This window comes from Pseudomonas jinjuensis (assembly GCF_900103845.1).
Taxonomy (GTDB): Bacteria; Pseudomonadota; Gammaproteobacteria; order Pseudomonadales; family Pseudomonadaceae; genus Pseudomonas; species Pseudomonas jinjuensis.
The window spans coordinates 25,864-251,762 of record NZ_FNIJ01000002.1; the positions used below are offsets into that span (position 1 = coordinate 25,864).

197 protein-coding genes, 10 tRNA genes and 2 pseudogenes (1 of these 209 running past the window's edge) are annotated in these 225,899 nt (G+C 66.9%); 121 read left to right on the forward strand and 88 right to left on the reverse strand.

Annotated features, from left to right (window positions below):
- Nucleotides 1-110 precede the first annotated feature (110 nt).
- Nucleotides 111-875 (reverse strand): enoyl-CoA hydratase/isomerase family protein, encoded by a 765-nt coding sequence (locus BLR75_RS02550; protein WP_281246488.1) that lies wholly within the window; start codon nt 873-875, stop codon nt 111-113.
- 279 nt (nt 876-1,154) lie between these two features.
- Between BLR75_RS02550 and BLR75_RS02555 the strand changes: the two genes are divergently transcribed.
- From BLR75_RS02555 to BLR75_RS02565, 3 genes are read left to right on the forward strand one after another with little or no spacing between them, the layout of a single operon-like run.
- Nucleotides 1,155-1,451, forward strand: a complete 297-nt coding sequence (locus tag BLR75_RS02555) for a DUF3649 domain-containing protein (protein WP_084309808.1) — start codon at nt 1,155-1,157, stop codon at nt 1,449-1,451.
- Nucleotides 1,448-2,974, forward strand: coding sequence for a PepSY-associated TM helix domain-containing protein (locus BLR75_RS02560; protein ID WP_084309809.1), 1,527 nt, complete (start codon nt 1,448-1,450; stop codon nt 2,972-2,974). Before BLR75_RS02555 ends, BLR75_RS02560 begins: the two co-directional genes overlap by 4 nt.
- Nucleotides 2,974-3,297, forward strand: a complete 324-nt coding sequence (locus BLR75_RS02565) for a DUF3325 domain-containing protein (protein WP_084309810.1) — start codon at nt 2,974-2,976, stop codon at nt 3,295-3,297. The genes BLR75_RS02560 and BLR75_RS02565 overlap by 1 nt, the downstream gene beginning before the upstream one ends.
- A gap of 242 nt (nt 3,298-3,539) precedes the next feature.
- Here BLR75_RS02565 and BLR75_RS02570 read toward each other — a convergent pair whose 3' ends face one another.
- Nucleotides 3,540-4,412: a helix-turn-helix domain-containing protein gene (locus tag BLR75_RS02570; RefSeq protein ID WP_084309811.1), complete on the reverse strand. Its 873-nt coding sequence runs from the start codon at nt 4,410-4,412 to the stop codon at nt 3,540-3,542.
- 138 nt (nt 4,413-4,550) lie between these two features.
- On the opposite strand from BLR75_RS02570, the gene BLR75_RS02575 reads away from it, so the two are divergent.
- From BLR75_RS02575 to BLR75_RS02590, 4 genes are all read left to right on the forward strand, one after another.
- Nucleotides 4,551-5,480: a DMT family transporter gene (locus tag BLR75_RS02575; RefSeq protein WP_084309812.1), complete on the forward strand. Its 930-nt coding sequence runs from the start codon at nt 4,551-4,553 to the stop codon at nt 5,478-5,480.
- An 82-nt stretch (nt 5,481-5,562) separates the two neighbouring features.
- Nucleotides 5,563-6,495 (forward strand): peptidoglycan-binding protein, encoded by a 933-nt coding sequence (locus BLR75_RS02580; RefSeq protein WP_084309813.1) that lies wholly within the window; start codon nt 5,563-5,565, stop codon nt 6,493-6,495.
- A gap of 153 nt (nt 6,496-6,648) precedes the next feature.
- Nucleotides 6,649-7,701, forward strand: coding sequence for an MBL fold metallo-hydrolase (locus BLR75_RS02585; RefSeq protein ID WP_084309814.1), 1,053 nt, complete (start codon nt 6,649-6,651; stop codon nt 7,699-7,701).
- A gap of 122 nt (nt 7,702-7,823) precedes the next feature.
- Complete coding sequence (locus BLR75_RS02590) at nt 7,824-9,413, forward strand: AMP-binding protein (RefSeq protein ID WP_084309815.1); 1,590 nt, start codon at nt 7,824-7,826, stop codon at nt 9,411-9,413.
- A 124-nt stretch (nt 9,414-9,537) separates the two neighbouring features.
- Here the strand turns inward: BLR75_RS02590 and BLR75_RS02595 are convergent, their stop codons facing one another.
- Nucleotides 9,538-10,554, reverse strand: a complete 1,017-nt coding sequence (locus BLR75_RS02595; protein ID WP_084309816.1) for a patatin-like phospholipase family protein — start codon at nt 10,552-10,554, stop codon at nt 9,538-9,540.
- Nucleotides 10,555-10,783: 229 nt separating this feature from the next.
- Here BLR75_RS02595 and BLR75_RS02600 point away from each other — a divergent pair, with 229 nt between their 5' ends.
- Nucleotides 10,784-12,682: a gluzincin family metallopeptidase gene (locus tag BLR75_RS02600; RefSeq protein WP_084309817.1), complete on the forward strand. Its 1,899-nt coding sequence runs from the start codon at nt 10,784-10,786 to the stop codon at nt 12,680-12,682.
- Between the two features lie 4 nt (nt 12,683-12,686).
- Nucleotides 12,687-14,123 carry an MBL fold metallo-hydrolase gene (locus BLR75_RS02605; RefSeq protein ID WP_084309818.1) on the forward strand — a complete coding sequence of 479 codons (1,437 nt, stop codon included), beginning with the start codon at nt 12,687-12,689 and terminating at the stop codon, nt 14,121-14,123.
- A 279-nt stretch (nt 14,124-14,402) separates the two neighbouring features.
- Here BLR75_RS02605 and BLR75_RS02610 read toward each other — a convergent pair whose 3' ends face one another.
- From BLR75_RS02610 to BLR75_RS02675, 15 genes are all read right to left on the reverse strand, one after another.
- The gene (locus BLR75_RS02610) at nt 14,403-15,731 is read right to left on the reverse strand and encodes an ATP-binding protein (protein WP_084309819.1); all 1,329 of its coding nucleotides are present in this window, start codon (nt 15,729-15,731) and stop codon (nt 14,403-14,405) included.
- A gap of 158 nt (nt 15,732-15,889) precedes the next feature.
- Entirely contained in the window at nt 15,890-21,274 is a 5,385-nt protein-coding gene (locus tag BLR75_RS02615) for an eCIS core domain-containing protein (RefSeq protein ID WP_169720210.1), read from the reverse strand.
- Nucleotides 21,271-22,587 (reverse strand): contractile injection system tape measure protein, encoded by a 1,317-nt coding sequence (locus BLR75_RS26615; RefSeq protein WP_169720211.1) that lies wholly within the window; start codon nt 22,585-22,587, stop codon nt 21,271-21,273. The genes BLR75_RS02615 and BLR75_RS26615 overlap by 4 nt, the downstream gene beginning before the upstream one ends.
- 4 nt (nt 22,588-22,591) lie before the next feature.
- Nucleotides 22,592-25,753 (reverse strand): hypothetical protein, encoded by a 3,162-nt coding sequence (locus tag BLR75_RS27155; protein ID WP_084309821.1) that lies wholly within the window; start codon nt 25,751-25,753, stop codon nt 22,592-22,594.
- A 12-nt stretch (nt 25,754-25,765) separates the two neighbouring features.
- Nucleotides 25,766-28,810, reverse strand: a complete 3,045-nt coding sequence (locus BLR75_RS02625; protein WP_084309822.1) for a hypothetical protein — start codon at nt 28,808-28,810, stop codon at nt 25,766-25,768.
- Entirely contained in the window at nt 28,803-32,591 is a 3,789-nt protein-coding gene (locus BLR75_RS02630; RefSeq protein ID WP_084309823.1) for a baseplate J/gp47 family protein, read from the reverse strand. Before BLR75_RS02630 ends, BLR75_RS02625 begins: the two co-directional genes overlap by 8 nt.
- 4 nt (nt 32,592-32,595) lie before the next feature.
- The gene (locus tag BLR75_RS02635) at nt 32,596-32,994 is read right to left on the reverse strand and encodes a GPW/gp25 family protein (protein WP_084309824.1); all 399 of its coding nucleotides are present in this window, start codon (nt 32,992-32,994) and stop codon (nt 32,596-32,598) included.
- A gap of 11 nt (nt 32,995-33,005) precedes the next feature.
- Nucleotides 33,006-33,293, reverse strand: coding sequence for a PAAR domain-containing protein (locus BLR75_RS02640; protein ID WP_084309825.1), 288 nt, complete (start codon nt 33,291-33,293; stop codon nt 33,006-33,008).
- A gap of 11 nt (nt 33,294-33,304) precedes the next feature.
- Nucleotides 33,305-35,050, reverse strand: a complete 1,746-nt coding sequence (gene vgrG, locus BLR75_RS02645) for a type VI secretion system tip protein VgrG (RefSeq protein WP_084309826.1) — start codon at nt 35,048-35,050, stop codon at nt 33,305-33,307.
- 4 nt (nt 35,051-35,054) lie between these two features.
- The gene (locus BLR75_RS02650) at nt 35,055-35,762 is read right to left on the reverse strand and encodes a CIS tube protein (RefSeq protein ID WP_084309827.1); all 708 of its coding nucleotides are present in this window, start codon (nt 35,760-35,762) and stop codon (nt 35,055-35,057) included.
- A gap of 3 nt (nt 35,763-35,765) precedes the next feature.
- On the reverse strand, nt 35,766-35,945 hold the full coding sequence (locus tag BLR75_RS02655) for a DUF5908 family protein (RefSeq protein ID WP_084309828.1): 180 nt from the start codon (nt 35,943-35,945) through the stop codon (nt 35,766-35,768).
- A gap of 12 nt (nt 35,946-35,957) precedes the next feature.
- Nucleotides 35,958-36,398: a phage tail protein gene (locus BLR75_RS02660; RefSeq protein WP_084309829.1), complete on the reverse strand. Its 441-nt coding sequence runs from the start codon at nt 36,396-36,398 to the stop codon at nt 35,958-35,960.
- 7 nt (nt 36,399-36,405) lie between these two features.
- Nucleotides 36,406-36,837, reverse strand: a complete 432-nt coding sequence (locus BLR75_RS02665) for a phage tail protein (RefSeq protein ID WP_084309830.1) — start codon at nt 36,835-36,837, stop codon at nt 36,406-36,408.
- Between the two features lie 16 nt (nt 36,838-36,853).
- Entirely contained in the window at nt 36,854-38,320 is a 1,467-nt protein-coding gene (locus BLR75_RS02670) for a phage tail sheath family protein (RefSeq protein ID WP_084309831.1), read from the reverse strand.
- Between the two features lie 103 nt (nt 38,321-38,423).
- On the reverse strand, nt 38,424-38,984 hold the full coding sequence (locus BLR75_RS02675) for a Pvc16 family protein (RefSeq protein WP_084309832.1): 561 nt from the start codon (nt 38,982-38,984) through the stop codon (nt 38,424-38,426).
- Between the two features lie 380 nt (nt 38,985-39,364).
- Here BLR75_RS02675 and BLR75_RS02680 point away from each other — a divergent pair, with 380 nt between their 5' ends.
- Nucleotides 39,365-39,817 carry a PaaI family thioesterase gene (locus BLR75_RS02680; protein ID WP_084309833.1) on the forward strand — a complete coding sequence of 151 codons (453 nt, stop codon included), beginning with the start codon at nt 39,365-39,367 and terminating at the stop codon, nt 39,815-39,817.
- A 387-nt stretch (nt 39,818-40,204) separates the two neighbouring features.
- On the opposite strand, the gene BLR75_RS02685 is transcribed toward BLR75_RS02680, so the two are convergent.
- From BLR75_RS02685 to BLR75_RS02715, 7 genes and pseudogenes are all read right to left on the reverse strand, one after another.
- Entirely contained in the window at nt 40,205-40,753 is a 549-nt protein-coding gene (locus tag BLR75_RS02685; RefSeq protein ID WP_084309834.1) for a cytochrome b, read from the reverse strand.
- Between the two features lie 127 nt (nt 40,754-40,880).
- Nucleotides 40,881-42,155: a virulence factor family protein gene (locus tag BLR75_RS02690; protein ID WP_084309835.1), complete on the reverse strand. Its 1,275-nt coding sequence runs from the start codon at nt 42,153-42,155 to the stop codon at nt 40,881-40,883.
- A gap of 1 nt (nt 42,156) precedes the next feature.
- Nucleotides 42,157-44,721: pseudogene (gene mprF / locus BLR75_RS02695) on the reverse strand (bifunctional lysylphosphatidylglycerol flippase/synthetase MprF); the annotation flags it as partial.
- Nucleotides 44,722-44,933: 212 nt separating this feature from the next.
- Nucleotides 44,934-45,010 (reverse strand) — tRNA-Met (locus BLR75_RS02700).
- A 118-nt stretch (nt 45,011-45,128) separates the two neighbouring features.
- Nucleotides 45,129-45,205, reverse strand: a tRNA-Met gene (locus BLR75_RS02705).
- Between the two features lie 118 nt (nt 45,206-45,323).
- Nucleotides 45,324-45,400: transfer RNA gene (locus BLR75_RS02710), tRNA-Met, on the reverse strand.
- 135 nt (nt 45,401-45,535) lie between these two features.
- Nucleotides 45,536-47,458, reverse strand: coding sequence for a tyrosine-protein phosphatase (locus BLR75_RS02715; protein ID WP_084309837.1), 1,923 nt, complete (start codon nt 47,456-47,458; stop codon nt 45,536-45,538).
- 187 nt (nt 47,459-47,645) lie between these two features.
- Between BLR75_RS02715 and dinB the strand changes: the two genes are divergently transcribed.
- Complete coding sequence (gene dinB / locus BLR75_RS02720) at nt 47,646-48,701, forward strand: DNA polymerase IV (RefSeq protein WP_084309838.1); 1,056 nt, start codon at nt 47,646-47,648, stop codon at nt 48,699-48,701.
- A gap of 3 nt (nt 48,702-48,704) precedes the next feature.
- Here the strand turns inward: dinB and BLR75_RS02725 are convergent, their stop codons facing one another.
- The 4 genes from BLR75_RS02725 to BLR75_RS02740 are packed head-to-tail and all read right to left on the reverse strand — an operon-like array spanning nt 48,705 to nt 53,363.
- On the reverse strand, nt 48,705-49,106 hold the full coding sequence (locus tag BLR75_RS02725) for an META domain-containing protein (protein WP_084309839.1): 402 nt from the start codon (nt 49,104-49,106) through the stop codon (nt 48,705-48,707).
- On the reverse strand, nt 49,103-49,543 hold the full coding sequence (locus BLR75_RS02730) for a hypothetical protein (protein WP_084309840.1): 441 nt from the start codon (nt 49,541-49,543) through the stop codon (nt 49,103-49,105). The genes BLR75_RS02725 and BLR75_RS02730 overlap by 4 nt, the downstream gene beginning before the upstream one ends.
- Nucleotides 49,544-49,579: 36 nt before the next feature.
- Nucleotides 49,580-50,569, reverse strand: coding sequence for a 2-hydroxyacid dehydrogenase (locus tag BLR75_RS02735; protein WP_084309841.1), 990 nt, complete (start codon nt 50,567-50,569; stop codon nt 49,580-49,582).
- Between the two features lie 13 nt (nt 50,570-50,582).
- Complete coding sequence (locus BLR75_RS02740) at nt 50,583-53,363, reverse strand: ATP-binding protein (RefSeq protein WP_084309842.1); 2,781 nt, start codon at nt 53,361-53,363, stop codon at nt 50,583-50,585.
- Between the two features lie 142 nt (nt 53,364-53,505).
- Here BLR75_RS02740 and BLR75_RS02745 point away from each other — a divergent pair, with 142 nt between their 5' ends.
- From BLR75_RS02745 to mazG, 6 genes are all read left to right on the forward strand, one after another.
- Nucleotides 53,506-54,216: a response regulator transcription factor gene (locus tag BLR75_RS02745; RefSeq protein WP_084309843.1), complete on the forward strand. Its 711-nt coding sequence runs from the start codon at nt 53,506-53,508 to the stop codon at nt 54,214-54,216.
- A 31-nt stretch (nt 54,217-54,247) separates the two neighbouring features.
- Complete coding sequence (locus tag BLR75_RS02750; protein WP_084310144.1) at nt 54,248-55,564, forward strand: HAMP domain-containing sensor histidine kinase; 1,317 nt, start codon at nt 54,248-54,250, stop codon at nt 55,562-55,564.
- Between the two features lie 100 nt (nt 55,565-55,664).
- A complete protein-coding gene (gene cysM / locus BLR75_RS02755; RefSeq protein ID WP_084309844.1) occupies nt 55,665-56,564 on the forward strand; it encodes a cysteine synthase CysM in 900 nt (299 codons plus the stop codon).
- Nucleotides 56,565-56,570: 6 nt separating this feature from the next.
- A complete protein-coding gene (gene rlmD, locus BLR75_RS02760) occupies nt 56,571-57,935 on the forward strand; it encodes a 23S rRNA (uracil(1939)-C(5))-methyltransferase RlmD (RefSeq protein ID WP_084309845.1) in 1,365 nt (454 codons plus the stop codon).
- 113 nt (nt 57,936-58,048) lie between these two features.
- Nucleotides 58,049-60,307 carry a GTP diphosphokinase gene (relA, locus tag BLR75_RS02765; RefSeq protein ID WP_084309846.1) on the forward strand — a complete coding sequence of 753 codons (2,259 nt, stop codon included), beginning with the start codon at nt 58,049-58,051 and terminating at the stop codon, nt 60,305-60,307.
- Nucleotides 60,300-61,133: a nucleoside triphosphate pyrophosphohydrolase gene (gene mazG / locus BLR75_RS02770; RefSeq protein ID WP_084309847.1), complete on the forward strand. Its 834-nt coding sequence runs from the start codon at nt 60,300-60,302 to the stop codon at nt 61,131-61,133. The genes relA and mazG overlap by 8 nt, the downstream gene beginning before the upstream one ends.
- 96 nt (nt 61,134-61,229) lie before the next feature.
- Here mazG and BLR75_RS02775 read toward each other — a convergent pair whose 3' ends face one another.
- On the reverse strand, nt 61,230-62,168 hold the full coding sequence (locus tag BLR75_RS02775; protein ID WP_084309848.1) for an aspartyl/asparaginyl beta-hydroxylase domain-containing protein: 939 nt from the start codon (nt 62,166-62,168) through the stop codon (nt 61,230-61,232).
- Nucleotides 62,169-62,317: 149 nt separating this feature from the next.
- Between BLR75_RS02775 and BLR75_RS02780 the strand changes: the two genes are divergently transcribed.
- Nucleotides 62,318-62,857, forward strand: coding sequence for a DUF2058 domain-containing protein (locus BLR75_RS02780; RefSeq protein WP_084309849.1), 540 nt, complete (start codon nt 62,318-62,320; stop codon nt 62,855-62,857).
- A gap of 79 nt (nt 62,858-62,936) precedes the next feature.
- Here BLR75_RS02780 and BLR75_RS02785 read toward each other — a convergent pair whose 3' ends face one another.
- On the reverse strand, nt 62,937-63,191 hold the full coding sequence (locus BLR75_RS02785) for a DUF2024 family protein (RefSeq protein WP_084309850.1): 255 nt from the start codon (nt 63,189-63,191) through the stop codon (nt 62,937-62,939).
- Nucleotides 63,192-63,202: 11 nt separating this feature from the next.
- Nucleotides 63,203-63,436 (reverse strand): glutaredoxin family protein, encoded by a 234-nt coding sequence (locus BLR75_RS02790; RefSeq protein WP_084309851.1) that lies wholly within the window; start codon nt 63,434-63,436, stop codon nt 63,203-63,205.
- 119 nt (nt 63,437-63,555) lie between these two features.
- Between BLR75_RS02790 and BLR75_RS02795 the strand changes: the two genes are divergently transcribed.
- Nucleotides 63,556-64,101 (forward strand): MarR family winged helix-turn-helix transcriptional regulator, encoded by a 546-nt coding sequence (locus BLR75_RS02795; RefSeq protein ID WP_371858102.1) that lies wholly within the window; start codon nt 63,556-63,558, stop codon nt 64,099-64,101.
- A 52-nt stretch (nt 64,102-64,153) separates the two neighbouring features.
- On the opposite strand, the gene BLR75_RS02800 is transcribed toward BLR75_RS02795, so the two are convergent.
- From BLR75_RS02800 to purM, 3 genes are read right to left on the reverse strand one after another with little or no spacing between them, the layout of a single operon-like run.
- A complete protein-coding gene (locus BLR75_RS02800; protein WP_084309853.1) occupies nt 64,154-64,873 on the reverse strand; it encodes a DUF3108 domain-containing protein in 720 nt (239 codons plus the stop codon).
- Nucleotides 64,866-65,531, reverse strand: coding sequence for a phosphoribosylglycinamide formyltransferase (purN, locus tag BLR75_RS02805; protein WP_084309854.1), 666 nt, complete (start codon nt 65,529-65,531; stop codon nt 64,866-64,868). Before purN ends, BLR75_RS02800 begins: the two co-directional genes overlap by 8 nt.
- Nucleotides 65,531-66,592, reverse strand: a complete 1,062-nt coding sequence (purM, locus tag BLR75_RS02810; RefSeq protein ID WP_084309855.1) for a phosphoribosylformylglycinamidine cyclo-ligase — start codon at nt 66,590-66,592, stop codon at nt 65,531-65,533. Before purM ends, purN begins: the two co-directional genes overlap by 1 nt.
- 252 nt (nt 66,593-66,844) lie before the next feature.
- Here purM and BLR75_RS02815 point away from each other — a divergent pair, with 252 nt between their 5' ends.
- Both BLR75_RS02815 and hda read left to right on the forward strand, forming a co-directional pair.
- A complete protein-coding gene (locus BLR75_RS02815) occupies nt 66,845-67,891 on the forward strand; it encodes a DUF2066 domain-containing protein (protein ID WP_084309856.1) in 1,047 nt (348 codons plus the stop codon).
- A gap of 115 nt (nt 67,892-68,006) precedes the next feature.
- Complete coding sequence (gene hda, locus BLR75_RS02820; RefSeq protein WP_084309857.1) at nt 68,007-68,711, forward strand: DnaA regulatory inactivator Hda; 705 nt, start codon at nt 68,007-68,009, stop codon at nt 68,709-68,711.
- 226 nt (nt 68,712-68,937) lie between these two features.
- On the opposite strand, the gene BLR75_RS02825 is transcribed toward hda, so the two are convergent.
- The 3 genes from BLR75_RS02825 to arsC are packed head-to-tail and all read right to left on the reverse strand — an operon-like array spanning nt 68,938 to nt 70,304.
- Entirely contained in the window at nt 68,938-69,357 is a 420-nt protein-coding gene (locus BLR75_RS02825) for a DUF2069 domain-containing protein (protein ID WP_084309858.1), read from the reverse strand.
- Nucleotides 69,358-69,954 (reverse strand): NAD(P)H:quinone oxidoreductase, encoded by a 597-nt coding sequence (wrbA, locus tag BLR75_RS02830; RefSeq protein WP_084309859.1) that lies wholly within the window; start codon nt 69,952-69,954, stop codon nt 69,358-69,360.
- Nucleotides 69,951-70,304, reverse strand: coding sequence for an arsenate reductase (glutaredoxin) (gene arsC / locus BLR75_RS02835; RefSeq protein WP_084309860.1), 354 nt, complete (start codon nt 70,302-70,304; stop codon nt 69,951-69,953). Before arsC ends, wrbA begins: the two co-directional genes overlap by 4 nt.
- Nucleotides 70,305-70,415: 111 nt before the next feature.
- Here arsC and BLR75_RS02840 point away from each other — a divergent pair, with 111 nt between their 5' ends.
- The 4 genes from BLR75_RS02840 (at nt 70,416) to BLR75_RS02855 (ending at nt 72,927) form a co-directional block, all read left to right on the forward strand.
- Entirely contained in the window at nt 70,416-71,645 is a 1,230-nt protein-coding gene (locus tag BLR75_RS02840; RefSeq protein WP_084309861.1) for a YihY family inner membrane protein, read from the forward strand.
- Nucleotides 71,646-71,801: 156 nt separating this feature from the next.
- Nucleotides 71,802-71,984 carry a hypothetical protein gene (locus BLR75_RS02845; protein WP_084309862.1) on the forward strand — a complete coding sequence of 61 codons (183 nt, stop codon included), beginning with the start codon at nt 71,802-71,804 and terminating at the stop codon, nt 71,982-71,984.
- Between the two features lie 203 nt (nt 71,985-72,187).
- Nucleotides 72,188-72,652 carry a TlpA disulfide reductase family protein gene (locus BLR75_RS02850; RefSeq protein WP_371858103.1) on the forward strand — a complete coding sequence of 155 codons (465 nt, stop codon included), beginning with the start codon at nt 72,188-72,190 and terminating at the stop codon, nt 72,650-72,652.
- The gene (locus BLR75_RS02855) at nt 72,652-72,927 is read left to right on the forward strand and encodes an acylphosphatase (protein ID WP_084309864.1); all 276 of its coding nucleotides are present in this window, start codon (nt 72,652-72,654) and stop codon (nt 72,925-72,927) included. Before BLR75_RS02850 ends, BLR75_RS02855 begins: the two co-directional genes overlap by 1 nt.
- 33 nt (nt 72,928-72,960) lie before the next feature.
- Here BLR75_RS02855 and BLR75_RS02860 read toward each other — a convergent pair whose 3' ends face one another.
- Nucleotides 72,961-73,920 (reverse strand): hypothetical protein, encoded by a 960-nt coding sequence (locus BLR75_RS02860; protein WP_084309865.1) that lies wholly within the window; start codon nt 73,918-73,920, stop codon nt 72,961-72,963.
- Nucleotides 73,921-73,928: 8 nt separating this feature from the next.
- Nucleotides 73,929-75,644 carry a proline--tRNA ligase gene (locus tag BLR75_RS02865; protein WP_084309866.1) on the reverse strand — a complete coding sequence of 572 codons (1,716 nt, stop codon included), beginning with the start codon at nt 75,642-75,644 and terminating at the stop codon, nt 73,929-73,931.
- A 110-nt stretch (nt 75,645-75,754) separates the two neighbouring features.
- Between BLR75_RS02865 and BLR75_RS02870 the strand changes: the two genes are divergently transcribed.
- Nucleotides 75,755-76,162, forward strand: a complete 408-nt coding sequence (locus BLR75_RS02870) for a PaaI family thioesterase (RefSeq protein WP_090415995.1) — start codon at nt 75,755-75,757, stop codon at nt 76,160-76,162.
- 78 nt (nt 76,163-76,240) lie between these two features.
- Here the strand turns inward: BLR75_RS02870 and BLR75_RS02875 are convergent, their stop codons facing one another.
- Nucleotides 76,241-77,566: an OprD family porin gene (locus BLR75_RS02875; RefSeq protein WP_084309868.1), complete on the reverse strand. Its 1,326-nt coding sequence runs from the start codon at nt 77,564-77,566 to the stop codon at nt 76,241-76,243.
- 597 nt (nt 77,567-78,163) lie between these two features.
- Between BLR75_RS02875 and BLR75_RS02880 the strand changes: the two genes are divergently transcribed.
- The gene (locus BLR75_RS02880; RefSeq protein WP_084309869.1) at nt 78,164-78,589 is read left to right on the forward strand and encodes an HIT family protein; all 426 of its coding nucleotides are present in this window, start codon (nt 78,164-78,166) and stop codon (nt 78,587-78,589) included.
- A gap of 3 nt (nt 78,590-78,592) precedes the next feature.
- Nucleotides 78,593-78,799 carry a SlyX family protein gene (locus tag BLR75_RS02885; RefSeq protein WP_084310146.1) on the forward strand — a complete coding sequence of 69 codons (207 nt, stop codon included), beginning with the start codon at nt 78,593-78,595 and terminating at the stop codon, nt 78,797-78,799.
- A gap of 51 nt (nt 78,800-78,850) precedes the next feature.
- On the opposite strand, the gene BLR75_RS26920 is transcribed toward BLR75_RS02885, so the two are convergent.
- From BLR75_RS26920 to BLR75_RS02895, 3 genes and pseudogenes are all read right to left on the reverse strand, one after another.
- Nucleotides 78,851-79,084: a cold-shock protein gene (locus tag BLR75_RS26920; RefSeq protein WP_245726099.1), complete on the reverse strand. Its 234-nt coding sequence runs from the start codon at nt 79,082-79,084 to the stop codon at nt 78,851-78,853.
- A gap of 51 nt (nt 79,085-79,135) precedes the next feature.
- A pseudogene (locus BLR75_RS27160) lies at nt 79,136-79,444 on the reverse strand (cold shock domain-containing protein membrane protein); the annotation flags it as partial.
- A gap of 213 nt (nt 79,445-79,657) precedes the next feature.
- Nucleotides 79,658-80,128: a Dps family protein gene (locus BLR75_RS02895; protein ID WP_084309871.1), complete on the reverse strand. Its 471-nt coding sequence runs from the start codon at nt 80,126-80,128 to the stop codon at nt 79,658-79,660.
- 250 nt (nt 80,129-80,378) lie between these two features.
- Here BLR75_RS02895 and BLR75_RS02900 point away from each other — a divergent pair, with 250 nt between their 5' ends.
- From BLR75_RS02900 to nadA, 17 genes are all read left to right on the forward strand, one after another.
- On the forward strand, nt 80,379-80,648 hold the full coding sequence (locus BLR75_RS02900) for an FmdB family zinc ribbon protein (protein ID WP_084309872.1): 270 nt from the start codon (nt 80,379-80,381) through the stop codon (nt 80,646-80,648).
- A gap of 43 nt (nt 80,649-80,691) precedes the next feature.
- Entirely contained in the window at nt 80,692-82,467 is a 1,776-nt protein-coding gene (aspS, locus tag BLR75_RS02905) for an aspartate--tRNA ligase (protein WP_090415979.1), read from the forward strand.
- A gap of 56 nt (nt 82,468-82,523) precedes the next feature.
- Nucleotides 82,524-83,273, forward strand: a complete 750-nt coding sequence (locus BLR75_RS02910) for a YebC/PmpR family DNA-binding transcriptional regulator (protein ID WP_084309873.1) — start codon at nt 82,524-82,526, stop codon at nt 83,271-83,273.
- A 137-nt stretch (nt 83,274-83,410) separates the two neighbouring features.
- Nucleotides 83,411-83,935, forward strand: a complete 525-nt coding sequence (gene ruvC / locus BLR75_RS02915; RefSeq protein ID WP_084309874.1) for a crossover junction endodeoxyribonuclease RuvC — start codon at nt 83,411-83,413, stop codon at nt 83,933-83,935.
- 21 nt (nt 83,936-83,956) lie between these two features.
- Entirely contained in the window at nt 83,957-84,562 is a 606-nt protein-coding gene (gene ruvA, locus BLR75_RS02920) for a Holliday junction branch migration protein RuvA (protein ID WP_084309875.1), read from the forward strand.
- 10 nt (nt 84,563-84,572) lie between these two features.
- Nucleotides 84,573-85,631, forward strand: coding sequence for a Holliday junction branch migration DNA helicase RuvB (ruvB, locus tag BLR75_RS02925; protein WP_084309876.1), 1,059 nt, complete (start codon nt 84,573-84,575; stop codon nt 85,629-85,631).
- A 52-nt stretch (nt 85,632-85,683) separates the two neighbouring features.
- Nucleotides 85,684-86,130: a tol-pal system-associated acyl-CoA thioesterase gene (gene ybgC / locus BLR75_RS02930; RefSeq protein ID WP_084309877.1), complete on the forward strand. Its 447-nt coding sequence runs from the start codon at nt 85,684-85,686 to the stop codon at nt 86,128-86,130.
- A gap of 1 nt (nt 86,131) precedes the next feature.
- Nucleotides 86,132-86,827, forward strand: a complete 696-nt coding sequence (gene tolQ / locus BLR75_RS02935; RefSeq protein ID WP_084309878.1) for a protein TolQ — start codon at nt 86,132-86,134, stop codon at nt 86,825-86,827.
- Nucleotides 86,828-86,840: 13 nt separating this feature from the next.
- Nucleotides 86,841-87,299 carry a protein TolR gene (tolR, locus tag BLR75_RS02940; protein WP_084309879.1) on the forward strand — a complete coding sequence of 153 codons (459 nt, stop codon included), beginning with the start codon at nt 86,841-86,843 and terminating at the stop codon, nt 87,297-87,299.
- A gap of 5 nt (nt 87,300-87,304) precedes the next feature.
- The gene (gene tolA, locus BLR75_RS02945) at nt 87,305-88,357 is read left to right on the forward strand and encodes a cell envelope integrity protein TolA (RefSeq protein WP_084309880.1); all 1,053 of its coding nucleotides are present in this window, start codon (nt 87,305-87,307) and stop codon (nt 88,355-88,357) included.
- On the forward strand, nt 88,354-89,652 hold the full coding sequence (gene tolB / locus BLR75_RS02950) for a Tol-Pal system beta propeller repeat protein TolB (protein WP_084309881.1): 1,299 nt from the start codon (nt 88,354-88,356) through the stop codon (nt 89,650-89,652). Before tolA ends, tolB begins: the two co-directional genes overlap by 4 nt.
- Before the next feature lie 52 nt (nt 89,653-89,704).
- Complete coding sequence (gene pal / locus BLR75_RS02955) at nt 89,705-90,211, forward strand: peptidoglycan-associated lipoprotein Pal (RefSeq protein WP_084309882.1); 507 nt, start codon at nt 89,705-89,707, stop codon at nt 90,209-90,211.
- 6 nt (nt 90,212-90,217) lie between these two features.
- Nucleotides 90,218-91,030: a tol-pal system protein YbgF gene (ybgF, locus tag BLR75_RS02960; RefSeq protein ID WP_084309883.1), complete on the forward strand. Its 813-nt coding sequence runs from the start codon at nt 90,218-90,220 to the stop codon at nt 91,028-91,030.
- A gap of 118 nt (nt 91,031-91,148) precedes the next feature.
- Nucleotides 91,149-91,796: a 7-carboxy-7-deazaguanine synthase QueE gene (gene queE / locus BLR75_RS02965; RefSeq protein ID WP_084310150.1), complete on the forward strand. Its 648-nt coding sequence runs from the start codon at nt 91,149-91,151 to the stop codon at nt 91,794-91,796.
- A 1-nt stretch (nt 91,797) separates the two neighbouring features.
- Complete coding sequence (gene queC, locus BLR75_RS02970) at nt 91,798-92,475, forward strand: 7-cyano-7-deazaguanine synthase QueC (protein WP_084309884.1); 678 nt, start codon at nt 91,798-91,800, stop codon at nt 92,473-92,475.
- Nucleotides 92,476-92,533: 58 nt separating this feature from the next.
- Nucleotides 92,534-92,609 (forward strand) — tRNA-Lys (locus BLR75_RS02975).
- A gap of 190 nt (nt 92,610-92,799) precedes the next feature.
- Nucleotides 92,800-93,858: a quinolinate synthase NadA gene (nadA, locus tag BLR75_RS02980; RefSeq protein WP_084309885.1), complete on the forward strand. Its 1,059-nt coding sequence runs from the start codon at nt 92,800-92,802 to the stop codon at nt 93,856-93,858.
- A 57-nt stretch (nt 93,859-93,915) separates the two neighbouring features.
- Here nadA and BLR75_RS02985 read toward each other — a convergent pair whose 3' ends face one another.
- The gene (locus tag BLR75_RS02985; RefSeq protein WP_084309886.1) at nt 93,916-95,352 is read right to left on the reverse strand and encodes a M48 family metalloprotease; all 1,437 of its coding nucleotides are present in this window, start codon (nt 95,350-95,352) and stop codon (nt 93,916-93,918) included.
- 119 nt (nt 95,353-95,471) lie between these two features.
- Between BLR75_RS02985 and BLR75_RS02990 the strand changes: the two genes are divergently transcribed.
- Together BLR75_RS02990 and BLR75_RS02995 are read left to right on the forward strand one after the other, a co-directional pair.
- Nucleotides 95,472-95,723 (forward strand): sulfurtransferase TusA family protein, encoded by a 252-nt coding sequence (locus tag BLR75_RS02990; RefSeq protein WP_084309887.1) that lies wholly within the window; start codon nt 95,472-95,474, stop codon nt 95,721-95,723.
- A gap of 47 nt (nt 95,724-95,770) precedes the next feature.
- Nucleotides 95,771-96,844 (forward strand): AI-2E family transporter, encoded by a 1,074-nt coding sequence (locus BLR75_RS02995; RefSeq protein ID WP_084309888.1) that lies wholly within the window; start codon nt 95,771-95,773, stop codon nt 96,842-96,844.
- Between the two features lie 43 nt (nt 96,845-96,887).
- Here the strand turns inward: BLR75_RS02995 and BLR75_RS03000 are convergent, their stop codons facing one another.
- Nucleotides 96,888-97,361: a peroxiredoxin gene (locus BLR75_RS03000; protein ID WP_084309889.1), complete on the reverse strand. Its 474-nt coding sequence runs from the start codon at nt 97,359-97,361 to the stop codon at nt 96,888-96,890.
- Between the two features lie 10 nt (nt 97,362-97,371).
- Entirely contained in the window at nt 97,372-97,929 is a 558-nt protein-coding gene (locus tag BLR75_RS03005; protein WP_084309890.1) for a glycine cleavage system transcriptional repressor, read from the reverse strand.
- Nucleotides 97,930-98,111: 182 nt separating this feature from the next.
- Between BLR75_RS03005 and dapA the strand changes: the two genes are divergently transcribed.
- The 11 genes from dapA to BLR75_RS03060 all read left to right on the forward strand — a co-directional run bounded on the left by dapA (nt 98,112) and on the right by BLR75_RS03060 (nt 104,840).
- Complete coding sequence (dapA, locus tag BLR75_RS03010) at nt 98,112-98,990, forward strand: 4-hydroxy-tetrahydrodipicolinate synthase (protein WP_084309891.1); 879 nt, start codon at nt 98,112-98,114, stop codon at nt 98,988-98,990.
- A 14-nt stretch (nt 98,991-99,004) separates the two neighbouring features.
- Nucleotides 99,005-100,195 (forward strand): outer membrane protein assembly factor BamC, encoded by a 1,191-nt coding sequence (gene bamC, locus BLR75_RS03015; protein WP_084309892.1) that lies wholly within the window; start codon nt 99,005-99,007, stop codon nt 100,193-100,195.
- Nucleotides 100,134-100,892: an MBL fold metallo-hydrolase gene (locus BLR75_RS03020; protein WP_084309893.1), complete on the forward strand. Its 759-nt coding sequence runs from the start codon at nt 100,134-100,136 to the stop codon at nt 100,890-100,892. Before bamC ends, BLR75_RS03020 begins: the two co-directional genes overlap by 62 nt.
- Nucleotides 100,893-100,925: 33 nt before the next feature.
- A complete protein-coding gene (purC, locus tag BLR75_RS03025) occupies nt 100,926-101,636 on the forward strand; it encodes a phosphoribosylaminoimidazolesuccinocarboxamide synthase (protein ID WP_084309894.1) in 711 nt (236 codons plus the stop codon).
- A 95-nt stretch (nt 101,637-101,731) separates the two neighbouring features.
- Nucleotides 101,732-101,821, forward strand: a tRNA-Ser gene (locus tag BLR75_RS03030).
- A gap of 163 nt (nt 101,822-101,984) precedes the next feature.
- The gene (locus tag BLR75_RS03035) at nt 101,985-102,296 is read left to right on the forward strand and encodes a hypothetical protein (RefSeq protein ID WP_084309895.1); all 312 of its coding nucleotides are present in this window, start codon (nt 101,985-101,987) and stop codon (nt 102,294-102,296) included.
- The gene (locus BLR75_RS03040) at nt 102,287-102,493 is read left to right on the forward strand and encodes a hypothetical protein (RefSeq protein WP_084309896.1); all 207 of its coding nucleotides are present in this window, start codon (nt 102,287-102,289) and stop codon (nt 102,491-102,493) included. The genes BLR75_RS03035 and BLR75_RS03040 overlap by 10 nt, the downstream gene beginning before the upstream one ends.
- Nucleotides 102,494-102,549: 56 nt before the next feature.
- Nucleotides 102,550-102,846, forward strand: coding sequence for a type II toxin-antitoxin system RelE/ParE family toxin (locus BLR75_RS03045; protein WP_084309897.1), 297 nt, complete (start codon nt 102,550-102,552; stop codon nt 102,844-102,846).
- An 8-nt stretch (nt 102,847-102,854) separates the two neighbouring features.
- A complete protein-coding gene (locus BLR75_RS03050) occupies nt 102,855-103,163 on the forward strand; it encodes a HigA family addiction module antitoxin (RefSeq protein WP_084309898.1) in 309 nt (102 codons plus the stop codon).
- A gap of 225 nt (nt 103,164-103,388) precedes the next feature.
- A complete protein-coding gene (locus tag BLR75_RS03055) occupies nt 103,389-103,652 on the forward strand; it encodes a hypothetical protein (protein ID WP_084309899.1) in 264 nt (87 codons plus the stop codon).
- 120 nt (nt 103,653-103,772) lie between these two features.
- Nucleotides 103,773-104,840, forward strand: a complete 1,068-nt coding sequence (locus tag BLR75_RS03060; RefSeq protein ID WP_084309900.1) for a diguanylate cyclase — start codon at nt 103,773-103,775, stop codon at nt 104,838-104,840.
- 7 nt (nt 104,841-104,847) lie between these two features.
- On the opposite strand, the gene BLR75_RS03065 is transcribed toward BLR75_RS03060, so the two are convergent.
- Nucleotides 104,848-105,318: a GreA/GreB family elongation factor gene (locus BLR75_RS03065; protein ID WP_084309901.1), complete on the reverse strand. Its 471-nt coding sequence runs from the start codon at nt 105,316-105,318 to the stop codon at nt 104,848-104,850.
- Nucleotides 105,319-105,437: 119 nt separating this feature from the next.
- Between BLR75_RS03065 and codA the strand changes: the two genes are divergently transcribed.
- The 4 genes from codA to BLR75_RS03085 all read left to right on the forward strand — a co-directional run bounded on the left by codA (nt 105,438) and on the right by BLR75_RS03085 (nt 109,738).
- Nucleotides 105,438-106,679, forward strand: coding sequence for a cytosine deaminase (codA, locus tag BLR75_RS03070; RefSeq protein ID WP_084309902.1), 1,242 nt, complete (start codon nt 105,438-105,440; stop codon nt 106,677-106,679).
- Between the two features lie 66 nt (nt 106,680-106,745).
- Nucleotides 106,746-107,114, forward strand: coding sequence for an MbcA/ParS/Xre antitoxin family protein (locus BLR75_RS03075; RefSeq protein ID WP_084309903.1), 369 nt, complete (start codon nt 106,746-106,748; stop codon nt 107,112-107,114).
- Nucleotides 107,115-107,873, forward strand: coding sequence for an RES family NAD+ phosphorylase (locus BLR75_RS03080; RefSeq protein ID WP_084309904.1), 759 nt, complete (start codon nt 107,115-107,117; stop codon nt 107,871-107,873).
- A 503-nt stretch (nt 107,874-108,376) separates the two neighbouring features.
- Complete coding sequence (locus BLR75_RS03085; protein WP_169720214.1) at nt 108,377-109,738, forward strand: DNA recombination protein RmuC; 1,362 nt, start codon at nt 108,377-108,379, stop codon at nt 109,736-109,738.
- Nucleotide 109,739: 1 nt separating this feature from the next.
- Here the strand turns inward: BLR75_RS03085 and BLR75_RS03090 are convergent, their stop codons facing one another.
- On the reverse strand, nt 109,740-110,999 hold the full coding sequence (locus BLR75_RS03090; protein ID WP_084309906.1) for an MgtC/SapB family protein: 1,260 nt from the start codon (nt 110,997-110,999) through the stop codon (nt 109,740-109,742).
- A gap of 78 nt (nt 111,000-111,077) precedes the next feature.
- Nucleotides 111,078-114,551 (reverse strand): PAS domain-containing hybrid sensor histidine kinase/response regulator, encoded by a 3,474-nt coding sequence (locus BLR75_RS03095; RefSeq protein ID WP_084309907.1) that lies wholly within the window; start codon nt 114,549-114,551, stop codon nt 111,078-111,080.
- A gap of 406 nt (nt 114,552-114,957) precedes the next feature.
- Between BLR75_RS03095 and BLR75_RS03100 the strand changes: the two genes are divergently transcribed.
- The 4 genes from BLR75_RS03100 to BLR75_RS03115 are packed head-to-tail and all read left to right on the forward strand — an operon-like array spanning nt 114,958 to nt 117,507.
- A complete protein-coding gene (locus tag BLR75_RS03100; protein ID WP_084309908.1) occupies nt 114,958-115,527 on the forward strand; it encodes a GNAT family N-acetyltransferase in 570 nt (189 codons plus the stop codon).
- A 49-nt stretch (nt 115,528-115,576) separates the two neighbouring features.
- Nucleotides 115,577-116,428, forward strand: a complete 852-nt coding sequence (locus BLR75_RS03105) for a helix-turn-helix transcriptional regulator (RefSeq protein ID WP_084309909.1) — start codon at nt 115,577-115,579, stop codon at nt 116,426-116,428.
- Between the two features lie 30 nt (nt 116,429-116,458).
- The gene (locus BLR75_RS03110; RefSeq protein ID WP_084309910.1) at nt 116,459-117,178 is read left to right on the forward strand and encodes an AzlC family ABC transporter permease; all 720 of its coding nucleotides are present in this window, start codon (nt 116,459-116,461) and stop codon (nt 117,176-117,178) included.
- Nucleotides 117,178-117,507, forward strand: coding sequence for an AzlD domain-containing protein (locus BLR75_RS03115; RefSeq protein ID WP_084309911.1), 330 nt, complete (start codon nt 117,178-117,180; stop codon nt 117,505-117,507). Before BLR75_RS03110 ends, BLR75_RS03115 begins: the two co-directional genes overlap by 1 nt.
- A 35-nt stretch (nt 117,508-117,542) precedes the next feature.
- Here the strand turns inward: BLR75_RS03115 and BLR75_RS03120 are convergent, their stop codons facing one another.
- From BLR75_RS03120 to BLR75_RS03130, 3 genes are all read right to left on the reverse strand, one after another.
- On the reverse strand, nt 117,543-119,654 hold the full coding sequence (locus BLR75_RS03120; protein WP_084309912.1) for a TonB-dependent receptor: 2,112 nt from the start codon (nt 119,652-119,654) through the stop codon (nt 117,543-117,545).
- A 377-nt stretch (nt 119,655-120,031) separates the two neighbouring features.
- Nucleotides 120,032-121,186: a cyclopropane fatty acyl phospholipid synthase gene (gene cfa, locus BLR75_RS03125; RefSeq protein ID WP_084309913.1), complete on the reverse strand. Its 1,155-nt coding sequence runs from the start codon at nt 121,184-121,186 to the stop codon at nt 120,032-120,034.
- 10 nt (nt 121,187-121,196) lie between these two features.
- On the reverse strand, nt 121,197-122,591 hold the full coding sequence (locus BLR75_RS03130) for a nitronate monooxygenase (protein WP_084309914.1): 1,395 nt from the start codon (nt 122,589-122,591) through the stop codon (nt 121,197-121,199).
- Nucleotides 122,592-122,991: 400 nt separating this feature from the next.
- Between BLR75_RS03130 and ccoN the strand changes: the two genes are divergently transcribed.
- From ccoN to BLR75_RS03150, 4 genes are all read left to right on the forward strand, one after another.
- Nucleotides 122,992-124,428 (forward strand): cytochrome-c oxidase, cbb3-type subunit I, encoded by a 1,437-nt coding sequence (gene ccoN, locus BLR75_RS03135; protein WP_084310151.1) that lies wholly within the window; start codon nt 122,992-122,994, stop codon nt 124,426-124,428.
- A gap of 9 nt (nt 124,429-124,437) precedes the next feature.
- Entirely contained in the window at nt 124,438-124,653 is a 216-nt protein-coding gene (locus BLR75_RS03140) for a hypothetical protein (protein WP_084309915.1), read from the forward strand.
- Between the two features lie 191 nt (nt 124,654-124,844).
- On the forward strand, nt 124,845-125,705 hold the full coding sequence (locus BLR75_RS03145; protein ID WP_084309916.1) for a LysR family transcriptional regulator: 861 nt from the start codon (nt 124,845-124,847) through the stop codon (nt 125,703-125,705).
- Nucleotides 125,706-125,787: 82 nt separating this feature from the next.
- A complete protein-coding gene (locus BLR75_RS03150; RefSeq protein WP_084309917.1) occupies nt 125,788-127,662 on the forward strand; it encodes an MFS transporter in 1,875 nt (624 codons plus the stop codon).
- 62 nt (nt 127,663-127,724) lie between these two features.
- Here BLR75_RS03150 and BLR75_RS03155 read toward each other — a convergent pair whose 3' ends face one another.
- The 3 genes from BLR75_RS03155 to rdgC form a co-directional block, all read right to left on the reverse strand.
- Nucleotides 127,725-127,934 carry a cold-shock protein gene (locus tag BLR75_RS03155; RefSeq protein ID WP_084309918.1) on the reverse strand — a complete coding sequence of 70 codons (210 nt, stop codon included), beginning with the start codon at nt 127,932-127,934 and terminating at the stop codon, nt 127,725-127,727.
- A gap of 205 nt (nt 127,935-128,139) precedes the next feature.
- Complete coding sequence (sugE, locus tag BLR75_RS03160; protein ID WP_084309919.1) at nt 128,140-128,454, reverse strand: quaternary ammonium compound efflux SMR transporter SugE; 315 nt, start codon at nt 128,452-128,454, stop codon at nt 128,140-128,142.
- 138 nt (nt 128,455-128,592) lie between these two features.
- Complete coding sequence (gene rdgC, locus BLR75_RS03165; protein WP_084309920.1) at nt 128,593-129,513, reverse strand: recombination-associated protein RdgC; 921 nt, start codon at nt 129,511-129,513, stop codon at nt 128,593-128,595.
- Nucleotides 129,514-129,690: 177 nt separating this feature from the next.
- Here rdgC and BLR75_RS03170 point away from each other — a divergent pair.
- The 7 genes from BLR75_RS03170 (at nt 129,691) to BLR75_RS03200 (ending at nt 132,880) form a co-directional block, all read left to right on the forward strand.
- Nucleotides 129,691-129,766 (forward strand) — tRNA-Val (locus tag BLR75_RS03170).
- Nucleotides 129,767-129,780: 14 nt separating this feature from the next.
- Nucleotides 129,781-129,857, forward strand: a tRNA-Asp gene (locus BLR75_RS03175).
- Nucleotides 129,858-130,054: 197 nt separating this feature from the next.
- A complete protein-coding gene (gene bamJ, locus BLR75_RS03180; protein WP_084309921.1) occupies nt 130,055-130,783 on the forward strand; it encodes a BamJ family beta-barrel-assembly machinery protein in 729 nt (242 codons plus the stop codon).
- Between the two features lie 337 nt (nt 130,784-131,120).
- Nucleotides 131,121-131,546 (forward strand): YkvA family protein, encoded by a 426-nt coding sequence (locus BLR75_RS03185; RefSeq protein ID WP_084309922.1) that lies wholly within the window; start codon nt 131,121-131,123, stop codon nt 131,544-131,546.
- Between the two features lie 163 nt (nt 131,547-131,709).
- Nucleotides 131,710-132,033 carry a helix-turn-helix domain-containing protein gene (locus tag BLR75_RS03190; RefSeq protein ID WP_084309923.1) on the forward strand — a complete coding sequence of 108 codons (324 nt, stop codon included), beginning with the start codon at nt 131,710-131,712 and terminating at the stop codon, nt 132,031-132,033.
- Nucleotides 132,030-132,395, forward strand: coding sequence for a hypothetical protein (locus tag BLR75_RS03195; protein WP_084309924.1), 366 nt, complete (start codon nt 132,030-132,032; stop codon nt 132,393-132,395). Before BLR75_RS03190 ends, BLR75_RS03195 begins: the two co-directional genes overlap by 4 nt.
- Nucleotides 132,395-132,880 (forward strand): SEL1-like repeat protein, encoded by a 486-nt coding sequence (locus BLR75_RS03200; protein ID WP_084309925.1) that lies wholly within the window; start codon nt 132,395-132,397, stop codon nt 132,878-132,880. The genes BLR75_RS03195 and BLR75_RS03200 overlap by 1 nt, the downstream gene beginning before the upstream one ends.
- A gap of 141 nt (nt 132,881-133,021) precedes the next feature.
- On the opposite strand, the gene BLR75_RS03205 is transcribed toward BLR75_RS03200, so the two are convergent.
- On the reverse strand, nt 133,022-135,100 hold the full coding sequence (locus tag BLR75_RS03205) for a carboxy terminal-processing peptidase (RefSeq protein ID WP_084309926.1): 2,079 nt from the start codon (nt 135,098-135,100) through the stop codon (nt 133,022-133,024).
- A 142-nt stretch (nt 135,101-135,242) separates the two neighbouring features.
- On the opposite strand from BLR75_RS03205, the gene BLR75_RS03210 reads away from it, so the two are divergent.
- On the forward strand, nt 135,243-136,205 hold the full coding sequence (locus BLR75_RS03210) for an NAD(P)H-quinone oxidoreductase (RefSeq protein WP_084309927.1): 963 nt from the start codon (nt 135,243-135,245) through the stop codon (nt 136,203-136,205).
- Nucleotides 136,206-136,252: 47 nt separating this feature from the next.
- Here BLR75_RS03210 and BLR75_RS03215 read toward each other — a convergent pair whose 3' ends face one another.
- Complete coding sequence (locus BLR75_RS03215; RefSeq protein WP_084309928.1) at nt 136,253-138,439, reverse strand: patatin-like phospholipase family protein; 2,187 nt, start codon at nt 138,437-138,439, stop codon at nt 136,253-136,255.
- 67 nt (nt 138,440-138,506) lie between these two features.
- Between BLR75_RS03215 and BLR75_RS03220 the strand changes: the two genes are divergently transcribed.
- Both BLR75_RS03220 and rfaD read left to right on the forward strand, forming a co-directional pair.
- Nucleotides 138,507-138,791 carry an Rdx family protein gene (locus BLR75_RS03220; protein WP_084309929.1) on the forward strand — a complete coding sequence of 95 codons (285 nt, stop codon included), beginning with the start codon at nt 138,507-138,509 and terminating at the stop codon, nt 138,789-138,791.
- A 195-nt stretch (nt 138,792-138,986) separates the two neighbouring features.
- A complete protein-coding gene (gene rfaD, locus BLR75_RS03225; protein WP_084309930.1) occupies nt 138,987-139,982 on the forward strand; it encodes an ADP-glyceromanno-heptose 6-epimerase in 996 nt (331 codons plus the stop codon).
- A 186-nt stretch (nt 139,983-140,168) separates the two neighbouring features.
- Here the strand turns inward: rfaD and BLR75_RS03230 are convergent, their stop codons facing one another.
- From BLR75_RS03230 to BLR75_RS03245, 4 genes are all read right to left on the reverse strand, one after another.
- Nucleotides 140,169-141,014 (reverse strand): DMT family transporter, encoded by an 846-nt coding sequence (locus tag BLR75_RS03230; RefSeq protein WP_090415996.1) that lies wholly within the window; start codon nt 141,012-141,014, stop codon nt 140,169-140,171.
- A 7-nt stretch (nt 141,015-141,021) separates the two neighbouring features.
- Complete coding sequence (locus BLR75_RS03235) at nt 141,022-141,357, reverse strand: tRNA-binding protein (RefSeq protein WP_084309932.1); 336 nt, start codon at nt 141,355-141,357, stop codon at nt 141,022-141,024.
- Nucleotides 141,358-141,430: 73 nt separating this feature from the next.
- Entirely contained in the window at nt 141,431-142,195 is a 765-nt protein-coding gene (locus BLR75_RS03240) for an AraC family transcriptional regulator (protein WP_084309933.1), read from the reverse strand.
- Between the two features lie 88 nt (nt 142,196-142,283).
- On the reverse strand, nt 142,284-142,532 hold the full coding sequence (locus tag BLR75_RS03245) for a hypothetical protein (RefSeq protein WP_084309934.1): 249 nt from the start codon (nt 142,530-142,532) through the stop codon (nt 142,284-142,286).
- 408 nt (nt 142,533-142,940) lie between these two features.
- On the opposite strand from BLR75_RS03245, the gene BLR75_RS03250 reads away from it, so the two are divergent.
- Nucleotides 142,941-144,065, forward strand: coding sequence for a GNAT family N-acetyltransferase (locus BLR75_RS03250; protein WP_084309935.1), 1,125 nt, complete (start codon nt 142,941-142,943; stop codon nt 144,063-144,065).
- On the opposite strand, the gene BLR75_RS03255 is transcribed toward BLR75_RS03250, so the two are convergent.
- From BLR75_RS03255 to BLR75_RS03275, 5 genes are all read right to left on the reverse strand, one after another.
- Nucleotides 144,066-144,347: a DUF2790 domain-containing protein gene (locus BLR75_RS03255; RefSeq protein ID WP_084309936.1), complete on the reverse strand. Its 282-nt coding sequence runs from the start codon at nt 144,345-144,347 to the stop codon at nt 144,066-144,068. It abuts the gene before it with no gap.
- Between the two features lie 241 nt (nt 144,348-144,588).
- A complete protein-coding gene (locus tag BLR75_RS03260; protein ID WP_084309937.1) occupies nt 144,589-146,421 on the reverse strand; it encodes an ABC transporter ATP-binding protein in 1,833 nt (610 codons plus the stop codon).
- Nucleotides 146,422-146,476: 55 nt separating this feature from the next.
- Nucleotides 146,477-147,037, reverse strand: a complete 561-nt coding sequence (gene ppiA / locus BLR75_RS03265; RefSeq protein ID WP_084310152.1) for a peptidylprolyl isomerase PpiA — start codon at nt 147,035-147,037, stop codon at nt 146,477-146,479.
- Between the two features lie 22 nt (nt 147,038-147,059).
- Nucleotides 147,060-147,851, reverse strand: coding sequence for an alpha/beta fold hydrolase (locus BLR75_RS03270; protein ID WP_084309938.1), 792 nt, complete (start codon nt 147,849-147,851; stop codon nt 147,060-147,062).
- 13 nt (nt 147,852-147,864) lie between these two features.
- Nucleotides 147,865-148,791 carry a PA3225 family LysR-type transcriptional regulator gene (locus tag BLR75_RS03275; protein ID WP_084309939.1) on the reverse strand — a complete coding sequence of 309 codons (927 nt, stop codon included), beginning with the start codon at nt 148,789-148,791 and terminating at the stop codon, nt 147,865-147,867.
- Between the two features lie 47 nt (nt 148,792-148,838).
- On the opposite strand from BLR75_RS03275, the gene BLR75_RS03280 reads away from it, so the two are divergent.
- The 4 genes from BLR75_RS03280 to rarD all read left to right on the forward strand — a co-directional run bounded on the left by BLR75_RS03280 (nt 148,839) and on the right by rarD (nt 151,959).
- A complete protein-coding gene (locus BLR75_RS03280) occupies nt 148,839-149,156 on the forward strand; it encodes a 3-phosphoglycerate kinase (RefSeq protein WP_084309940.1) in 318 nt (105 codons plus the stop codon).
- Nucleotides 149,157-149,307: 151 nt separating this feature from the next.
- Nucleotides 149,308-149,907 carry an FMN-dependent NADH-azoreductase gene (locus tag BLR75_RS03285; RefSeq protein WP_084310154.1) on the forward strand — a complete coding sequence of 200 codons (600 nt, stop codon included), beginning with the start codon at nt 149,308-149,310 and terminating at the stop codon, nt 149,905-149,907.
- A gap of 283 nt (nt 149,908-150,190) precedes the next feature.
- Nucleotides 150,191-151,063, forward strand: coding sequence for a carboxylate/amino acid/amine transporter (locus BLR75_RS03290; RefSeq protein WP_084309941.1), 873 nt, complete (start codon nt 150,191-150,193; stop codon nt 151,061-151,063).
- Nucleotides 151,060-151,959, forward strand: a complete 900-nt coding sequence (gene rarD / locus BLR75_RS03295; RefSeq protein WP_084309942.1) for an EamA family transporter RarD — start codon at nt 151,060-151,062, stop codon at nt 151,957-151,959. The genes BLR75_RS03290 and rarD overlap by 4 nt, the downstream gene beginning before the upstream one ends.
- A gap of 46 nt (nt 151,960-152,005) precedes the next feature.
- Here rarD and BLR75_RS03300 read toward each other — a convergent pair whose 3' ends face one another.
- Both BLR75_RS03300 and BLR75_RS03305 read right to left on the reverse strand, forming a co-directional pair.
- The gene (locus BLR75_RS03300) at nt 152,006-152,620 is read right to left on the reverse strand and encodes a C40 family peptidase (protein WP_084309943.1); all 615 of its coding nucleotides are present in this window, start codon (nt 152,618-152,620) and stop codon (nt 152,006-152,008) included.
- Between the two features lie 366 nt (nt 152,621-152,986).
- Nucleotides 152,987-153,391 carry an NUDIX hydrolase gene (locus tag BLR75_RS03305; RefSeq protein ID WP_084309944.1) on the reverse strand — a complete coding sequence of 135 codons (405 nt, stop codon included), beginning with the start codon at nt 153,389-153,391 and terminating at the stop codon, nt 152,987-152,989.
- 114 nt (nt 153,392-153,505) lie between these two features.
- Here BLR75_RS03305 and BLR75_RS03310 point away from each other — a divergent pair, with 114 nt between their 5' ends.
- The 8 genes from BLR75_RS03310 (at nt 153,506) to BLR75_RS03345 (ending at nt 160,929) form a co-directional block, all read left to right on the forward strand.
- The gene (locus BLR75_RS03310; protein ID WP_090415980.1) at nt 153,506-154,864 is read left to right on the forward strand and encodes a DEAD/DEAH box helicase; all 1,359 of its coding nucleotides are present in this window, start codon (nt 153,506-153,508) and stop codon (nt 154,862-154,864) included.
- Nucleotides 154,865-154,959: 95 nt separating this feature from the next.
- Nucleotides 154,960-155,964 carry a low-specificity L-threonine aldolase gene (gene ltaE / locus BLR75_RS03315; RefSeq protein ID WP_084309946.1) on the forward strand — a complete coding sequence of 335 codons (1,005 nt, stop codon included), beginning with the start codon at nt 154,960-154,962 and terminating at the stop codon, nt 155,962-155,964.
- Between the two features lie 122 nt (nt 155,965-156,086).
- Entirely contained in the window at nt 156,087-158,711 is a 2,625-nt protein-coding gene (gene alaS / locus BLR75_RS03320) for an alanine--tRNA ligase (protein ID WP_084309947.1), read from the forward strand.
- 99 nt (nt 158,712-158,810) lie between these two features.
- Nucleotides 158,811-160,046, forward strand: a complete 1,236-nt coding sequence (locus BLR75_RS03325) for an aspartate kinase (RefSeq protein ID WP_084309948.1) — start codon at nt 158,811-158,813, stop codon at nt 160,044-160,046.
- A 185-nt stretch (nt 160,047-160,231) separates the two neighbouring features.
- Nucleotides 160,232-160,417 carry a carbon storage regulator CsrA gene (gene csrA / locus BLR75_RS03330; RefSeq protein WP_003085981.1) on the forward strand — a complete coding sequence of 62 codons (186 nt, stop codon included), beginning with the start codon at nt 160,232-160,234 and terminating at the stop codon, nt 160,415-160,417.
- A gap of 61 nt (nt 160,418-160,478) precedes the next feature.
- Nucleotides 160,479-160,569 (forward strand) — tRNA-Ser (locus BLR75_RS03335).
- 111 nt (nt 160,570-160,680) lie between these two features.
- A tRNA-Arg gene (locus tag BLR75_RS03340) sits at nt 160,681-160,757 on the forward strand.
- Between the two features lie 95 nt (nt 160,758-160,852).
- Nucleotides 160,853-160,929, forward strand: a tRNA-Arg gene (locus tag BLR75_RS03345).
- A 235-nt stretch (nt 160,930-161,164) separates the two neighbouring features.
- Here the strand turns inward: BLR75_RS03345 and BLR75_RS03350 are convergent.
- Together BLR75_RS03350 and BLR75_RS03355 are read right to left on the reverse strand one after the other, a co-directional pair.
- Entirely contained in the window at nt 161,165-162,202 is a 1,038-nt protein-coding gene (locus BLR75_RS03350; RefSeq protein ID WP_084309949.1) for an AraC family transcriptional regulator, read from the reverse strand.
- A 2-nt stretch (nt 162,203-162,204) separates the two neighbouring features.
- A complete protein-coding gene (locus tag BLR75_RS03355; protein ID WP_084309950.1) occupies nt 162,205-163,242 on the reverse strand; it encodes a carbon-nitrogen hydrolase family protein in 1,038 nt (345 codons plus the stop codon).
- Between the two features lie 298 nt (nt 163,243-163,540).
- Here BLR75_RS03355 and BLR75_RS03360 point away from each other — a divergent pair, with 298 nt between their 5' ends.
- The 3 genes from BLR75_RS03360 to BLR75_RS03370 all read left to right on the forward strand — a co-directional run bounded on the left by BLR75_RS03360 (nt 163,541) and on the right by BLR75_RS03370 (nt 168,106).
- Nucleotides 163,541-165,571 (forward strand): NADPH-dependent 2,4-dienoyl-CoA reductase, encoded by a 2,031-nt coding sequence (locus BLR75_RS03360; RefSeq protein ID WP_084309951.1) that lies wholly within the window; start codon nt 163,541-163,543, stop codon nt 165,569-165,571.
- 231 nt (nt 165,572-165,802) lie between these two features.
- Nucleotides 165,803-167,167, forward strand: coding sequence for a chromosome partitioning protein ParA (locus tag BLR75_RS03365; RefSeq protein WP_084309952.1), 1,365 nt, complete (start codon nt 165,803-165,805; stop codon nt 167,165-167,167).
- 9 nt (nt 167,168-167,176) lie between these two features.
- Nucleotides 167,177-168,106, forward strand: coding sequence for a 1-aminocyclopropane-1-carboxylate deaminase/D-cysteine desulfhydrase (locus tag BLR75_RS03370; RefSeq protein WP_090415981.1), 930 nt, complete (start codon nt 167,177-167,179; stop codon nt 168,104-168,106).
- Nucleotides 168,107-168,378: 272 nt separating this feature from the next.
- Here BLR75_RS03370 and BLR75_RS03375 read toward each other — a convergent pair whose 3' ends face one another.
- Nucleotides 168,379-169,323: a DUF1853 family protein gene (locus BLR75_RS03375; protein ID WP_084309953.1), complete on the reverse strand. Its 945-nt coding sequence runs from the start codon at nt 169,321-169,323 to the stop codon at nt 168,379-168,381.
- Between the two features lie 124 nt (nt 169,324-169,447).
- Here BLR75_RS03375 and BLR75_RS03380 point away from each other — a divergent pair, with 124 nt between their 5' ends.
- From BLR75_RS03380 to BLR75_RS03415, 8 genes are all read left to right on the forward strand, one after another.
- Nucleotides 169,448-170,335 carry an NAD(+) kinase gene (locus tag BLR75_RS03380; protein WP_084309954.1) on the forward strand — a complete coding sequence of 296 codons (888 nt, stop codon included), beginning with the start codon at nt 169,448-169,450 and terminating at the stop codon, nt 170,333-170,335.
- Nucleotides 170,335-171,315 carry a metallophosphoesterase gene (locus BLR75_RS03385; RefSeq protein ID WP_084310158.1) on the forward strand — a complete coding sequence of 327 codons (981 nt, stop codon included), beginning with the start codon at nt 170,335-170,337 and terminating at the stop codon, nt 171,313-171,315. The genes BLR75_RS03380 and BLR75_RS03385 overlap by 1 nt, the downstream gene beginning before the upstream one ends.
- Nucleotides 171,312-172,178: a rhomboid family intramembrane serine protease gene (locus tag BLR75_RS03390; RefSeq protein WP_084309955.1), complete on the forward strand. Its 867-nt coding sequence runs from the start codon at nt 171,312-171,314 to the stop codon at nt 172,176-172,178. The genes BLR75_RS03385 and BLR75_RS03390 overlap by 4 nt, the downstream gene beginning before the upstream one ends.
- A 143-nt stretch (nt 172,179-172,321) precedes the next feature.
- A complete protein-coding gene (locus tag BLR75_RS03395) occupies nt 172,322-172,582 on the forward strand; it encodes a YeaC family protein (protein ID WP_084309956.1) in 261 nt (86 codons plus the stop codon).
- Complete coding sequence (locus BLR75_RS03400; RefSeq protein WP_084309957.1) at nt 172,582-173,409, forward strand: DUF2797 domain-containing protein; 828 nt, start codon at nt 172,582-172,584, stop codon at nt 173,407-173,409. The genes BLR75_RS03395 and BLR75_RS03400 overlap by 1 nt, the downstream gene beginning before the upstream one ends.
- Before the next feature lie 63 nt (nt 173,410-173,472).
- Nucleotides 173,473-176,130 carry an aminopeptidase N gene (pepN, locus tag BLR75_RS03405; RefSeq protein ID WP_084309958.1) on the forward strand — a complete coding sequence of 886 codons (2,658 nt, stop codon included), beginning with the start codon at nt 173,473-173,475 and terminating at the stop codon, nt 176,128-176,130.
- 276 nt (nt 176,131-176,406) lie between these two features.
- Nucleotides 176,407-177,468, forward strand: a complete 1,062-nt coding sequence (locus BLR75_RS03410) for a WD40/YVTN/BNR-like repeat-containing protein (RefSeq protein ID WP_084309959.1) — start codon at nt 176,407-176,409, stop codon at nt 177,466-177,468.
- Between the two features lie 14 nt (nt 177,469-177,482).
- The gene (locus tag BLR75_RS03415; protein WP_090415982.1) at nt 177,483-179,864 is read left to right on the forward strand and encodes an efflux RND transporter permease subunit; all 2,382 of its coding nucleotides are present in this window, start codon (nt 177,483-177,485) and stop codon (nt 179,862-179,864) included.
- A gap of 423 nt (nt 179,865-180,287) precedes the next feature.
- Here BLR75_RS03415 and BLR75_RS03420 read toward each other — a convergent pair whose 3' ends face one another.
- From BLR75_RS03420 to BLR75_RS03445, 6 genes are read right to left on the reverse strand one after another with little or no spacing between them, the layout of a single operon-like run.
- Entirely contained in the window at nt 180,288-181,925 is a 1,638-nt protein-coding gene (locus BLR75_RS03420) for a BatD family protein (RefSeq protein ID WP_084309960.1), read from the reverse strand.
- Nucleotides 181,922-183,667, reverse strand: a complete 1,746-nt coding sequence (locus BLR75_RS03425) for a VWA domain-containing protein (RefSeq protein ID WP_084309961.1) — start codon at nt 183,665-183,667, stop codon at nt 181,922-181,924. The genes BLR75_RS03420 and BLR75_RS03425 overlap by 4 nt, the downstream gene beginning before the upstream one ends.
- Nucleotides 183,664-184,686 (reverse strand): VWA domain-containing protein, encoded by a 1,023-nt coding sequence (locus BLR75_RS03430; protein ID WP_084309962.1) that lies wholly within the window; start codon nt 184,684-184,686, stop codon nt 183,664-183,666. The genes BLR75_RS03425 and BLR75_RS03430 overlap by 4 nt, the downstream gene beginning before the upstream one ends.
- Nucleotides 184,679-185,173: a DUF4381 domain-containing protein gene (locus BLR75_RS03435; RefSeq protein WP_084309963.1), complete on the reverse strand. Its 495-nt coding sequence runs from the start codon at nt 185,171-185,173 to the stop codon at nt 184,679-184,681. Before BLR75_RS03435 ends, BLR75_RS03430 begins: the two co-directional genes overlap by 8 nt.
- Nucleotides 185,170-186,117: a DUF58 domain-containing protein gene (locus BLR75_RS03440; RefSeq protein WP_084309964.1), complete on the reverse strand. Its 948-nt coding sequence runs from the start codon at nt 186,115-186,117 to the stop codon at nt 185,170-185,172. The genes BLR75_RS03435 and BLR75_RS03440 overlap by 4 nt, the downstream gene beginning before the upstream one ends.
- Nucleotides 186,118-186,157: 40 nt before the next feature.
- A complete protein-coding gene (locus BLR75_RS03445) occupies nt 186,158-187,117 on the reverse strand; it encodes an AAA family ATPase (RefSeq protein WP_084309965.1) in 960 nt (319 codons plus the stop codon).
- Between the two features lie 300 nt (nt 187,118-187,417).
- Between BLR75_RS03445 and BLR75_RS03450 the strand changes: the two genes are divergently transcribed.
- The 8 genes from BLR75_RS03450 (at nt 187,418) to pelG (ending at nt 205,207) form a co-directional block, all read left to right on the forward strand.
- On the forward strand, nt 187,418-192,271 hold the full coding sequence (locus tag BLR75_RS03450; protein ID WP_084309966.1) for an NAD-glutamate dehydrogenase: 4,854 nt from the start codon (nt 187,418-187,420) through the stop codon (nt 192,269-192,271).
- A 715-nt stretch (nt 192,272-192,986) separates the two neighbouring features.
- A complete protein-coding gene (locus tag BLR75_RS03455; RefSeq protein ID WP_084309967.1) occupies nt 192,987-195,776 on the forward strand; it encodes a bifunctional glycoside hydrolase/polysaccharide deacetylase family protein in 2,790 nt (929 codons plus the stop codon).
- Nucleotides 195,754-199,332, forward strand: coding sequence for a tetratricopeptide repeat protein (locus tag BLR75_RS03460; RefSeq protein WP_084309968.1), 3,579 nt, complete (start codon nt 195,754-195,756; stop codon nt 199,330-199,332). Before BLR75_RS03455 ends, BLR75_RS03460 begins: the two co-directional genes overlap by 23 nt.
- Nucleotides 199,333-199,358: 26 nt before the next feature.
- Nucleotides 199,359-199,877 (forward strand): penicillin-binding protein activator LpoB, encoded by a 519-nt coding sequence (locus BLR75_RS03465; protein ID WP_084309969.1) that lies wholly within the window; start codon nt 199,359-199,361, stop codon nt 199,875-199,877.
- Nucleotides 199,878-199,882: 5 nt separating this feature from the next.
- Nucleotides 199,883-201,250, forward strand: a complete 1,368-nt coding sequence (locus tag BLR75_RS03470) for a PelD GGDEF domain-containing protein (RefSeq protein ID WP_090415998.1) — start codon at nt 199,883-199,885, stop codon at nt 201,248-201,250.
- Nucleotides 201,228-202,217, forward strand: a complete 990-nt coding sequence (locus BLR75_RS03475; protein WP_084309971.1) for a HEAT repeat domain-containing protein — start codon at nt 201,228-201,230, stop codon at nt 202,215-202,217. Before BLR75_RS03470 ends, BLR75_RS03475 begins: the two co-directional genes overlap by 23 nt.
- Entirely contained in the window at nt 202,214-203,836 is a 1,623-nt protein-coding gene (pelF, locus tag BLR75_RS03480) for a GT4 family glycosyltransferase PelF (protein ID WP_084309972.1), read from the forward strand. The genes BLR75_RS03475 and pelF overlap by 4 nt, the downstream gene beginning before the upstream one ends.
- The gene (gene pelG, locus BLR75_RS03485; protein ID WP_084309973.1) at nt 203,837-205,207 is read left to right on the forward strand and encodes an exopolysaccharide Pel transporter PelG; all 1,371 of its coding nucleotides are present in this window, start codon (nt 203,837-203,839) and stop codon (nt 205,205-205,207) included.
- Here pelG and BLR75_RS03490 read toward each other — a convergent pair.
- Nucleotides 205,204-205,413, reverse strand: a complete 210-nt coding sequence (locus BLR75_RS03490) for a hypothetical protein (protein WP_084309974.1) — start codon at nt 205,411-205,413, stop codon at nt 205,204-205,206. The two genes, pelG and BLR75_RS03490, sit on opposite strands and share 4 nt — an antisense overlap.
- 201 nt (nt 205,414-205,614) lie before the next feature.
- Here BLR75_RS03490 and BLR75_RS03495 point away from each other — a divergent pair, with 201 nt between their 5' ends.
- Nucleotides 205,615-206,151 carry a hypothetical protein gene (locus BLR75_RS03495; protein ID WP_084309975.1) on the forward strand — a complete coding sequence of 179 codons (537 nt, stop codon included), beginning with the start codon at nt 205,615-205,617 and terminating at the stop codon, nt 206,149-206,151.
- A gap of 3 nt (nt 206,152-206,154) precedes the next feature.
- Here the strand turns inward: BLR75_RS03495 and BLR75_RS03500 are convergent, their stop codons facing one another.
- Nucleotides 206,155-207,027: a DUF6685 family protein gene (locus BLR75_RS03500; RefSeq protein WP_084309976.1), complete on the reverse strand. Its 873-nt coding sequence runs from the start codon at nt 207,025-207,027 to the stop codon at nt 206,155-206,157.
- A 219-nt stretch (nt 207,028-207,246) separates the two neighbouring features.
- Between BLR75_RS03500 and BLR75_RS03505 the strand changes: the two genes are divergently transcribed.
- Together BLR75_RS03505 and BLR75_RS03510 are read left to right on the forward strand one after the other, a co-directional pair.
- Nucleotides 207,247-207,984 (forward strand): NADPH-dependent F420 reductase, encoded by a 738-nt coding sequence (locus tag BLR75_RS03505; RefSeq protein WP_084309977.1) that lies wholly within the window; start codon nt 207,247-207,249, stop codon nt 207,982-207,984.
- Nucleotides 207,985-208,084: 100 nt separating this feature from the next.
- Nucleotides 208,085-209,110 (forward strand): quinone-dependent dihydroorotate dehydrogenase, encoded by a 1,026-nt coding sequence (locus tag BLR75_RS03510; RefSeq protein WP_084309978.1) that lies wholly within the window; start codon nt 208,085-208,087, stop codon nt 209,108-209,110.
- 95 nt (nt 209,111-209,205) lie between these two features.
- On the opposite strand, the gene rmf is transcribed toward BLR75_RS03510, so the two are convergent.
- Nucleotides 209,206-209,424 (reverse strand): ribosome modulation factor, encoded by a 219-nt coding sequence (rmf, locus tag BLR75_RS03515; protein WP_084309979.1) that lies wholly within the window; start codon nt 209,422-209,424, stop codon nt 209,206-209,208.
- Between the two features lie 462 nt (nt 209,425-209,886).
- Here rmf and rlmKL point away from each other — a divergent pair, with 462 nt between their 5' ends.
- The gene (gene rlmKL, locus BLR75_RS03520; protein ID WP_084309980.1) at nt 209,887-212,064 is read left to right on the forward strand and encodes a bifunctional 23S rRNA (guanine(2069)-N(7))-methyltransferase RlmK/23S rRNA (guanine(2445)-N(2))-methyltransferase RlmL; all 2,178 of its coding nucleotides are present in this window, start codon (nt 209,887-209,889) and stop codon (nt 212,062-212,064) included.
- Nucleotides 212,065-212,116: 52 nt separating this feature from the next.
- Here the strand turns inward: rlmKL and dacB are convergent, their stop codons facing one another.
- Complete coding sequence (dacB, locus tag BLR75_RS03525) at nt 212,117-213,580, reverse strand: D-alanyl-D-alanine carboxypeptidase/D-alanyl-D-alanine endopeptidase (RefSeq protein WP_084309981.1); 1,464 nt, start codon at nt 213,578-213,580, stop codon at nt 212,117-212,119.
- A 231-nt stretch (nt 213,581-213,811) separates the two neighbouring features.
- Here dacB and BLR75_RS03530 point away from each other — a divergent pair, with 231 nt between their 5' ends.
- From BLR75_RS03530 to BLR75_RS03540, 3 genes are all read left to right on the forward strand, one after another.
- Nucleotides 213,812-214,156 carry a YggL 50S ribosome-binding family protein gene (locus BLR75_RS03530; RefSeq protein ID WP_084309982.1) on the forward strand — a complete coding sequence of 115 codons (345 nt, stop codon included), beginning with the start codon at nt 213,812-213,814 and terminating at the stop codon, nt 214,154-214,156.
- Nucleotides 214,157-214,435: 279 nt separating this feature from the next.
- On the forward strand, nt 214,436-215,062 hold the full coding sequence (locus BLR75_RS03535) for a response regulator transcription factor (protein ID WP_084309983.1): 627 nt from the start codon (nt 214,436-214,438) through the stop codon (nt 215,060-215,062).
- A 119-nt stretch (nt 215,063-215,181) separates the two neighbouring features.
- Nucleotides 215,182-218,787, forward strand: coding sequence for a transporter substrate-binding domain-containing protein (locus tag BLR75_RS03540; protein WP_245726096.1), 3,606 nt, complete (start codon nt 215,182-215,184; stop codon nt 218,785-218,787).
- A gap of 6 nt (nt 218,788-218,793) precedes the next feature.
- Here the strand turns inward: BLR75_RS03540 and BLR75_RS03545 are convergent, their stop codons facing one another.
- The 5 genes from BLR75_RS03545 to BLR75_RS03565 all read right to left on the reverse strand — a co-directional run bounded on the left by BLR75_RS03545 (nt 218,794) and on the right by BLR75_RS03565 (nt 222,501).
- The gene (locus BLR75_RS03545) at nt 218,794-220,125 is read right to left on the reverse strand and encodes a deoxyguanosinetriphosphate triphosphohydrolase (RefSeq protein WP_084309985.1); all 1,332 of its coding nucleotides are present in this window, start codon (nt 220,123-220,125) and stop codon (nt 218,794-218,796) included.
- Between the two features lie 72 nt (nt 220,126-220,197).
- Entirely contained in the window at nt 220,198-221,364 is a 1,167-nt protein-coding gene (locus BLR75_RS03550; protein ID WP_084309986.1) for an EAL domain-containing protein, read from the reverse strand.
- A gap of 86 nt (nt 221,365-221,450) precedes the next feature.
- Nucleotides 221,451-221,801, reverse strand: a complete 351-nt coding sequence (locus BLR75_RS03555; RefSeq protein ID WP_084309987.1) for a hypothetical protein — start codon at nt 221,799-221,801, stop codon at nt 221,451-221,453.
- Complete coding sequence (locus BLR75_RS03560) at nt 221,798-222,181, reverse strand: phage holin family protein (protein WP_084309988.1); 384 nt, start codon at nt 222,179-222,181, stop codon at nt 221,798-221,800. Before BLR75_RS03560 ends, BLR75_RS03555 begins: the two co-directional genes overlap by 4 nt.
- Nucleotides 222,182-222,183: 2 nt before the next feature.
- Nucleotides 222,184-222,501, reverse strand: coding sequence for an ElaB/YgaM/YqjD family protein (locus BLR75_RS03565; protein WP_084309989.1), 318 nt, complete (start codon nt 222,499-222,501; stop codon nt 222,184-222,186).
- 415 nt (nt 222,502-222,916) lie between these two features.
- On the opposite strand from BLR75_RS03565, the gene BLR75_RS03570 reads away from it, so the two are divergent.
- Complete coding sequence (locus tag BLR75_RS03570; RefSeq protein WP_084309990.1) at nt 222,917-224,125, forward strand: ammonium transporter; 1,209 nt, start codon at nt 222,917-222,919, stop codon at nt 224,123-224,125.
- 96 nt (nt 224,126-224,221) lie between these two features.
- Here the strand turns inward: BLR75_RS03570 and BLR75_RS03575 are convergent, their stop codons facing one another.
- Nucleotides 224,222-225,496, reverse strand: coding sequence for an OprD family porin (locus BLR75_RS03575; RefSeq protein WP_084309991.1), 1,275 nt, complete (start codon nt 225,494-225,496; stop codon nt 224,222-224,224).
- 285 nt (nt 225,497-225,781) lie between these two features.
- On the opposite strand from BLR75_RS03575, the gene BLR75_RS03580 reads away from it, so the two are divergent.
- Nucleotides 225,782-225,899, forward strand: partial view of a glutaredoxin family protein gene (locus tag BLR75_RS03580; RefSeq protein WP_084310162.1) — the start only. It continues 122 nt past the right edge of the window; the window shows 118 of its 240 coding nt (coding positions 1-118); its start codon is at nt 225,782-225,784; its stop codon lies beyond the right edge, outside the window.

The following is a 225,899-nucleotide window of genomic DNA, read 5'->3' on the forward strand; positions in this document are numbered from 1 at the left end:
AGGAGCGAGCTTGCTCGCGAACGGAGTCACCGGGGAATTCATCAGTTGGGCGGCTCGCGAGCAAGCTCGCTCCTACGAAAAGCGAAAAGCAAACAGGCGCTACGCAGCCCTCAGCAGTCGCGAAACACCGGTTTGCGCTTCTCGACGAAGGCGCGCACACCCTCGCGGGCGTCGTGGCTGTCCTTGATTTCGCTGCCGAGCCGCGCTTCCAGTTCCAGCCCCAGCTCCAGCGGCAGTTCCAGGCCATCCCGCACCGCCTGGCGGATCGCCTGTTGCGCCAGCAGGCCGTAGCCGCTGTGGGCGGTCGCCAGTTCGCAGGCGGCGGCCAGCGCTTCGCCGGGCTGCTCCACCAGTTCGTCGGCCAGACCGATTTCCAGGGCGCGCCGGCCGTCCACCGGTTCGCCGCCGAGCATCAGGCGCAGCGCCTGCTGCTGGCCGATCAGGCGCGACAGCAGCTGCGTGCCGCCATACACCGGCATCACCCCGATCCGGATTTCCGGCAGCCCCAGCCGGGCCTGCGCGGCGGCGACGCGGAAGGTGCAGCCCATGGCGATCTCCAGCCCGCCGCCGAGGGCGAAGCCGTTGATCGCCGCCACGCTGATCTTCGGGAAGCGGCGCAGGCGCAGGATCAACTGGTGCATGCGGCGGATGCGCGCGTCGGCGTCGCCGGTTCCGCCCTTCAGGTCGGAGCCGGCGCAGAAGGCGCGCCCTTCGCCGGTGATCACCAGCGCCCGCGAGTCGTCGCTGGCGATGCGCTCGAGATGGGCTTCCAGCTCGTCGAGCAGGGCATCGTCGATGGCGTTGAGGGATTCCGGACGGTTCAGGGTCAGCACGGCGCAGACGCCGTGTCGCTGGTGGGTGACGCTCTCGTTCACGAAGGGCTTCCTTTTCTTGTTCGTCGATGGTGAGGCAGCCATCGGATCATAACGATGCCTCGCCAGCGGTTACGGTGAATGGCGTCATCGTCATGCAGCGCGGCAGGATCGTCTTGAAATGGACACAGATATTCACAACTGCGAATGACGATAGCTTTTAATTGAGAAGCAATTTCATATAATTCCGGACTCCACGCCTTGCCCCGTCCGCGGGCCGATCTTCAGGTAACACACGATGCGAGTATTCCTGGCGCACCTTTCCCAATGGGAGGCCGGCGCATGAGCAACAAGGCCACGACGGGCACCGCCGCGCTGATCTCGCGCATCCTCGCCGCGCTGTTCGGCGGCTATGCGCTGGCCTATTCGGCCACCGCGTTCCTCAGCGTCTATCTGCCGCTGGCCCGCGCCGACCGGGTGGCCTTCGCCAGCCTGGCGTGCTTCGCCTTCTGGGTCGCCGCGATCATCTTCGTCTTCGCCACCCGCAGCGCCTGGCGCGCCTGGCTGCTGCCTCTTGCGGTGAGTGCGCTGCTGGCGGCCGCCGCCTTCCTGCCCGCCGGTTTCGGAGTCCGCCCATGAGCCTGCGCCAATCCATGTCCGGACTGCACACCTGGAGCGGGCTGCTGGTCAGCTGGCTGCTGTTCGTCATCCTGTTCGGCGGCAGCCTGGCCTGCTTCGACAAGGAGCTGACCCGCTGGATGCTGCCACAGCTGAGCGAGCCGGCCGGCGAGACGATCGGCGCCGACCAGGTGCGCGACTGGCTGACCGCGCGCCAGCCCAACGCCCACGCCTTCTGGATGCGCCCGCCGGGCGAGCGCGTGCCGTACTGGACCGTCGGCTGGGAACCGGCCGACCATGGCGAGTTCGTCGAATTCAAGCTCGACCCGCGCACCGGCGAGGAGCTGCCGAAGACCGTCGGCGGCGAGTTCTTCTTCACCCTGCACTACGACCTGCACGCCGGCATGACCGGCCTGTACATCGTCGGCATCGCCGGCATGTTCATGCTGGTGGCGCTGGTCAGCGGCATCATCGTCCACCGCCGCATCTTCAAGGACTTCTTCACCCTGCGCCCGCAGGCTGCGCGGCAGCGGGCCTGGCTCGACGCGCACAACGTGCTGGGGGTGGTCGGCCTGCCGTTCCACCTGCTGATCGCCTACACCGGCCTGGCGATCTTCGTCGCCAACTACATGCTGGCCGGCGTGCACGTGGCCTACAAGGGCGACGCGCTGCGCTTCTTCGACGAGGCGCAGCGCTCCTGGGAGCGCGACGAACTGGGCAAGCGCGGCAAGCCGCCGAAGTCGGTCGACGGCATGATCGCCAAGGCCGAGGAACTCTGGGCCGACGGCAGCCGAGCGGGCTGGATCAGCATCCATCATCCGGGCGACGCCGGTTCCACCGTGGATATCCGCAGCGCGGTGGATTCGCGGCTGGTCAACGACCAGCGGACGATCTCCTTCGACTCCGGCAGCGGCGCGCTGCTCTACCAGCAGCCGCCGTACCGGTCCGGCTACCTGACCTATTCCTGGCTGACCGGCCTGCACATGGCGCAGTTCGGCGGCAACCTGCTGCGCGTGCTGTACCTGCTGCTCGGCCTGTCCGGCTGCGCCATGCTGCTCGGCGGCCTGCAGGTGTGGCTGGCCAAGCGCGAGGCCAAGGGCAGCGCCGGAATCACCCTGGTGCGCGCGCTGAACGGCGCGGTCTGCGGCGGCCTGCCGCTGGCCAGCCTCGGCCTGCTCGCCGCCGCGCGACTGCTGCCGGCCGGCCTGGCCTGGCGCAACCGCTGGGAAGTGACGGCGTTCCTTGGCGTCTGGGCGATCGCCGTGGTGCACGCGCTGTGCCGCCTCGGCGATGGCCGGCGCATGGCCCGCGAGCAGGCGGCTGCCGCTGCGGTGCTGGCGCTGGGCCTGCCGCTGATCGGTCTGTTCGGGCCGGAACATGGGCGCCTGACCACCAGCATCGCGCGTGGCGACTGGGCGCTGGCCGGGGTCGACCTGGCGCTGCTGCTGGTCGGCCTGCTGAGCGCCGCCCTGGCCGTGCGCCTGGGCCGCCCGGCCGCGGCGGCGGACAAGCGCCGTCGCCGCCTGACCGAGGAGCTTGCCTGATGCTGCTGGTATTCGGCCTCAACCTGCTGGCCCTGACTGCCCTCTGCCTGGCGCTGTCGCGCCACCATCGCGACCTGTTCGGCAGCGCGCCGAGCGGGAAACGCGTGCTGGTCCTGCGCAGCGTCGCGCTGCTCGACGGCGGCCTGGCGCTGGCCTACTGCATCCACCGGCTCGGGGTGGAGAACGGCATCGTCTACTGGTTCTGTCTGCTGATGCTTGCCGGCAGCCTGCTGGTCGCCCTGCTGGCCTGGCGCCCGCGCTGGACGCTGCCGACGGCGGCGGGGATGCCGTTGCTCGGTGGGGTGGTGGCGGTGTTCGCCTGATCGGTGGGTCGCGGGCATGGCCCGCTCCTACAAAAAAGCCTCGGCGTCACCTGTCATAGGCTACGGCCCTATATGCGGTGGATAACGCTGGCGCGTTATTCACCCTACGAAAATGGTTTCGCCGGTCCTGTAGGAGCGGGCCATGCCCGCGACCTCCGGCGCAGGGCGGGTGAAACCCGCCGAGGTGCGGATCGTCCATCTTATGGTTCCCACGCAGGAGCGTGGGAACGATGAAACCCAACTCACCGATGCGCCGCCCGATACTCCCCCGGCGTCCCGCCAAGCGCTTCGCGGAAGCGATTGGCGAAATGGCTGGCGCTGGCGAAGCCGCAGGCCAGGGCGATCTCGCCCAGCGGCAACGGACTCTCCCGCAACAGCCGGCAGGCCCGCGCCAGGCGCCGGGCCAGCAGGTAGCGGTGTGGCGGCATGCCGAAGCTGGCGCGGAACATCCGCGCGAAGTGGTATTCCGACAGCGCCGCCAGCCCGGCCAGTTCGCCCAGCGACAGCGGCTCGGCGAGGTTCTGTTCGATGTATTCCGCCACCCGCCGGCGCACCACCGGCGCCAGTCCGCCCTTGAGCTGCAGGCCGTCGCGGCGACCGACCTGGGTCAGCAGGGCGTGGGCGATCATCTCGTGGGCGAGGCTGCTGGTGAGCAGGCGTTCGCCCGGTTCCAGCCAGTTCATCCGCACCAGTTGGCGGAAGCGCGTCGCCTGCAGCGGGTCGTCGAGGAAGGTGCTTTCGCGTAGCTGCAGTTCGCGCGGTTCGCGGTCGAGCAGGCTGACGCAGCCGAGGGCGAAGTGCTCCTGGGTGAAGTACAGGTGCGCCAGGCGGATGCCGCCGTTGATCACCCAGGCCGATTCATGCTCGGCGGGCAGGATGCACAGCTTGTCCGGCGCGCCCTTGGCGTCCGGCTGCTCGCGGCGGAAGGTGCCGGTGCCGCCGGCCAGGTAGCAGGACAGCGTGTGATGGGTCGGCGCGCGGTAGTCGCGGGTGTCGTGGTGGTTGCTCCACAGCGCCGCGACCAGCCCGTCGCCCAGCTCCGCGCAATGCTCCAGGCGGGCATTGGGCGAACTGTTCATCGACTGGAAGACCTGTAGCTGTTCGAGCATCGACATGGGCGGTTCCTCTAGGATGTCCACTCTACCCGCCAACGCCGCGCCTGCCAGCCCGCCCAGCCGAATAAGCGCAAGTTTGTGCAAGCCGGGCAGGGCGGTCGGGGGGGAAACTGCCGGCAAATCCGCCGGAGTCCCGCGATGAACCTGTTCCTCTACCTGCTCACCGTCCTGATCTGGGGCACCACCTGGATCGCCATCAAGCTGCAGATGGGCGTGGTGGCGATTCCCTTGTCCATCGCCTACCGCTTCGGCCTGGCGGCTCTGGTGCTGTTCGCCATCCTGCTGCTCTCGCGCCGGCTGCAGCCGCTCGGCCGGCGCGGACAGGCGATCTGCTTGGCGCAGGGGCTGTGCCTGTTCTGCCTCAATTTCATCTGCTTCTACACGGCCAGCCAGTGGATTCCCAGCGGGCTGGTGGCGGTGGTGTTCTCCACCGCGACGCTGTGGAACGCACTGAACGCCCGACTGTTCTTCAGGCAGTCGATCGCGCCCAACGTCATGGCCGGCGGCGCGCTCGGCCTGCTCGGCCTCGGCCTGCTGTTCTGGCCGGAGCTGGCCGGCCACACCGCCAGCCGCGAGACCTTCCTGGGCCTCGGCCTGGCCCTGCTCGGCACGCTGTGCTTCTCCGCCGGCAACCTGCTCTCCAGCCTGCAGCAGAAGGCCGGCCTGCGCCCGCTGAGCACCAACGCCTGGGGCATGCTCTACGGCACGCTGATCCTGCTCGGCTGGTGCGTGGCGCAGGACGTGCCCTGGAGCTTCGAGTGGAATGCGCGCTATGTCGGCTCGCTGCTGTACCTGGCGATTCCCGGCTCGGTGATCGGCTTCACTGCCTACCTGACCCTGGTCGGGCGCATGGGGCCGGAGCGCGCCGCCTACTGCACCGTGCTGTTCCCGGTGGTGGCGCTGAACATCTCGGCCTTCGCCGAGGGCTACCAGTGGACGCTGCCGGCGCTGGCCGGCCTGGCGCTGGTGATGCTCGGCAACCTGCTGGTGTTCCGCAAGCCGAAGCCCGCGGCGCAGAGCGGTTCGTCGGTTGCCGGCGGCGTCGATGGACAGGCTTCCGGCGCTTGACTAGCGTTCTGCGTTGAAGGGGTATGCGCAGCACCCTCCGGTCGTCACCGCCCGCCGCGCGGGCATCGAAGGGAGAACCGCGATGCTCACCTCCACGCAGAAGAAAACCGCCCAGGCCATCGTCAACATCTTCGAAACCGGCAGCGTGCTCGGCGACTACGGCAGCGTCACGCTGATCGCCGGCGACACCGGCCACCTCACCTTCGGCCGCTCGCAGACCACCCTCGGCTCGGGCAACCTGCACGAGCTGATGCGCCTCTACTGCGACAACCCCGGCGCCCGCTTCGGCGCGCGCCTGACGCCCTTCCTGGCGAAGTTCGCCGCCCGCGACCTCAAGCTGGACCGGGACGCGAAGCTGCACAACATCCTCCGCGCCAGCGCCGACGACCCGGTGATGCGCGAGACCCAGGACCAGTTCTTCGACCAGGTCTACTGGCAGGCCGCCGAACGCGCCGCCACCCAGCTTGGCGCCGGCACGCCGCTGGGCGTCGCGGTGGTCTACGACAGCACGGTGCATGGCTCGTGGAAGCTGATCCGCGACCGCGTCAATGCCGCCTCCGGCAGCCTTGCCAAGCTCGGCGAGAAGAAGTGGATCGCCGCCTACGTCGCCGCCCGGCGCGACTGGCTGGCGACCCATCCGCGCAAGGACCTGCGGCCCACCGTCTACCGCATGGACGCCCTGCAGCGGCTCATCGACCTCGACCACTGGGGGCTGGAACTGCCGCTGGTGGTGCGCGGCCAGGAAATCTCCAGCGCCACCCTCAACGCCACGCCGCCCGGCTGCTACGACGGCCCGCAACCCGGCACCCGCCCACTGGCCCTGCAGACGCCGCTGGCCCGCGGGCTGGACGTGCGCCTGCTGCAACTGGGGCTGTCCGAACGCGGCGTGGAGATCAAGGCCGACGGCGTCTACGGCCAGGCCAGCGTCAGCCGGGTCAAGGACTTCCAGCGCTCCCAGGGCCTGCCGGCGACCGGCGTGGCGGGCATCGAGCTGATCGCCGAACTGGCCGGCTGAAGCGGAACATCCGAAGGCAGATACGCCAGCTTGGGTGGGAATGCTGCCAAATCGCCCCCTCCGGGGAGAGACGCGTCGGCGAAAACGGGTAGGGTAGGGCTAGCCCGGTGCCGCCGAGCCGCCTTGCCCCGCACATCATTAGAAGAATCGCCGATGAAAGCCGAACCCGCTCAGCTTGTGTATTCCTGTGGCCAGCCGCCCGAACCGGGCACCGCGAAGGAAATCGCCCCCGGCGTGCTCTGGCTGCGCATGCCGCTGCCGCTGTCGCTGGACCACATCAACCTGTGGGCGGTGCGCGACGGCGAGGGCTGGGCGATCGTCGACACCGGCATGCACACGCCGGTCACCGTGGATGCCTGGCGTGCGCTGTTCGCCCCCGGCGGTCCGCTGGAAGAGGGTCCCACCCGCGTATTCGCCACCCACATGCATCCCGACCACGTCGGCATGGCCGGCTGGCTGAACCGCGAGTACGGCTGCGAACTGTGGATGACCCGCGGCGAGTACATGAACTGTCGCGTGCTGATGGCCGACACCGGCCGCGAGGCGCCGCCCGAGGCCATGAACTTCTACCGCCGCGCCGGCTGGGACGCGGCGGCGCTCGAACATTACCGCGCCCGCTTCGGCGGCTACGGCAGGAAGATGGCCGAGCTGCCGCAGAGCTACCGGCGCCTGTGCGACGGCGACCGCCTGCGCATCGGCGAGCACGAGTGGCAGGTGGTGGTGGGTTCCGGCCATTCGCCGGAGCATGCCTGCTTCCATTGTCCGGACCTCAAGCTGCTGATCTCCGGCGACCAGGTGCTGCCGCGCATTTCCTCCAACGTCTCGGTGCACCCCACCGAACCCTGGGCTGACCCGATGGGCGAGTGGCTCGACTCGCTGGAGCGCATCCGCGCGGCGCTGCCCGGCGACCTGCTGGTGCTGCCGGCCCACGACGACCCGTTCCACGGCCTGCACACCCGCCTGGACCGTCTGCTCGGCAGCCACAGGCGTGCGCTGGAGCGCCTGTGCAAGTTGCTGGACGAGGGGCCGAAACGGGTGGTCGACGTGTTCAGCGTGCTGTTCTCGCGCAAGATCGACAGCGAGGTGCTGATGCTCGCCACCGGCGAAACCCAGGCCAACCTCAACTACCTGGTACAGCGCGGCGAGGCGGCGGTGACCCTGGACGAGCAGGGCGTGGCCTGGTACAGCCTGCTCGCCGGAGCCTGAGCCAGAGCGGCCGGCTGGCCGAATAGCGCCGTGGTTTTGCCCGAATCGTCGGTTGTTCGGCTCGCGCCGGCGGTGGAAGAATCGGGGCGAACGTCGAACACAACAATAACCACGAGACGCCCATGACCCCGCATCGCTTCTGCAATCCCTTCGCCGGACAGGATTTCAACTGGCTGCTCGCCACCCAGGCGGCAGCCCACGCCGACAAACCGCTGCTGATCTGGGAACCCTTCGCCGGCACGCCGCAGACCTGGACCTACGCCCAGTACCATGACGCGGTCGGCCGCGTCGCCACTGCGCTCGCCGCCCGCGGCGTGAAGGCGGGCGACCGGGTGCTGATCCATCTGGAGAACTGCCCGGAATTCCTCATCGCCTGGGCCGCCTGCGGCGAGCTGGGCGCGATGGCGATCAACACCAACACGCGCTCCTCGGCGGAGGAGATGCACTACTACCTCAGCCACAGCGAGGCCGGCGTGGCGATCACCCAGCCGGGCCTGCTGCATACCCTGGAACGGGTGCGCGACCGCTTGCGCTGGATCGCCTGCACAGAACACGATGCCGGCGCCCCGGCGGAGCTGCCGGCCGGCTGCGAATCCTTCGCCGCGCTGCTCGACGCCCAGCCGGCCGCCGAGCGCCGGCGCGTCACCGCCGACCCGCTGCGGCCGATGTACGTGCAGTACACCTCCGGCACCACCTCGCGGCCGAAGGGCGTGGTGCTCACCCACGGCAACGCGCTGTGGGCGGCGCGGGTCAACGCCATCCACATGGAGCTGACCGGCGACGACGTGCACCTGGCGGCGATGCCGCTGTTCCACACCAACGCGCTGGCCTATTCCTTCCTCACCTCTCTGTGGGTCGGCGGCCGCATGGTGCTGATGCCGAAGTTCTCCGCCAGCCGCTTCTGGGACATCGCCGTGCGCAACCGCTGCACCTGGCACTCCACCATCCCGTTCTTCTTCAACGCGCTGCTCGCCCGGCCGCGCCCGGAGAAACACCATTTCCGCCTGTGGGGCACCGGCGCCAACGACCTGCCGCAGACCAGGGCGCTGGGCATCAAGACCATCGGCTGGTGGGGCATGACAGAGACCATCTCGCACCCCATCGTCGGCCTCTGCAATCTGCCCAACACCGAGATGGTCATCGGCCGCCCGGCGACCACCTACCAGGTCTGCGTGGTCGACGACGACGGCCAGCCGGTCGCCAGCGGCGAGACCGGCCACCTGCGCGTGCTCGGCATGCCCGGCGTATCGCTGTTCAGGGAATACCTGGACAACCCGGAAGCCACCGCGGCGAGCTTCGACGAGCAGGGCTGGTTCATCAGCGGCGACCGCGTGACGCTGATGGAAGACGGCTCGATCCGCTTCGCCGACCGCGACAAGGACATGCTCAAGGTGGGGGGCGAGAACGTCGCCTCTTCCGAGATCGAGCGGGTGCTGATGGGCTGCGCGCCGGGCACCGTCGCCGAGGTGGCGGTGGTGGCCAAGCCGCACGACATGCTCAACGAAGTGCCGTTCGCCTTCGTCCGCCTGGCCGAGGGCGTCGGCGCGGATCAGCGGGAGGGCATCGCCGAACGCCTGCTCGGCTTCTGCCGCGAGAACCTGGCCGACTTCAAGGTGCCGGTGGGCGTGCGCTTCGTCGACGACTTCCCGCGGGCGACGCTGGAGAAGATCGCCAAGGCGGAGCTGCGCAAGCGGCTGCTGGCGGAGGGCTGAGTTCCTGTAGGAGCGCGCCATGCGCGCGACATCGTGGCGGGTCGCGGGCATGGCCCGCTCCTACAGGTGGTCCTGCGTTCGCCGGAGCATCCCGCCATCCCCGGACGCGTGGGAACGATGCCCCCTACGCCCCGATCAACTCCTTCGCATACATCCCGATCCTTGCCTTCACCAATGCCGCCCCATGGCGTTTCAACACCGCCATCTCCGCCGCCGACAGCCTGCGCAGGTTGGTGTCGATCGCCGAGGCGAAGGCCGCGTCGCCGGGCTGGGCTTCGCCGTTGGTGCTGTCGATGGAGAACCACATCGGCTTCGGTCCCTCGCCTGCCAGGTGGCGGTGCTGCATGCGGTCGAACTGCAGGCCGCGGATCTGCTCCATCATGATGTCCAGCCCGGCCTTGAGCACGATGGCGCCGGATTCGGTCGGCCGGCTGTCGATGGCGAAGGGCTTGCCGCCGTCGCTGACGATGGCGTAGTCCAGCTGGTTGCGCTGGTGCCGCAGCAGCGGATTGATGCCCATGTTGTCGTAGACGCCGCCGTCGGTCAGCGTCACGTACTCGAAGGACGCCGCCGGCGGATAGGTCTTCTCGTCCAGCCGCAGCGGCGGGAATACCGGCGGGAAGGCCGAGGACGCCGCCACCGCGTGGCTGATCGGGAAGTTCAGCGCCGGCGCGGTCTGCAGCTCGTAGTCGCCCATCACGCAATCCTTGCCGGCGCCGCTGACGAAGAAGAACAGGTTGCCGGTGGCCAGGTTGGTCGCGTTGAGATAGACGCGTGGCCCCTCGTTCAGCACCGACAGCGTCTTGCCGTGGAACAGGTGCTTGTCGTAGGCCTCGGCGAGCTTTTCCAGGCGGGTGGCGAAGGGATCGAGGGAGCCGCCGAGGAAGGACGACACGGCGATCGACTGGCTGCCCAGGAATTTCTCCAGCAGGTCGAGCCGGTCCGCCCGCTTCCAGTTCAGCGCCACCGTGGCGCCGGCGATGCTGCCGCCGCTGACGCAGGTGAACAGGTCGACCTTGTCCAGCAGGCCGAATTCCTCCAGCTGGCGCATCACGCCGAGATGGAACGCCGCGGCGCGAAAACCGCCGCCCGAGAGCGCCAGACCGATGCGTTTTGGCGCGCCGCTTATCTGAACCGACATATTCATCCCCTCCAGAGCGGGGCATCCTGCACCCATGATGGCAAATTGCCTGGAAAGGCCCGCCGCAGAGCGCTTCGCAGACCTTATGTCGCAATTCTAGGTTGAGTTTTTGACACTGCCCGGATTGCGGCCTTGACTCCGTCAGAGAGCCGTCATCCAGGCGCGTCGCGAGGACGCCGCCGCACAACCCGCATGCGTGCATTCGCCCCACGGGGCAAGGAGGCAGCGCATGGCCAAGTCCGACTATCCGCCCCCCGCGATGCGCAGGCTGCGGGTCTACGCCTTCGACCCGCAGGCCTCGACGCTGCTGGAAACCGCGCAGATCAGCCACGCCACCATCGAGATCCCCTGGGAAGCGCGCTGGGAGGACCCGGTAAGCCCCGGGCCGACCAACGAATACCTGGAAGTCATCGACATCGACCCGGCCAGCGGCCAGTTCTACCCGCCGCTGGACCTCAACGATCCCCACGTCCTCGCCCAGGACGGCCTGCTGCCGTCGGAGGGCGATCCGCGCTTCCACCAGCAGATGGTCTTCGCCGTCGCCATGAAGACCATCAAGCTGTTCGAGCGCGCCCTCGGCCGCAAGGTGTTCTGGGGGCAGCGCAAGATGCCCGACGGCAGCTACGAGGAGGTGCGCAAGCTGCGCATCTACCCCCACGCCCTGCGCGAGGCCAACGCCTACTACGACCCGCTGAAGAAGGCGCTGCTGTTCGGCTACTTCAAGGCCTCGCTGACCGATCCGGGGGTGAACCTGCCGGGTGGCTGGGTGTTCACCGCGCTGTCCCACGACATCATCGCCCACGAGACCACCCACGCCATCCTCGATGGCCTGCACCGCCGCTACAGCGAGCCGACCAGCGTCGACAGCCTGGCCTTCCACGAGGCGTTCGCCGACATAGTCGCGCTGCTGATGCACTTCACCCTGCCGGAAGCCGTCTCCAGCCAGCTCGCCGCCCAGCGCGGCAACCTCGCCGAGCGCACCTGGCTGAGCGGCCTGGCCCGCCAGTTCGGCGAAGCCACCGGGCGCTACGCCGCGCTGCGCGACGCCATCGACGACAAGGGCAGCGACGGCCTGCCCGATCCCACCCGCCTGGCGCACCTCAACGAGCCCCACGAGCGCGGCGCCGTGCTGGTGGCGGCGGTGTTCGACGCCTTCGTCAGCATCTACCAGAAGCGCACCGCCGACCTGTTCCGCCTGGCGCGCATCGAATCGACCCAGACCGCGCTGCCCACCGAGCTGATCGGCCGTCTCACCCACGAGGCAGTGAAGACCGCCGACCACGTGCTGCGCATGTGCATCCGCGCGCTGGATTACCTGCCGCCGGTGGACGTGCATTTCGGCGAGTACCTGCGCGCGATCATCACCGCCGACAGCGACCTGATCCCCAGCGACCCGCTGAACTACCGCCTGGCGATGATCCAGGCGTTCCGCCGGCGCGGCATCCTGCCGGACAAGTGCCTGTCGCTGGCGCCGGACAGCCTGCTCTGGGAAACCCCCACCGGCAAGCTGGCCAAGCTGCGCCTGCCGGTGGCCTCCAGCGACGAGAACAAGGGCGTGCGCCTCGACCTGACGCCGCAGTACCGGCGCCGCGAGAGCTTCCAGCAGGCGCGCGAGAACCGCCGGCGCATCTGGCGCTGGCTGCTCAGGTGCGAGGGCGAGCGCTCGGAATGGGAGCAGGCGCTCGGCGTGTTCCTGGTTTCCGCCAGCGCCGCGCGGCTGCTCGGCACCCTGCGGCCGAACGCCAACGGCGATGCGCCGGCGGTGGAAGTGCACTCGGTGCGCTCGTCGCGCCGCTCCGGACCGGACGGCCAGGACCTGCGCCAACTGATCGTCGAGGTGACGCAGAAGCGCGACGGCTACTTCGATGCCGAAATCCAGCGCCAGCGCGATGGCGACCCGCTGGAACGCAGCGAGGACGGCGACTTCGCCTTCCGCGGCGGCGCCACCCTGATCATCGACCTGCGCGATGGCGCGCTGCGCTACATCGTGCGCAAGAGCATCGAGGACGACGAGCGGCTGGAGGCGCAGCGGCGCTTCCTGCTCACCGGCAGCAACTCGCTGGCCCTGACCTACCGCGGCCACCGGCGCAGCGACAACCCCTTCGCCATGACCCACCGGGGAGTCTGATGCCATGAGGGAACCCGCCTGCGGCAACATCGCGGTGCGCATGTACCGCGGCATACTCGGCGACTGCTTCCTGCTCCGCCACGACGAAGCCGGCCAGCCGCGCCATATCCTCATCGACTGCGGCGTGCTGCAGGGCGTGGAAGGCGCGCGCGACCGGATGAAGACCATCGTCGACGACATCCAGGCCGTCACCGGCGGCGACCTCGACCTGGTGGTGCTGACCCACGAGCACCACGACCACCTCTCCGGCTTCAGCTACGAGAAGGAGCGCTTCTTCGGCGACGCCTTCGACATCCACGAACTCTGGCTGGCCTGGACCGAGGACCCCAACGACCCGCAGGCCGCCGCCCTGCGCCAGCGCTTCACCCGCACCAAGGCGGCGCTGACCAAGGTCGTGCAGCTCGATGCCCTGGCCATGGGCGACCCGCGCATCGGCACGGTGCAGGCGCTGTCCGCGTTCATCGAGCCGCTGCCCGTGGACGGCCCGCGCAAGACCACCGTCGACCTGCTCCGGGAAAAGGCCGGCGGCCGCACCACGCGCTTCCTGGAGCCGGGCGACGTGCTGCGTCCGGAACGCCTGCCGACGCTCAAGGCCATGGTCATGGGGCCGCCGCGCAGCGAGCAGCGGCTGCGCAAGGACGCCCCCTCGAAAGGCGCCGGCAAGGAGGTCTACCTCACCGACCTGGAGGAAGCCTTCGCCGTCGAGGACCGCGCCCGCCGCGAACTGGGCGAGGAACCGCTGATCGCCGAACTGCCCTTCGCCCGGCCCTACCAGCGGCCCATCGACGAGGCGCGGCACAGCTGGACGGAGCTGGCCTACGAGGGCGTCGAGCAGCTCTACTTCGCCGAACCCAATGTCTGGCGGCGCATCGAGGGGGAATGGCTGGACGGCGCCGAATCCATGGCGCTGAAGATGGACTCCGACACCAACAACACCAGCCTGGTGCTGGCCTTCGAGCTGCCGGACCGGCAGGTGCTGCTGTTCCCCGGCGACGCGCAGGTCGGCAACTGGCTGTCCTGGGCCGACCAGACCTATCCCCGCGAGGCCAGCAAGGAGCATCCGCTGCCGGCGACCCGCGACGACATCCTCTCCCGCGTCACCCTGTACAAGGTCGGCCACCACTGCAGCCACAACGCCACCCTGCGCGAATTCGGCCTGGAGAAGATGACCTGCCCGCGGCTGGTGGCGATGATCCCGGTGGTGGAAAGCGTCGCCAGACAGAACGACTGGAAGATGCCGTTCCCCGACCTGCTCGACGCCCTGCTGCAGCGCACCAGTGGCCGCGTGGTGACCGGCGACGGCGACCCGGAGCAGGAACGCGCGGTGTTCGCCGACAACCCCAGCGACGACCGCTACCCGGCGACGCTCGCCCATGCCGAGGACGGCCTGTGGGTGGAGCTGACGATTCCCTACGAGAAGTGCAGGAAGGGTACGGGATGATGGGGGCGGTACGAAACCGGATGGTTTCGCGGGCATGGCCTGAACCTGCAGGGCCGGCGCATATGGGGTGGATCGGCGGCGATGGCGGGCTTTTCGTAGGGTGGATGGGGCTTTTTCCATCCACCATTGCACACGCCAGATAGACCGGATGGTGGATCGATAGAGCCTGATCCACCCTACGCATTCCCTGGCCGCCAGAGCCATCGTCTTCACATCGGCGTGGCGCTTCCCCCAATGCCAGGACCATCCGTAGGGGCATGCCCGCGAAGCAGGGCGGGTCTACCCGCCCGCGTCCTCCAGCAGATTGCGAAACACCTTCCCCTCCTTCTCGAACTCCCGCTGTATCCCCAGCAGCGCCTCCTCCAGGCGGATCGCATTGCGCCCCGCCGAAATCGCCGCCAGCGCCGCGAACTGCACGATGTTGACGATGTTTCCCCCGGACAACTCGAACCGCGCCAGCTGCGCCGCCAGGCATTCGCGGTCCTTCTGCGCGGGCAGGGTGCGGTTCCAGATGGCGCGGCGTTCGTCCTCGCTGGGGAAGGGGAAGCGGATGATGGCGTTGAAGCGGCGCAGGAAGGCGTCGTCGATGTTGGCGCGGAAGTTCGAGGCGAGGATCACCAGGCCGTCGAATTCCTCCACCCGCTGCAGCAGGTAGCTGATTTCCTGGTTGGCGTAGCGGTCGTGGGCGTCCTTGACGCTGGTGCGTTTGCCGAACAGCGCGTCGGCCTCGTCGAAGAACAGGATCCACTCGCGGTTGCGCGCCTGGTCGAAGAGGGCGGCGAGGTTCTTCTCGGTTTCGCCGATGTACTTCGACACCACGCTGGACAGGTCCACGCGATAGACCTCGCGGCCGGTGGCCTTGCCGAGCAGGGTGGCGGTCAGCGTCTTGCCGGTGCCGGGCGGGCCGTGGAACAGCACGCGGTAGCCGGGGCGCAGGCGGCCGGCCATGCCCCAGTCGTGCATCAGGGTGCGGTGGTGGCGCACCCAGTGCTCCAGTTCGGCGATGCGCTGCTGCACTTCCGTTTCCAGGATCAGGTCGTCCCAGCCGAGCGCGGTGCCGATGCGCCGGGCCGGGAAGCCGGCGCCGAAGGCCGGCGCCTGGGCGGTGCCGAGGGTGAGGCGTTCCACCCAGTCGCGGGCCATGACGATGCGCCCGGAGAGGATCGGCGCGCCGTCGCGGGCTTCCTCCAGGCGCAGGATTCCCTCGCGGGCGAACCAGTGCTCGGGGCTGAACAGTTCCTGCACGTCGAAGCGCACGTCGAGGTCGTCGCCGGCGAGGAGGAAGGCGGCGGTCTCGCCGGTGGGCAGGAAGGTGCGGCTGGCCTCGTCGCGCACGCCGCCGATCTCCGGGAAGTCGCCTTCGCGGGCCAGCGCCGCGCGGATCTCGTTGTCCAGCAGCGCCGGCCGCACATGGGGCGCGAGGGCGAGCAGGAGGACGGTGTATTCGGCGAATGCCGGCGCGCGTTCGGCGATGAAGTTCGCCAGCTCGGAGCCGTCCTCGTAGAGCTCCAGGGCGAGGTCGGCGGCGGTGTCGCCGGCCAGCCGCGCGCGGATCAGCGCGCGGAGGAAGTCCAGGCCGCGGTAGACGTTGCTGATCGGTTTGCCCATGGCTCTTCCTCGTTCCGTAGATACCGTGTCGCGCCAGGCAGTGCGTTATCGTTCCCACGCTCCTGCGTGGGAATGCAGCTCTCGACGCTCCCGCGTCGATGGGACGCGGAGCGTCCCCGGATGGGTTCCCACGCGGGAGCGTGGGAACCATGAAATATCTACTTGAGCAGCAACTTGCCGCCCTTGATCGCCGCCTTGACCTTGTCCAGCCGCGCCTCGTAGTTCTCCACGCCACGGCGGGTGTCGCCGGTGGCGCGGTTCAGGTAGCGGTCGTTCATCTTGCGGGTGAAGTTGGCCTGGGTGGTGCCGAAGCTGCCGCCGAGGGCGTCGCGCAGATTCAGGATTAGCACCGCGAAGCCGCGGTCGACGTCGGCGGCATCGGCGATCTCGCCGGCGGTGGTGTCGGCGTCGTTGATGTCCGGCGTGACGGCGGTGAAGGTCGGGTAGGCCGGCGACTCGGATTTCTGCCCGCTCGGCGTGCTCTTGCGCACCCATTCCTTGTCCGCCGGATTGCGCTTCTCGTAGGTGCCCCATTCGGCCTTGAGCAGGCTGGGCCAGGGCGATTCGCCGCCACCGCCGGCCAGCGGGTGGTAGCCGATAGTGAAGCTGTACCAGATCGGTTCGATCTGCGCCGGCGGGCCTTCCACCGCCTTCTGCTTGGCGGTGCGTTCCACCGAGCTGCCGAAGGGGATGTTGTACTTCGGCCCGTTGGCCGGGGTCAGGTTGGAATCCACCGCGTCGCCGCCGAGCTTGTGTGGCAGCAGGTGCATGCGCACGTAGGTCTGGTTCTCGCGCAGCGGCTTGGGAATCATCGTCCAGCCCTGCAGGTTGCCCTTGTGCGCGGTGGACGAGGTGCCGGTGTGCACCGGGTACTTGTAGCCCGGCGCGTTGACGATGTAGTCGGCGCTGAAGCTGCGCGCCTTCACGTTGTCGGCCATCACCGGCAGCTTCGGCGGCGGGAAGTCCTTGGCGCCGCTGCCGAACATGTGCCGCAGATACGTCGTGCCCATGTGGTCGAGGTGCTGCTGCAGGGCATCGGCGAGCTTCCTGTTGTCCTCGACGCCCCTGGTCTTCTTGGCGGTGGACGAGCCGGCGTCGGCGGCGATCAGCGCCTGTTCGGCGGGCACCACCTGGGTGGTGTAGTAGGTCTGCGCCTGGGTCACCAGGGCGAGTTCCGGGCTGCCGGCCTTGGCTTCCTTCTGCCGCTGCTTGAGGAACACGTCGATCTGCAGCGGGTTGCTGCTCGCCACGTAGAGTTTGGCCGACTTCTTCTGGCCCTTGTACGACAGCGTGTGGGACTCGCCGGAGTCGTCCTTGAAGCCGGACCGGGCCTTCCACCAGTCGATCAGCTTGCGCGCGGTTTCCTTGACCTTCTCCTTCGCCTTCTTCGCGCCGGCCTTGATCTTGCTCACCACCTTTTTCGCGATCGCCACCGCCTTGTCCACTACCCAGTCGATGGCCTTGTTGATCGGCCTGGTGATGGTGGTGATGACGCTCTTCACCTGCTTGGCGATGTTGCCGAGGCCGAGCACCGAGGCGAACAGCGAGATCAGCACCGGCACCGAGCGGGCCAGGGCGTTCTCCACCGCCTCGGTGACCTTGGCGAAGTTGCCGGCGGCGACCTCGGCGACCGCCGCGTACACCGAGAGGATGAAGTCCTTGATCTGCTGGTAGCGCTCGATCAGGAACATCACCAGGTCGAACACCAGCTTGATCGCCTTGACGATGGCCGACGCCGGGTTGGTCAGCGACAGCAGCCAGACGATGCCCTCCTTGATCGCGGTGACGATCAGCCAGTTGCGGATGGCCGCCATCACCGTTTCCTTGAGGTTGGACAGCTGCGTCTTGATCTCTTCCCAGAGCGCGCCGGGGCCTTCGTCGATCACCTTGAGCAGCAGCTCGTAGCCCTTTTCCACCAGCTCGAACACCGGCGCGACGGCAGGCACCTTCCTGATCACCCGCGCCTTGATGTTGGCGTAGGTCAGCCCGAGCACCTGCAGGACGATGCTGAGGATGCCGCGCGGGCTGAACTCGAACGGACCGCTCAGGTTGACCTCGGCCAGCGCGCCGGTGAGCCAGCCGACCACGCCGTCGATGAGGTGCTTCTTGATGTGCTTGAAGAAGTTGCCGATGCCGTCGCCTACCGCGCCGAACAGTTTCCTGATGAAGCCCACCGGGTCCTTGAGGATCGACATCACCGCCTTGCCGGCGCGGTCGAAGAACTCGAACACCGGTTTGGAGTCCACCCCGGCGATCTCGCAGGCACCCTCGATGGCCGCCCGCAGCGCCTCGGCGAAGTCGCCCTGGAGCACCGCGCCGGCCACCCGCACGGCGGTCTTCAGCGCGGTCTGGAAGGTCGAGAGGATCTTGTCGAGGGCGGCGGCGAGGGAATCGGCCAGCTTGGTGATGCCCTCGATGGCCGCGTCGGCCACGCTGTTCACGCCGTCGATGGCGGCGTCGGTGACCGAGTCGATGCCGTCGTTGATGCGCTTGGCAAGACCGGGGAAGGTGTCCTTCAGGTAGGTGTTGACCTTGTCCTTGGCCCAGTCGCGGAACTTGTCCAGCTTGTCCACCACCCAGTCGCGGGCGGCGTTGATCAGGCCGATGGCGGCGTTCTTGGCCTTCTCGATGATGGTCTTCACCGCGTTGCGCACGGCGGTGAAGACCTTGTCGATGGCGTCGGTGATCACCTTCACCGCGCGCTTGATGGCGTTCTTCGCGCGGTCCCACCAGCTGCCCTTGTCCTGCTCCTTCTCCAGCTCGGCCTTCTTCTCGGCGGCCTTGCGCTCGCCCTCGGTCTTCTCCTTCTCGGCGTCCTTCTCGCCGGTGTCCAGCTCGGTCTTCGCCTTGCCTTCCTCGCTCTTGACGTGGTCGCCGATCTCCTTGCGCGCCTTGCCCTGCTCGGTGGCGGCGTCGGCGCTGAAGGCGTTGACGTGGTCGTAGGCCTCGCCGATGCCTTCGCCCTGCAGCCTGGCGACCTTGCCGCGGTTGTCGATCACCAGCTTGCGCTGGGCGGCGTCGGTGTCGGCGTTGAGCTGCGCGGCGGCCTGCTGGGCGGTGTCGATCTCGCGGTCCTTGTCGGTGTCGCGGGCGGTGGCGGCGTCCACCGTCTGGCTGCGCGCCTCGGCGAGGTTCGGCGTGAGGGTCTTGGCGATGCGCGCGTCGGCGTTGTCGCGCACGTCCTGCGGCAGCGGCGCGGCGGCGTAGGCGGCGACGTTGTCGTCGGCCTGCGGATCGATGGTCGCCGCGGCTTCCGGCGAGACGGCGACCGGGCGCTGCTCGTCGAGCTTGCGCGGCTGGATGTTGGCCTGCCCGGGGTTGTTGCGCAGCGCCGTGACCTGGGCGTCGCGCTGGTCCTTCAGCGCCGTGGTGCCTTCCTCGCGCGGCGTGTCCATGCGCCCGGGATCGGCCTCGCCGGAAAGCCCCACCTTCGGCCGGTCGCCGGCGGAGGTGTCGATGCTGTCGTCCTTCGTGCGGATGCCCTTGATGAACTTCTTGAGGAAGTTCATGAAGCGGTCCCAGAACGAGCCGGAGTCTTCCTCCTCCAGTTCCTTCTCGCGCTCGGCATTGCCGCGGAACGGCAGCGGCGTGCCTTCCGAGACCGTCTGCAGGTTGCCCGGGTCGCTGCCCTGCACGCCGTCGCCGAGCTGCGCATCGCCGGGGATGGGAATCTGGTCGGCGCTGGCCAGGGGCACGTCGACGCTGCCTGAGGTCTTGGCTTCCAGTACCGGCGGGTTGTCGACGATGTCCTGCTGCTCGGCTTTCATCTTGCCGTCGATGGCCGGGCCGAGTTCGGGCTGGGTGACGGCCATGGCCGAGGGGCTGGCGTCGATGAACCTGGTGGTCGCCTCGTCGGAGCTGCCGGACAGGTCGGCCTTCTCGATTACGGCCACTTCCTCGGCGGGACCGATGTCGGCGGGCGGCGGCAGGCTCAGGTCGGGTTCCGGCAGCGTTTCGCCCATCAGGTCGCCGGGCGGGGCGGGCACCTCGCTCTCCAGGTCGAGGCTTTCCACCGTCGGCCCACGGTCCTCCGCCGGCTGCGGCACCTTCGCCTCGGCGGCCGGAGCGGCGGATTCAGCCTCTATCGGTTCCGGCTCGCGGCCCACCGTGACCAGCGGCGCTTCCGGCAGGCTCAGCTTGCCCACCGGGTCGAGGAAGTGGTTCCAGTGCTCCAACTCGTGCCAGCGTTCCTGCACCTGGCCGCCGAGGTTGTCCTCGCCGGCGGTGTTGCCGTTGATGGTGGCGACGCGGGTCAGCTTGAGCGGCTTGCCTTCGGCGTCCTTGCGGCTCTCCAGCCCGGTGACCATGGCGAAGTGGTTGTTCGGCAGCACGTCGATGGCGATGTCGCCCTTGCGCGGCAGTTCGCCGGCCGGGCGCAGCTTCAGCGCGTCGAGGGCCGGCGCGCCGAGCTTCCAGTCGGGAATCGGCAGGCCCGCCTTCTTCATCGCCCACCAGGTGAAGATGCCGCACCAACTGGGCAGCGCGTCCATGCGGGTCTTCTTGCCGTCCTTGTCGGTCTTCTCGATGGTGGTGATCCTGTCGATCACCTGCTCGCTGACCACCGGGCCGCCGAACGCCGTGGAGAAGTATTCGCGCAGGCGTTCCCAGCCGACACGCTTGCCGTCGGCGCCGCTCTTCTTCGCATTGACCTTGCCGATCTCGCCGCGCGCCAGGCGGATCGCCTCGACGATCTCCGGGCGTACCTGGTAGCTGTCGGCGTCTTCGGCGGCGGCGAGGCTGACCACGTCCTTGTCGCCGCCTTGCGCTTCCGGCTGCACCGCGCCCTGCTGGATGGTGTGGGTCAGTTCGTGGGCGAGCAGGTGCTGGCCGGAGCGGGAGTCCGGGGCGAACTTGCCCTCGTTGAAGAAGATGTCGCTGCCGTGGGTGAACGCCTGTGCCTTGAGCGCCTGGGACAGCAGCACGGCGGGGGCGTCGGTGTGGATGCGCACGCCATCCAGTTTCGCGCCGAACTGCGCCTCCATCTTCTCGCGCAGCGGGCCGGGCAGGGGATTGCCGCCGCCCCGGGAGGCGCGAATCTGCCGGGCGATTTCGGCGGAAGGCGAGGTGCCGGCGTGGCTGGAGCGGGCTTGCAGCTCCTCCTCTTCTTCCCTGGCCTGGGCCTGTTCTTCCTCGGGTTGATCGCCCTTGGTTTGGAGTTCTTCCTTTTTCTCGGGATCAGCCCTGGCCTGGACTTCTTCCTTCTCTTCGGTTTTTGCCTGGACTTCCTTTTCCTCTTCTCTGTTCTGGACTTCCTCTTCCTCGACCGCCTTGGCCTGGGTTTCCTCCTCTGGCTCGGCGGCGCGCTGGGCCAGTGGGGTGACGCCCGCCGCCAGTCCGCTGCCGGCGCCCTTGCCGTCCACCACCTGGTCGGCGACGCGGTCCGCTTCCAGTTCGTAGCGGTCGCCAGGGCGGCCGACCTTCATCCGTGCCTGGGGTTCTTCCTCGCGGGCTTTCGCCTGGGTGAAGAACGGCTTGCGCGCCGCGCCCCCGCCCTTGGCCTCGCTGGTGGAGGCTTTGCGTTGCGGCGCGGCGGCGGTCTTCATGGCTGGCGCCAGTCCACGGCAAGGATCGACTGCATGAAGGGCGTGCGCACCCGCGACAGCGCCCACGGCAGGTCGCGCAGCAGCACGTCGATGCCGCTGGGTTCGACGCTGAGCAGCCAGCTTTCGCCCCGCCGCTCCAGCCGTCCCGGGCGGCTCAGGAAGCCCTCGCGCAGGCCGGCGGGTGTCGTGTTGCCCAGCCGCCCCCAGTGGCCGATCACGCTGCGCAGCAGGGCTTCCGATGCCGCCCGCTCCTGTTCGCTGAACTCGATGCGACGCGGCACCGGTTCGCTGAAGGGCAATCCGCAGAGCAGCTTGAACAGCACGGTTTCCGGCTCCGGCGCGTCCTCGGCGCCGGTCGCCAGATGATGGGCGAGCAGCACCGCGCGGCATTGCGCGGCGTGGTCGCGGAAGCGACCGGGGCCGGCGAGCAGGCCGAGGCGGTCGAAGAACATCGAGAGATAGGGATGCAGCAGCACCGCACCGGCGGCATGCACCGGGCGTGGGCTGGATTGCGCGGCTTCGGCCGGCTCGGCTGCCGTTGCGCCGGGCGCAGCAGGTGCGGGGATGGCAGCGGTCGGCAGCGTGGGCATGGCGATGTGATTGTCCAGCGCCACATACAGGCCGATCACCTCGCCCAGCTCCGGCATCCGCAGTCCGCTGGCAAGCGTGCGGAACATCTCACCCAGCGCGGCGACCTGCGCTTCCGGCAGCGGACTCAAAGAAGCCGATGGCGCCGCCGCATCCTCGCCAAAGGCCGTCGCCAGCGGCAGCGCCAGTTCCTCCGGTAGCAGCGCGCGCAGCAGGCGGCGCAGCAGCGCGACGGGCAGCTGGCGCACCAGCCGTTCGCAGGCAGCCCGTCGGATCAGCGGCGGGCGCAGGCGTTCGGCCAGTTGGCGCAGGGCGCGGGGATCGAGGGCCAGCAGATTGGACGCGAGCAGCGCCAGCGCCTTGCCCGGTTCGACCCACGGCAGTTCGCCGCTGTGCAGGAAGGCGATCAGCTCGTCGGTATCCGGCGCTGCGTCGGCGGGCGGAGGCGGTGGCACCACTGCGGCGGCCAGTTGCGCGGCCAGCCGCCGCAGCAGTTCGTCGCCATCCAGCTGCGCCGGGTCGAAGGCGCCCAGGTCGATTTCCACGCGGTCGAGGCGGATCAGTTCGCCGGGGCGGTCGATGCGGTCGAGGGCGGCCTGCAGCGCCGGCAGGATCAGCGCGTCGAAGCGGTTGCGCAGCATGTCGCCGAAGCCGCCGAGGGCAGCCTCGTCCGGCGCGGCGAGGTCGAAGACCAGCCGGCCGATGCGATGCTCCGCGCCTGCCATTCCACTATCCCGCGATCAGCTGCAGGCTGACGTTGAGCGTGGCGCCGGCCTTCAGCCCGATCTCCACCGGCGCCGATCTGGCCGTGCCGCTGGTGGCGACGAAGGAGTATTTGCTGGAGGGCAGGTCCAGCGTCAGGGTCGCTTCTGGCATGCGGCGTTCGCTGCTCTTGCCGGTGGCGAGGTCGGTGACCAGCAGGATCGCGCCCTGCACCGGCACGGGACGGCGCAGATCGCCGGAGGTCACGCTGACCACCACCTTGCCGGTGGTTGGCGCGGGTGTGGGCGTCGGGGTTGGCGTGGGTGTCGGCGTCGGGGCGGGTGTCGGAGCCGGCGTCACCACCGCGTCGGTCAGCACCGCGCGATTCAGCAGATTGGCCTTGATGGTGCCGACGCCCTGGTTGATGCGCTTGTCCACCACCACGTCCGAGCAGTCGCTGTCGCAGCACAGGTAGGGCAGGCAGAAGTCGCCGAGCACGACGAAATCGTCGAGCTGGTCGTCGCTGCGCGGCTTGCTGCTGGCGAGCAGCTGCCTGATCGATTCTTCCGGCGAGAGGTCGGGCGCATTGGCCTTGAGCAGCTTGGCGAACAGGTCGCCGATGCCGCCGCGCAGTTTTTCCAGGGCGATGCGCATGCCCACGTCCAGCTCGTCGCGCCCGGCATACAGCAGCACGAAGGTGCCGCCCACCGGCACGCCGGCCTTGTGCTCCAGGCCGGGATGCTTGCGGGCGAAGCCGGGGAAGGTCATCTCGTCGAACATCGACTTCAGGCGCTTGGCCAGCTCCTGGGTGATGGTCGCGCTGGACACCTGGGTCGCCGCCGCGTTGACCATGTCGCGCTTGCCGACGATGGCGAGGTTGGCGTTGGCGATCTCCACGCCGGCGCGGCTGGAGTCGGTTTCCGCCTGCGCCACGTAGCTGGCGTAGGCATCGGTGAAGCCGTGCAGGGCGGTGTCGAAGGCGGCGCCGTCGAAATCGGCGAGGGAGTCGGCGCTGGCGACCTTCATCATTTCCTCGGCGCGCGCCATCAGCGCCACCGAGGGGTAGATGGCCTTGCTCAGCTCCTCGCGGTCGCCGGCCACGCCGAGGCTGTCGCTGGCGGCGCGCACGCGGTCGAACAGCTCGCCGCCGATGGCCTTGTCGCGCACCTTGTCGTAGACGCTGGCGACCGCGACGGTCTGCAGTGGCTGCTCGGCCACGGCGTTCTGGGCGATGAACTTCAGCGTGTCGCCGGCCAGGACCTTCTCGCTGCGCGCGCTGCTCAGCAACTGGTCGCTGATCAGGCGGACCTTCTGCTGTTCCTTCGGCTCCAGGTTCAGCACGGCGATATTGGCATTCAGCACCAGCCCGCCGACGGCGCCACCGGCCGGGGGCGTGGTGGACGGCGGCGTGCGTTTGGTGGCCTTGGTGGCGTCGAGGCGGCCGAGCACCTGCACCAGCCAGACCATGAAGGCGAAGATCGCCGCCATGATCATCAGGAAGATCACGTCGAGGTCGCGCATCCGGCACATCAGCAGTTGCTGGATGGCGGCCTGGGCGCGCTGGCGGGCGGCGTCGTTCTGCCGGGGATCGTCGCTCAGCGCGAGCCACACCGGCTGGATGGAGAGCGACAGGCCGAGCCGGCGCTTCTCACTGATCAGTTCGGCCATGGTCGAGCCGAGCGGCTTGCCGAGCACGCCTTCGATGCGCACGAAGTCCTCGCCGTCCTGGCGCAGCAGGAACGGATGGGGATTGGCGGCGGCAGTGAACTGCCAGGAGAAGATCGCGCCGAAGCGGTTGGCCCGCGCCTTGCGCCACGACCAGTTGGCGAACAGGTCGCTGGCGGTGTCGAAGCGGTAGTAGAAGGGGATCGCCCGTTCGCCCAGCGGCGCGGCGCCGTCGCGGGACGGGGTCAGTTCGATGCTGGCGCCGAGCAGGTTGCGCGTGGCGAAGGTCTGCGCCAGCAGCATCGTGCGGGCGAACAGCGAACGCACTTCGGCGGCCTTGCCGTAATCGGCGCCGGCCACCGGGGAGGGCACGAAATGATGCCGACGGCGGGCCGGAGCGCCTTCCGGCGCGGCGCCGCCCTTGGCAGTGAGCGGGTCGTACTTGAGGTATTCGGCCAGGGTCTTCGGCGCGCCGGCGAAGGCCAGCGGGCGCGGCTCGACGTCGCCGGCCAGCACATGGCGGGGGAAGCGCGCCGGGTCGGGCGCGCACTCGGCATCGAAGGCCGCCGCGCAGTCGATGAACTCGTTGTAGCTGCTGACGATGTCGTGCAGGCCGCCGTACAGGTACTGCACCAGCGACGGCACCTCGGCCAGCGCGGCGAGCATGTTGAGGAAGTGCTGCTTCGGAATCGGCCCCTCGGGGAAGCGTTCCACCGGGTAGAGATCGCGCAGCAGCGGCTGGTAGGCGTTCCATGCGGCGTTCATCGCCGGCATCAGTTGCACCGCGGTCTTGGCGATGCTGGCGAGGTAGCGGGCGTACAGGTCGGCGAGGGCGACCAGCGAGCTGCCGGCCGGATTCACCTTGTCCATGGCGAGGCGCGACAGGCCCAGCCTTGGATGATTGGCGCGGTCCATCGGGCGCCCGGCGATGGCCTGTTCCTGGGTCAGGATGGTGTCGGCGACGCTGCGCGAAACAAGCAGGCGGCGCAGGGTCAGGTTCATCTCCGAACCCTTGTCCGAGCAGTCGTTGACGTCGCAGTTCTTCAGCGATTCGAGGTTGGTTTCGAGGAACAGCAGCAGCGTCTTGTCGGCGACGAAGGCGGCGCTCAGCGGCGTCGGCGCGGCTTCTCCGGGTGCGGGCTGGAAATCGGTGGGCAGCAGCTCGAAGGCCTGGCGCTGGGTATTGCCGTCGAACAGGAACGGGTAGCGCGCCTTCGCCTTGTCCTCCGCCGTGGCGGTGGGCGCCGAGGGGATCGGGACTTCATAGGGACGCACCCGGTCGAACACAGTGCGGTCCTCGACGATCAGGTGCCCCATCGAGGTGACGGCGACGCCGCGCGACAGCGCCAGGGTGCCCGCCGCGGCATTCCAGTCCGGACGCAGCCCGCAGAGGATGCCGATCCCGGTCAGGTTGGCGCGGGTGGTGCGGTCCTGCGGTTCGAGGTAGTCGATGATGTCGTTCAGCTGCTCGGAAGTGAGCACCTGGCCGGTCTCGAACACCGGGTAGAAGGTCTGGATATCCATCTGCCGCGCTCCCTAGAAGATGCCGAGGGCTGTGGAGCCCAGGCGGACTATGGGTGTTTCCTCGCCTGAGTCGCAGTCGTGCAGCGATGCGGCGGGGTAGACGGTGGTGAGCGATTCGAGGATTTCGATCAGCGCCCGCGCCCTGTCGCCGACCTCCATGGGATCGGGGCGCGGCGCGGCTTTCGCGTCGAGCCAGGCGTGGTAGGCGGCGTCGAGGTCGATCATCTGCCGCTGGCCGATCCAGCAGATCTTCACCTGCACGTGGGCCGGCGCTTCCTCGCGCAGGGTGCGTTCCAGCAGGGCGCGGAAGTTCAGGTCGCGGAAGCGCTCCGGCCAGTACGGCAGCACCACCGAGACGCGGAACGAATACGGGTCCTGCTCGCCGCAGAAGGCGCATTCGTCGCTGAGGCACACCTGCATCAGCTTGTCGCCCACCGCCTGCGGGCGCAGCAGGAGGTGCTCGATCAGGTGCATGCCCTCGGAACCGCACAGGTCGGAGGCGAGTATTTCGTCGTAGCGGTCGACGATGGCGCGGGCGGCCTGGTAGGCGTCGGCCTCGGTGTCGAAGGTGTTCCTGTGGGTGAGCGGCGTCGGCCCGCAGACGATGCGCAGGGTGAAGGTGGTGGCGCCCTGGGTTTCCACCACCTCGAAGGCGTCTTCCTCGCGCAGGCCGGGATAGACATCGGCCGCGGCGGCCAGCGCGGCATCGGCGTCGGCGAAGGTTTCCGCCGAGGCGAACAGCAGCTTGTTGCCGGCGTCGCGGATCGCCACCTGGAATTCGTCGCCGGTCTTCAGGGTGCGCAGCAGCTTGTCGAAATGCCCGGCGCAGTGCAGGTCGCGGCGGCTCAGGTCGTCGATGCCGAGCAGGCGCCCGGCGCGGCGTTCCAGGCCGGAGATGTTGTCGCTGTCCCACACCCGCGCCGGGTCCTCGGGGCGGATGTTGGCGGCCTGGCCGCGCTCGCGGGACAGCCGCGGGTATTCGGCGAGGAAGTCGATCTTGTCCTCGATCAGCTGGTCCGAGGTCTTCAGGCGGTCGCCGGAGAGGCGGAACGAGAGCAGCGCGTAGTCGGCGAAACGCTCGGCGAAGCGCGCGATCAGGTGGTCGAGCACGCGGTTGCGCCGTTCGAGGAAGCCTTCCTCGGTTTCGCTCAGGCGCACGCGGGTGAGGTCGTCGGCCAGGCTGGCGTCGATGAAGAACTCGCTGTCGAAGTCGCTCAGCGAGCCGGCGATGCCGCTCAGGCGCGGGCTGAACCAGGTGCGGTCGAGGGTCTTGTCCAGGGAGTAGAGGCGGCGCAGGTTGGCGAGCTGGCCGAGGTAGTCGGCGAGCATCTGGTCGAAGAAGGTCAGGTAGCCCTTGAGCTGGCGCGCCTGGGCGATGCGCGGGGCTTCCTCGGTGGGCGAGATGCGCGCCGCGCCGATCTTGTAGGTGGCGGGAAAGTCGTGCTGCACGCTGTAGAAGGCGTCGGTGTTGCGCCAGCGGCCGAGCGGCACCGGCAGCACCTGGTCCGGCGCCACGTACAGCTCGCGGCGGTCGAGGCCGCGCAGGTGGTCGAGGGTGCGCTGGAACTCGGTGACCTGGGCGCGGTAGGGGATGCCGGCCTTGTGGAAGAGCAGCTTGGAGCCGGCCATATGGAACACCGGCTGGTGGTCGGCGGGCACCGCCAGGGTCCACTTCACAGCGTTGCCGGCGGGCTGGCCGTCGCTGCCGTAGACGCGCAGCTGCAGGTTGCTGATTGCCTCCACGCCGTCGATGTCCACCACCAGGTTGATGATGTCCGAGGCCTGCACCTTGCGCCGCTGCTCGCTATTGGCGAGGTCCTCGTCGGTGATGAAGCCGGGTTTGGTGAACACCGGCTGGCCGTTGCAGGTGAAGGCGAAATCGACGAAGGGACCGTTGAAGATCTCGTCGGGCTGGCGGCCTTCGCGGAGCATTTCCTCCAGGGTGCGGTAGCGCACCGGCGCCGACAGGTACTTCTCGATCTCGTGGAAGACCCGCGCCTGCACTTCCTCCAGATCGGCATCCGGGGTCACCTCGATATCGGCGCAGATACCGATGCGGTACGGGATCACCGTGTCGATGGAGAGGAAGTCCTCGCACAATCCGCGATGGGCGTGCAGCACGCAGCGCACCGCGTCGAGGGACTGGGCGCGGCGCTGCTGCTTGCGCCAGAACAGCGGCAGCAGGTCGTCGTCGGCGGCGGTCGCCAGCAGCACGCCGCGGATGGCCTGGGCGGTGATGTTCAGCGGCGGGCGGTCGGGGCGCGGACGGTCCTCGATCACGCGGACGGTGCAGGGTTGCAGGGTGAGCGACTGGCCGCCGTCCAGCGTCAGGTTGAGGCTGGCGTTGAAGCCGCCCGGAGTGGAGGACACGCTCAGCGAATCGAGGCTGGCGAGGTCGCTGGCGAAGTCGATGGCGCCGGCAAGAAAGGCCGGGTCGATGCAGTCGAAGGCCAGTACCGCGCCCTTCAGCGCGCCGCGACGGACCTGGTAGGTCAGCACCGATTCGTTCAGCGAGCCGAGCAGGTCGTCGATCTCCAGTTCCACCCGCACCTTGTACAGGCCGGACAGCTTCAGCGGATGGTTGGCCTGGTTCGCCGCGTTCTTCGCCTCGTAGCTCAGCGCATCGGCCAGGCAGTCGGCGTACAGCGGCACTTCGGAAAGACGGTAGTTGGCCGGCTCGGCGGGGTTCTGCATGGGATCGAGCCAGGCGTTGCGCAGCCCTTCGATGCGCAGCAGCAGGCGGCGGTAGTCGAAGAGGGTGCGCGGCGCGCTGGGCAGCACCTCGTGGGCCGGGGCGAGGCCGGAGAGGCTGGCCGGGTCCGTCTTGCCGTCCGGCCCGGTCATCAGGTCGACGGTGGCGAAGCGCGTGCGATAGGTCAGGTCGGTCAGCGCGTAGCAGAGGATTTCCAGCGTGGTGATGCCGGGATCGTGCAGGTTGTGATCGGTCCACAGCAGGCCGGACAGGCGCTGGATGTGCACCAGCCCCTCGGCGCGCAGGAAGCCGTAGTCGAACGCCGGGGCCAGTTGCGGCTGGCGCGGGATGGAGGCTTCAGCCATTGCCGGGCACCTCGCTGATGCTGTGGCGGGCGGCGGAAACGAGGATCGAGCGCGCCGTGCTGGCCTCGATCAGCTCCACGTCCACCGGCGTCCAGCCGCCGGCCGGGGCGGCGATGTCGACCTTGTGGTAGAGGCGGAAGTCGGTGACGTAGTCCACCTGCGGCTGTTCCTCGACGAAGTCGATGATGGTGGATTTCCACAGCTTGCCGCCGAAGGTGATCTCGCCGCCGCCGGGGCGCGACCAGGGCGTGAGGAAGCCGATCAGCGCCTTGTTCAGCTCGTCGATGTAGAAGGCGATGTCGCCGATGCCGGGCATGAACTTCACCTTGAAGTCCACCTGCACCTCCTCGAATTTCGGGTTCTGCACCTCCAGCCGCACGAAGGGCGAGATGCGCTTGCGCAGGAAGGCGTCCACCGCCGCCAGGGTCGCCTGGTCGGTGTACGGGCGCAGCGGGTCGCGGGTGTTCTGGCCGTGGGTCCAGGGCACGGTGACCACGGTCACGGCGCCGGGCATCTGCTCGTTGTCGGCGATGATGGTGTTCTGCGCGTTGCGTTGCAGCTCCGTGGTACCCAGGCACTTCACCCGGTACAGGCGCGGGAAGGCTTCCAGCACCAGCGCCTCGTAGTCCCACAGGGTCACGGCGCGGTCCTTGTGCCGCAGGCGCTCGCTGACGCGGGTGGCGAAGGCCCGCGCGCCTTCCCGCGGGCGGCCGTCGAAGGAGCTGTAGGGCTGGGTGATCTTCTTGATCGCCAGTTCCGGCGCCGCCAGCCTGGAGATGCTCGCGGCCGGCAGCGGCGTGGCGAGGAAGGCCGGGTCGTTATCCTGGTCGACGAAGCTGGCGCGGGCGGCCTGGGCGTCCACCGAGAGCAGCCGGTTCAGCGCCGCCGCGTCCTGGGTCGCGGCGATGCGTATCCAGTGCAGGCCGGCGGGCAGCACGCGGTGGGCGGTGTCGGCGGCTTCCGGCAGGTTCAGGCCGAGCACGCCGGAGCTGCTGAAGTCGCCGGTCTTGTCGTCGATGTCCTGCTCGTCCAGCGCCAGCCAGGCATCGCCGTCGAGGTAGTGGAACTGCAGTTGCGGCGCCTGTTTCAGTGGATCGCCGGAGCCGTCCGCCACCTGCACCAGCAGGGTCAGGCGGGCGGGGGCGGCGAAGTCCTTCACGCCGATCAGCAGCGCGCCTTCGAAGGGCAGGGCGGGGAACAGGCGGCCATCGGCGGTGCCGTCGGACAGGCCGAAGGGATGCAGCAGGGTGAAGTCCTCCACCGCATCGCGGGTGGTGGCGTAGGCGGCTTCCAGACGGGTGACCAGCGGGTTGTAGGGCTCGCGCGGCAGGTTCTGGGTGGTGACGTTGACGCCCGTCGTGGCCGCGTAGGCGGCGCCGCCGGAAAGGCCGATCAGCGCGCGGGTGTTCTCGCGGACGAAGGCGGCGTGGCCGAAGTCCAGCGGCAGGCGCAGGCGCGCGAAGCCGTTTAGCGAGGTGGCGGTGAGCGGCGGGTTTTCCAGCGTCTGTTCGGTGAGCCCGTCGATCAGGTCGGCGCCCTTCATGGCGACTTCCACGGCGGTTTCGCCGAGGCCGATATCGGTGTCGTTGGTCGGCTTGCGGCCCCGGCCGAAGCGCCGCGAGGTGCGGCTGGAGCCGGGCACGGCGATCCACTTGCCGCCGCTGAGCACCGATTCGCCGGGGTTGTAGCTGTCGGCCGAGCGATTGCGGAAGTAGCCGGTGGAGCTGTAGCTGCTTGCCCAGTCGAGGCCGAGCGCCCACTCGTCGATGGACTTGGAGAAGATTTCCGCCGAACCGATGATCCACTGCGCGCCCACCGTCGGCTGCGCGCCGAACGGGGCGAAGGGTTTGGCGACGTCGACCACGCCGCCGCCGGCCACCACCATCAGGTTCTTCAGGCCGCTGGCCTCGGCGCTCAGGGTCAGGCGGCTGGCGCGGATGTCGCGCAGCACGGCGAAGGCGCGGGCGCTGCCGGGCGCATCGAAGTCGAAGGTCAGTTCCGCCACCGGCACGCCGGGCGGATAGTCGCCGCCGTGCAGCCTGGCGTCGAGCGGGACTATGGGCGGATCGTCGGGATCGAGGTCGAGGCTGATCTCGATGATATGCAGGCCCTTGCCGCTGCCCTTGCTGCCGGCGAAGGCGTTGGGTTTCTTCTTCCGCGCATCGCTCTTGCTGGTTTTCGATTGCGCCTTGCTGTCTGCCGCCACCTCTTCGGCCGGCTCGGTGAAGCTGTTGTCCAGCACGGTGGCTATCTGCGCCGTGCCGCGCAGTTCGAACCAGCCCTTTTCGCCGGTCAGGCGGACGATCCAGCGCGGGGCGATGGCGGTGCTCGCCAGAGGGTTCTTCAGTTCGGCGCGCAGGACGATCCGGCGGGCGCCCTCGCGGAGGAACAGCTTGCGGTCGGCGATGGCGAAACCGATGCGCGCGGCGGGGCTGGCCGCCGGGCCGAAGGGCGGCCAGCCCGGTTCGTCCTTGGCCAGTTGCACTTCGCCGAGGCCATCCCGCGAGCGCACCGCCAGCGCGGCCAGCGGCAGCCGGGTCGGCGCCGCGGACGTGCCGCCCGCCAGCACCTGCAGGCCGCGCAGTTCGGCGACGCTGGCGCGGTTGACCACGATGTCGTTGTCCAGCGCGTAGGACACCGGATTGCCCAGCGCATCCTTGCCGGCGCGCAGCAGGGTGCCGGCGCGCAGCAGGTGGGCCTCCACGCCCTTGGCCAGTTCGAACAGCAGGTGCAGGTGGTCCGGCTGCGCCGCGCGGTTGTCCAGGCGCAGCACTTCGCGGAAGTAGAAGTCCAGGTGGCGTTCGGTGAACCGGTTGAGTTCGCCGCGCGCGTGCTGGAACAGCTTGAGGAAGGCCAGCCACAGGCCGTAGTTCGGCGCATGCCCGGCGAAGCTCGCCAGCGACTCTTCGAGGTGGACGACGGCGTCGCGACGGATGCGCTCCAGGCCCTGGTAGATGTGTTCCACCGAGGTGCTCAGCAGGTTGTAGCTGAGGGCGTCGTAGATCTGTTCGTAGCGCTGGTTGGACTGGCCGATGGCGTCCAGCCAGGGCGAGGGATCGGCGGCGGTGGCGGCGTAGAACGACGCCCAGCCGGAAGGAGCGACCTTGGCGAGGATCGCAGCCGGTACGGGAGCTACCGAGAACGCCGGCTGCCCGGCGATGGCGGATGCGAGGGTGGCGGACAGGCGCAGGCGTGTGTCGCCCAGAGCACCGGCGATGTTGTAGTCGGCCGGCAGCAGCGGATCGTCGGCGAACACCTCGTTGCCGGCGCCGAGGCTGGCGTCGAAGGCGCCCTTGTACCAGCCGATCAGCCCGGCGAGCGGTTCGGCCAGGTCGCGGGCGGCGAGTTCGACCAGGGTGCGCACGAAGGGATGGTCGCCGGGCAGACGCGCGTGGTGGCTGCCGGCGATCTGCAACAGCAGCAGCGGCAGGTGGAAGGCGAGGCGCATGTGCGCGGCGAGCTGGGCCGGGTCGCGCGCCGGGTCGGCCTTCAGCCAGTTCTCCAGGTCGAGCTGGGCGCCGCGGAAGGCGTCCACCGGCAGCTTGGCCAGCGCCGCGAGGCTGGCGCTCAGGTCGCTCTCGAAGAACGCGCTCCAGTCGCCGGCCCTGGCGTTGCCGGCGTCGTAGTACTGCACGTGTTTCGCGTAGCGCTGGCCGAACAGGATCAGGTCGGCGAGGTCGCGCTCGTCGGGGAGGAAGTGGTCGCTGGCGAGTTCGGCGCGGATGCGGCCGTCCTGGGTCAGGCCGGAGCGGACCAGGGAGTTCCCTTTCGCGCAGGTCACGGTCTCAGCCCTCGTTCAGGTAGTAGGGGTAGACGAAGTTGAAGCGCGAGTTGGAGCCGCGCACCTTGTAGCCGATGGCGATGAGCAGGCGGCCGGCGGGCTGGTCCGGCTCGACGGTGATCTGGTCGGCGTCGATGCGCGCCTCGTGGTAGATGATCGCGGTGCGGATCAGGTTCTCCAGCCAGGCGATGCGCGAGGCGTTCATCACCTCGAACACCGAGCTGTCCAGCGCGCAGCCAAACAGCGGGTTCATGATCCGTTCGCCGAAGGCGGTGCTGAAGATGATCCGCAGGCTTTCCTCGATGTCGCGGATGCCGCTGCTCATGCTCACGCTGGCGGCCTTCTTGTCGAAGGCCGGCGGGAAGCTCCAGCCGCTGCCGATGAAGGGATCTTCGAGGGCCATAGTGCCGCTCCTTAGCCAATCATGACGGTGAAGTCGCCGAGCACGATGCTGCCGCCGTGGGCCGTGCTGTCGCCCATGCGCGCCGCCGGCTTGCCGCCGATCAGCACCGTGGCGGAACCGGCGACGATGCTGTCCGGCGGGCCGGAGCAACTGGCGCTGTCGCCGACCACCGCGGCGGGCAGGCCGCCGATCAGCACGCTGGCGACGCCGGGGCCGAGCACCGGCCCGCCCACGTGGGGCACCGTGCCGGTGACCATCGGGCAGACGTGCAGGTCGTTGAGTCGGGCGGCGGGTGGCATGGCCATCTCCTTCAGTTGATCTGCACCAGCGAGCCCTTGACCACGGTGCTGGCGCTGGAGCTGATCTCCGCGCCGCCCGAGCCCTTGGCCTTGAAGCTGGCATTGGCCGACAGCTCGACGTTGGTGCCTTCGATCTTCACGTCGCCGGTGGCCTTGAGCTTGATATCGCCGGGACTTTCCATGGCGATGCCGTCGGAGTTCAGCTCGATCCTGTTGCCGTTCTGGTCCTCGACGAGGATCGACTTGCCGTCCTCGGAGAGCACCACCTTGTTGCCGGCCGGGGTGTCGATGCTGGCGACGATCCTGTCGTCGTCCCAATGGATGCGCATGCCGGCGCGGGTGACGATGGCCTTCTCGTGGTTGTCGTTGGCGCCGGTCAGCGGGTTCGGCCTGGCGCTGGAGTGCAGCGCGCCGAGGATCACCGGATGGTGCGGGTCGCCGTCGAGGAAGCCGACCACCACTTCGTCGTCCAGCTCCGGGCGGAACGAGGTGCTGCGCTTGTCGCCGGCATCCAGCAGCGCCTGCCGCGCCCACACCAGCCCGTCGGTTTCGCTGATGGTGGCGAGGCGCAGCTGGATGCGTTCCTCGCCGGCCGGGTCGCCTTCCAGCGCGGCGACCACGCCGATCTGCAGGCCCGCCACCGGTGGGGAAATGCCACCGGCGGCCGGCGCGGCCACCGGGTAGCGCTCGGCGTGGGGCTTGGGATCGGAGCCGACCAGCACTTCGCTGACCCAGTCGCCGTGGCCGAGGCGGTGGCGCACGCCGGAGACGAAGCCCAGCCCGTTGAAGCGGCTGCCGAAGCCGCCGAGGTCGATCAGCACGCCGGGTTGCAGCGCGGCGTTGCCCTGCACGCGCAGGCGGCCGCGTATCGCCGCCCGCCGCGCGCGCCCCATGCCGGCGGCGGCCCACTGGTCGAGCATGGCCTGGTCCAGCGCGCCGGGGTGGCGCAGGGCGGAGTTCACCCCGCCGGCCTCGGCCAGCTGGCTGCCGGAGATGTCGCCGGGACCGGGCGTGGCGACGTCGTCGGACTGGCTGGTGAGCAGTTCCTGGTTGGTCATGTCCCAGGCGCCGGTCTCGACGTGGGTGAACTGGGTTTCCGCGTCCAGCTCCAGTTCGGCGGAGAGCAGCCCCTGGCCGAACACCGCCGGGATTTCCGCGACGCCGGCAACAGTGGGCGGGGCGACGCTGACCTTGCCGTCGACGCAGATCACCGCATGGCCGCACAGCTCGGCGCGCATCACCAGGAAGTCCCAGTCGCTGACCTGATGCTGCACCACCTGCTGGTGCTTGAGGCTGGTGGCGGTGACGTCGGCGGTCAGTCCCGCGTTCAGGCCGATCAGCTGTTCCATCACCTCGGAATCGCTGACCTCGCTGAAGTTGCGCGAGCGGCGGCCGAGGGTCATGCGGAACACCGGGTCGCGCAGTTCCACGGTCAGCCGCGAGCCGCCGCGCAAACCGACCTCGATGCGCTGGCGGACAACGATGCCCTTGAACAGCGTGCTTTCCTCGGAGGAATAGCCGCCGAGGATTTCCACCTCGACGCCGGGGATCAGCGTGGCTTCCTCGGAGCGGGCGAAGGTCTGCTTCGCCGCGTCGCCGTCGAGCAGCACGATGGTCGCCTTCGGCACGCGGTTCACTTCGCGGCGGATCTCGATGGAGACGATCTCGTACTCCGCGTCCAGCGCGGTGCCGTCCGCCTTCACGGTGAAGGTGGTGAGGCTGGTCGGGCGGGTGTCGAATTCGGGCAGGCCGGGCATCGCGTCACCTCAACGGCGGGAGGTACAGCGCGCTGCCCGGGGCGAGCCGGCGCACGGTGTCGAGCTGGTTGGCCTCGGCGACGCTCATGTAGTGCGCCGGGTCCTTGTAGACGTCGTGGACGATCTTCGACAGGTGCTCGCCTTCCAGTACCTGGTGCGCGTGCTGGATGTCCGGCGAGGCGAGGTTCTTCAGCAGTTCGCCGAAGCCCTTGGGCGTGTGCTCGCGGAAGGTCACCGACATGCTCGCGCGCAGCGGCAGGCCGGCGGGGGAGAACAGCTTGTAGGCCACCGAGTAGCTTTCCAGCACCGTGGTCACCAGCAGGCGGCCCCACACCAGCATGAGGAAGCGCGGCCGGTGCACGTTGCCGCTGAAGCCGACGGTGAGCTTGAACAGCTCGATCTGCGCCACCACCGAGAGGCCGGTGGACGGCGCCACCGCGTCCAGCGCGCCGGCCGGCGGCGGGGCGGGGGAGACGCCGGTGCCGTCGAGCAGCAGCTCGAAGCTGTACTTCTTCGGATTGACCCGCTCGAACTTCGCCTCGGAACCGGCCGAACCCTGCGGCGGCTCGTCGGGGCCGTACTTGAATTCGGTGGTGTCGGTGTAGGTCTCCGGGTTGAACTGCACGATGAAGGGCGGCCCGGCCGGCGGGCCCAGGGCGCCCTCGGAGTCCTCGAAGGGGATGATGGTCAGCTTGAGCAGGGCGCCATCCATGCGTCAGCGCTCCCCGATCCGGTCGAGTTCGCGTTCCAGCTGCTCGATCACCCGCCGGGTGACTTCGGCGACCAGTTCCTCGCGGTCCACCGGAGCGGCCTGCGCCGGCTGTTCGCCGGGCGCCTGTGCTGACGGGCGATCGACAGTGCCACGAACCACCACTTCGTTGATGAATACGGGCATATCGCTGTTTCCTTAGTCGACGCGGAAGTACTGGTAGGCCAGCTCCAGCGTTTCGACGACTATTTCCGAGGACTCCGCGCTGAAGTCCGAGATCACCCACTTCTTCGGCCAGGCGCCGACCACGGTGTAGGTCTGCAGCGGCCCGTGGGTCTCGTCGAGCAGCGTCACCCACACGGTCACCGGCTGGATCACCAGGTTGTGCACGGCGTCCAGCACCCACTTGCGCAGCCCGGAATCCACCAGCAGGCCGCGCTTGAGCACCAGGTCCGGGTAGCGTCCGCGCACCGGCAGCTTGTGCGAGAAGCGGTTCTCGCCGCCCTCGTTGTAGGCGAACTCCTCCAGCTCCATGGTCAGCCCGGAGACGTCGCGGAAGCGCACGTCGCGTTCCGTCGCCCCGGGCACGTCGAAGCGGGCGTTGAAGTGGAAGCCGACCGGTGGCAGGTAGACGCTCATGGCGCCGCTACTCGTTCTGGATGGTCAGGCCGTCGTGGGCCAGTTCGATGGACTCGATGGCGATCTCGTTGCCGTCGGCCTTGAGGTCGGTGGAACCGATCTTGGTCGGCCAGGCGTTCTTGATCTTCCACACCATCACCGGCTCGTGCGCCTCGTTGAGCAGGCTGACGATCACGTCGCGGCGCTCCACGGTGTTCAGCGAGACGGTGTTCCACCAGTTGAAGTAGTCGTTGTCCGACTTGAACACGCCGCGCTTCATGGTGACGTTGGGGTACTTCTGCATGCCGGGAATCTTCAGCTTGGAGAATTCCCGCAGGGCGCCGTCGCGGTATTCGATCACCTCGGTCTCCACGTCCAGCCCGGAGATCTCGGTGAAGCCGATGCGCGTGCCACCCCACTGGACCTGGAAGTGGAACTTGGGAAGCGGATAGTCGCTCATGATTCAGGGCCTCCGGTCAGGCTTCAGGCATCTTCTGCATGAAGCGCAGGACGATGAACTCGGCGGGGCGGACGATGGCCAGGTGCACCTCGACGATCATCAGGCCGTTGAGGATGTCGTCGGCGCTCATGGTCTGGCCGAGGCCGACCACCACGCGGAACGCCTGCTCGGGCTTGGCGCCCATCAGCGCGCCGTCGCGCCACTGGTTGATCAGGAAGTTCTCGATCATGGTCCGCGTCTTGACCCAGGTGTTGGCATCGTTGGGCTCGAAGACGAACACGCCGACCGCCTTGCGCACCGATTCCTCGACGAAGTTGGCGAAGCGCCGCACGTTGATGTAGCGCCACTCGTTGTCGTTGCCGGCCAGGGTGCGGCCGCCCCAGACCAGCGAGCCCTTGCCGAAGAAGGCGCGGATCACGTTCACCGACTTGCCGGTGGTGGCGTCGATGTTGAGACCGTCCTGCAGGTCGTTGGTGGCGTTGACCGCCGGGCCGATCACCAGGCTCAGGCCGACGTTGGCCGGCGCCTTCCACACGCCGCGGGTGCGGTCCACCTGGGCATACACGCCGGCGATGGCGCCGGAGGGCGGCAGGGTCACGTAGGCCTCGCCGATGAACGCCTGGATCGCCGAGTAGACGGCGGTTTCCTTGCCCTTGATGTCGAGGGTGGCGTCGTCGAGCTTCTTGCCGGCGGCATTCGGCACGGCTGCCGAGGTTTCCTTGCCGTCGTCGGCCACCGTGACCACGTCGAAGGCGGTGAGGGTGACGTTGGCGTCGGCGCTGGCGAACGGCACGTTGGTGTTGACGTACGGGAAGTAGGCCGCGCCGTACTTGAGGAACTCGACGGTGTTCTTGGTCACCCTGGCGCGGAAGTTGGCGGTCACCTTGGCGTTGTCGTCGGTGCCGCCGGCCACGGCGTTGCGCACGTCGGCGATGGTGAAGCGGTCCTGGGTCTTGTTGCAGCTGGTCAGGGCGGCGTCGACCACCGAGCCGTAGTCGCCGTCGTTGGCCAGCTTCACCGCGTCGGGGAAGACCAGCAGGGTCGGCTCGTCCACCGCTTCCAGCGCGGTGATGGCGTCGGTGAAGGCGCCCTTGGTCGCATTGCCGTAGCCGCCCACCGAGTAGACGTAGCAGGGGCCGCCGCCGTTGGCGAAGTACAGCTGCATGGCGTAGTGGAGGAACTGCGTGGGCAGCGACGGCTTGGCGGTCCAGCTCAGCGCCACGCCGAGCAGCCGGCCGCCGGCGGTGACGCGCTTGCTCACGCTGATCGCCATGTCCTGCACCGGCGGCTTGCCAAAGTACGCTTCGTACTCCAGCAGCGAGGTGAGGCGGACGGCGGTCTTGGTCAGGTCTTCGCCCTGCTTGCCGACAGCTTTCTCGGTGTAGCCGATGAAGGCGGGAATCGCCGTGGCGACCGGCGCGACCGAGGGCGGAAAGACGGGGATTTCCTCGACGTAGACACCAGGGGTGCTGTAGCTGGGCATGATGTGTCCCTTCGTTCGGGTGGATTGGGACTGCTGTATTCGGGCGGAGCGTGGGGACTGCGCGTGGGATGCCTTCAGGATCGTCGTCGGCGGGCGGGGCGGCTCATTCGATCACCTGGTTCAGCACGATGCTGGTGATTTCCGGCGCGTCCTCGATCTCGTCGAGTTGCACCCTGAGCATCCGCACCTTGTAGACCACCGAGGGGAAGTAGGCGTCGCCGAGCACGCCCCAGAGGTTGTTGAGCTGCTCGAAGTTCATGTTGACCATCTCGAACACCAGCTTTTCCAGCGACGCCGGAAAGGGCGTGGCGCCCAGCCCGGACTGGGTCGCGGCGGAGAACCAGCGCCGGGACTGGAACAGCTCGATGGTCTTGGAAAGATGGATGAGGCTGGTTTCGTACGGGTCGAACTTGAAGGCGATCAGCAGGTAGAGATTGAGGAACACCGGCGGCTCGATGTAGCGCGACTTGCCCTGGCGCTTCTCGACGTGGGGCGTGTTGCGCAGGACCGGTTCTTCCTCGACGTTGATCAGCGAGATGTAGGCGCCGACGGCGCCGGCGTCCTCGGCCAGCTTGCGCGCCGAGTTGGCGATGACGTCGTCATCGGCCACGCCGAGATGGCGGCGAATTTCCTTGCGGATGAACTCGACTGCGTCAGCGATCATGGGGCTTCCCTCGATCGGGCCCGCCTTACAGCTCGGGTTTCGGTATAGGTCCGCGTTGCGCTTGCGTCAATTTTCGGGCATGGCCGAAAGCCTTCTAGGACGGGGCTTTGCGGCGATTTGCCATTACGCTGGAAGGCCCGGTTCTGGCGTGCCCGGGGTTTTCGCGGGGGCCGGGATACCGCTTGTCCGATCGTGCCGGCGGCAGCGGGAACAGCGGAGTGGAATTGCTCCATTGGAACGATTCGCCTGGTACGTCGATCTGCTCAAATCGGGCTGTCCGGAGCTCATCGACCGGACTACCCGAGTTCATGATGCGACGCGCTTCCCGCCTGCGGCAGGATGGGCGCCTCGCCAACCCCACTGCCAGGATTCGCCAGAGCATGAAAGTCGACGTAGCCCAGCTGAAACTGCTGACCGAGCATCGGAACATCCATATTCCCCTGCTGGACCATATGAATTTCCGCCACTGCCCGGACGCGGAGGGCGGCCCCGGGAACATCGTCATGCAGGTCGACGCCAGGCACGTGAACAGCCTGGGCAATACCCACGGCGGCGTGCTGATGACCATCCTCGACGTGGTGATGGCGTTCAACGCCAGCCAGCGCGACGAGCAGAAGCGCGCCTGCGTGACCATCGAGATGAAGACCAACTTCCTCAGCCCCGGCGGCATGGTCGGCGACCTGATCGAAGCGGTCGGCTGCGTGCGCCGCCACACCCGCTCCATCGCCTTCTGCGAAGGCGAGGTGCGCAACGCCGCCGGCGAAGTGGTCGCCACCGCGTCGGGGACCTTCAAGTACGTCAACCGGCAGCGGACGCCGGCTGCGGACGTTTGAGGGGCGGGGCGGGTGCGCTCCGCCCCACGTACTGCGACGTGATGTCGGCAATGTGTAGGGTGGATCACGCTCCATCGATCCGCCATTCGGCCTGTCCGGCGCGTGCAATGGTGGATGAAAAAAGCCTCATCCACCCTACGTTTGCAGGTTGCTCGGAGCCCCTGTAGGAGCGCGCCATGCGCGCGACCTTGGCGTCACCGAGGTGTCGTGGGGCCCCGACACCGTTTCGCTGGAATATCCGGGTAGGGCGCATAACGCGCCCGCGTTATCCGTCATCCCATCGCCGCGGCCTGGTCGGCGGATGAAGCGTTCCGCTTCATTCGCCCTACACCTGGGCGCGACCGGTCGCGGGCATGGCCCGCTCCTACGGAATACTGGCGCCTGGACTCACTCCCGCCCCGGCAGCATCCGGACCAGCGTGTTGTCGCGCGTGACGAAGTGGTGGAACAGCGCCGCCGCCGCGTGCAGGCCGATCAGCCAGTAGCCGATGACGCCCACCGTCTCGTGGACTTCCTTGATCTGCTTGGCCAGGTCCGGATCCTTGCCGATCAGGTGCGGCAGCTCCAGGCCCCAGAACGGTACCGGCTTGTCGCCGGCGCTGAGGACCATCCAGCCGGCCAGCGGCATGCCGATCATCAGGGCATAGAGGGCGAGGTGCATCGCCTTGGCCAGCACGTTCTGCCAGCCCGGCAGCGGCGGCTGGATGCCCGGCGCCGGCACTAGCAGGCGGGCGACGATGCGCAGCCAGACCAGGGTGAACACGGTCAGGCCGAGCATGAAGTGGAATTTCATCAGCAGCGCCCGCGGCTCGCTGCCCTTGGGATAATTGCTGTGCATTTCGACGGCGATGTAGACACCGGCGATCAGCAACAGCATCAGCCAGTGCAATGCGATCGACAGTCTTCCATAGCGGTTGTTCGGGTTTCTCAGGCTCATGGTGGCTCCTATCGGTGGAATGCATCCCCGCTCTGCCGGCGGGTTCGTGCATTGTCATGGTCCGGCCTTAACCGGACCTGAAGTCGACAGCAGCCTGAGTGTAGTGTCCGGCGGCGACCGCTGCGCTTCAGCCCTCGTTCACCGGACCCTGGCGGGCGCGGATGGCGTCGACCAGGCGTTTCGCCAGGGCCGGGTAGTCCTGGTCGAAATGATGGCCGCCGGGCAGCTGGAGGTTCTCGCCGAGGGTCTGGGGCTGGGTGCAGCCGCTCTCGTCCTTCTCCTCGATGCCATAGACGCAGAGCACCTTCTGCGCCGGCAGGCGGGCCAGTTCCGGGCCGGTGGCGGCTTCCGTACCGGCCTTGCCGAGCCAGCCCTGCACCTCGATCTCGAAGCTGCCGCTGCGGGCGAAGGCGATCAGCAGCAGGGCGTCGACTTCCTTCTGTTCCGCGCCCGGCAGGCGGTTGTAGATCGCCGGCAGCACGTCGGCGCCGAACGAATAGCCAGCCAGCACGAAGCGCCTGGCGCCCCATTTCTCGCGGTAGTGGCGCATCAGCACGGCGAGGTCGGCGGCGCTCTGTTCGGGTGTCTTGTGCTGCCAGTAGTAGCGCAGCGTATCGACGCCCACCACCGGATAGCCGAGTCGGGCCATCTGCTCCGCCACGGCGCGGTCGAGATCGCGCCAGCCGCCATCGCCGGAATAGAACAGGGTGACGGTTTCCGCGGTCTTCGCGGCCGGCACCTCGACCACCGGGAAGTCGTCGCCGCTGCCTTGCAGCAGGTGGCGCAACTGGTCGTCCAGCACCTTCGGCAGCGGCGTGTCGTAGTCGGCGATCACCGTCTCGGCGTTCTTCAGACCGCGGGCGAAGCGGGCGCTGGGATCGTCCGGGTTGTCGTTCCAGACGGCGGTCCACTGGCCGTGGGCGGCGCTCTGTGGCAGCGGGGTGGCGGCGCAGTCCGGCTTGTCCAGGGCGAAGCCGACCGACAGCGCGCGGGCCTTGTCGTCATCCTGCCCGGCCAGCCAGCGCCAGGCATAGGCGGCGCCGGCATCGATGCCGGCGACCAGGGTCGGCGCGCCGTCGAGCAGTTGCAGGGCGGCCTGGGCGCGCTGCTGCTGGGCGGCGCAGTCCTTGTCGGGGAAGACGAACTGCACCACCCGGGCGCCGTTGTCGTGGGCCAGGGCGAGCAGTTGCGCGTCGTCGAGCTTCTGTCCCTGCGGCACGGCGAGCAGCACCCGGGCGTTCGGCTGCTTGCCGGGAATCGCCAGGGAGACGGCGCTGCCGTCGGGCAGCGTACTGTGCTGCAACCTGGCCTGGGAGGCCGGGCGGCTCCAGACCAGCAGCGCGAGGGCGACGATGATGGCAATGAGTACGATGAGTAGATGACGCCAGCGACGTTTCAGCATGTCAGCGTTTCACCAGTCCGGTCAGGCCGCCGGCGATCAGGGCGGCGGTATCGGCCAGCGCCACCAGCGGATCGAGTCCGGCTGGCACGGCCAGGTAGCGGGGTTCCCAGTCGGGCTGGAACTTGTCCTTGAAGCGGCGCAGGCCCTGGAAATTGTAGAACTGCTCGCCGCGGCGGAACACCAGCGCGCCGAGGCGCTGGGTCAGCGGCGCGCCGCGTCGCGGCTGAAGGCCGGCCAGCGGCACCATGCCCAGGCTGAAGCGCGCGTGGCCCTGGGCCTTGTAGTGGAGGATCAGGCCGAGCATGAGGAATTCCATGGTCAGCTTCGGCGCTTCCGGGTGCGCGCGCATCAGATCCAGGCTGGCGAGCTCCTTGCCCGCGGTCTCCAGCAGGTTGACGAAGGCCACGGCGCGGCCCTGGAAGCGGACGATGGCGATGCGGAAATGGCGCAGGTATTGCGGGGTGAAGCGTCCGAGGGAGAAACCCTTCTCGCGCACGTTCTTGCCGCCCAGCCAGGCGTCGGATATCGCCTTCAACTCGTCCAGCGGCGCCTGCCCGGGTTCGTGGAACTCGATGGACAGGCCGTCGCGCTGGCCGCGGTTCCAGGTGTAGCGCAGGTCCTTCATGTCCTTGCCCTTGCTTTCCAGGTCGAAGCGGCGCAGGTCGACCCGCGCCTCCTCGCCGAGCTTGAGCGCGGTCAGGCCGATGTCCATGTAGAACGGCAGGTTCTCCGCGCGCACCTGGTAGAACACCGGGCGCGCGTGGTGCTGGTCGCAGAGGTCGCGGAACTGCCAGATCAGCTCGGCGCGGGCCTGGGCCGGGCCGATCGGGTCGTACAGCGCCACCAGGCTGCGGCCGCGGCGGGCGTACATGATGAAGGCGTCGTCGCCGGGGTGAAACAGCAGCGCCTTGTCGCCGGTCAGCGCCAGCCCGCCGTCGGGCTGCTCCGAGCGGGCGAGGATGCGCGCGGCGCGGTCCAGTTCCTCGCCGCTGGGTTCATGGATCGTCGGCGGCTCGGTGCGCAGCAGCCAGGCCAGGGTCACCGCCGCCAGCAGCAGGCAGCTGCCCAGCGCCGCGCGCAGCCCGCGCGGGGCGTCGCCGTCGAGGGCGAACTGCCACCAGAGTTCGTGGCTGTAGGGCACGTCCTGGTAGGCGAACAGCAGCAGCCAGACCGACGCGCCGAGCACGCAGATGGCGGCCACCAGGTACAGCGGCGAGAACGGCATCTCCATCAGCCGGCTGCGACGGTAGAAGGCGCGGCGGAAGACCAGCAGCAGCACGGCGGTGACCGAGAGGATCAGCGCCTCTTCCCAGTCGAAGCCCTTCAGCAGCGAGAGCACCGCGCCGCTCAGCAGCAGGCCGAGGGTCAGCGCCCAGGCCGCCGACAGCCGCCGGCGCAGGCCGTGGGCGAGCAGCAGGCAGAGCACGCCGACCAGGCTGGCGGCGAAGTGCGAGGCATCGATCAGGCGGTGCGGGACGAGGAAGCCGAGTTCCTCCAGGCGGGTATCGACGGTCGGCGTGGCGCCGGAGAACAGCAGCACGATGCCGGAAATGAACACCAGCAGCGCCAGCACCGGCGCCGCCATCCCCGAGGCGATGCGCAGCGCCTGCTGCGCGATCAGTGCCCGGCGGACCTCGATCACCAGCAACAGCAGGCAGGCGACGATCAGCGGCAGCACCACGTAGATCAGCCGGTACAGCAGCAGCGCGGCGGCCAGCGGCGCGGTGCCGATCTGCCCGGCGAAGGCCGCCAGCAGCACCGCCTCGAACACCCCGACGCCGCCCGGCACGTGGCTGAGCACGCCGGCGGCCAGGGCGATCAGGTAGACCAGCAGGAAGGCGCCGAACGGCGGTGCCTCGGGCAGCAGCAGGTAGAGCACGCTGGCGGCGATGGCCACGTCCAGCGCGGTGATCGCCAGCTGCAACAGCGACAGGCGCAGGCCCGGCAGGCGGATGCTGCGGCGGCCGACGCGCACCAGGTGGCTGTCCGGCGACGGCTGCTCCGGCAGGCGCCGGCGCTCGATGCCGATCACCAGCAGCGCGCAGAACAGCAGGACGCCGAGCGCCAGCGTCGCCACCATCCATTCCGGCAGGCGCAGCGCCGCGGCTGCCGGGGCGAGATCGCTGAGCGCCGCCAGTGCGGCCAGCGGCGGCAATGCGCAACCCAGCGCGAGGCTGGAGAACAGCGTCATCCGCGCCACCTCGCCGGCGCCCACGCCGCTGCGCGCATACAGGCGATAGCGCACCGATCCGCCGGAAAGCATCGACAGCCCCACCGCATTGCCGATGGCGAAGGCGGTGAAGCCGCCGGTCAGCAGCAGCGGCGTCGGCAGCGTCACCCCGGCGAAGCGGCTGGCGGACCATTCATAGCCGAGCATGACGACGAAGCCGAGCACCATCGCCGCCAGCGCGCCGATCAGCGCCGAACCGGGAACCGCCAGCACGGCTGCGTGCAGCGTATCCGGATCGATTTCCTTGAGCAGGTGATAACAGGCGATGAGCGCGAGGGCGAACAGGAGGAGGGTGACGGCTACGCCGATGGGCTGGCGGTAGGCGGAAAGCTTGTCCAGCAGGCTCTGCCGGGGGAGATGGAGCGGGGCGTCGGGAGCAGAAGAAGAGTTGGCGCGCATTTGGCACCTCATGGAGTTTGCGCGACAGATTATGGGCCCTGCGGCGAATTCCAAGTCCCCTGCGGCAGTATTTTTAGCCGGGAACGGTGCGTTGCGACTTTTTTCACCGCAACGAAAAAAGCCACTCAAGTGAGTGGCTTTTTCGAATTTGGTTGCGGGAGCTGGATTTGAACCAACGACCTTCGGGTTATGAGCCCGACGAGCTACCAGACTGCTCCATCCCGCGCCGGCAATTCTACTCGGATGAGAGGCTATGTCAATCGATTTCTTCTTTTCAATCAATTATTTAAATTGATCGCGAACGAAAAAGGCCACTCCGAAGAGTGGCCTTTCTACGTTGAATCTGGTTGCGGGAGCTGGATTTGAACCAACGACCTTCGGGTTATGAGCCCGACGAGCTACCAGACTGCTCCATCCCGCGGCGGCAATTCTACCCGGATGAGAGGGACTGTCAATCGATTTCTTCTTTTCAATCAATTATTTAAATTGAGCACGAACGAAAAAGGCCACTCCGAAGAGTGGCCTTTTTGCGTTGAATCTGGTTGCGGGAGCTGGATTTGAACCAACGACCTTCGGGTTATGAGCCCGACGAGCTACCAGACTGCTCCATCCCGCGGCGGCCATTCTACTGGCGAGACTCGCCCTGTCAACCTGATATTGGGGAAAAGTGTTTTTTCTTCAGATATTTAGCTGCGGCGGAAAGTCGCCCGCGAGGGCATCGAGACAGCGCTGCCGAGGCCTTCAAGGGGGATCAGAAGGCGATGCTGGCGCTCAGGTTGCCGCTGAGTCCGTGGCTGTCGCTGCCCTTCAGCGCCTTCACTTCCGCGCCCAGGGTCAGGGTGCCGAGATTGGCGCCGAGATTCGCGCCGGCGCTGAACAGGTCGCGGCTGTCGAAGGCCGAAGCCTGTTCGACGGGAATGCCCAGCACGGAGCCCTTGCTGTTCACCTGCGGGTCGCCGAGGACGTGCTCGTAGCCAACGGTCAGGCCGGGCGTCAGCGTCCAATCACCCAGGCGCGAGTGACCCAGGCCGATGCCGAGGCTGGTGACCAGGCTGGTGACGGTCTTGTCGATATCGTCGACGTCCAGTGCCAGTTCGCTGCCGTGTTCGCGGAAGCCGTCCAGTTGCAGATGGCTGACCCGGATGCCGACGGACGGATCGATCTCGAAGCCGCCTTGTTCCAGCACGCGGTAGCCGATCAGGCCGGTAGCGCCGTACAGCTTGCCGTCGGTGTCGCCCTTGGCCGTGCCGAGGCCGCCGCCGAGCTGGCGGCTGGCGTCGTAATCGATGCTGCCGGCGTGGATGCTTAGGTCGGCGTAGAGACCCTGGCTCAGATCATCGAAGGCGTAGCGGCCGCCGAGGGTGACGAAGGCCAGGTCGGCATCGGCGTCGGCCCCGGCGCTGCTCACCGAGCCCCAGCTGTAGCCGAAGCCGGCGCGGGCGCTGAGATTGCTCGCGAAGCGATGGGTCACCCCGATCAGCGTGCCCTGGTTGTGCTCGTTGCTGCTGGCGACGTCCGTCGAACCGTCGGTGCCGACATAGCCGGCCAGCGCGGTCATCCACAGCCGGCTCTCGCCGTCGCGCAGCTCGCGGCCGCTGGCGTAGGGCGCGGCGGCTTCGTCGATCTGCCGCGACTGGCGCAGCAGATAGCTGGCGGAGTCGGCGTGCACCTGGCCGCCGACGGTGTTCTCGACGCCGCCGAGGCTGCCGGCATCGATCGCCGACTGCAGGAAGAAGTTGAAGTCGGTGTCCCGGCCGGACAGCGAGCTGTCCTGCAGGGTATTCAGCAGTCCGGCGCCGGCCGCGGCGTTGCCGCTCAGCCCCAGTTCGCCGGGCAGGGTGGCGAAGCTCACCATCTTGCCGCGCAGGACATAGATGGTCGCCTGGTCCAGCCCCAGGCCCTGGATCAGGTAGTTCTCCACCGAGCCATAGCTGGCCGCGATCTGGTCGAAGCCGGCCTGCAGGTAGCTCGCTTCCACGCCGAGCAGCGGCTCGTAGGCAGCGGCCATCGCCGGCGACAGGGCCTGCAGCTGGGCCAGGGTAGCGGCCGTCCGTGCGGCGGTGTAGTCGTTGGTGGCCAGGTAGTCCTGCATGATGACGTCGCGGGATACGCCAGCGATGGACTGCAGCATGGCCGCGGTCCAGCCGGTGCGGTCCTTGCCGGCGGTGCAGTGGAACAGTGCGGCGTCTTCCGCGCTGGCCAGCTCCATGAGAACGTCGCGCATCCTGGAGCGCATGCCCGGATCGGTGACGAAGGCGCGCTCGCTGTCCTCCATCATGGTGCGCGAGGCTTGTGCGCTGGTCAGGTTGATGTCGAAGGCGCCGGTGTCGGAAGTGCCGATCACGTTGATGTTCATGTAGCGCGCGCCAGCTGGAAGGATGTCCGGCGTGGTGTTCGCTTCGTCCGGGGTGCGCAGGTCGATGACCTTGCTTATGCCCAGGGTATCGACGATGGCCTGGTCGGCCGGCGTCAGGGTCAGGGCGTTGGAGCGGTAGAACACGCCAGCGCGCATCACCCCGTCGTTGTCGGTGGTGTACGCCGCGGTGGTGCCGGCGACGTCGCGGAAGTTGTCGACGCCGATCAGGCGTGGGGTATCCAGTGGTTGGGCGGCAGCCACGGCGGTGGCGAGGGGCAGGCAAACCAGGGAGGTAGAGCAGAGTAAACGAGACAGCAAGACTTGATACTCCGGACAGGTGGTAGACGGGCGGCAATCCTGACCGGGGTGGATGACAGTGGTACGTACGTACCATTAAGGATTTGTTTCAGGCCGGCGATCGAGCCTCGTCGAAGAGGCCGGCAGCGCCTGCTTCCTGCGCTATGATGCAAGGCCGCACGCGCCCCAGCTGCAGCCGCCCGCCGCCATGTCCCAGCGAAAGATCATTCATATAGATTGCGACTGCTTCTACGCCGCCATCGAGATGCGCGACGACCCGAGCCTGGTCGGCAAGCCGCTGGCTGTCGGCGGGGCGCCGGACAAGCGCGGGGTGGTCGCCACCTGCAACTACGAGGCGCGGGTCTATGGGCTGCATTCGGCGATGGCGATGCGCACGGCGGTGAAGCTGTGCCCGGACCTGACCATCGTGCGGCCGCGGATGGATGTCTATAAGGGGGTGTCGCGGGAAATCCACGCGATCTTCCGCGACTACACCGAGCGCATCGAGCCGCTGTCGCTGGACGAGGCCTATCTCGACGTCAGCGACAGCCCGCATTTCTCCGGCAGCGCCACGCGCATCGCCCAGGACATCCGTCGGCGGGTCTGGCAGTCGCTGCGGATCACGGTGTCGGCCGGGGTGGCGCCGAACAAGTTCCTCGCCAAGATCGCCAGCGACTGGCGCAAGCCCGACGGGCTGTTCGTGATCACCCCGGACGAGGTGGAGGATTTCGTCGCCGGGCTGCCGGTGAAGAAGCTGCACGGCGTCGGCAAGGTGACGGCGGACAAGCTGGCGCGCCTCGGCATCACCACCTGCCTGGACCTGCGCGACTGGTCGCGCATCGCCCTGGCGAAGGAGTTCGGCAGCTTCGGCGAGCGCCTGTGGAACCTGGCGCGGGGCATCGACGAGCGCCCGGTGGAGGTGGACAGCCGGCGCCAGTCGATCAGCGTGGAGAACACCTTCGACCGCGACCTGCCCGATCTCGCTGCCTGCCAGGACGAACTGCCGGGCCTGCTCGGCGAGCTGGAGCGGCGCATGGGCCGGCTGGACGGCAGCTATCGCCCGGGCAAGCCGTTCATCAAGCTGAAGTTCCACGACTTCACCCAGACCACCCTGGAGCAGGCCGGCGCCGCGCGCGACCTGGACAGCTACCGGCTGCTGCTGGCCCAGGCCTTCCAGCGCGGCGACAAGCCGGTGCGGCTGATCGGTGTCGGCGTGCGGCTGGTCGACCTGCGCGAAGGCAGCGAACAGCTCAGGCTGTTCTGAACCTCACTTGTCCTCGGGCCACAGGCGGATCGCCCTGCCGGTTTCCGGCCACAGGCGCAGCTGGCCCTGTTCGCTGAAGTCCCAGCGCTGCACCTTGCCCAGCGTGGCGAGGAAGCGCTGTTCCTGCTCCATCAGCGCCGGGGCGCACATCTTGCGGGTACTGCCGGCCTGGCCGAAGGTCAGGTTCTCGCCGTCCATGGTGTAGCTGGCGAACCAGTGGTTGCAGCCGGCGTTGCCGTAGGCGCGGCCCTTGCCGTCGAGGGTCAGGGTCAGGTGGCTGTAGTCCATCAGCGGACGCTCGCCGATCCATTCGACGCGGTAGGTCTTCTCGGTTTCCAGCTGCGGCTGGCTGGCGCAGCCGGCGAGGGCGGCGGTCAGCGCGGTGAGGGCGATCAGGGCTTTCATGGGCTTTCCTTGGACTTGCAGGCAGGGCACAGGTGTTTTCCTTCGGCGTGGGTCCAGCCGAGTTCGGTGATGCGGGCTTCGGCGGCCGGCTTGAGGGCGGGCTTGCCGAGGCTGGCGTCGACGGCGAATTCGAAATCCAGCTGGCTGCCGCAGCCGTCGCAGTCGACCTTCCAGTTGTGGATCGCAAGTTCGTTGAACGCCGGCCCCCTGGCCACGGCCGTCCACTGTCCCGGCGGGTTGATCAGGTGGCGGACCTTCTCCACCTCCAGGCTCATGCTGAGGGTGCGGCTGCCCTTGAGGGTGACCAGCAGGGTGTCGCCGATCTGGATCGAGCCGCCGGTGCCGGTGACCTGGTAGCGGCCGGGAACCAGCGCCCGGCATTCGCTGAGGGTGTGCTGCGGGTTGAGCAGGGTGTAGCGGAAATCGTGTTGTGCCATGGGGCCTCCGAAAAGGGCGGGAATGCTATCACGCCATCAGCCGTTGACCTGGTTGACCGGTGCGCCCCGCTTCCAGGCGGCGATGTTGGCGAGCGTGGTGTCGGCGATGGCGGCCAGGGCCTCCTGGGTGAGGAAGGCCTGGTGCGCGGTGATGATCACGTTGGGGAAGGTCAGCAGGCGGGCGAGCACGTCGTCCTGCAGCGGCAGGTCGGAGCGATCGGCGAAGAAGATGTCCGCCTCCTCCTCGTAGACGTCCAGGCCGAGGTAGCCGAGCTGGCCGCTCTTCAGCGCCTCGATCAGCGCCGGGGTGTCCACCAGGGCGCCGCGGCTGGTGTTTATCAGCATCGAGCCGCGCTTCATCCGCTGCAGGCTGGCGGCGTCGATCAGGTGGCGGGTGGCGCTGTTCAGCGGGCAGTGCAGGCTGATGATGTCGGATTCGGCGAGCAGTTCGTCGAGCGGCACGAAGCGTCCGCCCATGGCTTCCACCTCGGGGTTGGGCTGCGGGTCGAAGGCCAGCACGCGGCAGCCGAAGCCGGCCATGATGCGGGCGAAGACCGCGCCGATCTGCCCGCTGCCGACCACCCCGACGGTGCGGCCGTTGAGGTCGAAGCCGGTCAGCCCATGCAGGGCGAAGTTGCCTTCGCGGGTGCGGTTGTAGGCGCGGTGCAGGTGGCGGCAGAGGGCCAGGACCAGGCCCACCGCGTGTTCGGCCACCGCATGGGGCGAGTAGGCCGGCACCCGCACCACCGCCAGGCCGAGGGCGCGGGCGGCGGCGAGGTCGACGTGGTTGTAGCCGGCCGAGCGCAGGGCGATCAGCCGCGTGCCGCCGGCGGCCAGGTGTTCCAGCACCGGGCGCGACAGGTCGTCGTTGACGAAGGCGCAGACCACCTCGAAGCCCATCGCCAGCGCCGAGGTGTCGAGGCGCAGCTGCGCCTCCTGGAAATGCAGTTCGAAGCCGTGCGGCCGGTTGCCGGCGAGGAAGCTTTCGCGGTCGTAGTTCTGGCTGCTGAACAGGATGATGCGCATGGGGATTCAGTTCTCAGTGCGAGTCGTGGGGCTGGCTGGCGGGGAAGAAGGAGTGGCTTTCCGCGACCCGGGCCAGTTCGCCTATGGCCTTGTCCAGGGTGTCCAGCGCCGTGGGGAGTTCCGGGTCGTTCTGCTTGAGCAGGGTTTCGCAGCGCTGGCAGGCGGCGCGCAGCTGCGGCACGCCGCAGTAGCGGGTGGCGCCGTGCAGGCGGTGGATGCGTTCGAGCAGGGTGGCGCGGTCGTTGCGCTCGCGGGCCAGGCGGATCGCCTGGCGATCGGCGGCCAGCGAGGCGAGCAGCATGGCCAGCATGTCGGCGGCCAGGTCGACCTTGCCGGCGGCCAGGCGCAGGCCTTCCTCGGGATCGATCACGCTGAGGTCGGCGCCGCTGCCGGGCGTCGCGGCGCTCTCGTAGCGCGGCGCGCCGAGGGCCAGGCCGGTCCACTTGAGCACCACCTGGGTCAATTGCCGTTCGTTGATCGGCTTGGTCAGGTAGTCGTCCATCCCGCCCTGCAGCAGGGCGCGTTTCTCGCTGGCCAGGGCGTGGGCGGTGAGGGCGATGATCGGCACCGCGGCGACTTCCCGCTCGGCTTCCCACTGGCGGATCGCCAGGGTTGCCTGGCGGCCATCCATGCCGGGCATCTGCACGTCCATGAAGACCAGGTCGTAGCGCTCGCGCTGCACCGCTTCCACCGCGGCCTGGCCGCTGCTGACGGCGGTGACCTGGGCGCCGAGGTCGCTGAGCAGGGTCTGCACCAGCAGCAGGTTGGCCGGGTTGTCGTCGACGCAGAGCAGGCGAGGCAGCTTGCGCGCCAGGTGGCCGGCGGGCTTGTCCTTGCGCACCGGCTGCAGGTGCAGCAGGTCGTTGAGCGCCTGCTGCAGCTTGCGCGTGCAGGCCGGCTTGCTCTGCACCTGGCTTTCCGGCAGCACGGCGTTGAACTGGCCCTGCTCGATGGTCGGGCACAGCACCAGGCTCTTGCAGCCCTGCTGCTCGAACTCGCGGATGGTCCGTCGCAGCGCGTCCGGCGGGTTGGCCGCGACGCTCACGCCGAGCAGCGCCAGGGTGACCGGCGGCTCGTCCGCGGCCGGGGTTTCCAGGCTGGCCTTGAGGCTCGCCAGGTCGGCGAATTCGCTGACCTGCAGGCCGCAGTCCTCCAACTGGTGGTGCAGGGCGTTGCGGGTCAGCTCGTGCGGTTCGTAGAGCGCCACGCGGTGGCCGTCGGCCAGGGGCAGGAGGATATCCTCCACGCCGTGGCGGGCCTTCGGCAGGCTCAGGCTGATCCAGAATTCCGAACCCTGGCCGCTGCGGCTGTCGACGCCGATCTCGCCGCCCATCTGTTCCACCAGGCGCTTGGAGATCACCAGGCCGAGGCCGGTGCCGCCGGCCTGCCGCGACAGCGAGTTGTCGGCCTGGCTGAAGGCCTGGAACAGGGTGCGCAGGTCGGTCTCGTTGAGGCCGATGCCGGTGTCGCGCACGCTGATGCGCAGCTGCGCGCGCTCGTCGTTCTCGTCCTCCAGCATCGCCCGCACCGCGATGCTGCCCTCGTGGGTGAACTTGATGGCGTTGCTCACCAGGTTGGTCAGCACCTGCTTCAGCCGCTGCGGGTCGCCGACCAGGTGCAGCGGCGTGTCGCGGTAGATCAGCCCGACCAGTTCCAGCTGCTTCTCGTGGGCGGCGGGGGCGAGGATGGTCAGGGTGTCCTGGATCAGCTCGCGCAGGTTGAACGGGATGTTCTCGAGGATCAGCTTGCCGGCCTCGATCTTCGAGAAGTCGAGGATCTCGTTGATGATGCCGAGCAGGCTGTCGGCGGACTTCTGGATGGTGCCGAGGTAGTCGCGCTGGCGCGAGGTCACCTCGCTCTTCTGCAGCAGGTTGGTGAAGCCGATGATGCCGTTGAGCGGGGTGCGGATCTCGTGGCTCATGTTGGCGAGGAACTCGGACTTGATCCGGCTCGCTTCCAGCGCCTCCTTGCGCGCCAGGTCCAGCTCGATGTTCTGGATCTCGATGGTCTCCAGGTTCTGCCGCACGTCCTCGGTGGCCTGGTCGATGTTGTGCTGCATTTCCTCCTGGGCGCTCTGCAGGGCCTCGGCCATGCGGTTGATGCCGCTGGCGAGCTGGTCCAGTTCGTGGCTGCCGAGGGCCGGCAGGCGGGTTTCCAGGCGGCCTTCCTTGAGCTTGGCCACGCCCTGGGCGATCTGCTGCAACGGCGCGCTGATGGTGCGGCTCAGGCGCAGGGAGAGCAGGGCGGTGACCAGCAGGCCGGTGACGATCAGCAGCAGGCTGGCGAACAGGCTGCGGTAGCCGCGCAGCAGGGTGCCGTGGTGCGACAGTTCCAGCTCGACCCAGCCGAGCAGGCGCTCGGCGTCCTCTTCGGGCGCGCCGGACAGGCTGCGGTGGTGGCCGAGCACCGGCAGCAGGAAGTGCGTGGTGTCGAGGCTGCTGGCCATGCTCATGTGGTGGCTGACGTCGCCGGTGGGCAGCGGGGTGAGGAAGCTCGGTCCGGCGTGGGCCAGGCGCACGCGGTCCGGACTGAGGAAGGTGACCGCGCGCACGTCGGGCTGCTCCAGCGCCTCGCTGGCGATGCGGCCGAGCAGTTCGGCGTTGTTCTGCGCCAGGGCGGGGGCGGAAAGCGGCGCCAGTTGCTCGGCGATCAACTGGCCGCGCTCGATCAGCTGCGCGCGCAGGTCGGACAGCTGCACCCAGGTGAAATAGCCGCCGAGCACCAGCGCCAGCAGGCTGGTGGGCAGCAGGGTCAGCAGCAGGATCCGCCCCTTGATGCCGAGGTCGTTGAGCACGCGCGTTCTCCGAATTCCCGAATTTCTGGGCAGTGTAGCGGTTTGCCGACGCTCGATCTCGACCGCCGGCCGTCCCTTCGGCTTGCTGCCGTTATCTGGCATCATGAATAATTATTAGATTGCTAATCACTCTTGATTGCCAATGAATCAGCTTACTTCGCCGTCACCCCGTCTGCTCGCCATCGAGGACGACCCGACGCTGGGCGCGCACCTGCTCGACCATCTGCATGGCCGCGGCTTCGCCGTGACCTGGTGCCGCGACGGCCTGGACGGGCTGGCGCAGGCGCGCGGGGAAGCCTTCGACCTGATCCTGATGGACATCATGCTGCCCGGCTGCAGCGGCCTCGACGCCCTGCGCCAGCTACGCCGGGAGCAGCGCGTGCCGGTGATCCTGATGTCCGCGCTGGGCGCCGAGCAGGACCGCATCGCCGGCTTCTCCCAGGGCGCCGACGACTACCTGCCCAAGCCGTTCAGCCTCGCCGAGCTGAGCGTGCGCATCGATGCGATCCTTCGCCGGGTGGCGCTGGAGCGCGGCAACCAGGGGCTTGCGGACGGTCCCTGCGGCCTGCGTTTCGACGCCGAACGCTGCGACGTCAGCCTGGACGGCAACCGCGCCGGCCTGACCGCCACCGAATACCGCCTGCTGGAAACCTTCCTCGCCAGCCCCGGCGAGACGCAGAGCAAGGCCTTCCTCTACCAGCACGTGCTGAACCGTGGCTACACCGCCCACGACCGCAGCCTGGACATGCACGTCAGCCACCTGCGCCGCAAGTTGCAGGCGATCGGCTACCAGGGCCACCAGCTGCGCACCGTGTGGGGCAAGGGCTACGTGCTGGCCGAAGGGGACGCCTGAGTTGCCCGGACGCCATTCGCTGTTCTGGAAGATGGCGGTCGCCCTGGTGACGCTCTGCCTGCTGGTGATCTGGCTGTCCTGGACCTGGGGCCGCCAGGTCGAGCGCGACAACTATTTCCTCTCCACGGAAGCCCGCCAGGTGCTCGGCGGCTACGCGCGGGAGGCGGAAGAAGCCTGGCGCCGCGGCGGCGAGGATGGCGTGGACGAATGGCTGGCGACCATGCGTGGTCGGGAAGCGGGCTGGATCGCGGTGATCGACGGGCGCCTGCAATCCCTCGCCAGCCAGCCGCTGGGCATCGACGAAGCCGGGCGCCTGACCTTCCTGCGCGGCCTCGACTGGCCGATGAGCAGGCGCAGTCGCGGCCTGCCTTATATAGGCATTCCGTTCCCCGGCCATCCCACCGACGGCCGCCTGGTCATCCAGTTGCCGGAGCGCTTCAAGCCGGGGGGCTTTTCCCCGATGTTGCGGCTGGTCACCCACGGCCTGGTACCGGGCGGGCTGGCCCTGCTGCTCTGCGTGCTGCTCTATCGCCAGCTGATCCATCCGCTGGCGCGCCTGCGCGAGCATGCCAACGCCCTGCGCGGCGACGATCTCGGCTCCGGCGCCGCCCGCGAGGTCAGCCGCCGGCGCGACGAACTGGGCGAGCTGGGCCGCGCCTTCGACCACATGGCCGGGCGCCTGAGCGGCCACATCGCCTTCCAGCGCCAGCTGCTGCGCGACCTCTCCCACGAACTGCGCACTCCGCTCAGCCGCCTGCGCGTGGCGGCGGAGAGCGATTTGCCGGCCGAGGTGCTGCGCCAGCGCCTGGAGCGCGATGTGGAAGTCATGCAGCGGCTGGTGGAGAACACCCTGGAGCTGGCCTGGCTGGACACCGAGCGGCCGCGCCTGCCGATGGAGGACATCTCCGTCCCCTCGCTGTGGGAACTGCTGGTGGAGGACGCCTGCTTCGAGACCGGCTGGCCGGCGGCGCGCTTCCAGCTGGATTTGCCGGCCGAGTGCAGCGTGCGCGGCCATCTCAACGGGCTGGCGAAGGCGCTGGAGAACCTGCTGCGCAACGCCATCCGCCATTCCCCCGAGGGCGGCAGCATCCGCCTGAGCGGCGAGCGCGAAGGCGACTACTGGCACCTGCGCCTGCAGGACCAGGGGCCGGGAGTGGCGGAGGCCGACCTGGAGCGCATCTTCCTGCCCTTCACCCGGCTGTCCGACGCGCGCTCCGGCGAGGGCTTCGGCCTCGGCCTGAGCATCGCCCGCAGCGCCATCCGCCTGCAGGGCGGCGAACTCTGGGCCGAGCGCGGCGAACCCGGGCTGTGCCTGCACCTGCGTTTGCCGCAGGCCGTCGCCCTGTAGGCATTCGTATAGGTTTTGTACGGAACTTTCTTATGGCGTAGGAAAGTTTGCCGCTATCATAGGTGGCCTTCCCACCGTCGTTCCGGAATCGAGTAGCTCCATGACCGTGCAGTACCCGACCATCGCCGACTGCGTCGGCAATACCCCGCTGGTGCGCCTGCAGCGTATCGCCGGGGAGACTTCCAACACCCTGCTGGTGAAGCTCGAAGGCAACAATCCCGCGGGCTCGGTGAAGGATCGCCCGGCGCTTTCGATGATCACCCGCGCCGAACTGCGCGGCGACATCCAGCCCGGCGACACGCTGATCGAGGCGACTTCCGGCAACACCGGCATCGCCCTGGCGATGGCGGCGGCGATCAAGGGTTACCGGATGATCCTGATCATGCCGGACAACTCCACCGCCGAGCGCAAGGCGGCGATGACCGCCTACGGCGCCGAGCTGATCCTGGTGAGCAAGGAGCAGGGCATGGAAGGCGCCCGCGACCTCGCCGACCAGATGCAGCGCGACGGCAAGGGCAAGGTCCTCGACCAGTTCGCCAACGGCGACAACCCGGAAGCCCACTACTACAGCACCGGCCCGGAAATCTGGCGGCAGACCGACGGCACGGTCACCCACTTCATCAGCTCCATGGGCACCACCGGTACCATCATGGGCGTGTCGCGCTACCTCAAGGAGCAGAATCCGGCGGTGCAGATCGTCGGCCTGCAGCCCACCGAAGGCGCGTCGATTCCCGGCATCCGCCGCTGGCCGCAGGAATACCTGCCGAAGATCTACGACGCCAGCCGCATCGACCGCGTGGTCGACATGCCGCAGGGCGAGGCCGAGGACGTGATGCGTCGCCTGGCCCGCGAGGAAGGCATCTTCTGCGGGGTTTCCTCCGGCGGCGCGGTGGCGGCGATGCTGCGACTGTCCCGCGAGGTGGAGAACGCCGTGATGGTGGCGGTGATCACCGACCGCGGCGACCGCTACCTGTCTTCCGGCCTGTTCGACCAGCGCTGATCCGCCATGGCCAAGAACAGAGGCGGCCTGCGCTTCCAGCCCAGCGGCGGGAGCCGCGGGCCGTCGGTGCCGGTGGGCAAGAAGCAGCGCCTGCAGATCGAGCGCCTGGCCCATGACGGCCGCGGCATCGCCCATCTCGAGGGGCGCACCTGGTTCGTCGCCGGCGCCTTGCCCGGCGAGTCGGTCGAGGCCCGCGTGCTGTCCGCGCGCAGCCAGGTGGTGGAGGCGCGCAGCGAGCGTGTCCTGCAGGCCGCCGAGCTGCGCCGCGAGCCGCCGTGCCCGGTGGCCGGACAGTGCGGCGGCTGCACCCTGCAGCATCTGCCGCATGTGCAGCAGCTGGAACTGAAGCAGCGGACCCTCGCGGAACAATTGCAACGCTTCTCCGGTCTGGTTCCGGAAAGCTGGGCCGCGCCGCTGGTGGGCCCCGAATTCGGCTATCGCCGCCGCGCGCGCATCGCCGTGCGCTGGGATGCCAAGGCGCGGCGGCTGGACGTCGGCTTCCGCGCCGCCGCCAGCCAGGAGATCGTCGCCTTCGACGACTGCCTGGTGCTGGTCCCGCAGCTGCAGGCGCTGGCCCGCGAGCTGCCGGAACTGCTGCGCGGCTTCGTCCGCCCGCAGGCGCTCGGCCATGTCGAACTCTTTCACGGCACCACCAGCGCCCTGTTGCTGCGGCATGTGGAGCCGCTGGCCGATGCCGATCTGCAGCGGCTGGAGAACTTCTGTTCGGCACGGGATGTGCAGGCGTGGCTCCAGGGCGACGGCGAACCGGCGCCGATGAACGGTACTGCGGAGCTGGGCTACCGCCTCGACGACTGGAACCTGACGCTGGCCTACCGGCCCGGGGATTTCGTGCAGGTGAACGCTCCGGTGAACGCGGCGATGGTCCACCAGGCGCTGGACTGGCTGGCCCCACGCTCCGGCGAACGGGTGCTAGACCTGTTCTGTGGCCTGGGCAACTTCGCCCTGCCGCTGGCCCGCCAGGCGCGGGAAGTGGTCGGCGTGGAAGGCGTGCAGGCGATGGTCGAGCGCGCCGCGGCGAATGCGGCGGGCAACGGCCTGGGCAATACGAGATTCTTCCAGGCGGACCTTTCGCGTCCGCTGGCCGAAGCACCCTGGTTCAGCGAGGGGGCGACGGACGGCTTCACCGCCGTGCTGCTCGATCCTCCGCGCGACGGGGCACTGGAGATGGCACGTGGAATGGGTTCGCTGGGCGCCGAGCGGGTGCTCTATGTGTCCTGCAACCCGGCGACCCTGGCGCGCGACGCCGGCGAGCTGGCCCGCCAGGGCTATCGCCTGAAACGCGCCGGCATCCTCGACATGTTCCCGCAGACGGCGCATGTGGAGGCGATGGCTTTGTTCGAGGTGGGCTAGGACAGCTCACGCAATCCGACCGGCACTAATCAAGAGCCTGTTCATGAACAGATTCGAAAAAAGCCGGCGTTTTGAGCGGTGCACTTTCCAGCACCGTGGGGAAGGGTAGACAGATGGTACAGGTGAGAGCGCACCAGCCGGTCAACACCGACGGCAGCATCAACCTCGAGGCCTGGCTGGACCATGTCCAGAGCCTGGTCCCGGTGCTGGACCGCAAGGTCCTGCTGGAGGCGTGCGAATTCGCCCGCGAGGCCGAGCAGAAGGCCAGCAGCGGTACGGAAAACTCCTGGGCGGAGGGGACCTCCAGCTTCCAGATCGGTCTGGAAATCGCCGAAATCCTGGCGGACCTCAAGCTCGACCAGGAATCCCTGGTGGCCGCGGTGATCTACCGCGGCGTGCGCGAAGGCAAGGTCAAGCTGGAAACCGTGCAGGAACGCTTCGGTTCGGTGGTCGCCAAGCTGATCGAGGGCGTGCTGCGCATGGCGGCGATCAGCGCCAGTCTCAACCCGCGGCAGTCCATGGTGCTCGGCACCCAGGCGCAGGTGGAGAACCTGCGCAAGATGCTGGTGGCGATGGTCGACGACGTGCGCGTCGCACTGATCAAGCTGGCCGAGCGCACCTGCGCCATCCGCGCGGTGAAGAACGCCGACGAGGAGAAGCGCCACCGCGTCGCCCGCGAAGTCTTCGACATCTACGCGCCGCTCGCCCACCGCCTCGGCATCGGCCACATCAAGTGGGAGCTGGAGGACCTGTCCTTCCGCTACCTGGAGCCGGTGCAGTACAAGCAGATCGCCAAGCTGCTGCACGAACGCCGCCTCGACCGCGAGCAGTACATCGCCACCGTCATGGCGCAGCTCAAGGAGGCGCTGGCCGCCACCGGCATCAAGGCCGACCTCAGCGGCCGCGCCAAGCACATCTATTCGATCTGGCGGAAGATGCAGCGCAAGGGCCTGGATTTCAGCCAGATCTACGACGTCCGCGCGGTGCGCGTGCTGGTCCCGGAAATGCGCGACTGCTACACCGCGCTGGGCATCGTGCACACCCTGTGGCGGCACATTCCCAAGGAATTCGACGACTACATCGCCAACCCCAAGGAGAACGGCTACCGCTCGCTGCACACCGCGGTGATCGGCCCCGAGGGCAAGGTGCTGGAGGTGCAGATCCGCACCCACTCGATGCACGAGGAAGCCGAGCTGGGCGTGTGCGCGCACTGGCGCTACAAGGGCACCGACGTCAAGGCCAGCTCCAACCATTACGAAGAGAAGATCGCCTGGCTGCGCCAGGTGCTCGAATGGCACGAGGAACTCGGCGACATCGGCGGCCTGGCCGAACAGCTGCGCGTCGACATCGAGCCCGACCGGGTCTACGTGTTCACCCCGGACGGCCACGCCATCGACCTGCCCAAGGGCTCCACGCCGCTGGACTTCGCCTACCGCGTGCACACCGAGGTCGGCCACAACTGCCGCGGCGCCAAGATCAACGGCCGCATCGTGCCGCTGAACTACAGCCTGCAGACCGGCGAGCAGGTGGAGATCATCACCGGCAAGCACAGCGGACCGAGCCGCGACTGGCTCAACCCCAACCTCGGCTACGTCGCCACCTCGCGGGCGCGGGCGAAGATCGTCCACTGGTTCAAGCTGCAGGCCCGCGACCAGAACGTCGCCGCCGGCAAGACCCTGCTGGAACGCGAACTCGGCCGCCTGGCGCTGCGCCCGGTGGACTTCGACAAGCTGGCGGACAAGGCCAACTACAAGGCCGCCGAGGACATGTTCGCCGCCCTCGGCGCCGGCGACCTGCGCCTGGCCCACGTGGTCAACTACGCGCACCAGCTGGTCGAGCCGGAGCGCGCCAGCGAGCAGCTCGAACTCATCCCGCGCAAGCACGGCAGGGTCGGCCACGGCAAGCGCGGCGACATCCAGATCCAGGGCGTGGGCAACCTGCTGACGCAGATGGCCGGCTGCTGCCAGCCGCTGCCGGGCGACCCGATCGTCGGCTACATCACCCTCGGCCGCGGCGTCACCATCCACCGTCAGGATTGCGCCACCGCGCTGCAACTGGCCGGCCGCGAGCCGGAGCGGATCATCCAGGTGAGCTGGGGCCCGGTGCCGGTGCAGACCTATCCGGTGGATATCGTCATCCGCGCCTACGACCGTTCCGGCCTGCTGCGCGACGTTTCCCAGGTGCTGCTCAACGACCGCATCAACGTGCTGGCGGTGAACACCCGTTCGGACAAGGAAGACAACACCGCGGTCATGCGCCTGACCATCGAGATCCCCGGCCTGGATGCGCTCGGCCGGCTGCTGGCGCGGATTTCCCAGTTGCCGAACATCATCGAGGCGCGTCGCGATCGCGCGGGTGGCAAGGATGTATGACCTCGGCGACCTGCTGCACCTGATGGCCCGTCTTCGCGACCCGAAGTACGGCTGCCCGTGGGACCTGAAGCAGAGCTACGAGACCATCGTCCCCTACACCCTGGAAGAGGCCTACGAGGTCGCCGACGCCATCGAGCGCGGCGACTTCGCCCATCTGCGCGAGGAACTCGGCGACCTGCTGTTCCAGGTCGTCTACTACACGCAGCTGGCGCGCGAGGAGCAGCGCTTCGGCTTCGACGAGGTGGTCGACGGCATCACCCGCAAGCTGGTGCGCCGCCATCCCCACGTGTTCCCCGACGGCGACCTGTACGGCGCGCCGGACATGGCCAGGCTGGAAGAGGCCGCGGTGAAGCAGCGCTGGGAAGAGCTGAAGGCCGAGGAGCGCGCCGCCAAGGCCGCCGAGCCGGTGCAGCTGTCCCTGCTGGACGACGTGCCGGTGGCGCTGCCCGCGCTGTCGCGCGCGGCCAAGCTGCAGAAACGCGCGGCGCAGGTCGGCTTCGACTGGCCGGAAGCCCTGCCGGTGGTGGACAAGCTGCGCGAAGAGCTGGACGAAGTGTTGGAGGCCATGGCCGACGACGATCCCGAGGCACTGGCGGAGGAGGTGGGCGACCTGCTGTTCACGGTGGTCAACCTGGCCCGGCATCTCAAGGTCGAACCGGAAACCGCGCTGCGTGTCGCGAACGGCAAGTTCGAGCGGCGCTTCCGCTACATCGAGGAAGTCCTCCGCGACGCCGGCCGCAAGCCGGAAGAGTGCACCCTGGAAGAGCTGGACGCGATCTGGAGCGAGGCCAAGCGCGAAGAGGACGACCGGCCGGGGTGTGGCTGAACCCTCCGGGTTCGCGGGCATGGCCCGCTCTTCGTAGGAGCGAGCTTGCTCGCGAATCCTGTGTAGGAGCGGGCCATGCCCGCGACCCGCTCGCCCTCAACCGAATATCCACCGATACAGCAGCACCAGCACCATCACCGCCAGCACCGGCCGCAACACGCGATAGGCCCTCGGGTTGCTGCGCTTGAACTGCCTGACCTGCCCGCCCAGCGCATCGCCCAGCCGCCTGAACCAGGAATAGGCCCGGTTGATCCCGCCCACCCGCTCTTCGTCGGTGTTCTGCGGTGCGGTGGCACGGCCGAGGACGCCGCTCAGCCAGCGGTTCACCCGCGTCAGCAGGCGCGAACGCAGGGGCCGTTCGACGTCGCAGAAGAGGATCACGCGGGTCTGCCCGGTCTCGTTCTTCACCCAGTGCACGTAGGTCTCGTCGAACATCACGTCGTCGCCGTCGCGCCAGGAATATTCCTCGCCGTCGACATAGATGCGGCAGGCGTCGGAGTTCGGCGTGGACAGGCCGAGGTGGTAGCGCAGCGAGCCGGCATAGGGATCGCGGTGCGGGTTGAGGTGGCTGCCGCCGGGCAGCAGGGCGAACATCGCGCCCTTGACGTTGGGAATGCCGCGCACCAGCTCGACGGTCTTCGGGCAGAGGATCTGCGCCGAGGGCAGCGGTTCGTCGTACCACTTCAGGTAGAAGCGCTTCCAGCCCTTCTTGAAGAACGAGCCGAAGCCGGCATCGTTGTGCTTCTCGGCGGCCTTGATGTAGCCCTCGTCGAACAGGTGCATGGCCTCTTCGCGGATCGTCTGCCAGTTCTGCTTGAGCACATCCAGTTCGGGAAAGGCGCTGCGGTCCAGGTAGGGCTTCGACGGTACCCGCGAGAACAGGTACATCAGCGAGTTGTAGGGCGCGAAGACCGCCGAATGGTTGACCAGCTGGCGCAGGAACGGCAGGCGTGCGCGGCCGCGCAGATGGACGAACAAGACGCTGGAGACGAACAGGGAGACCACGGAGAGTTTGACGATCAGGGCGAGGTTCATGCGGGGCATCCAGCTCCATATGAGTCAATCGGATCGCGCTACTTGCGCATCTTGTGCCGAGGCCCGAGGATTATACCCCCGTCAGCGGGCTGCACCGCTGCTTGTGCAAGATCGCCCGGGAAGGCCGGGCTGCCAGAGAGTCTTACCGAATGAGCATGTCACTGCGCGACCAACTGATGAAAGCCGGTCTGGTCACCGAGAAGCAGGCCAAGCAGGCCTCCAAGCAGAAACAGAAACAGGAACGCCTGGAACACAAGGGACAGGCCGCCAGGGACGACAGCCAGCGCCAGGCGGCGCTGCAGGCGCAGGCCGAGAAGCAGGCGCGCGACCAGGAACTGAACCGCCAGCAGCAGGAAAAGGCGGAGAAGAAGGCCAGGACCGCGCAGATCAAGCAACTGATCGAAGGCACCCGCCTGCCGCGCCTGGAGACCGACGACTACTACAACTTCGTCGACAACAAGAAGGTCAAGCGCATCCCGGTCAACGACATGATCCGCGACAAGCTGAGCCGCGGCAGCCTGGGGATCGTCAGCTACGACGGCCGCTACGAGATCGTGCCGCGCGATGCGGCGCTGCGCATCAAGGAGCGCGACGAGCGCCGGGTGATCCTGCTCAGCGAGCCGAGCGGCGAGCCGGACGAGGACGATCCGTACAAGGATTACGTGGTTCCCGACGACCTCATGTGGTGAACCCTCCGGCCTGCGCGCGCGGCCTCGGCGGCATGCGCGCGTGCAGGCCACCCAGCCGGAATCCCGGCTGGGCCCCGTTTCAACAGCCCTGCAGCGGGATGATCGCGTAGCCCTGCTGGCGGAAGGCCTGTTCCACCGGCGGCGACGCCGCCTCGCTGTGACAGAAGTCCAGGCGGCTCTGCTGCACGTCCTGCGCGTGGACGCCCCGCGAGGCCAGCCAGTCCAGCGCATAGACCTGGGCGTTGACACCATCCCCCTCGGGCACCAGCACGTCGAAATGCAGGTAGCGGCCGTCGTGAGTGCGGATGTGGGTGTCGTATACCTTCACCTGCATGACCTTGCTCCTTACTTGAGGTCGGCGATGGCGGCGCCGAAGTTCAGGTGCAGCACCTGCCCGTCGACCACCAGGGCCGGCACGGATTTCACCCCGGCCCGTTCCGCCTCGGCGATGCGCGGCGCCTGTTCGCCCAGATGCACGACCTCGACCTGGGTCTTGCTGGTGTCCAGCAGCGGCAGCAGGGTGCGCTCGGCCTCGACGCAGATGGGGCAACCGGCGTGGTAGTAGGTGGCCTTGCTCATGGCGATTCTCCTGTCGAATAGGTATCGAATCGATACAACGTCAGGCTAAGAGCAGGCAGGACTTCTGTCAAACTGGTTTTTGATCGATACTATCTGTCGGAGGATCACCGATGGATTCGATGCTTTACGACTATCTCGAACGGCTCACCAGCCTGATGCGCGCCTGGGCGCGCGAGCAGCCGCTGATGGCCGACCTGCAGCCGATCCAGCTGAGCGCGCTGAGCTACCTGGCGCGCTGCAACCGCTATTCGAATACGCCGCTGGGCGTGACCGACTTCCTCGGACTGACCAAGGGCACGGTGTCGCAGTCGCTCAAGGCGCTGGAGGCCAAGGGGCTGATCGAGAAGCGGCCGGACCCGAACGACCGGCGCAGCGTGCATCTGCAGCTGACCGCGGAAGGCCGCCAACTGGTGGACGCGCTGGTGCCGCCGGCGTTCCTGCAGGAAGCGGCGGCGGCGATGGGCGAGCAGGGGAAACGCCTGGAAGTGCTGCTCGACACGCTGCTGCGCACCATCCAGCGGCAGCAGGACGTGCAGCGCTTCGGCCTGTGCCGCACCTGCCGCTTCCATCAACCCGGCGAAGAAGGATCGACCTGCGGGCTGACCGGCGAGCCGCTGAGCCGGATCGAGGCGGAACTGATCTGCCGCGAGCATGCGCACGCCTGAGGCGGGCATAAAAAACCGGGCCTCGAGGCCCGGTTCTTTATGGCGAGGTCGCTCAGGAATCCTTCGCGCCGGCGACGGTCTTGCCACCCACCGTGCCTTCCTTGAGCATGATCTGGTATTCCTTGCCGTCGGTTTCCTGCTGGTACAGGCGCACCAGCAGGTAGTCCCAGTCCTTGGCGAACCAGAGGACGGTCTTGCGGTTGCTCTTGGTCGGGTCGCGCACGCGCTCGACCTTGATCGCGTCGATCAGGCCGGCCTGGGTACGCACCTTTTCCTCGCCGAGGACGCGGAAGTCGTAGGTGTCGACGTCGGTGCCCTCGATCACCTGGTAGCTCATGCTCTTCTTGCCCAGGGCGACGTCGTGCTGCAGGGCGATCTGGTAGGTGGACTTGTCCAGCTGGCCGCGGTTCAACGGCTGGCGCACCTGGTCGCCGCGATCGCTGCCGAGCACCTGCTTCTGGCTCCAGTCGAAGTCCAGTTCGGTCTGCTTGTTCTTGCCCAGCCCCTGGCGGGCCCAGTGGTAGCTGAGCGGCAGATAGGTGTCGTTCTCGACCTTGAAGGTGCTGGTCTCGGTGAGGCTGGCGAGCATCATCGAGGCCTTGAAGTCCAGCTCCCAGCGTCCGCCGTCGCTCTGCTTGAGCGTGCGGGAGGCGCTGCCGCTGATGGGCATCTGCTTCCAGTCGGCGGTGTAGCTGGCCTCGAACGGTTTCAGCTCGAAAGCCTGTACCGGCAGGGTCAGGGCAGCCAACAGGAACAGCAGGGCTTTACGCATCACGAGTCTCCTGTACGAATCGATAGCCGGAGGCGGGTAGCGCCTCCCCGTCCAGCATGGCGCCATGCTCGCCCAGGCGCAAACGGCCCTCGGCGAACCAGTGCATGGCCAGCGGGTAGATCCGGTGTTCCTGCACGTGGACGCGCTCGGCCAGCGCTTCCGGCGTGTCGTCCGCTTCCACCGCAATGCTCGCCTGTACGACCAGCGGCCCGCCGTCCAGTTCCTCGGTGACGAAGTGGACGCTGCAGCCATGCTCGGCATCGCCGGCTTCCAGCGCGCGCTGGTGGGTGTGCAGGCCCTTGTACTTCGGCAGCAGGGACGGGTGGATGTTCAGCAGGCGGCCCTGATAGTGGCGGACGAAGCCCGGCGTGAGGATGCGCATGAAGCCGGCGAGCAGCACCAGGTCGGCGTCGAAGCCGTCGATGGCCTGGATCAGCGCGGCGTCGAAGCTCTCGCGGTCGGGGTAGGCCTTGTGATCGAGGAAGGCCGTGTCGATGCCGGCGCGGCGGGCGCGTTCGAGGCCGAAGGCCTCCGCGCGGTTGGAGATCACCGCGCGGATGGTCGCCGGCGTGTCGCTGCCGGCGAGGCTGTCGATCAGGGCCTGGAGGTTGCTGCCGGAACCGGAGATCAGCACCACCACATTGCAGGGACGGGCCATCAGTGCGCTTTCAGGTTGTTCAGCACCACGCGCTCGGCATCCGCCGCGCAGGCGTCGATGCGGCCGATGACCCAGGGTTGTTCGCCGGCTGCGCGCAGGGATTCCAGCGCGGCATCGACCTGGTCCTGGGCGACGCAGATGACCATGCCCACGCCGCAGTTCAGCACGCGGTGCATTTCGGTCTCGTCGACGTTGCCCTTTTCCTGCAGCCAGTCGAACACCGCCGGGCGCTGCCAGCTGGCGACGTCGACCACGGCCTGGGCGTTGTCCGGGAGGACGCGCGGGATGTTGTCCAGCAGGCCGCCGCCGGTGATGTGGGCCATGGCCTTGACCGCGGCGGTCTGCTCGATCAGCTGCAGCAGCGGCTTGACGTAGATGCGGGTCGGCGCCATCAGCAGGTCGGCCAGCGGCTTGCCGTCGAGCTGGATGTTCTCGATGTCGGCGCCGGAGACTTCGATGATCTTGCGGATCAGCGAGTAGCCGTTGGAGTGCGGGCCGGAGGAGGGCAGGGCGATCAGCGCGTCGCCGGCGACGACCTTCGAGCCGTCGATGATCTCGGACTTCTCCACCACGCCGACGCAGAAGCCGGCCAGGTCGTAGTCCTCGCCTTCGTACATGCCCGGCATCTCGGCGGTTTCGCCGCCGACCAGGGAGCAGCCGGCCAGTTCGCAGCCGGCGCCGATGCCGGTGACCACGGTGGCGGCCACGTCGACGTTGAGCTTGCCGGTGGCGTAGTAGTCGAGGAAGAACAGCGGCTCGGCGCCACATACGACCAGATCGTTGACGCACATGGCGACCAGGTCCTGGCCGATGCTGTCGTGCTTGTTCAGGTTCAGCGCCAGGCGCAGCTTGGTGCCGACGCCGTCGGTGCCGGAGACCAGCACCGGTTGCTTGTAGCCGGCCGGGATTTCGCAGAGGGCGCCGAAGCCGCCCAGGCCGCCCATGACTTCCGGGCGCGCGGTGCGCTTGGCGACGCCTTTGATGCGTTCGACCAGCTCTTCGCCGGCGTCGATGTCCACACCGGCGTCCTTGTAGCTCAACGAGGGTTGCTTGCTGCTCATAAATCCAGGCCTATAGGGAAGATTCGTGTATCGGCCGGCCATGCGGAGCGACGTGCCCGTCGCAGGCTGCAGCCGGTAGCGGAAGGCGCGAGATTTTATCAGGCTTGCCCGGCAGCGGCCATCTCGTGCTGTTGCCGCTGGCTGGACGGCTGTTTAAGGTATAGGCCTTGTGGGCGGCTTCCGTTGGAACTTGTCTGGCTTCGGCCTTTCGAACCGCGGGTCGTCTTCCCTATCGTCCGCCGAGAGCCCGCCATGCGATCCATCGCCCGCCTGCTGATCCTCTGCCTGTCGCTGCTCAGCCTGCCATCCTTCGCCGAAACCGTCGGCAACCTCTACCAGGTCCACGAGCCGGTCGCCTCGCAGCAGCCGGAAGAACGCAACGCCGGCCTGACCCGCGCCCTGCAGACCCTGGTGGTGCGCCTGACCGGCGACCAGAAGGCCGTCCAGAATCCGGCGCTCGCCGGCTATTTCAAGGACCCGCAGCAACTGATCAGCCAGTACGGCTACGAAGACGGCCCGCCGCTGGCGCTGGTGGTCAGCTTCGACCAGAACGCCACCGACGCCGCCCTGCGCCGCGCCGGCCTGCCGCTGTGGGGCGCCAGCCGGCCGAGCGTGGTCGCCTGGTGGCTGAATGAAAGCAGCCAGGGCAGCAACCTGGTCGGCGACGGCCAGGAAGCCGCCGCGCCGCTGAGCCGTGCTGCGCAGCATCGCGGCCTGCCGCTGCGCCTGCCGCTGGCCGATCTCGGCGAGCAGTCGCTGGGAACCCCGGAAAACCTCGCCGCGGCGCAGCCGGAAGCGCTGCGCGCCGCCTCCGAGCGCTACGGCGCCGACGCCATTCTCAGCGTGGTCGCCAGGCAGGACGAGGCCGGCAAATGGCAGGCCCAGTGGCAGTTGTGGCAGGGCGACGAGCGCAGCCAGGGCCAGGCGCAGGGCGACGACGCCAACGCCGTGGCCGACGCGGTGATGCTCGCCGCCAGCCAGCGCATGGCGAGCCGCTTCGTCGCCGCGCCGGGAGAGGCCAGCCCGCTGACCCTGCAGGTGCAGGGCGCCAACCTGGCCCGCTATGCGGAGCTGCAGCGGCTGCTCGATCCACTGGGCGCGAAGCTGGTGGAAGTTTCCGGCGACAGCCTGGAATACCGCCTGAACGCCAGCCCCGAGCAGTTGCGCGCGCAGCTCGGACTGGCGAATCTGCGGGAGATGCCGGCGGAACAGGCTCCGCCAGCCCCGGCCGATCCGAACGCGCAACCGGCGCCGAATCCGGCGGTGCCGAGCCGGAATGTGCTGCGTTTCGGCTGGTGACGGTCGATCGGCATGCCGCAGCGTCAACTATGTGCTGCGCCATGTTCATGATTTCTATAAACTTTCAGTCCGGTATGGATTTCCGTAAGCGACTCGACAAGACGCCCGGCCCGGCATGACACCTATGCAGTTACCTCTCAGCGTACGCCTGCGTGACGACGCGACGTTCGCCAACTACTACCCCGGGGCCAACGCCGCGGCGCTTGGCTATGTCGAGCGTCTGTGCGAACCCGAGGCCGGCTGGACGGAAAACCTGATCTACCTGTGGGGTGCCGAGGGGGTCGGGCGCAGCCACCTGCTGCAGGCCGCCTGCCTGCGTCTGGAGCAGTACGGCGAGCCTTCGGTCTACCTGCCGATGGCGGACCTGGTGCAGTACGGGCCGGACATCTTCGACAACCTCGAGGAGCGCGAGCTGGTCTGCCTGGACGATCTCGATGCCCTGGCCGGCCAGCGCAAGTGGGAAGAGGCGCTGTTCCACCTGTTCAACCGCCTGCGCGATTCGGGGCGCCGCCTGTTGCTGTCCGCCTCGGTGTCGCCGCGCGAACTGCCGATCAAGCTGCCGGACCTGAAATCCCGCCTGACCATGTCGCTGGTGTTCCAGATGCACCCGCTGACCGACGACGAGAAGCTGCGCGCCCTGCAGCTGCGCGCGTCGCGCCGTGGCCTGCACCTGACCGACGAGGTGGGGCGCTTCATCCTCACCCGCGGCGCGCGCAGCATGACCTACCTCTTCGACCTGCTCGACGAGCTGGACAAGGCCTCGCTGCAGGCCCAGCGCAAGCTGACCATTCCCTTCCTCAAGGAAACCCTGGGCTGGTGACGGCCGATCGGCCGCCCTGGGCGGCTACAGGCCGCGCTTTCGTAGGAGCGAGCTTGCTCGCGAATCGTCCCGGGTAGGGCGAATAACGCCCTAAGCGTTCCGCTTCATGCGCCCTGCGCTGCTACAGGTCGCGCTTTTCGTAGGAGCGAGCTTGCTCGCGAACGGTCCCGGGCAGGGCGAATAACGCGCCAGCGCTATCCGCCGCAACGCTGCATCGCTGGCGGGATCAGTTTTCCCCCGCCAGCTTGCGGTCGTACTGGAAGCGCCAGCGCGTATAGAGCAGCGCGCCGCAGAACAGGCTGACGCTGAGGATGGTTTCCGCCCAGCCGTAGATCATCCGCGCCGGCTCGAAGGCGGCGAGCACGCCGAGGATGAAGTACAGGTTCACCACGTAGCAGGCCCAGGCGTGGCCGCGGGCGCTGCCGATCAGCAGGCCGGGGGCGATGATGATCAGCGGCAGCAGCTTGAAGCCGAGCACTGCCCACGGCACCCACTGCGCGGCGCCGTGGGCGTCGGCGAAGAGCAGGTCCCAGGTGACGATGAGCAGCACCAGGCCGGCGAAACTGCCAAGGCTGACGGCCCGGCTCGCGGCCAGGCGGGGTTTCAGCCATTCGATCGCCGGCAGCGGTTTGTTCTTGCGGGCCATTCAGCTCTCCAGTTTCCGTGCGACTTCCGCGAGGCGTTTGCCCAGGGCGCGGCAGAGGATGATTTCGTGTTCGTCGAGGGCGCGCTTGCCGTCCGCCCCGGCGAAATGGCTGGCGCCGTAGGGAGTGCCGCCGCCGCGGGTTTCCAGCAGCGCCGGCTCGCTGTAGGGAATGCCGGTGACGAGCATGCCGTGGTGCAGCAGCGGCAGCAGCATGGACAGCTGGGTGGTTTCCTGGCCGCCGTGCAGGCTGGCGGTGGAAGTGAAGACCGCTGCCGGCTTGCCGACCAGCCCGCCGGTCAGCCACAGGCTGCTGGTGCCGTCGAGGAAGTATTTCAGCGGCGCGGCCATGTTGCCGAAGCGCGTCGGGCTGCCCAGGGCGAGGCCGGAGCAGTTCTTCAGGTCGTCCAGGGTGGCGTAGAGCGCGCCTTCTTCCGGCAGCTCCGGAGCGACCGCCGCGCATTCGCTGGAGACCGCCGGTACGGTGCGGATGCGCGCCTCCAGCCCTACCTGCTCGATGCCGCGGGCGATCTGCCGGGCCATCTCGGCGGTGGAGCCGTGGCGGCTGTAGTAGAGGACGAGGATGTACGGGATGCTCAAGGCAGGATCTCCAGGACCTTCTCCGGCGGCCGGCCGATCACCGCCTTGTCGCCAGCGATCAGGATCGGCCGCTCGATCAGCCGGGGATGCTCCACCATCGCCTGGATCAGCGCATCTTCGCCGAGGCCCGGGTCGGCCAGGCCGAGGCTCTTGTATTCCTCTTCGCCAGTGCGCAGCAGCTGGCGCGCGCCGATGCCGAGCTTGCCGAGCAGGGCCTTCAGTTCGGCGGCGCTGGGCGGGGTTTCCAGGTAGCGCACGATGTCCGGGTTCAGGCCGCGGGCTTCGAGCAGTTCGAGGGCGCCGCGGGATTTGGAGCAGCGCGGATTGTGGAAAAGTGTCAGTTGGCTCATGTCCAGGACTCGCAAGGCCGTTACGGTGGCGGCTATTCTAACCGCCTCGCTGGAATTGACTGAACCGCTGCCGTTCAGATGAATAGCAAAGGACGGAATGTGCCGCACTCAATGCATGGGCGCCTGCAGGGCCTGATCGACTTCTGGAACTATCTGATCCAGCGCTTCCTCGCCGACCACGCCCCCAACAAGGCCGCCGCCCTGACCTATACCACGCTGTTCGCGGTGGTGCCGATGATGACCGTGACCTTCGCCATGCTGTCCACCATCCCGGCATTCGAGGGCATGGGCGAGCGTATCCAGGTGTTCGTCTTCCGCCATTTCGTGCCCTCTACCGGCGAGGCGGTGGAGGCCTACCTGCGCAACTTCACGGTGCAGGCGCGGCATCTGACCTGGCTGGGCGTGGCCTTCCTGGCGGTCACCGCCTTCACCATGCTGGTGACCATCGAGCGCGCCTTCAACGAGATCTGGCGGGTCCGCCAGCCGCGCCGGGGCGTGGTGCGCTTCCTGCTCTACTGGGCGATCCTCAGCCTGGGGCCGCTGCTGCTCGGCGCCGGCTTCGCCGTGTCGACCTACATCACCTCGCTGTCCATGCTTTCCGGCCCGCATGCGCTGCCGGGCGCGGGGGTGCTGCTGCGCTTCATGCCGCTGCTGTTCAGCGTCGCGGCCTTCACCCTGCTCTATGCGGCGGTGCCCAACGCGCGGGTGCCGATCCGCCACGCGCTGGTCGGCGGGCTGTTCACCGCGCTGCTGTTCGAGGCGGCCAAGTCGATGTTCGGCATGTACGTCAGGCTGTTCCCCGGCTATCAGCTGATCTACGGCGCCTTCGCCACGGTGCCGCTGTTCCTGCTGTGGGTCTACCTGTCCTGGCTGATCGTGCTGTTCGGTGCGGAGCTGGTCTGCAGCCTGTCGTCCACGCGCCTCTGGCGGCACAAGGCGATGCCGCGGCTGCTGGTGCTGCTCGGCGTGCTGCGGGTGTTCTACGACCGCCAGCGCCTGGGGTTGCCGACGCACCTGAATCATCTTCACGAGGCAGGCTGGCTGCTGCCCGAGGATGAATGGGAAGAGTTGCTGGATTTCCTGGAGCGGGAGCAACTGGTCTGCCGTTCGGGTGGAAGCGGCGTGTCCTGGGTGCTGTGCCGCGACCTGAACAGCTACAGCCTGCACCACCTGCTGAATCGCTGTCCCTGGCCATTGCCCAATCCGGAGCGGTTGCCGAAAAGCCTGAACGAGGCGTGGTACCCGGAACTGTGCCAGGCCCTCGAGCGCTATCAGGCGGAGCGGAAGGCCCTGTTCGGGAAAAGTCTCGCGGAATGGTTGAGGCCGTCACATTTCGAGTGACGCAAATCGTCACTTTGCGGCGAAACAGATTGCATCGGCCGCTTCCACGTCGTTGACGGTGCAAGGTTTTTCGGGGATGTAGGGTTTGGCATGCTTCTGGCTAAGAAGAAGCTGACAACCCCTCTCCGCAAAAGTTCCACAAGTCAGCGAAAATTCATGAACAAAGACCCGAACAAGGTAGTGCAACTGCCATCGCGTACGCCGCATGGCGCGCTGGAGCGGTTGAATCGGATCACTGGTGCGCAGTTCAGTCGCTGGCCGGATTGGCTGCTTCCCGAGTCGCAGAGCAAAGCAAACTCCGAGCCCGTTGTGGATTCTCCGGAGCTTCAGGTCGGCTGATCGCCACTGTCCGCGGAGTTTCCCGCAGCCGTGCGCGGAAGGACGGCACCCTCGCCGGATAAATTCCCCGCTGCGGATTCTTCCTTACGAGTTACCCTAAGAAGGACCCTGCCAGCCGTGGCTGCTGGCGGGGCTTCGGTTATTCCGGGTTCTCCAGGCCACCTGGTCGACAACCCGAACATGAGGAGGCTTGACGTATGGGAATGCGGTTTCGGGTATTCGCTGGACTGCTCGCCGGTCTGCTCCTGGCCGGTTGTTCCGAGGATTACGGCGTCGACCAGTACGGCAAAAAGGTCGCGGCGGAAAGCCTGGACGGCCAGTGGCTGGTGATCAACTACTGGGCGGACTGGTGCGCTCCCTGCCGCACCGAGGTTCCCGAGCTGAATCTCCTGGCCAGGGAGAGCGAGGGCAAGGGGGTGCGCGTGGTTGGAGTCAACTACGACGGGCTGCGCGATGCCGAGCTGGGCAAGGCGGCCGAACAGCTGGGTATCCGCTTCACCGTGCTCGCCGACGACCCGGCTCCCCGCTTCGCCCTGCCGCACAACGAAGCCCTGCCTGTAACCTACATCGTCGACAATCGCGGCAAGTTGCGCGAACAGCTGGTCGGCGAACAGACGGCGAAAGGGGTTCAGGCGCGTCTGGTGGCCTTGCAGGGGGAGGGGAACTGATGGCCAGGATCTGTCTGCACGGCTTCGTCAGTGGCCGGGTTCAGGGAGTCTACTATCGGCAGAGCACGCAGCAGCAGGCGGAGCGGCTGGATGTCGACGGCTGGGTGCGCAACCTGGCTGACGGCCGCGTCGAGGTGCTGCTGGAGGGGGACGAGGCGGCAGTGCGCGAGCTGGAGGGCTGGCTGCATTCCGGGCCGCCCGATGCGGAGGTTTCCGCCGTGGAATTGCAGGAGATGAATCCCCAGGGAATCGCCGGGTTCATCGTCCGGCGCTGATCGCAGCCGGCGCGGAGTGGCCGCGCCGGTCGGTCAGTTGCTGGCTGCGCCGGGGTCGGCTGCCAGGCGTCCGGCATCCGTCAGCAGGCGGTGCAGGAATTCCTTCTGCAGTTCCGGATCGTTGCGGGTCAGCTCGATCAGGCTCTGTTCCAGTTCGCTGGCTTCCTCTTCCATCCCCAGGTCGGAGAGCCGCTTGACCCGGTGCACCCAGTGGTGCACGTCGTCGCCTTCCAGGTCGTCGTAGATCAGCCGGTGCGCTTCCCGCAGCTTGCCGCGCAGGGAGGGGCTGACCAGCAGGCTCGCGCTGCTGCGCACATCGTCCTGCGGGTCCTGCACGCTGAACTGGAGCTTGCCGATGCGGCTGACGTCCTCGTCGGCGAACGGGCCTTCGAGCAGGTTCAGGCGCAGCACGCCGTGGCGATCGGTGAGCAGTTCCTGGGTGTCCCGACCAACGCTGACCTGCACGGGGCGTTCGGCCCAGGGCAGGCTCGAGTATTCCATGCGTTTGTCGCGCTGCTGTTCCTTGATGCTCGCCAGATTCTGTTCGGCGCGGCCGTTGGACGGGGCGTTCATGAACGGGTTCATGCCGTCGATGCCGTAGCCGATCCAGTCGTGGGTGACGCTTTCCGGCAGGTTGCCGAGCAGCGGCACGTTCAGCACGTTCGCACCGACGCCGGCGACGAAGGCGAGCGCGCCCAGCGGGATCTCGTAGACCTCGCGCCACGCCTGGTAGGGCGTATAGCGATCGTAGCGGCGGGTCACCTCGTATTCGGTGACTTCGAAGGTCTTCTGCTCCTGGATGCGGATGCGCCGCTGCGGCAGCTCCAGCACGCCGTTGTCGCCGACGTCGATCTGCAGGCTGTGATCGAGCAGTTTGCGCTCGACGCGCTCTTCATGCTCGCTGCGCTGCGGCAGGTGATTGGCGCAGCCGCTGAGCAGCAGACTGCCGCACAGGGCGGCAGCTGCCAGACGGGTGGTGCTTCTGGGGTGCATCGCTTTGCTCAGCCGCGAACCTTGGCAGTGATGAAGGCCATCAGGTCGTCCATGCGGATTTCCTGCTTTTCGGCGTCGCGGCGGCCCTTGTATTCCAGGGTGCCTTCGCTCAGCCCGCGCTCGCTGACCACGACGCGGTGCGGGATGCCGATCAGTTCCATGTCGGCGAACTTCACGCCGGCGCTGGTCTTCCTGTCGCGGTCGTCCAGCAGCACTTCGAAACCGGCCGCGGTGAGGTCGGCGTAGAGCTTGTCGGTGGCGGCGCGCACGGCTTCGTTCTCGTACTTCATCGGCACGATGGCGATCTGGAACGGCGCGAGGGCGGCCGGCCAGAGGATGCCGCGCTCGTCGTGGTTCTGCTCGATGGCCGCGGCCACCACGCGGGATACGCCGATGCCGTAGCAGCCCATGATCAGGGTGATCGGCTTGCCCTGCTCGTTGAGCACCGAGAGGCCCATCGCCTCGCTGTACTTGGTGCCGAGCTGGAAGATGTGGCCGACCTCGATGCCGCGGCGGATCACCAGGGTGCCCTTGCCGTCCGGGCTTGGGTCGCCAGCCACGACGTTGCGCAGGTCGGCGACTTCCGGCAGCGGCAGGTCGCGTTCCCAGTTCACGCCGAAGTAGTGTTTGTCGTCGAGGTTGGCGCCGATGGCGAAGTCGCTCATCAGGGCCACGGAGCGGTCGACGATGCAGGGCAGCGGCAGGTTCAGCGGGCCGAGGGAGCCCGGTGCGGCGCCGATCGCGGCCTTGATCTCGGCTTCGCTGGCCATCTGCAGCGGGCTTTCCACCTGCGGCAGGTTGCCGGCCTTGATCTCGTTCAGTTCATGGTCGCCGCGGACGATCAGGGCGACCAGCTTGCCTTCCTCGGCGCCACGCACCACCAGGGTCTTGATGGTCTTCTCGATGGGCAGGCCGAAGTTCTCCACCAGGTCGGCGATGGTCCTGGTGTTCGGCGTGTCGACCAGACGCAGTTCCTCGCCGGCGGCGGAGCGCTCGGTTTCCCGCGGTACGGCCTCGGCCTTCTCGATGTTGGCGGCGTAGTCGGAGCTGTCGCTGAAGACGATGTCGTCCTCGCCGGAGTTGGCCAGCACGTGGAACTCGTGGGAGCCGCTGCCGCCGATGGAGCCGTTGTCGGCCTGTACGGGACGGAAGTCCAGGCCCAGGCGGGTGAAGACCTTGCAGTAGGCGTCGTACATGCCGTCATAGGTCTGCTGCAGCGAGTCCTGGCTCAGGTGGAAGGAGTAGGCATCCTTCATGATGAACTCGCGGCCGCGCATCAGGCCGAAGCGCGGACGGATCTCGTCACGGAACTTGGTCTGGATCTGGTAGAAGTTGATCGGCAGCTGCTTGTAGCTGGACAGCTCGTTGCGCGCCAGGTCGGTGATGACCTCCTCGTGGGTCGGGCCGACGCAGAACTCGCGATCGTGGCGGTCCTTCAGGCGCAGCAGCTCGGGGCCGTACTGCTGCCAGCGGCCGGATTCCTGCCACAGCTCGGCCGGCTGCACGGCCGGCATCAGCACTTCCAGCGCGCCGGCGGCGTTCATTTCCTCGCGCACGATGGTTTCTGCCTTGCGCAGCACGCGCAGGCCCATAGGCAGCCAGGTGTAGAGGCCGGAAGCCAGCTTGCGGATCATGCCGGCTCGCAGCAGCAGCTGGTGGCTGATGACCACCGCATCGGAGGGAGTTTCTTTCAGGGTGGACAGCAGGTACTGACTGGTGCGCATCGTTGACCGTTCGCAGGTTGCAGAAGAGGAGATAGGTTGGGCATTGTACGGCTCAGGTCAGGCCGCGTACAGGGCGCGGCGGGTATGGCGGGAGGCTATGCATGAGTCGATTGAGCGCATCCGAAGTACAGGCTTTCATTCGCGCCGGATTGCCCATGGCGGAGGATCTGGACTTCCGGGTCGAGGCCCTGGAAGGGCGCAGCGCATTCGCCCGAGTTCCATTTCATGGGCGTCTGGTGCGGCCCGGAGGAACGGTATCCGGCCCGACCATCATGGCGCTGGCGGATGCCGCGATGTACGCCGTGATACTTGCGCAGTTGGAAAACGTGGAAATGGCGGTGACGTCCAACCTGAATATCAATTTTCTCAGCAAGCCCAGGCCGGAGGATCTTCTGGCAGAGGCGAAGATATTAAAACTGGGGCGTCGTCAAGTGGTTTGCGAGGTGTCTGTATATTCGGTGAGCAATCAACAGGAGCTGGTTGCACATGTGACCGGAACCTATGTTTTGCCGATGTGATACTTCACCGGAAGTTGTTCCGTAAATAAGAAAAGCCCGAGTTTGCTCGGGCTTTTCTTTGCTGCCGGATGTCGTGATTTACAGTACGGACAGCGGGTAGTCGATGATCAGACGGAATTCGTCGACATCGCCTTCGCCCTGGTCGTCGTTGGCGCGGTGCCAGGCCTGGCGGATGCGGAAGGACAGGTCTTTCGCCGCGCCTTCCTGGACTACGTACTTGGCCTCGACGTTGGTTTCGTGGTGCTTGCCGTCGGCGCCATACAGGCCGGCGTACGGGGAGGTCGGATCGACGTCGGTGCCGTCGATGTCATCACCGTTGATATAGCGGGCCATGAAGGTCAGACCGGGAACGCCGTAGGTGGCCATGTTCAGGTCGTAGCGGGCCTGCCAGGATTTTTCGCCCGGGCCGTTGAAGTCCGAGTACTGGACGGAGTTGGCCAGGAAGATCGAGTCGGCGGCGTTGTTGTTGTCGCCTACGCCCAGGTAGTCGAACGGAGTGTCGCCGTCCACGTCCTGGTATGCCAGGGTGAGGGTGTGGGCGCCCAGGGTGTAGGCGGCGGCCAGGGAGAAGGTGTCGTTGTCGATGTCGCCTGCGTTGGCGTCGCCTTCGTCCTTGGTCTTGTAGTAGTTGAAGTCGAAGGCCAGGGACTGGTCGTCGGCGATCGGCAGGGTGTAGTTCAGGTTGGCGTAGTACTGCTTCCAGATGTCCTTGAACTCGGAGCCGTACAGGGAGGCGCTGAAGTTGTCGGTGAAGGCGTACCGGCCGCCGACGAAGTCGGCCTGCGGGGTTTCCACGCCGGCGTAGGCTGCGAACAGTTCGCCATCGTGGGTGGTGTCGTCATAGCTGGTGCCAGCGTAGAAGTGGCCGGCTTCCAGATCCAGGCCATCGATCTCGCTGCTCATCAGGCTGATACCGCTGGCGGTCTGCGGCAGCAGGCGGGTGCCGCCCACGGCGAATACCGGGGCTTGCGGTTGCATGTCACCGGCTTTCAGCTCGGTCTTGGAGATGCGGATCTTGCCTGCGCCGCCGGCCTTGCCGAAGGAGTCGGCTTTTTCGCCGTCGCCGTGAACTGGCAGGTTACCGGTTCCGCCTTGGCCGTCATCGAGTTTCAGGCCCAGGTAGCCGAAGGCGTCGACGCCGAAGCCCACCACGCCCTGGGTGTAGCCGGAGTTGTAGACGGCATGGAAGCCCTGAGTCCAGTCTTCGCGGGTCTGGGTGTTACCCAGGCTATTGTTGCGAATGTCACGGTTGAAATAGTAGTTGCGAACCAGGAAGTTCAGGCTGCTGTCTTCAATGAAGCCCTTGGCTTCAGCCTGATCACCTACGAAGGGTTCTGCCATTGCCATTTGCGTGCTGCCTGCAGAAACCGCCAGGGCGATGGCGCTCCACTTCATCACTTTCATTGTGATTGCTCCTTTGGTTTTGAAGTAATCCGCCATCACATTGCCGCTGTGACGGCTCATTCTTTTTGTCGGCGATAACTTATAGCATGCGTGTTCAAACGGCGATAGTTGTCGGAATCTTCCGGCGAATTCATTCTCGCCTTGTCGCAAACATGCATGACATATGTCGCTTTTACGCAGGTCTCATGTTGCGAATGGGTGTTGTCGCTGATTGGAACATGCAGGCCACTCCTTTCGGGCTTCGTGTCTTTCCGATTTCCAGGCCGGCCTTCTTTAATTGGCAGATTGATGGCCTTGTGCTGGTTCCTGTTTCTAGCAAAGGCCATGCACAAAACGATCTTTCTTCGCGAGTGCGTCTTTCTGTCGCGATGGGGTGCTCCTGGCGCTTCCTGCGCGACGGGGCTGGACGCTGCATCGATTGTTTCCCTGGCCTGGTTTTTCCGTCCGTTGCACGATTTCAGGGCTGCCTGTCAACAGCTGCTCCGCAGTGGAGCGGCGAGATATTCCGGTCGCGCCGGCTCGGGTATCCTGCGCGGCCTGCATGCCCCGATGCGGGCTAAGCTCAATCTGGTAATTGCCTAATAAGGAGCAGCCGATATGTTTGTTCTGGATTCCCGTTTGCAGCAGGACACCCTGCCGCTGGGTGATTTTCCGCTGAGTCGCCTGCTGCTGATGAACGATGCCAACTACCCGTGGTTCATCCTGGTGCCGCGCCGGGAGGATGTCAGCGAACTGTTCCAGCTGGATCCCGAGGACCAGCAGGAGCTGTGGCGTGAAGCGACCAGCCTGGCGGAAGTGCTCAAGGACACCTTCAATGCCGACAAGATGAACGTGGCCAATCTCGGTAACGTGGTCAGCCAGTTGCACGTGCATGTGATCGTCCGTCGCCGTGACGACGCAGCCTGGCCGGCGCCGGTGTGGGGCAGGCACCCGGCGGTGCCCTATACGCCGGAACAGTTGCAGGTCATCCGCGATAAGCTGGAAATGGCGCTGGACGATGGTTTTCGCTTTGCGCAGGAGTGAATGATGGAACTGGAAGAGCGGATCGCCGACCTCGAGAGTCGGCTGGCATTTCAGGACGACGCTCTGCAGACGCTGAGCGACGTGGTCTATGAGCAGGAGCGGGTCATCGAGCGTCTGGGATTGCAGATGCAGGTGTTGATCAAGCGCCTAGAAGACCTGCAGGGGCAGGTCGGGGTGGCGGAGGACGATGTGCCGCCCCCGCACTACTGAGCGAAACCAAAGGCCCGCCGAATTGGCGGGCCTTTGGTTTTCAGGGGAGGGTCATCTGCGGACGGGAAGTGCCGCTATCACGTCTTCGGCCTGGAGGCCCTTGTCCCGCTGCACGACGGAAAACTCCACCCGCTGCCCTTCGATGAGGATGCGGTGCCCCTCGCCGCGGATCGCCCGGAAGTGCACGAAGATGTCTTCGCCGCTGTCGCGGGAGATGAAGCCGAAGCCCTTGGAGGTATTGAACCACTTGACGGTACCGGTCTCGCGATTCTCGTCGCTGGAGATGGGCGCCGCGGAGCTGGCGGGTGCCTTGCGCAGGCCGGCTGCCAGTTGCAGGGCCACGGCGACGCCGACGATCAGCAGCGGAACCAGGATGGCGGGCTGGTCGCCGATCATGGGTAGTGGCGCGAGCAACACCAGTACCTGAACGGCAATGGCCAGGACGATCAGCACGGATGCGGCGATCTGCAAGGGCTGGGCTTTCTGCGAAGGAAGCGTGGCGAACAGCAGGCTGAGCATGCCGAGCAGGGCGAGGTACACGGCATCGGCTTGTTGAAGGTAGGGCAGGGCTTCGGTGCGCAGGGCTGGAATAAAGGACAGCAACAGGGCGGCGGCGCCCGTCAGGAGATGGACGATTTTTAACATGGTTATAGGTTCACCTTGAGCGGGTAACGATGAAGCAGCCGGTCGACATCAATCCGCGGGATGAAAATGGGAGTTCGAGGGTCGCCGGCCTATGCGCGTGACGCACGGCGGCTATTTAACAGCAAACCCGGAGCCTTCTCAAATCAGCCGCCGGGATCGGGTTTGGAGCGGGGAAAGAAAAAGCCCGGAACGAATCCGGGCTTTTGCGTCGACTCAGGCGTCCAGCAGGCTGCGCAGCATCCATGCGGTCTTTTCGTGGACCTGCATGCGCTGGGTCAGCAGGTCCGCGGTGGGCTCGTCGCTGACCTTGTCGATCAGCGGGAAGATGCTGCGCGCGGTGCGGACGACCGCTTCCTGTCCCTGGACCAGTTGCTTGATCATTTCCTTGGCTTCCGGGACGCCTTCCTCTTCCTTGATCGATGAGAGGCGGGCGTAGGCGGCATAGGTGCCCGGCGCCGGGAAGCCGAGGGCGCGGATGCGTTCGGCGATGCTGTCGACCGCCAGCGCCAGTTCGTTGTACTGCCCTTCGAACATCAGGTGCAGGGTGTTGAACATCGGCCCGGTGACGTTCCAGTGGAAGTTGTGGGTCTTCAGATAGAGGGTGTAGGTGTCGGCCAGAAGACGGGAAAGACCTTCGGCGATGGAGGCGCGGTCCTGTTCGCCGATACCGATATTGATTTCCATGGAATTCTCCTTGCTATCTGTTTGCCAGGGACTGTTCCCCGAAGTGAATCCAGCCTAACACAGGCTTTTCCGCCATGCCTTTGGCATTGGTCAACGGGCTCGATTGAAGATGGCTATCAAGATGGGCGCTCGACATTCTGAGCGTCAGATGGTGGCCGGGCCGGCTGCAAGTGTGGATTTTTTCAGGCTATAATCCGCGTCTTTGCCGCCGGGTGCGGGCCCGCGGCGTAGTGTCAGCCAAGGTGTCCCGATGCCGATTTACGAATACCAGTGCGGCTCCTGCAATCATCAGCTGGAAGCCATCCAGAAGTTCAGCGACGCACCGCTGGTCGATTGCCCGGCCTGCAGCGCTCCCGAGCTGAAGAAGTTGTTGTCCGCCCCCGGTTTCCGCCTCAGCGGCGGTGGTTGGTACGAGACCGATTTCAAGACCGGCGCGAAGAAGAATCTGGCCTCCTCCGACGGGCCTGCAGCCTGTCCTGCCACCGGTTGCTCCGGCGGCGCCTGTGCCGCTGGCGACTGAGCGGTTCCAAAGAATCCAAGACTTGCGAGAAGCGAAACACACCATGATGCGCAGCCACTATTGCGGCCAATTGAACGAGAGCCTGGACGGCCAGGTAGTCACTCTTTGCGGTTGGGTGCACCGCCGCCGCGACCACGGCGGGGTGATCTTCCTCGATATCCGTGACCGTGAAGGCCTGGCCCAGGTCGTGTTCGACCCGGATCGTGCGGAAACCTTCGCCAAGGCCGACCGTGTGCGCAGCGAGTACGTGGTGAAGATCACCGGCAAGGTGCGCATGCGTCCGGAAGGCGCGCGCAACGCGAACATGGCCTCCGGCGCCATCGAGGTGCTGGGCTACGAACTGGACGTGCTGAACCAGGCCGAGACTCCGCCGTTCCCGCTGGACGAGTACTCCGACGTCGGCGAGGAAACCCGCCTGCGCTACCGCTTCATCGACCTGCGTCGTCCGGAAATGGCCGCCAAGCTGAAGCTGCGCGCGCGCATCACCAGCAGCATTCGCCGCTACCTGGACGAGAACGGCTTCCTCGACGTGGAAACCCCGATCCTCGGCCGTCCGACTCCGGAAGGCGCACGCGACTACCTGGTGCCGAGCCGTACCTACCCGGGCCACTTCTTCGCCCTGCCGCAGTCGCCCCAGCTGTTCAAGCAGCTGCTGATGGTGGCCGGCTTCGACCGCTACTACCAGATCGCCAAGTGCTTCCGCGACGAAGACCTGCGTGCCGACCGTCAGCCGGAATTCACCCAGATCGACATCGAGACCAGCTTCCTCGAAGAAAGCGACATCATCGAAATCACCGAGAAGATGGTGCGCCAGCTGTTCAAGGAAGTGCTGGACGTCGAGTTCGACGAATTCCCGCACATGTCCTTCGAAGAAGCCATGCGCCGCTACGGTTCGGACAAGCCGGACCTGCGCATTCCGCTGGAGCTGGTGGACGTGGCCGACCAGCTGAAGGAAGTGGAATTCAAGGTGTTCTCCGGTCCGGCCAACGATCCGAAGGGCCGCGTCGCCGCCCTGCGCGTTCCGGGTGCGGCGAGCATGCCGCGCAGCCAGATCGACGACTACACCAAGTTCGTCGGCATCTACGGCGCCAAGGGCCTGGCCTACATCAAGGTCAACGAACGCGCCAAGGGCGTGGAAGGCCTGCAGTCGCCGATCGTCAAGTTCATCCCCGAGGCCAACCTCAACGTGATCCTCGATCGCGTTGGCGCGGTCGACGGCGACATCGTGTTCTTCGGCGCCGACAAGGCGAAGATCGTCTGCGACGCCCTGGGCGCGCTGCGCATAAAGGTCGGCCACGACCTCAAGCTGCTCACCAAAGAGTGGGCGCCGATGTGGGTGGTGGACTTCCCGATGTTCGAAGAGAACGACGACGGCAGCCTGACTTCCCTGCACCACCCGTTCACTTCGCCCAACTGCACCCCGGAAGAGCTGGAGGCCAACCCGGCCGTGGCCCTGTCCCGCGCCTACGACATGGTGCTGAACGGCACCGAACTGGGCGGCGGCTCCATCCGTATCCACGACAAGGGCATGCAGCAGGCGGTGTTCCGCGTGCTGGGCATCGACGATGCGGAGCAGGAAGAGAAGTTCGGCTTCCTCCTCGACGCGCTGAAGTACGGTGCCCCGCCGCACGGCGGCCTGGCCTTCGGCCTGGACCGTCTGGTGATGCTGATGACCGGCGCCTCGTCGATCCGCGAAGTGATCGCCTTCCCGAAAACCCAGAGCGCCGGCGACGTCATGACCCAGGCGCCGGGGACCGTGGACGCCAAGGCCCTGCGCGAGCTGAACATTCGCCTGCGCGAACAGGCGAAGGCCGAGTAATTCGAACAATCCGGGGCGGCATCGACGCCGCTCCGCAACAGAGTACGGAGTGAGTTATGGCTGGTCATTCCAAATGGGCCAATATCAAGCACCGCAAGGGTCGTCAGGACGCCAAGCGGGGCAAGATATTCACCAAGCTGATTCGTGAGCTGACCATCGCTGCCAAGCACGGCGGTCCGATCCCGGCTGACAACCCGCGTCTGCGCCTGGCCGTGGACAAGGCGCTGACCGCCAACATGTCGCGCGACACCATCGATCGCGCCATCGCCCGCGGCGCCGGCAGCAACGAGGCGGACAACGTCGTCGAGCTCTCCTACGAGGGCTATGCACCGAGCGGCGTGGCCATCATCGTCGAGGCCATGACCGACAACCGCAACCGCACCGCGGCCGAAGTGCGCCATGCCTTCAGCAAGTGCGGCGGCAACCTTGGCACCGATGGTTCGGTGGCCTACATGTTCGATCGCAAGGGGCAGATCAGCTTCGCCCCGGGCGTCGATGAAGATGCCCTGATGGAAGCGGCGCTGGAAGCCGGCGCGGAAGACGTGGAAATGGGCGACGACGGCTCGGCCGTGGTCTCCACCAGCTTCGCCGATTTCCATGCTGTGAACGAGGCGCTGGAAACCGCCGGCTTCAAGGGCGAGGAGGCGGAAATCGCCATGATCCCCTCGATCAATGCGCCGATCGCCGATCTGGAAACCGCGCAGAAGGTCATGCGCCTGATCGACATGCTGGAAGATCTCGACGACGTGCAGAACGTCTATCACAACGCGGATATTCCCGACGAGATCATGGAACAGCTGGACTGAGCGCCGGTCCGAGCATGCAGCCGGAAGTCGCCGAGCGCGCTTCCGGCTTTTTTATGCGCGCGCCGCTCCGTATACTCGCGGCTGGATAAATAGACAGTGTGCCGGTCCCTGGGTCGGTACGTGGAGCGAAGGGCGGCATGACCCTGATCCTTGGTATCGACCCCGGTTCCCGCATCACCGGCTACGGCGTCGTCCGCGACACCGGGCGCGGCTGCGAATATGTGGCCTCCGGCTGCATCCGCACCGGCGCGGGCGAACTGCGCGACCGTCTGCAGATCGTCTTCCGCGGCGTGGGCGAGGTGATCCGCCTGTACGGGCCGGTGACCATGGGCATCGAGCAGGTGTTCATGGCGCGCAACGCCGATTCCGCGCTCAAGCTGGGCCAGGCACGCGGAGCTGCAATCGTGGCGGCGGCGGAAGCCGGGCTGGAAGTCGCGGAGTACACCGCCAGCCAGGTCAAGCAGGCCATCGCCGGCACCGGCGGCGCCGACAAGCAGCAGGTGCAGATGATGGTCATGCACCTGCTCAAGCTGCTGCAGAAGCCGCAGATCGACGCCTCCGACGCCCTGGCCATCGCCCTCTGTCATGCGCACCACCGGCAGAGCCTGATTCCCCACGGCCTGGCCACCGCCCGGCGGCGGGGCGGCCGGCTTCGTCTGTAACCTCCTGGAAGGACCTGATTCGTGATTGGACGCCTGCGTGGCACCCTGGCGGAAAAGCAGCCGCCGCACCTGATCCTCGACGTGAACGGCGTGGGCTATGAGCTGGAGGTCCCGATGACCACCCTCTATCGCCTGCCTGCGCTGGGCGAGGCGGTGACCCTGCACACCCATCTGGTGGTGCGCGAGGATGCCCATCTGCTCTATGGTTTCGCCGAGAAGCGCGAGCGCGAGATGTTTCGCGAGCTGATCCGCCTCAACGGCGTGGGGCCGAAGCTGGCGCTGGCGCTGATGTCCAGTCTGGAAGTGGACGAGATGGTGCGTTGCGTGCAGGCGCAGGATACTTCCACCCTGGTGAAGGTGCCCGGGGTCGGCAAGAAGACCGCCGAGCGGCTGCTGGTGGAACTGAAGGATCGCTTCAAGGCCTGGGAAAGCATTCCGTCGATCGCCCCGCTGGTGGTTGAACCCATACGCGCGGCGGCAGTCTCAAGCGCCGAGGCGGATGCCGTCAGCGCGCTCATCGCGCTGGGCTTCAAGCCGCAGGAGGCGAGCCGCGCCGTGGCCGCCGTGCAGGAGGAAGGTTTGTCCAGCGAAGAACTCATCCGTCGTTCATTGAAAGGCATGGGCTAGGTAGACGCCGATGATCGAATCCGATCGCCTGATTTCCGCCGTCTCCGGCCGTGAACGCGAGGAGCAGCTGGATCGCGCCATCCGCCCGCTGAGCCTGTCCGACTACATCGGCCAGCCGACCGTGCGCGAGCAGATGGAGCTGTTCATCCAGGCCGCCAGGGGGCGCAAGGAAGCCCTCGACCACACCCTGATCTTCGGCCCGCCGGGGCTGGGCAAGACAACCCTGGCCAACATCATCTCCCAGGAGATGGGCGTGGCGATCAAGAGCACTTCCGGTCCCGTGCTGGAGCGCCCGGGCGACCTGGCGGCGCTGCTCACCAACCTGGAGCCGGGCGACGTGCTGTTCGTCGACGAGATCCACCGCCTGTCTCCGATCGTCGAGGAAGTGCTGTATCCGGCGATGGAGGATTTCCAGCTGGACATCATGATCGGCGAAGGGCCGGCGGCGCGCTCGATCAAGCTCGACCTGCCGCCCTTCACCCTGGTCGGGGCGACCACCCGCGCCGGCATGCTGACCAATCCGCTGCGTGACCGCTTCGGCATCGTCCAGCGTCTGGAGTTCTACAGCGTGGACGACCTGACCACCATCGTCAGCCGTTCGGCCGGGATTCTCGGCCTGGCCATCGAGCGCGACGGTGCCTTCGAGATCGCCCGCCGTGCCCGCGGCACGCCGCGCATCGCCAACCGGCTGCTGCGCCGCGTGCGGGATTTCGCCGAGGTGCGCGGCAACGGGCGGATCAGCAGCGACATCGCCGACAAGGCGCTGAACCTGCTGGATGTCGACGAACGTGGCTTCGACCACCAGGACCGGCGTCTGCTGCTGACCATGATCGAGAAGTTCGATGGCGGACCGGTGGGGCTCGACAACCTCTCCGCCGCCATTGGCGAAGAAAGACACACAATTGAGGACGTGCTGGAGCCCTATTTGATCCAGCAAGGCTATATCATGCGCACGCCGCGGGGGCGGGTCGTCACCCGGCATGCCTATCTGCATTTCGGCCTGAAGTTGCCGAACGGCTCAGGAGAAAGCGTTTCGCCTGATCGGTTCTCTTCTGAAGATGGTAATTAATTGCATTTGTGGGCGATTGCCGATTGGCAAAGCCCTGACTTGGTTCTAGAGTATGCGCGCGCAACACGGGGGTCAGCCGTTCCAGCATCGTTTCCGGGTCTATTACGAAGACACCGATGCGGGCGGCATCGTCTACTACGTCAACTACCTCAAGTTCATGGAGCGGGCTCGTACCGAGCGGCTGCGTGATCTGGGCTATGCCCAGTCCGAGCTGGCCGGTGAGAACCTGCTATTTGTCGTTCATTCGGCGGAGGCACGCTACCATGCGCCGGCCCGGCTGGACGACGAATTGATCGTCTCCGCCGAAGTGGAGGAGTTGAACCGCGCGAGCCTGCGTTTCCGTCAACAGGTTCGCCGGGCGACAGACTCGGTCTTGCTCTGCGAAGGGCGATTCCTGGTGGCCTGCGTGCGGGCCGATAACTTCAGACCCCGCGCGATCCCCGAAGCGTTGCGTGCGGCATTTGCCGGCAGTCCGGACACCCTTTCAGCAGGAGATTAACGTGGAACCGAACGTCGTCGACCATACCTCCATGTGGAGCCTGATCAGCAACGCCAGTCTGGTGGTGCAACTGGTCATGCTCACCCTCGTGGCCGCCTCGGTCACTTCGTGGATCATGATTTTCCAGCGCAGCAACATGATGCGTTCGGCCAAGAAGGCCCTGGAAACCTTCGAAGAGCGCTTCTGGTCGGGCATCGACCTGTCCAAGCTGTATCGCCAGGCCGGCAGCAATCCGGACCCGGATTCCGGCGTCGAGCAGATCTTCCGTGCCGGCTTCAAGGAGTTCTCGCGTCTGCGCCAGCAGGCCGGCGTCGAGGCCGATGCGGTGATGGAAGGCGTATCCCGCGCCATGCGCGTGGCCATCTCGCGCGAGGAAGAGAAGCTGGAAACCAGCCTGCCGTTCCTTGCCACCGTCGGTTCCACCAGCCCGTACATCGGCCTGTTCGGCACCGTGTGGGGCATCATGAACTCCTTCCGCGGCCTGGCCACCGTGCAGCAGGCGACCCTCGCCACCGTTGCCCCGGGCATCGCCGAAGCGCTGATCGCCACCGCCATCGGCCTGTTCGCCGCGATTCCGGCAGTCATCGCCTACAACCGCTTCTCCGCTCGTTCGGAGATGCTGATCGGCCGTTACTACACCTTCGCCGACGAGTTCCAGGCCATCCTGCACCGCAAGGTGCACACCAGTGACGACTGAGAGGTAAGCCGATATGACGAGGATTCGTCACAAGCGCAAGCCGGTCGCGGAAATGAACGTGGTGCCTTACATCGACGTGATGCTGGTGCTGCTGGTGATTTTCATGGTGACCGCGCCGATGCTCAACCAGGGCGTCAAGGTCGACCTGCCCAAGGTTTCCAGCGAAGCCCTGCCGCAGGACAACGACTCGCGGGTGCTGACCATTTCGATCAAGGCCGACAAGACCTACTACTGGAACATGGGCGCGGAAGTCGATCCTGACCAGGGCAAGTCCAGCCAGACCGCCGTCGACCTGGACCAGCTGGTGAATGCCGCCAGCGGGATCATGGCCGAGAACGGCCGCCAGGGTAAGAAGGTCCAGGTCTTCGTGCGTGGCGACAAGGCTGTCGACTACGGCTCGGTGATGGCGGTCATGGGCGGCCTGCAGAAGGCCGGCGTAGGTAATGTGGGATTGATTACCGAGGCACCCTGATTTCTATGCGACTCGAGCGGTCTCCTTCTCCTTCGGAAAGTTATTTCTGGCCGGCCGTGCTGGCCGTGGCCTTGCACGTCCTGATTTTCGCCATGCTCTTCGTCAGCTGGGCGACGGCTCCCGAGCTGCCGCCTTCGCGGCCGATCGTGCAGGCGACGCTCTACCAGCTGAAGTCGAAGAGTCAGGCGACCCAGCAGACCAACCAGAAAATCGCCGGAGAATCGAAGAAGACCTCCTCCAGGCAGTACGAAACAGAGCAGCTGGAACAGAAGAAGGCCGAGCAGCAGGCCCTCGCCGCCGCCAAGGCAGCGGAACAAAAGAAAGCCGACGATGCTCGAAAGGCGGCAGAGGCTGCGAAAGCCGCGGACGCCGCCAAGGCTGCAGAAGCCAGGAAGGCGGCTGAGGCGAAAAAGGCTGACGAGGCCAAGAAAGCCGCAGAGGCCAAGGCCGCCGAGCAGAAGAAGCAGGCGGACATAGCCAAGAAGCGCGCCGAGGAAGAGGCGAAGAAGAAGGCCGCTGCCGAGGCAGCGAAGAAGAAGGCGGCCGAAGAGGCCAAGAAAGTAGCTGCCGCCGAAGCGGCGAAGAAGAAGGCCGCGGCCGAGGAAGCCAAGAAGAAGGCTGCCGTGGAAGCGGCGAAGAAGAAAGCGGCCGCCGCGGCGGCGCGCAAGGCCCAGGAAGACAAGAAGGCGCAGGCCCTGGCCGAACTGCTGTCGGACGACACGCAGCGCCAGCAGGCTCTGGCGGACGAACGTGGCAACCAGGTGGCCGGCAACTTCGACGACCTGATCGTCAGCCTGGTCAGCCAGCAGTGGACCCGCCCGCCTTCGGCGCGTAACGGAATGAGCGTGGAAGTGCTGATCCAGATGCTGCCGGACGGCACCATCACCAACGTCAGCGTGACCCGTTCGAGCGGCGATTCGCCGTTCGACAACTCGGCGCTCGCAGCGGTGCGCAACGTCGGCCGGATCCCGGAGATGCAGCAACTGGATCGCACCACCTTCGACAGCCTTTACCGGCAGCGCCGAATGATTTTCAAACCGGAGGACCTGAGTCTGTGATTAACCTGATTCGCATTGCGCTCCTTGCCCTGGTCGCGCTCGCCGGCCTGGCGCGGGCAGCCGACCCGCTGGTGGTGTCCACCGGCACCGACCGGGCGGTGCCGATCGCCGTGGTGCCGTTCGGCTGGCAGGGCGGCAACGTCCTGCCCGAGGACATGTCCACCATCATCGGCAACGACCTGCGCAATTCGGGCTATTTCGAACCCATCCCGCGGCAGAACATGATCAGCCAGCCGGCCCAGGCCAGCGAAGTGATCTACCGCGACTGGAGCGCCATCGGCGCGCAGTACGTGCTGATCGGCAGCATCGTGCCGGCCGGTGGGCGCCTGCAGGTGCAGTACGGCCTGTTCAACGTGGCGACCCAGCAGCAGGTGCTGACCGGCAGCGTCGGCGGCAGCACGGACCAGCTGCGCGACATGTCGCACTACATCGCCGACCAGGCCTTCGAGAAGCTCACCGGCATCAAGGGCGCCTTCTCCACCAAGATGCTCTACGTCACCGCCGAGCGCTTCTCGGTCGACAACACCCGCTACACCCTGCAGCGCTCCGACTACGACGGCGCACGGGCAGTGACCCTCCTGCAGTCGCGCGAACCGATCCTCTCGCCGCGCTTCTCGCCGGATGGCCGCCGCATCGCCTACGTCTCCTTCGAGCAGAAGCGTCCGCGCATCTTCATGCAGTACGTGGACACCGGCCGCCGCGAGCAGATCAGCAACTTCGAGGGCCTGAACGGCGCGCCGGCCTTCTCGCCGGATGGCAACCGCCTGGCCTTCGTGCTGTCCCGCGATGGCAACCCGGAGGTCTACATGATGGATCTGGGCTCGCGCCAGCTGCGCCGCCTGACCAACAACGCGGCCATCGACACCGAACCCTTCTGGGGCAAGGACGGCTCGACCCTGTACTTCACTTCCGATCGCGGCGGCAAGCCGCAGGTCTACAAGATGAACGTCAACAGCGGCTCGGCCGAGCGGGTCACCTTCATCGGCAACTACAACGCCAACCCGAAACTTTCCGCGGATGAAAAGACCCTGGTGATGGTGCATCGCCAGCAGGGCTTCACCAACTTCCAGATCGCCGCCCAGGACTTGCAGCGCGGCAGTTTGCGGGTACTTTCCAACACCACCCTGGACGACTCGCCCACTGTTGCGCCTAATGGCACCATGCTAATCTACGCCACCCGCCAGCAGGATCGGGGCGTGTTGATGCTCGTTTCCATCAACGGACGCGTTCGGATCCCAATTCCTACCGCCCAAGGCGATGTACGCGAGCCTTCCTGGTCACCATACCTGAACTGACGGTTGCCAACTGTTCAAAACTTATACACTGGGGTTCATTAGGAGTTACATGATGGAAATGCTGAAATTCGGCAAATTTGCTGCTCTGGCTCTGGCCATGGCCGTAGCTGTCGGTTGTTCTTCCAAGGGCGGTGATGCGTCCGGCGAAGGTGCGAACGGCGGTGTCGACCCGAACGCTGGCTATGGCGCGAACAGCGGTGCCGTTGACGGCAGCCTGAGCGACGAAGCCGCTCTGCGTGCGATCACCACCTTCTACTTCGAGTACGACAGCTCCGACCTGAAGCCGGAAGCCATGCGCGCCCTCGACGTACACGCCAAGGACCTGCGTTCCAGCGGTCAGCGCGTGGTTCTGGAAGGTCACACCGACGAACGCGGCACCCGTGAGTACAACATGGCTCTGGGCGAGCGTCGTGCCAAGTCGGTTCAGCGCTACCTGGTTCTGCAGGGCGTTTCCCCGGCTCAGCTGGAACTGGTTTCCTACGGTAAGGAGCGTCCGGTCGCTACTGGCCACGACGAGCAGTCCTGGGCTCAGAACCGTCGCGTAGAACTGAAGAAGTAAGACCCCATGCGCCTGCGAATCCTGACCTTGTTGGCCTGCAGCCTGCCGCTCATGGCGGCGGCTGCGGCTCCCGTCGAAGACGCTAACGCCAATTACGGCGGCAGCTATCCGCCTTCGGGTTATGGCACCGCAGGCGCGGGTGGCGCCTATGCCGGTGGCGGGATGGAAACTCCCGTCTCCGGCCAGGCGCAGCTGTTCATGCAACTGCAGCAGATGCAGGACGAGATTTCGCGCCTGAGCGGCATGCTGGAAGAACAGCAGAACCAGATCCGGCAGATGAAGCAGGAAAACCTGGATCGTTACCAGGAGCTCGATCGCCGTATTTCCGGCGGTGCCGCTGCCGGCGGCGCGCCTGCGCCTGCTCCGGGTCCTGCTGCCGCCGCTGCCGGTGGTGCTGCCGCTGCGGCTCAGCAGCCCGCGGCGAGCAGCGAACCGGCCGATCCGGCGAAGGAAAAGCTGTATTACGACGCTGCCTTCGACCTCATCAAGACCAAGGATTTCGATAAGGCCAGCCAGGCGTTCAGCGCCTTCCTGCGCAAGTACCCGAACAGCCAGTACGCCGGCAACGCGCAGTACTGGCTGGGCGAGGTCAACCTGGCCAAGGGTGACCTGCAGGCCGCCGGCCAGGCTTTCGCCAAGGTCAGCCAGGCCTATCCGAGCAGCCCCAAGGTTGCGGATTCGCTGTACAAGCTGGGTGATGTCGAGCGTCGTCTCGGCAATACCGACCGTGCGCGGGGCATCTTCCAGCAGGTCGCTGCGCAGTATCCGGGCACTTCCGCCGCCCAGCTCGCCCAGCGCGATCTGAAGAACCTGAAGTGATCTGATCCGCTGCCTGCCGAAAACCCGCGCTCGTCGCGGGTTTTTTCGTTAGAATCCGTCCCCCGATTTCCCGCAACGGAGGCGGATGGCCTGTTTCGCCGTCACGCCCGTGGCTGATATGCAACAGACCCTGCGAATTACCGAGATCTTCTACTCGCTGCAGGGGGAGACGCGCACCGCCGGCTTGCCGACGGTGTTCGTGCGCCTGACCGGCTGTCCCCTGCGCTGCCAGTACTGCGATACCGCCTATGCCTTCAATGGCGGCGACATCATGTCCGTGGACGCCATCCTCGAGCGCGTCGCGGCGTTCAAGCCTCGCCATGTCTGCGTGACCGGCGGCGAGCCGCTGGCCCAGCCCAACTGCATTCCGCTGCTGCAGCGGCTGTGCGACGCCGGCTACGAGGTGTCCCTGGAAACCAGCGGCGCCCTGGACATTTCCGCGACCGACCGCCGCGTCAGCCGGGTCGTCGACCTGAAGACCCCGGGTTCCGGCGAGGTGCGGCGCAATCGCTACGAGAACCTCGACCAGCTCACCGGCAACGACCAGGTGAAGTTCGTCATCTGCTCCCGCGACGACTACGACTGGGCGGTATCCAAGCTGATCGAATACCGCCTGGAGCAGCGCGCCGGCGAGGTGCTGTTCTCGCCCAGCCACAGGCAGGTCGATGCGCGCGCGCTGGCCGACTGGATCGTGTCCGACAACCTGCCGGTGCGCCTCCAGTTGCAGTTGCACAAGATTCTCTGGAACGACGAGCCAGGACACTGAAATGACCGAGCAGAAGAAAGCGGTGATTCTCCTTTCCGGTGGCCTCGACTCCGCCACCGTGGTCGCCATGGCGAAGGCCGAGGGCTACCAGTGCTACAGCATGGGTTTCGACTACGGCCAGCGGCACCGCGCCGAGCTGCAGGCGGCTGAGCGAGTGGCGCGCCAACTCGGCGTCGTCGAGCACAAGGTGATCGGACTGAACCTCAACGGCATCGGCGGCTCGGCCCTGACCGACAGCAGCATCGACGTGCCCGAGGCGCCGAGCGAGGGCATCCCGGTCACCTACGTGCCGGCGCGCAATACGGTGTTCCTGTCGCTCGCCCTGGGCTGGGCGGAAGTGCTGGGCGCCCGGGATATCTTCATCGGCGTCAACGCGGTGGACTATTCCGGCTATCCGGATTGCCGGCCGGAGTTCGTCGAGGCGTTCGAACGTCTCGCCAACCTAGCGACCAAGGCCGGAGTGGAGGGCGACGGCTTCCGCATCCAGGCGCCGCTGCAGCATCTGTCCAAGGCGCAGATCATCCAGGCGGGACTGGCGCGCGGCGTGGATTACAGCCTCACGGTGTCCTGCTACCAGGCCGATGACGAAGGGCGCGCCTGCGGCAAGTGCGACAGCTGCCGGCTGCGTGCCGAAGGCTTCGCTGCCGCCGGCGTGGCCGATCCGACGCGATATTTTTGAAAAATTTTTCGTGGGGTGTTGTTTTTGCGATAAAAATCAGTAATATACGCCTCGCGTTGGGTCGTTAGCTCAGTCGGTAGAGCAGTTGGCTTTTAACCAATTGGTCGTAGGTTCGAATCCTACACGACCCACCAGCATTCGATAGAAAGCCCGCAACTCCTGGAGTTGCGGGCTTTTTCGTATGCGCGGGATTTTCCGCGTATGCTGCCCGGGCCCGCGATACCGCGCTCCCGGGCAATTTGGCAGGATCGCCGCGCCTCCCGCGGGGCCGTCGGTGATAAAATCGCGCCCATAACGAGCAGTCGCTTCACCGGATTAGTACACATGACGCAGATATCTGAACGCCTTCTGGTCCAGGCGCATCTTGCCGCCAAGCAGCCCAAGCAGCTGAGCGCGCAGGAAGAGGCCGATTATCGCGCCGCCATCGCCGCCGAGCTGAAGGCGCAGAATGCGGTGCTGGTAGCGCACTACTACTGCGATCCGGTGATCCAGGCGCTCGCCGAGGAAACCGGCGGCTGCGTGTCCGACTCGCTGGAGATGGCCCGTTTCGGCAACCAGCATCCGGCGCAGACGGTGGTAGTGGCGGGCGTGCGCTTCATGGGCGAGACGGCGAAGATTCTCAACCCCGAGAAGCGCGTGCTGATGCCGACCCTGGAAGCGACCTGCTCGCTCGACCTGGGCTGCCCGGTCGAGGAATTCTCCGCCTTCTGCGACAAGCATCCGGAGCGCACCGTGGTGGTCTACGCCAACACCTCGGCGGCGGTGAAGGCGCGTGCCGACTGGGTGGTGACCTCCAGCTGCGCGGTGGAGATCGTCGAGCACCTGATGGACAACGGCGAACCGATCCTGTGGGCGCCGGACCAGCACCTCGGCCGCTACATCCAGCGCGAGACCGGTGCCGACATGCTGCTTTGGGACGGTGCCTGCATCGTCCACGAGGAGTTCAAGGCCAAGCAGCTGGAAGATATCAAGGCGCTCTACCCGGACGCGGCAATCCTCGTGCACCCGGAGTCGCCGGAAGCGGTGGTCGAACTGGCCGATGCCGTCGGTTCTACCAGTCAACTGATCAAGGCCGCGCAGACCCTGCCGAACAGGACATTCATCGTCGCCACCGACCGCGGCATCTTCTACAAGATGCAGCAGCTGTGCCCGGACAAGGAGTTCATCGAAGCCCCCACCGCCGGCAACGGCGCGGCCTGCCGCAGTTGCGCGCACTGCCCGTGGATGGCGATGAACACCCTGGAGCGCACCCTGGCCTGCCTGCGCGAAGGCAGCGGCGAGATCTTCGTCGACCCGGCGCTGATCCCGAAGGCGATCAAGCCGCTCAAGCGCATGCTCGACTTCACCCAGGCGGCGCGACTGAAACTGGCCGGCAACGCCTGATCGCGGCCCGAATGAAAAAGCCCGGAATCTCTCCGGGCTTTTTTGTGAACGGTCGGTTCAGCCGCGCATCATCTGCTGCAGCAGGCGTTCCTGCTCGCGGAACTCCTGCTGCCGCGCATCCAGCCGCGCGGCGAGCTGGAAGTTGCCGCCGGCGCGACGCTTGGCGAAGTCCAGTTGCTCGATGGCCTGCCGGTAGTCGCCGGTCAGCGCGTAGTACTCGGCGCGGGCCTGGTGCACGCCGATGGCGTTGCCGCTGATGGTGCGGGCGTCGGCCAGGCGGCTCCAGACGTCTGGGTCCAGCGGGCGCTTCTGCGACAGCTCGGCGAGGACCTTTTCCGCATCCTGTGCGCGGTTCTGCTTCATCAGCAGGTCGGCGTGGGCCTGGCGCAGCGGGTAGCTGCCCGGGTATTGGGCGAGCAGCCTGGTGACCCGGGCATCCGCTTCCTTGAGCCGGTTGGCCGTGATGTCCAGGTCGGCCTGGGCCAGGTTGTAGGCGATGTCGTTGGGCGCCTTGGCCAGCAGCGGCTTGAGGTTTTCGCCGGCCTCGTTGAGCTGGCCGACGCGGATCTGCGCCAGAGCCAGGCCATAGCGGGCGGCGTCCAGCTTCGGGTTGTCCTCGAGCATGGCGCGGAAACGCTTGGCGGCGATACCCGGGCTTTCCTCGAAGATCAGTTGCACGCGGGCGCGCATCTGCTGGTAGCGCAGGCTGTCTTCCTTGCCGCCCTGGGGATACTGCTCGGCGCGGTTGCGCGTGTCGGCGATACGCGAGTCGGTTACCGGGTGGGTCAGGAGGAATTCCGGCGGCTTGCTCTCGTAGCGATACTGGCGTGCCAGGCGCTCGAACATGTTCGACATCGCCCGCGGGTCGTAGCCGGCGCGGGCCATGGTGGCGACGCCGACGCGGTCGGCCTCCTGTTCGTTCTGCCGGGAGAAGCGCAGCTGGCTCTGGATCGCCGCCGCCTGGGTCGAGGCGATGGCGGCGATGCCGGCGTCACCGGCTCCCGCGGCGGCGGCGACGATGCCGGCGAGCATGGCGGCCATCATCGGCATCTGCATGCGCTGCTGCGCCTCGATGCCGCGGGCGAAGTGGCGCTGGCTGAGGTGGCCGAGTTCGTGGGCGAGCACGCCGGCGTACTCGGCTTCGCTCTGCGCATAGAGCAGCAGGCCGCCGTTCACGCCGATCACCCCGCCGGGCGCGGCGAAGGCGTTGATCTGCGGATCGCGGATCATGATGAAGGCCAGGCGATGATCCTGCAGGTCGCTGGTCTCGGCCAGGCGATAGACGCTGGATTCGACGAAATCCTTGATCTGCGGGTCGCCGATGGTGTCGACCTGGTTGCGCAGCATGCTCAGCCAGGCGCGTCCGAGCTGGAATTCCTGCTCCGGCGAAACGATGGACGAGCTGGCGTCCCCGAGGGAGGGCAGGTCATCCGACATCGCTGGCGACGCCAGCAGGCAGGCGAGCGTCAGCAGGGCGGGGCGCAGTACTTTCATGTACAGGGCTCGTGGCGAAAAAGTCCCCTACTTTAGCCGCAGCGTGTCGCGAATGCCTAGCTGACTGGTCAGGTCGCGCCAGGCTGGTATTCTTGAACGCCTGCAACCGGAGACCATCGATGATCCAGCCCGTATCGCCCGAGCCGCCATGTGACGCAGAGCTGGATGCCAGCGGTCTCAATTGTCCGCTGCCATTGCTCAAGGCCAAGCTGGAACTGAATCGCCTGGCCAGCGGCGCGGTGCTGAAGGTGATCGCCACGGATGCCGGTTCGCAACGTGATTTCCGCACCTTCGCCGAGCTGGCCGGCCACAGCCTGCTGCGTGAAGAGGTCGAGGACGGCGTCTACCGCTACTGGCTGCGCAAGAAGTAACTCCACAGGGCTCTTCCGCCCGATCGATCCACCCCGCAGGAATCCTGATGCTCAAAGTTCTGCAAGACTGGATGCAGCGCTACTTCTCCGATGAGGAAGCGGTGGTGCTGGCGGTCATCCTGGCGCTTGGCTTTTCCGTCATTCTCGCCTTCGGCAGCATGCTCGCGCCGGTGCTGGCGGCCATGGTCATCGCCTTCCTGATCCAGGGACTGGTGGGGGTTCTCGAACGTATCCGGATGCCGCACCTGTTCGCGGTGTGGCTGGTATATGCGCTGTTCCTCGGCCTGCTCGCGGTTTTCCTGCTGGTGCTGGTGCCGCTGATCTGGAAACAGCTGTTCACCCTGCTCAACGAGCTGCCACGGATGCTCGGCGAATGGCAGGCGGTGCTGCTGATGCTGCCGGAGCGCTACCCGGCGATGGTCACCGAGGAACAGGTGCTGCGCGCCATCGAGGCGGCGCGCAACGAACTGGTGCAGCTCGGCCAGTGGGCGCTGACCTTTTCCCTGTCCGGCGTGCCGGTGCTGGTCAACGTGATGATCTACCTGGTGCTGGTGCCGATCCTGGTGTTCTTCTTCCTCAAGGACCGCAAGCGCTTCTACCACTGGTTCCGCCGTTACCTGCCGCGCGAGCGCAGGCTGATGAAGCAGGTCTGGGCGGAGATGAACCGGCAGATTTCCAACTACATCCGCGGCAAGGTCATCGAGATCTTCATCACCGGCGTGGCGACCTACATCGCCTTCGCGCTGCTCGGCCTGAACTATGCGGCGCTACTGGCGCTGCTGGTCGGTCTGTCGGTGGTGGTGCCGTACATCGGCGCGGTGGTGGTGACCGTGCCGGTGGCGCTGATCGGCCTGTTCCAGTGGGGCTGGGGCGACCAGTTCATCTACCTGATGGCGGTCCACGCGATCATCCAGGCCCTCGACGGCAACGTGCTGGTGCCGCTGCTGTTTTCCGAGGCGGTGAACCTGCACCCGGTGGCGATCATCTGCGCGGTGCTGCTGTTCGGCGGGCTGTGGGGCTTCTGGGGGGTGTTCTTCGCCATTCCGCTGGCGACCCTGGTGAAGGCGGTGCTGGACGCCTGGCCGCAGCATCCGGAGCCGCAGGTGAGTCCTCTCATGTAAGAAAAAAGGCCGCTGGATAGCGGCCTTCTTCATTGGCTGTCGGTCAGCCGGCGTTCAGCGCCTGGGCCGCGGCGAGCACCGCGTCGACGTGCCCCGGTACCTTCACACCGCGCCATTCCTGGCGCAGCACGCCATCCTTGTCGATCAGGAAGGTACTGCGGTCGACGCCCATGTATTCCTTGCCGTAGAGCTTCTTCAGCTTGATCACGTCGAACAGCTGGCAGAGGGTCTCGTCCTTGTCGCTGATCAGCTCGAAGGGGAACTCCTGCTTGCACTTGAAGTTCTCGTGGGATTTCAGCCCGTCGCGGGAGACGCCGAACACCAGGGTGCCGGCCTGCTGGAAGGCCGGGTACTGGTCGCGGAAGCCCTGGCCTTCGGTGGTGCAGCCCGGGGTGCTGTCCTTCGGATAGAAGTACAGCACCACCTGCTTGCCCTTCAGCGCGGAGAGGCGCACCTGCTGGCCGCTGGTGGCCGGGACTTCGAAGTCGGCGACGGGTTGGTCGATTGCTACCGGCATGGTTCTTTCCTTATGGATGCTGCGGACGCCAGGGTTCGATCAGCGCGTCCAGGTTCAGTGCGTCGGCGAAGTCGAGGAACTGGTCGCGCAGCCAGCTGATCTGCGTGCCGGCCGGCAGCGTCACGGTGATGGTGGCGTTGAGCATGCTGGTGTTGGTGTGCGGCGCCTGGTAGGTGTCGCAGGTGAGGTTCTCCAGCTCGATGTTGTGATCGATGAAGAACTGGCACAGCTCGTTGAGGATGTCCGGGCGGTACACCGCGCTGACGTAGGCGACGTACGGCAGAGCCTGGGCGCGGGTGACGTGGGCGTTGCTGCGGGTGACGCTGAGGTTGAAGCCGTGGCGCTTGGACAGCGCCGGCAGGCCGCTTTCCAGGCGGGCGAGGGCATCCCAGCTGCCGGAGACCTGCAGGATCAGCGCGCTGAATTCGCCATGGCGGGTCAGGCGGCTGCTGACGACCGAGCAGCGGTTGTCGACGCAGGTGCGGCACAGCACGCTGGTCAGGTCCATGGGATTGGCGCCCAGGGCGCTGATCAGGAGGAATTGTTCGCGAGGGTGGGAGGTGGACATGCAGCTTTCCTGGAAGGGCGGCCGGAGGGGCCGCATCGGCAAAGGGAAAAGGGTAGCGAAAAGCGACTCCGAGGGGAATGTTTGGCGCATTCGCGACGATGCGCCGTGCGCCGCTCTCAGCTTGTGCAAGGCAGGTGGCGACAGTACCATTACTCCTTTCTTTTTCCGGCAGGAGCGGTTGCATGATTGCGGGCAGTATGGTGGCGCTGGTCACCCCCTTCGATGCTCAGGGTCGACTGGACTGGGACAGCCTTGCGAAGCTGGTGGATTTCCACCTGCAGGAAGGCACCAACGCCATCGTCGCGGTCGGCACCACTGGTGAATCGGCCACCCTGGACGTCAGCGAACACCTCGAAGTCATCCGTCGCGTGGTCGACCAGGTCAAGGGGCGCATCCCGGTGATCGCCGGTACCGGCGCCAATTCCACCCGTGAAGCCGTGGAACTCACCGAGTCGGCCAAGTCCGCCGGTGCGGACGCCTGCCTGCTGGTGACGCCGTACTACAACAAGCCGACCCAGGAAGGCCTGTACCAGCACTTCCGCCATATCGCCGAAGCCGTGGCGATTCCGCAGATCCTCTACAACGTTCCCGGCCGCACCTCCTGCGACATGCTGCCGGAAACCGTCGAGCGTCTGTCCAAGATCCAGAACATCATCGGCATCAAGGAAGCCACCGGCGACCTGCAGCGCGGCCAGGAAGTCCTCGACCGCGTCGGCAAGGACTTCCTGGTCTATTCCGGTGACGATGCCACCGCCGTCGAGCTGATGCTGATGGGCGGCCGCGGCAACATCTCGGTGACCGCCAACGTCGCGCCGCGCGCCATGAGCGACCTGTGCGCCGCCGCCATGCGTGGCGATGCCGCCGAAGCCCGCGCGATCAACGACCGCCTGATGCCGCTGCACAAGGCGCTGTTCATCGAATCCAACCCGATCCCGGTGAAATGGGCTCTGCATGAGATGGGGCTGATCCCCGAAGGCATCCGCCTGCCGCTGACCTGGCTCAGTGCGCGTTGCCAGGAACCGCTGCGTCAGGCCATGCGCCAGACCGGCGTTCTGGCTTGAGCAGGGAGCCTCGCATGAAGCGACTGGCAGGACTGACTGCGCTCGCCCTGGTCATCGGCAATACGTCCGGCTGCGGTTGGCTGTGGGGGCCGGATGGCTACTTCCGCGACCGCGGCGACGATTACCTCAACGCGCGCCAGACCGCGCCGATGCAGGTTCCGCAAGGCCTGCAGAGCAAGCCGCTCGACCCGCTGCTGCCGGTGCCGATGAACATCGCCGATACTCACATGAAGGAAGGCGAATTCGAAGTGCCGCGTCCGACGGCCCTGGCTGCTTCCGGCGAAGTCAGCGACTTCAGCCTGCAGAAGAGCGGCGATGCGCGCTGGCTGGTCGCCCAGCGTCCGCCGGCGGAAGTCTGGCCGGTGGCGCATCAGTTCTTCCAGGAGAACGGTTTCGCCATCGCCGATGAACGCCCGCAGACCGGCGAGTTCAGCACCCGCTGGCAGTCGCTCGATCAGCTTTCCGCACCGCTGGCGCGGCGCCTGGGCAATCGCACCGGCGACGTCGGACCCGACAACGAAGCGCGTGTGCGGGTACGCATCGAGCCCGGCGTGCAGGCCAACACCAGCGAAGTCTACGTACTCAGCCAGACCCGCCCGGCCGGCAGCAGCGCCAGCCAGGACTGGCCGAGCAAACCGGCGGCGCCGACCCTGGACGCCGCGCTGCTCGACGAGATGCTCGCGAGCATGACCACCAGCGCCGAGAAGGGCGGTTCCGTTTCGCTGCTGGCGGCGCATTCCACCTTCGACACCCCCGGCAGCGTATCGCTCGGCAAGGACGGCAGCGGCAACCCGGTGCTGACCGTCGACTCCGATTTCGATCGCGCCTGGGTCAGCGTCGGCCGTGCGCTGGACAGCGCCGACATTCGCGTCGACGACCTCAACCGCAGCCTGGGCGTCTACTACGTCAACATCGCCGAAGGGGCGAAGAAGGCGGATGAGGACAAGCCCGGCTTCTTCAGCCGCATGTTCGGTGGCGGCGAGAAGAGCCAGGAAGAGGAAGACGCCAAGGCACAGCGCTATCAGGTTCGCCTGACCAGCGTCAGCAACACGGTGCAGATCACCGTCGACAAGGACATCAACACCTCCGCGCCGGCCGACGTCGCGCAGAGCGTGCTGGAAAAACTCCAGGAGAGTATGCGCAATGCGGTTCGCGGTCCTGGGGAGCGGAAGCCGGGGCAATTCGGCCTTGGTGAGCAGTTCTGACACCCGGCTGCTGATCGACTGCGGATTTCCGCTGCGAGAAACCATCAAGCGTCTGGCTCGCCTGGGTGTGGAACCCGGCGAGCTGGATGCCGTTCTGGTCACGCATGAACACAGCGATCACGTGCATGGCGTCGAACTCCTCGCCCGGCACTACCAGGTGCCGGTGTATCTGAGCGGCGGCACCCTGCGGTCGCTGCGCAAGCCACTGCAGCCCCACGGGTTGCTGCAGGCGGGAGACAGGTTTTCCCTGGGCGGACTGGAAGTCACTGCGGTGGGCGTATCGCACGATGCATGCGAGCCGCTGCAGTACGTGTTTTCCGATGGTCGGAGGCGCTTCGGTCTGCTCACCGATCTGGGGACTGCCACGCCGGAAGTGCTGGAGTGCTATCGTGGGCTCGACGCGTTGATGATCGAGGCCAATCACGATAGCGACATGCTTGCCCGTGGCCCGTATCCCTACCCCCTGAAAGCCCGCGTGGGCGGCCAGTGGGGACATCTGAACAACCGGCAGGCCGCCGAACTGGTGGCGGAGCTGGGCTGGGAGAGCTTGCAGCACCTGGTGCTGGCGCATCTCAGCGAAAAGAACAACACGCCGCAACTGGCCCGGCAGTGTTTCGTCGACACCCTGGGGTGCGACCCGGACTGGCTGCAGGTAGCCGATCAGCATTCGGGGCTCGACTGGCGCGAAATCGCCTGATCCCCACGTATATCCAAGCAAGTGGAGCCCATCATGGAAAAACGCGAAGAACTCTATCGCGGCAAAGCCAAATCGGTTTACGCCACCGACGATGCCGACCGCCTCGTCCTGCTGTTCCGCAACGACACCTCGGCGTTCGACGGCAAGCGCATCGAACAGCTCGACCGCAAGGGCATGGTGAACAACAAGTTCAATGCCTTCATCATGCAGAAACTGGAAGCCGCCGGCATTCCGACCCAGTTCGACAAGCTGCTGGCCGACAACGAAGTGCTGGTCAAGAAGCTCGCCATGATCCCGGTGGAATGCGTAGTGCGCAACTACGCCGCCGGCAGCCTGGTGCGCCGCCTGGGCGTGGAGGAGGGTATCGCACTGAACCCGCCGACCTTCGAACTGTTCCTGAAGAACGACGCCCTGGGCGATCCGTTCATCAACGAATCCCACGTCCAGGCCTTCGGCTGGGCGACCCTCGACCAGCTTGCGCAGATGAAGGCCTACTCCTTCAAGGTCAACGAAGTGCTGGGCAAGCTGTTCGACGACGCTGGCCTGATGCTGGTCGACTTCAAGCTCGAATTCGGCGTGTTCCACGGCCAGATCGTCCTCGGCGACGAGTTCAGCCCGGACGGCTGCCGCCTGTGGGACAAGGAAACCCGCAAGAAGCTGGACAAGGACCGTTTCCGCCAGGGCCTCGGCGATGTGATCGAAGGCTACGAGGAAGTGGCGCGCCGTATCGGCGTCCCGCTGTAACCCGGCAAGCGAACGCAAGCGCCTGATAGCACGCGAAAAAATCCGAAATTAAGGCTTCGCCTTCGGCATTCGAACTGCTATCATGCGCGCCGCACGGAGAGATGCCGGAGTGGTCGAACGGGACGGATTCGAAATCCGTTGAGTCAGCAATGGCTCCTAGGGTTCAAATCCCTATCTCTCCGCCATTACATATGGCCAAGGCCCCTGAAATGCCTAGCGCTTCAGGGGCTTTGTCTTTTCTGCGCCGGGCTCAGTGTTGAAAGCCTGCGCAGTGGCTCCAGCTTCACTGCACCCATGCAGGTCATCCGGCGACAGGTGCGCGTAGCGCATGGTCATCGCCGGCGACCTATGCCCCCGAATCCGGATGTCTACTGCCTCGAATTCTGCTTCCACCATTCGGTGATCGAGCAGTTCGCACAGGGCTCTTGCGACACCTCAGGTTCCATCCTGGCCTCCGCCACATACGCCGAACTGGCCACCCACCTCCAGGGGGATGAGTACGGCCTCGAAAACTTCCGTCTACTGTATCGCGGTGGCCGCGTTGATCCCTTGTGGAGCCTCCTGCGCGGCGATGCGCGGTTTCTCGCCCCGGTACAGCGCTTCTTCTACCGCCGCTACTACAAGGCCGCGAGGGTTTTTCGGGAAAGAACATGGAGCTGATGCCGGGCAAGGCCATCACGCTCTTCGCGCGTAATCGTATGGCCTTCACGCCCTGCTGGTTGGCGCTCAAGTCGTTGCCGGTGTTCCACCTAGTCGAGGAGTATTACCGCGAGAAGGGTAGGTCTACGACCTGGCTGAAGAAGCACCTCGCGAAGAAGCTGCAGGAGAGATATGTGCGGTATGGGATGGCTGCTTGATTTTGCAAGTTGTACCGTTGTGCGGTACAGTGGCTCTAAGTGAAGGACGCTAGAGCATGATTGGAAGCTTCAGAGATGCCTGGCTGGAGGCGTTCTTTGTCCACGATGAGCTGGCCCGCCAGATTCCGGCGGATCTGCGCGACAGGTTGTTCCGCAAGCTTCAATTGCTGGACGACGCTACAACGGATGCTGACTTGAGAGTGCCACCGAGCAATCACTTCGAAAAGCTGAAGGGGAATCTCAAGGGGCTGCATTCAATCCGGGTGAACCAGCAGTGGCGCCTGGTGTTTGAGTGGGATGGCGACAAGGGAGAGGCTTCCGGCGTCTATCTCGATAACCACACCTATCGTTGAGGTGAAGCATGATCATCACTGAACGCAAGCCGGTGAGTGTCGGCGAAATGCTCACCGAAGAATTCCTGGAGCCAATGGGGCTCACCCAGGGCCAGCTCGCCGAACTCATGGGCGTGCAGCGCAAGCTGGTGAACGAGCTGTGCAATAACCGCCGTGCAATCACTGCAGACACTGCCCTGATGCTTGCGCGCGTCTTCGGTAATTCGGCTGACTTCTGGCTCAACCTGCAGCGGCGTAATGACCTTTGGGAAGCGATGAACTCCCCTGATCGCAGGGCGCGTATTGAGCGTGCCAAACCTGTTCACCATGCCGCCTGAGAGTGCCAACAACACAGCGGGATAGAGTGATCACATATCGCCAAAGCCCCTGAAACGCCCAGCGTTGCAGGGGCTTTGGCTTTTCTGGCGAATCGATGGGCTGGGGCTGGCTACCGCCGGTACATCCGACTGAACCTGCCTGCGGATGGGGAAGTCCACCCTTCAGGCCCCTTCCCGGGACCGATCGAGTCCAACCTATCGGCCATTCCGCCAGGAGAGCCCACCATGAAAGCCACCTATCTCATCATCGCCACGGCCTTGCTCGCCGGGCCCGTATTCGCCGCCGACGAGGATGTCTGCAGCACCAACATCCAGAAGATCGACGAAAGCATGAAGAACACCGCTGCCTCGGATGCGACCGTTCAGGACCAGGTCATGCGGCTGCAGGAAAAGGCCTTGCAGGCCCAGGCCGCCGGTGACACCAAGGGTTGCGTCGCCAGCAGCAGCGAGGCGCTGAAGCTGCTGAAACGTTCCGGCGCCGACAGCTGAGGGTGCGTCAGTCCGGAGCCGCTGTGCGAGGCGCAGCGGCCCGGCATTCCGGCCATGCGCGCCGGTGTTCCGATCTGCTAACGTCGTTTCCCTGATCACGACAAGCATTGGGGCCGCACCATGGAAATTCGGGAAGGAAAGGGACTTTCCTTCGCTAAGCGCATCTATCTTCCCCGCACGCTTGGCCTGGGGATCGGCTTCTTCTGCGTGCTGGCGGCCATCCAGCCGCTGCAGCGTCCGGCCTGGGTATGGGCGCTGCTGATCTTCAACGGCTTCGTCTGGCCGCACCTGGCCTTTCAGCTGGCGCGCCGCTCGGCCACGCCGTTCGGTACGGAGCGGCGTAATCTGCTGGTGGATTCGGTGTTCGGCGGATTCTGGGCCGGCGCCATGCAGTTCAATCCGCTGCCCACCGTCACCGTTCTCTCGATGATGGCGATGAACAACATCGCCGCCGGCGGGCAGCGCTTCTTCTGGCAGGGCTGCCTGGCGCAGACCGGCGGCATGCTGCTGGCGCTGATCGCCTTCCCCGCTGCCTTCAACCAGGACATCACCCCGCTGCAGGTCTATGCCTGCCTGCCGATGCTGATCCTCTATCCGCTGATCATCGGCTGGGTCAGCTACCGGCTGGCCTTCCAGTTGCACGAGCACAAGCAGGCGCTGCGCCTGGTCAGCCGCACCGACAGCCTGACCGGACTGCTCAACCATGCCTCGTGGATGGCGCAGCTGGATGCGGAATTCGAGCGCTGCCGCCAGCAGCACCGGCGGGCGACCGTGGCGCTGATCGACATCGACCATTTCAAGACCATCAACGACACCTACGGCCACGTCATCGGCGACCTGGTGCTGACCCGCCTGGGGCATATCCTCGACAGTTCGCTGCGCGAGACGGACAGCGCCGGGCGCTACGGCGGCGACGAGTTCTGCGTGATCCTGCCGGATACCAGCGAAACCATCGCCGCCGACATCATGGAGCGCCTGCGCCAGGCCTTCGCGCGGGCCCGGTACGAGCTGGAACCGGGCCTGGAAGTCAGCCTCAGCATCGGTATCGCCTCCTACAGCCCGTACCAGCCAGACGCCTGCGCCTGGCTCAAGGATGCCGACCGCGCGCTCTACGCGGCCAAGAGCGGCGGGCGCAACCAGGTCAGCGCGGCGTTCGATGGCGGCGAACGGCGCAGCGGCGCCCATTGAGGCCCGCTCAGCAGGCGTCGACGATCTCGTAGGACTTGCCGCCGACCTCCAGTTCGTCGCCCGGACAGCGGTTGAGCAGCGCCTGCCCCAGCGGTGCGCGTGGGGTGATGACGAGGATTTCCGTGCCGTCCAGGCAGACCTTCAGGCCGGCCGCGTCCGGGCCGAGGAACAGCCACTGGCTGCGCCCATCCCGCGTCACCAGCTCGACCAGGGCGCTGGGCTGGATGCCCTGTTCCTCGTCGAACGGGCGCAGCACCAGGTTCTGGAAGCGCGTCAGCGCCAGGCGCAGCTCCTCCACGCGCCGCGCTTGCCCGGCGGCGAGATAGGAAGCCTCCAGGCCGAGGGTGTCGTAGCGGTTCTCGGCGATGCTTTCCTCGTGGGTCGCGTCGTCGTGGGCGGCCTTCGCCGCGCGCAGCGCGACTTCGAGGTCCGCGCCGAGCCTGTCGAGAATCAGTCGATAGACCTGTTGCTTGTCCATGCCGGCACTTCATAGGAAACCAACGCGCATCCTAGGGATTTTGCCACGCCGATGCGAGAGTGCCGCGCCGAGCCTGGCCTATGGTTATGGATATCCCGGCCGTGCGAGGACATCGCCCCATGAAGATCATCAACGCCCGCCTGCGTGACCGCGAGGGGCTGCACAGCCTGAGCCTGGACGGCGCGCTGATCGCCGGCATCGACCATCAGCCGGCGACGCTGACGGCGTCCGGCGGCGACCTGGATGCCGCCGGCAACCTGGTGATACCGCCCTTCGTCGAACCGCACATTCACCTCGACGCCGTGCTCACCGCCGGCGAGCCGCGCTGGAACATGAGCGGCACCCTGTTCGAAGGCATCGAATGCTGGGCCGAGCGCAAGGCCGGCATCACTCGTGCGGACATTCACGAGCGCGCGCGCCGCGGCATCGACATGCTGGTGGCGCACGGCATCCAGCACGTGCGCACCCACGTGGACGTCACCGACCCCAGTTTGACGGCGCTCAAGGCCATGCTCGAACTGCGCGACGAGAGCCGCCATCTGCTCGACATGCAGGTGGTGGCCTTCCCCCAGGAGGGCATCGAATCCTACGGGCGCGGCCGCGAGTTGATGGAAGACGCGATCCGCCTCGGCGCCGATGTGGTCGGCGGCATCCCGCATTTCGAGAACACCCGCGAGCAGGGCGTCAGCTCGGTGAAGTTCCTCATGGACCTGGCCGAGCGCACCGGGCGCCTGGTGGACGTGCACTGCGACGAGACCGACGACCCGCATTCGCGCTTCCTCGAAGTGCTGGCCGAGGAGGCGCGCAGCCGCTGCATGGGCTACCGCGTCACCGCCAGCCACACCACCGCCATGGGCTCCTACGACAACGCCTACTGCTCCAAGCTGTTCCGCCTGCTGGAGCGCTCGGCGATCAACTTCGTCTCCTGCCCGACCGAAAGCATCCACCTGCAGGGCCGCTTCGACAGCTTTCCCAAGCGCCGCGGTGTGACCCGGGTGGCCGAACTGCTGGAGGCGGGGATGAACGTCTGCTTCGGCCAGGACTCCATCGTCGATCCCTGGTATCCGCTGGGCAACGGCAACATCCTGCGCGTGCTGGAGGCCGGCCTGCACATCTGCCACATGCTCGGCTACCGCCATCTGCAGAGCGCGCTGGACCTGGTGACCGAGAACAGCGCGCGGGCGCTGTGCCTGGGCGAGGACTACGGCCTGGAAGTCGGCCGGCCGGCGAACCTGCTGCTGCTGCCGGTGGAGAACGACTACGAGATGATCCGCACCCAGGGGCTGCCGCTATTGTCGATTCGCCACGGCAAGGTGCTGATGCGGCGCGATCCGGTGCGGGTGGAGATTCTCGCGGAGTGAGCCTGTCGTGTGTATTTTCGGCTTTTACTGGTATATTTGCTGAAAACGCACACAGGAGGAGCCGCCATGACTGCCCTGACCCGGGAACGCGCCGATGCCGATGCGGTACTCGCCAAGGCGGTGCTCGCCGCCCGCGAGCAACTGGCGATGACCCAGCAGGAGATGGCCTCCATCCTCGGCGTCGATCGCAGCGCGGTGAGCCGCTGGAAGGGCGCCGGGGTGCGTACCGACAGCAAGACCGGCGAACTGGCGCTGCTGTTGGTGCGCATCTATCGCGCGCTGTTCGCCCTGTTCGGCGGCAATCTCGACGACATGCGCCACTTCCTGCGCACCGAGAACCGCCACCTGGGCGGCGTGCCGCTGCAGATGATGACCCAGGTCCAGGGGCTGGTGCAGGTGGTGGAATACCTCGATGCCATTCGGGGCAAGGTCTGAATGACCGGCGCCGAACTCTGGCGACGCTGCGCCGGCGAGCAGGCGATCCAGCCGATCCAGGGCAACCTGGTGCGCCTTGTGGAAAACCAGGAACAGGTCGCCACCTCGCAACTGGTGGATACCCTGGAGGAGCAGGCCCTGCTGGAGGAACTGATCGAAACCAGCAAGCCGCGTCCGCCGGCGGAGGCCGAGTCCCTGCATTACCTGCTGAAGACGCCGTTCCGCTATCCGCCGCTGCGCTGGGGTTCGCGCTTCGGCCGGCGCCACGAGCCCGGCCTGTTCTACGCCGCGCTGGGGCTGGAAACCGCCATGGCGGAAGCCGCCTTCTACCGCTGCGTGCTGTGGGACGGCATGCTGCTCCCGCCGCCCAGCGGGCGCATCCTTTCCGAGCATTCCTCGTTCGAGGCGCGTTTCCGCGTGCAGCGCGGGATGCGTCTGCAGCAGCCGCCGTTCGACGAATACCGCGAGGCGCTGAGCGATCCCCGCGACTATCGCCTCACCCAGGAACTCGGCAGCATCATGCGCAGGCAGGGCGTCGAAGCCTTCGAGTACCATTCGGCACGCCATCCGCCGGGGCTGAACGTGGCGCTGTTCGTGCCGTCGGCCTTCCGCGACCGCAAGCCGCGCAACCTGACGGGCTGGCTGTGCGAAACCACGGCGCGATACATCGCCTTCAAGCCCGCGCAGGTGCCGGGCTCGCCGCGCATCTTTCCGCGTTCGGAGTTCATGGTCGATGGCCGCTTGCCTGCTCCGGCGTGATCTGGCGGCTACCTGCGGCGAAGCGGTCGCCAACGGGCGGCTGCCTCGAAACGGGGCGGGGCGCGGCAGGGTGCCGCAGACTTGTGCACAATGGACACGCCTGCTGTCAAGAGCCTGCAGCATTTGCGCGTAAATCTTTGATTTGCTGGATTGACTTTGTAAGATATTGAAAAATAAAGAATTTTTTGAGTGGTGAAAAAATCATCAATCTAGGAGACAGCCCCGGTTCTCAAGGGATGAGGGCTGTTTTACGCGTTGTTTCCACAAGGTTATCCACAGCTTCTGTGGATTGTCCCGAGCGCTTGCTTGCCTGCATGACAATGTGCAGGAAGTGACTGGCTGGTCATCCCCTGACCGGCCGCCAGCCAATCTCTGCCACGGAGTGCCGAATGCCTGTCGATCTGCCCTACCTGCTGTTCGGACTGTTGGCCGGCGCCGTGCCGCTGGCGGCGCTCGCCTGGCACCTGCAGCAGCGCGTGGCGACCCGCGAACAGGAACTGGCGCTGTGCCAGGAACGCCTGGCCACCGCCCAACTGGCCCAGGACGGCCTCGGCGCCCAGCTGGATGCCGAGCGCGATGCCGGCCAGCGCCTCGCCGCGCGGCATGCCGAGCTGTCTGCCGAGACCGCCGCGCTGCGTCGCGAAGTCGAGCTGGGCAGGGACGAGCGCCAGCGCCTGGCGCAAGCCGAGCGCGGCTGGGCCGCCGAGCGGGCGGCGAAGGAAGCCGAGCTGCGCGAGCTGGAGTCCCGCCGCGCGGCGCTGGCCGCCGAGCTGCGCGAACAGCAGGAAGGCCACCAGCAGCGCCTCGGCGACCTGCAGGCGGCGCGGGACGAGCTGCGCGCACAGTTCGCCGAGCTGGCCGGGAAGATCTTCGAGGAACGCGAGCAGCGCTTCGCCGAGGCCAGCCAGCAGCGCCTCGGGCAGTTGCTCGACCCGCTCAAGGAGCGCATCCAGGCCTTCGAGAAGCGTGTCGAGGAAAGCTACCAGCAGGAGGCTCGCGAGCGTTTCTCCCTGGGCAAGGAGCTGGAGCGCCTGCAGCAGCTCAACCTGCGCCTGGGCGAGGAGGCGACCAACCTGACCCGCGCGCTGAAGGGGCAGAAGACCCAGGGCAACTGGGGCGAGCTGGTGCTGGAGCGGGTGCTGGAGCATGCCGGGCTGGAGCGCGGCCGCGAGTACGAGACCCAGGTCAGCCTGAAGAGCGCCGAGGGCGAGCGCTTCCAGCCGGACGTGCTGATCCGCCTGCCCGGCGACAAGCAGGTGGTGGTGGACGCCAAGGTCAGCCTGACCGCCTACCAGCAGTTCATCGCCGCCGATGACGAGGCGATCCGCCAGCAGGCGCTGCGCCAGCACGTGCTGTCCCTGCGCAATCACGTGAAGGGGCTGTCCGGCAAGGACTACCGGCGCCTGGAAGGCCTGCACAGCCTGGACTTCGTGCTGCTGTTCATGCCGGTCGAGGCGGCCTTCTCGGTGGCCCTGCAGGCCGAGCCGAACCTGTTCCAGGAAGCCTTCGAGCGCAACATCGTGATCGTCAGCCCGACCACCCTGCTGGCCACCCTGCGGGTGATCGACAGCCTCTGGCGGCAGGAACGGCAGAGCCAGAACGCCCGCGAGATCGCCGAGCGCGCCGGTGCGCTGTACGACAAGTTCGTGCTCTTCGTGCAGGACCTCGACGAGATCGGCGGGCGCCTGCAGCAGCTGGACAAGGCCTACGCGGCGGCGCGCAACAAGCTCTGCGACGGTCGCGGCAACCTGGTCAGCCGCACCGAACAGCTGCGCCTGCTCGGCGCGCGGGCCAGCAAGAGCCTGCCGGCGGAGTGGCTGGAACGGGCGCTGGCCGACGATGCCGAGCCTTTGACCGAGGACTGAGTCAGAACAGCAGCATGGTGGCGGCGCCGGCCAGCAGGCCCGCGACTATCACCGGCAGGGTCTTGCAGGCCAGCTGGCGACCGCCGATGAAGACGATCAGCAGGCCCTTCACCAGGCTGTTGCTCAGCACCGCCAGGGCGATGCCCTGGCTGGCCACGACGGGCGCCAGGTCGATCCGCGCGCTGCGCGCCAGCGACAGGGTGATGGCATCCACGTCGGCCAGGCCGGAAATCAGCGACACCAGGTACACCCCGACATCGCCCAGGTAGTTCCGCGCCGCCTCGACGAGGAACAGGATCAGCGCCAGCAGGGCGGCGAAGCGCAGCGCCGGCATCAGCTCGAAGGGGTTCTTCAGCGGCGGCTCGGCCGTGGCGCCGTCGCTGGACTGCCCGGCGCGGCGCCAGTAGAACAGCGCGCCGCCGATATACACCAGGGAGGCGACGCCCAGCGGCGGCAGCAGGCTCCCCAGCAGCGACGGATTGAGCACGCCGATTTCCAGCAGCACCCGCGGGAACATCATCGCCGAGGTGGTGAGCAGGCCGCAGGCCAGCAGCGAGTGCAGTTCCCGCCGCGGGTGCAGGTGCGAGAGGGTGATGGTCATCGCGGTGGACGACACCATGCTGCCGCACAGCGCGGTGATCAGCAGCCCCTTGTGCGTGCCGACGATGCGGATGGCGAGGTAGGCGACGAAGCCCAGCCCGGCGATCAGCACCACCATCCACCAGGTGGCGTAGGGGTTGAACACCTGCCAGGGGCCGTAGCCCTGGTTCGGCAGCGCCGGCAGCAGCACCACGGAGATGAACAGCAGCTTGAGGATCGCCGACAGTTCGCTGGCATCCAGGTGCTTCAGCGCGGTCCGCAGGGTTTCCTTGAGGCTCAGCAGCAGCGCCACCACGATGCCGCCGCCGGCGGCCAGCAGGCGGTCGTCGGCCACCGCCAGGCTGCCGAGCAGGAAGGTGGCGAGCATCGCCACTTCGCTGGTCATGCCCTGGTCGCCGTAGCGCTGCAGGTCGCCCACGTAGCCGGCCACGGCGAGCAGGGCGACGGCGATCAGCATGCCGACCCACACCGCCACGCCGAGATGCGCCGCCAGCAGCGAGGCGAAGCCGCCGAGCAGGCCGACCAGCGCGTAGGTGCGGATGCCGGCGATCTGCCGCGAATCCGCCTCGTCGCGGACGCGCCAGCCGCGTTCGGCGCCGACCAGCAGGCCGATGGCAAGGGCGGTGGTGAGGTCGAGCAGAATGTCCAGCGTGTCGGGCATGGGAGTCGCCATCCGTGAATTGCCGTCAGTCTAGACGCGCCGCCCGCCACACCCACCGGTATGGATCAATCCGGCCCTTCAGCGCAGGCTCAGGTGGCGGCTGAGCAGGGCGCGCAGGGCGGCCGGCTTGACCGGCTTGGACAGGTAGTCGAGGCCGGCGGCGTGAATCTGCGCCACCAGTTCGGGGCGCGCGTCGGCGCTGATCACCACGCCCGGCAGCGGGCCGCCGAGGCGGGTGCGCAGCCAGGCCATCAGCTCGGTGCCGGTCTCGCCGTTGTCCAGGTGATAGTCGATCAGCGCCAGCTGCGGCCGCGCCGCGCCGTTCAGCAGGTGTTCGCACTCGTCGCGGTTGCGCGCGGTGAGCACCTGGCAGCCCCAGCGGGTGAGCAGGCTGTTCATGCCCACCAGGATGCTGTCCTCGTTGTCCACGCAGAGCACCTGGGCGCCGTTGAGCTGCGCCGGGGTTTCCGGCCGCTGCGCCGCGGCCAGCGCCGGCGCCGGTTGTCGCGCCAGCGGCACGCGCACGCTGAACACGCTGCCCTTGCCCGGCCAGGAGCGTACTTCCAGCCTGTGGCCGAGCACCTTGCACAGCCGGTCGGCGATCGCCAGGCCGAGGCCGAGGCCCTTTTCCGCGCGGGTCTGGTGGCTGTCCAGGCGCTTGAACTCCTCGAAGATCACCTGCAGCTTGTCGGCCGGAATGCCCGGCCCGCGGTCCCACACTTCCAGGCGCAGGCAGTCCTTCTCGTGGCGCACGCCGAGCAGGACGCGACCCTTGGCGTAGCGGAAGGCGTTGGTGAGGAAGTTCTGCAGCACCCGGCGCAGCAGCTTGATGTCGCTCTCCACCCGCAGCGCGCTGCCGTGCAGGCGGAAGTCGATGCCCTGTTCCTGCGCCAGCACCCGGAATTCCACGCCGAGCGCCTCGTACAGGCTGTTCAGCGGGAAGGCGCTGCGCTCGGCGCTGACCCGGCCGCTTTCCAGGCGCGAGATGTCCAGCAGGTCGGCGATCAGGTCCTCCGCCGAACGCAGCGAGGAATCCAGGTGGCGCACCAGGTCGGCGGCCTCGGTGGGTAGGGTTTCCTGGTGGGCGAGGGCGGCGGAGAACAGCCGCGCGGCGTTCAGCGGCTGCATCAGGTCGTGGCTGACCGCGGCGAGGAATCTGGTCTTCGACTGGTTGGCGGCCTCGGCGGTGCCCTTGGCCTCGGTCAGCGCCTGGTTCAGCTGCGACAGCTCCTGGGTGCGCTCCTGCACGCGCTGCTCCAGGCTCTCGTTGGATTCCTTGAGGGCGTGCTCGGCTTCGCGGAATGCGGTGATGTCGCTGAAGCTCATGACGAAGCCGCCGCCGGGCATCGGGTTGCCGATCAGCTCGATGACCCGGCCGTTGGGGAACAGCCGCTCGGACGTATGTGGCGTGCCCTGGCGCATCCAGAACAGCCGCTTGGCCACGTGCAGGTCGGGGTCGCCGGGGCCGCAGAGGCCGCGTTCGGCGTTGAAGCGGATGATGTCGGCGATCGGCCGGCCGACCTGGATCAGCCCTTCCGGATACTCGAACAGCTCCAGGTAGCGGTGGTTCCAGGCCACCAGGCGCAGCGACTGGTCGACCACGCTGATGCCCTGGCTGATGTTCTCGATGGCGCCCTGCAGCAGCGCGCGGTTGAACTGCAGCACCTCGGAGGCTTCGTCGGCGATCTTCACCACGTCCTCCACCTGCATCTCGCGGCCTTCGATGGCGGCCTTCACCACCGCGCGGGCGGAGGAGGCGCCGAGCACGCCGGCGAGCAGGCGTTCGGTGTGGGCGATCCATTCGATGGTGGCGTTCTGCGCGGGCACGAAACTCTTGCCCTGCTGGTAGGCGAAGCGCGTGAAGCTCTGCCGCGCGCGCTCCTCGCCGACGAAGCGGGCGGACAGCATCAGCAGGTCTTCCAGTTGCACGGCGAGCATCGAGCGCGAGCTGATCCGCGGCGAGACTTCCTGGCCGATGAAGCGGCTGGCCTGCCAGTGCTCGGAAACCCGCGTGCGGGAGAACACCGAGACCAGGCCGAACAGCGCGAAGTTGCCGATCAGCGAGATCAGCACGCCGAGGGTCAGCGGCTCGACGGGCAGCGGCGGATGGGTCAGCCAGGTCAGGCCGGGAATGTTTTCCAGCGGCCAGCCCAGCCCGCGGGCGATCACCGGCAGCACCAGGGTGTAGGCCCACAGCAGCGAACCGGCGGCCAGCCCGGCGAACACTCCGCGGCGGTTGGCCTGTTTCCAGTACAGCGCGCCGATCATCGCCGGGCCGAGCTGGGCGATGGCGGCGAAGGCGATCTGGCCGATGGTGGCGAGGCTGGCGCTGGAGCCGAGCAGGCGGTAGCTGATGTAGGCCAGCAGCATGATCAGCACGATGCTGACCCGGCGCACGGTGAGCAGCCAGTGGCGGAACACCTCGAACGGCTGGGCCTCCTCGCTGCCGGTGCGGCGCAGCAGCCAGGGCAGCAGCATGTCGTTGGAAACCATGGTCGACAGCGCCACGCTGGCGACGATCACCATGCCGGTGGCCGCCGAGGCGCCGCCGATGAAGGCCAGCAGCGCCAGCGCCGGATGCGCCTCGGCCAGCGGCAGGCTGATGACGAAGCCGTCGGGCATGATCCCGGCCGGCAGGTGCAGCTGCCCGGCGAGGGCGATCGGCACCACGAACAGCGCCGCCAGCACCAGGTAGGCGGGGAACACCCAGCGCGCCAGGTCGAGGTCGCGCGGCTGGATGTTCTCCACCACGGTGACGTGGAACTGCCGCGGCAGGCACATGATCGCGGTCATCGCCACACCGGTCTGCAGCAGCATGGCCGGCCAGTGCACCGTGTGGTCCCAGTATTCCGTCAGCTGCGGCGCATTGCGGGCCTGTTCGAACAGGTCGCCGAAGCCGTCATAGAGGCCGAAGGTGACGAACACGCCGACGGCGAGGAAGGCGGTGAGCTTGACCAGCGACTCGAAGGCGATCGCCAGCATCATGCCGCGGTGGTGTTCGGTGACGTCCAGCGAGCGGGTGCCGAACATGATGCTGAACAGCGCCAGCACCAGCGACACGATCATCGCCGTGTCCTGCGCGCGGATGCCGCCGGCGTCGGGCCCGGCGCCGATCAGCAGGTTCACCCCGAGGACGATGCCCTTCAGCTGCAGGGCGATGTAGGGCAGCACGCAGACCACGCAGATCAGCGCCACCACCACCGCCAGCGTCTGCGACTTGCCGTAGCGCGCGGCGATGAAGTCGGCGATGGAGGTGATGTTCTCCTGCTTGCTGATCATGATCATCTTCTGCAGCACCCAGGGGGCGAACAGCATCAGCAGCACCGGGCCGAGGTAGATCGGCAGGAACGACCAGAGCTGGTCGGCGGCCTGGCCGACGGCGCCGAAGAAGGTCCAACTGGTGCAGTACACGGCCAGCGACAGGCTGTAGATCCAGGCTCGCAAGCGCGGCGAAAGCGGCGCGCGGCGGCGGTCGCCATAGAAGGCGATGGCGAACAGGACGGCCATGTAGAGGAGGGCGACCGTGGCGATCAGCCCGCTGGACAGCGACATGAGAACTCCGTGGATGGCCTGCGTCTGGCGCGGCGCGCAGGAAAGTCTGGTTGCCTGGCAAGTTTCGCACCAAAGCGGGGGGATGTCAGAGGCTTGCTACCAAGGTCTGTAGGAGCGGGCATGGCGGGCGGTGCCCTTTGCCGCACAGGGGCATTCTATTCGCGAGCAAGCTCGCTCCTACGGGATGCGCGGGGTATGGACCGTAGGGTGGATGAGGCTTTTCTCATCCACCATTACATTGCGGAGCCGCCCGCGTCCGGATGTCCCCTTGAACCCCCCCAATCCATGCTGGTAGCGTGCCGCCCTTTCGCCACCGCTCCGTCCGTCGAGTGGTCGCGGGCAGACGGCACTTAGGCTGTGCCGCTACGCTCTGAAAAGGGCGAAGTGTGTGCGAGGAGGGCGCTTCATGTTCAGACCGTTACCCATCACCCTGCAGCGGGGCGCCCTGCGCCTGGAGCCGATGGTGGAGGCCGACGTCCCGGAGCTGGTGGAACTGGCCGACGCCAACCGCGAGGTGCTGCAGTACATGAGCGCGCCGCAGCGGCCGGACTGGTATCGCCAGGCCATCGCCGACCAGCGCGAGGGGCGGGCGCTGCCGCTGGTGGTGCGGCTGGGCAACCGGATCGTCGGCACCACGCGCTTCCTCGACTTCATGCCGGCGCTGCCGGCCTGCGAGATCGGCGGCACCTGGCTGGAACAGTCGCAGCACGGCATGGGCCTCAACGCCAGCATGAAGTACCTGATGCTGCGCCACGCCTTCGACAGCTGGCAGATGGTCCGCGTGCAGCTGAAGACCGCCGCCAGCAACCTGCGCTCGCAGCGCGCCATCGAGAAGCTCGGCGCGGTGCGCGAGGGCGTGCTGCGCAACCATCGGCGGCTGGCCGGCGGGCGCCTCGACGACAGCGTCCTCTACAGCATCACCGACCACGAATGGCCGCAGGTGAAGGCCGCGCTGGAAGCCGGCTTCAGCGGCTGAAGGATTTCGCGCTAAGCTGTGCGGCCCGACCTTCGCAGCCGCACCTTCCATGGATTCCGCAGCAGGAGAACAGACCCGCTTCTGGCGCGCCGCCGACCTCGGTGGCGTGGAGCTGCTGCACGCCCGCTACATCGAGCAGCGTTTCGCTCCGCACGTCCACGAGGGTTTCGTCTTCACCGTGATCGAGCACGGCGCGCAGCGCTTCCATCATCGCGGCAGCGACCACCTGGCGCCGGTGGGCAGCATGGTGCTGATCAATCCGGACGAGGTGCACACCGGCTCCAAGGCCCACGACGAGGGCTGGCTGTACCGCGCCTTCTATCCCGAGATCGAACAGGTCACCGGCGTGCTCGACGAACTGCAGCTGGCCCCGCGCGGCCTGCCGTCGTTCGCCTCCAGCGTGCTGCAGGACGCCGAGCTGAGCCGCGTCTTCGTCGGCCTGCACCGTCTGCTGGAATCCGGCGCCAGCGCGCTGCAGCAGCAGACCTGCTGGCGCGAGGCGATGCTGATGCTGTTCCGCCGCCACGCGCGGATTCCCGAGCCGGCGCCCGCCGGCGACGAACCGCTGGCCGTGGCCCGCGCCCGCGAGCTGCTCGCCGCGCGGCTGGTCGAGCCGCCGTCGCTGGAGGAACTGGCGGCGGCGGTGAATCTCTCGCCCTTCCACTTCGCCCGGGTGTTCCGCAGGGCCACCGGCCTGCCGCCCCACGCCTGGCTCAAGCAGCGCCGGCTGGAACAGGCGCGGGCTCTGCTCAAGGACGGCTGCGTGCCGGTGAACGTCGCGGCACAGCTGGGTTTCGCCGACCAGAGCCACCTCAGCCGCCAGTTCAAGCAGGCCTATGGCGTGGCGCCCGGCGAATACCGCGCGGCCTGCGCAAGATCGTTCAAGACGGACCTGCATTGACCATCTAGGCTGCGGGGCAAAGGAGGTTCCATGTCCCGCATCCCGTTATCCCGCCGGCAGTCCTACTTGCGCGGCCTGGCCGACAGCCTGCCGATGGTGGTCGGCGTGGTGCCGTTCGGCATCATCTACGGCACCCTCGCCAGCGCCGCCGGCCTGTCGCTGTGGAAGGCCATCGGCATGTCGCTGCTGGTCTATGCCGGCTCGGCGCAGTTCATCGCCATCAGCCTGCTCGGCGCCGGGGCGGGCGCGCTGGTGATCCTGCTCACCACGCTGATCGTCAACCTGCGCCACGTGCTCTACAGCGCCACCCTGCAGCCCCACGTCACCCACCTGCCGCAGCGCTGGCGCCTGCCGCTGGCGTTCTGGCTGACCGACGAGACCTTCGCCGTGGTGCAGCGCTTCTACCTGGTCAACGGCGACACGCCGAACGGCCACTGGTACTGGCTGGGCGTGACCAACGCGCTGTACGCCAGCTGGGTCGGCAGTTCGCTGGCCGGCGTGCTGTTCGGCCAGGCGATGCCGAACCTGGCGGGCTGGGGACTGGAATTCGCCATGCTGGCGACCTTCATCGGCATCGTCGTGCCACGTCTGGTCAACCGCCCGCAGATTGCCGCCGCCGTGGCCGCCGGGGTGGTGGCGCTGCTCACCTACGCCTGGCCGTACAAGCTCGGCCTGATGGCCGCGGCATTCGCCGGCATCGCCGTCGGCGTGGCGCTGGAGCGGCGCAACCCCGTGCTGGAGGAAGCCTGATGGACTACTGGCTGCTGATCCTCGGCATGGCCGCGATGACCTTCCTCATGCGCTACAGCCTGTTCGCCTGGCCGACCCTGCGCTTCCCGCCGCTGGTGCGCCAGGGCCTGCACTACGTGCCGACCGCGGTGCTGACCGCCATCGTGGTGCCCGGCATGCTGCTGCCGGACGGGCAGAACTGGGCGCTGCGGCTGGACAACGCCTACCTGCTCGCCGGCCTCGCCGCCATGGCCATCGCCGCCTTCAGCCGCCATCTGCTGGCGACCATCGGCGGCGGGCTGCTGGTGTTCTTCCTGCTGCGCTGGTGGCTGGGGCAGTTGCCCCTGTAGAGGCGGCAGCCAGGACGGCGGCCGCCCGCGGGCGGTCAGAAGCTGACTTCGTAGCCCAGGGTGAAGGTGCGGCCGCGTCCCGCGAAGTACTGGTCGTCGCGGGTAGTGGCGGCCTGGGAGAAGTAGGTGATGTAGTCGCGGTTGAGCAGGTTCTCCACGCCGAGGCTGACTTCGCCCACCGGCAGCTGGTAGCCGAGCGAGGCGTCCACCAGGCTGTAGCCGTCGAAGTCCAGGCCGGGGGTGTCGAAGCTGCGGCTGGCGTAGTAGTTGGCCTGCACATGGGTATTCAGCTTGTCGCTCCAGTTGGCCTTCCAGGCCAGGGTGTAGCGATCCGGCGGGATGTTGGCGCCGTCCAGGTCGGTGTCCACGTGATCGTCGCCGTCGGTATCCGACTGGCCGTCGATCTGCGAGTAGGCGGCCTGCAGGCGGTGCACCTCGTTGACCTGCCAGCCGGCGGTGGCTTCCATGCCGTCGATCTCGGTGCGCTCGCGGCGAACCTGGAAGACCCCGCCGACGTTCTCCAGGCGGGAGCCGAGGTCGGAGTCGGATTCGTAGAAGCTGATCTCGAAGTCGACCGGCGCCCAGTTCAGGCGCAGGCCGATCTCGCGGTTGTCGGTGACCACCGGCTGCAGGTCGAGGAAGCTCTCGACGCTCAGGTTCGGCCGGTTGATGCCGCGCAGCACGCGGCCGACGTCGGGCATGCCGAAGCCTTCCGAGTAGTTGGCGAACACCTGCGCCCAGTCGGTGGCCTGGAACACGAAGCCGACGTTGTGCAGGGTTTCGTTGAACTTCGGATTGCCGCCCTCGACGGTGACGCCACCCGGCGGCACGGTGGTGGAGGCGATGGTCCTGAAGCTGTCGACTTCCAGTTCGGCGAATTCGCGGCGCAGGCCGCCGTGCAGGGTCAGGCGCTCCACCGGGCGGAGTTCGGCCTGGATGAAGGGCGCATAGTTCTTGAAGACGGTTTCCGGCACCCATTCGCGATCGGTCTCGATCAGCATCTGCTTGGTGGTGTCCTGCAGCAGATCGAGGCCGCCGGTGAGCTTGAGCAGGCCGTCGAACATGTTGTCGCGGCTGAGGGTCAGCTTGCCGCCGTACTTGTCCGACTCGTTCTGTGACTGGTCGAACAGCTGGCCGGTGGGGTCGATGCTCGGGTCCTGGAAGGACGGCAGGATGCCGCCACCGAAGCGGCCGCGGAAGCGCTGGGTGTAGAACTGCGCGGTGAAGCGGTTGCCGGCCAGGTCGGAGTTGTTGTAGGTCAGGCTGGTGTTGAGCACTTCGTTTTCCGGCGCCTCGCCCAGCGGGTCGCCGCGGCGCGAGGTGGCCGGAATCCCGGCGTCGCGGTCGCCGGGCACGTTGACGAAGTCATGGTTACCCTCGATCTCGAAGCGGTTGACCATGAATTCGACGTTCTGCACCTCGTCGAACCAGTAGCCCAGCTTGAGCATGAGGTCGGTGCTGTCCGAATCCATGATGTCGCCCTGGGTGTCGTCCACGCCGATCCGCTCGCCGTCGGCATCGTAGAACATGCCCCGGGTCTGGCCGCTGACGGCGGCGAGATAGTCGAAGTTGCCCTGGTTGCCTTCCACCCGGTAGTCCAGCTTGTAACCCATGCCGTCGCTGTCGAAATCGTCCGAAGCCTCGATGCTGGCGCCGACGTGCTGGCGCAGCGCGCCGGCGGTCGGGCGGCGGGTCACGTAGTTGATGATGCCGCCGGTGGCGCCCAGGCCGTGCTCGGCGCTGGCGCCGTAGATCACCTCGATGCGCTCGACCATCGACAGGTCGATGGTGTAGCCCTCGCGGGAGCTGTTGCGCAGCGGGGTGGACTGCGGCACGCCGTCGATCATCACCAGCGCCTGGCGACCGCGGAAGGTCTCGCCGGAGCTGGTCATCTTCTGCCGGCTGGGCGAGTAGGAGGGGATCAGGTTGCTCAGTATCTGGCCGTTGTCGCTGGTGATGGCCAGCTGCTCTTCGATCTGCTCGCGGGTGATGATGGTGATCTTCTGCGGCGTCTTGCCTGCCTCGCTGTGGGAGCGGGTCGCACTGACGGTGGTGGCTTCCAGTTCTACCGCGTCTTCCTCGGCGAAAACGGGAGTGGCCAGCATGGCCAGGGAAATGGACAGGCAAAGAGGGGATCTACGAAACATTTGCGAACGGCTCCAGCGCAACGGGAGATCATGATTTTTGGGCTGCGCACTTTATTCAAAAAAGGAATCGTTTGCATTAGCTCTTTTTTCTTATTTGCGGATATCTGTGGGTAGAAGAGGGGACCGCTCGCACGGGGGAGCGGGGCGATGGTCGCGGGCATGGCCCGCTCCTACGCGGTTCCGCTGGAATGTCCGGGTAGGGCGCATAACGCGCCAGCGTTATCCGCCATTCCATCGGCGTGGCCTGGTCGGCGGATGAAGCATTCCGCTTCATTCGCCCTACACCAGCGATTGGCCATGGCGCGAAGACAGTTGCTCCTACAGAGGATCCATCGCTCCCACGCAGGAGCGTGGGAGCGATCGGGCGCACCCGATGATCAGCTCACCCGCTCATATCCCCCGACAACGCCCTTCTTCGCCAGCACCCACTGCCACAGCTGGATGTCCCGCGCCCTGAACGCCCCCGCGCAGGACAGCAGGTAATAGCGCCACATGCGCCGGAAGCGCTCGCCCAGCTCGGCGGCGAAGCACGGCCAGGCCCGTTCGAAGTTGTCGTGCCAGGCCATCAGCGTCCTGTCGTAGTCGGCGCCGAAGTTGTGCAGGTCCTCGACCACGAACAGGCCGTCCACGGCGTCGCCGATCTGGCCGATGGAGGGCAGGTCGCCGTTGGGGAAGATGTACTTGTCGATCCAGCGGTCCGGCACGCTGCGGCGGCTGTTCTTGCCGATGGTGTGGAGCAGGAACAGGCCGTCGTCGGCCAGGCAGCGCGCGGCGGTTTCCATGTAGGTGCGGTGGTTCTTGCGGCCGACGTGCTCGAACATGCCGATGCTGACGATGCGCTCGAAGCGCTCGTCGACCTCGCGGTAGTCCTGCAGGCGGAATTCCAGCGGCAGGCCGGAATAGCGCCGCTGCGCCCATTCGCTCTGCTCGCGGGAGATGGTCACGCCGACGCATTCCACCCCGTAGTGCTGCGCCGCGTAGGCCATGAAGCTGCCCCAGCCGCAGCCGATGTCCAGCACGCGCATGCCGGGTTCGAGGTGCAGCTTGCGGCAGACCAGGTCGAGCTTGGCCTCCTGCGCCGCGGCGAGGTCGCCGGCGTCCTTCCAGTAGCCGCAGGTGTAGGTCATGCGCGGGTCGAGCATGGCGGCGTAGAAGTCGTTGCCGAGGTCGTAGTGGCGTTCGCCGACTTCCCAGGCGCGGCGGCTGGTCTGGCGGTTCAGCAGGCGCGCCTGCAGGGCGTGGAAGATCAGTGCCGCGGGGCTGATCTGGTCGGCGACGCCGGAGCGCAGCAGGCGGGCGAAGAATTCGTCGAGCTGCTCGCAGTCCCAGTCGCCGTCCATGTACGCCTCGCCCAGGCCGAGGTTGCCCTGGGCGAGGGCGCGTTGCGGTACGTCGGGGCTGTGCAGGCGCATGTCCCACGGTGCCTGGCCGTCGAGGCCGAGGCCGGCCTGGCTGAGCAGGTTTTCGGCGAAGCGGTGGGCACGGCTGGCGCCCGGGAGGGTGGTGTTGGCAGTGGATAGCTCGGAAGGCATGGAAGACCCTTTATCGTTCTCTTGAATCCGGAAGGTGCAGGTGCAGGACCTGCTGCAACTCGTGGCGCAGCCAGGGCTGCCGCAGTTGCGGGAGGCGCCCGCTCAACTGGCGGGCGACCCAGCGCTGGCCGCGGGCGATGAAGTCGAGGCGCTCGGCCAGGTCGTCGATGGCCATGGCCTTGGCGTGGAATTCGCCGATCCCCGGCTCCGGCTGCGCGCCCAGGCGCTGCAGGCAGTGCAGCAGGCGCCGGCAGCTTTCCGCCTCGCCGCGGTGCAGCCCGGCGAAGCGTTGCAGCAGGGCGGGATCGTCGGTCTGCCGGGCGCTGTCGAGCATCAGCCGGGCGCCGGCGCGTTCGGCGCGGAGCAGTTCCTGCAGCCAGTCGATCAGTTCGGCATCGGCCTCCGCCGGCTCGGGCTGCAGGCGCGCCAGGCAGGTTTCGGCTTCCGCGAGCAGGCGTTCGAGCCGCTGCGCCGCGCTGCAGATTTCGTCGATCTGCCCGCAGGACTGGCCGGCGTAGATCGGCATGTCGGCCAGCGCGCCGCGGGCATCGCGCAGGGGCGAATCGGTGGAGAACAGATGGATGGGCCCGCCGTCCTGCTCGCCGATCACCGGCGTGCTGCGCTGGGCGTGCAGTTCGGCGTACTCGCCGCGGGTCACGGCATTGGGCAGCACCCGTACCGGCGCCGGCATCGGCCAGTTGCGGAAGAAGGCGTCGGTCAGCAGCGGTTCGTCGGCCCCGGCCTCGACCAGCCGCTGCTTGTGGAAATCGTGGGCGTAGGATTCGTGGGTAGCGAGGAATGCCGAGCCGCAGGCCACGCCCTGGGCGCCGAGGGCGAGGGCGGCGACCAGCGCGGAACCGCTGGCGATGCCGCCGCAGGCCACCACCGGGGTGTCGCCGAGGGCTACCAGTTCCGGCACCAGCGCCAGGGTCGAGATTTCGCCCCAGACATGTCCGCCGGCCTCGATGCCCTGGGCGATCAGCACGTCCACCCCGGCGCGCAGGGCCTGCTCGGCGTGGCTGCGGCGGCCGACCTGGTGCAGCACCAGGATGCCGGCGTCCTTCAGCTGGCGGACCAGTTCCTCGTCCACATCCCAGAACAGCGCGATGGCCGGCACCCGCAGTTCGAGGCAGGCGCGCACCTGTTCGGCGAGCAGTTGCTTCGGCGTGGCGGCCGGGATCAGGTTGACGGCGAAGGGGCGCTGGCTGAGCACGCGGTAGGCGCGGACTTCCCGGCGGATCAGCTCCACCGGCTCGCGGACCATGCCCAGGCAGCCGAAACCGCCGGCGTTGCTCACCGCGGCGGCGAGTTCGTGGCGGGCGACGCCGCCCATGCCGGCGGAAATGATCGGGACCTCGCATCCCAGCAGGTCCACCAACGGGGTGTGCAGGGCGGGATGCGGCATGGCGGTTCTCCTCGATGCAGCCGTGCGATTTGCACGACAGGAACGACGGAAATACTAGCCACCCCAGCTAACTGAAATTAAATGAAATTAAATTGCCGTATGGATCATTTATTTGAATGTATGGGATTTCGCCTGCTACGAAATATTCCCTTACATACCTCTGAATTTCTGGCTCAGGCCCTTGTCGGACAAGGGTTTTTTTCCTGCCTGGAAATTTGATATCAAAATTAATCAACTATTACTGCATTAATATTAGTTTGTTGCATTTCTCGCCGCTTCGCAGACTGTAGGTGCTCCCGGCCGTGTTCCCGCAGTCACGGTCCAGCCCGCTGCCGCATCTCCCTGCTCCCGGCGGCGGGCGGGAGCAGCCTTGCAGCCCGAGAAGTACAACGGAACCAAGATGGCCAGTGCGATCCCGCTCCAAAGCGACAGCGTCTACAACTACGAAATAGTCCGCCGCTTCACTCTTACCACTCTCTTCTGGGGAATCCTCGGCATGGGCATGGGCGTGTTCATCGCCGCCCAGCTGGTGTGGCCGGAGCTCAGCTTCGGCATTCCCTGGACCAGCTTCGGGCGCATCCGCCCGATCCATACCAACCTGGTGATCTTCGCCTTCGGCGGCAGCGCGCTGTTCGCCACTTCCTTCTATGTGGTGCAGCGCACCTGCCGGGTGCGGGTGATCTCCGACGGCCTGGCGAACTTCCTGTTCTGGGGCTGGCAGGCGAGCATCGTCGCCATCGTCCTCAGTTATCCGCTGGGCATCACCACGTCCAAGGAATACGCCGAGATGGAGTGGCCCATCGCCCTGTGGGTAGCCATCCTCTGGGTGCTCTACGCCTACCTGTTCTTCGGCACCATCGCCCGGCGCAAGGTCAAGCACATCTATGTGGGCAACTGGTTCTACGGCGCCTTCATCGTGGTCACCGGCATGGTCCATGTGGTCAACCACATCGCGATTCCGGTCACCCTGCTGAAGTCCTACCCGGTCTATTCCGGCGCCACCGACGCGATGATCCAGTGGTGGTACGGCCACAGCGTGGTCGGCTTCATCCTCTCGGTGGGCTTCCTCGGCATGATGTACTACTACGTGCCCAAGCAGGCCGAGCGCCCGGTGTATTCCTATCGCCTGTCCATCGTGCACTTCTGGGCGATCATCACCCTGTACATCTGGGCCGGCCCGCACCACCTGCACTACACCGCGCTGCCGGACTGGGCGCAGTCGCTCGGCATGGTGATGTCGCTGGTGCTGCTGGCGCCGAGCTGGGGCGGCATGATCAACGGCATGATGACCCTCTCCGGCGCCTGGCATAAGCTGCGCACCGACCCGATCCTGCGCTTCCTGGTGGTGTCCCTGGCCTTCTACGGCATGTCCACCTTCGAAGGCCCGATGATGGCGATCAAGACCGTCAACTCGCTGTCCCACTACACCGACTGGACCATCGGCCACGTGCACGCCGGTGCGCTGGGCTGGGTGGCGATGATCTCCATCGGCGCGCTCTACCACATGATCCCGAAGCTGTATGGCCGCGAGCAGATGCACAGCATCGGCCTGATCAACGCGCACTTCTGGATGGCCACCATCGGCACCGTGCTGTACATCGCCGCGATGTGGGTCAACGGCATCACCCAGGGCCTGATGTGGCGCGCGGTGAACGCCGACGGCACTCTGACCTATTCCTTCGTCGAGGCGCTGCAGGCCAGCCACCCGGGCTACCTGGTGCGCCTGCTCGGCGGCAGCTTCTTCGCCGCGGGCATGCTGCTGATGGCCTGGAACACCTGGCTGACCGTGCGTGGCGGGGAGCGTGGCCACGTGCCCGCCGCCGTCGCCGAAGCCTGAGGAGGGGATATGTCCACACTGCTGATCCTCGCCGCCTGCGTCCTGGCCTGCTGGCTGTGCTGCCAGGGCCGCCGCGATCTGGAGCAGGCCTCGCTGCTGCCGTTCGCCGATGACCCGGAAGCGGCCGAACGCATGAGCGAAGCCACCGGCCTGCGCTGCGAACGGGTGGTCACGCCGGTGTTCGAACCCATCGAGCCGCCCGGGGACCACAGCTTCCGGGCCTGATTTCCACGTCCACGGACGGACGCTCCCGAGTGCCTCCAGCGGCACCCCTTGCCGGGCTTTTCGAGAAACTGGAAAGTCCGGCTTTTTCCTGTGCGGCTGGCAAGTGTCGCGGCCAGCCGTCATCCTGTCGCAATTCCACACCGCCCGATGGAGACTTGCCGGACGCGCCCGCTTGCCGGCCGATCACCCCGATGGATATCGATCTCACCCGCACCTTCCTGGAAATCGTCCGCCACGGCAGCTTCGTCGCCGCCGCCGAGCGCATGCACATCACCCAGACCGCCATCACCGCGCGCATCCAGAAGCTGGAAGGCCATCTCAACTGCACCCTGTTCGTGCGCAATCGCGCCGGCGCGCGGCTGACGCCGGATGGCGCGGCGTTCGTGATGTACGCCAACCAGATGCTGCAGAGCTGGGAGGCGGCGCAGCGCGACCTGCCGCTGCCGGAGGGCTACCACAACGTCCTGCACATCGGCGGCGAGGTGAGCCTGTGCAATCCGCTGATGCTGCGCTGGGTCAGCCGCATCCGCGAATGCATCGGCGACCACGCCGTATCGGCGGATATCGGCGACGGCCAGACCCTGCTGCGCCAGCTGGAACTGGGCGTGCTCGACGCCGCGCTGGTCTACCAGCCGAACTACCTGCCGGGCATGCTGGTGGAGCAGGTGCTGGAGGAGAAGCTGATCCTGGTGCGCGCGAAGAAGGCCGAGCCCTACGTCTACATCGACTGGGGCGAGGGCTTCCGCCGCCAGCACGACAGCGCGTTGCCGGAGAAGGCCAAGGCGCCGGTGTCGTTCAACCTCGGCCCGCTGGCGCTGCAGTTCATCCTGGAGAACGGCGGTTCGGGCTACTTCCGCACGCGGGTGGTGCAGAGCTACCTGGACAAGAAGGTCCTGCAGCGGGTGCCGAAGGCGCCGGAATTCAGCTATCCGACCTATCTGGTGTATTCCCGCGAGCGCGACTCGGCGGTGCTGCAGCAGGCGTTCACCCTGCTCAGGGAAGTGGTGAGCCAGGATTCCGACTGGTCGCAGCGCTGGGATCCGGTGATCTGAGACGTACTTTGTGTCCTGCGGGGCGCCTGTTGCGGTCAAATCGGTTGCGGTATCCCGATCCCTTCGCAGGTACACAAGGACGATGACTCGACATTCGCAATTCGCCCTGCTGGGCAAACAGCGTTTCCTGCCGTTCTTCACCGCCCAGTTCCTCGGCGCGTTCAACGACAACCTGTTCAAGCAGTCGCTGGTGCTGGCGATCCTCTACCACCTGGCGGTCAGCGGCGACCCCAACCTGCTGGTGAACCTCTGCGCGCTGCTGTTCATCCTGCCGTTCTTCCTGTTCTCCGCCCTCGGCGGGCAGTTCGGCGAGAAATACAACAAGGACGCGCTGATGCGCGGGCTGAAGCTGGCCGAGGTGCTGATCATGCTGGTCGGCGCCGCCGGTTTCGTGCTCGGCAGCCTGCCCCTGCTGTTCGTCGCGCTGTTCGCCATGGGCGCCCACTCTGCGCTGTTCGGCCCGGTGAAGTACTCGATCCTGCCGCAGGCGCTGCACGAGGATGAACTGGTCGGCGGCAACGCGCTGGTGGAGATGGGCACCTTCCTCGCCATCCTGTTCGGCACCATCGGCGCCGGCCTGCTGATGTCGCGCCAGGACCATGCCCTCGGCGTGGCCGTCGTCGTGGTGCTGGTGGCGGCCTGCGGCTACCTGGCCAGCCGCGGCATTCCCCGCGCGGCGGCGGCGCTGCCGGGGCTGAAGCTGGAGTGGAACATCTTCGCCCAGTCCTGGGCGATCCTGCGCATGGGCCTCGGCCAGCGCCCGGCGGTGTCGCGCTCGCTGGTGGGCAACTCCTGGTTCTGGTTCCTCGGTGCGATCTACCTGACGCAGATCCCGGGCTACGCCAAGGAGCTGCTGCACGGCGACGAGAGCGTGGTGACGCTGATCCTCACGGTGTTCTCGGTGGGCATCGCGCTGGGTTCGATGCTCTGCGAGAAGCTCTCCGGCAAGAAGGTGGAGATCGGCCTGGTGCCGTTCGGCTCCATCGGCCTGACCCTGTTCGGCCTGCTGCTCTGGTGGCACTCCGGCGACTTCCCGCGCGGCGCGCAGCCCCACGACTGGCTGGCGGTGCTGCAGCAGCCGCAGGCCTGGACGGTGCTCGGCGACATCCTCGGCATCGGCGTGTTCGGCGGCTTCTACATCGTGCCGCTGTATGCGCTGATCCAGTCGCGCACCGAGCCGGACAAGCGCGCCCGGGTGATCGCCGCCAACAACATCCTCAACGCGATCTTCATGGTCGCCGCGGCTATCGTCTCGATCCTGCTGCTGTCGGTGGCGGGGCTGTCGATCCCGCAGCTGTTCCTGGTGCTGTCGCTGATGAACGTGGCGGTGAACGTCTACATCTTCCGCATCGTGCCGGAATTCACCATGCGCTTCCTGGTCTGGCTGCTCGGCCACTCGATGTACCGGGTGGATCACCAGAACCTCGAGGCGATCCCCGACGAGGGGCCGGTGGTGCTGGTGTGCAACCACGTGTCGTTCGTCGATGCGCTGCTGATCGCCGGCTCGGTGCGGCGGCCGGTGCGCTTCGTCATGTACTACAAAATCTTCCAGCTGCCGGTGCTGAACTTCATCTTCCGCACCGCCGGCGCCGTGCCCATCGCCGCGCGCCACGAGGACGAGCGGATCTACGAGCAGGCCTTCGTCCGCGTCGCGCAGTACCTGAGGGATGGCGAGGTGGTGTGCATCTTCCCCGAGGGCAAGCTGACCGGCGACGGCGAGATCAACGAATTCCGCGCCGGGGTCGAGCGGATCATCGCGGAAACCCCGGTGCCGGTGATTCCGATGGCGCTGCAGGGGCTATGGGGCAGCTTCTTCAGCCGCGATCCGGCGAAGGGCTTCTTCCGCCGCTTCTGGTCGCGGATACGGCTGGTGGCCGGGCAACCGCTGCCGCCGGAGCAGGCTCGGCGCGAATATCTGCAGGAGCAGGTGGCAGGCTTGCGCGGCGCCGCCCGCTGATTCGTGCGGAAATGAAAAAGCCCCGGTAGAGACCGGGGCTTTTCTTATCGCGGATGCGAGGTTCAGGCGACCTGAACTTCGTCAGCCTGCAGGCCTTTCTGGCCATTCACGACCACGAAGGAGACGCGCTGGCCTTCCTGCAGGGACTTGAAGCCGTTGCCCTGGATGGAGCGGAAGTGAACGAACAGGTCACCGCCGTTTTCCTGGGTGATGAAGCCAAAGCCTTTGGCATCGTTGAACCATTTTACAGTGCCGTTTTGACGAGTCGACATGAGATATACACCTTGAACTGAGGTAATTGCGGCGCGAAAGCCGCGCCATTTCTGAGTTGCAAGGGTAGATCGGAACCAAGGCGACGGGGCGAAAACGCTCCATCAGGTCACCAACCGCAGTGACCAAGCAAGCACAGTGGCGTGCAGCATACGCATACTTTTCCGCGAACGCGACTGTTTTCCTACGCCTTTCCTACGCAGATGATCAGTGGCTGAGTTTCAGCCCCACCAGCCCGCAGAGAATCAGCGCCACGCTGAGCAGGCGCACCGGCGCCATGGACTCGCCGAACAGCATGATGCCGGCGATCACCGTGCCGACCGCACCGATGCCGGTCCATACCGCATAGGCGGTGCCCAGGGGCAGTTGTTTCATGGCCAGGCCGAGCAGGCCGAGACTGGCGGCCATGGCGAGGACGGTGAGCAGGGTGGGGAGGGGACGGCTGAAGCCGTCGGTGTATTTCAGGCCGACGGCCCAGGCGACTTCGAACAGGCCGGCGAAGAACAGGATCAACCAGGACATGGCTCGCTCCTTTGCGGGGATGAAGGATCAGGGCCGTCCCTGCTGGAGCACCGCGCGGGTGGCGAGGTCGTCCTCGCTATGCGCAATATTTTGCACATCCGGCCGGAAGGGACAAGCTTCCGGCCGGGCGGGCAGGGCTCAGATGCCCTGCGGGATTTCCTCGCCGCCGAGGGCTTCGAACAGCGCCGGGAGGAATTCGGCGAAGGTCAGCATCATCAGGGTGAAGCTGGCGTCGAGCTGGCCGAGGGCATCCTCGCCGCCGTCCTGCTCGGCCTGCTCCTGCAGCAGGTCTTCGAAGCGCAGGCGCTTGATCGCCAGCTTGTCGTCGAGGATGAACGACAGCTTGTCCGACCAGGCCAGCGACAGCTGGGTGACCAGCTTGCCGGAGCTGAGGTGCAGCTGGATTTCGTCGCTGGTGAGGTCCTGGCGCTTGCAGCGCACCACGCCGCCGTCCTCGTGGGTGTCGCGCAGCTCGCACTCGTCGAGGACGTGGAAGTCGCCGGCGGCTTCCTGGGTCTTCACCCAGTCGGTGAGGGTGGCGGTCGGCGCGACCTTCACGCTCAGCGGGCGCACCGGCAGCGAGCCGATGGCTTCGCGCAGGGTGGAGAGCAGGTCCTCGGCCTTCTTCGCGCTGGAGGAGTCGACCAGGATCAGGCCGAGGCTCGGCGCGATCGCCGCGAAGGTGGCGGAGCGGCGGATGAAGGCGCGCGGCAGCAGGGTCTGGACGATCTCGTCCTTCAGCTGGTCGCGTTCCTTCTTGTAGACCTTGCGCATCTGCGCGGTCTCGATTTCATCGACCTTGTCCTTCAGCGCATCGCGCACCACGCTGCCCGGCAGGATGCGTTCTTCCTTGCGCGCGGAGATCAGGAAGAAATCCTGGCTGACATGCACCAGCGGGGCGTCCGGCCCCTTGCCGAACGGAGCGGTGAAGCCGTAGGTCGTCAGCTCCTGGCTGGCGCAGGGGCGCGCCGGCTTGCTGGCCAAGGCCTTTTCGAGGCTGTCGGCATCGATCTGCAGATCCTGGGTGAGGCGGTACACGAGCAGATTGCGGAACCACATGACGGTCGGACTCCTGGACACAAAGGACGCATTATTCCGCTCGGCAGCGTCCAGGCCAACCCCGTCCCTGCGTTCGTGGGTTTTTCCTAAGCCTTTGGAACTTCTGAAAAATTTTTTCACTCGGGGGCTTGTCAGGGTGAATCTCCCTCCGTAGAATGCGCACCACTTCGAGACGAAGGGTGATTAGCTCAGCTGGGAGAGCATCTGCCTTACAAGCAGAGGGTCGGCGGTTCGATCCCGTCATCACCCACCAATCTCGGGTCCGACGCAGCGGTAGTTCAGTCGGTTAGAATACCGGCCTGTCACGCCGGGGGTCGCGGGTTCGAGTCCCGTCCGCTGCGCCATATTCGAAAGCCCTCAGGCAGAAATGCCTGGGGGCTTTTTCATTTCCCCGCAATATCCCGCCATATTCCTGAAGTTCCGTTTCGGAACTTCCTACATGCCGACTGTTCCTATTCCCCATAGCCACTGGCCGCTAGCCCCTGATAAGCTCGCGGCTTCACCGATATGCCTGCATGGCGGACAGACTAAGGAACTCAGCATGAAACAACATCGGTTGGCGATGGCCATCGCTCTGGTCGGGCTGGTTCTCTCCGGCTGCGATTCGCAGACCAAGGTAGAACTCACCACCCCGGCGCAGAAGGCGTCCTATGGCATCGGCCTGAACATGGGCAAGAGTCTGGTCCAGGAAGGCATGGATGACCTGGATTCCAAGGCTGTCGCCCTGGGCATCGAGGATGCTGTCACCAAGCAGAAGCAGAAGCTGACCGATGAAGAGCTGACCGAGGCCTTCACCTTCCTGCAGAAGCGTTCCGAAGAGCGCCTGGTCAAGCTGAACGAAGAAACCGCCAAGGCCGGCAAGAAGTTCCTCGAGGACAACGGCAAGCGCGAAGGCGTGGTCACCACCAAGTCCGGCCTGCAGTACGAAGTCGTGAAGAAGGGCGAAGGCCCGCAGCCGAAGCCGAGCGACGTGGTCACCGTCCACTACGAAGGCAAGCTGACCGATGGCACCGTGTTCGACAGCTCCATCCAGCGCGGCAGCCCGATCGACCTGCCGGTGAGCGGCGTGATTCCGGGCTGGGTCGAAGGCCTGCAGCTGATGCACGTCGGCGAGAAGGTCAAGCTGTTCATCCCCAGCGAGCTGGCCTATGGCGAGCAGAGCCCGAGCCCGGCGATTCCGGCCAACTCGGTGCTGGTGTTCGATCTGGAACTGCTCGGCATCAAGGACCAGAACGCGCCGCAGGACCAGCCGGCTGAACAGAAGAACTGAGTACTTTCGTACCAGCGAAAACGCCCCGCCAGATGCGGGGCGTTTTCATTTGGCGGCGAGCGTCGGCCGTCGTGGAGAATGCCGCGGCGCCGCGGTGTTACCCTTATGCACATTCTTGTCGCAGCTGGCTGGAAATCCGGTGCTTGACATGAGCGCGCTCATCGAATAGCCCCAAACGCATGATTTTAAACGCTTTTATCTGGCTGGATAAAAAGTGGACGATTTGTCCGGGCGCCCGCTGAAATGGGCTTTCCGGATGGATCGGAGGCGAATTTCAACAGACTTATCCACAGGAAGGGTGGATAACCCGCGCAGCACCACGCGCAGCGAGGCCCCTATGAAAAAGCTTCCCGGATTCGATCGCTACCTCAGTCTTGCCAGCCGCTTCTTGGCTCGCGGCCGCCTGCCGGCCCTGCTGCTGGCGGTGGCGCGCAAGCGCTCGCGGCTGCGTCTGGTCAAGGCTGACCTCAACCTGCTGCAGGAACTGCTGGTGGCCTTCGTGCGCGGGCAGTATCGCGGGATCAGCCCGCAGGCGCTGCTGTCGATCGTCGCCGCGCTGTTGTACTTCCTCACCCCGGTGGACGCGATTCCCGACTGGGTGGTCGGCGTCGGCCTGCTCGACGACCTGGCAGTGCTGGGTTGGGTGGTGCGCCGCTGGCAGCTGGAGCTGGATGCATTCAAGGTGTGGCGCGACAGCCAGGGCAGCGACGTGCGCGAGTCGCTGAAGTCGTTGCCCGCGCCGGAGAAAACCGGTTCACGCTGACGCGGGAGAAAATCGCGGATCGGCCTGAACATGCCGTCCCAGGCGCTGTCCGAGGCAGACGAAGGCAGCCAATCAGCGTTTCATGGTCGATACTTATCGCACGGGGCACTGGTCCTGACGCTGTCAGCGCTTGGTAAGATGACGGCTTGCAAGGAGTGTTGTCATGAACGTTCAAGTGATCATGCGTGACGGCGAAGCTGAATATGCCGTTGTCCCCTGGGCGGATTACCAGGCATTGCTGGCGGCCGCCGGAAAGACTGCCGCCCAGCCCGTTTCCCCACCTCTCGCCGCGACCGCGGCATCGGGCACTCCCGACTGGCGCAGCCTGCGCGAGGCGCGCGGGTTCTCCGTCGAACAGGTGGCGCGCTCGGTGGGGATCAGCCCGTCCTATCTGGAACTGATCGAGAGCGGCGAGCGGGAAGCCAGCGAGGCGATCCAGTTCGGCCTGCGTCGTGCCCTGGGGATGAATGCGGAGTCCGGCCTTTGAGCGTACATATCAGTCGCAAGCATTGGCAGGGGCTGCTCGTCGAACTGGAAGATGCCCGCCGGCAACGTCATCTGCTGACCTACCGGGCGCTGATCGAGCGCCTGCAATTGCCGACACCGGCAATGACCACCCTCACCGCCGCCCTGGAACACCTGGCGGCGCTGGACGCCCGGGCGGGCCGGCCGTTGCGCAGCTCGCTGGTGATCAGCCAGGGCGCCAGCCGCCTGCCGCGTACCGGCTTCTTCGAATGCGTCGAGCGCCTCGGGCGTTTCTCCGGCGCCCCCGACGGTCCCGCCGCGGCCGGCTGGCATGCCTCGGAAGTGGTGCGCGTCTTCGAGTTCAGTTATCCGGAAGACCTGTGATGGCTGGCCTTTCCGAGCGCTGGTGGCGCCTGCGCGCGCGACTGGCATACGCGGTGGCGCGGCGCCTGATGGGCTGGCCCTGGCTGGTGAAGCAACCGCGTGCCTGGCAGTGGATGCAGGGCCAGTTCGCGCGCATGGCGAACCTGGGCGATCTGCCGGCGCAGAGCTTCTACGGCCATCTGCTGCTGTTCAGGGGGCAGGGGTTCGGCGCGCGGGAGGAGGGGATGCGCCTGTTGCGCCTGGCGGCAGCGGCGGGCGATGCCAAGTCCGCCTACCAGTTGGGCGTCCAGGCTCTCGCCGGCGACAGCCGCAATGCGCCGGATGCCGGCGAGGCCGCACGCTACTGGACGCAGGCCGCCGACAGGGGCCATCCGCTGGCGGAGCGCAAGCTGGCCGAACTGTATCGCCAGGGCGGTCCCGGGCTGATGGTGGACGAGGACATGGCGGCGCGTTTCGAGCGGCGGGCGGGGGAGCTGGGGTTGTAGAAGCGACCCCGTTCCTTCCACAGAGTCCGTAGGGCGGGTGCAGCCCGCCGTTTCGGAGCGATGAACCTGGCGGGTTTCACCCGCCTACGGTTCGAGCAAAAAGAAAGGGCCGGTTTCCCGGCCCTTCTTCATTCCAGCGGATCAGTGCTTGGCCAGCGCCGAATCCAGGTTCAGGTAGTCGATCAGGATGTGCCCGGACTCGGTCAGGTAGGCGTCGTCCTGCGGCTTGGTCTTGTCGTCGTCCGCCAGGGCGTTCTCGTCTTCCTTCTTCAGTTCCTTCAGCGGCTCCTGGCCCTTGGACTTGCGCAGGGCGTTTTCCATCGCCAGTTGGCGGCTCTCGATGCTGCTCTGCTGGGCGCGGCGCTTGGCTTCGTTGAGGCTGACGGTCTTCTCGCGCATCAGTTCCTGGGCCAGGGCCAGGCGCTCACGGGCGTAGACGAAGTCGGCATTGTTCTCGGTGCGCGCGTCGTGGCGGGTCTTCAGCTGATCGAGGAACGGCTTGAACGGATCGGCCTGGGCCTTCAGCACCGGGCGGATGGTGTCCCACGGCATCGAGTCGGGCAGGGCGCTTTCGCCGATTTCCTTGTCGTCGACGATGGACGGGTAGCTGATGTCCGGGATCACGCCCTGGTGCTGGGTGCTCTGCCCGGAGACACGGTAGAACTTGGCCAGGGTCAGCTTCAGCTCGCCGTGGTTGAGCGGCTGGATGGTCTGCACGGTGCCCTTGCCGAAGGTCTGCCCGCCGACGATCAGCGCGCGGTGGTAGTCCTGCATGGCGCCGGCGAAGATTTCCGAGGCCGAGGCGGACAGGCGGTTGACCAGCACGGTCATCGGCCCGGTGTAGAAGGCCTTGCCTTCGTCGTCGTTGAGCACGTCGACGCGGCCGTCGCTGTTGCGCACCAGCACGGTCGGGCCCTGGTCGATGAACAGGCCGGTCAGCTCGGTAGCTTCCTGCAGGGAACCGCCGCCGTTGTTGCGCAGGTCGATGACGATGCCGTCGACTTTCTCTTTCTGCAGCTCGCCGATCAGTTTCTTAACGTCGCGGGTGGTGCTCTTGTAGTTCGGGTCGCCCGAGCGGTAGGCCTTGAAGTCCAGGTAGAAGGCCGGCACGTCGATGACGCCGAGCTTGTAGCTGCGGCCTTCGTGATCGATGGTGATCACCGATTTCTTCGCCGCCTGGTCTTCCAGCTTCACCGCTTCGCGGATGATGGTGACGATCTTGCTGGTCTGGTCGTTCGGCGCGTTGCTCGCCGGGATGACTTCCAGGCGCACCTGCGAGCCCTTCGGCCCGCGGATCAGCTTGACCACCTCGTCCAGGCGCCAGCCGACCACGTCGACCATCTCTTCCTTGCCCTGGGCGACGCCGATGATCTTGTCGGACGGTGCGAGCTGCTTGCTCTTCTCCGCCGGACCGGCCGGCACCAGGCGCACGACCTTCACGTAGTCGTTGTCGCTCTGCAGCACCGCGCCGATGCCTTCCAGCGACAGGCTCATGTTGATGTCGAAGTTTTCCGCGCTGTCCGGCGACAGGTACTGGGTGTGCGGGTCGTAGGACTGGGCGAAGGCGTTGATGTAGGCCTGGAAGATGTCCTCGCCGCGGGTCTGCTCCAGGCGCAGCAGCTGGTTCTTGTAGCGCTTGGTCAGCTGTTCCTGGATGGCCTTGTCATCCTTGCCGGCGATCTTCAGGCGCAGCACCTCGTCCTTCACCTTGCGCCGCCAGAGATCGTCGAGCTCGGCCCGGTTCTTCGCCCAGGCCGATTTCTCGCGGTCGATCTCCAGGCTTTCGTCGGCCTTGAAATCGATCTTGCCGACGCCCTTGCCGAGCATCGCCAGGGCGAAGTCCAGGCGTTCCTTCACCCGGTCGAGATGGCGCTTGTAGATGGTGAAGCCCGGGTCCAGCTCGCCGGTCTTGAGGAAGTCGTCGAACTGGGTGCGCCAGGGCGCGAATTCCTTGATGTCCGCGGCGGTGAAGTACATCCGCGCCGGGTCCAGGGACTTCACGTAGCTGTCATAGATCTTCGCCGAGCGCTCGTCGTTCAGCGGCGGCTTGCTGTAGTGGTGGCGCTTGAGCAGCTCCACGATGTTCAGGCTGGCGATCACCTGCTCGCGGTCTGGCTGCAGGCCATCCCACGCATCACTGCTGGACGTGGCGGCGAACGACGACAGCGCGGTTGCGCCAAGGATTAGCAACAGGGCGGTGCGGGGCAGAAATCGCTTCATGCTGATTCGACTGAGCGGAGAGTTATGACGCATATTAGGCCGTATCTGGCTGCGCCGGGTTCACTCGACAGAAGAATTCGGCGCGAAGAGGAGAGTTGGCCCGACACGCAGTGCGGGCATCTGGAATCACTATGGAGGCAGCGTGAAAGCATTGCAAGGCATCGAGGGGCAGCTGGTCTGGGGAGAACGGCCGAGTCCGACCTGTGGCGCCGGGCAGATCCGCATTCGCGTGGCGGCGGCTGGGATCAACCGCGCCGACCTGCTGCAGAAGGCCGGGCTCTACCCCCCGCCACCCGGGGCCAGCGACATCCTCGGCCTGGAGTGCGCCGGCGTGGTGACCGAGGTCGGCGCCGGTGCGCAGTGGCAGGTGGGCGACCGCGTCTGCGCGCTGCTCGCCGGGGGTGGCATGGCCGCGGAAGTGGTGGTCGACGGCCGCCACGCCCTGCCGGCGCCGCAAGGCCTGTCGCTGGCCGAGGCGGCGGCGCTGCCCGAGGTATATGCCACCGCCTGGCTCAACCTGTTCCAGCTCGGCGCCCTGCAGCCCGGCGAGAAGGTGCTGCTGCACGCCGGCGCCAGCGGTGTCGGTTCCGCCGGCATCCAGCTGTGCAAGGCCTTCGGCAACCCCTGCCGGGTCAGCGTCGGCTCGGCCGAACGCCTGGCCTACTGCGAATCCCTCGGTGCCGAAGGCGGCGCGCTGCGTGGGGAGAGCCTGGAGGACCTGCGCGATTTCGCCCCGTTCGACGTCATTCTCGACCCGGTCGGCGCCAACTACGCCGCGCTGGACCTGGACCTGCTGCGCACCGACGGCCGCTGGGTGATCATCGGCCTGATGGGCGGGCGCAAGGCCGAACTCGACCTGGCCAAGGTGCTGGGCAAGCGCATCCAGGTCATCGGCTCGACCCTGCGCACCCGCAACGACGACTTCAAGGCACGGCTGATCGCCGACCTGCGCGAGAAGGTCTGGCCGCTGTTCGCCACTGGCGCGCTGAAGCCGCAGCTGGAGCGCAGCTTCGCGGCCGCCGATGCGGAAGCGGCGTTCGAGGCCCTGGCGAGCAACCAGGTGCAGGGGAAGGTGGTGCTCGTGCTGGACGAAAGCCTGGCCTGATTCACTCCCCTCTTCCGCAAGGGGAGAGGGGAGCACCGCTCCCGCATTCAGAAGTTCTTCCCGAGATCGATGTACAGCGCATGCTCGCTGGCATCGTTCAGCCCGAAGCTGAACGACAGCGGCCCCAGCGGCGTCTCGAAGCCGAACATGACGCTGCCGGCATTCACGTAGCCAGTGTCGAAGCTGTTGTCGTTGTTCCACACCCGGCCGCGCTCCAGGCTGCCGCCGATATAGAAGGGGAAGTCCAGCGGCAGGAACGGCCGCTCGCTCAGCCGCCGGTAATAGATGAGGCGGCCGAGGGCGTAGTTCTGCCCGGCCAGTGAATCCTGGCGGAAGCCGGACAGCTGCCGCGCGCCGCCGAGCAGGAAGCTGGACACCACCACGTCGGCATCGTCCAGGGTGCGGCCGTAGGCGCCGCCGAGCACCCAGGTGTCGGCGTCCAGGCTGAACGCCTTGTCCAGTTTCAGGTTCCACTGCCGGTAGCGGTCGTCGTCGCCCAGTCCCGGGTCGTGCTGGCGCAGGCTGAGCTGGATGTCCTCGCCCTCGTGGGGGACGTCGACGTTGTCCATGGTGTCGAAGGAATACTTCAGCTCGTAGTAGCCCTCGTCGAAGCTGAAATCCGGCAGGTCCTGCTCGCCGATGCGCACGTCGGCGTTGCCGAAGGTCTGCGCCACGCCGAAGCGGATCTCGCCGTTGTTGGCGATCTGCCGGCCGAGGTTGAGGCCGTAGCCGTAGCGCTCCAGGCGGTATTCGGCGATCGGGTCGTCATCGTCGGTGGCCTCGATGTTCTGCGCCTCGTTGAGCACGTAGGGCGCGACGAAGTAGCGCGAGCCGACGTCCAGCGGCTGGTAGAACTCGCTGTAGAGCTCCTGGTGATGGCCGATCTGCAGGCGCGTCAGCCATTCCGCGCCAAGCCGGTTGATGCCGTTGACCCGGTAGCTGGCGCCGACGTTGAAGGTGCTGTCGCCGCGCAGGTCGTCCGACAGGTTCAGGCCCAGCCGCAGGTAGTCGGTACCGGCGCGCTTGCCGTGGGCATGGATCACCAGCGCGTTGCCGCCTTTCTCGCGCACCACGCGGTATTGCACCTGGTCGAAGTAGTCGAGGCCGTACAGCGTGCTCATGTCGCTCTGCAGGCGGTCGAGGTTCAGCGGCTCGCCGAGGGGCTGGCGGATGTAGTGGCGGATCACCTCGTCGCTGACCTTGGAATCGTTCTCCACGCGGATGCTGCTGATCACCGGCTGGCGCTGGCCGGGCGTGCGCGCTTCGGCCAGGGCGAGGGTCTGGCTGCCTTCCGGACTGCCGAGCGCGGCCAGGCGCGGGGCGAGCGCGGTGGCGGCGCGGTAGCCGGCGTCGATCAACTGCTCGACGCGGTTGAAGTCGGCCGAACCGTAGCCGCTCAGCGGCGGCTGGATCAGCACGTCGTCGACCTTCAGCGTGGCCAGCTGCGCCTCGGAATTGCTGCGGGTCATCAGCGTGGTCGCCTGGTTCATCACGTCGAGCACGGTGAGCAGGTTCTTGCGGTCCAGCAGCGGCGTGCCGATGTCCACCACTATGACCATGTCGACGCCCATGCCGCGCGCCACGTCGATCGGCACGTTGTCGGTCATGCCGCCGTCCACCAGCAGCCGGCCGCCGATCTCCACCGGGGCGAATACCGCCGGGATAGACATGCTGGCGCGGATCACCTGGGGCAGGTGGCCCTTGCCGAACACCACCTTCTCGCCGGTGGCGATGTCGGTGGTGACGGCGCGGAACGGGATCGCCAGTTTGTCGAAGTCACGGGTGTCGCTGGTGTGCACCAGCAGGCGCTCCAGCACCATCGACAGGTTCTGCCCCTGGATCACCCCGAGCGGGATGCCGAGGGTGCCGTCGTCGCGGAAGCTGAGCTTCTGCTTGACCAGGAAGTCGCGGTCGTCCTGCTTGCGGCGGAAGGGGATGTCCTTGCGCGGCGGCGAGTCGGAGAGCGTCTGCTGCCAGTCCAGGCCGAGGGCGATGCGCTCCAGCTCCGGCGGACTGTAGCCGGCCGCGTAGAGCCCGCCGATCACCGCGCCCATGCTGGTGCCGGCGATGGCGTCGACGTGCACGCCCTGTTCGTCCAGCGCCTTCAGCACGCCGATGTGCGCGAGCCCGCGTGCGGCGCCGCCGGAGAGCACCAGGCCGATCTTCGGCCGCTGTTCGGCGGCATTCAGGAGGAGAGGGGCGAAAAGCAGGAGGGCGAGCAAAAGGCGTCGCATGAAATGGTCCGGATAGGCTGTCCCGGCCGCTATTATAGGCGCCAGTCCCCCAAGCCAGAGCCTCGCCATGCCCAGCGCCAAAGCGGAAATCGTCATCACCTATTGCACCCAGTGCCAGTGGCTGCTGCGCGCCGCCTGGCTGGCCCAGGAACTGCTCAGCACCTTTTCCGACGATCTCGGCAAGGTCAGCCTGGAGCCGGGTACCGGCGGGGTGTTCCGCATCACCTGCGACGGCGTGCAGATCTGGGAACGCAAGGCCGACGGCGGCTTCCCCGAGGCCAAGGTGCTCAAGCAGCGGGTGCGCGACCGGATCGATCCGCAGCGGGACCTGGGGCATAACGATCGGGCATGAGTGTCCTGCACGACTCCGTGGGAACGATAGAGAACACCTGTAGGAGCGGGCCATGCCCGCGACCCTGCGGCGGGTCGCGGGCATGGCCCGTCGATTAGATGCTTAGCAAGCTATCTTTCATGTCCTAAGTCAAAGGCCTTCCCGCCTTGTAAGAATATTCTGGCGACACCCCATTCTCCGGAACGAGTGTCCCACATGAGCATCATCGTCACTGGCGCCGCCGGCTTCATCGGCAGCAACCTGGTCAAGGCGCTCAACCAGCGTGGCGAAACCGACATCATCGCGGTGGACGACCTGACCGAAGGCGACAAATTCCGCAACCTCGCGGACTGCGAGATCAGCGACTACCTGGACAAGCGCGATTTCGTCGAACGCTACGCCCGCGGCGTGTTCGGCGTGGTCCGTGCGCTGTTCCACCAGGGCGCCTGCTCCAGCACCATGGAGAGCGACGGGCGCTACATGATGGACAACAACTACCGCTACAGCTGCGACCTGCTCAGCGCCAGCCTGTCGCTGGGCGTGCCGTTCCTCTATGCCTCCTCTGCGTCGGTGTACGGCGACGGGCCGATATTCCGCGAGGATCGCGCCTGGGAACGTCCGCTGAATGTCTACGGCTATTCCAAGTTCCTCTTCGACCAGCGCGTGCGCCGCGAGCTGCCTCATGCGCGCAGCCAGATCGTCGGCCTGCGCTACTTCAACGTCTACGGCCCGCGCGAGCAGCACAAGGGACGCATGGCCTCGGTGGCGTTCCACTGCTTCAACCAGTACCGCGCCAACGGCAAGGTGCAGCTGTTCGGCAGCTACGGCGACTACCCGGCCGGCGGCCACCTGCGTGATTTCGTCTCGGTGGAGGACGTGGCCGCGGTCAACCTGCACTTCCTCGACTCGCCGGCGCAGAGCGGCATCTTCAACCTCGGCAGCGGCCGCGCCCAGCCGTTCAACGACGTGGCGCTGGCGGTCATCAACAGCCTGCGCGAGCAGGACGACCAGCCGCCGCTGACCCTGGAACAGGCCATCGGCCGCGGCGTGCTGGAGTACAGCGAGTTTCCCGACCAGTTGCGCGGCAAGTACCAGTGCTACACCTGCGCCGACATCGACCTGCTGCGCGAGGCGGGCTACCGGGCGCCGACGCTGAGCGTCGAGCAGGGCGTCGAACGCTACTGCCGCTGGCTGCTGAAACAGGCCGCCTGAGTTTTTTACTCAACCTTTACCAGGAGCTGACACCCACTGGCTGAATGACGCGCGATCATTGACCCCATGGCGATGACGCGCCACCGAACAGGCCGCCCTGCATGCGATCGTGCGATGAGACCCTTCGAAGTTGCCTCCCCGGGTATGAAGTCTCGCAGTACGCACAGTTGCAGGGCGGCCTTCTTTTTATCTGCTGATCCGCGCGCTGAGAAAGGTGGCGAAGATGATCAGCGCGCCGCCCGCCAGCATGCGCGGCCCCGGTTCCTCGCCGAACAGCATTGCGGCGAAGGCGATGCCGTAGACCGGCTCCAGGGCGAAGATCACCGCCGCCGTGCGCGCCTTGATCAGGCGCAGGCTGGCGACGAACAGGCTGTGCGCGACGCCGGTGCAGAGCACGCCGAGCAGCACCAACCACAGCCAGTCGATGGCGCGCACATGGGGCAGCTCGACGATGGCGAAGGGCAGCAGGCAGGCGAGGATGGTCAGGTTCTGGCACAGCGCCGCCTGGATCGGATCGACGCCGCGCACGCTGACCCGGTTGGCCAGCGACAGCAGCGAGAACAGCAGCCCCGACAGCACGCCCCAGAGCAATCCCAGGGTCGCGCCGCTGGCGAAATCGAACGCCGGCGTGACCATCACCAGGCCGATGCAGACCAGCGCGACGATGCCGTATTCCGCCGGGCGGATGCGCTCGCGGAACAGCAGCCCCTCCAGCAGCACGGTGAAGGCCGGGAACGCGGCGAAGCCGAGGGTGGCGACCGCGACGTTGCCGACCTTCACCGCGAGGAAGAAGGTCAGCCAGTGCGCGCACAGCAGCAATCCGCTGCCGAACAGCATCGCCGCCTGGCGCAGGCTGGGCCGCGACTGGCGGGACAGATGGCCGGCGAAGCCGCCCAGGGCCAGCACGCCGAACAGCGCGCGGCCGAAGACGATCACCAGCGGGCCGGCGAGGATCAGTTTGCCGAAGATGCCGGAGAGCCCGAACATCAGCGCGCCGACGTGCAGGCCGAGCAGGGCGGAGCGGGGTGTCAGCTGCATCTCAGGCCAGCCGCGCGCCGTTCGGCAGCGGCTGGTCGAAGCCGGCCAGGACCACCTTGTCGTCGCTGTCGTAGACGCCGGTCACCAGCACCTCCGAACGCACCCCGGCGATGGATTTCGCCGCGAAGTTGCAGACGCACAGCACCTGCCGGCCGATCAGCCGTTCGACGGAATAGTGCGCGGTGATCTGCGCGCTGGAGGTCTTCAGCCCCAGCGGGCCGAGATCGACCTGCAGCACGTAGGCGGGTTTGCGCGCCTTCACGTTGGGTTCGGCATGGACGATGGTGCCGACGCGCAGCTCGACGCGCTCGAAATCCTGCCATTCGATGGTTTGCATGGGTTCTGACTGCATGGCTTCCTCCTGGATGCCGGCAGTCTAGGGGCCCGGGCGGGCTTTGTCTGTCGCGCGGCTAGCGGGAATTGTCGCGCGCCTCGCGGCGCAACTGGCGCGGGGTGACGCCGAACTCGCGGACCAGCGCGGCGGTGAAGGCGCTCTGCGAGGCGTAACCGACCCGCGCGGCGATCTCGCCCACCGCCAGGCCACTATTGCAGAGCAGCTCGCGGCCCTGGCGCAGGCGGCGCAGACGCACGTAGTCCATCGGCGTCTGCCCGGTCTCGGCGAGGAAGCGGGCGTGGAAGCGCGCGGCGGAGAGGCCGGAGAGACGCGCCAGGTCGGCGACCTGCAGCGGATGGCCGGCATGCCGGTCGATATAGCTGTCCAGGCTGGCCAGTGGCAGGCAGGTGGGTTCGGACTGCGCTTCGCCACCGGCGGCAAGACTGGCGAGCAGGAGGATGGCGCCCTGGCGGGCGATCACCGGGTCCTGCAGCGAGCTGCCGGCCAGCCAGCCGACCAGTTGCCCCTGACTGGGGCTGAGCTGCAGCGGGCCGGAATTCTCCAGCAGGCGCCGGCCGGAGTCGGCATGCTGGCCGAGTCCGCCCAGAAGGCCATCCTCGTCGGCCAGGTCGAGCACCAGGCAATGGCTGCCGCCGGGCGCGGCGCAGGCGTGATGAGTGTCGCGCGGGACCACGGCGAGGGTCTGGCTGGTGACCCGGCTGCCTCGGCCGTCGATCTCGAATTCCAGGCTGCCGCTCAGGCCGAGCACCAGCTGCGCGTGGTCGTGGCTGTGGGCGAGGTATTCGTGGCTGTAGCGGCGCAGGGACAGGATCGGGCTCATACGGCGGCTTCCGGCGGACAGGCCGCCAGTCTAGCGTGGCGCGGGATGGATTGCTCCAGGCGACAGGCGCCGCCCGGAGCGAGGCGGATCAGAACAGCTGGCGATCGTGGTCCAGGCACTGGTCGACCAGCCACTTGCCGTGGGCGATGGAGGCGTGCTGGGCCTTCTCCAGGTCAGCCATGAAGGCGTATTCCAGCGGCAGGGTCTTGCGCTTGGTGGTCTTGCCGTCCGGCGCGACGATGTGGCAGCCGCCGGCCCAGGGAGTCGGGAGGCCGGGGTGCTCCATGACGTCGGCATGGATGGTGTAGTTGCGATAGGTGCATTCCAGGGTGCTCATCAGATCGTCCTCGCTGTCGGGCCCCCGTCGAGGTTGCTGCGCAGTGCCTGATGGGGGAGGGGGGTGGATATCCGAGCTGAGTGGGAGTCGGCACTTCTCTTGCGTACTCTTCACCATAAAACAGCCGGGCGCGGTTGCCGCGGCTTGCCGACGAACTGTCCTGCGGGTTCTACCTGCAGGAGCGCACCTGGGCGCGACCGGTCGCGGGCATGGCCCGCTCCTACACCAGGTTCGCGAGCAGGCTCGCTCCTGCAGCCACGTAGGGTGCATAACGCGCCAGCGTTATCCGCCACCACTCGGCACGGTGTCTCGGCACGGTGCCTCGACAGGGTGGATGGAACCGCGCAATCCCCCCACGAAAGCCCGCGGGACTTTCCATGCCCGGCGACTCGCGCCAGACTTGCCGCCATGCCTATCCACACCTGCTCCAGACTTGCCGACCTCGACGCCCGCCAGTGGGATGCCCTGCTGCCGGACGACCAGCCGTTCCTGCGCCACGCCTTCCTCTCCAGCCTCGAAGAGAGCGGCAGCGTTGGCGGGCGCAGCGGCTGGCGGCCGGCGCATCGTCTGGCGTTCGGCGCCGACGGCAGGTTGCTGGCGGCGGCGCCGGCCTACCTGAAAAGCCATTCCTACGGCGAGTACGTGTTCGACTGGAGCTGGGCCGAGGCCTGCCAGCGCGCCGGCATCCGCTACTACCCGAAGCTGCTGCTGGGCGTGCCCTTCACCCCGGTCAGCGGCGCCCGCCTGCTGGGCGAGGCGGAAGCGGCCCGCGCATTGCTGGAGTCGCTGGACGAGGGGCTGCACGACGGGCGCTGGTCCGGGGTGCACGTGAACTTCACCGATGCCGCCGCCGATGCGCTGCTGGCGGGCGGGAACGGCTGGCTGGAGCGGCTGGGCTGCCAGTACCACTGGTTCAACCAGGGCTACCGTGACTTCCAGGATTTCCTCGATGCCCTCGCCTCGCGCAAGCGCAAGCAGATCCGCAAGGAGCGCGAGCAGGTCGCCGGGATGGGCATCGACTTCCTCTGGCTGTCCGGGCACGAACTGGACGAGGCGCAGTGGGATTTCGTCCATGCCTGCTACGCCAGCACCTATCACGTGCGTGGTCAGGCGCCGTACCTGGACCGCGACTTCTTCAGCCTGCTGGCCGAACGCATGCCCGAATCGATCCGCGTGGTCCTGGCCCGCCGCGGCAGCCGGCCGGTGGCGATGGCCTTCAGCCTGGTCGGCGGCGATACCTTCTATGGGCGTTACTGGGGCTGCCTGGCCGAGTTCGACCGGCTGCATTTCGAGACCTGCTTCTACCAGGGCATCGATCAGGCGATCGCTGCCGGGCTTCGGCGTTTCGATGCTGGCGCCCAGGGCGAGCACAAGCTGATTCGTGGCTTCGAGCCGGTGATCACCCGCTCCTGGCATCGTCTGGCACATCCCGGTCTGCGGGCGGCGGTGGACGACTTCCTGTGCCAGGAGCGGGAGGGAATCCTGGCCTATGCCGAGGAGGCGCGAGGCCTGCTTCCCTATCGCCGGGGCTGATCAGGCGTTGCTGGTGGGGGTGCCGGCAACCGCGCCGCCCCATTCGAGGAAGCGGACCTTGTGGACTTCGCCGTCGCTGTCTTCGTACACGAGGGTCACCGGCACCACTCCGGTCAGTTGGGAGGTATCGGTGCGGTGCAGGACCTTCTGCACGTCGATCTCCATTCCGTGGTGGTACTCCACCACGGGGAGGCCTGCGCCGGGGTTCTGAATGCCGTCCTGGGCGAAAATGCTGGGCGCAAGACTGGAGAGCAGTGCGCTGACAACCGAGGCCATTTTCATAAGGCTTGTTTTCCTCTGTTGGGTTTCGCTGACTAGGACTTGATCTGACCGGGCTGGGGGCGATGGTTCACTCCACCCCTGGCCGATGGTGGCGTTCAGATGGCCATTGGCCGCGAGGTATCACCCGTGCTAGAGGGGGTGCGACCGTTCGTCACATTGGTTGAATTTTGTACTGCGGAGAGGCCCCGGACGAGCCGAATTTCTCGCCGATTCACCGAATGCAGGCGATTCTCGTCCGAAACTAATCGACCCCGACGAATCCTCCCGTCTGGTGCTGCCACAGCCGCGCATACAGCCCGCCCTGTTCCAGCAGTTCGGTATGGCTGCCGCTTTCCACGATCACCCCGCGATCCAGCACCACCAGCCGGTCCATGCGCGCGATGGTCGAGAGGCGGTGGGCGATGGCGATCACCGTCTTGCCCTGCATCAGTGTCTCCAGGCTTTCCTGGATCGCCGCTTCCACCTCGGAATCCAGCGCCGAGGTGGCTTCGTCGAGGATCAGGATCGGCGCGTCCTTGAGCAGCACGCGGGCGATGGCGATGCGCTGGCGCTGGCCGCCGGAGAGCTTCACGCCGCGCTCGCCGACCTGGGCGTCGAAGCCGCGGCGGCCCTGGGCATCGCTGAGCTGCGGGATGAATTCGTCGGCGCGGGCCTTGCGCACCGCTTCCAGCAGTTCGGCCTCGCTGGCGTCGGGCTTGCCGTAGAGCAGGTTGTCGCGGATCGAGCGGTGCAGCAGGGAAGTGTCCTGGGTGACCATGCCGATCTGCGCGCGCAGGCTGTCCTGGGTCACGCCGGCGATGTCCTGGCCGTCGATGAGGATGTGTCCGCCCTCCAGGTCGTAGAGGCGCAGCAGCAGGTTGACCAGCGTCGACTTGCCGGCGCCGGACGGCCCGACCAGGCCGATCTTCTCGCCCGGGCGCACTTGCAGGTCCAGCCCCTCGATCACCCCGCTGCCCTTGCCGTAGTGGAACACCACCCGCTCGAAGTCCACCGCGCCGCGCTCCACGCGCAGCGGCACGGCGTCGTCGTGGTCGACCACCTGGCGCGGCAGGGAGATGGTCTGCATGCCGTCCTGCACCTGGCCGATGTTCTCGAAGATGCCGCCGACCACCCACATGATCCAGCCGGACATGTTGTTGATGCGGATGACCAGGCTGGTGGCCAGGGCGATGGCGCCGACGCTGATCTGGCCGATGCTCCACAGCCACAGGGCCAGCCCGCAGGTGCCGGCGATCAGCAGGCCGTTCATGACGGTGATGCTGACGTCCATGGCGGTCACCACGCGCGAGGCCAGCTGGGTCTTCCGCGTCTGGTCGTCCATCGCCTCGCGCGCGTAGTTCTCCTCGCGACGGGTGTGGGCGAACAGCTTGAGGGTGGTGATGTTGGTGTAGCCGTCGACGATCCGCCCCATCAGCCGGGAGCGCGAATCCGAGGCGGCCACCGAGCGGCGCTTCACCTGCGGCACGAAGTGGGCGAGGGCGGCGATGTAGCCGACTATCCACAGGGCCAGCGGGACCATCAGCCGCCAGTCGGCCTCGGCGAACAGCACCAGCGAGCTGATCGCGTAGATGGTCACGTGCCACAGCGCGTCCACCGCCTGCACCGCCGAATCGCGCAGGGAATTGCCGGTCTGCATGATGCGCTGGGCGATGCGCCCGGCGAAGTCGTTCTGGAAGAAGCCGAGGCTCTGCTTGAGCACGTAGCGATGGTTCTGCCAGCGGATCAGGTTGGTCATGCTCGGGTTGATCGCCTGGTGCACCAGCAGGTCGTGCAGGCCGTTGAACAGCGGCCGCAGAAGCAGCGCGACCACGGCCATCCAGGCCAGCTCGCTGCCGTGCTGCCGGAAGAACCCGGCAGGCGGTGTGGCCTGGGCCAGGTCGACGATGCGCCCGAGGTAGCTGAACAGCGCGACCTCGATCAGCGCGACGATCAGTCCGACCAGCAGCAGCGCCAGGAACAGCGGCCAGACCTGGCGCAGGTAGTGCGCGTAGAAGCGCAGCACCTCGGCCGGAGGCATGCGCTCGGGGGCGGGGCGGAACGGGTCGATCAGGCGTTCGAAACGGCGGTAGAACATGGCGGCTCCCGGTGCTGGCGGGCCCGTCCATGGCCCGCCGGTCAGGTTGCGCCAATCAGAGGCGCTTGGCGGACAGAATCACGATGGGATCGTTGGGCACATCCTGGTACATGCCGCGGTTGCCGGTGGGCACCTTGGCGATCTGGTCGACCACGCCCATGCCGCGCACCACCTTGCCGAACACCGCATAGCCGAAGTCGCGCGCGCCGTGGTCGAGGAAGCGGTTGTCGGTGAGGTTGATGAAGAACTGGCTGGTGGCCGAGTCGACCTGGCTGGTGCGCGCCATGGCCAGGGTGCCGCGCTCGTTGAGCAGGCCGTTGTCGGCCTCGTTCTTGATCGGCGCCTGGGTGTCCTTCTCCTGCATCCGCTCGGTGAAGCCGCCGGTCTGCACCATGAAGCCGGGGATCACGCGGTGGAAGATGGTGCCGTTGTAGAAGCCGCTGTCGACGTAGGACAGGAAGTTCTTCACCGAGATCGGCGCCTTGGCGGCGTCCAGTTCCACCTCGACCTCGCCGAGGGTGGTGGACAGCAGCACGTGCGGCTTGGCCGGGTCGGCGGCGAGCACCGAGCCGGCGAGGACCAGGGTGGAGGCGGCGAGCATCAGGCGTTTGAACAGGGTCATGGGGTTTCCTTGCTGGTTACGAATGGTCGACCTGCGCGAGGAATTCGAGCAGGGTGCGGTTGAAGCGTTCCGGCTGGTCCAGCGGCGTGGCGTGGCGGGAGTCCTCGATCACCACCAGGCGTGCGCTGGGCAGGCGGTCGACGTAGGCCTGCTTGAGCGAGACCGGGGTGTAGTCGTTGTCCGCGCTGATCACCAGGGTCGGGCAGGTGATGTGTGCCAGGCGCTCCTGCACGCCCCAGCCGATGATCGCGTGGAGGCTGGAAAGGTAGGCGCGCTTGTCGTTCTGCGGCCAGCGCTGCTCGATCTTGCGCCGCAGCTCGGCCTGTTCCGGCTTGGGGAAGAGCATCTTGCCGAGCGCCTTGCCCACGGTGTCGAGGCCCATGACGCGGGCGAGGAACAGCCGCCGCGCCACTTCCAGGTATTCGCGGAAGGTCTTCGGCTTCACTTCCGGCGAGCTGTTGACGATGGTCAGGCTGCGCAGCAGGTCGGGGCGGCGGGTGGCCAGTTCGAAGCCGATCATGCCGCCCATGCTGATCCCGACCAGATGCAGCGGCGCCAGCGCGAGGTCCTCGATCAGCGCCACCACGTCGGCGGCGAAACCGGCGATGCTGTAGCGCTCGGCCGGCTTGTCCGACTGCCCGTGGCCGCGCACGTCGACGGCGATCACCCGATGGTGCTTCTCCAGCTCGGGGATCTGGTACTCCCAGTCGCGGATGCTCGAACCCAGCCCGTGCACCAGCAGGACCGGGCTGCCGTGGCCGCTGACCTCGTAGTGCAGGCGCTGGCCGGCGTGGGTGAACCAGGGCATGGGCGGTCTCCTCTCAGGCGACGCTGTCGGGGGCGGCGAAATGCGCGTCCAGCGGGACGCTGGAAAAGGTCTTGAGCAGCTCGACGAGAATCTGCGTGGCCGGGCCGAGCGGCTTTTCCTTGTTCGGATAGAGATAGAAGCGGCTCTGCCGGCTGCCGCCCTGGTGCAGCTGCAACGGCTTGAGGCGGCCGTCCTGCAGTTCGCGCTCGATCAGGTGCCGCGGCAGCCAGGCGAAGCCGAGGCCGCTGCCGACGAAGGTCGCCGCGGTGGCCAGGCTGCCCACCGTCCAGCGCTGCTCGGCGCCGAGCCAGCCGACGTCGCGCGGCTGCAGCCGGCCGGAATCGCGGATCACCACCTGCATGTGGGTTTCCAGGTCCTGGTGGGTGATCTCGCGCTGCAGGCGGTGCAGCGGATGATCGGGATGGGCGACGGCGATGAACTCCACCTGGCTCAGCTCGGCGCCCAGGTGGCCGGGAATGTTCAGGCTGCTGATGGCGAGGTCGGCGGCGCCCTGGATCAGCGCTTCCTCGACCCCGGACAGCACTTCCTCGCGCAGCAGCACGCGGCAGCCGCGGCTCTGCGGCATGAAAGCGGACAGCGCGCGGACCAGGCGCTGGGTGGGGTAGGCGGCGTCGGCCACCAGGCGCACTTCCGGCTCCCAGCCCTGTTCCATGTGGTGGGCCAGTTCTTCCAGCTGGCTGGCGGACTTCACCAGTTGCCGCGAGCGGCGCAGCAGCACCTCGCCGGCCTCGGTGAGCACCGCCTTGCGCCCGTCGATGCGCAGCAGCGGCACGCCGAGCTGCTCCTGCATGCGCGCGACGGTATAGCTGATCGACGACTGCGAGCGGTGCAGCGCCTCCGCCGCCTGGGCGAAGCCGCCGTGATCGACCACCGCCTGCAGCGTGCGCCATTGATCCAGGGTTACGCGGGGCGCTTTCATCCTCGCTTCCTCTTGCTTAATCTGGATGGCCCGATCTGGAGACCATCATGAAAAGAATCTGTTGTGCGCTGCTCGCCGCCCTGCCGCTTTCCGCCATGGCCTTCTACCCCATCGAGGTGGAGAAGCAGCTCAACGGCGCCGACGTCTACTACGACACCCAGGATGCCGGCGGCAACGTGGCCGCGATCCTGCTGCGCAACGACGGCGACCGTTCGGCCTCGTGCAAGGCGGTGTTCATGAACGGTCCGGAAAATCCCCGTACCCGCAAGGCCGTGCTGGAGCCCGGAAAGACCGCTACCCTGACTTCCAGCTTCAAGCAGCAGATCATCAAGCTGCGCATCAAGCTCACCTGCGAGCTGGTCTGACCGGCGCGCGGGCATGGGTTCCAGACTAGGATTCGACGAGCGATAAATCAACTTATCCGATTGGTTGAAGCGAAAATATTCGCTTTTTTATCGATCCGTGCATCTCTAATCTTGCCTCCATCGCAGCAAATGACCGATGGAGGTCGAATCCATGTCCCGCGTCCTGATTATCGAAAGCAGTGCCCGTCAACAAGGTTCCGTATCCCGCCAGCTGACCCGCGACTTCATCGCCCAGTGGCAGGCCGCCAATCCGGCCGACGAGATCAAGGTCCGCGACCTGGCCGTCGAACCGGTCCCGCACCTGGACGCCGACCTGCTCGGCGGCTGGATGAAGCCGGCCGACCAGCAGAGCGACAGCGAGAAGGCCGCCCTGCAGCGCTCCAACCTGCTGACCGAGGAACTGCTGGCCGCGGACGTGCTGGTGATGGCGGCGCCGATGTACAACTTCGGCATCCCGAGCACCCTGAAAGCCTGGCTGGACCACGTGCTTCGTGCCGGCGTCACCTTCAAGTACACCGAGACCGGCCCGCAGGGCCTGCTCCGCGGCAAGCGCGCCATCGTCCTCACCGCCCGCGGCGGCGTCTACGCCGGCGGCCCGCTGGACCATCAGGAACCCTACCTGCGCCAGGCCATGGCCTTCATCGGCATCCATGACGTGAGCTTCGTCCATGCCGAGGGCCTGAACCTGGGCGCCGAGTTCGCCGAGAAGGGCCTGGCGAAAGCCCGGGCGCAACTGGCGGCGGTGGCCTGATCCACAGGATTCTCCCTTCCGCGTCCCCCCGCTCCTAGACGCGAGCACGGCCGGTTCCCTGATGGGGAATCGGCCGTTTTTTATTTGACCGCCAGCTATCGTTCCCACGCTCCCGCGTGGGAACGCATCCCTGGACGCTCCTGCGTCCGGACGCGGAGCGGCGGATAACGCTTCGCGTTATTCGCCCTGCGCTGTCTTGCAGGAACCACCCCACGCTCCGCGGCGCTTTCCCCATACTTGCAAAACCGCTATTTTCCCCGCCCCCTTCCAGTGCGCCGCCGCCATGCCCTACCTGCTTTTCGTCACCGTCCTCTGGGCGTTTTCCTTCAGCCTGATCGGCGAATACCTCGCCGGCCAGGTGGACAGCTATTTCGCCGTGCTCACCCGCGTGGTGCTGGCCGGCCTGGTGTTCCTGCCGCTGACGCGCTGGAGGGGCGTGCAGCCGCGCTTCATCGCCGGGGTGATGCTGGTCGGCTCGCTGCAGTTCGGCATCACCTACGTCTGCCTGTACGAAAGCTTCCGCGTGCTGACCGTGCCGGAAGTGCTGCTGTTCACCGTGCTGACGCCGGTGCACGTGGCCCTGATCGACGACGCGCTGAACCGCCGCTTCAACCCCTGGGCGCTGGTGGCCGCGGCGGTGGCGGTGCTGGGCGCGGCGATCATCCGCTACGACGGTGTCACCGGCCACTTCCTCCTCGGTTTCCTGCTCCTGCAATTGGCCAACTTCACCTTCGCTGCCGGCCAGGTCCTCTACAAGCATCTGGTCGCCCGCTACCCCTCGGACATCCCGCAATACCGGCGCTTCGGCTACTTCTTCGTCGGCGCCCTGCTGGTGGCGCTGCCGGGCTGGCTGCTGCTGGGCAATCCGCACAAGCTGCCGACCACCGAGGTACAGTGGCTGGTGCTGCTGTTCATGGGATTGCTGGCCACCGCGCTGGGGCAATACTGGTGGAACAAGGGCGGGACCCTGGTGGACGGCGGCACGCTGGCGGTGATGAACAACCTCCACGTGCCGGTGGGCCTGCTGATCAACCTGCTGATCTGGAACGAGAACGCCGACCTGCCGCGCCTGGCGCTGGGCGGGGCGGTGATCGTGGCTTCGCTGGGCGTCAACCGGCTGGGGCTGAAGCGGACCCCGGAGGGCGCGCGGGCATGAACATTTCCGGCCGCGGCGTGGCCCTTTCGGTAGCCGCCTCGCTCCTCTTCGTCACCCTGCCGGGCTATATCCGCCTGCTGGCGCCGCTGGACAGCATCCTGATCATCGCCCATCGGGTGGTCTGGTCGATTCCCATGGTCCTGCTGCTGGTGGCGTTCACCCGCCAGGGCGGGGTGCTGCGCGCCGCCGGCCGCCGGCTGCTGAGCGAACCCTGGCTGCTGCTGTGCTTCCCGATCACCGCGGCGATGATGCTGGTGCAGTGGGGCGTGTTCATCTGGGCGCCGATGGTCGGGCGCACGCTGGAACTGTCGCTCGGCTACTTCCTGCTGCCGCTGACCATGGTGCTCTGCGGCCGGCTGTTCTATGGCGAGCGGCTCACTTCGCTGCAGACCATCGCCGTCGGCTTCGCCCTGCTTGGGGTGCTCCACGAACTCTGGCTGACCCGGGCGTTCTCCTGGTTCACCCTGATCACCGCGCTGGGCTACCCGCCGTACTTCATGCTGCGGCGGAAAATGGCAGTGGACGCGCTGTCCGGGTTCATCTTCGAGATGGCGATCCTGCTGCCGTTCGCCCTGTTCACCCTGTGGTATCGCGGCGACGCCCAGGTCCTGGCCGAAGCGCCGCGGCTGTGGCTGCTGCTGCCGATGATGGGGCTGATCAGCGCGCTGGCCTTCGGCGCCATGATGGCGTCGAGCCGGCTGCTGCCGATGGGGCTGTTCGGGATTCTCAGTTACCTGGAGCCGGCGCTGCTGTTCGCCATCGCCGTGGCCTTCCTCGGCGAGGCGTTCCAGGCGCAGCAGCTGTGGACCTACGGGCCGATCTGGGTGGCGGTGCTGCTGACCGGCTGGGACAGCGCGCGGCTGCTGCGTCGGCAGGCGCGGCGCGGGATGCAATAAAAGGAAGGAAAGCGGGCAGGGCGCAGGACGGCCCCGCCCGGGGGAATCACTCGAAGCGGTGGCTGGAGGGCAGGTCGGCGCTGGCCAGGGTTTCCGGCAGGACGCGCTTGGCGGCCAGGTAATGGCGCTTCCAGTACTTGCCGTTGAGGTCCGAGACGCGGACGTTCTTGCCACGGCGCGGCGCGTGGATGAACTGGTCGTTGCCGACGTAGATGCCGATATGGTCGACGCTGCGGCTGCGGATGCGGAAGAACACCAGGTCGCCCGGCTGAAGCTTGTCGCGGTCGACGCGGGGATTGCCCTTCTGGTTGAAGATCGCCCGTGCGGTGCGCGGCAGGTCGACTTCGTCGACGTCCTTGAACACGTAGTTCACCAGGCCGCTGCAATCGAAACCGCGCTTCGGCGACATGCCGCCCCAGCGATAGGGGATGCCGATCATGCGGTAGGCGAGCTTGGTCACATGGTGCGCGTCGGTGTTGTCCTGGATACCCGGCTTGGGGGCCACGGTAAGCAGGCTCGCGCCCTTGACCGGAACGCGCAGGTCAAGCGGTGCCGGCTGGAAAGCGTGGTGGACCTTCGGGGAGGCGGTGGCCTCGGTCACAGAGGCAGCCAAGAGGGCCGCCAAGCCTATGGAAAGGCATGTCAAAAGGGTACTGCGCATTCGGCATGTCTTCTTGCTGGTTGTTGATGTAACCCAGACTCCGCTGGATCGCCGTTGCTCTTTGGCCGGCGAGGGTTTTCCTTAGGTCCGTGAGTGAAGTCGGCGCATTCTGACTACTTTCTGAGCGGGAAATTCGACCGTCCGTCGACTTCGGAAAGAGGGGTGTGACTTGGCGGGCGTGCGATGGCACGTGTTTCGGCAGGCGGGCCGATTGATCGTTTTATAGCCGAAAACCCTATGGAACGGGGTTTTCAGTCCGACAGGGACTTGCGAGGCGCAGGGGAGAACTTCCCCTGGAAGAGACAGGATGTCGCAGCGGGAAACCCGACGAAATGCACTTTTTGTTGGCGGTACCTTCGTGCGATTTCAGGCAAGGCGCTCGCGCAAGGCGGGCAATACCTTGTCCCGCAGCAAGGGAGCGAGGGATTCGGAAGTTTCATGCAGGTCGTTCAGCCAGGCCAGTTCTTCCAGTTCGGCGGCCGGCTGGACCGGATGGGGCAGGGCGGCGAGGTAGATGTCGGCATCGACCCAGGTATCGGCCTCGTTCGCCGCCGGCGCATGGAAGCGGCCGAGCGGCGCCAGGGCGTCGGCCGGCAGGTGCAGGTCGAGTTCCTCGCGCAGTTCGCGGCGCAGCGCATCGAGCGGCTGCTCCCCGGCCTCGCGCTTGCCGCCGGGCAGCATGAAGGCCCGGGTTCCGCGCTTGCGCACCAGCAGCAGGCGCCCTGCGGAATCCATCAGGCAGGCGGCGGCGATGTTCAGGGTGACGGACATGGGCGTGATCCTTCATTCATTGCTGGAGCGGCGCGGGATGATGCTCCCGGGGATGGCTCCGGGCAATTGTCCATTCGAATAAAGACTGCGCCGAAACGCGGCAACCGTTAGGCTATGCAGCTGTTTTGTCCCTTTCGCAACGCCGAGGTTCCCTTGTTCGCCCAATTCGCCCTCCACGAACGCCTGCTCAAGGCGCTGGATACGCTGTCCTTCACCGAGCCGACCGCCGTCCAGGCCGCCGCCATTCCGAAGGCGCTGGAAGGGCACGACCTGCGGGTGACCGCGCAGACCGGCAGCGGCAAGACCGCCGCCTTCGTCCTGCCGCTGCTGCAGCGCCTGCTCGCCGAGGAGAAGCCGAAGAGCGGCGCGCGGGCGCTGATCATGCTGCCGACCCGCGAGCTGGCGCAGCAGACCCTGAAGGAAGTCGAGCGCTTCGCCCAGTTCACCTTCATCAAGGCCTGCCTGATCACCGGCGGCGAGGACTTCAAGGTGCAGGGCGCGCGCCTGCGCAAGAACCCGGAAATCATCATCGGCACCCCGGGGCGGCTGAACGAGCAGTTCAACGCCGGCAACCTGCCGCTGGGCGACGTCGAGATGCTGGTGCTGGACGAGGCCGACCGCATGCTCGACATGGGCTTCTCCGAGGACGTGCTGAAGCTGGCGGCGCAGTGCCCCGGGCAGCGCCAGACCCTGCTGTTCTCCGCCACCGCCGGCAGCGGCCTGCACGAGATGGTCGAGCAGGTGCTGCGCGAGCCGCAGGTGCTGCAGCTCAACCGCGTCAGCGAGCTGAACGAGAGTGTCCGCCAGCAGATCATCCTGGCCGATCACAACGCCCATAAAGAGGCAGTGTTGCAGTGGCTGCTGGGCAACGAGACCTACGAGAAGGCCATCGTCTTCACCAACACCCGGGCGCAGGCCGACCGCCTGACCGGGCGTCTGATCGCCAGTGGTCACAAGGTGTTCGTGCTGCATGGCGAGAAGGACCAGAAGGACCGCAAGCTCGCCATCGATCGCCTCAAGCGCGGCGAGGTGAAGATTCTCATCGCCACCGACGTCGCCGCCCGCGGCCTGGACGTCGACGGCCTGGACCTGGTCATCAACTTCGACATGCCGCGCCGTGGCGACGAGTACGTGCATCGGATCGGCCGCACCGGCCGCGCCGGCGCGGGTGGCCTGGCCATTTCGCTGGTAACCCACGGCGACTGGAACCTGATGTCGAGCATCGAGCGCTACCTCAAGCTGCGCTTCGAAAACCGCGCCATCCAGGGACTCAAGGCCAGCTACCAGGGGCCGAAGAAGCTCAAGGCGTCCGGCAAGGCCGCCGGCACCAAGAAGAAAAAGACCGACGCGAAGAAGACCGGCGCCAAGCCTGCCGCCAAGCGCAAGCCGGCCGCGAAGCCGAAGCCGGCGTCGCAACTGGTCAGCCAGGACGGCATGGCGCCGCTCAAGCGCCGCAAGCCGGCCGCCGAGTAATTCCCCGCAAGCGCCCGCATCTGGTGCGGGCGCGCCTTGTTCCTTCGTCGGCGGCGCCTTAGCATCGGGGGTTTCCCCGTATCAAGGAGCCCGCCATGTCCACCATCGACCTTCGCAGCGATACCGTCACCCTGCCCACCGCGGGGATGCGCGAGGCCATGGCGCGCGCCGAGCTGGGCGATGACGTCTACGGCGAAGACCCGACGGTCAATTGCCTGGAGGCGACTCTTGCCGAGCGCCTCGGTTTCGAGGCCGGCCTGTTCGTGCCGAGCGGCACCATGAGCAACCTGCTCGGCCTGATGGCGCACTGCGAGCGTGGCGACGAATACATCGTCGGCCAGCAGGCGCACACCTACAAATACGAGGGCGGCGGCGCCGCCGTGCTCGGTTCGATCCAGCCGCAGCCGATCGACGGCGAGGCCGACGGTTCGCTGGACCTTGGCAAGGTCGAGGCGGCGATCAAGCAGGACGACTTCCACTTCGCCCGCACCCGCCTGCTGGCGCTGGAAAACACCATGCAGGGCAAGGTGCTGCCGCCGGACTACCTGGCCGCGGCCCGCGAGCTGACCCGCCGTCGCGGCCTGGGCCTGCACCTGGACGGCGCGCGGCTGTACAACGCGGCGGTGAAGCAGGGCGTCGACGCCGGCGAGATCACCCGTCACTTCGATTCGGTTTCGGTGTGCCTGTCCAAGGGCCTCGGCGCGCCGGTGGGCTCGGTGCTCTGCGGCGGCCGCGAGCTGATCGGCAGGGCGCGCCGGTTGCGCAAGATGGTCGGCGGCGGCATGCGCCAGGCGGGCGTGTTGGCGGCGGCCGGGCTGTATGCGCTGGACCATCAGGTCGAGCGCCTGGCCGAGGACCACGCCAACGCCGAGCGCCTAGGCGCCGGACTGGCCGGGCTGGGCTATGCGATCGAGCCGGTGCAGACCAACATGGTCTACGTCGCTCTTGGCGAGCGGGCCGGCGCGCTGCGCGAGTTCCTCGCCGCGCGCGGCATCCGCGTCACCGCTGCGCCGCGCCTGCGCCTGGTGACCCATCTGGACGTGAACGCGCCGGATATCCCGCGCATCGTCGAGGCTTTTGCCGCCTTTCGTCGCGATTGACGGCATTTAATTGGCACAGGGCATCAACTATCGCGTAAAGCCACTGTACCGGGACTTCAGGGCCGATATAATGCGGCCCTTTGCCGGCGATTCGTGGCCGCATTTATTCCGTGGAAGAACCTATGAAAAGCGCTGAAATCCGTGAAGCCTTCCTCCGCTTCTTCGAAGAGAAGGGGCATACCCGCGTTGCCTCCAGTTCGCTGATTCCGGCGAACGACCCGACCCTGCTGTTCACCAACGCCGGCATGAACCAGTTCAAGGACTGCTTCCTCGGCCTGGAAAAGCGCGCCTACACCCGCGCCGCCACCAGCCAGAAATGCGTGCGCGCCGGCGGCAAGCACAACGACCTGGAAAACGTCGGCTACACCGCGCGCCACCACACCTTCTTCGAGATGCTGGGCAACTTCAGCTTCGGCGACTATTTCAAGCGCGACGCCATCCACTACGCCTGGGAATTCCTCACCTCGGACAAGTGGCTGAACCTGCCCAAGGAAAAACTCTGGGTCACCGTCTACGCCAGCGATGACGAGGCCTACGACATCTGGACCGAGGAAGTCGGCGTGCCGGCCGAGCGCATGGTGCGCATCGGCGACAACAAGGGCGCTCCCTACGCCTCCGACAACTTCTGGGCGATGGGCGATACCGGCCCGTGCGGCCCCTGCACCGAGATCTTCTACGACCACGGCGCGGACATCTGGGGCGGCCCGCCCGGCTCGCCGGAAGAAGACGGCGACCGCTACATCGAGATCTGGAACAACGTGTTCATGCAGTTCAACCGCACCGCGGACGGCGTGATGCACCCGCTGCCGGCGCCGAGCGTGGACACCGGCATGGGCCTGGAGCGCATCAGCGCGGTCCTGCAGCACGTCCACTCGAACTACGAGATCGACCTGTTCCAGAACCTGCTGCAGGCTGCCGCCGACGCCATCGGCTGCGCCAACGACGACGCGCCGTCGCTGAAGGTGGTGGCTGACCACATCCGTTCCTGCAGCTTCCTGATCGCCGACGGCGTGCTGCCGTCCAACGAAGGCCGCGGCTACGTGCTGCGCCGCATCATTCGCCGCGCCTGCCGCCACGGCAACAAGCTGGGCGCCAAGGGCAGCTTCTTCCACAGGATCGTCGCCGCGCTGGCGGCCGAGATGGGCGAGGCCTTCCCGGAACTCAGGCAGCAGCAGGCGCACATCGAGCGCGTGCTGAAGACCGAGGAAGAACAGTTCGCCAAGACCCTGGAGCAGGGCCTGAAGATCCTCGAGCAGGATCTGGTCGGCCTGAAGGGCAAGGTCATCCCCGGCGAGACCGTGTTCAAGCTCTACGACACCTACGGCTTCCCCTACGACCTGACCGGCGACATCGCCCGCGAGCGCGGCCTGACCCTCGACGAGTCCGGCTTCGAGCGCGAGATGGCGGCCCAGCGCGAACGCGCGCGTTCCGCCAGCGCCTTCGGCATGGACTACAACGCCCTGGTCAAGGTCGACAGCGAGACCCGCTTCCTCGGCTATGAAGGCACCAGCGGCAGCGGCAAGGTCATCGCCCTGTTCGCCGACGGCCAGGCCGTCGACACCCTGAAGGAAGGCGAGGAGGGCGTCGTGGTCCTCGACCAGACCCCGTTCTACGCCGAATCCGGCGGCCAGGTCGGCGATTGCGGCTACCTTGAGGGCGCCGGCGTGCGCTTCGACGTGCGCGACACCACCAAGGTCGGCGGCGCCCACCTGCACCACGGCGTGCTGGCCAAGGGCAGCCTGAGCGTCGGCGTGACCATCAAGGCCGACGTCGACGCCTCGGTGCGCCAGGCCACCGCGCTCAACCACTCGGCCACCCACCTGCTGCACGCCGCGCTGCGCCAGGTGCTGGGCGACCACGTACAGCAGAAGGGCTCGCTGGTCGACAGCCAGCGCCTGCGCTTCGACTTCAGCCACTTCGAGGCGATCAAGCCGGAGCAGCTGAAGGCGCTGGAAGACATCGTCAACGGCGAAATCCGCCAGAACAGCGAGGTCGAGACCGAGGAAACCGACATCGACACCGCCAAGGCCAAGGGCGCCATGGCGCTGTTCGGCGAGAAGTACGGCGACAGCGTGCGCGTGCTGACCATGGGCGGCGGTTTCTCCGTCGAGCTGTGCGGCGGCACCCACGTGTCGCGCACCGGCGACATCGGCCTGCTGAAGATCACCAGCGAAGGCGGTGTGGCCGCTGGCGTGCGTCGTATCGAGGCGGTCACCGGCGCGGCCGCGCTGGCCTATCTGAACGGCGCCGAGGAGCAGCTGAAGGAAGCCGCCAGCCTGGTCAAGGGCAGCCGCGACAACCTGATCGACAAGCTGGCCGGCCTGATCGAGCGCAACCGCCAGTTGGAGAAGGAGCTGGAGCAGCTGAAGGCCAAGGCCGCCAGCGCGGCCGGCGACGACCTGGCCGCCTCGGCGATCGAGGTGAAGGGCGCGAAGGTGCTTTCGGCGCGTCTCGACGGCCTGGACGGCAAGGCGCTGCTGGCGCTGGTCGACCAGTTGAAGAACAAGCTCGGCCGCGCGGTGATCCTGCTCGGCGGCGTGCAGGACGAGAAGGTCGTGCTGGTCGCCGGCGTGACCCAGGACCTGACCGCCCAGCTGAAGGCCGGCGACCTGATGAAGCAGGCTGCCGCTGCCGTGGGTGGCAAGGGCGGCGGCCGTCCGGACATGGCCCAGGGCGGCGGCACCGACGCCGGCAAGCTGGACGAAGCGCTGGCACTGGCGAAGACCTTCGCCGAACAGGGGCTGTAAGGCAGAGAATCCGGGGCCCGCAGCGCGTCCGGCGGGCCTTGGCAGCATGCGGCGAATGCATGTTAAATGGGCGCCCTTGAGGAATCAGGCGGTTTTGAAATGGCTTTGATCGTACAGAAGTTTGGGGGGACCTCCGTCGGCACTGTCGAGCGTATCGAGCAGGTAGCCGAGAAGGTGAAGAAGTTCCGCGAGAACGGCGACGATATCGTCGTGGTGGTTTCCGCCATGAGCGGCGAAACCAACCGCCTGATCGGCCTGGCCAAACAGATCATGGACCAGCCCGTTCCGCGCGAGCTGGACGTGATGCTCTCCACCGGCGAGCAGGTCACCATCGCGCTGCTCAGCATGGCGCTGCTCAAGCGCGGCGTGCCGGCGGTGTCCTACACCGGCAACCAGGTGCGCATCCTCACCGACAGCTCGCACACCAAGGCGCGCATCCTGAGCATCGACGACGCCAACATCCGCGCCGACCTCAAGGCCGGCCGCGTGGTGGTCGTCGCCGGTTTCCAGGGCGTCGACGAGCACGGCAACATCACCACTCTCGGTCGCGGCGGTTCCGATACCACCGGCGTGGCCCTGGCCGCGGCGCTCAAGGCCGACGAATGCCAGATCTACACTGATGTGGATGGCGTCTATACCACCGACCCGCGCGTAGTGCCGCAGGCCCGCCGTCTGGACAAGATCACCTTCGAGGAAATGCTGGAAATGGCCAGCCTCGGTTCCAAGGTGCTGCAGATCCGTTCGGTCGAGTTCGCCGGCAAGTACAATGTTCCGCTGCGCGTGCTGCACAGTTTCCAGGAGGGTCCGGGCACCCTCATTACCATTGATGAAGAGGAATCCATGGAACAGCCGATCATCTCCGGCATCGCCTTCAACCGCGACGAGGCCAAGCTGACCATCCGTGGCGTACCGGATACCCCCGGCGTGGCCTTCAAGATCCTTGGCCCGATCAGTGCCGCGAACATCGAAGTCGACATGATCGTGCAGAACGTCTCGCACGATAACACCACCGACTTCACCTTCACCGTTCATCGCAACGACTACCTGAGCGCCCTGGAAATCCTCAAGCAGACCTGCGCCAACATCGGCGCCCGCGAGGCTTCCGGCGACACCAACATCGCCAAGGTGTCCATCGTCGGCGTCGGCATGCGCTCCCACGCGGGCGTCGCCAGCCGCATGTTCGAAGCCCTGGCCAAGGAATCGATCAACATCCAGATGATCTCCACCTCCGAGATCAAGATCTCCGTGGTCATCGAAGAGAAGTACCTGGAGCTGGCGGTACGTGCCCTGCACACCGCGTTCGAGCTCGACGCCCCGGCGCGACAGGGCGAGTAAGGGGAAATAACCGAAAGGCGCGGCTATCCGCGCCTTTCGTCGTTTTTGACTACAGCCGACCGGAACTTTCATTCCGACAGGACTGGTCAATACTTGGTTGAAGGGTTCGCCCCCTTGATTGTCCCCGGACCTGCAACCATTTCTTTTTTGCAGACTGCTTATCCGAAATATGTAAGGAGAAAGGAATGCTGATTCTGACTCGTCGGGTCGGAGAGACCCTCATGGTTGGTGACGATGTCACCGTAACGGTCCTGGGCGTAAAGGGAAACCAGGTGCGCATCGGCGTGAATGCGCCAAAGGAAGTCGCGGTGCATCGCGAGGAGATCTACCAGCGCATCCAGAAAGAGAAGGACCAGGAACCAAATCATTAATTTTTCTGAATTTTTTCTTTGCAAACGGGGATGAACGTGGTTATCATGCGCCCCGTGTTGCGGAGAGGTGGCCGAGTGGCCGAAGGCGCTCCCCTGCTAAGGGAGTACACCTCAAAAGGGTGTCGGGGGTTCGAATCCCCCCCTCTCCGCCATTAAGCACACTCTGGTTGGTGTCGCGTTGTCCGGAAGCTAAGCTTCTGAAAAGATTGAAAAATCTGATTGACAACGAAAACGGTACGAACTAGAATTTGCGCCCTCTCAGCGCACTCATAGCTCAGCTGGATAGAGTACTCGGCTACGAACCGAGCGGTCGGAGGTTCGAATCCTCCTGAGTGCGCCATTAAACACGACGTAACGCGAAAGCGGGACGTCAGCGAAGAAAGGGAAACCTGCTTCGCAACCAGGTGGTGGAACTGGCTAAACAACACCTCCAGCGCACTCATAGCTCAGCTGGATAGAGTACTCGGCTACGAACCGAGCGGTCGGAGGTTCGAATCCTCCTGAGTGCGCCATATCGAAAGGGCCTGCAGAAATGCAGGCCCTTTTTCTTTTCCGCCCTGCCGGTCGTCGCCCGGGCGAATTCATCCAGCTGTCATGCGCAACGCCTAGGATTTCTCCGTTGTCTCTGCTAAAACCGGACGACATACAGGAGAAAAGCCAATGGACGACTATCAGGAAGAACTGCTCGAACTGCACGCGGCGGAGAAGGACCAGCCGGAACCGGCGGACGACGCCACGGAGATGTGATCAGGCGCCGTGCCGCTGGGCGCGGCGGAATTCCCCGGGGGTATGCCCGCTCCAGCGCTTGAACGCGCGCTGGAAGGCTTCCGCGGCGGCGAAGCCGAGCAGGTAGGCGATCTCGCCGAAGGCCAGGTCGGTGTCGCGGATGTAGATCATCGCCAGGTCGCGGCGGGTGTCGTTGAGCAGGGTGCGGAACTGCGTGCCTTCCTCCGCCAGTTTGCGGCGCAGGGTCCAGGTCGGCATCTTCAGGCGTGCCGCCACTTCCTCCAGGTCGGGTTCCCGGCCGTTCAGCATCGGCCCCAGCAACCGCGTGACCCGCTCGCTCAGGCTGCGGGTGCGGGTCAACTGCTCCAGTTCCCTTTCACAGATTTCCAGCAACTGGTTCCAGGTGCTCGGACAGTGCCCGGCATTGCCCAGGGCGAGGCTGGCCTGGTCCAGCTGCAACTGGTTGTGCGCGGCGCCGAATTCCACCGGGCAGGCGAAGAACTCCTCGAACCGGGCGGCATTCTCCGGCGCCGGATACTCGATCTCGACCTTCTGCGCGCGCAGCGGCTGGCCGGCGATGCTGCCCAGCTGGCTGAGCCAGGTGGCCAGCACCGAATCCACCACGAAGCGGTTGTAGGCGTTGTACGGGCTGATCGAGTAGAAGCGCAGCCAGGCGCCGTCGGCGTCCTCGTGCATGCTCGACTGGCCGCGATAGTTCTGTGCGTACAGCGGCTCGAAACGGATCAGCGCGCGGGCGGCGGCGCGCACGTTGGGCGCCTGCGCCGCGGTGACGCCGGCCAGGCCGAACTGGCTGCAGCGGCTGAGACGGCCCATGCGCAGGCCGAAGGCCGGGTCGCCGCTGAGCTGGATGGCCGCATGGCCGAGGCGCATGTAGCGCGGAATCGACAGCCGTCCGTCGGCTTCGGCCAGGCGGGCAGCATCGAGGCCGTACTGCTCCAGCAGCGGCTGGGAGGGCACGCCGCATCCGGCCAGGGCGTCGGCGAGGCTGTAGACGAAGCCTACGGAGAGATCGCCAAGGCGCACGCTGGTGCGGCTCATGTTCACAGCCAGAGGTTGATCAGGCGGGCGCCGGCCTCGTCCGTGGCCTGCTGCTGCCCGGCCTGGGTGGCGACGAGGCCGCGGCCGTCGTTGCGCAGGTCCCACAGCCGGCCGCGGAGGAAGACCGCCATGCCCGCCTGGGCGCCGCTTTCGCCGAGCCCGCCGTTCAGTTCGAGGCGATTCCAGTCGCCGCCATCGTTCCTGCCATGGGAGGCGGGCACCGCGACTATCTCCGCCTTGCCGGCGGAAAGGGCGGCGTAGCTGTCCGCATGCCAGCTGTCGGCGCCGATCAGCACGCCCAGGCGCCCGGCTGGCGTAGAAAGCACTTGCAGGTCATCGGCGTTGCCGGCGCGGATGAAGCGTTTTTCCGTGTCGCTGAGGAACACCTTGCGCTGCGGCTTGCCGATGGGCAGGCCGTCGCTGCCGAACACCAGGCTGACGTTGAACAGCCGGCCGTTGCCGCTGACCAGCACGCCGTCGTCGATCCGCGGGCTGGGCAGGACGATGGAGCCGGCCACCACGGTCACGCCGAACTCGCGCGCCAGGCCGCCGAACAGGGTCTGGTAGTCGTGGGCCATGTCCACCGATTTCATCCGCAGCAGGGCGTCGGCCATGCGGTCCTCGCCCTTGGCGCCGAGCCAGCCGCGCGCCAGTTTCAGCGGGTTGCTGGCGATCATCCATTCCATCGCCTCGTCGAGGCGCTCCGCCCGGTAGACCTCGGGCTTCTCGCCGGTGACCAGCAGCCAGGTGCCGATGTGTTCGGGGAATACCACCACCGTGCGCGGGCCGAGCAGGCCTTCGCTGCGGGCCTTTTCCAGATAGGCGGCGAGCTTCAGGCGCAGCCGTTCGACGCTCTGGTAGTCCGGGGTGAAGAGTTCCGGCTGGATGCCCAGCAGGTTGCCGCGCCCGGACGGCACGCCCTGGCTGAAGGCCACCTGGCTGCGCAGGTCGGACAGGTAGTGGGTGACCGGTCGCCGTTCGGCCCAGCCTGCGTAGGCGGCGAAGAGAACGATGAGGACGAGGAAGATCAGTTTGCGCATCGGCCTGTGGAAAGTCGTGGCGGGCGATAGTCGGGCGGCGCGGTGCCGGGGCGGCGGCGCGTCGCATGATGGGGAGCGGTGTGCTGCCAGCAGTCTGGCATACGTGGCTCGGGCATGGCGCTCAGGGTAGGGAAGTGCTGGCGGAATGCCAAGGCCGGCTGTCATTTTCGATCAGCAACTTGTCATTTTCGATCATTGAGCGCTCCGGGGCCGCTGCTTAGAGTCTGCCCATACCGACCGCGACCGCTGCCCGAAAGTGCCGAGTCCGCGGCGCAATCGTGACACGCCGGAGGCTTCGATGACCGCTTACCCCAACCTGCTCGCGCCCCTCGACCTGGGCTTCACCACCCTGCGCAACCGCACCCTGATGGGCTCCATGCACACCGGCCTGGAAGAGCGGCCGAACGGTTTCGAGCGCATGGCGGCCTACTTCGCCGAGCGCGCCCGTGGCGGCGTCGGCCTGATGGTCACCGGCGGCATCGCACCGAACGAGGAGGGCGGCGTCTACGCCGGCGCGGCCAAGCTGAGCACGCCGGAAGAGGCCGATAAGCACCGCATCGTCACCCAGGCGGTGCACGAGGCGGGCGGCAAGATCTGCATGCAGATCCTCCACGCCGGCCGCTACGCCTACAGCCCGAAGCAGGTGGCGCCGAGCGCCATCCAGGCGCCGATCAACCCGTTCAAGCCGAAGGAGCTGGACGAGGAAGGCATCGAGAAGCAGATCGCCGACTTCGTCAACTGCGCCAGCCTGGCCCGGGCGGCCGGCTACGACGGCGTCGAGATCATGGGTTCGGAAGGCTACTTCATCAACCAGTTCCTGGTCGCCCACACCAACCAGCGCAGCGATCGCTGGGGCGGCAGCTACGAGAACCGCATGCGCCTGCCGCTGGAGATCGTCCGCCGCGTGCGCGAAGCGGTCGGCAGCGACTTCATCATCATCTACCGCCTGTCGATGCTCGATCTGGTGGAAGGCGGCAGCGACTGGGACGAGATCGTCCAGTTGGCGAAGGCCATCGAGCAGGCCGGCGCGACCATCATCAACACCGGCATCGGCTGGCACGAGGCGCGCATCCCGACCATCGCCACCAAGGTGCCGCGCGCCGCCTTCACCAAGGTCACCGCCAGGCTGCGCGGCGAGATCGGCATCCCGCTGGTCACCACCAACCGCATCAACACCCCGGAAGTCGCCGAGCAGGTGCTGGCCGAGGGCGATGCCGACATGGTCTCCATGGCCCGCCCGTTCCTCGCCGATCCGGACTTCGTCAACAAGGCCGCCGCCGGCCGCGCCGACGAGATCAACACCTGCATCGGCTGCAACCAGGCCTGCCTCGACCACACCTTCGGCGGCAAGCTGACCAGTTGCCTGGTCAACCCGCGCGCCTGCCACGAGACCGAGCTGAACTACATCCCGACCGCGAAGGTGAAGAGGATCGCCGTGGTCGGTGCCGGTCCCGCCGGCCTGGCCGCCGCCACCGTGGCCGCCGAGCGCGGTCACGCGGTGACCCTGTTCGACGCGGCCGACGAGGTCGGCGGGCAGTTCAACGTCGCCAAGCGCGTGCCGGGCAAGGAAGAGTTCCACGAGACCCTGCGCTACTTCCGCCGCAAGCTGGAAACCACCTGCGTGGACCTGCGCCTGAACACCCGCGTGAGCGCCGACGAACTGGCCCGGGGCGGCTATGACGAGATCCTCCTCGCCACCGGCATCCTGCCGCGCACCCCGGCAATCCCCGGCATCGAGCATCCGAAGGTGATCAGCTACCTGGATGCCATCCTCCAGCGCAAGCCGGTCGGGCAGAGGGTGGCGGTGATCGGCGCCGGCGGCATCGGCTTCGATGTCTCCGAATTCATCACCCACCAGGGCCGGTCCACCAGCCTCGACCGCGAGGCGTTCTGGAAGGAGTGGGGCATCGATACCGCCCTGCAGGCCCGCGGCGGCGTGGCCGGCATCCAGCCGCAGCCGCATGCGCCGGCGCGCCAGGTGTTCCTCCTGCAGCGGAAGAAATCCAAGGTTGGCGACGGCCTCGGCAAGACCACCGGCTGGATCCACCGTACCGGCCTGAAGAACAGGCAGGTGCAGATGATCAGCAGCGCCGAGTACCTGAAGATCGACGATGCCGGCCTGCACGTCAGCGTCGCCGGCGGCGAGGCGCAGGTGCTGCCGGTGGACACGGTGATCGTTTGCGCCGGCCAGGAACCGCTGCGCGAACTGCATGACGGCCTGCTGGCCGCCGGGCAGAGCGTGCACCTGATCGGCGGGGCGGACGTCGCCGCCGAGCTGGACGCCAAGCGCGCCATCGACCAGGGTTCGCGCCTGGCCGCGGAGCTTTGACCGACGCCGCTTCGCCGCCCCGGCCATCGGCTCCGGGGTGGCGAAAAAGCGACTCCGTCACAGAATTCCTCAGTCGCTGCGTATATGCGCAGCGACCCACGGAACGACTGCCAACCCAGTCACATAGCACGCGAAATTATTTCCCTAGACTCGAATGGAAAAAGGGCAGCGCTGGTCGCTGGAGTGCGCCGTCCGCTGGTTTTCCATCCGTGTCGCGCGAGGGAACAGGCCATGAGGATGCGGAAGAAACCTCAGATGGTGGAAGCGGTGGTCTTCTTCAACGACCACGGTATCTGCAAGGAAATGCTCTATCCCGAATTCGAGGCGCTGCTCGACAACATCGTGCAGATGCCGGAGTACGCGGACCAGCAGATGCAGCTCGCCTACCTCGTGATCAATCCGCGGCTGATGGTCAGGGCCGTGGTGTTCTTCTGCCTGGATTTCGACGAGACGGGCGAGGCCGATCGCGGCTGGAACCTGCCGCTGCGCCAGCTCGCCGACCGCGCCGGGCGCGGGCCGGACATGGGCGCCGGGCCGATCCGCCTGGCCTGCCGCAGCCAGTGCCCGGTGCCCTGGCACCAGATGCACCTGTGGGACCCGAGCCTGGTCAAGGGCCACAACCACCTGGCGATGATCCGCGATGCGGTCAGGCGCAACCATCTCGGCGTGCTGGTGGAGGAAGAGCCGGTCGCCGTCGAACCCGAACGCCTGCATCTGGCTGCCGAGCACCAGTGGTATGCGCCGCCGACGCAGGAGAATCGCGAGGCCGCGGACAATCTTGCCAGGGAGCTGCTGCAGGAGCACCAGCGCAAGACCAGCGAGCTGCTCAGCCAGCAGGAAATGCGCATCGCCAGTCTCAGCCAGCAGCACGAGCGGGAACTCGGCCAGCACCGGCTGAACGCCGAAGAACAGCTCAACCTGCTGAAGGCGGAAGTCGCGGCCCTGCGCCAGGGCCTGCGGCGGGAAGAGGAAATCAACGCGGAGCTGCGCCGGGAACTGGCCGGGCATGTCGAGGCGTCCGGCCGCGAGCGGGAAGAGCTGACCGCGCAGTTGCGCAGCGTCGAGCAGCAGGCGCGGGAGCGGCTCGCCACCCTGCGCGCGGGCCTGCAGGCCGAGGCCGAGGCGAAGATCGCCGCCAGCGTGGCGCAATACCGCGAGCAGGTCGCCATCCGGGACATGGAGTTGCGCTATCGCGGCGAGGTCGAACAGCAGCTGCGCCAGGAAATCGATGCACTGCGCGAGGAACGGGCTGGCCGTGACGACGGACGGGACGTGCTGGAGCAGCTCGCCGGCCTGGGCATGATCTTCGTGGTTTATCATCCCGGCGCCGGGCACCTGACCATTCCGCTGCAGGACATCGCCCGCTACCAGGAGAACCCCATGGCCTATGCGGCGAGCAAATGCCTCGTGTCCGAAGAGCGCTACCGCGACTGGCTCGCCCATTACCAGCAGCCCACCTGTGAGGGCCGCCTGTCCAATGGCGAGCGTTGCGCGCTGCCGGTGGACCGGGTGGATACCCCCGGCCGCTTCGTCGAAGGCTTCGACAACTGCTGCAGCAGGCACCGGAGCGACGAGCGCCAGCCCGGCCTGAGGTAGAGCGACGTTTTGCAATTCCCCGACTGGCAACCCCGCGCGCCGCTGCAGCCCGTGCGAGCCGGCTGGCTGGAACAGGCCGGCGTCGAACTTGCCCTGCTGCGTCTCGATCTGGTCGATGACCAGGTTTCCGGCAACAAGTGGTTCAAGCTGGCTCCTTACCTGCGCCAGGCCGCCGATCTCGGCCTGCACGGCCTGATCAGCCTGGGCGGGGCGCACTCCAATCATCTGCATGCACTGGCCGCGGCGGGCGCGCGTTTCGGTTTCGAAAGCGTGGGGCTGCTACGCGGCCACGCGCAGGAAACCCCGACCGTGTGCGACCTGCGCGACTTCGGCATGCGCCTGCACTGGCTCGGCTATGCGGGCTATCGCGAACGCCACAGCCCCGGATTCTGGGAGCCGTGGCGCGAGCGTTATCCACAGTTGCTGCCGGTGGACGAGGGCGGTGGCGGGTTGCCCGGGGCGCTGGGCTGTGCGGGGCTGGTCGGGCAGATCCGGGAGCAGCTCGGGCAGGTTGGCTGGGACGACTATGAACAGCTGTGGGTCGCCGCGGGTAGCGGTACGACTCTGGCAGGGTTGGTGATCGGCGAGGATGGCAGGCGCGAAGTGGTCGGCGCGCTGGCCGTGCCGCCCGGGCATGGCGTGGAACGGCAGCTGCCGCGCCTGCTGCAGGCTGCCGGCAAGATGGATGCCGGCTATCGGCTGATCGACGCCAGCCGCGGCGGCTTCGCCCGCCTGGATGCGACGTTGGCGCGCTTCATCGCCGACTTCGAAGCGGAGTGCGGGGTGCCGCTGGAGCCGCTGTATACCGGCAAGCTGCTGCTGGCGTTGCAGGATGAGGCCAAGGCCGGGCGTTTACCGGCGGGTTGCCGGATCGTCGCTGTGCATAGCGGTGGATTGCAGGGGAGCAGGGCGTTACGAGAGCTTTTGCAGGGTGGATGAGGCTTTTTTCATCCATTGCGGGGCCGCGTGCGCGGCCATGGTGGATCGATGGAGCCTGATCCACCCTACGGGAGCAGCCCGGAGTCGGTTTCATGGTTGCCCGTGTAGGAGCAACTGTCTCGATATCTCAGCGCATTTTGTTCGCGAGCAAGGACTGGGCGTCCCCCTCGGTCCTACGAAGAGCGGGAACGTGCCTGTAGGAGCGAGCTTGCTCGCGAATCCTGTGCAGGCGGGCCATGCCCGCGACCGATCCACCACCCGGACAAGCCCGCTCAGCGCAGATACCCCGCCTGTATCTCCGGCCAGCGGTCCCCCACCAGGAACAGCCTTTCGCGTTCGCACCAATCCTCCCCATGCGGCTCCAGTCGCACCAGCAGCTGTGGAAATCCATCCTCGGGCAGCCGCTCCAGCCACTCGTCGAACTGCTCCTCGCTCCACACCTCATTCGCATCGATTCGCGCCGGCGACAGCCAGGTCGCCCGCGGCAGCATCTGCCAGCGACCATCATCCCGGCTGCGGTAGGCCGGCCAGTCGCGGCGGCGCAGCCAGCGGCCGCGCAGGTGGTGCGGGTCGGCGCCGGCGGGCGGTGGGCAGTCGTCGGGCCAGGGATAGAAGAGATAGCCGCCCAGCCACAATGAGGCCTGGGGCGGGGCGTCGCTGATCGCCTGGACCACCGCGCTGCCCTCCAGGGTCGAGGACAGCGGCAACTGGTGTCGGTACAGATGCTGCAGCTTGCGCCGCAGCTGGTCTTCGGCGCCGGGGCCGAGCCAGTCCTCGGGGCCGTCCGCGGCGGGGCCGAGATAGAGCTTGATCGCCAGTTCCAGGTGATGCAGGCCGTCGTCGTCCTCGATCAGCAGGTCCAGTTCGCCGAGGGTGTGGCCGTTGTCGCGCACCGGCAGGTTGGCTGCCAGCAGGCGGATGTCCGGGGCCTGTTCGAGGGCGTACTGCCAGAGGCGTTCGTAGTAGCGGCCGAGGCGCTGGCGGGGTTCGGCATCCAGCCAGTCGTGCAGCCGCAGCGGATGGCGTTCCTGGGCGAGCAGCCAGTCGCCCAGCCGGTCCGGCTTCGCCAGCCAGCCGCTGGCCGCGAGGGGATGGCGCTGCGGCAGCGCAGTGCGTTCCAGCAGCGGCGGCGCCAGCAGCGTCCAGGCCAGGTCGCGGACCTGCGGCTGGCGCAGTTCGCCGAGGAGATCATCGAGAAGAGCCTGAAGATGGGTCATTTGTGTAGCCTAGCCCTGTAATCGCTGCAGGGTCGTTCCGATAGGCCTGTCGGTTTGCTGCCTTTTGCGCCTTTCCCCCATAATTCGGCTCATTCCCGCCGCGCACAGCTCGTCCAGGAGTCCCATGGAACCCTTCCGCAATATCGGCATCATCGGCCGTCTCGGCAGCACCCAGGTGCTGGAAACCATCCGTCGGCTGAAGCGATTCCTCATCGAGCGGCACCAGCACGTGATCCTCGAGGACACCATCGCCGAAGTCCTGCCGGGGCATAACCTGCAGACCTGCTCGCGGAAGATCATGGGCGAGATCTGCGACCTGGTGATCGTGGTCGGCGGCGACGGCAGCATGCTCGGCGCGGCGCGGGCGCTGGCCCAGCACAAGGTGCCGGTGCTCGGCATCAACCGCGGCAGCCTGGGCTTCCTCACCGACATCCGCCCGGACGAACTGGAAGTGAAGATCACCGAGGTGCTGGCCGGCCACTACATCGCCGAGAACCGCTTCCTGCTGGATGTGCTGGTGCGCCGCCACGGCGACTCCATCGGCCAGGGCGACGCGCTGAACGACGTGGTGCTGCATCCCGGCAAGTCGACGCGGATGATCGAGTTCGAGCTGCACATCGACGGCCAGTTCGTCTGCAGCCAGAAGGCCGACGGCCTGATCGTCTCCACGCCCACCGGCTCCACCGCCTACGCGCTGTCCGCCGGCGGGCCGATCATGCATCCGAAGCTGGATGCCATCGTCATCGTGCCGATGTATCCGCACACCCTGTCCAGCCGGCCGATCGTGGTGGACGGCGACAGCGAGCTGAAGATCGTGGTGTCGCCGAACATGCAGATCTACCCGCAGGTTTCCTGCGACGGGCAGAACCATTTCACCTGCGCGCCGGGCGACGTCGTCACGGTGAGCAAGAAGCCGCACAAGCTGCGCCTGATCCATCCGATGGACCACAACTACTACGAGGTCTGCCGGACCAAGCTGGGGTGGGGTAGCCGCCTCGGGGGGAGCGAGTGATAGAGCTGGACCCGTCCCGCGGCTATGACCTGATCGGCGATGTGCACGGTTGTGCGCATACGCTGGACCGTCTGCTGGAAACCCTCGGCTATCGCCTGCGGGGCGACGTCTGGCGGCATCCGCGGCGGCAGGCGCTGTTCCTCGGCGACATCGTCGATCGCGGTCCGCGCATCCGCGAGGCGCTGCACCGGGTGCACGCCATGGTCGCCGCGGGCGAGGCGCTGTGCATCATGGGCAACCACGAGTTCGATGCGCTGGGCTGGTCGACGCCGGCGCCGCCCGGCAGCGGGCGGACCTACGTGCGCGAGCACACGCCCCGCCACGAGCGGCTGATCCACGAGACGCTGGAGCAGTTCGAAGGCCACCCCGCCGACTGGCGCGATTTCCTCGGCTGGTTCCAGACGCTGCCGCTGTTCCTCGATGCCGGCCGCTTCCGCATGGTGCATGCCTGCTGGGACCGCGATCTGATCGAGGTCCTGCGCCGGCAGTTCCCGGACGGCTGCATCGACCAGGCTTTCGTCAAGGCGTCGGCGGAGTCCGGCAGCTTCGCCCACAGGGTCTGCAACCGCCTGCTGCGCGGCACCGACATGCGCCTGCCCAACGGCCTGACGCTGACCGGCAGCGACGGCTACACCCGGGCGTTCTTCCGCACCAAGTTCTGGGAAGAGGACCGCGAGCCGGAAACCTACGGCGACATCGTGTTCCAGCCCGACGGCCTGCCCGCCGACGTAGCCCGGGAGCCGCTGAGCCTGGAGCAGAAGTCGCGCCTGCTGGCCTATGGCGCCGACGAGCCGCTGCTGTTCGTCGGCCACTACTGGCGCAGCGGCACGCCGGCGCCGATCCGGCCGAACCTGGCCTGCCTCGACTACAGCGCGGTGAAGTACGGAAAGCTGGTCGCATATCGGCTGGACGACGAGACCCGGCTGGAGCGCGGTAAATTCGTCTGGGTGGACGTGAAGCGTCCGGGAGTCGAGGAGTGAGTGCCGTAGAAGCGATGCGCCTGCCGCTGGCGGTGGACCTGGGTGGTTTCGCCAGCCTGCTGCGGCGCCTGAACGTGCCGTTCCGGATCAGCGAGGAGTCCGGCGAACAGGTGCTCTGGGTGCCCGATTCGCAGCTGGCGGAACAGGTGCGCACGCTGTACCAGCGCTACCCCGAGGGCGATCCGCAGTTCGCCGTGGCCGAAGAACCGCAGCGCCGGTCTCCCAGCTTCGTCGCGCAGCTGCGCGCCAGCCGGATGACCGCCGCTGTGCTGCTGGTGACCATGGTGGTCGCCGCCGTCACCCTGCTCGGCAGCAATCCGGCGGCCTTGCGCTGGCTGACCTTCCAGGAATTCCAGATCGAAGGCGACTACGCCGTGTTCACGCCGCTGATGGAAACCCTGGCGGCGGGGCAGTGGTGGCGGTTGTTCACGCCGATGCTGATCCACTTCGGCTGGCTGCACCTGGCGATGAACGCCATGTGGTACTGGGAGCTGGGCCGGCGTATCGAGTACCGCCAGGGTGGGCTGATGCTGCTGGCGCTGTCGCTGGGCTTCGGCCTGGTGTCCAACGTGGTGCAGTTCTCCGTCAGCGGCGCGAGCCTGTTCGGCGGGCTGTCCGGCGTGCTCTTCGGCCTGCTCGGGCATTGCTGGATCTTCCAGCTGCTGGCGCCGACCCCTGCCTACAACCTGCCCAAGGGCGTGGTGGCGATGATGCTGATCTGGCTGCTGATCTGCCTGTCCGGGGTGATCGACCTGCTCGGCTTCGGTTCCATCGCCAACGGCGCGCATATCGGCGGGCTGGTTGCCGGTTGTGCGACCGGGCTGATTGGCGGCTTGCTGGCGCGGGGCAAGCGTTCCGCCTGAGCGCATGGGCGCGCGCTGCGCGCGGTCGCGGGCATGGCCCGCTCGTACAGGGGCGGCATCATTCGCCCTACTGACCGATGTCCGTGCGCCGCGCGGTTCGGGCCGGTAGAATGCGCGTCTTTGCCCTTTCCAGGAGCCGGCCCATGTCGTCCTTCGCCGAAATGATCGAGAACATCACCCCGGAGATCTACCAGAGCCTCAAGCTGGCGGTGGAGATCGGCAAGTGGCCGGACGGCCGCAAGCTGACCCAGGAGCAGAAGGAGCTCAGCCTGCAGGCAATGATCGCCTGGGAGACCCAGAACCTGCCGGAAGAAGAGCGCACCGGCTACATGGGCCCGCAGGAGTGCGAGTCGCATGCCGAGCCGATCCCGAACATCCTGTTCAAGTCCGACGCGCTGCACTGATGAACGAACTCGGACGTGGCGCGCTCAGCAAGATGTCGGCGCGCCTTGAAGCACCCGTGCAGTACGCCTTCCGCCTCGGCGATGCGGAAGTGGCGGCCAACCCGCTGATCGGCAGTACCGTGCGCCTGGAATACCTCGGCGCGATCTTCTGCACCCACTGTGGTCGCAAGACCAGGAAGAGCTTCAGCCAGGGCTACTGCTATCCCTGTTTCACCAGGCTGGCGCAGTGCGACAGCTGCATCGTCAGCCCGGAGAAGTGCCACTTCGACGCCGGCACCTGCCGCGAGCCGGAGTGGGGCGAGCGTTTCTGCATGACCGACCACGTGGTCTACCTGGCCAACTCGTCGGGCGTGAAGGTCGGCATCACCCGCGCCAGCCAGGTGCCGACGCGCTGGATCGACCAGGGCGCGCGCCAGGCGCTGCCGATCATGCGGGTCGCCACGCGGCAGCAGTCCGGCCTCGTCGAGGACCTGCTGCGCAGCCAGGTCGCCGACCGCACCAACTGGCGCGCGCTGCTCAAGGGCGACTCCGAGCCGCTGGACCTGCTGGCCATCCGCGAGCAGCTGTTCGACCAGTGCGCCGACGGCCTGCGCGAACTGCAGCAGCGCTTCGGCCTGCAGGCGATCCAGCCGGTCACGGACATGCAGCCGATCGAGATCGAGTATCCGGTCGAGGCCTACCTGGCGAAGATCACCAGCTTCGATCTGGACAAGACGCCGGTGGTGGAGGGTACCCTGCAGGGTATCAAGGGCCAGTACCTGATCTTCGATACCGGCGTCATCAATATCCGCAAGTACACCGCCTACCAACTGGCGGTGAGTGCTTGACTCAAGGCGGGGCGGCGTAACCCGACCGTCCCGGTTCGAGTATTTTCCGAGGGGCCACAAGCCATGCGCACCGAGCAACCGAAAGTCATCTACCTCAAGGACTATCAGGCGCCCGAGTACCTGATCGACGAGACCAACCTGACCTTCGAGCTGTACGAGGACCACACCCTGGTCCACGCCCAGCTGGTCATGCGCCGCAATCCGGAGTGCGGCGAGGGGCTTCCGCCGCTGGTGCTGCACGGCCAGCAGCTCGAACTGCTGTCGCTGGCGCTGGACGACCGCACCCTGCAGGCCGGCGACTACCAGCTCGACGGCGAACACCTGACCCTGCAGCCGACGGCGAAGAACTTCACCGTCGACAGCAGCGTGCGCATCCATCCGGAAAGCAACACCGCGCTGGAAGGGCTGTACAAGTCCGGCAAGATGTTCTGCACCCAGTGCGAGGCCGAGGGTTTCCGCAAGATCACCTACTACCTCGACCGTCCGGACGTGATGAGCAGCTTCACCACCACGGTCTCGGCCGAGCAGCACGCCTACCCGGTACTGCTCTCCAACGGCAACCCGGTGGCCAGCGGCTCGGAAGAGGGCGGCCGGCACTGGGCGACCTGGCAGGACCCGTTCAGGAAGCCGGCCTACCTGTTCGCCCTGGTCGCCGGCGATCTCTGGGCGGTGGAAGACAGCTTCACCACCATGAGCCAGCGTGAAGTCGCCCTGCGCATCTACGTCGAGCCGGAAAACATCGACAAGTGCCAGCACGCCATGGACAGCCTGAAGAAGTCCATGCGCTGGGACGAGGAGGTCTACGGCCGCGAGTACGACCTGGACATCTTCATGATCGTCGCGGTCAACGACTTCAACATGGGCGCCATGGAGAACAAGGGGCTCAACATCTTCAATTCCAGCTGCGTGCTGGCCAAGGCGGAAACCGCCACCGACGCCGCCCACCAGCGCGTCGAGGGCGTGGTCGCCCACGAGTACTTCCACAACTGGTCGGGCAACCGCGTGACCTGCCGCGACTGGTTCCAGCTGTCGCTCAAGGAAGGCTTCACCGTGTTCCGCGACTCGGAGTTCTCCGCCGACATGAACTCGCGCACGGTCAAGCGCGTCGAGGACGTGGCCTTCCTGCGCACCAACCAGTTCGCCGAGGACGCCGGTCCCATGGCGCACCCGGTGCGCCCGGATTCCTTCATCGAGATTTCCAACTTCTACACCCTGACCGTCTACGAGAAGGGCTCGGAAGTGGTGCGGATGATCCACACCCTGCTCGGCGCCGAGGGCTTCCGCAAGGGCACCGACCTGTACTTCGAGCGCCACGACGGCCAGGCGGTGACCTGCGACGATTTCGTCAAGGCCATGGAAGACGCCAACGGCGTCGACCTCACCCAGTTCAAGCGCTGGTACAGCCAGTCCGGCACCCCGCGCCTGGCGGTGGAAGAAAGCTATGACGCCGCAGGCAAGACCTACACCCTGACCTTCCGCCAGAGCTGCCCGCCGACCCCCGGCCAGCAGACCAAGGCGCCTTTCGTCATCCCGGTGGAAATGGGCCTGCTCGGCGCCGCCGGCCAGCCGCTGCCGCTGCGCCTGCAGGGCGAGGACGCCGCCGCCGGCGACAACCGCGTGCTGGCGATCACCGAGGCGGAGCAGTCCTTCACCTTCGTCGATATCGCCGAGAAACCGCTGCCGTCACTGCTGCGCGGCTTCTCCGCGCCGGTCAAGCTGAGCTTCCCCTACAGCCGCGACCAGCTGATGTTCCTCATGCAGCACGACAGCGACGGCTTCAACCGCTGGGAAGCCGGCCAGCAGCTCAGCGTGCAGGTGCTGCAGGAGCTGGTCGGCCAGCAGCAGCGCGGCGAGGCGCTGAAGCTCGACCAGCGCCTGGTCAGCGCCTTCCGTACCCTGCTGCTCGACAGCTCGCTGGACCAGGCCATGGTCGCCGAGATGCTCTCGCTGCCGAGCGAGGCCTACCTCACCGAGATCAGCGAAGTGGCCGACGTCGAGGCGATCCACGCCGCCCGCGAATTCGCCCGCCAGCGTCTGGCGGAAGAGCTGCACGAGCCGCTCTGGCAGCGCTACCAGGCGAACCGCATCGCGTCCCGCGAGACGCCCTACGTCGCCGAAGCCAGCCACATCGCCCGCCGCAGCCTGCAGAACATCGCGCTGTCGTACCTGATGCTGAGCGGCCGGCCGCAGGTGCTGGAAGCCTGCCTGGAGCAGTACCAGCACTGCGACAACATGACCGAGCGCCTGACCGCCCTGGCGGTGCTGGTCAACTCCGCGTTCGAGGCCGAGAAGGCGAAAGCGCTGGAGATGTTCGCCGACTACTTCAAGGACGACCCGCTGGTGATGGACCAGTGGTTCAGCGTGCAGGCCGGCAGCACCCTGCCGGGCGGGCTGGAGCGCGTGCAGGCGCTGATGCAGCACCCGGCCTTCACCCTGAAGAACCCGAACAAGGTACGCGCGCTGATCGGCGCCTTCGCCAACCAGAACCTGGTCAACTTCCACCGCGCGGACGGCGCCGGCTACCGCTTCCTCGCCGACCAGGTGATCACCCTCAACGCGCTCAACCCGCAGATCGCCTCGCGCCTGCTGGCGCCGCTGACCCGCTGGCGCAAGTACGCGCCGGCGCGCCAGGCGCTGATGCGCGGCGAGCTGGAACGCATCCTCGCGTCCGGCGAACTGTCCAGCGACGTCTACGAGGTGGTGAGCAAGAGCCTCGCCTGATTCCCGCGGCGGCACTCGCCGCGGTCGCTACCCAGGGGGTGTTACCGGTTCGCGCCGGTAACACCCTTTTTGTTTCCTGCGCGGGCGTTCGGGCGGCTGGCGACGCGCCGGAAATGGCGGGTGATCCCCCCTTCGGGTGGCGGTAATCATCCTTTGGAACGAGGCTCGGGCGCCTTAACAAAAGATAACGTGGCGTTAATTGTCAGCCCCGGCAAACGCTGGCTATATAGCGACCAATCAATACACCGCTCCAATAAGAACAAAGAGGTAAAGGCTATGTGTGAGCCCATGTGGCGCACCTTGAGTGACCGGCCTGCGCACCCGCTGCGTAAATCTTTTGCGCTGCTCGGTGCACTTTCCTGCATGCTGCTTTCCGCTGCTCCGCTCCAGGCCGACGAGGCCCCGGCGGCGAACCCGGAAACCGTCTACTCGATCATCTCGGCGAAGGCCTCGAAGACCTTGCTGGTGAGCGTCGCCCATGCCGGCAAGCGCCTGGTGGCGGTCGGGGACCACGGCCACATCGTCTATTCCGATGACGATGGCAAGAGCTGGACCCAGGCCAAGGTGCCGACCCGCCAGCTGCTGACCTCGGTGTTCTTCGTCAACGACAAGAAGGGCTGGGCGGTCGGTCACGACGCGCAGATCCTCGCCAGCGAAGACGGCGGTGCCACCTGGACCCGACAGTTCCAGGACCTCTCCCGCGAATCCCCGCTGCTCGACCTCTACTTCTTCGACGAAAACCACGGCCTGGCCATCGGCGCCTACGGCACGCTGCTGGAAACCACCGACGGCGGCAAGAACTGGGAAGACGTCAGCGATCGCCTGGACAACGAAGACCAGTTCCACCTCAACGCCATCACCCAGGTGAAGGACTCGGGCCTGATGATCGTCGGCGAGTCCGGCAGCATCTTCCGCTCGAAGGACAACGGCGAGACCTGGGAACGGCTCGAGAGCCCCTATGAAGGCTCGCTGTTCGGCGTGGTCGCCACCCGCCTGCCGGGCACCGTGCTGGCCTACGGCCTGCGCGGCCACCTGTTCCGCTCCACCGACTTCGGCGACAGCTGGCAGCAGGTACAGCTGCAGAGCGCCGATGGCGAGCTCGAATTCGGCCTGTCCGAAGGCGCCCTGCTGGACAACGGCACCGTGGTGATCGTCGGTCATGGCGGCAGCGTGCTGGAAAGCAAGGATGACGGTCAGAGCTTCACCGTCTACAACCGGCCGGATCGCCTGTCGCTCGCCGGTGTCAGCTCGGCCGGCAATGGCGAACTGATCCTCGTGGGTCAGGGCGGTGTCCACGTGGCTTCGGCGACCGGCGCCGAACCGACTGAACAACAATAGGCCGGGGAATCGGAATGAACGCTGTGAATACCCATCATCAGGACAAGGCGACCTTCCTCGAGCGCCTGATCTTCAACAACCGTCCGGTCGTCATCCTCCTCTGCCTGCTGGCGAGCGTCTTCCTGTTCCTCCAGGCGATGCAGGTCCGCCCGTCGACCAGCTTCGAGAAGATGATTCCGCTCAAGCACCCGTTCATCCAGAACATGCTTGCGCACACCAACGACCTGGCCAACCTCGGCAACACCGTGCGCATCTCGGTGGAAGCGGTGAACGGCGACATCTTCACCAAGGAATACATGGACACGCTGCGGCAGATCCATGACGAGGTCTTCTACATTCCGGGCGTCGACCGTGCCGGCCTGAAGTCGCTGTGGAGCCCGAGCGTACGCTGGACCGAAGTGACCGAGGACGGCTTCGCCGGCGGCGAAGTGATCCCGCAGACCTACGACGGCTCGCCCCGCGCGCTGGACGACCTGCGCAACAACGTCCTGAAGTCGGGCCAGATCGGCCGACTGGTGGCCAACAACTTCCGTTCCAGCATCGTCGACGTGCCGCTGCTGGAGGTCTATCCGGACGCCAAGGACCAGAGCAAGCTGCTGCACCTGGACTATCGCCAGTTCTCCCATGAGCTGGAAGAGAAGATCCGCGACAAGTACCAGCTGCAGAACCCCAACGTGAAGATCCACATCGTCGGCTTCGCCAAGAAGGTCGGCGACCTGATCGACGGCCTGATCATGGTGGTGGGCTTCTTCGGCATCTGCTTCATGATCACCCTGGTCCTGCTGTACTGGTTCACCAAGTGCATCCGCTCGACCATCGCCGTACTCTCCACCACCCTGGTGGCGGTGATCTGGCAGCTCGGCCTGCTGCATGTCATCGGCTTCGGTCTCGACCCGTACTCGATGCTGGTGCCGTTCCTGATCTTCGCCATCGGCATTTCCCACGGCGTGCAGAAGATCAACGGTATCGCCCTGCATTCCAGCGACGCCGAAACCCCGCTGCTGGCGGCACGGCGTACCTTCCGCCAGCTGTTCCTGCCGGGCATGATCGCCATCCTGGCCGATGCCGTCGGCTTCATCACCCTGCTGGTGATCGACATCGGCGTGATCCGCGAGCTGGCCATCGGCGCCTCCATCGGTGTGGCGGTGATCGTGTTCACCAACCTGATCCTGCTGCCGGTGGCGATCTCCTACCTCGGCATCAGCAAGCGCGCGGTCGAGCGCAGCAAGGAAGACGCCGTACGCGAACATCCGTTCTGGCGCCTGCTGGCCAACTTCGCCAGCCCGGTCGTGGCGCCGATTTCCATCGGCATCGCGGTGATCATGTTCGGCGTCGGCATGTGGGAAGGCCATAACCTGAAGATCGGCGACCTCGACCAGGGCGCGCCGGAACTGCGTCCGGACTCGCGCTACAACCTGGACAACGACTTCATCATCAGGAACTTCTCGACCAGTTCCGACGTGCTGGTGGTGATGGTGCAGACCGAAGCGGAAGGTTGCTCGGCCTACGGCACCATGGCCGCCATCGACGAGCTGGCGTGGAAGCTGCAGAACACCCCCGGCGTGCAGTCCGCCATCTCCATGGTCACCGTCTCCAAGCAGGCGATCAAAGGGATGAACGAGGGCAGCCTGAAGTGGGAAACCCTGTCGCGCAACAAGGACGTGCTGAACAGCTCGATCGCTCGCGCCGAAGGCATGTACAACAGCAACTGCTCGCTGGCGCCCCTGCTGGTCTACCTCAACGACCACAAGGCCGAGACCCTCGACCGTGCCGTGCACGTGGTGCAGGAATTCGCCAAGGAGAACAACAAGGAAGGCCTGGAGTTCAAGCTGGCCGCGGGTAACGCCGGTATCGAGGCGGCTACCAACGAGGTCATCAAGCAGTCCGAGCTGATCATCCTGGTGCTGGTGTACATCTGCGTGGCGGTCATGTGCATGATCACCTTCCGCTCCTTCGCCGCCACCCTGTGCATCGTGCTGCCGCTGATCCTCACCTCGGTGCTGGGCAACGCGCTGATGGCGCTGCTGGGCATCGGCGTGAAGGTGGCGACCCTGCCGGTGATCGCCCTCGGCGTGGGTATCGGTGTGGACTACGGCATCTACATCTACACCCGCCTGGAGTCCTTCCTGCGCATGGGCCTGCCGCTGCAGGAGGCCTACTACCAGACCCTGAAGTCCACCGGCAAGGCCGTACTGTTCACCGGCCTGTGCCTGGCGATCGGCGTGGCCACCTGGATCTTCTCGGCGATCAAGTTCCAGGCGGACATGGGCCTGATGCTGACCTTCATGCTCCTCTGGAACATGTTCGGCGCCATCTGGCTGCTGCCGGCCCTGGCCCGCTTCCTGATCAACCCCGAGAAGCTGCAGACCAAGAAGGCATCGATCTTCGCCCACTGATCCCGGTAGGCGAAACGAAGAAAAACCGCGGCCCAGGCCGCGGTTTTTTTATGCGCGTGCCTGGGATGCGTCGCCGGTCGTTGTGGAGCGTCCCAACCATGAAAGAACAAGTCGCCATTGCGGCGCAGCGGCAAACGTAGGATGGGTTGAGCGCAGCGATACCCATCGTGCCTTGGACGCAGGAACGTCCGACGATGATACGCACCTCGGCGGGTTTCACCCGCCCTACGCCGGAGGTCGCGGGCATGGCCCGCTTACAGGTGTAACCACCCCCGGTAGGGCGCATAACGCGCCAGCGTTATCCGCCATTTTTCGGCGTGGGGACGGAGGAAGAGCGGGGTTACTGCAGGAGCGCACCAGGGCGCGACCGGTCGCGGGCATGGACCAGGCGTCCCCGCCCGTCCTGCAGGCCCGGCATTGGCCTCAACGCGGATACAACGGCGGCAGGCTGCTGCTCTCCTGCGTTGCGCCTTCCGGTGTCTCGATGGCGGGCAGGGTGCGGATGGCGCGCCAGAGGTCCTCGCCCTGCCAGGAATGCCCGGTCTCGCTGTACAGCGCGCCATTCAGCCCGTCCAGCGCGTCGGACAGCGGCACGAAGCGCGCCGCCATGTCGGCCAGGGTTTCCGGCTGGTGGCGGGCCCAGGCGTCGAGGGCCTGGCGGGTGGCGTGGGGGTCGTTGGCCTGGCAGGCGCGGCGCAGTTCGTCGAGCAGGGTGCGCGGGTTGGGCGCGTTCGCCGCGGCGCGGGCCACGGCCGGCAGGCGGCGGGCGCGCCACCAGAGGCCGAAGCCGAGCAGGGTGGTGAGCAGCAGCAGGGCGCTGGCGAGCTGCCACGGCCACAGCAGCGCCTTGCCGTTGGCGACCTGAGCCGGCGTCGCCTGGGACGCGTCCTGCGCTTCCAGTTGCGGATTGCTGGCGACTTCCAGCAGCCGGCCGGGCAGGCGGGTGCGCTCCACGCGGTTGCTCTGGGTATTCCACCAGACCACCTCGACGGGCGGCAGCTCCAGCTGTCCGGGCTTGTCGGGCACCAGCGCCGCGCGTTCCTCGCGGCTGCCGATCAGGCCCTGCTCGCCGCTCTGGTCGTTCAGCTGCGGCTGGTCGGGGTAGTGGCGCAGGCCTGCCGGCAGCTCCTGCGGCAGCGGCGGCAACTGCGCGCTGGAGAGTCCATCGACGCGCAGCAGCAGGCCGCGGGTGAGCGCTTCGCCGGCGCGCGCCTGTTCCGGCTGCGGGCTCCAGCTTTCCTCCAGGGTGACTGCGCGGGCCGGCAGCCAGGGCACGTCGCGCGGATATTCCGCCGGTTTGGGCCGGACCTGCAGGGGGATTTCCGGCGAGGTGACGCGGATCTGCCTGCCCATCGGCGGGCCGAACGGCTGGTAGGGATCGCTGCCGTCCTGGGCGACCTGGGTGGCGCTGAAGGTCTGGCTGGGGATGCTCAGCACGCCGCTCTGCTGTGGATAGATGGCATAGCGCGTCTCGATCACGCCGTGGCGCACGCCGTTGATTTCCTTTTCATAGGTGCGTGGCTGGCCGAGCTGCTCGACCCGCGCGTCGGCGATCTGCAGCGGGCTGAGGTTGCTGTCGTCGTACAGCGAGACCGAGTGGTAGATGCGCAGGGTGAGGATGACCTGCGCCTGCACGTAGACCTCCTCGTGGTCGACGCTGGCGTCGATGAACACCGGCGCCAGCCGCCGCGCCCGGCCGCTGGTCTCGGCTTTCTGTACCTGCAGGGCGATCGGCGCGGTGTGGCTGCCGTCGAGGCGGATCGATGGAATCGTCACCTCGCCGCTCTGCAGTGGCCGCAGGGTGATGATCCAGCGCGTGGTCGCCCGCGCCCGGCCGCCGATGGTGGTGAGGCGGTTGACCTGGCGGGTGCCGAGGATCGCGAACTGGTCTGCCAGCGGGGTGATGTCGGGCTTGCCGAATACCGTGGGATCGTCCGATTCCAGGGTGAGGTCGACGCTTTCGCCCTCGGTCAGGCGGGTGCGGTCGACGCTGGCGGTGAATGCGGCCATGGCCTGGAGGCTGACGATGGAAAGCAGGAGCAGGCAGAGCAGCCGTTTCATCGAGGATTTTCCTGGCGCTGTTGCTGTTGGTACCAGAACTTGCGGCGCAGCAGTTCGGAGGGGTTGTCGGGAATCTCCCGCAACCATTGTTCCAGGGCCTGGCGGCGTTCATCGCCGAGCTGACCGGCGGGTTCGGCGACGGCGCTGCCCGGCTGCTCTTCGCTGGATTCGCCAGGGCGATTGGCGCTGGGCTGGTCCGCTTCGCCCTGGGCCAATTCATGGCCTGGCGGCGCGGCGGAGGCGGAATCCTCCCGGGCATCGCCCTGTTCTTCGCCGGGCCGGGCCGGGCGGGTTTCGCCGCCCTCGCCGGACTGCTGGTCGTCCGCCTGCGGGGAGACCTCTTCGCCGTTTTCGCCGCTTTCCTCGCGCTGGCGCAGCAGGTCTTCCAGCAGCGCCTTGTTGTGCTGCGCCTGTTTCAGCTGCGGATCGCGTTCCAGCGCCTGTTCGTAGGCGTCGATGGCCGCTTCCAACTGGTCCTGGCGGGCCAGCGCGTTGCCCCGGTTGTAGTGGTCGGCGGCCGCGTCGCCCTGGGCGAAGGCCTGCGCCGCGCCGGCGTAGTCGCCGGCCCGGTAGAGGGCGAGGCCGCGCCAGCGGAAGTCCTCGAAGTGCGCCGCGGCTTCGGCGGGGCGCCCGGCGTCGAGCAGTTGCCGGCCCTGCTGGTCGGGGCGCAGCCAGAGGTCGCGGAACTCCAGGGCGTTGGCCGGCTGCGGCGCGGCCAGCGACAGCGGCAGCAGCAACGGCAGGCTGAACAGCCAGCCGCGGCGTCCGGCGCAGGCGGCCAGGAGCAGCAGCGGCAACAGCAGCCAGTGACCCTGGTCGGCCCAGCGCTGCAGGCGCAGCAGGGCGTCCTCGGAGCTGGCCGCCGCGGCGCCGGAGGCGTCCAGCAGGCCCAGCGCGCGCAGGTCGCCATCGCCGGGGCGCAGGCGCTGGTAGCCGGCGCCGAGGTCATCGGCGAAGCCGCCCAGGGCGTTTTCGTCGAGACGCGGCAGGAGGATGCTGCCCTGGGCGTCCTTGAGGTAGCTGCCGTCTTCCTGGGCGATCGGCGCGCCGCCGGCGGTGCCCACGGCGAGCAGCGCCAGGCGCTGGCCGTTGCCGCCGAGTTCCTGGCGGATGCCCTCCTGCTCCTGCGGGTCGAGGCTGCTGGTGATCAGCAGCATGCGCCCGCGGCCCTGGGCGCCCTGGTCGAGCAGGTTGCGGGCCTGGCGCACGGCGAGGTCGGCGCGCTGCCCGGCGGCCGGCATGATCGACGGCTTGAGCGCTTCCAGCAGGTTGCGCGCGGTGAACTGGTCGTTGGACAGCGGCACCAGGGTATGGGCGCTGCCGGCATAGACGACGATGGCGGTCTGCGCGTCGCTGCGCGCTTCGAGCAGGTCCAGCAGCTTGCGCCGGGCCTGTTCCAGGCGGTTGGGCGGCAGGTCGGTGGCGAGCATTTCCGGAGTGAGTTCGAGCATCACCACCAGCGGATCGCTGCGCTGCAGCGCCGGTTGCTCCAGGCGTTGCCAGCTCGGCCCGAGCAGGGCGAGCAGGGCCAGCAACCAGGCGAGGCCGAGGTAGATCCACGGGCTGCGATCGCTGCGCCGCTTGCTGCCGCTGAGCAGCCAGGGATGGAAGGCCGGCGGCAGCAGCAACTGCCAGCGGCCGGCGCGGCGCTGGCGGTGCCAGAGTTTCCAGATCAGCCAGGCCAGCGGCGGCAGCAACAGCAGCCACCAGGGCCGCAGCAGGTGGGGCAGGATACCGCTCATGGGCGCCTCCACGGCAGCCGGCGCGGCCAGCGCCAGTCTTCCGGCGGCCACAGTTCGCGCGCCACCAGCAGCACGCTGAGCAGCAGCGCGCCGACCAGCGGCCAGGCGTACAGGGCCAGCGCCGGGCGCACCTGGGTGGGTTTCTGCGCCACCGGTTCGAGGCGGTCGAGCGTCGCGGAAATCCGCTGCAGTTCCTGGCCGGAGCGGGCGCGGAAGTACTCGGCGCCGGTGGTCGCGGCGATGCCCTTGAGGGTCGGCTCGTCGAGATCGAGGCCGGGATTCAGCCCGAGCAGCCCGGCCACGCCGCCCGGGGCGACATCGGCGCCGATGCCGATGGTGTAGACCTTGACCTTCTCCTCGGCGGCCAGCCGCGCGGCGAGCAGCGGGGCGATCTCGCCGCCGGTGTTGGCGCCGTCGGTGACCAGCACCAGCACGCGGCTGTCCGCCGGGCGCTGGCGCAGGCGCTTGACGGCCAGGCCGATGGCGTCGCCGATGGCGGTGTCCTTGCCGGCGATGCCGATCAGCGCTTCGTCCAGCCAGACCCGCACGGTATGCCGGTCGAAGGTCAGCGGCGCCTGCAGGTAGGCCTTGCTGCCGAACAGGATGAGGCCGACGCGGTCGCCGTTGCGCTCCTCGATGAAGTCGCCGAACAGCTTCTTCACCAGCTCCAGGCGGCTGACGCTGGCGTCGTCCCACTCCATGTCGGCGTAGTCCATCGATCCGGAGACATCCACCGCCAGCAGCAGGTCGCGGCCGCTGGCGGGAATCGGCAGCGGCTCGCCGACCCACTGCGGGCGCGCCGCGGCGATCAGCAGCAGCAGCCAGAGCAGGGCGAACGGCGCCTGCTGGCGCCAGGCCGGCAGGCGTGCGCGGGCGCGGCGGCCGGCGAGGCCTTCGAGTTCGTCGAGGAAGCTGACCTTCAGCGCCGCCTCGCCGCTGTCGGCGGCCGGCAGCAGCAGGCGCAGCAGCCAGGGCAGGGCGGCGAGGAGGAAGACCCAGGGCCAGGCGAACTCAAACATGCTTGCGCACCCAGGTTTCCACGGAGACGGTGAGGCCGTCGATGGCCTTGTCGTCGAGCTTGCATTCGGCGCGGTAGCCGCCTTCCACCAGGATCATCCAGCGGGTCAGGCCGGCGGCCGGGCAGCGGTTGTCGAGGAAGGCCAGCCAGGCGCGGCCGCTCAGGGTATGGCTGCGGTCGTCCGGCCAGCGCGCGCGGCAGAGGCGCTTGAGCAGGCCGTTGATGGCCTGCAGCCAGGGGCCGGCGGGCGCGCCGCCGTAGGGCTTGGGCAGGCGCGCGAGTTCTTCCAGGGCGGCGCTGCGCAGCGGGTCGAGCGGCGCTTCGCCGGCTTCCGCCTGGCGCCGCGGCAGCCAGCGCGCGCGGGTGCGCCAGGCGGCCCAGCCGAGCAGCGGCAGCAGCGCGGCCAGCAGCCACCAGCCCGGCGCCGGCGGCCACCAGGGCACTTCCGCGGGCTGGATCAGCGGGTACAGCTGGTCGAGCGGGTTCATGGGCGGAATCCCGGCTGATGCTGTTCCAGCAGGTCGCGCAGCTGGTCCACCAGTTCCTCCTGGGTGGTCAGCGGCAGCAGCGGGATGCCGAGGCGTAGGGCGAGGCGCTGCCAGCGTTCGCGGCGCGCCTCGCCGAGGGCGCGGTAGGCCAGGCGCTGTTCATCTATATGGGTGTCCAGCTCCAGGTGCGCCGGGCCTTCGACGAAACGCAGCAGGCCGGCGGCGGGCAGCGCCTGGTCGAGCGGATCGGAGACCGGCAGGAGGATCAGGTCGGTGTGCCGGGCGAGCAGGCCGAGCTGCTGCTCCACCAGGTCGCTCAGCGAGCGCTCGTCGCAGAGGATCATCACCAGGCTGCCCGGGCGCAGCACCTCGCGGGTGCGCCGCAGGGCCATGCTGAAGCCTTCGCCGGTGCCGCCCGGTGCCGCGCCGGCGGCCAGCCCGTGGTTGGCGCGGACCACCAGGTTGAGCAGCTGCAGCAGGCTCTGCTTGCTGCGCCGCGGCTTGATCTCCTGGCAGTCGCTGTCGGTGAATACCAGCCCGCCGATACGGTCGTTGTGCGCCAGCGCCGACCAGCCGAGGAAGGCGGCGGCGCGGGCGGCGAGTACCGACTTCAGGCACAGGCCGGAACCGAAGAACAGCCGGCTGCTCTGTTCGACGAGGATGAACACCGGCCGCTCGCGTTCCTCGTGGAACAGCTTGGTGTGCGGCTCCCGGGTGCGCGCGGTGACGCGCCAGTCGATGGTGCGCACGTCGTCGCCGGCCTGGTAGATGCGCACCTGGTCGAAGTCCACGCCGCGACCGCGCAGGCGCGAATGGTGCAGGCCGATCAGCGGGCTGCGCCGGGCGGGGGTGGAGAACAGCTGCACCTCGCGCACCCGGTGGCGCATCTCGATCAGTTCGGCGAGATTGGTGCAGACGCCGGGTGGCGCGGGCTGGGCGTGCATGCTCAGGGCCGGCCGGCGCCGGTCGGGCGGGTGGCGCTCATCAGGCCACCGCCACCACGTCGAGGATGCGCTGCACCACGCGGTCCTGGTCGATGCCGGCGGCTTCCGCCTCGAAGGTGAGGATCAGGCGGTGGCGCAGCACGTCGAACAGCACCGCCTGGATGTCTTCCGGGCTGACGAAGTCGCGGCCGCCCAGCCAGGCGTGGGCGCGCGCGCAGCGGTCGAGGGCGATCGAGCCGCGCGGGCTGGCGCCGTAGGAAATCCACTCGGCCAGCTCCGCATCGAACTTGGCCGGGGTGCGCGTGGCCATGATCAGCTGCACCAGGTATTCCTCCACCGCGTCGGCCATGTACAGGCCGAGGATTTCCTGGCGCGCGGCGAAGATCGCCTCCTGGGTCACCCGCCGTTCCGGCTTGGTCTCGCCGTGCATCGCCTCGCCGCGTGCCTGCTGGAGGATGCGCCGCTCCACGGCGGCTTCCGGGTAGCCGATCTTGACGTGCATGAGGAAGCGGTCGAGCTGCGCTTCCGGCAGCGGGTAGGTGCCTTCCTGCTCGATCGGGTTCTGCGTCGCCATCACCAGGAACAGCGGCGGCAGGTCGTAGGTGCTGCGGCCGACCGAGACCTGGCGCTCGGCCATGGCCTCGAGCAGCGCCGACTGCACCTTGGCCGGGGCGCGGTTGATTTCGTCGGCCAGCACCAGGTGGTGGAAGATCGGCCCCTGCTGGAACACGAAGGTGCCGTTCTCCGGGCGGTAGATCTCGGTGCCGGTGATGTCCGCCGGGAGCAGGTCGGGGGTGAACTGGATGCGGTGGAACTCGGCTTCCAGGCCTTCGGCCAGGTCCTTGATCGCCTTGGTCTTGGCCAGCCCGGGCGCGCCTTCCACCAGCAGGTGGCCGTCGGCGAGCAGGGCGATGAGCAGGCGCTCGATGAGCTTTTCCTGGCCGAGGACCTGGCTGGAGAGGAACTGGCGCAGCGCGAGAAGGGACTCACGATGGGGCATCGAGGGAATTTCCTTGACCTGGGGAACGAGCCGGGAGCAGCCGGCCGGGCCCCATACTTTACTGCATAGCCCCCGTTGCGTGCAGCGCCGGCCTGGACGGCGACAGCCCCAGGCTGACCGAATATGTCGCAGCCTCATAAGCGTTGCCGCTGCGTCTGTGGCTAATCTCTGCCGCTGTGGTGACCGCCTGGTCGGGGTTGCCCTTCGCGAGGCCGCGGCGCCGTTCGCCCTGCCGCCTCGCCAGCACGGATAAGCGATCTACGCTGAATTCGAATACGACGAGCCAAGCGGAGTACCAACATGGCGTTCTTCACCGCGGCCAGCAAAGCCGACTTCCAGCAGCAACTGCAAGCGGCCCTGGCGCAGCATGTGGGCGAGAAAGGGTTGCCACAAGTGACCAAGTTCGCCGAGCAGTTCTTCGGTCTGATTTCCCTCGATGAGTTGACCCAGCGCCGGCTGTCCGACCTGGTCGGCTGCACCCTGTCGTCCTGGCGCATGCTCGAGCGCTTCGACCCCAGCCAGCCTGAAGTTCAGGTCTACAACCCCGACTACGAGAAGCACGGCTGGCAGTCCACCCACACCGCGGTGCAGGTGCTGCATCCGGACCAGCCGTTCCTGGTCGATTCCGTGCGCATGGAGCTGATCCGCCGCGGCTACAGCATCCACACCCTGCAGACCACGGTGATCAGCGTGCGCCGCAACGCCAAGGGCGAACTGCTCGAGCTGCTGCCCAGGGGCAGCCAGGGCAAGGACGTGCGCCACGAGTCGCTGATGTACCTGGAGATCGACCGCTGCTCGCAGGTCGGCGAGCTGAAGACCATCGCCAAGTCGCTGCTGGAAATGCTCGGCGAGGTGCGCCTGGCGGTGGCCGACTTCCCCGCCATGCAGGAAAAGGCCGCCGACCTGCTGACCTGGCTCGGCAAGTCGAAGCTCAAGGGCCGCGCCGAGGAAGTCGCGGAAGTCCGCACCTTCCTCGAATGGCTGCTGGACGATCATTTCACCTTCCTCGGCTACGAGGAATTCACCGTGGCCGACGAGACCGACGGCGGCCGGATGGTCTACGACGAGGGCTCCTTCCTCGGCCTGACCAAACTGCTGCGCACCGGCCTGAAGAAGGACGAACTGCACATCGAGGACTACGCCGTCGCCTACCTGCGCGAGCCGGTGCTGCTGTCCTTCGCCAAGGCCTCGCAGCCGAGCCGCGTGCACCGGCCGGCCTACCCGGACTACGTGTCGATCCGCGAGATCGACGGCAAGGGCAAGGTGGTCCGCGAGTGCCGCTTCATGGGCCTGTACACCTCGTCGGTGTACGCCGAGAGCGTGTTCGACATTCCCTTCGTGCGCGGCAAGGTGGCGGACGTGCTGCAGCGCTCCGGCTTCGACGCCAGGGCGCACCTGGGCAAGGAACTGGCGCAGGTGCTGGAAGTGCTGCCGCGCGACGACCTGTTCCAGACGCCGGTGGAGGAGCTGTTCAACACCACCATGTCGATCATGCAGATCCAGGAGCGCAACAAGATCCGCGTGTTCCTGCGCAAGGACCCCTACGGCCGCTTCTGCTACTGCCTGGCCTACGTGCCGCGCGACATCTATTCCACCGAGACCCGGCTGAAGATCGAGCAGGTCCTGCGCGACCGGCTGAAGGCCAGCGACTGCGAGTTCTGGACCTTCTTCTCCGAGTCGGTGCTGGCGCGCGTGCAGTTCATCCTGCGCGTCGATCCGAAGAACCGCATCGACGTCGACGCCGCCCAGCTGGAGCGCGAATGCATCCAGGCCTGCCGCTCCTGGCAGGACGACTACGCCGGGCTGGTGGTGGAGAACTTCGGCGAAGGCCAGGGCAACAACATCCTCGAGGACTTCCCGAAAGGCTTCCCGGCCGGCTACCGCGAGCGCTTCGCCCCGCACTTCGCGGTGGTCGACCTGCAGCACCTGCTCAGCCTGTCCGACAGCAAGCCGCTGGTGATGAGCTTCTACCAGCCGCTGGCCCAGGGCGAACAGCAGCTGCACTGCAAGCTGTACCACGCCGATGCACCGCTGGCGCTGTCCGACGTCCTGCCGATCCTGGAGAACCTCGGCCTGCGTGTGCTCGGCGAGTTCCCCTACCACCTGCGCCACGCCAACGGCCGCGAATACTGGATCCACGACTTCGCCTTCACCTATGCCGAAGGCATCGACGTCGACATCCAGCAGCTCAACGAAATCCTCCAGGACGCCTTCGTCCACATCGTCAGCGGCGACGCCGAGAACGACGCCTTCAACCGCCTGGTGCTGACCGCCGGCCTGCCGTGGCGCGACGTCGCCCTGCTGCGCGCCTACGCGCGCTACCTGAAGCAGATCCGCCTGGGCTTCGACCTCGGCTACATCGCCAGCGCGCTGAACGCCCACGTGGACATCGCCCGCGAACTGGTGCGGCTGTTCAAGACCCGCTTCTACCTGGCGCGCAAGCTGGCCGGCGAGGACCTGGAGGACAAGCAGCAGAAGCTCGAACAGGCGATCCTCAGCGCCCTCGACAACGTCCAGGTGCTCAACGAAGACCGCATCCTGCGGCGCTACCTGGACCTGATCAAGGCGACCCTGCGCACCAACTTCTACCAGACCGACGCCAGTGGCCAGAACAAGAGCTACTTCAGCTTCAAGTTCAACCCGAAGGCGATTCCGGAGCTGCCCAAGCCGGTGCCGAAGTACGAGATCTTCGTCTACTGCCCGCGCGTCGAGGGCGTGCACCTGCGTGGTGGCAAGGTCGCCCGCGGCGGCCTGCGCTGGTCGGACCGCGAGGAGGACTACCGCACCGAGGTGCTCGGCCTGGTCAAGGCGCAGCAGGTGAAGAACGCGGTGATCGTGCCGGTCGGCGCCAAGGGCGGCTTCATCCCGCGCCGGCTGCCGGTGGGCGGTACCCGTGACGAGATCCAGGCGGAAGCCATCGCCTGCTACCGCATCTTCATCTCCGGCCTGCTGGACATCACCGACAACCTCAAGGAAGGCGAGGTGGTGCCGCCGGCCAACGTGGTGCGCCACGACGAGGACGACCCCTACCTGGTGGTGGCGGCGGACAAGGGCACCGCGACCTTCTCCGACATCGCCAACGGCATCGCCGCCGAATACGGCTTCTGGCTCGGCGACGCCTTCGCCTCCGGCGGCTCGGCCGGCTACGACCACAAGGGCATGGGCATCACCGCGCGCGGCGGCTGGGTATCCGTGCAGCGGCACTTCCGCGAGCGCGGCATCGACGTGCAGAAGGACAGCGTCACCGTCATCGGCATCGGCGACATGGCCGGCGACGTGTTCGGCAACGGCCTGCTGATGTCGGACAAGCTGCAGATGGTGGCCGCCTTCAACCACATGCACATCTTCCTCGACCCGAATCCGGACCCGGCGGCGAGCTTCGCCGAGCGCCAGCGCCTGTTCAACCTGCCGCGCTCGTCCTGGGCGGACTACGACACCTCGCTGATCTCCGCCGGCGGCGGCGTGTTCCCGCGCGCGGCCAAGAGCATCGCGCTGAGCCCGGAAGTGCGCGAGCGCTTCGACATCCAGGCGGAGAAGCTGACGCCCACCGAGCTGATCAATGCCCTGCTCAAGGCACCGGTGGACCTGCTGTGGAACGGCGGCATCGGCACCTACGTGAAATCCAGCCGGGAAACCCACGCCGACGTCGGCGACAAGGCCAACGACGGCCTGCGCGTGGACGGCCGCGAACTGCGCGTGAAGGTGGTGGGCGAGGGCGGCAACCTCGGCATGACCCAGCTGGCGCGGGTGGAGTTCGGCCTCAACGGCGGCGCCTGCAACACCGACTTCATCGACAACGCCGGCGGCGTGGACTGCTCGGACCACGAGGTCAACATCAAGATCCTGCTCAACGAGGTGGTGGCCGCCGGCGACATGACCGGCAAGCAGCGCAACACGCTGCTCGCCGAGATGACCGAGCAGGTCTCCGGCCTGGTGCTGGGCAACAACTACAAGCAGACCCAGGCGCTGTCCCTGGCCGAGCGCCGCGCCCGCGAGCGCATCGCCGAGTACAAGCGGCTGATGAACGACCTGGAGAGCCGCGGCAAGCTGGATCGCCCGCTGGAGTTCCTGCCCACCGACGACGTGCTCGCCGAGCGCATCGCCGCCAACCAGGGGCTGACCCGCGCCGAGCTGTCGGTGCTGATCTCCTACAGCAAGATCGACCTCAAGGAGCAGTTGCTGAAGTCGCAGGTGCCGGACGACGACTACCTCACCCGCGACATGGAAACGGCCTTCCCGAAGACCCTGGTGGAACGCTTCGGCCAGGCCATGCGCAGGCACCGCCTGAAGCGCGAGATCGTCAGCACGCAGATCGCCAACGACCTGGTGAACCACATGGGCATCACCTTCGTGCAGCGGCTGAAGGAGTCCACCGGCATGAGCCCGGCCAACGTCGCCGGCGCCTACGTCATCGTGCGCGACATCTTCCACCTGCCGCACTGGTTCCGGCAGATCGAGTCGCTCGACCACCAGGTGCCGGCGGAAGTGCAGCTGACCCTGATGGACGAACTGATGCGTCTCGGCCGCCGCGCCACCCGCTGGTTCCTCCGCACCCGCCGCAACGAACTGGACGCGGCGCGCGACGTGGCGCACTTCGGCCCGCGCATCGCCGCCCTCGGCCTGAAGCTCAACGAGCTGCTCGAAGGCCCGGTGAGCGAGCTGTGGCAGGCGCGCTACCAGGGCTACGTGGACGCCGGCGTACCGGAGCTGCTGGCGCGCATGGTGGCCGGCACCAGCCATCTGTACACCCTGCTGCCGATCGTCGAGGCCGCCGACGTCACCGGCCGCGACCCGGCCGAGGTGGCGCGCGCCTACTTCGCCCTGGGCAGCGAGCTGGAACTGACCTGGTACCTGCAGCAGATCAGCAACCTGCCGGTGGAGAACAACTGGCAGGCGCTGGCCCGCGAAGCCTTCCGCGACGACCTCGACTGGCAGCAGCGGGCGATCACCGTGTCGGTGCTGCAGATGCAGGACGCCCCGGCGGACATCGGCGAACGCGTGGCGCTGTGGGGCGAGCAGCACCGCTCGCTGGTGGAGCGCTGGCGCGCCATGCTGGTCGAACTGCGGGCTTCCACCGGCACCGACTACGCGATGTACGCGGTAGCCAACCGGGAACTGCTCGACCTGGCGCAGAGCAGCCAGCACGGGGCGTGAGTTCCCAGGCCGGCAGATAGTCTCTCCGAGAACCCAGCCCCGCCTTGTGCGGGGCTTTTTTTTTCGATTCCTGCCCATGGTCCCCAGGTTCCCGCGCAGGAACGTCGAGAGCTGCATTCCCAACGATGAAAGGCGGCGATGGAGTCCCCCCATGGTTCCCACGCTCCCGAGTGGGAACCCATCCCGGGACGCTCCTGCCTTTTCGATTCAGGATCGTCAAGAGCTTCCCAAGCGTGGGAAGGATGAAAGGTGGCCATGGAATGGGACAAATGTCACAAAAATAGCAATTTGATACTAATTATTTACACCCTTTCGGACGGTGTTTTCAGAACGATACACACACGATTTCTTACAACTTCCTCTTCATCCACCGCCCGCCACCGGGTTCCGGAATTCTTTCCCTCCGCAGTCTTGTTCCCTCCTTTCAACGGTTTATGAGGAAGTCCTTATCTTCTTCGAGGAAATATTTCGGAAAGAAATAGTTTTCGCCTTAATGGCGTCATTACTTTGACTTATTTTGTGTTTCATATTCTTAACAGTCATTAGTTTGACAATTCCGGGCGGGCGCCTTTTTATCTAAACCGCAACTCCGAAGGAAATTGGCGTAGGAAGAGGGAAGCCTGTCCCCGTCGTTCGACGACGGCCAGGGGCGGGGTGGGGATAGAACCGACCAAGGGATGTCGGCGGGTTTCAGGCCCGCTGCTCGACAGAATCTATGCGCTCGATAGGACTCAACTGGCCCGCATGGCTCGCCGGCCTGGCTATGGTTTTGCTCTCGTCCGCCACTGCGGCCAGCCCGCCCACCAGCGTGGCCTTCTGGTACGCCGAGAAACCGCCGCTGGCCGAATTGGCGCAATTCGACTGGGTGGTGCTCGAACCCGAGCATGCTTCCGTCAAGGATGTGGCGTACCTGAAGGCGCAAGGCAGCACCGCGTTCGCCTACCTGTCGATCGGCGAATTCGATGGCGATTCCGCCGCCATCGCCCGGCATGGCCTGGGTTCCGCTGCGAGCGACGTGCGCAACGAAGCGTGGGACAGCCAGGTCATGGATCTCGCGGCGCCGGCCTGGCGCCAGCGGGTCTTCGAGCGTGCCGCGCGACTGCGCGAGCAGGGCTACGCGGGCCTGTTCCTCGATACCCTCGACAGCTTCAACCTGCAGGACGAGGCACTCCACCAGGCGCAGCGCAAGGCGCTGCAGACCCTGCTGGCGGACCTGCATCGACGCGAGCCGGGCCTGAAGCTGTTCTTCAACCGTGGTTTCGAGGTGCTGCCGGAACTGCCCGGCGTCGCCGCGGCGGTGGCGGTCGAGTCCATCCATGCCGGCTGGGACGCCGCGAACCGGCAGTACCGCGAGGTCGGGCAGGAGGAGCGCGACTGGCTGAAGCCGCACCTGGATCGCCTGCGCGCCGCCGGCACGCCCATCGTCGCCATCGAATACCTGCCGCCGGAACGCCGGGAAGAAGCGCGGGCGCTGGCTAGGCGGCTGCGCGAGGAAGGCTACGTGCCCTACGTGACGACCCCGGCGCTGGACTCGCTGGGCATCGGCAACCTGGAAGTGCAGCCGCGGCGCATCGCCGTGGTCTACAACCCGGACGAGGGCGACCTGACCTTCAACAACGGCCACATCCGCCTCGGCGGGCTGCTCGAATACCTCGGCTACCGGATCGACTACCTGCCCACCGACAAGCCGCTCCCGGCGCGCCCCATGAGCGGCCTCTACGCCGGGGTGGTCACCTGGATGACCAGCGGTCCGCCGGCCAACAACGCCGCCTTCGACGACTGGATCGCCGCGCGCCTGGACGAGCATGTGCCGGTGGTGTTCATGGCGGACCTGCCGGTGCGCAGCGACAGCCTGCTGCAGCGCCTCGGCCTGCGCCGGCTGGCGAAGCCGCTGAAGAAGGACGAGGCGCAGGTGGAACAGCTGGACAAGCGCCTGCTCGGCGGCTTCGAGGCGCCGCTGGTGCTGCGTACCCGCAGTCTCCCGCCGCTGGGCGTGGTCGATCCGCAGCGGGTGACGCCGGCGCTGACGCTCAAGGGCGCCGGCGGGCTCTACGTGCCGGTCGCCAGCGCGCAGTGGGGCGGCTTCGCACTGACCCCCTATGTCCTCGAAGTGGCCGGCGAGCACGATCGCTGGATCATCGATCCGTTCGCCTTCGTCCGGGACACCCTGCGCCTGCCGCCGCTGCCGCGTCCGGATGCGACCACCGAGAACGGCCGGCGCATCGCCACCGTGCATATCGACGGCGACGGTTTCGTCTCCCGCGCCGAGGTGACGGGCAGTCCCTATGCCGGGCAGCAGGTGCTGGACGATTTCATCGAGCCGTACCCGTTCCTCACCTCGGTCTCGGTGATCGAGGGCGAGATCGGGCCGAAGGGAATGTATCCGCACCTGGCGCGGGAGCTGGAACCGATCGCGCGGAAGATCTTCGCCAATCCCAAGGTCGAGGTCGCCACCCACACCTTCAGTCACCCGTTCTTCTGGCAGCCGCAGAAGGCCGAGCAGCGCGAAGGATTCCACGCCGACTACGGCTACAAGATGGCGATCCCGGGCTACGACAGGATCGACTTCGTCCGCGAGGTGGTCGGCTCGCGCGACTACATCAACCAGCGCCTGACCACGCCGGACAAGCCGGTGAAGATGATCTTCTGGTCCGGCGACGCGCTGCCGGATGCCGACACCCTCAAGCTGGCCCAGGACAGCGGGCTGACCAACGTGAATGGCGGCCAGACCATCCTGACCAGGGCCTTCCCGTCGCTGACCGGCCTCTACCCGCTGATCCGCCCCACCAGCGGGGGCGTGCAGTACTACGCGCCGATCATCAACGAGAACCTCTACACCAATCTCTGGCAGGGGCCCTACTACGGTTTCCGCGGGGTGCTGGACACCTTCGACCTGACCGAGAAGCCCCGCCGCCTGCGCGGCCTGCATCTCTACTACCACTTCTATTCCGGCACCAAGCAGGCGTCGATCCAGGTCATGCGCGACATCTACGCGGCCATGCAGGAAGCCCGGCCGCTGTCGATGTGGATGAGCGACTACATCCCGCGCCTGGAAGGCCTGCACCGCGCCAGCCTGGCGCGCCGCGCCGACGGCGCCTGGCAGGTGCGCGGCATGGCCGGCCTGCGCACCCTGCGCCTGGACCCGGAACTGGGCTGGCCGGACCTGGCCCAGTCCAGGGGGGTGGCCGGCGTGCGCGATCTGCCCCAGGGGCGCTATGTCCATCTGAGCAGCGATGAAGCCGTGCTCGCCCTGCGCCCCAGCCGCGATCCGCGACCGGCGCTGGAGGAGGCCAGCCAGCCGCTGAGCCGCTGGACCTACCGGGATGCGCGGCGGGTCAGCTTTGCCTTCGACGGGAACCTGCCGCTGAGCTTCAGCGTGCGTTCGGCTTCGGCCTGCCAGGTGACCGTTTCCGGAAAGACCTACGCGGGGCGGGCCGGGAATGGCCTGTGGAATTTCGAGTTGCCGATGGGGCGGGTAGCCGATGGTCAGCTTGTCTGCAATTGAACCGCGCGTGAAGACTCGCCTGCTGAGTCCCTGGGCGATCCTGGCGATCGCCGCGGGGATGCTGCTTCTGCTGGTGCTGCTGTTCAACAGCGAAGACGTGTTTTTCCCGCGGGAGGGCGACCGGCCGGATGCCGTCTCGATCAACTACGCCGAAGTCCTGCTCAGGCTCCACCCGGACGACGACACCCTGCGCCTGCGCCTGATCGGCCAGTTGATCGCGCTCGGCGAACATGAGCGCGCACGCAAGCATCTGGCGCTGCTGCGCGGGCATGGCAGCGCCGTCGAGCCGTTCTACAGCTTCGAGCTGGACCTGCTGAAGGCGCAGGCCAATCCGGATGGGCTGGATGCGAAGACCCAGGAGGCGCTGGTCGAGCGGCTGCGGAAGGTCGATCGCGCCGCCCTCGACAACGCGCAGCTCGAACGGCTGGCTGCCGCGGCGCTGCAGCTGGAGGCGCCGGACCAGGCCGCCGCCGCCTATGAAGAACTGGCCGGGCGGGATGCGCAGAAGCGCCGGCACTGGCTGGCCAGGGCGGCCCACTGGCATCTCGCGGCGAACCAGCCGGAACGCGCGGCCCAGCTCTACCAGCAGATCGCCGCGCAGACGGACGACCCGCTGCGGCGCAACGAGTACCTGCACCAGGCGTTCTCCAGCCTGCTGGCGGACAACCGGCCGGAGCAGGCCGCCGAACTGCTGGCCGCGTACCTGGAGCAGCTGGGCGACGATCCCGACTCGCAGCTCTGGCTGGAGGAAGGCGTGCGCGCCGCCCAAGGGAGCCAGCGCTTCGACCTGGCGGAACGCTTCGTCCAGCGCTGGCGGGAACTGCACCCGGGCGATCCGTCGGCGATGGAGGCGGATTTCCAGTTGAGCATGGCTTCCGGGGCGACCGACCGGGCCTGGCAGGTCGGCCAGGAACTGCTCGCCTTGCGTCCCGAGGATCCCACGCTGCTGGCCAGCGTGGCGCGCCTGGGCGAGTGGACCGGCCATCCGCGGCAGGCCCTGGAGTTCTGGATCCGGGCGTTCCGCCAGGGCCGGGCGGCGGAGGTGCACGAGCATGCCTGGCGCCTCGCCGCGCAGCTGTTCGACTTCGATACGGTGCTGGACCTGCTGGCGCCGATGTCCAGCCAGCGGCAGATGAGCGACGAGGAGCTCGACGCCGTGGTCTACAGCCACGAGACGCGCGGCACGCCCGAGGCGGGCGAAACCTGGCTGCGCGACTACCTGTCGCGCTACCCGGGGCAGCGCCTGGCCTGGCAGCGCCTGCACCAGCTGCTCGGGCACATGCAGAAGCTGCCGGAGGCGAGCAGGGTCTGGGCGGACATGGCCCGGCGTTTCCCGCTGAGCCTGGACGAGCGCATCGAATGGGCGGAGCTCCAGCTCAGCCAGTTCGACCCGCAGTCCGCCTGGAACGTGCTCGCCGGCGTGGACGAGCGCTCGGTGACCCGGCCCGACTACTGGCAGTTGCGCGCGGAGATCGCCTGGATCCTGGAGCACGACGATGATGCCCGCCAGGCCTACGAGCGCATGCTGGCCCTGGGAATACCGCTGTCCGCCAGCGAAGAGGAACAGCTGGTCGCCCTCCACGAGGGGGCCGAGCCGCGCCAGGCCCTGGCGATGCTGGTCGCCAGCCTGCAGCGCCGGGCCGATCTCCAGCGTCTGGCCACGGCCCTGGAACTGGCCCAGGACCTGCGCGACTGGCCGACGCTGCGCAGCCTGCTGGCGCAGGGCGAGACGCAGCCGGGAGCCGTCGACATGCCGGCCTACCAGATGGCGCTGGCCCGTCTCGCCGAGGAAGACGGCGACGCCGCGAAGGCCGAGGCGATCTACCTGCAGGCCCTGCAACGCTTCCCGGCGGAAAGCCGGATTCGCGAACGGCTGCTCTGGTTCTACATCGACCGCGGGCAACGCGATGCGCTGCCGCCGCTGTTGCAGAACTGGCGCGCCCGGGCGCTGCGCGAGAGCGAACTGTGGCTGCCGTTCGCCAGCGCCAACCTGATGCTCAACCGCAATGACGAGGCGCTGGCCTGGTTCCACCGCTACCTGAAGACCTACCCCGACGACTGGCTGGTGCAGGCCGCCTATGCCGATGCGCTGGACGCCGCCGGTTACCAGGACCGCGCCCTGCGCCTGCGCCGCATCCTGTTGCGCCAGGCCAGCCAGGAACGGATCGATGCCACGCCGGACAGTTTCGCCAGCTACCTGCATCTGGTTTCGGTCAGCCAGGGGCCGCTGATGGCCCAGGGGCTGGCGCGGCAGGCCTGGAACGGCGAGCCGGCGATGCTGCAGCTCTGGTTCGACCGCTTCCTCGAACGTCTCGACGCCGGCAACCAGGAGTCGCTGCGCGACGACTGGCTGGCCTGGGGGCGTGCCCGCGGGCTGAAGATCGACGATTCCGAAGCGATCCAGCAGGCCCTGCGCAACGACAACCGCGTCGCCCTCGAACGCCTGCTGGCGTCCAGCGGGCTGGACCCGGCCCAGCGGGTCGAGGCCCTGCAGCGCCTCGGGCATGGCGACCAGGCGCTGAGGGAAAGCCTCGCCGCGGTGGGCGGCGGGCAGCCGACGGCGATCCAGGAACAGTTGCTGCGGCAGAGCGTGGAGCAGCTGGAAAGCACGCCGCAGGGCCTGCAGCTGGGCTGGTACAGGAAGGACTATGGCGGACTCGTCTTCAAGGGCCCGACGCTCCAGCTGGCAGGCAACCTGGGCAACGACTGGTACGCCGGCCTCGAACTGGCGCAGGGTCGCTACGACAGCGATGACCTGGACAACTCCGAGCTGGGCACCGAGCGCAACGCGCAGGTGCTGCTGCGCCGGCAGCTGGCCGACGGCGCCTTCGACATCGTCTTCGACGGCAGCTGGCGGGACGACGACGACCGCCATGGCCTGGGCCTGGCGCGCAACTGGAAGCTCGACTCGCGCAACGAGCTGCAGGCCGGGGCGGACTGGCACCGGGAAACCGACGAGACCGGCCTGCTGCGCGCCCTGGGCATGCGCGACGACCTCTGGCTGGGCGGCCGGCACGGCCTGAGCGCGCGCGACGAGCTGGGCTGGCGCCTTGCCTACAACCGCTATTCCACCCGCGACGGCGACGATCTCGGACACGGCGAGGCGATCAACCTGGAGTGGGCGCACACGCTGTTCTTCGACGGCCCGGCCTGGCAGGTGCGCGCCGGTGTCGATTACCAGCACAACCGGCTCGACGACATTCCCGAGGATCTGCTGGTGTCCCGTGGCGGCGCGCTGCTGCTGGATGGCGCCGATACCCAGGACCTGCTGCAGGACCGCTACGGGCAGGTCTACTTCGGCAGCACCTGGCGGCGCGGTTTCCCCGGGGCGCTGAACCGCACGCGGCCGTTCTTCACCTGGGTCATCGACACCATGGCCGGCTGGCAGTGGACGGAAAGCGAATTCAACTACGGAATCGACGTCGGCGTCGGCATGGAAGTGCTGGGCGACGACGAACTGGCCTTCACCCTCGGTTACCAGTCCGCTCCGCAAGGCAGCGGCGGCGATGGCGGGGGAGTGATCGGCGTGACCTACAGCACCCGTTTCGGGCGCTGAGCAGGGAATTCGAGGAGGAACCAAGCATGCAATCCATCCGCTGTCTGACTTTCGCAGCCATCGCCCTGACCATGGCGGGCTGCTCCAGCTTCACCAGCGAGCGTGGTTCGGCACTGCCGCGCAACGCCGAATGGGGGCTGTTGCCGGTGCTCAACTACTCGCAGGCGCCGCAGGCCGGCGAGCGCGTCGAGCAGATACTGCTCAGCGTGCTGGCCGAGGATGGCCTGCGTCCGCGGGTCTACCCGGCGCCGGCGCAGAACGATCCGCTGCTGCTCGACGACCGCGAGCGGCAGAGCCAGGCGCTGGACTGGGCGCGCCAGCAGAAGCTCGCCTACGTGGTGACCGGCAGCGTCGAGGAATGGCAGTACAAGAACGGCCTGGACGGCGAGCCGGCGGTCGGGGTGAGCCTGCAGGTGCTGGAGACTTCCAGCGGCAAGCTGCTCTGGAGCCGCAGCGGAGCGCGCGCCGGCTGGTCGCGTGAAAGCCTGGCGGGAACCGCGCAGACCGTCCTGCGCGATCTGGTCGGCAACCTGCGCCTGGAGTGATGGCCATGCTATCGGTCTACCGGCACTACATCCTGACTCCCAGTGCAGGCGGCGTCGCCTGGCTGGAGACGCTGGCGTTCACCTTCCTCGCCGTGGCCGTAGGCTGGTGGTACACGCCCGAGGACCCGCTGCTGGTCAAGGCGCCGTTCCCCTGGGTGATCCTCGCGCCGCTGCTGATCGGCATGCGCTACGGCTTCGTCCGCGGCCTGTGCAGCGCCGCGCTGCTGGTGCTGACCCTGCTGGCACTGCGCGCCAACGGCCTGTCGACCTATGACCAGCTGCCGGCCTCGTTCATCGTCGGCGTGCTGCTCTGCGCCATGCTGGTGGGCGAGTTCCGCGATCTCTGGGGGCGCCGGCTGGAGCGGCTGGAGCTGGCCAACAGCTACCGCCAGCTGCGCCTCGACGAGTTCACCCGCGCCCACCATGTCCTGCGCATTTCCCACGACCGCCTGGAGCAGCGCATCGCCGGCAACGACCAGAGCCTGCGCAGCTCGCTGCTCGGCCTGCGCCAGCGGTTGCGCGACCTGCCCCACGGCGACGACGTCCTCGCCAGCCTGGCGGAGAGCGTGCTCTCGCTGCTGGCGCCCTATGGCGCGCTGCGCATCGCCGGGCTGTACCGGGTGCACGACAACCGCCGGGTCGATCCGCAGGCGCTGGCCAGCATCGGCGACATGGGCCGGCTGGACGTCGACGATCTGCTGGTGGGCCTGTGCCTGGAGCGCGGCGAGCTGGTCAGCATTCGCCAGGAGCTGCTCGACCGGGACGAGCAGCACCGGCATTCGCGGCTGCAGGCCTGCATCCCGCTGGTGGATACCGAAGGGCGCATCCTGGCCATTCTCGCGGTGCAGCAGATGCCGTTCTTCATGTTCCACGAGCGCAACTTCAGCCTGCTGGCGATCCTCGCCGGGCATATCGCCGACATGCTGATGAGCGACCCGCAGGCCCTGCAGCTGGAAGACACGGATGCGCAGCGCTTCAGCCAGTACCTCAAGCGCTCGCTGCTGGATGCCCGCGAGCATGACCTGCCGGCCTGCCTGTACGCCTTCGAACTGACCGATGCGCAGTACGCCGGCGAGCTGCAGCGGCTGCTGGAAGGCAGCCAGCGCGGCCTCGACGTGCAGCTCAGGCTGCGCAACGAGCGGGGCAACCGCGTGGTGCTGGTGCTGCTGCCGCTGACCTCGGAAGACAGCGCCCAGGGCTACCTGCGGCGCCTGCACGGACTCTTCGTCGAGCGCTTCGGCCAGTCCCGCTCGATGGAGGACCTGGGTGTGCGGATCACCCAGTACGAGCTGGAAGGCGGCAGCGAACGCGACGCCATGCGCAACTTCCTTTTCAACGGGTGCGGACTGAATGATCAGCAAGTGGCTATTTAGCACGGCCCTGCTGTGCGAACTGGGCAGCTGGTTCTGCATCACCGGCGATCTGCCGGTCTTCCAGGCGGCGCTGCTGTATGCGACCTCCCATGGCATCGGCTGCCTGCTGCTGGCCGGCGGGGTGTGGCTGCTGCTGCCGGCGCGCTATCGCCGGCCGCTGCCGTGGAGCCCGCTGTTCATCTTCAGCCTGTCGTTCTTCGTGCCGCTGCTGGGCTTCGTCGGCGTGGCCGCGGCGGTCTTCCCGGCGCTGTACCGGCCGCGCCGGCATGCCGACCAGCCGTGGCAGGCCATCGGCGTGCCGGAGCTGCCGTACCGCCCGCAGGAGGAGCGGCCCGAACTGATGTTCAGCGATGGCGGCCTGGAAGACGTGCTGCGCCATGCGCCCGATCCGAACCAGCGGCTGACGGCGATCTTCGCGACCCGGCGGATGCCCGGCAAGAGCGCCATCCCGATCCTCAAGCTGGCCCTGCGCGACCCTTCCGACGACGTGCGGCTGCTCGCCTACTCGATGCTCGACCAGCGCGAGAGCCACATCAACCAGCGCATCGAATCCTTCCTCGAACGCCTGGCCTCGGCCCCGCCGAAGCGCCAGGCCGCGCTGCATGGCGCGCTGGCGCGCTGGTACTGGGAGCTGGCCTACATCGGCCTGGCCCAGGGCAGCGTGCTGGAACACATCCTCGAACAGGCGCGGGAGCATGTGGTGAAGGCCCTGAACGGCTCGTCCAGCGGCGAGATGTACCTGCTGGCGGGGCGCATCGTCATGGAGCAGGGACATCTCGAACTGGCCGCCGGCTTCCTGCGCCGGGCGCAGGCGGCCGGGGTGGTGGAGGACCAGCTGGCGCCCTATCGCGCCGAGATCGCTTTCCGGCAACGGCGCTACCGCGAGATTCCCGGGCTGCTCTGCAGCATGCCGGAGAGCCTGTTGAGGCGTCCGCCCTTCGCGGCGCTGGCGAGGTACTGGTTATGAGCGAACAACTGATCGCCGAACTCCGGCTCGATTCCGCTCCGGAGGCTCCGGCCCCCGTCGCGCGGCGGCCGGGAGAAAAACGGCCGGAGCGCGGGCAGGCCCTCGTGCCGCCGGGGCAGAAGCCGGTCGCCGATGTCTGCCTGCTGCTGGAAGGCACCTGGCCCTACGTGCGCGGCGGCGTGTCGAGCTGGGTCAACCAGCTGATCCTCGGCCTGCCGGAGCTGACCTTCAGCGTGTTCTTCATCGGCGGGCAGCGCTCCGCCTATGGCAAGCGCCACTACGCGATACCGGACAACGTGGTGCATATCGAGGAGCATTTCCTGGAGGACGGCTGGATTTCGACCGGCCGTGAGCCGCGCCAGGCCCGCGGCGACGTCGCCCAGGCGCTGCGCGAGGTGCACGATTTCCTCCACCACCCGGACGCGCCGGGCGTGGAGCAGGGCGAGCGGGTGCTGGAGATCCTCGCCCGCGGCTGCATCGGCCGCGAGGATTTCCTGCACAGCCGGGCGAGCTGGGCGGCGATCACCGATGGCTATGCGCAGCACTGCAGCGATCCGTCCTTCATCAATTACTTCTGGACCATGCGCTCCATGCAGGCGCCGCTCTTCATGCTCACCGAAGCGGCGCGGCGGATGCCGCGTGCGCGCATGCTGCATTCCATCTCCACCGGCTATGCCGGGCTGCTCGGCAGCGTGCTGCAGCGTCTCTGGGGCTGCAGCCTGCTGCTCAGCGAGCACGGCATCTATACCAAGGAGCGCAAGATCGACCTGGCCCAGGCCGGCTGGATCGCGGAGAACCCGGACGAGCAGCTGAGCACCGGCCTGGATGCCGAGATGAGCTATGTCCGCCGCCTGTGGATCCGCTTCTTCGAGCGTATCGGCCTGCTGACCTACCGCTCCGCCGATTCGATCATCGCCCTCTACGAGGGCAACCGCCGCCGGCAGATCCTCGATGGCGCCGATCCGGCACGCACCCGGGTGGTTCCCAACGGCATCGCCCTGGAGGCCTGGAACGGCGCCCTGCAACGGCGGCCGCCGGGCATTCCGCCGGTGGTCGGTCTGGTCGGCCGGGTGGTGCCGATCAAGGACGTGAAGACCTTCATCCGCGCCATGCGCGGGGTGGTCAACGGCATGCCGGAGGCGGAAGGCTGGATAGTCGGGCCGGAGGAGGAAGACCCGGGCTACGTCGGCGAGTGCCGCAGCCTGATCGCCAGCCTCGGCCTGCAGGAGAAGGTCAGGTTCCTCGGCTTCCGCCAGATGAGCGAGCTGCTGCCGCAGCTGGGCCTGATGGTGCTGACCTCGATCAGCGAGGCGCAGCCGCTGGTGATACTCGAAGCCTGGGCCGCCGGCACGCCGGTGGTGAGCAGCGACGTCGGCTCCTGCCGCGAGCTGGTCGAGGGGATCGGCGCCGAAGACCGGGCCCTGGGGCTGGCGGGCGAGGTGGTGGCGATCGCCGACCCGCAGGCCACCACCCGGGCGATCCTCGGCCTGCTGCGCGATCCGCAGCGCTGGCAGGCGGCGCAGACGACCGGACAGCAGCGGCTGCGCCGCTACTACACCGAGGAGCTGATGCTCAGGCGCTACCGGCAGCTCTATCGTGAAACCGTGGAGATTGCATAGATGGCCGGAATCGGTTTCGAACTGCGCAGGATACTCTCCCGCGACTCCTACTCGGCGACCCTGCGCGCCTACCTGTACGCGGGGCTGATCAGCTCCGGCCCCTGGGTGCTGTCGATCATCAGCGTGATGCTGATCGGCATCATGAGCATCGGCGTGGTGGTGCCGGACATCCTCGTCCGGCAGTTCCTCATCACCGTGACCTACCTGATGGCCGGCTCGCTGATCTTCACCGGCGGCCTGCAGCTGTTCTTCACCCGCTTCATTTCCGACCGCCTGTTCGAGAAGCAGCGCGAGCTGATCATGCCCAACCTGGTGGGCATCCTGCTGCTGGTGACCATCGCCTCGGGGACGCTCGCCATCGTCCTGCTCGCCGCGCTGTTCGACGAGCCGTTCGTCTATCGCCTGCTGGTGATGGCGAACTTCGTGGTGCTGTGCAACCTCTGGCTGGTGATCATCTTCCTGTCGGGCATGAAGGCCTACCGGCGCATCCTCGGGGTGATGTTCGTCGGCTATCTGCTGATGGTGGTGTCCGCCTGGCTGCTGCGCTTCCTGCAGCTGGAGGGGCTGCTGCTCGGGCTGCTGATCGGCCATTCCAGCCTGCTGTTCATCTTCCTCCACGACATCCTGCGCGAGTACCCGGCCGAGCGCATGGTGGCCTTCGACTTCCTCGACCGCCGCAAGGTGTTCGTCAGCCTGCTGCTGACCGGGCTCTGCTACAACCTGGGCATCTGGATCGACAAGTTCATCTTCTGGTTCAACCCGGCGACCTCGGACGCGGTGATCGGGCCGCTGCGCGCGTCGATCCTCTACGACCTGCCGATCTTCCTCGCCTACCTGTCGATCATTCCCGGGATGGCGGTGTTCCTGGTGCGCATCGAGACCGACTTCGCCGAGTGGTACGAGCGCGTCTTCGCGGCGATCCGCGGCGGCGAGACCCTGCAGCACATCGGCCTGCTGAAGGAGCAGATGATCCTGTCGATTCGCCAGGCGCTGCTGGAGATCTGCAAGGTGCAGGGGCTGACCGTGGTGCTGCTGGTGCTGCTGGCGGCGGACCTGCTGGAGTGGCTGGGCATCTCCCGCCACTACCTGCCGCTGTTCTATATCGACGTGATCGGGGTGAGCATCCAGGTGGTGTTCATGGCCCTGCTCAACGTGTTCTTCTACCTGGACAAGCGCGCCATCGTGCTGCAGCTGTGCGTGCTCTTCGTGCTGCTCAACGGCGGGCTGACGCTGTTCAGCCAGATGCTCGGGCCGAGCTGGTTCGGCTACGGCTTCACCCTGTCGCTGCTGGTCTGCGTGCTGCTCGGGCTGTACCGGCTGAACGAGGCGCTGGAAGACCTGGAGTACGAGACCTTCATGCTCAACCGCTAGATGCCGGAGCCGCGGGACGGCTCGCTGAGCGCCCGCCGGTACTTCGCGTAGTTCTCCCGCGACATGCTGCTCTTGCCGAGCAGGTCGACGGCGAAGGACTTGATCTCGGTTCGGCTGTAGACGCGCTCGGGCTCGGCCTGGTGGCTGGAACAGCCGGCCAGCAGCAGGGGAGTGGCGAGGACGAGAGCGGCGAGTGTTCGGTTCATCTGTGGGCACCCGGAGACGGCCATGGGGGACGGACTCAGGCTAGCAACGGCCCGAAGCGCGCAGAAATCATCCCGGTCGATAGTGGTTATCGTCCGAGGGGACATCCGACCTGCCGATGGCGATCAAGGTTCCCTGGCTGCAGCACTCCCTGGCGATTCAGGCTATTCTTCGCGCCCTCGTCATCGCCTCGGAATACCTCAATGAAAGACCAGATTGCCGAACTTATCTCCCTGATCAGCACGGGTTGCCTGGGTGAAGAGGAAATAAGCCGGATCGCCGACGAGGCCGCCCAGGCCTATGCCGATCCCGAGGCGTTCCTGCAGGCCAACCCGGACGTGAACTACGACGAGACCTTCCCCATTCCGCTGGGCGAGTGGGTGGTGGTCGGCAGCCTGCCGGACATCGTGCTGTTCCAGGCGGACAGCTACGCCGAGCTGTTCCAGAACATAGTCGCGTCGTTCGACAAGGGCGTGTCCTTCGTCCTCAAGCCCAAGCAGCTGCAGAAGGCCGAGCCGCTCACCGCGCTCAATCGCATCCAGGTGCAGCTGGGCGCGCTGTATCCGGACAAGGGCGGCTATGTGCTGGTGGATTTCAGCGAGCCGCTGGACGACGAGTTGCAGGCGGTGCTGGTCTACCGCGGCGACCTGGAGCGGGTGCTGCAGCTGTGCGTGGAGATCGGCATTCCCGCCGCGCCGGCCTACGAGGCGGCACTGCAGGCCTCGCAGCAGCAGGACTGACGCTCAGGCGCCGGACTCGCAGGCGCGCAGGCAGGCGACCAGATCGCTGGCGCCGATGGCCCGCAGGCCCAGGCCGAACGCGTGGGCCTGCGGGTGGTCCTTGGGCAGCAGCAGGCTTTCCGGCGTTTCCGTGTTGAACAGGCCGAGGCGCGCGTAGGGCAGGCCGGTGTCCAGCAGCAGCTGCATGAACGCCGGGTCGCTCCAGGCCCGGGACGGCATGGCCAGCATGTGGTAGCGCCGGTCGAGGTCATCGAGCGCCGCCGGGTTCAGCCGGTAGCGCCGGACGCTGGCCGGCAGGCTGATCTCCAGGCCGCGGCGGCGGGCGTAGACCACCGCGCAGGAGAACTCGGCGGGATGATTCTCGTCGGCGCGGAACAGGCGCTCGCCGTGCCAGCTGGCCTGGCGCAGGTGGAGCCTTTCGTTGCGTTCGAAGCCCGGCACGGCGCTGCCGAGCACCCGGGCGAAATCCCTGTAGCTGATGATGCGCAGCTTGCGGCAGGCCTCGCTGGCGGCCAGCGCCTCCAGGTCGGGCAGGCTGCTGATGCCCAGCGGGCCGCGGCTGCAGAGGCCGTCGATGCGGCGGATGTCCAGCGCGGGCAGGTTCTCCTCCTGCCACTCCACCAGGCAGGTCAGCGTCGCATGGGCGTGCGCCTTGTCCTCCTGCACCGGCCCGGACAGCGCGCCGCGCGGCAGGTCGATCAGCCGATGCAGCGGCGGGCCGGACTGCCAGCCGATGCCGGCCGCAGCCGCCACGGGATCGCTGAACGCCAGTGACAGGGCCTGGGTGCGCTCGGCGATTTCGCGCAGGTCTCCCGACTTCAGTCCCAGGCGCTGGGCAAGGCTGGCGAGACGACGAGTCACGCTGAGTTGGCTCATGGCGGGGCAGATCTCCAGAGTTCCGGCGGGCGTATTGCAAAACCCACTAAGCATAGGAAAGCGGCCTTCCGCTGTCGCGGAAATCTGCCGCACTTCCGTGGCTGCCGCCTCTGAAAAACGCCGACACGAATGACGGCGGACTTCCGACAGGCGGCCGCCTGCGCCGGGAGGAGCGGACCAGACTTGGGCATTCGGGTGGAACACGTGGAGGGCAGGGCGATGGGCGAATCGAGGAGCATCATCGGCCGGCTGGCCGGCATCCTGCTGGCCGCCGGACTGGCGCTGGCTGCGCTGACGGCCGGCGCTGCCGAGGAGCGCGCCGAGTCAGTGAAGATCGGCATCATCGGCACCGGCAATATCGGTTCCGCCCTGGCCCGGCTCTGGGTCGACGCCGGGCATGAGGTGCTGATCTCTTCGCGTCATCCCGAGCGCCTGCAGTCGCTCGCCAGCGAGCTGGGCCCCCGGGCGCGCACCGGTACGCCGCGCGAGGCGGCGGCTTTCGGCGAGGTGATCCTGCTGGCCGTGCCCTACGCCGCCACCCCGCAGATCGGCCGCGACTACGCCGGCGAGCTGGCCGGCAAGGTGGTGCTGGATGCCGGCAATCCCATCCCCAGCCGCGACGGCGCCATGGCCGAGGAGGCGCGACAAGAGGGCGCAGGGCTGGCGTCCAGGGGCTTCCTTCCCGGGGTGCGGCTGGTGCGTGCCTTCAATGCGATCTCCGCCGGCAATATCCGCAGCCAGGCCCACCGCAGCGGGGAAAGGCTCGGCATCCCGCTGGCCGGCGACGACCCGCAGGCGCTGGAAGTGGCCAGCGGCCTGGTACGCGACGCCGGCTTCGATCCGGTGATCGTCGGCCCGCTCAGCAGCGCCAAACGCTTCGACTATGGCACCGGCATCTCGGCCAAGGCGCTGACCGCCAGGGGACTGCGCGAGGAACTCGGCCTGGCGCAGCCCTGAGCGGCCCGGCGGATGTCGTGGCGATGATGGCCCCGGCGCCTCGCCCGGCGCCGGAGCGGCGGCTATAATGACGCCCCTTTTTGCCGACCGATGCCCGACCATGTATAGCCTGGCCCGCGAGCTCCTGTTCAAGCTGTCCCCGGAAACCTCCCACGAACTGTCCATCGACCTGATCGGCGCGGGCGGCCGTCTCGGCCTGAACCGCCTGTTCAACAAGGCGCCGGCCAGCCTGCCGGTGACGGTGATGGGGCTGGACTTCCCCAATCCGGTCGGCCTGGCCGCGGGGCTGGACAAGAACGGCGACGCCATCGACGGCTTCGCCCAGCTGGGCTTCGGTTTCGTCGAGATCGGCACCGTCACCCCGCGTCCGCAGCCGGGCAACCCGAAGCCGCGGCTGTTCCGCCTGCCCGAGGCCACCGCGATCATCAACCGCATGGGCTTCAACAACCACGGCGTCGATCACCTGGTCGAGCGGGTCAAGGCGGCGAAGTACAAGGGCATCCTGGGCATCAATATCGGCAAGAACTTCGACACCCCGGTCGAGCGCGCGGTGGACGACTACCTGATCTGCCTGGACAAGGTCTATGCGCACGCCAGCTACGTCACGGTGAACGTCAGCTCGCCGAACACCCCCGGCCTGCGCAGCCTGCAGTTCGGCGATTCGCTCAAGCAGTTGCTGGAGGCCCTGCGCCAGCGCCAGGAAGACCTGGCCGAGCAGCATGGCCGGCGCGTGCCGCTGGCGATCAAGATCGCCCCGGACATGAGCGACGAGGAGACCGCCATGGTCGCGGCCGCGCTGGTGGAGGCGGGGATGGACGCGGTGATCGCCACCAACACCACCCTCGGCCGCGAAGGCGTCGAGGGCCTGCGGCATGGCGACGAGGCCGGCGGGCTGTCCGGCGCGCCGGTGCGCGAGAAGAGCACGCACATCGTCAGGGTGCTGGCCGGGGAACTGGGCGGCCGGCTGCCGATCATCGCCGCCGGCGGCATCACCGAAGGCATCCATGCGGCGGAGAAGATCGCCGCCGGCGCCAGCCTGGTGCAGATCTATTCCGGCTTCATCTACAGGGGGCCGGCGCTGATCCGCGAAGCGGTGGATGCGATCGCCGCGGCGCAGCACAAATAGCGGACAAATAAAAAGGGCTCCTTTCGGAGCCCTCGGGCCTTACGCCCTGGCGCCCGAATGGGGCGCCCCTGGTTAAGTCGGTGTGTGATCCTGTATCAGGCGTTAGCGTGTTGAATCTGGTTCAGACGTTGTAACCCGGCGGTGCCGGTAAGGCCATCCCAGTTGTCGCCACGGCCCTCGCGCCAGCCATTCAGCCAGGATTGCCGCGTAGTGGGATGGGTGAAAGGACAAAGGTCACGAGATTTGCCACTGACGCCATATTGATAACCGCGCAAAAAAGCTCTTTCCAACGGATCACGCTTAAGTCTTCTCATCGGGTGTTGCCCTCACTGTTGACTGTTATGTCCCGTTGGCCCCCATGGAGGCCTGGCGGAAAGCCCCGCCAATGGAGTTCGCTGCCGGCGTGGCGAACCCCATCCGCCATCTTTGCGATGACGGGTTAAGCTGAGTTCTAACCAATGCGTCAGGCGCTGTGAACAACCAATTTGTCATAAAGATTTAACTCTTATGGGCTGAAGCCATAAGTTTTTTCGACGAAACGAGCGGCCGTCATGCTGCGATCCCGCTGAAACCGGGGCTCAGGTGATGGTCTGTGGATAAATCGGGCGCCTGTTGCGCGCCCATTTCATCCCGACGAGTGGGGTGGGCTACTGCGTCTCACGGTCGCAGGCCTACCCCGAAATATCCAGGAAGCGTCCCGCCGCGGCGAAGCGGCGGGACGATCTGTCAGGCGCCTGGCGCGCCTGCTGAAAGGGCGAAGGCCCGGGAAACCTTGCATGGCGGATATCTACGAACTTTTCCTCACCTGCCCGAAGGGCCTCGACGGCCTGCTGCTGGAGGAAGCCCAACAACTCGGCTTGGGCGCGGCGAAGGCGCAGGTTTCCGCGGTGCGCGGCGAAGGCGACCTGGAAACCGCCTACCGCCTGTGCCTGTGGTCGCGCCTGGCCAACCGCGTGCTGCTGGTGCTGGCGCGTTTCCCGGTGGCGGATGCCGAGGAGCTCTACATGGGCGTCCGGGCCGTGCCCTGGAGCGACCACCTCGACCCGGGCGGCAGCCTCGCCGTGGAGTTCAGCGGACGCGGATCGGGCATCGACAACACCCACTTCGGTGCGCTGAAGGTCAAGGACGCCATCGTCGACAGCCTGCGCGCCGAGTTCGGCCGGCGTCCGACGGTGGACAAGCTCAACCCCGACATCCGCGTGCACCTGCACCTCGATCGCGGCCAGGCGGTGCTGTCCCTCGACCTTTCCGGCCACAGCCTGCACCAGCGCGGCTACCGCCTGCAGCAGGGCGCCGCGCCGCTGAAGGAAAACCTCGCCGCCGCCGTGCTGATCCGCGCCGGCTGGCCGCGCCTCGCCGCCGAAGGCGGCGCCCTGGCCGACCCGATGTGCGGCGTCGGCACCTTCCTGGTCGAGGCCGGCCTGATGGCGGCCGACATCGCGCCGAACCTGAAGCGCGAACACTGGGGCTTCAGCCGCTGGCTGGGACACGTTCCGGTGCTGTGGAAGAAGCTGCTGGCCGAGGCCGAGCAGCGGGCGGCGGCCGGGCTCGCCCGGACTCCCCTGTGGATTCGCGGCTACGAGGCCGACCCGCGGCTGATCCAGCCGGCGCGCAACAACATCGAGCGCGCCGGGCTGGCGGAGTGGGTGAAGGTCTACCAGGGCGAACTCGCCACCTTCGAGCCGCGTCCCGACAAGAACCAGCGCGGCCTGGTGATCTGCAACCCGCCCTACGGCGAGCGCCTGGGCGACGAGGCGAGCCTGCTGTATCTCTACCAGCACCTCGGCGAGCGCCTGCGCCAGAGCTGCCTGGGCTGGAGCGCCGGCATCTTCACCGGCGCCCCGGAGCTCGGCAAGCGCATGGGCATTCGCAGCCACAAGCAGTACGCCTTCTGGAACGGCGCGCTGCCGTGCAAGCTGCTGATGCTGGATGTGGAGCCGCGCCAGTTCGTCACCGGCGAACGCGGCGAGGCGCGCACTGACGGGGAGGCACCTGCCGCCGTCGAACCGGCGCGGCTGAGCGAGGGCGGGCAGATGTTCGCCAACCGCCTGCAGAAGAACCTCCGCCAGTTGGGCAAGTGGGCGCGCCGCGAGAAGGTCGAATGCTATCGGCTGTATGACGCCGACATGCCGGAATACGCCCTGGCTGTGGATATCTATCGCGACTGGGCACACGTCCAGGAATACGCCGCGCCGAAGTCCATCGACCCGGCCAAGGCCCAGGCCCGCCTGCTCGATGCGCTGGCGGCCCTGCCGCAGGCGCTGGACATTCCCACCGAACGCATCGTCATCAAGCGCCGCGAGCGGCAGGCCGGCAAGAAGCAGTACGAGCGGCAGGACAGCGCCGGCCGCTTCATGGAGGTGCAGGAAGGCGGGGTGAAGCTGCTGGTCAACCTGACCGACTACCTGGACACCGGCCTGTTCCTCGACCACCGGCCGATGCGCATGCGCATCCAGCGCGAGGCCGAGGGCAAGCGCTTCCTCAACCTGTTCTGCTACACCGCCACGGCGACCGTGCACGCGGCGAAGGGCGGGGCGCGCAGCACCACCAGCGTAGACCTGTCGAAGACCTATCTGGACTGGGCGCGGCGCAACCTTTCGCTGAACGGCTTCTCCGACAAGCAGCGGCTGGTGCACAGCAACGTGATGGAATGGCTGCGGGAAGATCGCGGCGAGTACGACCTGATCTTCATCGACCCGCCGACCTTCTCCAATTCCAAGCGCATGGAAGGGGTGTTCGACGTGCAGCGCGACCAGGTCGAGCTGATCGACCTGGCCATGGCGCGCCTGGCCAGGGGCGGCGTGCTCTACTTCTCGAACAACTTCCGCAAGTTCGAGATGGACCCGGGCCTGATGGCGCGCTACCAGGTGGAAGACATCAGCGCCCAGACGCTGGACCCGGACTTCGCCCGCAACACCAGAATCCACAAGGCCTGGCGTATCAGCGTGCGCTGATGGCCGTTCGCCGGCGCCCGGGGAGGGCGCCGGCGAACGCGGTGAAGCGAGGTCAGCGGTTGGCGGTTGCCGTGTTGGAGGCGCGCCGGGTGGTGCTGTACAGGTCCAGCAGCACCTGGTCGAGGATCGACGAGGCGCCCCACGGGCGGTTGCTGTTGAGGATCGCCACCACCACCCAGTTGTTGCCGTTGGCGTCGCGGCTGAAACCGGCCAGGGCGCGGACGGTGTTCAGGGTGCCGGTCTTGACGTGGGCTTCCCCGGCCATCGGCGTGCGGCGCAGGCGTTTGCGCATGGTGCCGTCCATCGCCACGATCGGCAGCGAGGACACGTATTCCGCCGAGTAGGGGCTGTGCCACGCGGCCTGCAGCATGGCCGCCATCTCCCGCGCGCTCACCCGCTCGTCACGCGACAGGCCGGAGCCGTTCTCCATCACCAGGTGCGAAGCGGTGATGCCCTTGCGCGCCAGCCACTGGCGGATCGCCCGCTGCGCCGCCTGGCCGTCGTTGGCATCGGCGCTGGTGCGGTTCTGCGCGCCAATGGAGAGGAACAGCTGCTGCGCCATGGTGTTGTTGCTGTACTTGTTGATGTCGCGAATGATCTCGACCACATCCGGGGAGAAGGCCTTCGCCACCAGCGTGGCGTTCTTCGGCACGCTGCCCTGGCGGTCCTTGCCGGCGATGCTGCCGCCGAGTTCCTGCCAGATGCCGCGCACCGCGCCGGCGGTGAAGCTGGGGTGGTCGAGCAGCGACATGTAGGTCTGGGCGCTGCAGCCCTTGGGAATCTGCCCGGTCGCGACCAGGGTCGCGCCGTCGAACTGGACCACCGGGTTGAAGCGCAGCTTCGGCCAGGACGGGCAGGTCGCGGGGCCGGTGACCTTGATCTGGTTGTCGAGGCGGACGTTCGCCAGCGGCGGGTCCATCATCACCGTGGCCTTGCCGGATTCGCTGCGCACCACCAGGCGCACGCTCTTCAGGTTCACCAGCAGCGAGTCGGGGCCCACCAGGAACGGCTTGTTGTCGTCGCCGCCATCGTCGTTGAACACCGGCAACTGCGGGGCGTTGAAATAGCTGCGATCGAGCACCAGGTCGCCGGTGACCCGGGTCACGCCGTTGGCGCGCAGGTCGCGCATCAGCAGCCAGAGCCTTTCCATGTTCAGCTTGGGATCGCCGCCGCCCTTCAGATAGAGGTTGCCGTCGAGCACGCCGTTCCTTATCTGGCCGTCGGTATAGAACTCGGTTTTCCACTGGTAGGTGGGGCCGAGCATTTCCAGGGCGGCATAGGTGGTGAACAGCTTCATGGTCGACGCCGGGTTGACCGAGACGTCGGCGTTGAAATAGGTCGGGTTGCCGGGCCCGTCGAGCGGGATCAGCACCAGGGAAAGGGCATCGTTCGGCAGTTTGCTGGTCTTCAAGGCCTTCTGCACGTTTTCCGGCAGGGTGGCGTTGATCTGCGCCAGCGCCGGCAGGGCGAAGGGCAACAGCGTGGCGAGGGCAAGGGCGCGCAATGACTTGAACATTTTTGAAGTGATATCCCGGACAGGGGCATGAAGCGAAATTGAAGATGAAAATCAGAAAGTGCAGGCGCTGAAAATGTTCCCGTTTCGCGCGGGGCCTGCCGGCGCATTATGCCGCAACCCGCGGCCGGATGGGATGCGCCGGCGAACAAGGTGCTGGCATCGGGCCGGCCGGTCGCGACTCTTGTCATTGTCTACACTGCGGATGCCGACACCCCCGCAGGAGAACCGCACATGGCCACCAACCGCTCCCGCCGCTTGCGCAAGAAGCTCTGTGTCGACGAGTTCCAGGAACTGGGATTCGAGCTGAGCTTCCAGTACAAGGAGGGGGCCGCTGCCGAGGTGACGGACGCTTTCATGCGCCGTTTCACCGACCAGCTTCTCGCGCCGAATGGGCTGAGCTACGCCGGCTGCGATGAATATGGTTTCGTCTGCCTGGGGCGCCGCGGCTCGGTCAATGAGGAACAGCGGAGCCAGGTGGACGAATGGTTGCGGCAGCAACCCGAACTGGCCAGCTTCACCATCAGCGCCCTGATGGATGCCTGGTATCCCGGGCAGCCGGTGAAGGTTCCGCGCTGACCACCCGCAGCAGCCTCGCCATTCGTGGTCAATGCGCCGTGAGTCAAGCGGCGCGGCGTGCAATATTCGGATAATGCTGGCGTCAAGTCGGATTCATATGTCCGAATTTTTCAGGGAAGGGTTTGCTTGCTGCGGTAATGCTTTTAAGAATGTAAGGGTTGTATTTTTATCTCGTAGGACTTTTCCTAAGATCGCCAAAACGTTACCGTCGTTCTCGACAGAATCCGTTCCGAAGATATCTCATCTGCCACGTTATAAAGAGATGTTTCCGGAGGGATAATGAGCAGGGTTATGATCGTCGATGACCATCCGGTCATTCGAATGGCAATGCGTGTATTACTGGAAAGGGAAGGCTATGTCGTTGCGGGTGAAACCGATAATGGCGTGGATGCCTTATCCATGGTCAAGGAATTATTGCCGGACCTGGTAATTCTCGATATCGGCATTCCGCGGCTCGATGGACTGGAAGTGATCAGCCGCCTGTCCGCTTTCGGCCTGCCCATGAAGATCCTGGTGCTTACCGGCCAGAACGCCTCGCTCTTCGCCATGCGCTGCATGCAGGCCGGGGCTTCCGGGTTCGTCTGCAAGCAGGGCGGCCTCGCCGAGCTGATGAATGCGATCAATGCGGTAGTCGCCGGATACAACTACTTCCCGAGCACGGCCATTCGTGCAAGCCGGAAGAATAATGGGCAAATAGACGACCAGGAACTTATCCAGAGACTTTCCGACAGGGAAATGTCCGTTCTTCAATATCTGGCCAATGGATATTCGAACAAGGAGATTTCCGAGCAGATGTTCATCAGCAACAAGACTGTCAGTACATACAAGACACGTCTGTTGTTGAAGTTGAATGCTCATTCGCTGGTCGATCTTATCGAGTTCGCCAAGCGCAATACGCTGGTGTGAGGTCTTCCATGGTTGGGTGGTTCCGGCAAAAACCAGTAATTGCCATTGGCCTCTTTCTAGGAGTTTTCTGTAGCGCAATTCCTGCGAAAGAGAATATTCCTTCATGGACGCCTCTTGACTTGTTGGCTCGTCCTGCTGGCGAGCGGGTCGAGGTCGAGCTTCCCGAAGCGGACTGGCAGTGGTTGAGGGCCAGGAAGGTCCTGGTAGTCGGTACCACCAGCCCGGACTATCCGCCCCTGGAAACCACCCCGAGCGGCAAGGAGCTGGAAGGCGTCACCGCGGATTACCTGGGCATCCTCGAATCCGCCCTCAACATCCGCATCCAGGTGCGCCGCTATTCCGGCCGGAACAGCGCCATACAGGCGCTGCAGAAGGGCGAGATAGATCTGCTGGGCCGTTCCACCCGATACGAGAGCGAATTCCCCGGCATCGTCCTTTCCGTCCCGTACTTCGCCAACCAGCCGGTGGTCGTCGGGCGGAAGGACGTGCCGCCCGACGATGGCGACCGTTTGTCCGGACGCCGGATCGCGGTGGTGGACGACTACTTCTCCCGGGAGGAAATAGCCCGGCACTACCCGCGCTCCGGGATCGTCCGCTTCGATTCGATTCGCCGTGCCCTGGAGGCGGTTTCGTTCGGCCGGGCCGACTTCTATGTGGGGGATGCCTTCAGCGCACAATACGTGATCAGCCAGGGTTATCTGCTCAACCTGCGCATGCTGAATTTCGCACGCTTCGACGGAGGCGGCTTCAGCTTCGCCCTGGCGGCCTCCAACGACCGCCTGCGGGACATCATCGACAAGGCGCTGGAAAGCGTGCCGGTGCAGACCGGCCTCGTCATCCAGCGCCGCTGGGGAACCGGCGTTCCGTATTCCATCGCCGGTTCCGAACTGGTGCTGACCGATCAGGAGCGGCGCTGGCTCGAGCGCCACCCCAGGCCGGTGCTGGTGGTGGACCAGGCGCTCGCTCCCCTGACCTTCTTCGATTCCGACCGGCAGTTCCATGGCATCGTCGCCGATCTGCTCGATCTCGTCCGGGCGCGAACCGGCCTGCAATTCGAAGTCCAGCCCTCCGCGTCCATTCCCGACATGCTGAAAAGAGTCCGGGAAGGCCATGCCGACGTGATCGCCGCACTGGCGCCCACGCTCGAACGCCAGGAGTTCCTGGCGTTCACCCGGCCGTATCTGAACACTTCGTTCGTCGTGGTCACCCGCAAGGCGAATGAACGGATCGGCGATCTGACCGACCTGGATGACCAGACGGTCGCGGTGCCGCGCGGCAGCCTGCTCATCGATTACCTCAGGGAGCACTATCCGCATGTCCGCGTGGTGGAAGTGGAGAACAACGTCGATGCGCTTCTGCTGCTGAGCGATGGCCAGGTGGATGCCGCGATCCACCTGATGGCGTCCGCCACCTTCCTGCTTTCCCGCTACTACAGGAACCTGCGCATCGTGGCGACGCTCGACCCCGAGCCGGGGCAACTTTCCTTTGCCGTCTCCCGCGCCGAACCCGAACTTGTCAGCATCCTGAACAAGGCGCTGCTGGCCATATCGCCCGAGGAAATGGCCAACCTCGTCAGCCGCTGGTCCGCCACTGCCGAGTCGTCCGACAGCGTCTGGGAAGGCTATCGAACGCAGCTCTATCAACTGGCCGTGGCAGGAGCGCTGGCGCTGGCGCTGGTGCTGTTCTGGAACTGGCGGCTGCAACGCAAGGTGCGCCAGCGGAGCCTGTCCGAGAAGGATCTGAGCTACCGGCTCGCTTTCAAGCGTGCGCTCGTCGATGGCATCCCGCACCCCGTCGTCGTCAGGGACAGGAAAGGGCGCCTGCTGACCTGCAATCGCAGCTACCTCGAATTCACCGGGCTCACCCGCGAGGCCGCCCAGGGAACCTGCGTGACCGATTACAGCTGGCTGAATCCCCGCGACGCCGAAGCCTTGCAGCGCGAGTTCCTGCAGGTGCTGGAGCGGGGTGAGCCGCAAACCTTCGACCGGGTCATGCAGGTGCATGGGCAGACCAGGGAGGGCCATCTCTGGATCACGCCCTATCGAAACGTCAAGGGAGAGGTCCTGGGGCTGGTATGCGGCTGGATCGACGTGACCGAGCGCGAACGCCTGCATCAGCAGTTGCAGATCGCCAAGGAGCAGGCGGAGGAGGCCAGCCGCATCAAGAGCACCTTTCTCGCCACCATGAGCCACGAGATCCGCACGCCGCTGAGCGCGGTGATCGGCATGCTCGAACTCGCGCTGCTCGGCAGCGGCTGCGGCAGTTGCAGCCAGAGCGGCCCGCTGGAGGTCGCCCATGAATCCGCCCGGTCGCTGCTGCTGCTGATCGGCGACATTCTCGACGTGGCCAAGATCGAGTCCGGGCGCCTGACGCTGATGCCCGAACGGGCCAGGCTGCGGGAACTGGTCGAATCCGTGGCGAGGATCTTCGACGGGCTGGCCAGGCAGAAGGGCCTGCAGCTCAGGCTGGAGATCGATGTCGAGGCGGCGGCCTGCGACGTGCTGATCGACCCGCTGCGCTTCAAGCAGATTCTTTCCAACCTGCTCAGCAACGCCATCAAGTTCACCGACAGGGGCTTCGTCGGCATCCAGGTGGCGGCCGACCCGCTGGCCGAGGACCGGATCGCCCTCGACCTGTGCGTCGAGGACAGCGGGATCGGCATTGCCGAAGAGGACCAGGCCCGGCTGTTCGAACCCTTCAGCCAGGTGCAGCAGGGTAGCTTCGCGTCCCGTGGCGGCACCGGGCTGGGGCTGAACATCTGCCGCAAGCTCGCCGAGATGATGGGCGGGACGGTGCGTCTGGAGAGCACACCGGGCGTTGGCACCAGGGTCCGCGTGAGCCTGGTGCTGCATACCCTGGAGCCGCTGCCGGAGCAGGTCGCCAAACGCGATGCGGTCGCGGAAATGCCCGGTTGCTCGCTCAGGGTGCTGGTGGTGGACGATCATCCGGCGAACCGCATGCTGCTTTCACAGCAGCTCGAGCATCTCGGCCAGCAGGTGGTGCTTGCCGAGGATGGCGCACAGGCGCTGCAAGCCTGGAGTCCCGGCGAGTTCGATCTGGTCATTACCGACTGCAACATGCCGGTGCTGAACGGCTATGAGCTGGCTATGCAGATTCGCCAGATCGAACGGGAAAGCGGAGCTGCGCCATGCCGGATCTTCGGTTTCACCGCCAACGCCCAGCCGGACGAAATCGAACGTTGCCGCAGCGCCGGAATGGATGACTGCCTGTTCAAGCCGCTGTCGCTGGAGCAGCTTCGTTCCCACCTGGTGCAGGTGCCGAGAATCGCAGCGGCGGAAACCATTCTTGCGTCCGATGCCGGCATCGAGATCCAGGCGCTGGAGGAGATGACCGGCGGCGATCCGGCCCTGACCAGGCAACTGGTCGAGGAGCTGTACAGGACCAACCAGGCGGATGTCGGGCAACTCGAGGCGCTGCTGCGCAAGCGGGATTGGCCGCAGCTTGCCGACCTGGCCCACCGCATCAAGGGCGCCGCGCGCATGGTGCAGGCGGAGCTGCTGCAGGAACGTTGCGTCGAGCTGGAGAATGCCTGCCGGAACGGCCCCGGCGAAAGCGACCTGCAGCTTCGGGTGCGCCATGTGCGTGAGGCCGCGGAGCGCCTGCAGGCGCAACTGCAGACCTACCTGGATATGCTCCCCGGCAGTTGCCCGGAAGCGCCCGGCCGCTGCAATGGCTGGAAAAACGACGGCCCTTTCTGCAACTGACGCGCCTCAGACCGGGCTCGAACGCCCGGTCATTTCCCTGGCCATTTCGGTGGCATAGCTGTCGGTCATCCCGGCGATGAAATCGATGACCCGCAGGAAGGCCCGGTACAGCGACCATTCCGGATTGGGCGCGTTGTGCCCGAGCAGATCGAGGATGCGCTGGTTCTTCAGCGAGGGCGAGCGCCCGCCGTGCTGTTCCAGCGCCGCGCCGCAGAAGGCGTTGAGCAGGATTTCCAGGGTGGTGTAGGCGCCGATCTCGTGCAGGGTCTTGCGCTTGTCCTGGAAGATCTTTTCCCGCGCCAGGGCCTTCGCCCGCAGCACGCAATGCTTGGCCGGGCCATGCATGTGTTCCACCAGGTCGCCGGGCAGCGCGCCGGCCAGCAGCGCCGACTTCTGTTCGACGAAGGCGCGGGCGGCGGCGTTGGTCAGGTGCTCGATGGCCTTGCCGCGCAGGATCGCCAGCTTGCGCCGGCGCGAATCCTGCGGACCCAGCTGGCGGTAGGTTTCCGGCAGGTCGTCGCCCACCAGCCCGAGCAGCAGCATCTCGACTTCGGGATAGTCGAGCAGCTCCATTTCCAGGCCGTCCTCCAGGTCGATCAGGCCGTAGCAGATGTCGTCCGCCGCCTCCATCAGGTAGACCAGCGGATGGCGCGCCCAGCGCTCGGCTTCGAGTTGCGGCATGCCGAGCTTCTGGGTGATCTGTTCCAGCAGCGGCAGTTCGCTCCGGTAGCAGCCGAACTTGTGCTTCTTGTAGCCGAGGGAGTCGGCGTGGCGGGAGGTCCAGGGGTATTTCAGGTAGGTGCCGAGGGTGGCGTAGGTCAGGCGCACGCCGCCGTCGAACTGGTGGTATTCCAGCTGGGTCAGCACGCGGAAGCCCTGGGCGTTGCCCTCGAAGTGCAGGAAGTCGGCGCGCTCCTCCTCGCTCATCTCGTCCAGCCAGCCGCGCGCGGCGGCCTGCTGGAACCAGTGGCGGATGGCGTCCTCGCCGGAGTGGCCGAACGGCGGGTTGCCGATGTCGTGGGCCAGGCAGGCGGACTGCACGATGACGCCGAGATCGCCGGGGTCGCACCACTCGGGAAGCTCGCCGCGCAGCATCTCGCCGACCCGCATACCCAGCGAGCGGCCGACGCAGCCGACCTCCAGGGAGTGGGTGAGGCGGGTGTGGATATGGTCGTTGCTGGTGACCGGGTGCACCTGGGTCTTGCGGCCCAGGCGGCGGAACGCGCCGGAGAAGATGATCCGGTCGTGGTCCTTGTGGAACGCGCTGCGCCCCAGTTCGGCGCTGCTGTGCACGGGCTTGCCCAGGCGTTCGCGGGGGAGCAGGGAGTGCCAGTCCATTTGGTCATCCTGTCGAGTCGGCGATGGCAACCAAGCTAACCGTTCGCCCGGGCAATCTCAACGGCGCCGGAATCACAGCCCTTCGGCGTCGACGTCGACCAGCAGCAGACGCCGTCCCTGGTCGATGAACAGGCCGGCGGTCATGCAGTACTGGTTGGTGGTCGCGTCGCGATAGGTGCCGGAAAGCATCATCCGCTGCTCTTCCCAGCCTTCGGCGAGCAACTGGTAGAAATACGGGCGCCAGGACCAGTTGTGGCCGATGTAGCGGCGGTCCTCGCGCCAGAACAGGCCGTTCCATTCCAGGTTGGGCGAGGTCTGGGTGCCGTGGCGGTCGCACTGGTAGATGCGCAGCACGCGCGGACAGAACTCCGGGGCGGGCAGGCTGCTGAGGATGGCGCCGCTTTCCGCCCAGGGGCGCAGCTTGGCGAGCAGTTCCGAGAGTTGCTGGCGCAGCTGGTTGAGGTTGGCGCGTTCCTCCAGCTTGCGCTGGACGTAGAGGTCGCGCAGCCGGGCGAATGGCTCGCGGAAGGCGTCGCTGGCGGGGAACTGCAGCGACGGCCGGCCGAACAGGAAACCCTGCACGTAGCGCGCGCCGCATTCGAAGGCGAAGTCCATCTCCGCTTCGGTCTCGATGCCTTCGGCGATGATCCAGCAGCCGGTCTTCACCGCCATCTGCGCCAGCGCCTTCACTACTTCGCTGCTGTGCCCGCCGTCGCGCGCGGCCTGCTGGAACAGGCGCATGTCCAGCTTGAGGATGTCCGGCTGCAGGGCCAGCACGCGGTCGAGCTGCGAGTAGCCGGCGCCGAAGTCGTCGATGGCGATCCGCGCGCCCGCTGTGCGATAGCGCGCCACCACCTCCGGCAGGCGCCGGTCGTCGCCGCCCAGTTCGGTGATCTCGAACACCACCCGCCGCGGGCTGACGCCCTGCTGCTCCAGTTGCTTCAGGCTGGGCAGCGGCTGGTCCGGCCGCAACTGGCTGATCCAGCGCGGCGAGATGTTCAGGCTGAGGAACCAGTCCGCCGGCATTTCCCGCAGGCGGGCGAGGGCGTCGTCGCGGATCTGCCGGTCGAGCTGGCGCAACGTCGTCGGGCTGATCTTCGGATCGGCGAACAGTGGGCCGACGGAAAGCAGCTCGCCGTCCGGCTGGCGCAGGCGGCCGAGGGCCTCGACGCCCGCGATCAGGCCGGTGGCGGTGTCGATGAAGGGTTGGAAGCAGGCGACGGGTTGCCCCTCGATCACGGGTCACATCCTTGGTTGCAGTTCCGGGACTGGTGCGCTCGGCACTTTCTGTCCATATAGCACTGCAAGAATGTGGCCAGGGATCTTCAGAGATGGGTGGTCGGCGGCGGCGCGTGGTCTTCGGCTTTCTTCGCCTGGCGCAGGTTGAGCAGCAGCGGCGCGAGGACGAGGCCCAGCTTGAGCAACTGGCCGAGCCGGCGATGCTTGCCGGTCAGCAGTGCGAGCAGCAGGGCGCCGCCGGTGCCGGCGAGCAGCGGCGTGTGGCCACTCAGCTGCTGGCGCACGCTCTGGCCGAGGTTGCGCACCTGGGCCAGGGGCCTGAGCAGTTGCTGGGTCTCGTGCACCAGCTGCTGGCGCTGCAGCTCCAGGCGCAGGCGCACGATGGTCTTCTGCATCTCCCGGCGTGTCTGGCGCGGCATGCTTCGCGATTCATTCATGGCAGCAGTCGCTCCTGGTCACGGGCGAGTTCTTCCAGGGTGGCGCTGAAGGGCGAGGTGTCGTCGTCGGCCAACTGGTGAATCCGCCATGCGCATATCGCGCAGCCGATGCCGTAGAACAGGCAGAGGCCGATGGCCGCCTGCACGCGGTAGGTGTCCCAGAACAGGATCAGCACCAGCATCGAGATGCCGGCGAGCAGGAGCAGGGCGAACACCAGCGCCAGGCCGGCGAACATCAGCAGCTGGAAGGTGCGGCTCTTCTGTTCCTGCAGCTCGATGCCGAGCAGTTCGATGTGCCCGTGCAGGAGGCCGAGGAAGGCGGCGAAGAAGCGCCGCAGGGAAGGGGTATTGGCCATGCCGGCGTCCTTTCCGTCGGTCATGGTCAGCGCCGGTTCAGCAGCAGCCCGAACAGGAAGCCGACGCCCGCCGCGATGCCCACCGCCTTCCAGGGATTCTCCCGGACGTACTCCTCGGTGGCTTCGACGGTTGCCTGCCCGCGATCCTTGACCGTCGCCTGGGTCGAGTCGAGTGCCGCGCGAGCGCGCTTGAGGTTGGCCTGGATCTGTTCGCGCAGTTGCTCGGCTTCGGCGCCGAACAGGTCGGCGGAGCTTTGCAGAAGCTTTTCCGTATCGCTGACCAGGGTCTGGAACTCGCTGATGAATTCTTCCTTGGCGGCATTCACTGCGGCGTTGCTGGGCATGTAGGCGCTCCTTGGCTGGGCGAGGGGACTGTTGTTTCGAGCCACGTCTGCGCGGGAAGTTTCTCACAAATTTCCCGCAGCGCATTGACGCCGTCGCGGCCGTCCGTTCAGTGAAGCCCAATCCGGACGAGTGCGCCTCCTGGTATGGCGCTTGCAATCCGCTGGTGCGTCAGGAGACGGACGTGCCCGAATTCGGGGCGTTCCGGTTGCCCCGAAAATCACTGAAGTCTCCACTAAACATTGGAAAAACAAGAGAAAAACCAAACGGATGGAATGCAGGGAAGCGTTTCGGTCGACAGGCTGGATTCCTGGTCCTGGTCATTCGTGGGGCGGCGCTGCTTCAGTGTGGTGCGCTCGCGTGGAGTGACGGGCCGTTTTGGTGCTTTTCTGATCGACACTGGGGCTGCCGAGATTCATGGATAACCTGAACAGTGCCGTGGAAACGCTTATCCACGGTTCCAACACGCTTTTCATCCTCATCGGCGCGGTCATGGTCCTGGCCATGCACGCCGGTTTCGCCTTTCTCGAAGTCGGCACGGTGCGGCTGAAGAACCAGGTCAACGCGCTGTCGAAGATCCTCGCCGACTTCGCCGTCTCCGCCCTGGCCTATTTCTTCGTCGGCTACTGGATCGCCTATGGCGTGGACTTCCTCCAGCCGGCGCAGCAACTGACGGCGGAGAACGGCTACGCGCTGGTGAAGTTCTTCTTCCTGTTGACCTTCGCCGCGGCCATCCCGGCGATCATTTCCGGCGGCATCGCCGAGCGCGCCAAATTCTGCCCGCAGCTGTGCGCCACCGCGCTGATCGTGGCCTTCGTCTATCCCTTCTTCGAAGGCATGGTGTGGAACGCCAACCTCGGCCTGCAGGGCTGGCTGGAAAGCCGGTTCGGCGCGACCTTCCACGATTTCGCCGGCTCCATCGTGGTGCATGCGTTCGGCGGCTGGCTGGCGCTGGCGGCGGTGCTGCTGCTCGGCCGGCGCGACGGCCGCTACCGCGAGGGCCGGCTGGTGGCGTTCGCGCCGTCGAACATCCCGCTGCTGGCGCTGGGCTCGTGGATCCTCATCGTCGGCTGGTTCGGCTTCAACGTGATGAGCGCGCAGACGCTCAACGGCGCCAGCGGACTGGTGGCGGTGAACTCGCTGCTGGCGATGGTCGGCGGCACCGTGGCCGCGCTGATCGTCGGGCGCAACGACCCGGGCTTTCTGCACAACGGGCCGCTGGCGGGGCTGGTGGCGATCTGCGCGGGGTCGGACCTGATGCACCCGGTCGGCGCCCTGGCCACCGGCCTGGTGGCTGGCGCGCTGTTCGTCTGGACCTTCACCGCGGCGCAGGTGAAATGGAAGATCGACGACGTGCTCGGCGTCTGGCCGCTGCATGGCCTGTGCGGACTGTGGGGCGGCATCGCCTGCGGCATCTTCGGCCAGCAGGCGCTGGGCGGCATCGGCGGGGTGAGCCTGGCGAGCCAGGTGATCGGCTCGGTGCTCGGCGTGCTGATCGCCTTCATCGGCGGGGCGGCGGTCTACGGCCTGATCAGGAGCGTGGCCGGCATTCGCCTGAGCCAGGAGCAGGAGTACTACGGCGCGGACCTGTCGATCCACAAGATCGGGGCGATCAACCACGATTGAGCGGTTGTGTCGATCGTTCCCACGCTCCTGCGTGGGAACCATGGGTATGAAAAAGCCCGGTCGATGTGACCGGGCTTCTTTTTTCCTGCGAAAGAATTACCAGAGCGGCATGACGTAGCTGACGATCAGGCGGTTCTCGTCCAGGTCGTTGGCGAAGTTGCTGCGCACGGTTGCGTTACGCCACTTGATGCCGAGGTTCTTCAGCGGGCCTTCCTGGAAGACGTAGGCAATGTCCATGTTGCGTTCCCATTCCTTGCCGTCCTCGCTGGTGGTCGCGCTCAGCTGGTCGACGTCGTCGCCTGTCACGTAGCGGGTCATGAAGGTCAGGCCGGGAATGCCGATGCCGGCGAAGTTGTAGTCGTAGCGGGCCTGCCAGGATTTCTCGTCCTTGTTGGCGAAGTCGCCGATCTGCACGTAGTTGACCAGGAACGGGTCGGTGCCGGTGAGGTAGGCGAAGCCGGTGTCGCCGCTCATCTTCTGGTAGCCGAGGCCGAAGGCATGGAAGCCCAGGCTGTAGGTGAACATGGCGTTGAGCGCCTTGTTGTCGACGTTGGTGTCGCCTTCGTCGTTGGAGCGCGCCCAGCGGATATCGGACTTCAGCGACTGCTTGTCGGCGATCGGCAGCACGTGCACCAGGTTCAGGTAGTGCTGCGAGTAGTTGTCCTCCAGTTCGCCGTAGTAGTAGCTGGTGGTGAGGTTGTCGGTCCACTTGTAGCCGAGGCCGCCGAAGGCGAACTCGTTGGTCGCCACGGTGCCGGTGATGTTGCGCTTGCCCCCGCCGGTCATGGTGAGGTCCTCGTAGTCCGAGGAATCGCGCTGGTTCACCTGATACAGGCGGCCGCCGTCGAGGGTCAGGTTGTCGATGTCCAGCGAGTTCAGCCAGGCACCGCTGAAGGTCTGCGGCAACAGGCGGGTATCGTTGTACTGCACCACCGGCAGCTTGGGCAGCAGCGTGCCGCCTTTCAGGGTGGTCTTGGACACGCGCACCTTGGCGGTCGCGCCGAAATCGTTATAGCTGTCCTGGGCCCGGCCGGTTTCGCGGTCGCGCTGCAGCAGGCCGCTGCCGCTGCGATCCGGGCTGGAGTCGAGCTTCAGGCCGAGATCGGCCAGGGCGTCCAGGCCGAAGCCGACGGTGCCTTCGGTGAAGCCGGACTCGTACTTCAGGATGAAGCCCTGCGCCCATTCTTCCTGCTTGTTCTGGGTCGGCACGGGGTCATTGTCCTGGCGCAGATCGCGGTTGAAATAGAAGTTGCGCAGTTCGACGCTGGCTTTGCTGTCCTTGATGAATTCCGCTTGAGCCAGGGTGGGAAGGGTAAGGCTGGTACCCAGCGCGGCCAGGGCCACGGCACGGGCGATCGGGGTCTTGCTCATTGTTATTGTCTCCTCGAGCGCATTGGGCAGCCGGTGGTGCCTCGTGGGAAGGCATGCCGGTCTGTTACAACTTGTTTAATAAATCATTACAGCCGAGCGATGACTCTTAGACCTTAGTCGTTGATTAGTGAGCCTGCTAAATAGCGTCGCGGGAATGCCGGAGGGAGGCTGTACGCCTAGTGCCACGGCTTATTGGTCCGAGATTTCCTGCGCTCCGGGGCTCGCGCATAATTGGCCTTCTGGAGCTTGCCCATGCAGGCGTCCGAAACGATGAAGGAGGATTCGATGATTCCGGAATGCCAGTTGTTCGGCACCCTTGGCTGCCACCTGTGCGAAGTGGCGGAGGCGCTGTTGATGCCCTTCGTCGAGCACGGCCTGCTGGTGGAACTGGTGGATATCGCCG

Excerpts from the sequence above, each read along its gene's own strand:
- BLR75_RS02815 (WP_084309856.1), top strand. The coding sequence starts at position 66,845 with ATGCGATCCATCGCCCGCCTGCTGATCCTCTGCCTGTCGCTGCTCAGC.
- BLR75_RS02610 (WP_084309819.1), bottom strand. The coding sequence starts at position 15,731 with ATGGGCAAACCGATCAGCAACGTCTACCGCGGCCTGGACTTCCTCCGC.
- BLR75_RS03120 (WP_084309912.1), bottom strand. The coding sequence starts at position 119,654 with ATGTTTCGTAGATCCCCTCTTTGCCTGTCCATTTCCCTGGCCATGCTG.
- BLR75_RS02860 (WP_084309865.1), bottom strand. The coding sequence starts at position 73,920 with ATGCACCCCAGAAGCACCACCCGTCTGGCAGCTGCCGCCCTGTGCGGC.
- BLR75_RS02585 (WP_084309814.1), top strand. The coding sequence starts at position 6,649 with ATGAAAGCCGAACCCGCTCAGCTTGTGTATTCCTGTGGCCAGCCGCCC.
- BLR75_RS03490 (WP_084309974.1), bottom strand. The coding sequence starts at position 205,413 with ATGAACCGAACACTCGCCGCTCTCGTCCTCGCCACTCCCCTGCTGCTG.
- rmf (WP_084309979.1), bottom strand. The coding sequence starts at position 209,424 with ATGAGAAGACTTAAGCGTGATCCGTTGGAAAGAGCTTTTTTGCGCGGT.
- BLR75_RS03545 (WP_084309985.1), bottom strand. The coding sequence starts at position 220,125 with ATGGACTGGCACTCCCTGCTCCCCCGCGAACGCCTGGGCAAGCCCGTG.
- BLR75_RS03080 (WP_084309904.1), top strand. The coding sequence starts at position 107,115 with ATGACCGGCGCCGAACTCTGGCGACGCTGCGCCGGCGAGCAGGCGATC.
- purC (WP_084309894.1), top strand. The coding sequence starts at position 100,926 with ATGGAAAAACGCGAAGAACTCTATCGCGGCAAAGCCAAATCGGTTTAC.
- BLR75_RS03305 (WP_084309944.1), bottom strand. The coding sequence starts at position 153,391 with ATGTCCGTCACCCTGAACATCGCCGCCGCCTGCCTGATGGATTCCGCA.
- BLR75_RS03075 (WP_084309903.1), top strand. The coding sequence starts at position 106,746 with ATGACTGCCCTGACCCGGGAACGCGCCGATGCCGATGCGGTACTCGCC.
- BLR75_RS03470 (WP_090415998.1), top strand. The coding sequence starts at position 199,883 with ATGCTATCGGTCTACCGGCACTACATCCTGACTCCCAGTGCAGGCGGC.
- BLR75_RS03000 (WP_084309889.1), bottom strand. The coding sequence starts at position 97,361 with ATGCCGGTAGCAATCGACCAACCCGTCGCCGACTTCGAAGTCCCGGCC.
- BLR75_RS03565 (WP_084309989.1), bottom strand. The coding sequence starts at position 222,501 with ATGCCCAGCAACGCCGCAGTGAATGCCGCCAAGGAAGAATTCATCAGC.
- BLR75_RS03530 (WP_084309982.1), top strand. The coding sequence starts at position 213,812 with ATGGCCACCAACCGCTCCCGCCGCTTGCGCAAGAAGCTCTGTGTCGAC.
- codA (WP_084309902.1), top strand. The coding sequence starts at position 105,438 with ATGAAGATCATCAACGCCCGCCTGCGTGACCGCGAGGGGCTGCACAGC.
- BLR75_RS03510 (WP_084309978.1), top strand. The coding sequence starts at position 208,085 with ATGTATAGCCTGGCCCGCGAGCTCCTGTTCAAGCTGTCCCCGGAAACC.
- BLR75_RS03290 (WP_084309941.1), top strand. The coding sequence starts at position 150,191 with ATGCCCTACCTGCTTTTCGTCACCGTCCTCTGGGCGTTTTCCTTCAGC.
- BLR75_RS03410 (WP_084309959.1), top strand. The coding sequence starts at position 176,407 with ATGTGTGAGCCCATGTGGCGCACCTTGAGTGACCGGCCTGCGCACCCG.
- BLR75_RS03365 (WP_084309952.1), top strand. The coding sequence starts at position 165,803 with ATGAGGATGCGGAAGAAACCTCAGATGGTGGAAGCGGTGGTCTTCTTC.
- BLR75_RS03285 (WP_084310154.1), top strand. The coding sequence starts at position 149,308 with ATGTCCCGCGTCCTGATTATCGAAAGCAGTGCCCGTCAACAAGGTTCC.
- BLR75_RS03215 (WP_084309928.1), bottom strand. The coding sequence starts at position 138,439 with ATGCGACGCCTTTTGCTCGCCCTCCTGCTTTTCGCCCCTCTCCTCCTG.
- pal (WP_084309882.1), top strand. The coding sequence starts at position 89,705 with ATGGAAATGCTGAAATTCGGCAAATTTGCTGCTCTGGCTCTGGCCATG.
- BLR75_RS03505 (WP_084309977.1), top strand. The coding sequence starts at position 207,247 with ATGGGCGAATCGAGGAGCATCATCGGCCGGCTGGCCGGCATCCTGCTG.
- BLR75_RS03090 (WP_084309906.1), bottom strand. The coding sequence starts at position 110,999 with ATGCCCGACACGCTGGACATTCTGCTCGACCTCACCACCGCCCTTGCC.
- rfaD (WP_084309930.1), top strand. The coding sequence starts at position 138,987 with ATGAGCATCATCGTCACTGGCGCCGCCGGCTTCATCGGCAGCAACCTG.
- BLR75_RS03040 (WP_084309896.1), top strand. The coding sequence starts at position 102,287 with ATGGAGCTGATGCCGGGCAAGGCCATCACGCTCTTCGCGCGTAATCGT.
- BLR75_RS03050 (WP_084309898.1), top strand. The coding sequence starts at position 102,855 with ATGATCATCACTGAACGCAAGCCGGTGAGTGTCGGCGAAATGCTCACC.
- BLR75_RS03095 (WP_084309907.1), bottom strand. The coding sequence starts at position 114,551 with ATGTCGCTGTCCAGCGGGCTGATCGCCACGGTCGCCCTCCTCTACATG.
- BLR75_RS02595 (WP_084309816.1), bottom strand. The coding sequence starts at position 10,554 with ATGTCGGTTCAGATAAGCGGCGCGCCAAAACGCATCGGTCTGGCGCTC.
- BLR75_RS03450 (WP_084309966.1), top strand. The coding sequence starts at position 187,418 with ATGGCGTTCTTCACCGCGGCCAGCAAAGCCGACTTCCAGCAGCAACTG.
- cfa (WP_084309913.1), bottom strand. The coding sequence starts at position 121,186 with ATGCCTTCCGAGCTATCCACTGCCAACACCACCCTCCCGGGCGCCAGC.
- BLR75_RS02985 (WP_084309886.1), bottom strand. The coding sequence starts at position 95,352 with ATGAAAGTACTGCGCCCCGCCCTGCTGACGCTCGCCTGCCTGCTGGCG.
- BLR75_RS03380 (WP_084309954.1), top strand. The coding sequence starts at position 169,448 with ATGGAACCCTTCCGCAATATCGGCATCATCGGCCGTCTCGGCAGCACC.
- nadA (WP_084309885.1), top strand. The coding sequence starts at position 92,800 with ATGACGCAGATATCTGAACGCCTTCTGGTCCAGGCGCATCTTGCCGCC.
- BLR75_RS03145 (WP_084309916.1), top strand. The coding sequence starts at position 124,845 with ATGGATATCGATCTCACCCGCACCTTCCTGGAAATCGTCCGCCACGGC.
- BLR75_RS03275 (WP_084309939.1), bottom strand. The coding sequence starts at position 148,791 with ATGAAAGCGCCCCGCGTAACCCTGGATCAATGGCGCACGCTGCAGGCG.
- BLR75_RS03260 (WP_084309937.1), bottom strand. The coding sequence starts at position 146,421 with ATGTTCTACCGCCGTTTCGAACGCCTGATCGACCCGTTCCGCCCCGCC.
- BLR75_RS03270 (WP_084309938.1), bottom strand. The coding sequence starts at position 147,851 with ATGCCCTGGTTCACCCACGCCGGCCAGCGCCTGCACTACGAGGTCAGC.
- BLR75_RS02635 (WP_084309824.1), bottom strand. The coding sequence starts at position 32,994 with ATGGCCCTCGAAGATCCCTTCATCGGCAGCGGCTGGAGCTTCCCGCCG.
- BLR75_RS03455 (WP_084309967.1), top strand. The coding sequence starts at position 192,987 with ATGCGCTCGATAGGACTCAACTGGCCCGCATGGCTCGCCGGCCTGGCT.
- BLR75_RS03115 (WP_084309911.1), top strand. The coding sequence starts at position 117,178 with ATGGACTACTGGCTGCTGATCCTCGGCATGGCCGCGATGACCTTCCTC.
- BLR75_RS03555 (WP_084309987.1), bottom strand. The coding sequence starts at position 221,801 with ATGAATGAATCGCGAAGCATGCCGCGCCAGACACGCCGGGAGATGCAG.
- BLR75_RS02725 (WP_084309839.1), bottom strand. The coding sequence starts at position 49,106 with ATGAAAGCCCTGATCGCCCTCACCGCGCTGACCGCCGCCCTCGCCGGC.
- BLR75_RS03060 (WP_084309900.1), top strand. The coding sequence starts at position 103,773 with ATGGAAATTCGGGAAGGAAAGGGACTTTCCTTCGCTAAGCGCATCTAT.
- BLR75_RS03500 (WP_084309976.1), bottom strand. The coding sequence starts at position 207,027 with ATGAGCCAACTCAGCGTGACTCGTCGTCTCGCCAGCCTTGCCCAGCGC.
- BLR75_RS02590 (WP_084309815.1), top strand. The coding sequence starts at position 7,824 with ATGACCCCGCATCGCTTCTGCAATCCCTTCGCCGGACAGGATTTCAAC.
- purM (WP_084309855.1), bottom strand. The coding sequence starts at position 66,592 with ATGAGCAGCAAGCAACCCTCGTTGAGCTACAAGGACGCCGGTGTGGAC.
- BLR75_RS03280 (WP_084309940.1), top strand. The coding sequence starts at position 148,839 with ATGAAAAGAATCTGTTGTGCGCTGCTCGCCGCCCTGCCGCTTTCCGCC.
- dinB (WP_084309838.1), top strand. The coding sequence starts at position 47,646 with ATGTCCCAGCGAAAGATCATTCATATAGATTGCGACTGCTTCTACGCC.
- BLR75_RS03375 (WP_084309953.1), bottom strand. The coding sequence starts at position 169,323 with ATGACCCATCTTCAGGCTCTTCTCGATGATCTCCTCGGCGAACTGCGC.
- BLR75_RS03205 (WP_084309926.1), bottom strand. The coding sequence starts at position 135,100 with ATGAAGCGATTTCTGCCCCGCACCGCCCTGTTGCTAATCCTTGGCGCA.
- BLR75_RS02735 (WP_084309841.1), bottom strand. The coding sequence starts at position 50,569 with ATGCGCATCATCCTGTTCAGCAGCCAGAACTACGACCGCGAAAGCTTC.
- BLR75_RS02650 (WP_084309827.1), bottom strand. The coding sequence starts at position 35,762 with ATGGATGGCGCCCTGCTCAAGCTGACCATCATCCCCTTCGAGGACTCC.
- BLR75_RS03105 (WP_084309909.1), top strand. The coding sequence starts at position 115,577 with ATGGATTCCGCAGCAGGAGAACAGACCCGCTTCTGGCGCGCCGCCGAC.
- BLR75_RS03245 (WP_084309934.1), bottom strand. The coding sequence starts at position 142,532 with ATGAGCACCCTGGAATGCACCTATCGCAACTACACCATCCATGCCGAC.
- BLR75_RS02780 (WP_084309849.1), top strand. The coding sequence starts at position 62,318 with ATGAGCATGTCACTGCGCGACCAACTGATGAAAGCCGGTCTGGTCACC.
- BLR75_RS02800 (WP_084309853.1), bottom strand. The coding sequence starts at position 64,873 with ATGCGTAAAGCCCTGCTGTTCCTGTTGGCTGCCCTGACCCTGCCGGTA.
- BLR75_RS03235 (WP_084309932.1), bottom strand. The coding sequence starts at position 141,357 with ATGCAAACCATCGAATGGCAGGATTTCGAGCGCGTCGAGCTGCGCGTC.
- BLR75_RS02570 (WP_084309811.1), bottom strand. The coding sequence starts at position 4,412 with ATGTCGATGCTCGAACAGCTACAGGTCTTCCAGTCGATGAACAGTTCG.
- BLR75_RS02580 (WP_084309813.1), top strand. The coding sequence starts at position 5,563 with ATGCTCACCTCCACGCAGAAGAAAACCGCCCAGGCCATCGTCAACATC.
- BLR75_RS03395 (WP_084309956.1), top strand. The coding sequence starts at position 172,322 with ATGTCGTCCTTCGCCGAAATGATCGAGAACATCACCCCGGAGATCTAC.
- BLR75_RS02775 (WP_084309848.1), bottom strand. The coding sequence starts at position 62,168 with ATGAACCTCGCCCTGATCGTCAAACTCTCCGTGGTCTCCCTGTTCGTC.
- BLR75_RS02685 (WP_084309834.1), bottom strand. The coding sequence starts at position 40,753 with ATGAGCCTGAGAAACCCGAACAACCGCTATGGAAGACTGTCGATCGCA.
- BLR75_RS02845 (WP_084309862.1), top strand. The coding sequence starts at position 71,802 with ATGAACAAAGACCCGAACAAGGTAGTGCAACTGCCATCGCGTACGCCG.
- BLR75_RS02785 (WP_084309850.1), bottom strand. The coding sequence starts at position 63,191 with ATGCAGGTGAAGGTATACGACACCCACATCCGCACTCACGACGGCCGC.
- BLR75_RS03055 (WP_084309899.1), top strand. The coding sequence starts at position 103,389 with ATGAAAGCCACCTATCTCATCATCGCCACGGCCTTGCTCGCCGGGCCC.
- BLR75_RS03325 (WP_084309948.1), top strand. The coding sequence starts at position 158,811 with ATGGCTTTGATCGTACAGAAGTTTGGGGGGACCTCCGTCGGCACTGTC.
- BLR75_RS03035 (WP_084309895.1), top strand. The coding sequence starts at position 101,985 with ATGCCCCCGAATCCGGATGTCTACTGCCTCGAATTCTGCTTCCACCAT.
- ccoN (WP_084310151.1), top strand. The coding sequence starts at position 122,992 with ATGGCCAGTGCGATCCCGCTCCAAAGCGACAGCGTCTACAACTACGAA.
- vgrG (WP_084309826.1), bottom strand. The coding sequence starts at position 35,050 with ATGCCCGGCCTGCCCGAATTCGACACCCGCCCGACCAGCCTCACCACC.
- BLR75_RS03415 (WP_090415982.1), top strand. The coding sequence starts at position 177,483 with ATGAACGCTGTGAATACCCATCATCAGGACAAGGCGACCTTCCTCGAG.
- BLR75_RS03535 (WP_084309983.1), top strand. The coding sequence starts at position 214,436 with ATGAGCAGGGTTATGATCGTCGATGACCATCCGGTCATTCGAATGGCA.
- BLR75_RS03255 (WP_084309936.1), bottom strand. The coding sequence starts at position 144,347 with ATGAAAATGGCCTCGGTTGTCAGCGCACTGCTCTCCAGTCTTGCGCCC.
- bamJ (WP_084309921.1), top strand. The coding sequence starts at position 130,055 with ATGAAACAACATCGGTTGGCGATGGCCATCGCTCTGGTCGGGCTGGTT.
- rarD (WP_084309942.1), top strand. The coding sequence starts at position 151,060 with ATGAACATTTCCGGCCGCGGCGTGGCCCTTTCGGTAGCCGCCTCGCTC.
- BLR75_RS02625 (WP_084309822.1), bottom strand. The coding sequence starts at position 28,810 with ATGGCTGAAGCCTCCATCCCGCGCCAGCCGCAACTGGCCCCGGCGTTC.
- BLR75_RS03045 (WP_084309897.1), top strand. The coding sequence starts at position 102,550 with ATGATTGGAAGCTTCAGAGATGCCTGGCTGGAGGCGTTCTTTGTCCAC.
- ruvB (WP_084309876.1), top strand. The coding sequence starts at position 84,573 with ATGATCGAATCCGATCGCCTGATTTCCGCCGTCTCCGGCCGTGAACGC.
- queE (WP_084310150.1), top strand. The coding sequence starts at position 91,149 with ATGCAACAGACCCTGCGAATTACCGAGATCTTCTACTCGCTGCAGGGG.
- hda (WP_084309857.1), top strand. The coding sequence starts at position 68,007 with ATGACACCTATGCAGTTACCTCTCAGCGTACGCCTGCGTGACGACGCG.
- rdgC (WP_084309920.1), bottom strand. The coding sequence starts at position 129,513 with ATGTGGTTCCGCAATCTGCTCGTGTACCGCCTCACCCAGGATCTGCAG.
- BLR75_RS02995 (WP_084309888.1), top strand. The coding sequence starts at position 95,771 with ATGCTCAAAGTTCTGCAAGACTGGATGCAGCGCTACTTCTCCGATGAG.
- BLR75_RS03430 (WP_084309962.1), bottom strand. The coding sequence starts at position 184,686 with ATGTTTGAGTTCGCCTGGCCCTGGGTCTTCCTCCTCGCCGCCCTGCCC.
- BLR75_RS02750 (WP_084310144.1), top strand. The coding sequence starts at position 54,248 with ATGGCGGTCGCCCTGGTGACGCTCTGCCTGCTGGTGATCTGGCTGTCC.
- BLR75_RS03300 (WP_084309943.1), bottom strand. The coding sequence starts at position 152,620 with ATGCGCAGTACCCTTTTGACATGCCTTTCCATAGGCTTGGCGGCCCTC.
- relA (WP_084309846.1), top strand. The coding sequence starts at position 58,049 with ATGGTACAGGTGAGAGCGCACCAGCCGGTCAACACCGACGGCAGCATC.
- tolA (WP_084309880.1), top strand. The coding sequence starts at position 87,305 with ATGCGACTCGAGCGGTCTCCTTCTCCTTCGGAAAGTTATTTCTGGCCG.
- BLR75_RS02665 (WP_084309830.1), bottom strand. The coding sequence starts at position 36,837 with ATGAGCGACTATCCGCTTCCCAAGTTCCACTTCCAGGTCCAGTGGGGT.
- BLR75_RS03110 (WP_084309910.1), top strand. The coding sequence starts at position 116,459 with ATGTCCCGCATCCCGTTATCCCGCCGGCAGTCCTACTTGCGCGGCCTG.
- BLR75_RS02730 (WP_084309840.1), bottom strand. The coding sequence starts at position 49,543 with ATGGCACAACACGATTTCCGCTACACCCTGCTCAACCCGCAGCACACC.
- BLR75_RS03465 (WP_084309969.1), top strand. The coding sequence starts at position 199,359 with ATGCAATCCATCCGCTGTCTGACTTTCGCAGCCATCGCCCTGACCATG.
- BLR75_RS02615 (WP_169720210.1), bottom strand. The coding sequence starts at position 21,274 with ATGAAGACCGCCGCCGCGCCGCAACGCAAAGCCTCCACCAGCGAGGCC.
- BLR75_RS02795 (WP_371858102.1), top strand. The coding sequence starts at position 63,556 with ATGCTTTACGACTATCTCGAACGGCTCACCAGCCTGATGCGCGCCTGG.
- BLR75_RS02640 (WP_084309825.1), bottom strand. The coding sequence starts at position 33,293 with ATGCCACCCGCCGCCCGACTCAACGACCTGCACGTCTGCCCGATGGTC.
- BLR75_RS03475 (WP_084309971.1), top strand. The coding sequence starts at position 201,228 with ATGATCAGCAAGTGGCTATTTAGCACGGCCCTGCTGTGCGAACTGGGC.
- BLR75_RS03190 (WP_084309923.1), top strand. The coding sequence starts at position 131,710 with ATGAACGTTCAAGTGATCATGCGTGACGGCGAAGCTGAATATGCCGTT.
- BLR75_RS02670 (WP_084309831.1), bottom strand. The coding sequence starts at position 38,320 with ATGCCCAGCTACAGCACCCCTGGTGTCTACGTCGAGGAAATCCCCGTC.
- BLR75_RS03460 (WP_084309968.1), top strand. The coding sequence starts at position 195,754 with ATGGTCAGCTTGTCTGCAATTGAACCGCGCGTGAAGACTCGCCTGCTG.
- pelG (WP_084309973.1), top strand. The coding sequence starts at position 203,837 with ATGGCCGGAATCGGTTTCGAACTGCGCAGGATACTCTCCCGCGACTCC.
- BLR75_RS03360 (WP_084309951.1), top strand. The coding sequence starts at position 163,541 with ATGACCGCTTACCCCAACCTGCTCGCGCCCCTCGACCTGGGCTTCACC.
- tolR (WP_084309879.1), top strand. The coding sequence starts at position 86,841 with ATGACGAGGATTCGTCACAAGCGCAAGCCGGTCGCGGAAATGAACGTG.
- BLR75_RS03065 (WP_084309901.1), bottom strand. The coding sequence starts at position 105,318 with ATGGACAAGCAACAGGTCTATCGACTGATTCTCGACAGGCTCGGCGCG.
- BLR75_RS02910 (WP_084309873.1), top strand. The coding sequence starts at position 82,524 with ATGGCTGGTCATTCCAAATGGGCCAATATCAAGCACCGCAAGGGTCGT.
- BLR75_RS03435 (WP_084309963.1), bottom strand. The coding sequence starts at position 185,173 with ATGAACCCGCTCGACCAGCTGTACCCGCTGATCCAGCCCGCGGAAGTG.
- csrA (WP_003085981.1), top strand. The coding sequence starts at position 160,232 with ATGCTGATTCTGACTCGTCGGGTCGGAGAGACCCTCATGGTTGGTGAC.
- BLR75_RS03020 (WP_084309893.1), top strand. The coding sequence starts at position 100,134 with ATGCGGTTCGCGGTCCTGGGGAGCGGAAGCCGGGGCAATTCGGCCTTG.
- BLR75_RS02675 (WP_084309832.1), bottom strand. The coding sequence starts at position 38,984 with ATGATCGCTGACGCAGTCGAGTTCATCCGCAAGGAAATTCGCCGCCAT.
- bamC (WP_084309892.1), top strand. The coding sequence starts at position 99,005 with ATGAAGCGACTGGCAGGACTGACTGCGCTCGCCCTGGTCATCGGCAAT.
- BLR75_RS02575 (WP_084309812.1), top strand. The coding sequence starts at position 4,551 with ATGAACCTGTTCCTCTACCTGCTCACCGTCCTGATCTGGGGCACCACC.
- BLR75_RS03420 (WP_084309960.1), bottom strand. The coding sequence starts at position 181,925 with ATGAAACGGCTGCTCTGCCTGCTCCTGCTTTCCATCGTCAGCCTCCAG.
- ltaE (WP_084309946.1), top strand. The coding sequence starts at position 154,960 with ATGTCCACCATCGACCTTCGCAGCGATACCGTCACCCTGCCCACCGCG.
- BLR75_RS03575 (WP_084309991.1), bottom strand. The coding sequence starts at position 225,496 with ATGAGCAAGACCCCGATCGCCCGTGCCGTGGCCCTGGCCGCGCTGGGT.
- BLR75_RS02555 (WP_084309808.1), top strand. The coding sequence starts at position 1,155 with ATGAGCAACAAGGCCACGACGGGCACCGCCGCGCTGATCTCGCGCATC.
- BLR75_RS26615 (WP_169720211.1), bottom strand. The coding sequence starts at position 22,587 with ATGGCAGGCGCGGAGCATCGCATCGGCCGGCTGGTCTTCGACCTCGCC.
- BLR75_RS02840 (WP_084309861.1), top strand. The coding sequence starts at position 70,416 with ATGCATGGGCGCCTGCAGGGCCTGATCGACTTCTGGAACTATCTGATC.
- BLR75_RS03200 (WP_084309925.1), top strand. The coding sequence starts at position 132,395 with ATGGCTGGCCTTTCCGAGCGCTGGTGGCGCCTGCGCGCGCGACTGGCA.
- BLR75_RS03155 (WP_084309918.1), bottom strand. The coding sequence starts at position 127,934 with ATGTCGACTCGTCAAAACGGCACTGTAAAATGGTTCAACGATGCCAAA.
- sugE (WP_084309919.1), bottom strand. The coding sequence starts at position 128,454 with ATGTCCTGGTTGATCCTGTTCTTCGCCGGCCTGTTCGAAGTCGCCTGG.
- BLR75_RS03440 (WP_084309964.1), bottom strand. The coding sequence starts at position 186,117 with ATGCACGCCCAGCCCGCGCCACCCGGCGTCTGCACCAATCTCGCCGAA.
- BLR75_RS03560 (WP_084309988.1), bottom strand. The coding sequence starts at position 222,181 with ATGACCGACGGAAAGGACGCCGGCATGGCCAATACCCCTTCCCTGCGG.
- BLR75_RS02850 (WP_371858103.1), top strand. The coding sequence starts at position 72,188 with ATGCGGTTTCGGGTATTCGCTGGACTGCTCGCCGGTCTGCTCCTGGCC.
- BLR75_RS03100 (WP_084309908.1), top strand. The coding sequence starts at position 114,958 with ATGTTCAGACCGTTACCCATCACCCTGCAGCGGGGCGCCCTGCGCCTG.
- pelF (WP_084309972.1), top strand. The coding sequence starts at position 202,214 with ATGAGCGAACAACTGATCGCCGAACTCCGGCTCGATTCCGCTCCGGAG.
- BLR75_RS27155 (WP_084309821.1), bottom strand. The coding sequence starts at position 25,753 with ATGGATATCCAGACCTTCTACCCGGTGTTCGAGACCGGCCAGGTGCTC.
- BLR75_RS02790 (WP_084309851.1), bottom strand. The coding sequence starts at position 63,436 with ATGAGCAAGGCCACCTACTACCACGCCGGTTGCCCCATCTGCGTCGAG.
- BLR75_RS03140 (WP_084309915.1), top strand. The coding sequence starts at position 124,438 with ATGTCCACACTGCTGATCCTCGCCGCCTGCGTCCTGGCCTGCTGGCTG.
- BLR75_RS03445 (WP_084309965.1), bottom strand. The coding sequence starts at position 187,117 with ATGCCCCATCGTGAGTCCCTTCTCGCGCTGCGCCAGTTCCTCTCCAGC.
- BLR75_RS03150 (WP_084309917.1), top strand. The coding sequence starts at position 125,788 with ATGACTCGACATTCGCAATTCGCCCTGCTGGGCAAACAGCGTTTCCTG.
- BLR75_RS03570 (WP_084309990.1), top strand. The coding sequence starts at position 222,917 with ATGGATAACCTGAACAGTGCCGTGGAAACGCTTATCCACGGTTCCAAC.
- BLR75_RS02865 (WP_084309866.1), bottom strand. The coding sequence starts at position 75,644 with ATGCGCACCAGTCAGTACCTGCTGTCCACCCTGAAAGAAACTCCCTCC.
- BLR75_RS02990 (WP_084309887.1), top strand. The coding sequence starts at position 95,472 with ATGATCCAGCCCGTATCGCCCGAGCCGCCATGTGACGCAGAGCTGGAT.
- BLR75_RS02745 (WP_084309843.1), top strand. The coding sequence starts at position 53,506 with ATGAATCAGCTTACTTCGCCGTCACCCCGTCTGCTCGCCATCGAGGAC.
- BLR75_RS03005 (WP_084309890.1), bottom strand. The coding sequence starts at position 97,929 with ATGTCCACCTCCCACCCTCGCGAACAATTCCTCCTGATCAGCGCCCTG.
- BLR75_RS03185 (WP_084309922.1), top strand. The coding sequence starts at position 131,121 with ATGAAAAAGCTTCCCGGATTCGATCGCTACCTCAGTCTTGCCAGCCGC.
- BLR75_RS03355 (WP_084309950.1), bottom strand. The coding sequence starts at position 163,242 with ATGCGCAAACTGATCTTCCTCGTCCTCATCGTTCTCTTCGCCGCCTAC.
- BLR75_RS03220 (WP_084309929.1), top strand. The coding sequence starts at position 138,507 with ATGCCCAGCGCCAAAGCGGAAATCGTCATCACCTATTGCACCCAGTGC.
- cysM (WP_084309844.1), top strand. The coding sequence starts at position 55,665 with ATGACCGTGCAGTACCCGACCATCGCCGACTGCGTCGGCAATACCCCG.
- BLR75_RS02560 (WP_084309809.1), top strand. The coding sequence starts at position 1,448 with ATGAGCCTGCGCCAATCCATGTCCGGACTGCACACCTGGAGCGGGCTG.
- purN (WP_084309854.1), bottom strand. The coding sequence starts at position 65,531 with ATGGCCCGTCCCTGCAATGTGGTGGTGCTGATCTCCGGTTCCGGCAGC.
- dapA (WP_084309891.1), top strand. The coding sequence starts at position 98,112 with ATGATTGCGGGCAGTATGGTGGCGCTGGTCACCCCCTTCGATGCTCAG.
- BLR75_RS03425 (WP_084309961.1), bottom strand. The coding sequence starts at position 183,667 with ATGAGCGGTATCCTGCCCCACCTGCTGCGGCCCTGGTGGCTGCTGTTG.
- BLR75_RS02655 (WP_084309828.1), bottom strand. The coding sequence starts at position 35,945 with ATGCCCGTATTCATCAACGAAGTGGTGGTTCGTGGCACTGTCGATCGC.
- BLR75_RS03310 (WP_090415980.1), top strand. The coding sequence starts at position 153,506 with ATGCAGCTGTTTTGTCCCTTTCGCAACGCCGAGGTTCCCTTGTTCGCC.
- rlmKL (WP_084309980.1), top strand. The coding sequence starts at position 209,887 with ATGGCGGATATCTACGAACTTTTCCTCACCTGCCCGAAGGGCCTCGAC.
- BLR75_RS03240 (WP_084309933.1), bottom strand. The coding sequence starts at position 142,195 with ATGAGCCCGATCCTGTCCCTGCGCCGCTACAGCCACGAATACCTCGCC.
- BLR75_RS02880 (WP_084309869.1), top strand. The coding sequence starts at position 78,164 with ATGTTTGTTCTGGATTCCCGTTTGCAGCAGGACACCCTGCCGCTGGGT.
- ybgC (WP_084309877.1), top strand. The coding sequence starts at position 85,684 with ATGCGCGCGCAACACGGGGGTCAGCCGTTCCAGCATCGTTTCCGGGTC.
- dacB (WP_084309981.1), bottom strand. The coding sequence starts at position 213,580 with ATGTTCAAGTCATTGCGCGCCCTTGCCCTCGCCACGCTGTTGCCCTTC.
- arsC (WP_084309860.1), bottom strand. The coding sequence starts at position 70,304 with ATGAGCCAACTGACACTTTTCCACAATCCGCGCTGCTCCAAATCCCGC.
- BLR75_RS03400 (WP_084309957.1), top strand. The coding sequence starts at position 172,582 with ATGAACGAACTCGGACGTGGCGCGCTCAGCAAGATGTCGGCGCGCCTT.
- ruvC (WP_084309874.1), top strand. The coding sequence starts at position 83,411 with ATGACCCTGATCCTTGGTATCGACCCCGGTTCCCGCATCACCGGCTAC.
- BLR75_RS02900 (WP_084309872.1), top strand. The coding sequence starts at position 80,379 with ATGCCGATTTACGAATACCAGTGCGGCTCCTGCAATCATCAGCTGGAA.
- aspS (WP_090415979.1), top strand. The coding sequence starts at position 80,692 with ATGATGCGCAGCCACTATTGCGGCCAATTGAACGAGAGCCTGGACGGC.
- BLR75_RS02690 (WP_084309835.1), bottom strand. The coding sequence starts at position 42,155 with ATGCTGAAACGTCGCTGGCGTCATCTACTCATCGTACTCATTGCCATC.
- BLR75_RS02600 (WP_084309817.1), top strand. The coding sequence starts at position 10,784 with ATGGCCAAGTCCGACTATCCGCCCCCCGCGATGCGCAGGCTGCGGGTC.
- rlmD (WP_084309845.1), top strand. The coding sequence starts at position 56,571 with ATGGCCAAGAACAGAGGCGGCCTGCGCTTCCAGCCCAGCGGCGGGAGC.
- BLR75_RS02895 (WP_084309871.1), bottom strand. The coding sequence starts at position 80,128 with ATGGAAATCAATATCGGTATCGGCGAACAGGACCGCGCCTCCATCGCC.
- mazG (WP_084309847.1), top strand. The coding sequence starts at position 60,300 with ATGTATGACCTCGGCGACCTGCTGCACCTGATGGCCCGTCTTCGCGAC.
- BLR75_RS03350 (WP_084309949.1), bottom strand. The coding sequence starts at position 162,202 with ATGAGCCGCACCAGCGTGCGCCTTGGCGATCTCTCCGTAGGCTTCGTC.
- BLR75_RS02885 (WP_084310146.1), top strand. The coding sequence starts at position 78,593 with ATGGAACTGGAAGAGCGGATCGCCGACCTCGAGAGTCGGCTGGCATTT.
- ybgF (WP_084309883.1), top strand. The coding sequence starts at position 90,218 with ATGCGCCTGCGAATCCTGACCTTGTTGGCCTGCAGCCTGCCGCTCATG.
- alaS (WP_084309947.1), top strand. The coding sequence starts at position 156,087 with ATGAAAAGCGCTGAAATCCGTGAAGCCTTCCTCCGCTTCTTCGAAGAG.
- BLR75_RS02825 (WP_084309858.1), bottom strand. The coding sequence starts at position 69,357 with ATGGCCCGCAAGAACAAACCGCTGCCGGCGATCGAATGGCTGAAACCC.
- pepN (WP_084309958.1), top strand. The coding sequence starts at position 173,473 with ATGCGCACCGAGCAACCGAAAGTCATCTACCTCAAGGACTATCAGGCG.
- BLR75_RS03250 (WP_084309935.1), top strand. The coding sequence starts at position 142,941 with ATGCCTATCCACACCTGCTCCAGACTTGCCGACCTCGACGCCCGCCAG.
- BLR75_RS03495 (WP_084309975.1), top strand. The coding sequence starts at position 205,615 with ATGAAAGACCAGATTGCCGAACTTATCTCCCTGATCAGCACGGGTTGC.
- queC (WP_084309884.1), top strand. The coding sequence starts at position 91,798 with ATGACCGAGCAGAAGAAAGCGGTGATTCTCCTTTCCGGTGGCCTCGAC.
- BLR75_RS02875 (WP_084309868.1), bottom strand. The coding sequence starts at position 77,566 with ATGAAAGTGATGAAGTGGAGCGCCATCGCCCTGGCGGTTTCTGCAGGC.
- BLR75_RS02660 (WP_084309829.1), bottom strand. The coding sequence starts at position 36,398 with ATGAGCGTCTACCTGCCACCGGTCGGCTTCCACTTCAACGCCCGCTTC.
- BLR75_RS02855 (WP_084309864.1), top strand. The coding sequence starts at position 72,652 with ATGGCCAGGATCTGTCTGCACGGCTTCGTCAGTGGCCGGGTTCAGGGA.
- BLR75_RS02680 (WP_084309833.1), top strand. The coding sequence starts at position 39,365 with ATGAAAGTCGACGTAGCCCAGCTGAAACTGCTGACCGAGCATCGGAAC.
- BLR75_RS02565 (WP_084309810.1), top strand. The coding sequence starts at position 2,974 with ATGCTGCTGGTATTCGGCCTCAACCTGCTGGCCCTGACTGCCCTCTGC.
- BLR75_RS03130 (WP_084309914.1), bottom strand. The coding sequence starts at position 122,591 with ATGCCGCATCCCGCCCTGCACACCCCGTTGGTGGACCTGCTGGGATGC.
- BLR75_RS02605 (WP_084309818.1), top strand. The coding sequence starts at position 12,687 with ATGAGGGAACCCGCCTGCGGCAACATCGCGGTGCGCATGTACCGCGGC.